The following is a 224,392-nucleotide window of genomic DNA, read 5'->3' as shown; positions in this document are numbered from 1 at the left end:
AGGCCTATCCCCAGGTGGGTCATGTGGAGACGATGGCCGCCTGGGCGGGGATGATCGACGTGCTGCCAGATGTCGTTCCGGTCGTCGATCACGTGGAAAAGCTGCCCGGCCTGATGGTCGCTACCGGCATGTGCGGCCACGGCTTCGGCATCGGCCCCGCCTTTGGGCGCATACTGGCTGATATGGCGCAAGGCAACGCGCCCGGCCACGACCTGAACCGCTTTGGCATGGCGCGTTTCCTTGATGGGTCCAAGCTGCGGCCCGGGCCAAATCTTTAGGCACGTGCCAGCCTTTTAGGCCCTTGAAGGCGGCCCGCGCCGGTGTCACCTTCTTTGAGACATCTCACACAGGGGAAGAACCATGCCAGTAAAGAACCGCTTTGCCGAACTGTTGCCCGAAATCACCGAATGGCGCCGGGACCTGCACGAGAACCCCGAGATCCTTTTCGAGACGCACCGCACCTCGGCCCTTGTGGCCGAAAAGCTGAAGGAGTTCGGCTGTGATGAGATCGTCACCGGCCTTGGCCGTACGGGCGTGGTGGGGATCATCAAGGGCAAGACGAACACGTCCGGAAAGACGCTGGGTCTGCGCGCCGACATGGACGCGCTGCCGATCTTCGAGGACACAGGGCTGGACTATGCCTCCAAGACGCCGGGCGCGATGCATGCCTGCGGCCACGATGGCCACACGGCGATGCTACTGGGGGCGGCCAAGTACCTGGCCGAGACACGCAATTTCGACGGCACCGTCGCGGTGATCTTCCAACCGGCAGAGGAAGGCGGCGGCGGCGGCAAGGAGATGTGCGACGACGGCATGATGGACCGTTTCGGCATCGATGAGGTCTACGGGATGCACAACTGGCCGGGCAAGCCGGTGGGGTCCTTCGGCATTCGTGCGGGCGCGTTCTTTGCGGCCACGGATACGTTCGAGGTGCAGTTCAAGGGCAAGGGCGGGCACGCGGCCAAACCCAACACCACGATTGATACGACCGTCATGGCGGCCCACGCAGTCACCGCGCTGCAAACCATCGTCGCGCGCAACGCGGACCCGGTCAGCCAGATCGTTGTCTCCGTCACCTCGCTGGAGACCGAGTCCAAAGCATTCAACGTGATCCCTGAAACCGTCACCATGCGCGGCACCGTGCGCACCATGTCGGAAGAGAACCGCGATCTGGCGGCCAAGCGTGTCCCCGAGATCTGCGAAGGGGCCGCCGCGATGATGGGCGGCCGGGCCGAGGTGACCTATGTGAAGGGCTACCCGGTCATGGTGAACTCGGAAGAGCAGACGGCCTTCGCGGCAGAGGTCGCCACCAGCGTTTCGGGCGGGTGCGATGACGTGGAGTTGGTGATGGGCGGCGAGGATTTCGCCTTCATGCTGCAAGAGCGCCCGGGCGCCTACATCCTGGTGGGTAACGGCGACACGGCCATGGTCCACCACCCCAAATACAACTTCAACGACGAAGCGATCCCGGCGGGCTGTAGCTGGTGGGCAGAGATTGTGGAGAAGCGGATGCCGGCTGCTTAAAACGGCGCAGTTGTGGCCCTGCTCAAGCTTGAGCAGATGTCTAGGCGACTGTAATAATTGCATTTAATAGATGTGTTTACCTTTGAGTAGGTTTTGCAGCGCTCTCCGCAGGGGGGTAAGCCTCGTGCGTCCAACGGACTACGGGACTTCAGGGATCGAAAGGGATTTGGACATGAAAATGGCATTCCTTGCGTCAATGGCTTTGGTATTCGCAACGCCGTGCGCGGCACAAGAACAACGTTTCGAGGGGCCGTATGTGGGGACGGTTCAGCGGGTAATCGACGGGGATACGTTCGTGGCGCAGGTCGAGATTTGGCCCAATCTGAATTCGAGCGTAAGCGTTCGCTTACGGGGAGTGGATGCGCCTGAAGTGCTACGGCCTGGCTGCGAGGAAGAGCGACTACAGGGGACCTTAGCGCGGGTCGAGTTGATGGAGCTACTCCCCGAAGGACAACGTGTGGAACTGAGAGACGTCGGACCAGATAGCTTCTTCGGAAGAATTGTGGCGGACGTTGATCGCGTTGCTGACGAACGCGCCTTTTCAGTCACCATACTGATGGAGCGGCGCGGTTTTCTGGTTCCGTACGAACGGAATCAAGACATTAACCCGTGGTGTCCTGTGGACTGAGTATATTCACGTTAGGTCTGGGGCTCCGCCCATGATTTTCCCGAAACGTCCCACTGGACGTTCCGCCCGGCCCGGGGCTCAGCCCGAACAGTTTCCCCCGGGGCTCCGCCCGTTCGCAGCTTGAAAGGTCCACTGGACCTTTCATCGGGCATGGCCCGAACCGCTGCTCACCCCCCCGTATGGCTCATGTGTCGTGACATCTGCCCGTCCGCCACCTGCCGCGAATAGTCGAAGTCGTGGCCCTTGGGTTTGCGACCGATGGCGGCGCGGATGGCGTCTTCCAGCGGGCCGTTGCCGTCGCTGGCGCGCAGCGGCGCGCGCAGGTCGGCCATGTCTTCCTGTCCCAGGCACATGTAAAGCTGGCCGGTGCAGGTCAGCCGCACGCGATTGCACGACTCGCAGAAATTGTGGGACAGCGGCGTGATGAAGCCGATCTTCTGGCCCGTCTCGTTCAACTGGACATAGCGCGCCGGTCCGCCGGTCCGCTCGGCCAGATCCGTGAGCGTGAACCGCTCGGCCAGGCGCGCGCGCAGGTCGGTCAGGGCCCAGTACTGATCCAACCGGTCTTCATTGCCCAGATCGCCCATTGGCATGACCTCGATGAAGGTCAGGTCCATCCCGCGTGCCAGGCACCATTCTTGCAGGGTGAACAGCTCATCCTCGTTGAAGTTCTTCAGGGCGACCGCGTTGATTTTCACGTGTAACCCCACGGCCAGGGCTGCGTCGATACCTTCCAGCACCTGTTTCAGGCGACCCCAACGGGTGATCTCGGCGAATTTCTTCTCGTCGATCGTATCGAGCGAGATGTTGATGCGCCGCACGCCCGCCGCATAAAGCGGCTCGGCGAAGCGGGAAAGCTGGCTGCCGTTGGTGGTCAAGGTCAGCTCGGCCAGATCGCCGCTGTCCAGATGGCGCTTCATGCCTTCGAAAAACGTCATGATATCGCGCCGCACCAGCGGCTCACCGCCCGTGATCCGCAGCTTGCGCACGCCCAGACCTATGAAGGTGGAACACATGCGATCCAACTCTTCCAGCGTCAGAAGCTCTTTCTTGGGCAGGAACTGCATGTTCTCGGACATGCAGTAAACGCAGCGGAAATCGCAGCGGTCCGTGACCGACACGCGCAGATAGGTGATGGCGCGGGCGAAGGGATCGATAAGGGGGGCGCTTTGTGTCATGGGCCGACAGTAGGAGGCGACCGGGGGGCGTGCAAGCCAGCAGTTGATCACGGATCGGTGCGCGCCTAGTCTGGCGCAAAACGTGTTGAGAGGTGCGAGCATGACACGAGCGATTTCGATCCTGGCGGTCCTTGCCCTGGCGGGATGCGCCAATGGCGGGTTTGGCGGATTGTTCAGCGGTGATGGCCCGGGCAGCGGCTTCGGCGGTCGCAACGCCCCGCAAGAGGCCGCGACAGGCGAGGTGATCACCGCGGCCGTGACCGGAGAGGCCGCGGCAGAAGACATCGCCCCCGCCGACAGTTCCACCCGCGCCGCCGCCGTGGCGGCAGGCGACATCGCGACCGGCGATTCCGTGCGCGGCTTCACCGTGGCGAGCCTTGGGGACGCCACCCAGCCCGGCCTGTGGATCGAGACACCGCTGGTCGACCGAGAGCGGGTGGTCACTGTCGTCGCCCCCAACGGCACCACGGTAGAGGTCACGGCCCGCCCCTCGGGGGGCGAACGTGGATCGGGCTCGCGCCTGTCGCTGGCCGCCTTTCAGGCGTTGGGGTTGAACCTTACGTCGCTGCCCACGGTCACCGTGATTGCCGATTGATCGGCTGATTCCCAGCCTCGGCCCGTGGGCAGACATGCGCGCGGGCTTCGCGTGGGACATTCCCACGCGGCTCAACATTGCCGACGTCTGCTGTGATCGGTGGGCCCGCACCGCGCCCGATCAGGTCGCGATCAGGCACATCGGCCCGCCCGATGAAGTCTGGACCTATGGCCAGCTGAAAGTCGCCTCCGACAGTCTTGCCGCCGTTCTGGCCGCGCGCGGCGTGCGGCGGGGCGACCGCGTTGCGATCTTGATGGCGCAGAACCCGCGGGTGCTGGTGGCGCATCTGGCGGCGCATAAGGTGGGGGCCGTGTCGCTGCCGCTGTTCACGCTCTTCGGAGAGGATGCCTTGCGCTACCGCTTGGCCGATAGCGGCGCGAAGGCGGTAATCGTCGAAGGCGCGGTGGAGGACAAGCTGCGCGCGGTCACGGATGCGCCGGTCATCCTGTCGACGACCAAGCGCGGGGCCGAGATGTCCCTCGACGATGCCATGGCCCAGGGGCCCCGGGCCTTCCGCATTGCCGCGACCCAGGCCGATGATCCCGCCGTGATGATCTACACGTCAGGCACCACCGGCGATCCCAAGGGCGTGCTTCACGCGCACCGGTTCCTCTATGGGCATCTGCCGTGCATGGAATTATCGCAAGCGGGCTTCCCGCAACCGGGCGATGTCGGGTGGACCCCCGCGGATTGGGCCTGGATCGGGGGGCTGATGGACATGGCGCTGCCCTGCCTCTTTTACGGCGCGCCGTTGATCTCGCACCGCTTCGCCAAGTTCGACCCGGACGCAGCTTTTGCCCTGATGGCGTGCGAGGGGGTCAGCAACAGCTTCCTGCCGCCCACCGCCCTGCGCCTGATGCAGCAGGCCAGGGTGCCGCGCACCTTGCGGCTGCGCGCCGTCGGGTCGGGGGGCGAGGCCCTTGGTGCGGACCTCCTTGACTGGGGGCGCGGTACGCTTGGTTGCCCGATCAACGAATTCTACGGCCAGACCGAGGCCAATCTGGTTGTGGCGGCCTGCGACGGCGTGATGGATCGCACACCGGGCGCGATGGGCCTGGGGGTCCCCGGTCACGAGGTTGCCGTCCTTGGTCCCGGCGACGTGCCTGTCGCTGCGGGCGAGGTCGGCGAGGTCTGCGTGCATGCGCCGGACCCGGTGATGATGCTGGGATACTGGAACAAACCGGCGGCAACAGCGCGGAAGATCCGCGATGGCTGGCTGCGTACCGGTGACCTTGCCACGCTGCTTGCCGATGGCCAGATGGTGTTTCATTCCCGCGATGACGATGTCATCACGTCGGCCGGGTATCGCATCGGCCCGGTGGAGATCGAGCAGGCGCTTTGCACCCATCCCGATGTGACCCTTGCCGCCGTGGTGGGCCAGCCGGATCCGGTCCGCACCGAGGTCATCGTGGCCCATGTCGTCCTGCGTCCGGGCACTGACACCACTGATCTTGAGGAAACGCTGAAGCAGCTCGTTCGCACCAAGGCCTCCGCCCATATGGTGCCGCGCCGGATCATCTTCGCCGACAGCTTGCCAATGACGAGCACCGGTAAAATCCTCCGCCGCGCCCTGCGTTAGATGACTGCCCCTCTTTGTTCCGTGAAAATGCCGGGGGGTGCGGGGGGCTGGCCCCCCGCGGGTCGCCGACGCAGTCGGGGAAATCCCTATTTCTCGATGGATCGCCGGATCGCCCGCAAGGACAGCCAGACAACTGCCACCACCGGGATCACCGCCAAGGCCGTCAAAAGCGTTTTCTCGACCCCAAGCGGCTCGGCCAGCGGTGCCAACAGATAGGCCATCAGCGAGACGGCGTAATAGCTGATCGCCACGATCGAGAGGCCTTCGACAGTCTTCTGCAACCGCAACTGCAAATCGGACCGCGCGTCCATCGATTCCAGTAATTGCTGGTTCTGGGCGGACCGATCGACGTCCACCCGCGTCCGCAACAAATCGCCCGCCCGGATCGCACGGTCTGTCATGCCCTGCAACCGCCGCTCGGTTGCTTTCACGGTGCGCATCGCGGGATCGAAGCGGCGCATCATGAACTCTCCGAAGGTCTGACGGCCTTGAAAGCGCTCTTCCCGAAGCACTTCAATGCGCTGGTTCACCAGGGCCTCATAGGCCCGTGTCGCGCCGAACCGGAACGAGCTTTCAGTCTGCAATTGCTCCAACTCTGCCGCCGCCCCCAGCAGCGCGTCCAGCGTTTCGTCGGGCTTGGCCAGATCACCGGTCAGATCGTTGATCAGGCCTGAGAGCGAGGCGTCGATCTCGCCCATCCGGTGCGAAATCGCGCGGGCGCGCGGCAGGCTCAACATCGACATGGTCTTATAGGTCTCGATCTCGCAAATCCGCTGCACGATACGGCCGATGCGGCGGTTGCCGGTGCCATCTTGGGTGAAAACGGCAAAGCGCATGTGCCCGGCACTGTCGATGCGGAAATCGCCCGCCACGATGGCGGTCTTGTCCAACACATGGGAGGCGGCAAGGCTTTCGGGCACAAACCACTCGTTGATCTGCTCGGATATCTCGCGTTCCGCCGCCGGGGCTTTGGCAAAGCGGATATGGGCCGAAGTGAGGCGCACGCCCGGCGCCTCCTCCAGCCAATCTTCGGGGAAGACATCCCAGGCGGCAGGATCAAAGGGCCTGTCTACGGCGTTTTCCATGAACGCCGTGTAGGTCACGAATTCCGTGTGACTTTCCCATTTCAGGTGAAAGCGGCCTAGTTTCGCGAAGTAATGCGTGGCGTCCGGGCTGGGGTGCTGCGCGCCGAACCGGTCCAGCAGCGCCAGCAGATGCGCGCGGTCCAGCCCCCGATCTCGCTTGGCGGAGTTCTTGGGCTGCTTGATCGCCAGATAGACGGCCTGACCCGGGCTGACCAAAGTCGGAAAGGGGCGGGCGTGCAGCTCATTGGCAAGCTGATAGCGAAGCGGATGGTCTTTCAGCGGCATGGCGCGCGGCGTCCCGATAGTGCGTTAGGGAAGACTTAGCGGCATCTGAGCCCATGTAAAGTCGGAAAATTCAATGATTTGAAAGGGTTGTCGGGGTGCAATGGTATACCGAACGCGCCAAGCATTGGATTTGGTGGAACAAATTGCGTTTCACGAGACCTGACCGCCCGCGATCTGGATCGCTTGCCCGTTCACACTGCGCGCTGCGGATGAGCAAAGCCAAAGAGCCGTGGCGGTGACCTCGTCGGTGTCAAGCAACCGCTTGTGCCGGTTTCCGCGTGCCAGCAGGCCGCGGGCGTCTGCCGCGCTCATGCCGCTGCTTTCGGAAATCTGCGCCGCGTTGCGCTCGACGATGGCCGTGTCCACGTAGCCCGGGCAGACCGCGTTGAATGTCGTCTGGGAGCCGAGATATTCCTCGGACAAGGCCCGCACCAGCCCGATGACCCCATGTTTGGAGGCCGTGTAGGTCGAGGCCCCCTTGAGGCCCCGCAAACCCGCGATGGACGAGATCGCGATCATCCGCCCCCAGGCGTCGCGGTCCAACGTGGCCAATGCGGCCTGGAACGTCAGGAAGACGCCATCGAGGTTGGTCGCCATGGTCGCGCGCCAATGGGCCAGGGTCTCATGGCGGAAGGCGGCGGGTTCGGCGATACCCGCGTTGGCCACGCAGATCGCGACCGGCCCGCGCAGCTCTGAGGCCTGCTGGATGCCGTCGCGCACCGAAGTCTCATGGGCGACATCCATCTGCAATGGGTGCAGGCGCGGATGCTGTGAGGCAACGGCCGCCAGCCGATCCTTGTCGCGCCCGGTGATGGTGACATGCGCCCCGAGATCCGCCAAGCCGAGGGCAATCCCCAGCCCGATGCCGGTGCCGCCGCCCGTCACAACCGCGTGGTGTCCTGTGTGATCCATGCGCATTCGCCCTTCAATTGATTCATGCCAGCCCGGTGCACCTCAGCCGGGCGCGACCCGGCTTGGCGCATCCCAGTCTTACGAAACGATATGTCGCAGTATACCGATGAATGCGCAAGAAATGTGCGCGGTATGGGCGTCTAACCGTTGTCCCCCCGGCAACGCCTTGGTAATGGGCACTCTAGTGGCCCTTGCGGCCTTGGGGAAGAAATCAACTGGGCAACTGGGGGAAGTGCGATGAAAATCGGAGCTCCAAAAGAGATTGAGGCTGGCGAAGCACGGGTGGCGATGACGCCGGACTCGGCACGTGCACTGCAAAAACTTGGATACGACTGTGTGATCGAGGCCGGCGCAGGTGCGCAGGCCGGGTTCTCGGACGCCGCCTACGAAGAGGCAGGCGTCGAGATTGCAAAGACCGGTGCGGCGCTGTGGAAAGCCGCCGACATCGTCGCGAAAGTGCGCCCCCCCACCACGGCAGAGACCAAGAAGCTGCGTGAAGGCCAGCTTTTGATCTCGTTCTTCTACCCCGGACAGAACGAAAAAGGCATGGAGGCCGCGCGCAAGCAAAAGGCCAACGTGATCGCGATGGATATGGTGCCGCGCATCAGCCGCGCCCAGAAGATGGACGCGCTGTCGTCGATGGCCAATATCGCGGGCTACCGCGCGGTGATCGAGGCGGGCAACAACTTTGGCCGCTTTTTCACCGGGCAGATCACGGCGGCCGGTAAGGTGCCGCCCGCCAAGGTTCTGGTCGTGGGGGCTGGCGTGGCTGGCTTGGCCGCGATCGGAACGTCGACGTCCCTTGGCGCGATCACCTACGCCTTCGACGTGCGGCCGGAAGTGGCCGAACAGGTCGAATCGATGGGGGCGGAGTTCGTGTTCCTCGACTTCGAGGAAGAGCAACAGGACGGCGCGGCAACCGGCGGATATGCCGCCGTCTCCTCGCCCGAGTTCGCGGCCGCACAGCTTGCCAAGTTCCGCGAATTGGCACCCGACATCGACATCGTCATCACCACGGCCCTGATCCCCGGACGCGACGCGCCGGAATTGTGGACCGAAGACATGGTCGCGGCAATGAAGCCGGGATCGGTCATCGTGGACCTCGCGGCCGAGCGGGGCGGCAACTGCAAGTTGACCGTCAAGGACGAGAAGATCGTCACCGACAATGGCGTCACCATCATCGGCTACACCGACTTCCCGTCGCGCATGGCGGCGCAGTCGTCCACGCTCTACGCTACCAACATTCGCCACATGATGGCCGATCTGACGCCCGAGAAGGACGGCATCGTCCACCACGACATGGAAGACGACGTGATCCGCGGCGCGACGGCGGTCTTTGCCGAGGAAATCACCTTCCCGCCGCCACCGCCGAAGGTCGCGGCCATCGCGGCCAAGCCCAAAGCCCCCGCAGCGCCCGAGCTGACGCCCGAGCAGAAGCGCGCCCAGGAGGTGACCGCGTTCAAGCAACAGACGCGCAACCAGGTGACGCTTCTGGCTATCGGTGCCGCACTGGTCCTGGGCGTCGGCCTGATCGCGCCCGCCAGCTTCATGCAGCATTTCATCGTCTTCATCCTGTCGGTCTTCATCGGCTTCCAGGTGATCTGGAACGTCGCGCACTCGCTGCACACACCGCTGATGGCGGTGACGAACGCCATTTCCTCCATCGTGATCCTCGGCGCGCTGATCCAGGTCGGATCGGCTTCGGTGCTGATCACGGTCCTTGCCGCACTGGGCATCTTCATGGCCGCCATCAACATCTTCGGCGGCTTCCTCGTGACACGGCGCATGCTCGCCATGTTCCAGAAATCCTAAGCGGGGGCTGAACACATGGAATTCGGTTTCACCATTGCGGCCTATGCGGTTGCGGCAGTTCTCTTCATCCTCTCTCTCGGCGGTTTGTCGGGGCAGGAAAGCGCGAAACGCGCGGTCTGGTATGGCATCGCCGGTATGGCGATTGCGGTGCTGGCCACGCTGATTGGCCCCGGTGCGGGCCTGTGGGTCATCTCGATCCTCTTGATCGCCGCTGGTGCGGCGGTGGGCTATCAGCTCGCGACCAAGGTGCAGATGACGCAGATGCCCGAACTGGTGGCGATCATGCACTCGCTTGTCGGCTTGGCGGCTGTGTTCATCGGCTTCAACGCCCATATCGAACTGGTGCGCGTGGCCGGTATTTTCATGGACGCCGGTCTACCCTATCCGCAACCCGAAGGTCCGCTGAGCGATGCCGCCTATGCGCTGTCCGGCACATTGGCGAGCTTCGGAGAGCTTCTGGCCAAGAAAACCGGTGTTGAGGTCGGTATTCTGCGGGTCGAACTGGCCCTCGGCATCTGGATCGGCGCGGTGACCTTCACCGGATCGGTCGTGGCCTATGGCAAGCTGTCGGGCAACTCCAGCATGCTGCCGTTCAAGATCGACACCTCGGCCAAGCAACTGCCCGGCGGGCATATGCTGAACGCGGCGGCGGCTGGCCTGTCGGTGATCCTGCTGATCATGTACCTTTCGGGTGCGGGCGGTTGGACACTGGTCCTGTTGGCGGCGCTGGCGCTGTTCATCGGCTACCACCTGATCATGGGCATTGGCGGGGCCGATATGCCCGTCGTGGTCTCCATGCTCAACAGCTACTCCGGTTGGGCGGCCGCGGCGATTGGCTTCTCCTTGGGCAATGACCTGCTGATCGTGGTCGGTGCGCTTGTGGGCTCGTCCGGTGCGATCCTGTCCTACATCATGTGCAAGGCGATGAACCGGTCGTTCGTCTCTGTGATCCTCGGCGGCTTCGGCGGTGCCACCGGCGAGCAGATGGCCGTGGAGGGCGAGCAAATCGCTATCGACGCTGACGGCGTGGCGACGGCCCTGAACGAGGCCGACAGTGTCATCATCATCCCCGGCTACGGCATGGCCGTGGCGCAAGCACAGCAGGCGGTCAGCGAGTTGACCAAGAAGCTGCGCGCGGCGGGCAAGACGGTGCGCTTCGCGATCCACCCCGTCGCGGGCCGCCTTCCGGGCCACATGAACGTGCTGCTGGCCGAGGCGAAGGTGCCTTACGACATCGTGTTGGAGATGGACGAGATCAACGACGATTTCCCCGACACGGACGTCGCCATCGTGATCGGCTCCAACGACATCGTGAACCCCGCCGCCCAGGATGATCCCAACAGCCCCATCGCCGGTATGCCGGTGCTGGAATGCTGGAAGGCAAAGCAGGTCTTCGTCTCCAAGCGGGGGCAGGGAACGGGATATTCGGGCATCGAGAACCCACTGTTCTACAAAGAGAACACGCGGATGTTCTATGGTGACGCGAAGGCGTCCCTGGATGCGCTGTTGCCCAAGATCGACTAAGCAAACGCGCGCCCGGGCCTCGCACCTGGGCGCGCGATTTGCGTGAACGCACATGATCCAATAGCCTTGGCCCATTGCCCTGCTGAGGCGTTTTGATCATGCGCGTTTTCGCTGCCGTTTTCCTTTCAACCCTCATCGCGGCGTCGCCCGCCCTTGCCCAATGGCAAGTCCGCACCAGCGGGACGACGGCCTCTGCCTGGGTGCGCAACGATGACGGCACGTCATTGGCGCTCAACTGCGCGGGCGCAGAGGAGGGGCGCTTGCGCATGGACCTGACCGTGACGCCAACGGACGCGCCCGGCGGCGATGGCTTCGCCACCTTTCAGGTGGGAGGCTTCGCGCTTGACGTAGCAACCGAGCCCTACGGCCCCGAAGGGCAGCGCTTGCAAATCCTGCGCATCGACATCGACTACTTCGACGATCAGGTGACCGAGCTTCGCACCCAGCTCAAGCGCGGCGCGGTCCTGAGCCTTCCCTCGACGGAGGCGTTCCAATCTGTCACCTTCCCCCTGCGCGGCAGCGGCACGGCGGTGACCGAGCTAGAGGCCGCCTGCGCGAACGTCTGGGAGATCGCGCGTCGGATCCGTGGGGATTAATCCACGCGATTTTTCAGTTTGGCGCAGGGCAGGGCGCGTGTAGGCTTGCGGCATTCAAGCCCGATCCCTTTCCGTGAGGCCCCCCATGTTTCGTTCCCTTCTGACCGCCACCGCCGTTGCCCTCACGACTGCCACTGCCTCCCTCGCGCCGCTACCGGCGCAGGCGACGGGCCATGGCTGCCAAACCGTGCAATTCCCGCGCGGGGCTTATGCCCATACGGTCCATGGCCACGCCAACCCGCACCAATCCCAATGCTACTACCTATCGGTACGCCATGGTCAGCTGGCGCGGGTGCGGATCACCTATGGGCCGGTGTTTTTCTCGACCACCCACACCCATGGTACCTATCACGACGTGGAATTCCGCACCGTGAACGGGCAGCTCTACGTCTATGTCCACACCGATCAATACGGCTCGCATCCCTACGGGATCGAATTCGTCTTCGTATAAGCCCGCCATTCGCGATGCGCGAGTTGCGGGACGGCGCCAAACACGTAGCATCTCCGCCCTTTGCGCACCGGTGATGGTGCCGCCAAGAGGGCCTTGTCAAACCCGTCTCATCACACATTCAGGAGATGAGACATGAACATTTTCACCGAAGCCCCCCTCTGGATCTGGCCGCTCTTGGCGGGCCTCGTTGTCGTCGGCCTCGGCGCCCTGCGGGAGCGTCGCGTGCCAACGTGGATGATCTATGCACTGCCCGTTCTGGTGGTGCTGGCCCTGCGCTCGGTCGCAGGGTTGCAGCCGGCGCTGCCGGGATGGGCGGTCTTCGCGGTGGTCTGGGTCGGGTCGGCGCTGGTTGGCTACCGCCTTGCCAATCGTTGGGTGATCGCGCGCACGGACGGCCATGTCCGCCTGCGCGGAGAGGCCCTGACCCTGGTGGCGCTGATGCTGATTTTCTGGGCCAACTTCGCCGCTGGCGTGCTGGACGCCGTGGCCCCCGCAGCCCTTCACAGCGCCATCGGGGTCGGCGCCTTCGCGGGCCTCTTGGCGGCCGCCAGCGGGCAATTCGCCGGACGCGCCCTTTGGATCGCACGCCGGACCTGACGGGTCGCTACGACCTGCGCGCAGGGTTCAGGCAAACATCCTCCCGTGCACCTGACCGCGCGTATCACGGAGATCCTCTCACCTTCTGTCAACGGCACCAGTGACGTCACGAGCTTCCTCAGGCGCTTCTTGGCCAAACTCGGCGCCCAACGCGCGCAATGCCCATGCGATGCCTGCCCCCGGCGGAACGTGCGCACGTCGATGCAGGGGCTTGGGGCCATTTGGCTGGGGGTCTTCCTGGAGGTGCCTGGCCTTTGGGTGCGCCTATTTGGTCAAGATCAACTTTCCGGCGCGGGTGATGCGCAGCGTATAGGTCTTGTCGTCCAGCACGATGGTTGCCGTGCCCTGGGTCCCGACAAGACGCTGTGCGTCGTAGATCGGCGTGCCGGTCGGGCGCGTAACAGGTGGCGTGCGGTCGGGTTCGGTCATTCTGGCCTGATAGGTCATGTCTACGTCCCTTGCGGATCGGGGTGATGCACCAAACCTGACTAAAAAAGTCAGCCATGTCAATCCTGAGTGTTTTACTCAGAACATGTCCCTTGTGGCCAGCACACGCAGGCCCTCCAGGATCTCGGTCCTTACGCGGCCGGGCCGAGGCGCATCCCGCAGGGTGGTGAACCAATGCGACGGCGGATTGCGACCGGCCCGCGCGCCCTCCCACGTCAAGGCGCGCAGCACGGCCTCCGCCGGGGGCGGGAGGGTCTTGGGAATCTCCAACCCATTCAACGTCGCCCAAACGCCTGTCCACAACCGGCCGACAGACCATGGATTGTAGCCGCCTCCGCCCAGAACCAGAAGCCGAGGCGCGTCCAGCGCCATCAACGCCCGAAGCACCGCCCAATGGGCGTTGTTGGAAAGGGTCAGGCGGCTGAGGGGATCTTCCGTCACCGCATCCGCCCCGCATTGCAAGACGATCGCATCGGGGCGGAAGGCTGCGACAGCGGGCAGGATCAGGCCGTCGCGCACCGCCGCCATCTCGGTATCGTTGAAGTCGCGCGGCACCGGCAGGTTCAGGCAATTGCCGCCACCATCATCCGTCAGCGCGCCGGTGAACGGCCAGCGCCGGTCTTCGTGGATCGAAATCAGAAGCGTGTCGGGATCGCCCGCGAACCCTTCCTCCACGCCGTCGCAATGGTGCGCATCAATATCCACATAGGCGATCCGCCGCGCGCCGTTTCGGCGCAGCGACAGCATCGCGAGGACCGGATCATTGAGGTAGCAGAACCCGCCCGCGCGGTCGCGCATCCCATGGTGGGTGCCGCCGCCGGGGTGATAGATCACGCCGCCGTTTTTCAGCAACTCGCCCGCCAGAAGCGACGCCCCTGCCGCCGTGGCGGGGCGGCGAAACATCTCGGGATAGATCGGGTTGGACACGGTGCCGAGGCCGTGGCGCGTGCGCACGGCGTCGCTGACCGCCTGATCCACCTCGGCGCGTTCCAAGGCGGCGACGTACTCGGGCGTATGCCAAACGGCCAGCGCAGCGGGCTTGGCGCGGGGGGAATTTCGGTACTGATCCGGTCCAAGCCAGCCCATGGCCCGGCTCAGGTCCATGACGGTGGACACCCTTGGGACCCGCAGCGGATGCCAGCGACCGTAGCTGGAGCCTCGGTAGATCTCGGAGCCCAGAAAAAGCGGCGTCACGCCGTCAGAAGCCCATCGATTGCGCCCCGGATGCGGCTGCCCATCGGGTCGGGGTTGGAGCCCCACGTGGCGACCGGCTGCCCTGAGCCATCCAGCAGCACCTTGTTGAAGTTCCAGCGCGGCACGAAGCCATGGTCTTGCGCCATCCAGCGATAGAAGGGATGCGCGCCAGGGCCGCGCACGGATTGGATCGTGGTCATCGGCAGTGTCAGGCCGAAATTTACCTCGCAAAACGCGGCAACCTCGGCGTCGCTGCCAAGCTCTTGCGCGAAATCGTCAGAGGGCACGGCAAGCACCACGGCGCGGCCCGCATAGGCCTCGTGCAGGCGTTGCAGGCCACTGTATTGATCGGTGTAGCCGCAAAGCGACGCCGTATTCACGACCAACACAGGCTGGCCGCGCCAATCGCTCAACTCATAGTCGCCACCGTCGATGGAGGGAAAGCGGAAGGCTTGCGTGGCCTGCCCTTGGCGCGCGGTCGACAGCGTCAGGGCAGTGGCGGCGGATAGGGTCAGAAACAGGCGGCGGTCCATGGGTGTCTCCCTTCATGGGGAATAGCTATCGCGTTGCGGCAACAGGTCAACAGGGCCTTTGCCATGCAGGCGATTGCGTCGCACCGACGCCCGTGCAAATACGCGCCATGGCAGATGCGTCTCCTCCCAGTGCCCAGCGCCCCCTGCGCATCAGGGCAGACTCCAAACGCGACCCGCGAACGCAATTCGCGGGGCTGCCGTTTCGTGTGCTCAAGGGCAAGGGAGGCAAGCGGGTGGAGGTCCTTCTTGTCACCTCCCGCGAGACGCAGCGCTGGATCATCCCTAAGGGCTGGCCGATGGATGGCATGACCCCGGCAGAGGCCGCGGCGCAAGAAGTTTGGGAAGAAGCCGGGGCGCGGGGCAAGGGCTATGACGTTTGCCTGGGGCTTTATTCGTACCGCAAATGGATGAGCGAAGACGAATCCCTGCCCGTGATCGTCGCGGTTTTCCCGGTCAAAGTGCGCACGTTGGAGGACGACTACCCCGAGGTGGGCGAGCGCAAGCGCAAGTGGTTCAGCTTGAAAAAGGCGGCGGCAAAAGTCGAGGAACGCGACCTGCGGCAGCTGATCGCGACGTTCTCGGTGGATCGGCTGACGTGAAGCCCGGCTTGAAGCCTGATTTGAAGCCCGATGTGAACACGGTGCTTGAAGCGGGCCGGATTTCACATACCTTCAAGGCAAGATGATCAGATACACGTTGAAATGTGGCGACGGCCACAGCTTTGAAAGCTGGTTCCAATCGGCAGAGGCCTTCGAGGGGCTGGCCGACAGGGACCTGTTGAGCTGCGCAATCTGCGGCGGAACCGATGTGTCCAAGGCGCTGATGGCGCCCCGTGTTGCCGCTGACAGCCCCGAAAATGCCGGACCATCGCGCTCCCTGTCGGCGCCCGCGCACCCCGCAGAGGCCACTTTGCGCGCACTGCGGGAACACGTGGAAAAGACCGCCACCTACGTTGGCGGCAACTTCGCCCGCGAGGCCCGCGCGATGCATCTGGGCGACACGCCCGAGAAACCGATCTACGGCCAAGCCGCGCCGGACGAGGCAAGGGCATTGATCGAAGATGGCGTGCCGATCCTACCCTTGCCGGGGGTGCCGGGGGGCAAGGCCAACTGACGGCGCGTCCGCTGCTTTGCCCCTTGCGGCTAGGACCATTCCCCATGATCGGGCACGATGCCTTTGGCGAGAAGCTCGCGCGCATCGGCGGCGTCCCGGCGGGCTTCCATCTGGCTGACGGATCTGGCGACGGCGCGCGCGATGTGCAGGTCTGGCACGCCATCGGCCTGCATCTTGGCCACCATCGCCTTGCCCTGCGGCGCGAGGGGTTGGGGGAAAAGGATGTCATCCAGTCCCTCGAAGGGGGTCTGCGCGGCGGCTGCAAGGGCCTCCATCCGCGCGGCGTAGTCCGGGGCGGCGCGCAGGGCCGCGCGGGCGCGTGCGTGCCAGTCCATTGCGCGCGCATGCAGCGCCGCCAAGGCCGGGTCCGAGAGGTACTGGGCCACGCGGGTTTGCGTGGGCTTGGCATGGCGGTGCAGCCCTGATTGCGGTGTCTCGTTTCGATCGAAGATCGCGTAATAGGTGGCGTCGTATTTGTCGGGCTTGGCGTTGACGTTGCCCCGTGCGGCGCGGCGCAGGAAGGCCTCCTGCGACTGCGTAGCGAAGTGGGCGACCTCGGCGTGGGCATATCCCAGCGTCGCCAGGGAAGAGCGCCACATCCCCTCCAGAAACCCACGCGTCATGGGCTTGGCCGAGCCATTGACCCAAGCGCGCGCCAACAGCGCGCCCTTGTCGCGGCCCTTTACCGTGGGCCGGTGAATGCCCAGTTTCATGTCGTCAAAGGGCTGAAACAAGGTCTTCACGCCCCACCCCTTGCGAAACAGATCCGGCGCGCCCCGGGGGTAGGCCTCGGGCACGGGGTCATCGGTCCACGCCACCCGTCCGTTGCCGCCCCGCATGCGCCATGTCAGCGCAAAACCGTTAGCCTTGGGCGCGGTGGCCAGAAGGTCGTCAAGATGCCCGGCGCCAACGTTGATCTGCACGTATTCGTCAACGTCCAGGGCGATCAGCCAATCGCTCTCGGTGACGTCCGGCAGTTTCATCGCACGCCGCAACGCCAAGGGTTGCGGCTTGCCGCCCTTGGGCACCTTGTTGCGAAGGTGAATGACCTCTCCCAAAGCCTCCAACCGGTCCAGCATCGCGTCGGTGCCATCGCTGCAATCGTTGGTGAATACGACGATGCGATCAAACCCGATCAGGCGGTGGTGGGCGATCCAATGCAGCAGGAACGGCGCCTCGTCCTTCATCATCGATACGATGGTGCGCCCGGCCATGACGCTAGCGATCCAGCGCCAGCACCTGCGGACCCTCCCGCAGGAGGCCCCCTTCGGCTTCCAGCGCGTCTGCCTGATCCTGGGTCAAGGCGTGGAGCGTCTGGAACAGCGCGCGATAGCCCGCCTCGGGGTCCGCGCTTTCGGCGATCTCGGTCACACGTTCCTTCACCGGCACCACGAACCCATGCGCGCCCGCGCGCCACGCGACCTTGGCGCGCCAACGTGCATAATCGGGTGCCGCGAAATGGATCAGATGCGCGCGCTCATCCGCGCCCCAAACGGGGCCGGGTGTCCGGTCGCCGCTGGCGTCCTGCGCCCAATGAAGCTTCATGTTCAGCCCCTCCTGCCCCGCGCGGTGAAAGCTTTTGCCCTCGGGGTGGTAGGCAAGGCCGAAACGGGCCCGCAACAGGCCGGATTTCTCGCCATAGACCCGATCCACGGCGGCGCGTTCTATCGGGGTGCGAAACGCCGTTGCACCATCGGCCAAGATCACTTGTTCGGCACTGCGCACACGCAGTGACATTGCATCAGCGGGCAGGGTGTCCAGGGCCTCGGGAATAGTGCGGTCGCGCATCCACATCAATTCATCGGCGTCCAGAACCAGCAGCCAGCCGTCCTGCACTTCCCGATAGGCCTGCGCCAACACGCTCCGCTGACGGCGGGTGAAACGGGCGTCCTGCTTGATGCGCAGATCGGCCCAGAACGCGGATGTGCAGGGACGCGCATCGATGCGCGGCTCGCCTTTGAGGCGGGGCAGGGAGGGGTCATCTGGATCATCGAGGTAGAGGATGATCTTGTCCGCGCCCTGGTCCAGGTGCCAGCGGAGAAACCGGTTCAGGATCGGCCAAGGTTCGCGGGCGATGGTGGCGACGGTGAAGCCCATGGCCTACAGCAACCCGTGGAACCGCGCAGGCACCCGAACCGGTAAGCCTTGTTCGCGGGTCCGCGGATCGCGGGACGGGCGCGGGCGGGGCGCCGGGGCGCCAGTGTCTGGCTCCACGGGGAATTCCGCAATGCCGATGGCGCGCGCCTCGTCCCACGGCAGGGTTTCGACCAGGCCTTCGTCGCCGATCGCGGCCAGACGGTCACTTTGATGACCCACGAAACTGCGGTGCTGCGTGGTGCCGCCGCGTGCCTCCATCCGTTCCTGGGCCAGGGTCTCATCCGCCAAGGCCAGATGGAACAGCACGAAATGGTTGGAGATCTTCACGTCACGGTTCAGCAAGCGGTGCGCGCCGCCGGCCCAATTCGACCAGCGGCTGATCACGAAGGGTTTGGAATAGCGGTCCGCGATGAAGCCCGCCTGACGCTGACCCAGAATAGGCTTGGTGCGATCAACGGGGGCGGTTTCATCCGGGGATTGAACCATGTCGCACCCCAAGGCGAAGATATAGCCGTCATCCCCAAGCTCGAACATCGCATCGGGCCAGTCGAGGCCGCTGTCGGGGTCTATGGCAACATATTCGTCCACGTCGCCACGGATGACAAACTCATATTGTTTGCGCAGGGTATTGGCGCGCGACGACATCTTTTTGGCCATGAAGCGGTCGTTCTTGATGCGTCGTCGGGGTGCGTCCAATAGGACTTCAGTAGTGATGCCCGTCAGATCAACCTTCGGTTCCCAATCGTCGCCGTCAATCACCACGTAAAGGTTCTCGCGGCCGCCAACGATCGGGCCGTAGTAGTCGATCCATTTTTGCAGGAAAAAGTCTTCGTGGCGCACGTGGGTCAGGGCGCATGCGAATTGCTTTTGCATTGCTACTTCTTCCCCGACAGAAATTGCAGCGGTTGCCCCATGCGGTCCGACATGGCGGCGACGGCACTGTTGAGCTGCGCGTCGGTTGGGGCGCGCCATGTCGTGCCCTTGGGAAGGAACCCGCCCGCGACCAGAGCCTTGCACACCAGGGGCAGGTCAAGCGTCGCGTGGGTTTCGCGTTTCTTCAGGCGGCGCCCCTCTGGATACCAGACGCCTTTGACCGCCTCGATCCGGGTGGGCGCGCGGCCCTGCCAGCGGGTGAATTGCGCGATATAGTCGTCGATATTGTTGGTGGGGCCGCGGTTGAGAATTGCCACCCTGGTTTCGGGCGAGATAATCATGGCGGCCAGATGCAATGACGAGGCATCCAGCGATACGATGCGCCGCGCCGCCTTGTAGGTGGCAATCTGCACCGCAAGGTCGTGGTTTTGGGGATGGAAGACCGTGTAGCCTGCGTCTTCCATGCGCTTTTCGATCAGCGTTTCCAACAGGACCGAGCCGCGTTTGGAGGGCAGTTGCGAGCGCGAGATATAGATGTTTTCCGGGCCGTCCGGGCCGACGTCACGGCCCAGGTTCGCCTGCATGAAGGCGCGGAAGTCGGGCCGCCCCTCGATCATGTCGCCGATGCCGAAACCGGGCTCGGCCAAGGCCAGCTCCTCGATCACAACGGGCGCTTGCGGCGCCCTGATCTGGAACCTGTCCTCGGTAAGACCCATGGCCGCAAAAAACGGCAGGTGATGCCGGAAATGGCGCCGTTCATGGGTCATCTGGTTCTTGGGCAGAAAGACGATGCCGTCGACCTCTCCGACGTGATCCAGCGCCCACAGGCGAGAGGTCGTTTCGCACAGGAAATGGCCGAAGTGACCATAGAGCAACCCACCATAAAGCCAGCGCCCTTCAAGGCGCTCGGCCGTGTCCACCGCCTCAGGCGCGTGGGGCTCTAGCGTGATGGGTCCGGCGGCGTAGCGGAAGCAGTGACCCTCGGGCATGAAGGCCCCGTTAGCATCAAAAAGCCCCGCCGCACGCCGGGCGCCCCGGTCCCCCTCTGCGGCCCAGGGCACGAGCGTCACATCACGATGCCACGTGGGAGCAGTCGCAATAGGACGCGCGGGATCGAAATCGAGCGTTGGCTCCGGGCTCGTGTCCGGGGGCGAGGCAGAGGGAATAGGGGCTGCCATTATTCCAGCGCATCCTCGGGCGTGATGCCGACCTCTTGGCACATCCGCCACGCGTAGGAGTTCTCCAGCGGGGCGTTTTTGCGCCACCATGGCTTGGTGCCATTGGTGTAGAGGTGAACGGAGACGGTATCGTCCGTGAACCAGCCTTCCACGCGCCCGTGGGGATCGTAGAAAATGTCGTTGAGCTGGAAGGGCACGGGGTAGAGCACGTCCGAAGTCATCGCCTTGTCGATATCGCCGGTCTGGCGCGCGAAATGGGTGAAGGCCTGGGGGCCGAAGGCCGTCCGCTCGGTCTTGTAGATACGCACGGCCAAGGGCAGGTTGCTGTCCTGGCGGCCCATCCGGCGCTTCTGGCGGTCGTTCCACCAGGGCGGGAAGTCGGGCAGGTTGTCATAATAATCGAGAAGCTGATCCATCAGCTCGCCCTTTTGGGGGATGCCGACGACACCACAATTCAGCGCGCCGCGCATGCCGTGGCCGGCATAGATATGCTCCCACTCATCGGGGAAGGGTTTGTGGCAGAAGGCATCGCAATCGATCCAGACGGCGCCCGTTTGCTGGATCATCTTGTAGCGGAAGACGTTGGAGAGGAAGGAGGCCGAGGTCGCCTCCACGATGTCCATGGGGATCTCCATGATATCCGTCGCAGGCTTCACGACCACGCCTTCGGGGGCGTTGGTGACTTTATCGGTGCAATAGAGCGTCACCGGATGGCCGTGCTTGAGGTGCGATTTCAGGCAGAGCTGGTTGAGGTATTGCAGGCTCTCGCCGATCCAGAGGGAGGCGACGGGGCGACGGTTGAGGTCCATGGGCTGGCCTTTGTTTGCTCGATGTGGAGGCGGATTTGTCCGCACTTGCTTGAGGGTCTTTTTGGACCTTTTCGGGCGTTGAGGCAAAGGGTTTCGCGGAGGATTGGTGAGGGTGTTGCGGGGCTGCACGGGAGGGCCGCGGGGCGGATGTGCAGGGGTGCTCAAGCTTGAGCAGGGGGGTTAAGGATTTGGTTTTGTTGGAGAATGGGGTTTTCGTTAAGGGCTTGTTAAGGGGCTGGGTAAAGGGGCGGGTCGAGCCTTTGGCGTAGGGTCTACTTTGCGGACGGAACGGACTTTCTACGAATGGCAGCTTCTGAACTGATCCAGCCGTCAGAAATGTCGTGGCTCAATAAGCTGCTTCAAATAGCCTGTCATCTTCGGGCTTGAGAGGCACTTCGGTGCGGAAGCGAACAACGTCACCGTTGCCCAGTTCTTGTTGACGCATTTGCAACGGCCTCAGTGTTCCGGCTACCTCTTTGGCCACATCAAGGTCACCAAGAAACCCAGCTAGGCGGGTAGAGCCATTCCATTGCATCGCCCAAGACCAGCATTCCTCGCCAGGATGGCGGCGGATGCAAACGCTGTAGAAACCTTCGGCCGTGTGCCCTAGTACGCGCGGTTCCCAATCCAGCACCGCATCTGCGAAGTCTACGATTACGCTGTTACCAAAATCTGCACGCCTAACCATGATCAGGGGGTGATAGCCGCCAGTCCACCAGTAGCCGCGCTCCTCAAGTTGCTGATAGGTTATCAATTGGAAGAACCCAGCGAGTTGAAGTCGGGCTAACTCAAAGGCACGATTTTCATCAATCTGTGGTGGAGAGGTGAAGTCAATATTCAAACTGATGCTCGACACAAACGGCACACTCAGTTTCATTTTTTCCTTGCTGTCCTTAACCCGCTTCTTGGTTCGCCTGCTAATCGCGTTCTCTGCTTTGCGCTGTCCTTCTGCCCTTGCGGTTTCATCGTAGTACGGATGCGCCTCGCCAAGTTCTGGATGAAGCGTGATGGCCGATATATCGTTCTCCAAATCTGCCTTTCGGTTATTGCAGGGTCTGCAGGCATTAACGATCAGGTTCCAATGTCCATTCAGCTTGCCCTTGGGCACGAACCGGCGACCCACGACATGTTCTTTAGTTGAGTTCTCTGCTGTGAGATCGCAGCCGCAGTAGGGGCAAACCACGTTGCGGAGACGGATCGCCCGATTGGCCGGGTGTTGGGTCAAGGTTGGAGAGGGCATTTTCGATATGGTTGTTCGTTTGCGGGAGGACTAAGTTTAGCAGTCGATGAACATCTTTCTCTAATCTTCTTGGCAGACGTTCGCTGCACCACAACGAATGCGCGGGTTGGGCTCAAACCTGCCCCCCCGCTGCGTTGCCATGACACCCAACGGGCCCCGGGCCGTGGCCCGGTCTACGTGATCTGCGCCGCGATATCCGCATCGTCAGACGTGCCGTGGATGTCGAGGATCGTCAGGCCGCAGCGGAGGCGGTGGCCGGTTTCGGTGCGGGTGATCACAGGCGGTTTGGGCCAGGCGGATAGGTCGTAGCGTTGATCTGCGTGCCATTGGTGGATCACCGTAACGCCGCCGTAGGCCGGTTTGATGACCTTGGCACCTGCCTCGGGCGTGATGTGGGTGATGCCGGAGCCGGTGGCGATCTCGTGGTCGCCGATCCCGATATGCAGCTCATTCTGGCCGGGGCCTGTGTCAATCGTGGACGCGCCTTCGCCATCAAAGATCACGTCGTTGCCATGGCCGCCGAAGATATGGTTGCGCCCGGAATTGCCGTGGATCAGGTCATCTCCGGTGCCGCCGTCCAGCGTATCGCGCCCCGGGCCGCCATAGAGCGTATCGTTACCCTCTTCCCCGTAGAAGCCGTGGCGGCGGTTGCCCTGTTTGGCCTTGGCGATCATCGTGTCGTTGCCCTTGCCGCCATAGAACGTGGCAGAGCCATGCTTGGGGCCGATCATCACGTCATCGCCGTTGGAGCCCTTCACGTCGATTTCCACCCGCTCGGAGGTTTCAAACTCGATCGGGCTGTCGGGGTGGGCGACGATTTGCAGGCGTTTGCCCTCGGGCTGGGGGCCTTTGCCGGCGCCTTCTTCCTTGCGCGACACGACCGTGGCGATGCGGATTTTCTCAATATTTGCAGGGCAGTGGAGGATGTAGTCATCGGGCCCGGCCATGTACCAGAGCGTATCGGTGCCGCCGTCTTTTTCTTCAACGATCTTCTCGGCGTCGCTTCCGTAAGCCCAGTAATCATTGTCTGCGCGCCCGCCTGCCAGCACGACCGAGCCGTCCACGGCCATCATCGCGTTCACGCCCTCGGCAGGGTTTTCGAACCCGCGCAGGTCAAGGCCCAGGTCCAGCGCGCCGCGCGTCAACTCGTCCCGCAGTGCATCGAGGGGGGCGGTTTCGGCGAGGTTTGTCGTCTCACCCGGATCTTCTACAAGATCGTAAACGTGTTCCTCGCCATTGGGGTAGCGGAAGTAGCGATACTGGCTGAGGCCGTCGACGGAGGGACGCACGGAGAGGGTGCCAAAGACGCAGGTGATGGGGGATTTCGTGGCGTCATAGGTGCCGAAACTGTCGTCGATCAGTGGCAGGAGCGACTGGCCCGAGGTCCAGTCCGGGCGGGGCGGCAGGCCCGCGAGGTCCATGATCGTCTTGGGGATGTTGTGGAGCGACACGGGAAGGGGTTCGACGCGGGGCGTGAGGTTCGCGTGCCACAGCCCAAGGGGGATATGGGCGGCGCTGTCCCACTGGCTCATCTTGTGGAAACTGTCGTGGTTGCCGAGGTTGAAGCCGTTGTCGGACAGGAAAATCACCGTGGTATTGTCGGCCAGCTTCGAGACGCGCAAGGCCTCCATGAAACGCCCGATTTCGTGGTCCACGTGGGAGATGCAGGCGAAATAGGCGCGCACGACTTGCCGCCACGCGTTGTCTCCGGCCTTCTCAGGCGTCCAGACGCCGTTGGCGATATAGGCGGCCTCGTAGACGGCGAAACCGGGTTGGGGGCCGAAGTAATCCTCGGGCGCGGCGATGGAGGGCCAGACGATATCGGCGGGGTCATACTGGGCGTAGAACCGGTCTGGCGCGACGAGGTTGTAGTGGGGATGCTTGAAGCCAAGCTGGATCAGGTGGCGGCGGTTTGGATCGGCGCGGGAGAGGTGGTCAATCGCGTTTTGCGCCACCTGATTGTCGAAGAACGTGTGGTCATATTCGCCCTGATCATCCGGGTGGTTGACGCCCTTGATACCCGGTCCACGATCCAGATAGGCGTGGACGCCACGGCGCTTGCCCTTGTCTTCGGCCAGCACGTCCTCGTGGAACAGGATGCGGCGGTAGTCTTCCGGCATCGGCTTGTAATTGCTGTCAACTTTGCCGGTGGTGAAGGTGTAGAACCCGTTGCGGCGCAGGTCGTAGGCCCAGGCCTTTTCGGGCGGGTAGACGTCGCGCCAGAAGCGGTTGAGGTCCACAAGGCCGGAGCGGAACGGTGATATCCCCGTGGCCAGTTCCGCCCGGCACGGCGCGCAGAGCGGGACGGTGGCATAGGCGTTCTGGAAGCGGACGCCCTCGGCCATCAGACGGTCCAGATTGGGGGTCTGGATTTCCAGCCCAAAGGTCTTGCGCCAGGTGAAGACGTCGATCATGTCATCGACCCAGATGACGCAGATGTTGCCGCCCGTGATGGTGTCCTTGGTGAACGTCATGCCGCAGCCCACAGGTGATGTCGTTTCAGGGCCGCCAGCGCGCGGGTGTCGGCGGGGGCCCCGGAATGCAGCAACGCGCGGCCCGGGAACAGCCAGACATCCAGGATCAGCGCCGCGCCAAGCGTTTTCAGCAGCCGGGGCCGCTGGTTGCGGCAGCCGATGAACAGGCTGGCGGTGCCGCCCAGGATGCCCTCTTTCGCGTGGGCATCAGCGCGGTTCGGCCCCAGGGCCAGCGCCAAGCGGTCGCCGTAAAGCGACACCACGGCCAGGCGGGGTGCGTCCCGGTCCGGGCACGCAAGCTCGACCGAGGCGCGACCCTGGTCGTCCTTGGCGGTCAGCACGCCGCCGGTCTCTGACAGGAACACGTAATTGCCCGCGCGGGTGGCGTTGAGCGCGAAGAGCGTGCGCGCGTCTTCACCGGGGGGGGTGTAGAAGCGCACGGCGACGGTCGCGGTGGTGGCATCGGGGGCGCCATCTTCGGCCACGACGCCACAATGGATGCCCGCGCGACATTGCAGGCCGAAAAGGTCATCGACCTCACCGATCTGGCCGTTGCCGGTGTTGGGCTCGGTCGGCTCGGCGGGCGGGCCGCCGGCATAGGTGCGCCAGAGCGACACCGCGCCGGTGCCCGGGTCCTGTTCCATCTGTGCCTCGGCGCCGTGCCACCAATGGGCACCTTTCAGCGCGGAGGAAACGGCACCGGGATGCGCCGAGCAGAGCGCGCCGGGGGGCAGATTGCCATCCAACTCAAGCATTGCGACCCCCCGTGATGGGAAGGGACGCTGGCAACGCCCACCGGTGCAGGGTCACGCCCGTGGCGCTGTCCAATTGCCATGCGTCGCGCAAGGCGCCGGGGCTGTTGGTGGCGTAGCACAGGCGCAGGTTGGTCCCTTCGGGGGCCTTGGAGAGGTCAATCAGCAGGGTCTGCGGATCATCCCCGGCGATGCGGATGCCCTTGATTTCGGAACCGTTCTCGCAGCCCGCCAACGCAAACCCCGCGCCGTCGCCCGCCCCAAGCGGGTCGGCTTCATCCAACACCAGCGCCCCATCTGCGCGGGCGGCGACGCGCAATGTCGTGCCCTCCACCTCTGCCAGATGCAGCGTGGGGCACTTCCATGTCGCGGCCTCTGCGATGGCCGAGGCGGTCATCTCGGCCTGTTGCTGGCGGGCGGCGTCCGTCGGGCGATCATAGGCGTCGAGCGCGAACATGTAGGCCGGGGCCGAATGCAACAGGCGGTGATCGCCGTGGGACCAGCTGAGTTCCCATTGGCCCTCCAGTGCGGGGCCGGGGGCGACATCTGGCAGGGCGCTTTCGAAGCGGGCCACGAACAGCGGCCGGTCGAAGCCGAGCGCCCAGAGGCCTTCGCTGATCGCCTCCATCGTGGCCAGCATCCCATCGCGGTAGGCGCTTGCACTTTCCGAATGATCCTCTAGCGCAAAATCGAGCGTTACAGCCAATACCTTGGACTTTTTGCCCATTAACTCAGCGGAGGCGCGCAGATTCCGGGCAGCCACCAGAAGGTTTTCCACAGCTTTTCCACAGGCCAGATCGGCGGCTGTGACCGAGGCATCCGTTTCCACGCGCGTGAAAAACAGGGGCAGGGGGCGGAAATCCGCCATGCGCCAGTCCAGCACGGTCTGCGCCACCAGTGCATCGACGGTCATTTCACGCAAATGTTCGAGCCGGTCGCAGGCCTTCGCGACCTCGATCCCCGCGTGGCCCACCGCGCCGATGTCATCGGCGGGGGCCACGATGTGGTGCGGGTAGCGCGCAGGCACCCGCGTGGCCAAAGCGGCCCGTGCGCCGCCGACACCCAGCAGGCCCAGAACCGGCCCGTTGGTCTCGGCGATGATATCGCCGCCCTCGACATGGGCGCGGAACCCGCGCACCCCCTGATCACCCTTGAGACGGGCGGTGAAAGTCACCCAATCGCCATCCGCGCGCGCATTCCAGGCGTCAATGCCATCAGGCAAATCGGGCGCATCAGCAGAGGATGCGGCAACCGGGGCCGCGACCCGATCGGGCAGGCGCAGGGCCAGATCCTCGACCACCCGATCCGCCAGACGCAGCACGAGGCCCGAGGGATCATAGCGGATCACATCGCCATTCTTCGCCCGCAGCACGACACCGTGGCCTGCAATCAGGTCTTCTTCTTCGTCACTATGTGCCACCGATCGCCCCTTGCTTCCGCGTCACGTTATGCCAGCGCAGCCGCGCCCGCCAAGCCTATTGCGTCACGGCGCGCCATTGAATTGTAGAGAGCCCGAGGCGGCGCGGTCCATGTCCTCTACAAAACCCTTCTGGGCCAGTACCGGCCCATAGTCGGCGCGAAAGGTCTGGGCCTGCTCGTCCGAAATGATCGGAATGATCACCCGCTTCACCCGGCTCAGATCCTGGCCGGACAGCATTTTCGCCGGTAGATCTGCCGCGCGCCCGATGCGCAGGGCGTCGGGATTGAAATCCTTGAGGTAGGCCGCAAGGCCGCTGGCCTGATCCGGGCCGTCACCTGGAAAGACCAGGGGCCCATCGGTGAACTTCAACCGATCGCTCGCCACATCCGCCTGTTTCGCCAGATCGCGCCCATAGGCCACCAGCGGTGTGCGGCTGTCCTGGGCCATGTAAACAAGGCCTTCGCTCATCTTTACCGTGCGCATGCCGATGAAGCCGATGCCTGCGCCGATCTCCAGCACGCGGGGGCAATCGGCCAGATAGCCCGCGATATTGCGGGCGTGGCGACGCTCGAACCGGCCCAGAATGATCACGTCGAGGCTTTCGGGCGAGAACACGCGCGGGTCGGCAGGCAACTCGATGTCGTGGTTCGGCACCCATTCAAGGCCGATCTCTCCGCTGGTGTCGATGTCCCCCTGCACGTAGGGGTCCCCGTCCGTGGCCGCCCACCCGGCGACATTGTCATTGCGCCGCTCTTCAATCGGCTTGGCGGCGACGTCCTTTTCAACCCGGCTCATCAGGGCGGCAATCTTGGCGGGGTCACGGGCCTGGGGGGGCTTGGCCTCGATCTTGGTGATCGGAACTTTTCCGGCCTCGATCAGGCCTTCGCGCAGGTCGATGTAGGCGTCAGTCTTGCGGTATTCGTCTAGGCGGGCTTCCACGCGGTCGAGGGCGGCGTGGTGAAGGTCGTTGAGGACGGGGTCTGTGAGGAGTTCCGCCATGATCGCGGCGCGCTTTTCGGCATGGATCAGGGCGGCTGTATCCTCTACCTCATTGCGGTCCTGAAGGGACCAGTAGTCGTTGTTATACTTGTCTTTCTTGTTGTTCACGTTGCCGCGAAACTTGCGCACGGCGTAGCTGTCCACGGATTTGACAGCATAGTGGTTCATCTGCGCCCAATCGTAGCCCACAGTCCGCCGGATGGAGCGCCAGCCACGAAACTTGAAGTAATCCTCCATCGGGCGGCCCGAGCCGTTGAGCCACTTCACCCCGTCCGGGAAATCCGTCTCCAGCCACTTGTTCTTGATCGAGGGGCGATGGATGCCGAGTTTCCAGTACGTCGGGTCAAACTTGAACAGCGTCTTCACGCCCCAGCCCTTGTTCCACAGCGGCGGGGCGGCCCGCGTATATTGCTCGGTCACCGGATCGCGGGACCATTCGACAACGCCGCCCGATCCATAGATGCGCCATGTGATCACAATGCCATTGGCGCCCTGGGCCACCGCGTCGTCGATCATGCCTTCCACGGAATGCGAGGCGTGGCGGATGCAGAGGAATTCGTCTGCGTCGAAGACCAGCACCCAATCGGCTTGCCGCACGATGGGGTCAGCCTGGGCGTGTTTCAGGGCCGATGGCTGTGGCTTGATCCCTTCCGCGATGACATTTTCGCGGTGGTGGCCAAGGCCCAATTCCTCCAGCCGTTGCAGCATGGTGTCGGTGCCGTCGGAGCAATCGTTGGTGTAGACGAGGATATCGGTGAAGCCCACGGCGAGGTGATGGGCGAACCATTCCAACAGGAACGGCGCTTCGTCCTTCATCATCGACACGGCGAGGATCTGCCCGTGTTTGGAGGTGTTCTTGAGGTGCTGCACGTGCCCGTTTTCCCCGGTTTGCGGGTGTGATTAAGCATCGGGATATCACGGTGCTGCGCGCAATAGAACCGGGGCCGTCTGCAAAAGTGCGCGGATCAGGAGGATCGCGACCAGGCTAAGAGGATGGCGCGGGCGTGCCACGAGAGAGGGCAGCCAGTTTTGGCGAGCGACCAAAAGCACGCAAGTGAGGACGAAGATCGACAGGATCGCGACGGGAACGGTATGGACCGTTCTTTCCTGCGCAAAGTTTTCGATGAAAATCACAGCGATCGCGAAGTGGGCAAGCCCGTAGAGGCCGATCAGGCGCAGGGTGACGCTGTAGGTGGTTTGGAGGGCGTTCCGCATGGTCGGGCACTCGGATGGCTTGAAAGTCGCCAAGAGTGTCTTGGGGGAGTTGGCCCCGCTTAGGGCCATTTCTGGACGAAAGCGGGGCCGATTTCTTGAAGGTGGCGGCTAGAGCGGCACCACGGTTGCGGTGCCATTGGCCACGGCGACCTCCACGATCGCGGCCGACACGGCAAGATCCTGCAAGCCCACGCCGGTGCCGTCGAACAGCGTGATCTCTTCGTCGGAGGCGCGGCCTTTGTGGGCGCCGTTGATCACGGCGCCCAGTTGGGTGACGTCCTGTTCCTTGATCAGGCCGGACGCAATCGCGTGCTGCGCCTCTCCGATGGAAATCGATTGCGCCACCTCGTCACAGAAGACTGTCGCGCGGGCCAGCAGTGCCGCTTCGACCTCTTGCTTGCCCTTGGTGTCGGTGCCCATGCAGGCGATATGCGTGCCGGGACTGACGTGATCGGCCATGAGCGTGGGCGCGAAGGAGGAGGTGATGGTGATGATGACGTCGGCATCGCGCATGCCGGGCAAGTCCACCGCTTCGAACGGAAGGCCCGCTTCTTCGGCAACCTTCGCGAGGTTCGGCAGCATTTCCGGGTGCAGGTTCCAGCCGATGACCTTCTCGAAGGCATGCGTCTCTAACGCGGCGCGCAGTTGGAACGTGGCTTGGTGGCCCGCGCCGATCATGCCCAGAACCTTTGCGTCCTTGCGGGCGAGGTGCTTGATCGACACGCTTGAGGCAGCGGCGGTGCGCAGGGCGGTCAGGTAGTTGCCGCCGACCATGGCCGTCACGCGGCCGGTGTCGGGATCGAACAGGCAGACCGTGGACTGGTGGTTGATGATGCCCTGCTTGTCCAGATTGTTGGGCCAGTAGCCGCCGGCCTTGAGGCCGAGCACGCCGCCGGTGCGGTCAAACCCGCCCTTGAAGCCGTAAAGCGCGTCTTCATGGCCGATGGCTTCGCGCACGACAGGGAAATTGTAGGCCTCCCCCGCCGCCATGGCCGCGAAGACCTTTTCGACGGCGGTGAAAGAGGCGTCGCGTGTCAGAAGGTCCGGGATCAGACCCTCTGGCACGATGGTGAGTGTATGCTGCGACATCAGTATGCGCGACCGCGCGCAGAGACGGGCCAGACGGTTTCGACGACGCCGTTCCGCACGCCGACATACCAGTCGTGGACGTTGCAGGTGGGGTCGCAGTGGCCGGGGACGAGGTGCAGCTTGTCGTTGACCTTCAGCACGCCCTGGGGGTCCTTGACGACGCCATGCTCGTCCGAGCATTTGACGTATTCCACGTCCGCGCGGCCAAAGATCACCGGCAGGCCAGAGTCCACGCTTTGCGCTTTGAGGCCCGCGTCCACGATCGCCTTGTCGGCCTTGGCGTGGGACATCACGGAGGTGAGGATGAACAGCGCGTTTTCCCATTCACCTCGGTCGATGCGGTTGCCGTTCTCATCCAGGATACGGCCATAATCCGCATCCATGAAGGCGTAGGAGCCGCACTGCAACTCGTTGAAGACGTTAGAGTTACTCTCGAAGTAATACGATCCGGTGCCGCCGCCGCCGACGATGTCACACGCCAGCCCCTCGGCTTTCAGGGTGTCCACCGCGTCTTGCACCATGTCGATGGCGATCTGGGTCTTTGCCTTGCGCTCGTCATAGGAGTCGAGGTGCTGCATCGCGCCTTGATAGGCTTGCAGGCCTGCGAACTTGAGGCCGGGGGTGGCGTCGATGGCCTTGGCGATTTCCACGACGGCGGGGGTGGTGGTGACGCCGCAACGGCCCGCGCCGCAGTCGATTTCCACGAGGCATTCGATTTGCGTGCCATGCTTCTCGGCGGCAGCGGAGAGGTCGGCGATGTTGTCCAGATCATCGACGCAGCAGATGGTGCGCGCGCCAAGCTTGGGCATGCGGGCCAGACGGTCGATCTTTTGGGGATCACGCACCTGGTTGGAGACGAGGACGTCCTTGATGCCGCCGCGGGCGAAAACCTCGGCCTCACTCACCTTCTGGCAGCAGACGCCGCAGGCACCGCCCAGTTCGACCTGCAAATGCGCGACGTCGACGGATTTGTGCATCTTGCCGTGGACCCGGTGGCGCATGCCGTGGGCCTTGGCGTAGTCGCCCATCTTCTTGATGTTGCGCTCCAGCGCGTCGAGGTCGAGGACCAGCGCGGGGGTCTGCACATCCGCCGCCTTCATGCCGGGCTTTGCGGGGATGTCGAAGCCGACTTCGTAGTCAGCGAATTGGGCCATGTCTTTCATTGTCGTGTCTCCCATTGGGTCAAAGGGGGCGGCGGGGGTAACCCCGCCCTACGGATTGGTGTTCCGGGGGGCTCACTGCATCCACGGCAGCTTGTCGAGGTCGACGTTGCCGCCGGTGATGATCACACCGACGCGGCGACCTTTGAAGACATCCGGGTTTTTCAGGATCGTCGCCAGCGGCACGGCGCAGGAGGGCTCCATCACGATCTTCATGCGCGCCCAGGTCAGCTTCATGGCGTCGATGATCTCTTGCTCGGACGCGGTGAGGATGTCTGTCACGTGGTTTGACACAAAGTGCCAGGTGTTTTCCTTCAGCGGCACCTTGAGGCCATCGGCGATGGTCACCGGCGCGTCGTCGGCGATGATGTGGCCTGCCTTGAAGGAGCGGTAGGCGTCATCGGCTTGTTCCGGCTCGGCGGCGAAAATGTCGACGTCGGGGGCGATATTGGACAGCGTCAGGCAGCAGCCGGAGATCATGCCGCCGCCGCCGATGGGGGCGATGACCGAGTCCAGACCTTCGACCTGCTCCATGAATTCGCGCGAACAGGTCGCCTGTCCCGCGATCACGCGCGGGTCGTTGTAGGGGTGGACGAAATCGGCGCCGGTCGCCGCATGAACCTCGGCAAAGACCGCCTCGCGCGAGGTGGTGGAGGGTTCACATTCGGTGATGATGCCGCCGTAGCCTTTGACCGCGTCCTTCTTGGCTTGCGGTGCCGTGGAGGGCATGACGACGTGGCAGGGGATACCCCGGCGGCCTGCGGCGTAGCTAAGCGACAGGGCGTGGTTGCCCGACGAATGGGTGGCGACGCCCTTGGCGGCGTCTGCGTCGGACAGGCCGAAGACGGCGTTGGACGCGCCGCGCACCTTGAAGGCACCGGCTTTCTGGAAGTTCTCGCACTTGAAGAACAACTCTGCGCCGGTCAGCTCATTCAGGTAGGTCGAGGTCAGCACCGGCGTGCGGTGGATATAGGGACGGATGCGGTCGTGGGCCGCGATCACGTCGTCGAAAGTCGGCAGGTGGGACATGTCTTTCATCTTCCGGTGTCCTTATTCAGCGGCCAGCGCCATCGCGGCGGCGGATTGACGATACACTTCCTGCGCAGCTGCGACGCCGGAGCCGAGGGTGATATCAAGGCCCAGATCCACCATCACCATTTCTGCCGTCGCGATGCCGGACAGGGCCATCACGTCCGTCAGCATGCCCAGGTGTCCGATGCGAAAGACCTTCCCGGCCACATCGCCAAGCCCCGCCCCAAAGGCCACGCCGTAGCGGGTGGAGGCGTGGGAAACGATCCGCCCTGCGTCAAACCCCTCGGGCGTTTGGATCGCGGAGACGGTGTTGGAGTAAAGGTCCGGCGACACGGCGCACAGATCCAACCCCCACGCCTTCACGGCAGCGCGCACGCCGTCTGCAATGCGGGCGTGGCGGGCGAAGACGTTTTCCAGCCCCTCGGCCTCGATCATGTCGCAGGCGGTCTTGAGGCCGTTCAGCAGCCCGACGGAGGGCGTGTAGGGGTAGGCGTTTGCCTCGTAGCCCTTCTTCATGTCGCGGATATCAAGGAAGGTGCGGGGCAGGTCGGCGGCGTCAATCGCGGCCATGGCCTTGGGGGACACGCCGATGATGGCCAGACCCGCAGGCAGCATGAAGCCTTTCTGCGATCCGGTCACGGCGATGTCCACGCCCCAGCCGTCGAATTCGAACGGCATGGAGCCGATGGAGGACACGCCATCCACGAAGTAGAGCGCGGGGTGGTTTGCGGCGTCGAGGGCTTTGCGCACACCCGCCACGTCCGAGACGACGCCGGTGGCAGTTTCATTGTGCGTCGCGAGGACGGCTTTGATCTTGTGGTCCGTGTCGGCCTTGAGCGCGTCTGCGAACGCGTCAACCGGCAGGCCTTCGCCCCATGGCACGTCGATTTGAATGACTTTGAGGCCGTGGCGGTTGCACATGTCGATCCACTTGTGACTGAACATGCCGTTGCGCGCGGCCAACACCGTGTCACCGGCGCAAAGCGTGTTGCAGATCGCCGCTTCCCACCCCGCCGTGCCGGTGGCGGGGAAGATGAAAACCTCGGCCTCGGTCGATTTCAGCACCCGCTTCACGCCCTCCAAGGCGGGGTGCAGGATTTCCGGGAAGGCGGCGGAGCGGTGGTCCATCGTCGGAATATCGCAGGCGCGGCGCAAGACCTCGGGCATGTTGGTCGGGCCGGGGATGAACACGGGGTTCTGGGTGGACATGGTGCCGTCTCCTCTTGAGTCAGGGGCAACCTATGGGACGTCCCGATCCATCGCAATTTTTTTGAAAACGTTTTTCATAAGAGGGCCATGCTGGTTTTTATTCACCTTTACAGATGGTTGGTATTTTTCATATGATGAAATGAATTTTCAGCTTCTGTGAGAGTCCCCATGGCAGACCCCGCAACCCCCTCGCCCCGTCGCGCCCGTGGACGCCCCCGGGACTGGGATGACAAGACCGCGCAGAACACGATCAAGTCACTGGATCGCGCGATGGAGGTGCTGGAGCACCTGAGCGACACGCCCGGCGTGACGCTTTCGGGTCTTGCCGAAGATCTCAGCCAATCGCCCGCCACGGTGTACCGCATTCTGGTGACGCTGGAGGGGCGGGGGCTGGTGGAATTCGACCCCGCCGCACAGCTTTGGCACATCGGCGCGCGGGCCTTTATCATCGGCGCGCGCTACCTGCGGCGCACGACACTGGTGGACCGTGCACGCCCCCTGATGCGGCGGTTGATGGAGGTAACGGGGGAAACGGCGAACCTTGGCATTGCCCGCGATGCCCATGTGCTGTTCGTCAGTCAGGTTGAAACCCATGCCACCATTCGCGCGTTCTTTCCGCCCGGCACCCTGTCGCCCATGCACGCCAGCGGCATCGGCAAGGCCCTTCTGGCGCAGATGAGTGATGACCGCCTTTCGCGCCTGATCGCCACGGCCCCGCTGGACCAGTTCACCGCCCGCACCCTGACCGAGCCCGCCACCCTGCGGGCCGATCTGGAAGCCACGCGCGACCGCGGTTATGCCATTGACGATGAAGAAAAGAACGAAGGCATGCGCTGCATCGCAGCCCCGGTTTTCGACCTGAGCGGGGAGGCCGTGGCAGGCATCAGTGTCTCGGGGCCGGTCAGCCGGGTCAGCGTCACGCAAACGGCGAGATTGGCCGAGGCGGTAATGGCGGCCGCCGATGATCTGTCGGCCGCCATGGGGGGGGCGCGTCGGCAGGGCTAGCCGTGCCTTGATCGCGTACTTCTACCGCATCGGGTAGATCTGGAGCGAGGGAATGACGACGCGGTCGGGCTGACCCAACGCATACATGACGGCGCCCGCCACGTCCTCGGGCCGCAGGGCGTCGGGCTTGCCTTCGTCGAAGAACGGCGTGTCGACCATGCCGGGGTTGATGTTGGTCACGCGCACGCCCTGCTCGGCCAGTTCCGCGTGGAGGTTCTCGGCGTAGCCACGCACGAACCATTTCGTCGCCCCATAGACAGAGCCCGGCAGCGTCGCATGGGCCGCGCGCGATCCGGTCAGAAGCAGGTGGCCCTTGCTTTGCTTGAGGTGCGCGATCGCCAGCTTGCAGGTGACGGTAAGCGCAAAGATATTGACGTCGATCATGGTGCGGAAGTTGTCGATGTCGCCGCCTTCCGTGCCCTTGCCCGTGGCCCCGAGGCCCGCGTTGGCGAAGACGGCATCGATCTGGCCGAAGCGTGTGGCGGCGGCCTCGAACGCCGTGGTCTGGGCGGACACGTCGGTGACGTCGCAGGGCAGGGCGATGGCGTGATCCTCGCCCAATTCGGTGACCAGATCGTTCAGCTTGTCTTCCGAGCGGGCCACCAAGGCGACCTTGTGGCCGGCGTCAACGGCGGCGCGCGCCGTGGCCGCCCCGATGCCAGAGGACGCGCCGGTGATGAAAAGGACTTTGGACATGGGGTATCTCCTGCATGGGTGAGTGTTGAGGGGGTAACGCGCTTCGGGCCGTTCGGGTTCACTGCAATCTTGCACAGGGTCCCCGAAATCTGTTACAGATGTAACCGCTGGCGGGACGAAATCCCGCACGCCCCGCGGGCCGGGATCTGTTTGTCGCGTGAAGGGCACGTTCCACGCGACGTTAAGCGCTTTCGAAAACTAGTGCGTCTGAAAAACCCTGCCAAGCTTCCGCTTTCTTGCGATTTTTCAGACTCAAGACGCCAAGGTTTTCCGAAAAGCGCCCTGAACAGGAGAACCGCCATGGGACCATTCCCGCATGACGCCCCGAAAGCTGTAATCGATGCCTCCAACGTGGCAGGCACCGATGGTTTTGAATTCGTGGAATTCGCCCACCCCGACCCGGCACAGCTTGAAACGCTTTTTCAAGCGATGGGCTACACCGAGGTCGCGCGCCACAAGAGTCGCGATATCTCGCTCTACCGCCAGGGCGACATCAACTACATCGTCAACCGGGAGCGGGATAGCCACGCGGGCCGTTTCGTGGACGCCCATGGCCCCTGCGCGCCTGCCATGGCGTGGCGGTGTGTCAATGCCGCCCACGCGTTGAAATGCGCGGTGGCTTACGGGGCCGAGGAATATACCGGCACCGACAAGACGCTGGATGTGCCTGCCGTCGTGGGGATTGGCGGCTCGCTTTTGTACTTCATCGACACCTACGGCGAGGACAGCCCCTACGCGGCCGAATTCGATTGGTTGGGGGAGGTGGACCCAAAGCCCGAAGGCGCGGGGTTCTATTACCTCGATCACCTGACCCACAACGTGGCGCGCGGGAACATGTCAACCTGGTATGATTTCTACGCATCGGCGTTCAACTTCAAGGAAATCCGCTTCTTCGATATTGAAGGCAAGCAGACGGGCCTGTTTTCCCGCGCGCTGACCAGCCCCTGCGGCAAGATCCGTATCCCGATCAACGAAAGCAAGGACGACACGTCTCAGATCGAGGAATATCTGAACGAATACAAAGGCGAGGGCATCCAGCATATCGCGGTGGCCACCAACAACATCTACAACAGCGTCGACCAGATCGCCGCCAATGGCATCGAATTCATGCCGCCCCCGCCCGACACCTATTACGACATGTCCCATGACCGCGTGACGGGCCACGAGGAACCGATCGAGCGCATGAAAAGCCACGGCATCCTGATCGATGGCGAAGGGGTCGTGGATGGCGGCATGACGCGGGTGCTGTTGCAGATCTTCTCCAAGACCGTGATCGGGCCGATCTTTTTCGAGTTCATCCAGCGCAAAGGCGATGACGGCTTCGGAGAGGGCAACTTCAAGGCACTGTTCGAGTCCATCGAAGAGGATCAGATCCAGCGCGGCGTGATCTAGGCGTTCATGACGTCATTGACCGTGCGCAATGCCGGATACAGCGCGCGGTACCCTGCCAATCGGGGCGCGAGGGCTTCGGCCCTTGCGGGGTCCGGCGTGAACCAGCGCTGAACCTCGGGCTTGCGCGCCACGTCCTGCGCCCCGGCGCCAAGGGCGATCTGACCGAGGCGCGCGGCGCCAAGGGCGGGGCCGACCTCGGCCGCGTCGCTGCGGCCAAGGGGCACCTGCATGACGTCCGCGATCATCTGCAACAGGAAGTCCGACCGCGTGCCGCCGCCGATGGCAAGCAAACGCTTTGGCCGCGTGCCGCCCGCTGCCATGGCGGCTTGGGCATCGGCGAAGGTGAAGGCGATGGCCTCCACCACGGCGCGCATCAGGCTGCCGTGGGTCGTCGTCTCGGACAGGCCCCAGAAACCGGCGCGAATGTCGTTGTCGCCGTGGGGCGTGCGTTCTCCGCTAAGGTAGGGGAGGAACAAGGGGCCGGGCTGCGCCGCCTCGGCCTCGGCCAAAAGCTCGGTGATGGGGCGGTCCAGAAGCGTCGCCAGCCACGCCATGGGCCGCGCGCCGTTCAGCATCGCGGCCATCTGGAACCAGAGGTTCGGCAGCGTATGCGCATAGGCGTGCAGGCGGCTTTCGGGGTTGGGCAGGCAGGTGGCCGTCGTGACGAACAACTGGCCGGAAGTCCCCAACGAGATGAACCCATCCCCCGGCGCAATCGCCCCGATGCCCACGGCCCCCGCCGCGCCATCGCCCGCGCCGGTGGCCACGGGAATGCCCTTGCGAAGGCCCAGGGTCTGGGCGGCGCCTGCGCCCAGGTGCCCGGCAATCGTCTCGCCGGATAGGACCTGGGGCAGCCAGGCGATGTCGGTGGCCGACGCGTCGCAAAGCGCGGGCGACCAGCGCCCGGAATGTTGATCAAACCACGAAGTGCCCGCCGCGTCGGAGGGGTCCGTCACCAAGCGCCCGTGAAGATACAGACCAAGGTAATCCTTCGGCAAAAGGATATGGGCGATACGGGCGTGGACATCGGGCGCATGTCGCGACAGCCACAGCAGTTTCGGCGCGGTGAAGCCGGGCATTGGGGGCACGCCTGTAATATGCCCGATCTCGGGCACCGCCGCCGCCATGTCCGCGCACTCTGCCACGGCGCGGCCGTCGTTCCACAGAATCGCGGGGTGCACCGGCGCGAGGCTTGTGTCCAGAAGTACGGCCCCGTGCATCTGCCCCGACAGGCCGACGACGTCCACCTCTGCGCGCCGCTCGGGCGGCAAGGTCGCCATCGCAGCAGTCAGCGCGGTGATCCAGGCCTTGGGGTCTTGCTCGCTGGCGCCGGGGAACGGGTGCTGCGCGGTCAAGGGCGCCTCGGCGGTGGCGATAACAGCGCCGTCCGCATCCGTGACGCAAAGCTTTACAGCGGATGTTCCAAGGTCGATTCCAAGATGTGCCACACGCGTCCCCTTCACCATGTTGCAGCAGGGTAAACCCGCCCCGTGCGAGGGTGTCAATTCAACCCAAGGCCCTGCGCGGCCCCTGCCTATTGCGTGACGGCACGAGGTTCAGATCCCCATGTTTGCGTCGTTGCGCCAAATCGCGGGGCTGTTGGAGGGATCGATGCACCACGCAACGCAGGTTATCGAGCATTTTGCGCAGGTTAGCCCGGGCGATAGCCATGCTGTCGCGCGGTGCCTCAAGCGCCCAAAAACACGGCCTTGGGAAACGGAATAGGCGACCGTCCCGAAGAGTGCTGGGCCGCGTACAAGCTTGTGAACGATGTAAGTGTTTGAAAATATGGAGGCGAGTACCGGAATCGAACCGGTGTACACGGATTTGCAACGCCACAACATCAAATAAAATCGTTTTATATTTGTGAGTTAGGGTAAGAAAAATTTCTATGTGTACAAAAATGTATACAGCCTGAAGCGCTTGGAGGTGTCTTGCGATTGCAAGTCATTGTTCAAACCCAGAGTGTCGCCGTTTGGTAAGCCGCAGAACTTGACTTGAACGAAGCAGCAGGGGCGAAAGAAGCTATGGCGCATCCGACCAGCATAATCTAGTTTCAAACTAAGCAAACAGCGGTAGTTGCGCTCTCTTTGAAGATACCATGATGAAAAGCTTAACGCTTTCATCAACTTGGACTGGTATGAAAAAAGCGTGCAATGAACAAAAAGAAAACAGGTTCGCAGCAGTATAATGACTAAGAAAGCCCATCTCACGTCAGCAAAAAAAACGAAGAACGACGAGTTCTACACGCAATGGGCGGACATTGAGCGTGAAATAAATGCGTATCTCGAATATGACCCTGATGTTTTTCGCGGAAAAACTGTTTTTTTGCCGTGCGATGATCCAGAGTGGAGTAACTTCACAAAATACTTCGCGCTACATTTTCAGGATTTTGGGCTAAAAAAGCTGATTTCTACAAGTTATGCACCAAACAGCAATGCCAGCATTTCAGGCTATCAGCCAACCTTGTTCGAAAAAGAAAATCCGGCGTATGATGCCAAGCAATCACTAGAGCGCGGACGTGCGTTCGTACTGGAAGACATCGATGTCAACAGGGATGGAAAAATTAACATCGACGATCTTCAATGGTATTATCTTGAAGGTGATGGCGATTTTCGAAGCGACGAAGTGAAGAAAATCCGTGATCAATCGGATATTGTTATCACTAACCCACCGTTTAGCCTATTTCGAGAGTTTGTGAGCTGGTTGGTGGAGGGCAGCAAGAAGTTTTCGATAATTGGAAGCAATAACGCGGTCACATACAAAGAGATTTTTCCCTTAATTCAAGGCAACACTCTTTGGAAGGGAGCTACTGCTAACAACACAGACATGGTGTTTGGTGTTCCGAAAGGGGCAGAAATTAAGGACTCAGACCGCGAAAAGGCGCAACGCTTGGGTTATCCCCCGACGGATGATTTTGATTTCACTCGCATGGGCAATTCGTGCTGGTTCACAAATATCGAGCATGGTCGACGGCACGAACCGCTCAAGTTCATGACGATGTCAGATAATTTGATATTTAGCCGACACAAAATCGTGCGTGAGCAAGGTTACCGCGAGTACGACAACTATGACGCTATCGAAGTGCCTTTCATGGATGCAGTGCCGAGCGACTACAAAGGGGTCATGGGAGTTCCGATCACATTTCTGGACAAGTATAACCCCAGTCAGTTTGAGATTGTTGGTATTGCAAAGGCGCCGTTGGGAAAACCAAGTAAGATCTATGGCGTACAGGAACAGATCAGTGCGGCTGGTGTGCGGAGCTCGGTGACAAAACTCAATGATGGTCCGGTGATCAAGGTTGACGAGCCACCGGGAGGAAAAACTTACTATGAAGTGGATGGAGAATTCTATGTGCAGCTATATGCGCGCATCTTGATCCATTGGAAGGATGAAGCATGAAGACGGATCTGCGAAAGTACAGCGTGGAAGAGGTGGTAACGGGTTTCGTCTACAATGAGTTCGAGGGTAAAGGGCTGTATGGGCTTTCGGGATCACTTGTAATCCAACCAGAGTATCAACGAAACTACATCTATGGTGACGGTAAGAAAGATGTAGCTGTCATAGAGTCCGTCCTAAAGGGTTACCCACTCGGATTGATCTATTTCAATGATGGCGCGAATAGTCTGGAAGTCCTTGATGGACAGCAACGTATCACTAGCTTGGGTCGCTTTGTAACGGGTAAGTTTGCGATCAGGCTCGACGGGAAAGAGCAAACCTTTTCGTCTCTATCGTCCGAAGATCAAGCAAAAATTCTCCAAAGCGAGCTACTCGTATATGTTTGCAAAGGTACGGAAACAGAGATCAAAGAGTGGTTTCAGACCATCAACATTGCTGGGATGCCGCTCAACAAGCACGAGCTTTTGAATGCAATCTATTCTGGACCCTTTGTAACCGCGGCTAAGGCTACATATTCAAACTCAGGCAACGCACTTCAGCAAAAGTGGGCAGCTTACGTCAAAGGCGACCCAAAACGTCAAGAAGTCCTAGGTGTTGCGCTTGATTGGGTTGCGACATCAAAGGGAATTTCAGTTGAGAGATACTTGGCAGATAACCGGCATAATAGTAGCACAACAGAAATAGAGGCTTATTTCACCTCAGTAATTGACTGGATTGGCAGCGTTTTCTCAGGTTCGCCAGAAAAGGAAATGCGCGGTTTGGAATGGGGCAAAATGTATGAGCAGTACAAACATACTGCCTATGATGTAAGTAAAGTGTCAGCACGCCTAATAGAGCTTCGAGACGATCCCGCTGTTCATAACGCTCGAGGCATTTATGAGTTTCTGCTAGGAGGGGAAATGCAGACAGAACTATTAAGTGTTAGGTTGTTTGACGAAAAAACAAAACGTCAAGCCTATCAGCAGCAGACAATTGATGCGAAAAATAAAGGTAAATCGAATTGCCCTCTCTGTGCCGTAGGACACAGCGCAAACGCTACTCGGATTTGGGCGAAGTCAGAAATGGATGCAGATCATGTTTCTGCGTGGTCAAAGGGTGGATCAACGGACTTATCGAATTGCGAGATGTTATGCGTGACCCATAACAGAGCAAAAGGGAATCGATAGTTCACCTCACCAGAGTCTTCTCGTCTGCCGCAGATTTATAGATCATGCTTGTCGGCATAACGGCTGCATAGCCCCTCGATTTTTGTTCTCAATGCACTTGATTTGGAGCAACATCGTGCGGAGACGCTTTTGACACATCAGCGTAAAGACCGAATTGACATTGATGCTTTAAGTTCAGCGCCGCGCCACAACCTTAGCCAAGTCCGCGATTAGCGCCAGCTTGTCGTCATCAACCTCCAAGGTCGTCGCGCTTAGCTCGCTGATAAGGCGACTGCGCAGCTTTGACGTGTTGTTGGGTTCGTAGTCGAAAAAGAACTTGAGTTCGACATCGAGCGCGGCGGCAATGTCGCTAAGCGTGTTGAAGTTCGGGGCTGTTTTGCCGCGCTCCAAGTTCGACACTGTTTCAAAGCTCATGTCGATTGCTTCAGCCAGCGCAGCTTGTGTCATGCCACGCATCTTCCGCGCTGCTTTTACACGCGATCCAATTTCCTGCTTCAAATCCATAGTCATACACGGCTTGTAAATCGAAACTTTGGACTTGAGATCGAAGCAGAATGACCGTTAATTCAAAGAAACGTATTTTGAAGCCGTTTTTTGTGCGGTGTAGGAGGAAAAATTGGATCGACGCTTATTTTTGATTGGGGCGCTTGCACTTAGCGCATGTCAAACAACCACAAACCCGCATCTGAGTGCAGGTGCTGAGCAGCGCTTTGTACCAGTCGAAAACGCAGCGGCGCTGATGGCAATCGTTGGCGGACGCACGGTTGAATACACGGAGCAGAGCAACACTGGCGCGGGTATCAGGCAAACGTTCAACAGAAACGGCACGACGGTCTACGGGGATCAACGGCGCGTTTGGACTGTGCATAATGGTCGGTATTGTTCGAGCGCTGATCTGCAATCAGACCCAAGCACGTGGTCGTGCTTCCAGCTTGACGTGAACGAAGCTGGCACAGTCATTCGCTGGATCGACGTCGAGGGCACGCCACGAAACCCAGAACTGGGACCTGACACTTGGTATGGACGAATTCTTTAAAGCAAGTGCCGCTCAGTGATACCTGTTGGTGAATTTGCGTCTCTGCTTCGCAGTTCCACAAGCGCCATACGTTTCTTTTCATCTTTGCTTTGCAAAGCTGCAAAGTCACTTTGGCGCATTTTCTTTGCCAGAGCATGTCATTCGAATATGGAGTATGAGTGCTTGGCTTTACCTAGAGCAAATAGATCAAGCCCTATTTCGGGCTTGATCCAAAGGCTGAGGCGTTACCCGTCGCTCTTTTTAGGCTACGCTCCCCAAACCGAAAAGGAAGAGCAGGTTTTCCTATCATCTCTATTACTGGGACATCATACGCACATGGTGGGCTGGCGTAGCAAAGCTTGTTCCACCACGTTGACGGGTACCGCACAGCGGCTTGTCATCCGTCTCACTCAATTCACACATCTCTGCGCTACAACCATTCCGACAACAGTAAGCACAGTTCTGCAATGGCAGCGTGCTTTAGGCATCCTGCGCGCGATGGCAGGGTAGACTATTGAAGCGCATAACTGACGAATGCGTTTGCTTACCGTCTCACATCAGAACGGGCTTGCGGCACAATGATAACTGGCGTGCTAACCGTAGGGTCAGTTTGTCGTGCAGCCTTAGCTGTCTAATGTATTTAGCAACGAGCGGCGAGCACACTGTGAAACGGCGAAATTTTCACCATTTTTAGATCAGCTCAATCGCATTCCGCATCTTGTTCTCGTTGAGTTCAATATATCGCATCGTTGTGTTCAGGTGCTTGTGCCGTGCAAGCGCTTGGATGACGCGGGCGTTGATGCCCTTGTCCGCAAGTTCGGTCAAAAACTGCCGACGCCCGCTGTGCGAGCTTGCGCCTTTGACGCCTGCCAGTTTGTAAAAGCGGGCATACAGATTGACGATTGTTTGCGCGCTGAACCCACCGCCCTTTGCACTAAAGAAAAGCGATGCATCTTGCTTGGCAATATGGCGTGGGTGCTGCGCGGCATATGCTGCCAGCGCCTTCGCTAAGCGCTTGCTTATAAGCACTGTCGCGCTGTCATCGCCCTTTGTCTGTGTTGCTGCCAAGTAAATCGTGTCGCGCACTTTGCCGCTGTCTTCAAATACGTCACCAACACGCAAGCCAGCAATCTCGCACGCGCGCAGCCCCGCAAAGAAGCTGAGCGCGAAGATAGCGTGGTTGCGGATGGGATAACGATGGGCGTTGATAACCGCGGACACGCGCTTGCGTTCTGCGTCGGTTAAGAGCTTCGCTTGTTTCATGCATCACCTCGAAATGTGTGGTTCCGTTGTAATGCATTGTAAAGCCTAACAATTTAGCGGACGACCGATTTTGGCGCAGTGCCTAAGCCGTTGAAATCGAACAGGCTTCGGCAAAGATGTTATACACTACTGTTTCTATAACATTTTGCGCTGTGGCTCTGCATCCAGCGCAACTTCGGTGATGCGATGCTGCTCAGCCAGAAAAGCTTTGAGCGCAGTGTTCACTTCGTCCAGCCCGCGTATCTCGGCTTCCAGCAGTCCGCCCATGCGCCTGTTGCTCAATCTCAGCGTTGCAATCTTCAACTGGACGCTACGCATACAGTCGATTGCGGCGGTGACGCTGAAATCGCGCCCGCTGTGCTTGCGCTCGCCAAACCAGCTTTTGCTTTTGCCGCACCAGTTCGTGCTGAACTCTTCACCATTCTGCACGAGATCATGCTCAACCAGTCGTTCGTATACTTGTTCCAATAGTGTCATGTGCTGCTCCTTCAAAGCCCGCTGTACTTTGGCTTGCGCGGTTTGCTGGGTTCAGCGACACGCACGGGCTTTACGGGTGGTTTTGGATCAACCTCTGTTTCGCGTCTTTTCGCTTTGCGCCGCTGTGCTGCCGCGTCCGTCTCTTGCACCAATTGCCGCAAATCGTTCACGCAGTCCGCTGTCGCGGTCAGCATCGCTTGTGTTGTGGCAAGTTTCTGTGCGCGTGTCTGGTCTGCAAAACCCCTGCGCAGCGCATTGATCGTTTTTGTCGTGTTCATCCGTTGCTCCCTTTGAATTATTTATCATTTGGGAGCTAAGGCAGCGGATGGCGTGCGAGTTTTGTCTGTTAACAGACACTTTCCGCTGTCACTTGCTGCGCAGTGGAAACTGCCCTTTACCAACGTTCTCGATGTAGTCGTTCGCTGCTGCGAGATACCTGTTGAACGCCTGCGTCTGCCTGCGCCGCACTTCACGTTGTACGTCTCCATAAGGCAAATTATCCCGTTTGAGGCTCTCGACGGTTTCGTGGTCAACTACCCTGTTTACGTAGATGCCAGCCAACTCGGCTTGCTCATATTTCTTTTTGCGATGCCTGTGTTCGTTCCAAGTGTCCCAAACCCGCAGTGTCTGGTGGAGCGTGGATAGACGGACACGGGCGGCGACGGGGTAGAGCGCGCGGCTTTTGTTGCGGGCGGCTGACACCTGGTCTTTGTGTTCATCCAACAGTTTGCGCAGGTTGCTGACAAGCTGCGGCGTTCGAACTTCGAGCGGTATGGCGACGGTGAGCATGTCGGAAGTTTGGGTGTTCAACACCCTATCTTGCACAGCGATCCTACGCGCCGCTGGTTCAGCAAACAAGAACTCTCCTCGTTTCCATTCATTGTCTAGCTTTTCTGTCCACCACTTCCAGAAGTCACCCGTTTCATAAGCGTGCACATCACCAAAGTCGGCGTAAAGCTTCTTGTAGCGTCCTGCGCCGCCGCGTGCGCAACAGTCCTTGTAGCCGTCGTGCCTGCGCAAAAACTCCCACCAAAAATAGTAGACGGAACACTGCCAAGCCTGCGCGTCTGCGAACGGCGGCTGAATGCGAGCGAGTCGTTTTGACACGTACTCGCCAGTCTCCTTGGAGCGCAGCCCTTTGTACGGTGGCGCGTGGATGAATAACTTGCGACCCAATCGGTATCTTTGAAAATCAATATCATCCATAAACAGTATCTTAGCAAAAAAAGTATGCTCTGTCATCAGCCCATTTCGATGTAACCGCACAGGCGTTTTAGGTGGGGTACATTGTATTTGTTGATGGCGAGAACGTCACAACGAACAACTGAAACAAGCAGATCAAAAGGAACTCAAAATGCTTGATACAATCGCAAAAACCACCTTTGCCCTCGCTCAAATTCCTGCCGAAGTGACCTTCGAAAAAGCGCCTAACTATCCCCTGCGCAACAAGATTGAAGACACGAAGCAAGAAGCCAAGTCAGCAGTCGCATACCTGCAAGAACTGCAAGTCGTTTACAGCGAGTACGAGAGCCTACAGCAGAAAGCCAACGTTGCTCTCTACCGTTTTTTGGAAGGCGTTTTCAAAGTGATGGTGCGCATGCAGCATTGGAAAGACGCTGACAAGAAAGAAGCTAAGCGCATGCGCGAAACGTTCGAAGTGATTATGGACGAGCGTCGCGAGCAAGGGCTTGTGGCGTTTACCGCAGCAACGTCGCTCGAAACCAAAATTCTGCGCTTTGTCTGCGGCAAAATCAGCACGGCACGCGAAAAGGCTTGGGTGCGTGTACTGAAAGTGGCTCTTAATAACAAAGACATCCAAAACGGCGACATTTCGTTTTCAGCATGGCTTGCAAGCGAAGGCGGTGTTTACGAGGTGGCACACACAAATGGCAAAGGCAACAAGCCAAGCGAAGAAGTCAAAGAGCAAATCGAAGAAGCGCAAAAGCTGATTGCTGAATGGCACGGCAGTGAAGTTTTGGAGGAAGTGAACGACAAAGTGCTGCGCAGCTTGAAGAATGATGACAAGCGCTTCGAGAATTTTACTGTGACGCTGAACTGCTATGACGGCAACAACGCTAAGCAGGTAATTGAATTGCGCGATGTGGTGTCGATCCAGCGCATCTTGCAGCTTATGGGCAAGCAAATCAGCGAACCTGTTCGCACGCGACAAGATGTGCAAGCTGAGCGTGATGAAGCTCTTGAACAGTTTATCGAAGTTGGTGGCACGTTGGAGCAGCCCCGCGTTTAAGCGCTCAGCCAAATTTCAAAGCACTCAAAGAGCCGCGTTCTGCGGCTCTTTCTATTTTTGTTAAGGCTCTGAATTTCGGTCGTTTTATGTCGTTTAAGACCATAACTTTGTGGAATGAACGCAAGGAGACACGACATGACGCAACTGGCAAAACTGACAGTAAAGACGGTGAAGCGGGCAAATGCGAAAGACCCAACGCAACAGCGCCGCGCAAAGCTGATCGCAGCCATCGAAGAGCAAGCAAAAGTGTTCGCTGCGAAGCTGAAAGGCGACGTGCATCAGGTGCGCGCAAAAGGGTGGGCGACAAACGAGCACGGCGAAAAGGTTGCCATTGAGAAAATGCGACAGGTGCGTGCTTGGTTCTTTGAGCAAGACGGCGGCTGGTATGTGCAATGCAGGTACGGCAGCAAGGTGTTGGACTTGGGCAAGGGCAACGCTGTGTTTGTGAAAGAACTGAAAGACGTGGAAGGCGCGCTGGAAGCGTTTTTGGTTGCAACGCAACAAGGCGAACTGGACGCTGCGATTGAGGCAGCGCTCAGTAAGCGCAAAGCTGCATAATCGACACTGGTGCGGGCGCGTATTTAAGCGCCCGCTCGCATCACTTTAACAAGCTGAGATACGGACCATAGTCTTTGGTCATTCGGCACATTGCGTCGAGTTGTTCAAGCTTTTTGCCCAACTCTTTCAGCATCGCAGCGGTATCGAGCTGCTCTTGGAAGTCAGGGTCTTTTTGAGTAACGAAAACACGCTCATAGCACATTGTAGCACCAACAACGTTTCCCAGTTCTGTGCTAAGCTCGATAGGTATCGCAAAGCTGCATTGAATTTGGTGCGTTTGGGAAAACGCTTTCAGCATGTTTGGACCGTCAAGATCGGCGGGTACTAAACATAGCTGGCAACGCGCAGTCGCCATCTTCCCCGCATCCCAGTTCTCCAGCCCCAACACTTGCGGCGCAGTCGAAAATCGCACACCAAACAAGCGTTGCGTTGTTTCATTCAGATTATTGAACAGGCTGCCGATGACATTTATTCCATCTTGGGTGTGCAGATCGATTTGCACGCTGTTTTCTTCAATCTCAAACACGTCGTCGTCGTCGCGGTCAAAAAGCAGCTGGTATTGTTCAGGGCTAACGAAGCTACCTTTTGCGGCGAGCGCATCAAAAAAAATCACTTCGCGCGCAATGCGAGACGCAATTTGAAAGATTGTGTCTGTTGCTTCGAAATAGTCTTCCTGTGTCTGCATCTCGCTCTACCCGTTCAAAATCAGCATTAGCGTACTAGCGTTTATCTTTTCAGCGCGCTTTGCATCCAGCGCTTTCATCGCAATCTCTTCCGTCACAACATAACCGTCGCGCCCAACGCCAAGTGCCGCCAAAAGCGCCTCGTCTTCAAGCAGCCCGTCCGCGTGCATCGCAAAAGCGGCGTCAACGACGCTTTGTGCGCCCGCTACAGCGCCCTTAGCTTTGTCTGCGCGCATGTTCCGCCCGCTGTGCAGTTCGGCGTTTAGCAGCGGGGTATATTTGCTGTAGTGCTTGTCGATCATCGCTGTGCTGTTGCCCAGTTGCTTGCTGAGCGCGTGCGTTGTGATCCCGCGCTTCAAATCCCGCGTCGCGTAATAGTGCCGCAAACTGTACAATGTGCGCTCTTTGCCGTCTGCGCCCGTTTTCAAATCCATCACGTCCAGCAGTGCATTAAATGCGCGGTTTAGGCTTGCAATGTTGGCAACGTCGCCAAGCCGCGTCGTAAACACAAACTCGTCGCTGCGTGCTGCGATCAACTCGTCAAATGTCCCGTCTTGTAGCTTTGGGTTCAACTTGCGCTGTCTGTCTAAGTAGCCTTCAACAGTGTCCCGCGCCACAGCGCTGCGTTTACGTGTTTTCCCGTCCACGTTCACCACCAAGTAGCGTTCGTCGCCTTTGTCCTGCCACTCAACGTTGCGCCATCGCAGCCCAAGCGCTTCCGTGCCGTGCCGCACGCCAGTGTTCGCCAAAAACAGCACATAATTCCGCAGCACTTCCCGTGTCGCCGCCGCCTTCGTGTTCTTCGTCTTTTTGTGCCAAGTACGCAGCGCAGTGTAGATTTTCTTGTATTCTGCATCCGTAAAGCTGCCCCTGCTTTCGCTTTTGACGCCCTTGTTTAGCAGGGTGGGGCGCATTGATTTTACGAGCCAGCTTTGCAGCTCTGCTTCATCTAGCACCCTGTTCAGCGCAGCATTGTGGTTGTTGATGCCGCTTTGTGAAAATGGCTTTTTGTTCTGCTGCGTGCGCCAAGCGTCAAATTCGACCAAGCCCTTGTAGTCAATCTTGTCTACGTCCGTGTCACCAAAAAACGGTATCAGCCAGAGACGCAGCGCTGAGATGTAGTCCTTGTACGCCTGCTTACCTGTGCCGCTCTCCAAAGCGTCCTGCATCCGCTTGATCGCGTATTCTGCGACGTGCTTGAACTTGCGGGTTTGGGCGGGGAGGTTGTTTTTGATGCGCGCTTGCGTGTCGTAGTACAGCTCAAGCGCACGCTCTCGCGCTTCTTCCAAGTCGTCCGTCTTTGTGCTTTTCACGATGCGCTTGCCGTTATCCAACGTCAGCCGCGCATACCAGTTTTCGCTATTCGCACGCTTATCCAGCTTCAATTTCTTGTGCACATTTATCGTCGTTGTGCCGTAGCTCATTTTGCCATTCTGCTCGTATCTGTCTGTTAAACATACAGTATGTGAAGACGGACGGAATTTATAGCGGAAAACTGGGCGCGGACTGTGTACGATTTGTGTACAGACGTGAAAAACAAATAACCGGCTTAATATGCCGGTTTTTGTATGCCTAACCACTAGATGTTGTGGAAATTTTGGAGGCGAGTACCGGAATCGAACCGGTGTACACGGATTTGCAATCCGCTGCGTAACCACTCCGCCAACTCGCCTCGAAGCGTGATACGAAGTATTGGCAATGCTGCGGGGCGTCAAGCGGTTCCGGCGGAGGTCAGCGTCAGTTTGGCATCAAGCGCAAAAGGGCCGTTGCGTGACGTGAAGTGATATGCGACACCAAAAAATGAGAATCTAGACGGAATGGTTCAGTTTATGGCCGACTTTACCCAACGCCGCGTCACAATGGTCGACACGCAGGTGCGTCCATCCGACGTCACGCATTTCCCTGTCCTTGAAGCGATGCTGAATGTCCCGAGGGAGGTCTACGCCCCTGATGCCGCCCGTGCCACCGCCTATGCGGATGGCCCCATGGATCTGGGGGGCGGGCGCCAGTTGCTTGATCCTCGGGCAACGGCCAAGCTTTTGCAGGCGCTCTCGCCGACGCCCGGTGATCTGGTGCTCGAACTGGGGGCCGCCACCGGCTATACCACCGCGTTGCTGGCCCACATGGCCGAGGCCGTCGTGGCGATCGAGGAAGACGAAGACCTGGCCCGCGACGCCGAAGCCGCGCTGAGCGAGCAGGGCGTGGACAACGCGGCCCTTATCCAAGGCGCCTTGACCGAGGGCAGTGTCAAGCACGGGCCCTTCGACGCGATTGCAATACCAGGCGGCGTCGAGGAAATTCCCGCCGCGATCCTTGATCAACTCAAAGAGGGAGGGCGCATCGCCGCGATCTTCATGGATGGACCTTTTGGTGAGGCCCGAGTAGGTGTAAAGTCCGGTGGACGCGTGTCGTGGCGGATGGCGTTCAATGCGACAGCTCCGGTCTTGCCGGGCTTCGCGCGCGCCGCAAGTTTCGCATTTTGAGGCCCATGCCCAGGCGGCCGATACAAGAAGGACTAACGCAAGTGAGGATATCGGCATGGCTATAGGGTTCCTGAAACGTGCGGTGCTAGCCGCATCTCTGGCTACATCGCTGGCAGGAATGACCGCGCTGCCGGTGCAGGCCGATGGTCTGCGGCAGGTGATGGTCGATGCCTATCGCCACTCCAACCTGTTGGAACAAAACCGCTACCTTCTGCGCATTCAGGACGAAGGTGTGGCCCAGGCCGTGGCGCAATTGCGCCCGGTGATCAGCTTCGTGGCGTCGATGAACCGCGATCTTGTCAATAATAGCTCCACCGCGTCCGCCTCTCTGGTGGCCGAATACCTGCTTTATGACGGCGGCGCGCGGCGCTTCGCCTTGGAGGCGGCGGAAGAAACGGTGCTGGCCACCCGACAGCAACTTGTGTCGTTGGAGCAGCAGGTGCTGTTCGATGCCGTGACTGCCTACATGAACGTCTGGCGCGACATGCAGGTGGTGGATGTGCGCGAACGCAACGTCCGTGTCATCACGCAACAGCTTCGCGCGGCGCGCGACCGTTTCGAGGTCGGCGAAGACACCCGGACCGATGTGGCCCAGGCCGAGGCGCAACTGGCCTCCGCGCGCTCGCAACTGGCGGGCGCACAGGGATCGCTGGACATCAGCCGCGAGTTGTTCAACCTCGCCGTCGGGCGCTACCCCAATGGCTTGACCGGTCCGGGCGGTATCCCCAACGTCCCGAACACGGAAGCCGCCGCCCAGGCGCTGGCCCGGCAAGAGCATCCCGCCATCCGCGCCTTGCAGCACGAGGTCACGGCCGCCGAGTTGGGGATCGAGCAAGCCCGCGCCCGTATCCGGCCGCAGATCGCCCTTGATGGCCGCGTGACCGAGACTTTCCTGAATGAAACCAATCCCTTCCAGGAGGGCGGCTCGGCCTCCATCGGCTTGACCCTGACGCAGCCCATCTATCGCGGCGGACAGCTTCTGTCGCTGGAGCGGCAATCGCGGGCGCAAGCCTCGGCTGTGCGCTTTTCGCTCAACCAGCAGGTGCGACTGAACCTGCAAAACGTTGGCAATGCCTGGGCCTTGATGAACATTGCCACTGCGCAAATTCAGGCAGCCGACCAAGGGATCGCGGCGGCTGAACTGGCCTTCGCGGGCGTGCAGGAAGAGGCGTCACTGGGCGCGCGCACGACCCTTGATGTATTGGACGCGGAACAAAACGTGCTTAATGCGCGGATCAGCCGGATCGAGGCGCAGACCGACCTCTACACCTCAAGCTACCAGTTGTTGGCGGCCTCGGGCCTGCTGACTGTTGAGGCCCTGCGCCTGAATGTGCCGGAATATAATCCCGCCGCCTATGCGGATCTGTTCTCCACCGCACCCTCCGTGATCAACAGCCCGCGCGGGCAGCAACTTGACTCCATGCTGGAGCGTGTCGGCCGCAATTGATCGCCCCCCATGACGCGCCAACCGGAGCGCGTGGCGCAACATATGGGCTTTGAGTTAAATCCTTCGGGGGTCATACACAGGAATTGTTGTGTGAAATGACGCTTTTGGGTATCGTATACGCGAAGTGATCAGCAGAACGGCCCGGAAAAGGGCCGCAACTGGAGTGTGCAGAGGCGATTCTGCGGGACCCTTGAGGAGAGCATGAATGTCCGATCCCGCGAAAACGCCGGAAGAGATCGAAGATGTCTTGGCATCTGTCCGCAGGCTGGTATCCGACCACGCGCCCATCCACGATGGCGCCACTCACCCAAGCGCGTCTGAGCCCTCTCAGGCCGAGGCCCCCGAACAACAGGTCGAGGCGTTGATTCTGTCACCGTCGTTCCGGGTCACAGACCCGGAGGACCCTTGGGTGCCCGTCGCAACCTCGTCGGAGCCGGACAGCGACAGCACCGCTGCGCAAACGCCCGACGCCGAGGATCTGATTGCAGAGATCGTCACCGCCGAAGTCGACGCGCCGGTGCAAGAGCTTGACGCGGTGCCCCCGCAAGAGGTTGAGCCAGAATGGCAGCCGGACGACCGTCTGGCGCATTTCGATGCCGTTGGTGGCTCAACGCAAGAGGGGCCCGCGGCGCAAGAGTGGATCGACGACCACAGCGACGAGCCTGCGGAAGAAGACCTTGCGGATCTGATCCGTCTGGATGGCGCCGACGCGAGCGTTGCGGATTTCGAATCCGAGACGGGCGACGACAACTGGCCCGAAGGCGGCGCGGAAGCAGCGCTTCTGACGCTGGTCGCCCGCCGCGATCCCGCGCCTGAAACCGGCGCGGACGCAACCGTCGAAGACCCGGCCGAAGAAGACGAGGCCGAAGATGTCGCTCCGCAAGAGGCGAGCGGTGAGGATGACGCGGGCGCGCCGGATACCGCGATGGTCGAAGAACTTGTTGAACGTCAGGCAAAAGAAGGGACCGTGGAAGATGCCCCGTCAGGCGCTGATGCAGTGCTGGACGATCCTGCCGAGGCGCCGATCGATGAAGACCTCGGGGCAGAGGACCAAACCGCCGACGCCCCAGATGCCGAAGCCCAAGCCGAAGCCCTTGGGCTTGAGGATCCTGAGAAAGAGGAGCGTGCGCAGTCCACGCCGATCTTCTCTCGGGCGTCACGCTCTGTTGAACAGCCCACTGAGCAGCCCGCCGAAAGCACTGCCGGGCAGACAGCCGAACAGACTGCCGAACCGACTTCCGAACAGACCGTAGAAGATCTCGGCGATACCCCATCGCCGTTTTCCTTCCCGGAAACTGACGACGGCATTCTCGATGAAGATACGCTGCGCGAAATCATCGTGGACGTTGTCCGTGAAGAGCTTCAGGGCGTGCTGGGCCAGCGCATCACGCGCAATGTGCGCAAGATGGTCCGTCGTGAGATCCGATTGGCCCTGGCGGCTGAAGACCTGGAATAAGCGGCACGCACCACGGAACCTGATCCCAGGCTGATCCCGGAAGCACCTGTCTTGACGCCGCCAGAAGGTGCGCAATGCGTAAGGGTTGCGCGCTGTGCGTCGCACCCCATCATTACCCCCCGCGCACGGCTTTCGCTTGACCTTCCCCTACGGAGGCCCAACCTAAGCGCCATGTTTCCGATCCGAGATCACAACCCGTCCGAGAGGACGCCCTTCGTCACCTGGGCCCTCATCGCGATCAATGTTGTGGTCTTCTTGCTCTATTTCCCATCGATGGCCGGGAACGAGGCGCAGTTTCTGGCCTTCTACACCGAATGGGGGCTGGTGCCGCAATCGGTCCTCTCTGGCGGTGGCGCCCATACGGTGCTGACGTCGATGTTCCTGCATGGCGGCTGGATGCATCTGATCGGCAACATGGTGTTCCTGTGGATTTTTGGCGACAATCTGGAAGATTTGATGGGCCACCTTGGGTTCGCGTTTTTCTATCTCGCCAGCGGGGTGGCGGCGGCCGGGGGGCAGATCCTGGCGGACCCATCCTCCACGCTTCCGATGGTCGGCGCGTCCGGCGCAATCGCGGGCGTCATGGGCGGCTACCTGTTGATGTTTCCGCGCGCCCGGCTCGACGTGCTGGTCATTCTGGTGGTCTTTGTCAGGATCTTCACGATCCCCGCCTGGCTGATGTTGGGCCTGTGGTTCGGCCTGCAATTGGTCAGCGGCCTGTCGATGGATCTGGTTGGGGGCGGCGTGGCCTATTGGGCCCATGCGGGGGGCTTTCTTGCGGGCGTGGTGCTGGCCTGGCCGTTGTGGATGCGGCGCGGGGCCCGAGGCTATTGGGCGGCGTTCGGCGGCAAGCAGCCCCACCCAGAGGTCGAATACAGGGTCTCCAGGCGCCACCGCTCGCCCATCCCGGCAGTCCGCCGGGTCCGCAGCCCTAAGGGCGTCGAACGCCCCTTGGCCGATCTTGGCCGTGTGCCCCGCGCAGGCACGCGAAGAACACCTTCCGGGCCCTGGTCCGGGCGGCGCTAGGGGGATCCAACTGGGGGAAGCGCGAAAATCGCGCGCCAAGCCCGAGCTTCAGGCGCGTTCGGAGTAATCCATTGTTTCCGTATTGACGACGATGTCTTCGTCCTGGCCCACGAAGGGCGGCACCATAACTTTGACACCATTGTCGAGGATCGCGGGCTTGAACGAGTTCGCCGCCGTCTGTCCCTTAACCACGGGCTCGGTCTCCACGACCTTGCAGACCACCTTCTGGGGCAGGCTGGCGTTGAGCGCTTCTTCCTCGTGGAACTCCACGACGATGGTCATGCCGTCTTGCAGGAACGGGCGCCGCTCCCCCAGCAAATCTGCCGGAAGCTCGATTTGTTCATAGGTTTCCGCATCCATGAACACCAACATTCCGTCGGATTCATACAGGAATTGCTGATCTTTCTGCTCAAGGCGAACGCGCTCGACTTTGTCGGCGGATCTAAACCGTTCGTTAAGCTTTGAGCCGTTACGAAGGTTCTTCATCTCGACCTGAGCAAAGGCGCCGCCCTTGCCGGGTTTCACATGATCAACCTTAACGGCGGCCCATAGTCCGCCATTGTGTTCGAGGACGTTGCCCGGTCTGATCTCGTTTCCGTTAATTTTCGGCATGTGGCAAAACCTTGGCAAAACCTTGAGAAAAAGTTGACGCAACCTATATCTGGGCTCTGGAAGGGTGTCCATACACTGGAAACTGTACACCGAAAGGGCGAGCTATGCGCTCTGCGAATACCACCTTTGTGATATTTGCATCCCTACGCTGCACAGAATCTGGGCATAACGAGCGGCACGCCGAAAATGCAAGAGCAATAAAAGGAAGCGAAATGCGGGATTTCGTTGACGGAACCGCCTTCAACTTTGAACAGGGCACACGGGCGCGGAAACTTTTCGCCGCCGTCGTCTTGGCAGCGTTGGATGATGCGATCGCCGATGACAAGAAATACGGGAATGGTCCAGAGCAAATCGCTCGATGGGCGCGGTCGCGGGACGGACGTGAAGTCCTCTCTTGCGCTGGCATTGACCCGAACGAACGCGTCGTGAACGGCCTGATGGCCTTCGTGGCAAACGGGGTTCGCACCTCTGTGGCCCTCAGCCGCGAAGAAAGTGAACGCCGCAATCAGGCCGAAGCCGCCTGATCACCAAGATAAAAAAGCTGCCAGCTTCGAAGACGCGCCCCTATGAAGGGCGCGTTTTTCGTTTCAGCACCCGCGACTTGCATTTGCGCGCGACCATGCCTTGATGGGGGCGAACAGGGAGAATGGCTATGGCACGGGCAGATATCGGATTGATCGGGCTGGGGACGATGGGCTCGGCGCTTGCGCTCAACATCGCAGAGAAGGGCTTCACGGTCGCCGTGTGGAACCGCACGACCGAGAAGACCCACGCGTTTGTGGAAGAGGCAGGCGACTTGGCGGCCAATGTGATCGCGACAGACACGCTGGAGGATTTGGCCGCTGCCCTCAAAGGCCCCCGCGCGATTATCCTGATGGTGCCCGCAGGACAGCCCGTGGACGATCAGATTGAGGCGCTCGACCCTTATCTTGGGCCCGATGACATGGTGATCGATGCGGGCAACGCGAACTTCCGCGACACGATGCGCCGGATGGAAGTGCTGGAGCGTCCGTTCCTTGGCATCGGCGTTTCAGGCGGGGAAGACGGTGCCCGCCATGGCCCCGCGATCATGGGCGGTGGCGACCCGGATCTTTGGGCGCGGGTCGCGCCGATCCTGACCGCCATCGCCGCCAGTTTCGAGGGCACGCCTTGCGCCAACCTGATGGGCGAAAACGGCGCAGGCCATTTCGTGAAGGCTGTCCACAACGGGATCGAATACGCCGACATGCAGTTGATCGCCGAGGTCTATGGCCTGATGCGCGACGGCTTGGCGATGGAGGCCCCGCAGGTGGGCGAGGTGTTCGAGGGTTGGAACAACGGGCGCCTCAGCTCGTTCCTGATCGAGACGTCAGCCAAGGTTGCCCTAGCCCATGATACGGCCACAGACGGCCCGCTTCTGGACGTGATCGTCGATGCGGCGGGGCAGAAGGGCACCGGGCGCTGGACCGCGATCGAGGCGCAGCACCTTGGCACCCCGATCCCGGTGATCGAGGCCGCCGTCGCCGCCCGAAACATGTCCGCACAACGCGGTTTGCGGGCCGATCTGGCCGCGACCTTCGGGGGCGTGGATAGAATTGATATACCAATTGATATACTTGAGGCAGCGCTGACCTGCGGCAAGATCCTGTGCTACGCGCAGGGCTTCGACATGCTCCGCGCCGCCGCACGGGCGTTTGACTGGTCCCTCAAACCCGAGGTCATCGCCCGCAATTGGCGTGCGGGCTGCATCATCCGGTCTGCCATGCTGGACGACATGGCCGAGGCCTTCGAGGCCGCACCAGACACGACCCTGATGGCCGCGCCCTACTTCTCGGACATCCTGTCCGAAACCATCGGTGCCCTGCGGCAAACGGTGATCGCGGCCACTAGCGCGGGCCTGCCCGTGCCTGCGATGGCGGCGGCATTGGCGTATTTCGACACGATGCGACAGGCACGTGGGACGGCGAACATGATCCAGGGGCAACGGGACTACTTTGGCCTGCATGGGTTCGTGCGCATGGATACGGGCGACAAGGACCAGCACGGGCCCTGGGCCGACGATTAGGCGCGGGCCGCTGCCCACCAGGCGTCGACCTCTGCCAGATCCACGCGCGACGCGAGGCCGATGGCGACAAGTTGGGTCTGGGCGACGGGCCCATGGGGCGTGACAGACACGTGGTGCCCCACGGCGTGGACCTCCCACGCGGTGCCGTCCGGGGCCGCAACAAACCCCTTCAGGCGATACAGGGACGGCGGGCGACCAGCCACGGCGCTTTCAAGGCTGTCGCGGCTCAACGCCCTGTCTCCGCTGTAGGTCCACCCCTGATAGGCCGGGTGAGGCGTAGAGATCTGCGGATGCGCAGCGTCGGGGGACTCGAGTAGAAGAGATGCAAGATCAAGCGTTTCAGAGCCAAGAACCACTGACGCCGATGTCAGGCCCGAGAGCACGTTTCCCAGGGCCGGGGATACCTCGGCCACCTTGCTGACGACGACCATGTCCGCGCAGCTGATCTGGTCGCGGACCTGTGTGCCGATCATCGGGTCCTCGCAGAGTGCCGCGATTTGCGCCCCGTCCACGACCGTCAGAATGCCCGCGTAGGACAGGTCCGGCTCGGCCAGCGCCGCGTTGGCGATACGGGTCGGGTCCGCCACCCCGCTGGCTTCGACGATCAGGTGATCCGGGCGGGGGCGCCGATCGAGCGCGTCGCCCAGTGCCATGAAAAGATCCGCCCCCATGGTGCAGCACACGCACCCGTTGGTCAGCGCGATCGTGTCGCCGTCCGCCGAGGCAATAAGCCCCGCGTCGATGTTGATTGCCCCGAAGTCATTGACAAGGACCATCAGGCGCAGCCCGTGCTCGCCGGCCAGCAAACGGTTGATGAAGGTGGTTTTCCCGGCGCCCAGATAGCCCGCCACGACGGTGAGGGGCAGAGGGGTCACAGCAGATGTACCCGTCCGGCGAAAACCGTGCCAAGGACGGGCACGTCCTTCAGGTCCGCGGGGGCCACGGCCTGTGGGTCCGCGCCCAGAATGGCGAAATCGGCGCGCTTGCCGGTTTCGATCGAGCCGATCTCATCGTCCAACCGCAAGGTATACGCCGCCCCAAGAGTGATCGCGCGCAGGGCCTCGTCGACGGTGATCTGTTGCGCCTCTCCCAGGATCTCGCCCGACATGGTGCGCCGGTTCACGGCACACCATGCGGTGAACAGCGGCCCCATCGGCGTGACCGGCGCGTCGGAGTGAATGGCAGTGGGAACCCCGGCATCAAGCGCCGCGCGCACGCCGTCCATCCGGTCCGCACGGTCGCGGCCCACGGTCAGGGCGACGTGCTGATCGCCGAAATACCACAGATGGTTGGCAAAGAGGTTCACACAAAGGCCCATCTCCGCGCAGCGACGGAACTGGTCGGCGCCCATCAGTTGCCCATGTTGCAGCACGTGGCGCGCGCCCGGCCAAGGGGCGGCGCGCATCGCGGCGTCCAGCGCGTCAATCACCACCTCCGAGGCTTCATCCCCGTTGACATGAATATGCATCTGGACGCCTCGGGCATGCATTTCAACGCACAACTCGCGGATCTGATCGGGGGCGAGGTTCCAGATTCCGTTGGGTTTTCCGCCCACATAGCCGGGCCATTTCACCCGTGCGGTCCAGCCTTGGATGGAGCCGTCGGTCATCAACTTCACTGCCCCAAGGCGCAGCTTGTCGGTGGATTTTTCGCGCAAGCGCAAGGCGCGGTCGGCGATTTCCGATGGGGTGCCGCCCACGGCGCCCAAGGCAGGCACGATACGCAGGGGGTAGTCCGCTTCCCCGGTGATCGCTTGCATCAGGGCCAGGTCCTCGTCCTGCAATTCCGAAAACAGGTCCGTCACCGTCGTGACGCCCGCACGGGTCGCCACCTTGGCGTAGGACCGGATCGAGCTGTCGCGCTGGGACAAGTTGCGGAAATCGATGCCAAGCCGCCGCATGATCGGGAACATCGCGGCCATTTCCTGCAACTCCCCGGTGGGTGCGCCGTCGGGGCCTTTCACCACGCCTTCCACGTTGGTGCCGGCGTCGTAGCCGACGAGGGCAAGCGCGGCGGAGTTCACACACATCAGGTGGAAGTTGGAGAAGATGATCGCGATGGGGCGGTCGGGGCTGACGCGGTCCAGATGGGCGCGGGACAGACGTTCACCCGGCAGGAAAATGGGGTCGAAGCCCCAGCCGACAAGGGGCGCATCGGCGGACAATTTGGCTTCTGCTTGCGCGAAGCGGGCGACGACGGCCTCGGTGCTGGCCAGCCCCTTCCACAGCGTGCCATCAGGGTCGATGCGGTCGTGATATCCGGCGTAGGTATAGTCCCAGATCGCCCCGGCCATCATATGGGCGTGGCCCTCCACAAGGCCGGGCATCAGCACTGTGTCGGCCAGGGTATCGTCGTGGCGCACCGGCCCCCAGGCGTCCGCGCAATCCGGCCCGCCCACTGCCAGAATGCGGCCGTCTTGCACCGCGACATGGGTGGCCTTGGGGCGGTTCGGGTCCATGGTGAGGATTGTTTTTGCTTTGAAAACAGTGATATCCGACATCTGCGCCCCCAAACGATTCCCCCTAGGGGTACCCGAGTTCCCGGCGAAGACAAGGGCATTGTCTACGGGGCAGGCGGCAGCGTGCGCAGGTAGTCGACGAAATGGCGGGCAGGGCCTGCCAGGTGATCCTTGCGCCAGATGGCGGAGGTCACCAGCCGTTCGTCCACGTCCAGCAGGGGCACCGTGATCAACCCCGGCCCCAACGCCGCGCAGACCCGCTCGGTCAGTACAGTCACCCCCATTCCGCAGGACACAAGGCCCAGGATTCCGGCCGTGTTGAAGGCTTCTTGCACGATCCGGGGCGCAAATCCCGCGCGGCGGCAAAGCGGCAGCAGGTAGTCGTAGAAATGCTGCCAATCCTTGGAGCTTCCGTGGACGAAATCCTCGCTCGCCAGCTCGGCGATCTGAATACCCGCGCGTTTGGCGAAAGGATGGCTGTCGGCGACCACGCATTCGAAGGCCTCGGACTGGACAACGCATTGGTCAAAGCCGTCGCGATTGATCGGCCCGGTGACGAAGCCCACGTCCAGCTTGCCCTCCACCATCCGCCCGATCTGCGCCAGCGTTACGCCGTGCTGCGGCTTCAGGGTCACGCGGGGGTGACGTTCCTGAAAGCCTTTCAGCAGGCCGGGGAGCGCCCCCGCGATGGCGAAGTCGGTGTAGCCGATACGCAATTCGCCGACCCGCCCGTCGTGGGCCGTGCGGGTCTGGTCCACCACGCGCTCGGTCAGCGCGAGGACTTCGCGCGCGCCTTCAAGGAACACGCGACCCGCCGTGGTGATCTGGACCGAGCGGTTGGTGCGCACGAAAAGTGCGACGTCCAACTCTGCCTCCAAGGCCTGAATGGCGCGGCTCAGGGCGGGTTGGGCAATGCCCAAACGCTCGGCGGCGCGGCGAAAGTGCAGCTCTTCCGCCGTGGCCACGAAGTATCTGATCTGCCGCAGGTCTGATCGCATGATGCCTTCAAGGTATCAATATTGCCATTAATGATATTATACGCGGTCCCGTTCCTGTGCAAAGCTGAAAGAAAACCAATCACCAACACGGAGAATATCTATGGGACAAATCACTAAAACACTCGCGGCCACCCTTGTGGCCTTGACGATGACGGTCCCCGCGGCCGTGGCCCAGGAAGTCACGATGAACGTGGGCTTCGGCGCGCCCGAGGATTCGCTTTATGGCCGTTTCGGCGCGATTTTCGAGCGGCTTGCCGAGGAATACACAGGCGGCTCCGTCGATGTGCGCCTGCGCTGCTGCAACCAGATCGCCACGGAAGACGAGGGTTTCCGCGCCATGCAACTTGGCACGGTTGATGGCTTCTTCATCACCGCCACCAACGTTTCGCCCCATTGGCCGCTGATGGATGCAACGGCGCTGCCCTACATCTTCCAGAACGAAGAGCACCTTGCCCGCGTCGTTGACGGCGAGGTTGGTGACTTCATTCGTTCGCAACTGCTGGAGGACACGGGCGTTCAGCTTCTGTCCTTTGGCCCCGCGCTTTACCGCGACTTCTACAACTCCGTCCGGCCGATCAACACGATGGCCGATATGGAAGGCCTGCGCGTGCGCACGCCCAACAACGCGGTGATGCTGGCCACGTTCGAAGCCTTCGGCGCAAACCCCGTGCCGCTGGCCTGGTCCGAGACCCCCACCGCGTTGCAGACCGGCACAGTGGACGGGGGCGACAACGGCACGTCCTTCATCCGCGATATGTCCTTCTACGAGTTCATGCCGAACCTCGTCATCATGGAACACTTCGTCTCCATGGCGCCGCTGTTTGCGTCGGGGTCGTTCATGGAGCGTCTGAGCGAGGAACAGCGTGAGCAGATCATGCGCGCCGCTATTGATGCGGGCAACGAGTTCAGCGCACAGGTCGCGACCGAGACCGAGGAAGTGCGCCAGTGGCTGGTGGAAGAGGGCGGCATGACCCGCACCGACCCCGACCGCACCGATTTCGTGGCCGCAGCCCTGGAAGTCCAGAACGCTGTCGCCGAAGAGCGTGGCGAAGAGTTCGTGGCCTTGGTCGAGATGATCCAGGCCGCCGCTGAGTAGTATATCCGGAGGGCGCCAGGCGCGCCCTCCCAACCCTTTCCTTCCACGACAAAGGTAGCCCCATGCCCGTCCTCAGGTGGCTCGAGCGGCATTTCGAAGAGGCGCTGTGCTGCATCGCCCTCGTGATCATCGCTTGTAGCGTGTTCACACAAGTCATGGCCCGCTACGTCTTCGACATCCCGCTCCATTGGACGGAGGAAGTCGCGGCGATCTCGATGGTGTGGGCGGTCTACATGGGCGCATCGCTATGCGTGCGCGAACGCTTTCACATCCGCATACTGGTGGCCGTGCAGTCGCTGCACACGTCGATGGGCAAATTCACCATCATCGCCGCAGACATCTGTTGGGCGGCGTTTTCCATCATCATGATCCGCGTCAGTTGGCAGTATCTGGAAGTGCTTTGGCGCTTTCCGTCCCGCTCCCCCAGCTTGGGCATCAACGAGTTCTACCCTCAGTCCATCCTTGTCATCGGCTACGCGCTGATGCTGGCGCGCCTGTTGCAAACCTACGTGTTGTGGATCCGCGACGGGGCCGAAGGCTTGCCGGGCATGCTGACCGAAGACGGCGACGCGGAGCAGCACGTATGAACGAACTTCTGCTTCTGTCGCTGTGCTTCGTGGTCCTCACGTTGATCGGCGTGCCGCTGTTTGCCTCCGTCGGCCTGACGACGGCGCTGGCGCTGTTCCTGATCGACATTCCCTACACGCTTCTGGCGCAAACCGGCTATTCCAGCCTGACGCCGTTCCCGCTGCTGACCATTCCCCTGTTCGTCCTTGCGGGCAGGTTGATGGAGGTCGGCGGCATGGCGCAGCGGATGATCGGGATCGCCACCAAACTGGTCGGCGCCTACCGAGGGTCCATGGGGTTGGTCACGGTCTTCGCGTGCATGTTGTTCGGCGCCTTGTCGGGCTCTGGCCCGGCGACGACGGCGGCGATTGGCTCGGCCACAGTTCCGGCGATGAAAAAGGATGGCTATGACGTGCCGTTTGCCGCCGCGATTACCGCATCTGCGGGGGCATTGGGCAGCCTGATCCCACCGTCGAACTTGATGATCATCTATGGTCTCGTGTCGGAAACTTCGATCCCGCGGCTGTTCCTTGCGGGTATCATCCCCGGTTTCCTCGTCACGTTCCTGTTGATGGCCACCACCTACCTGATCGCACGCAAACGCGGCTACGGTGGCGGCGGTGACCCCTTCACCTGGGGCCCGTTCCTGAGCGCGGCTTGGGAAGGCAAATGGTCCATCGGCGCGCCGGTCCTGATCCTTGGCGGTATCTACGGCGGCATTTTCACCCCGACGGAGGCCGCAGGCGTGGCCGTTTTCTACGCGCTTTTCGTGGGCCTGTTCATCTACCGCGAGCTTAACCTGCGCAAACTGTTGGAAGCATTGCGTTTCACCGCATTGCTGACCGGCATCCTGATCCTTCTGACGCCGACGCTGGCCTTCGGTCAGCTGACCGCCTTCTACGATGTCCCCTCGGCGGTCCAGGCGGGCATCACGGCGCTGACGACCAGCCCGTTCCTTGTCCTGATGCTGATCGCGGTGTTCTACATCTTCATCGGCACCTTCATGGAAAGCCTGGCGCAGATCGTCCTGTTCACCGCCGTCTTCCTGCCGCTGGTCACCTCTCTTGGCATCGACCCGGTTCTGTTCGGCATCTTCACGGTCATTACCTGTGAAATCGGCTTCCTCACCCCGCCCCTCGGCGCGAACCTGACGATTGCGTCGCGGATTTCGGGCATCTCGCTAGAGCGGATTTCAGTGGCCGTTCTGCCCTTCATCGCGGCCTATATCGTGGGCCTGATCATCTTGATCCTGATCCCTGACCTGACGCTCTTCCTGCCCAATTGGGTCTACGGCCCGACCCTCGTCCGATAGGAGGCACCCCCATGTTTGATCTGGTCCTGAAAGGTGGAACGGTCTTCGACGGCACCGGCGCGCCGGGCCGCATCGCCGATGTGGCAATCCGCGATGGGCGCATCGTGGAGGTGGGCGAGGTGCCGGTGGAGGACGCGGCAGAAGTCATCGATGTCCGGGGCCTGGCCGTTTCACCGGGGTTCATCGACATGCACACCCATTCCGATTTCACGCTGATCGCCGACGGGCGCGCGGAAAGCCAAGTGCATCAGGGCGTGACGACAGAGGTCATCGGCCAATGCGGTATCTCCTGCGCGCCGGTGTGTTCGCACGCGGCGATAAGGCAGGTGGCGCCATGGTTCACCGACAAGGCCAAGCACCGCAAATGGCTGGGGTTCGGCGAATATCTGGATGTGCTGGACGACACGGACCTTGGTGTGAACGTGGTGGCTTTCGTCGGCCACGGCACCATCCACCGCGCGGTTATGGGCGGAGAGTTGCACGCCGGAGAGCCTGACGACGTGGCCAAGATGGCCAAGTTGGTGGATCAATGCATGGAGGAAGGGGCAGGGGGCTTTTCCAGCGGGCTGGAATACTTTCCCGGCATCCTTGCCGCGCCCGATCATCTGGTCCCGATGGTGGAGGTCGCGGCCAAATATGGCCGCCTCTACGCCACCCATGTGCGCAACCGTGACACCGAATATGACCTTGGGTTCACGGAAGCCATGTCCACCGCGCGGCAGGCGGGTGCGCGGCTGCAAATCAGCCATATCCAGCCCAAGTTCGGCGCGCCGGGCCATGCGATGGAACACACGCTGGAGATGATCGACATCGCCCGCACCCATGATGGCGACATCGCGTTCGACGTGATCCCCCACGATTGGAACCACACCCTGATGGCCGCGATCCTGCCCAAATGGGCGCAGGCGGGCACCATCGACGATGTGCTGAAACGGCTGGCGGACCCGGAGGCGCGCGAGAAGATCAAGGCCAACCCCAAGCCCATGTGGCTGATCGTAAAGGCGCGCCAGTGGCGCGATATCGTGCTGCTTAACGCGACCATCAACAAGGACATCGTGGGCGCAAATTTCGAAGAAATCGGGCGGATGCGGGGCGTCGATCCCTATGACGCCGTGCTCGATATTCTGCTAGAAGAAGGCGATGCGCTGATGTCTGTCATGTGGTCGTCCAAGTCGTTCCGCAACGACGATGTGGACCTATGCCTGCAACAGGCCGAATGCGCGGTGATCTCGGACACCGTGGCGATCGCCAACGACGGTGTATTGTCAGACCATGTCGGGTCGCTTTCGGGCTACGGTTGGGCGGCGCGGTTCTTGCAGCACTACGTGCGCGACCGCAATGTGCTGAGCCTTGCCGAAGGGCTTGCCAAGATCACCTCTGTCCCCGCCGCGCGCCTTGGCCTGAAAGAGCGTGGGACCCTGACCCCCGGATATTACGCCGATATCTGCGTGTTCGACCCTGCCAGCATTGCGTCGAACGCGACCGCCCGGCATCCGCGCCGCTATGCGACGGGCATTGCCCACGTGCTGGTGAACGGTGCGCTGTCGATGCGCGATGGGGCGCGCACCACCTCCAACGCGGGCCGCGTTGTGCGCGACTTCAAGGTGATGGGCTAAGCTGCGTTTCTTGATCTGGGTCAAGGCAGATTGACACCTCGTGCGTAGGTTGGGGACAAACGCGCGCAGGGGAAGACCATGGAACATCTGACACGACAAGCTGCCACGAAAGCGGAGGGCCTGTGATGGATCCGGTCCTCAGAAAATACGCCTCCCGTGCGACGCCGCGCTACACCAGCTACCCGACCGCGCCGCAGTTCCAGAAGGGGTTCACCGACGCGCAGTATCGCGCGTGGTTGTCGAAGCTGGACCCTGCGACGCCGGTCTCCCTTTATTTGCACGTCCCGTTTTGCCGCCAGATGTGCTGGTACTGCGGCTGCAACATGAAGCTGGCCTCCAAATATGGCCCTGTGGGCGCTTATGCCCAGACCCTGCGGCAAGAGGTGGCCCTGACCGCCGACGCCTTGTCCGATCGCATGACCGTCTCGCATCTGCATTGGGGCGGGGGCACGCCCACGGCGCTTTCCTCGGACGATCTGGAGGGGGTGATGGACGGCGTCCGCGCCCGCTGGGATTTCGCCCCCGACGCCGAGATTGCCATCGAAAGTGATCCGCGCACCCTGACGGCGGACATGGCCGCGCGCATCGGGGCCATGGGCTTCACCCGCGCCAGTTTCGGCGTGCAAGAGTTCGACCCCGCCGTGCAGAAGGCGATCAACCGGGTGCAGCCGCCCGAAATGGTCCGCGCCTCCGTCGATCAACTGCGCGGGGGGGGCGTGAGTGGGATCAACTTCGACCTGATCTATGGGCTGCCCTTGCAGACCGTGGACAGCCTTGTTGAAACCGTGAAGTTGTGTGCCGAGATGCGCCCTGATCGGGTTGCGCTGTTCGGCTATGCGCACGTCCCGTGGATGGCCAAGAACCAGCGCATGATCCCGGACGACACGCTTCCCAACGCGGCCGAGCGTAGCGCGCAGGCCGAGGCGGCGGCCGACGCATTGCTGGCGGAGGGCTATATCGCCATCGGCCTTGACCACTTCGCATTGCCCCAGGATGACCTCGCGATTGCGGCGCAAAACGGTACGTTGCGCCGGAACTTCCAAGGTTACACGACCGATCAGGCCGAGACGATGATCGGAATGGGTGCCACATCCATCGGACGCACACCCTCTGGCTACGTCCAGAACATCGCTGAGACAGGCGCTTGGGCACGCGCGGTGGAAGCGGGACAGCTTCCGGTTGCAAAGGGCCTGCCGTTTACCGGCGATGATCGTCTGCGCGCCGAAGTGATCGAGCGGTTGATGTGCGACAATCACGTGGATGCGGCTGCCATTGGCGCGCGCCATGGCGCGCCGGAGGGATGGTGGCAGGATGCGACCCACGCCTTGCGTGATATGGAGGCCGACGGCTTGGTGACCCTGTCCGGGGGAAAGGTCGCGATGACGTCGCGGGGCCGTCCGCTGGTTCGCATTGCTGCCGCCGCATTTGATGCGTATCTGCAAGATAGCACCGCCCGCCATTCCGTTGCCGTGTAGCGCCCGATGGCGCCACGCGAGGGGCCATCATCCGGACCGCCATGCGCCTGAATATCGCCGTAGAGATCAAGAGCACCCTAAGCACCGGTGACGCCGCGCTGTTGATGGTGGAAGTGGCCCAACACGACGGCCAGAATGTCGTGGCATCTGAGCTGGTCGTCGATCAGGGCGAGGTGACGCGGGTCGAAGGGACCGGCATGGTCTGGGTGCGCGTGCCGGGCGAAACGCTTGATTTGCGCTACCATACCGCCGTCCAGATCGCCCGGTGCGAGACCGTGCTGGAAGGCAAAGCTTCGCCGTTGCTGGAAGCCCTTCCAGCCGAGGTCTTGCCGTTCCTTCGCCCATCCCGCTACTGCCCCTCTGATATGTTCACCGAGTTCACAGAGCAGCAATTCGGCGCGCTGGAGGGTGGCGCGAAGGTTGCCGCGATCCGCGACTGGATCGCACAGCATCTGAGCTATGTGCCTGGCAGCTCCTCCGGGGTGACCACAGCGATGGACACCTTTTGCACCCGCCAGGGGGTATGCCGTGACTTCACCCACTTGTTCTGTACCCTTGCGCGGGCAGCCCGGATCCCGGCGCGTTACGCGTCCGTCTATGGCGCCGACGTCGTGCCGCAGGATTTCCACGCCGTGGCGCAGGTTTGGCTGGAGGGTGAATGGCATCTTGTCGATGCCACACAGATGGGCGCCCCCCATGAGATGGCGTTGATCGCCACCGGGCGGGACGCGGCGGATGTCGCGTTCATGGAAACGGTCCAATGGGCAGAGCTTCACTTGCTTCGGGTCATGGTCCGCAAAGACTAGTCGTCTCTAGCGGGCCCAAACAGGACTGGTGAGTCCCCGGCCTGCCAAGGCGGGTGTTTGACCATGATCCGCTTGAACAACGGACCTTGCGTAAAGCCCTGCAACCAAGTGATCAGAAAGGGCCACGGCTGGGCCAGGAACCACGCGCGGTCGGTGTGTGCGAATTGGCGGACGAAAGGCCAGATCGCAAGGTCGGCAAGGGTCTGTCGGTCCCCCAGCAAGGCGGCGTGGTTTCGCAGGCGCGCTTCAAGGTGGTGCAGATGGTGGGACGCGCGCGCCCGCTCGGCCACCGGGTCCAGTTCCGGGTGCCGGGACGCGTATTTCGTATGATCCAGCGCGGTTTTGAACGGGCCGTCATTGGCCGCGATCAACTGCCAGCCATCTTCGGGCATCTCCAACAGCCCATGGGGATCATTCTGCTGCAACGCCCAAACCATGATGTCGAGGCTTTCGTCGAGAACCCGATCATGCAGGCGGAGGGCGGGAACGGTGGCGGATGGCGAGGTCTTGAGGAAGGCGTCTGGCTTGTCGCGAAGCAGGATCTCGCGCAGTTCAACCGTCGTGCCTGCCGACAGGATCGCTGCGCGCGCACGCATCGCGTAAGGGCAGCGCCGAAAGCTCCAGAGTGTCGGGGGAAGGGGCATGGGCGGGCCTCGTATTGCAGGGCGTGCTGCGTGAACGCGTCGGGATCAGCCGTGGGTTGACTGCATGGGGCAGCAAGAGGCGGCGATCATGCAGCGCCATCAGTAGATTCGCTACTCAAGTGCTTAGTGACGATGTCACCGACGATCCGCATGCGGTTGTGTCATCACATCCGTATAGAGTTTGGAGAATCGTCATGCACAGCTTTCGTTTGCTTCTGGCGGATACACGGTTGGCGCGTCAATTCCTTGCGTCGCTTGGGGCAGGGTTGCTGATCGCGATCTCGTGCGTGTCCTTGGCGTTTCAGGGACCGCACCGCGTTCAGTCCGGGCCGGGGCTTTGGAGCGTTGCCGCATACCTTTCCCTGCTTGTCACAATCGTGCCGGTCATCATTTTGAACCACCGGCATTTCGCAGGTCGCGCACACCTTCAGTCCGTTCCAGCTGAATGATGTGCAACACGCCTCCCGGCTCGAAAGAGCCGGGAGGACGGAGGACACGATGAACGCCCGAACAAGCCAAGGTGGCCCAAGTGATCGTCAGCATGCTCTGACGCAAACGATTATCGATGCGGGGGGCGTCATTCGCTCGGCTCCAGCGGGCGCAACCTCATTTCGGTGGCAGGGGCCGCCGCGTGCGTTCGTTTTTGTCCAGACAGGTAAGCTGTCGGTGCAGTTTCGAACCAAGGACCGGCAGGTGCCTTGGGCAGAATGCCGCGCGGGAAGCGGCCAGGACTGCATGCCGGTCACCGCGGCCATCCTGTCCGAGCGGCCGATTTCAGTCCGCGCCATTTGCATGGTGCCATCCACCTGGATCGAACTGTCACCGATGGCCTTGGTCCTTATGGTCCATGAACAGCCCGAGTTTCGGCACGCGCTTTTTGCAGGGCATGCTCGTCGGCTTCCGGCCTTTTTTGCAAGGCTTTCCACGAACAAGGGGCGTCGATTGGATCAGCGGATCGCGGATTGGCTGTTGAGCCACGCGCATGCCAACGAGGTCCGTGCAACGCATTCCGAAATCGCCACCGACCTGCTGACCGCGCGCGAGGTCGTTTCCCGAAAACTCAAGGACTTCGCGACGAAAGGGTGGATTGCCCAGCAGCGTGGGTGCATTCTGATCAAGGCGCCAGCAGCCCTTTCGCGTGTCTCAAGGGGCGTCTTTCCCATGTGCAGACCCGTTGCGATCAGCGCCTAGATCGCTTCAGGGTCCGATACCTCGAAGAAACGAGCAGTACGATCATGGTAGATGAAGAGGCGGGCGCAACACGCAACAGCCGCAACCGTGCGAAGGCGCGCATCATTGCGCCGGTCTACCCGCAGCTGCGCTTGGCGGGGTGGATGTCGCTTCTGGCGGGCGCCCTTTGGCCGGTGCAGGCCGCAGTCATCGCGTGGGCCGTTTCGGGATGGGCCGCAGGTCTTCCCACGATGGAGAGGGCTTGGCCTGCCGCTGCCGTTTTCGTGCTCTGCGCGATTTTGCGCGCGGGGCTCGAACACCGCTCTGGTGCGCTTCTCCATGAAGCTGCCGATCAGACGATTGCGCGCGAACGCGCCGTTTTGATCACGCGCGAAGCGCGATCCCCTTCAGACGAAGGCTCTGCCTCGATTGCTGCGTTGGTGGTGCAGAAATTGCCGCTGCTGCATCCTTGGATCACCCGCTACCACGTCGCGATGACGCGGGCGTCGGTTCTGCCGGTCTTCTTTCTGGTCCTGGCCTTTTCGCAGTCGTGGGTCGTCGGCTTGACGCTACTTGTGGCAGGCCCCTTGATCCCGGTCTTCATGGCATTGGTCGGCATGGCGGCCGAAGAGGCCGCGCGCCGCCAGATGGATGAGATCGCGACCATGAACGACATGGTGATGGATCGCTTGTCGGCCATGCTGGATATCCGGCTTCTGGGCGCCGCGGACCGGGCCGCCGAAGACTTCAGCGACCGCGCGGAAAGCCTGCGCAGCAAGACCATGGCCGTCCTGCGGATCGCGTTCCTGTCTTCCACGGTGTTGGAGCTGTTCTCGGCCCTGGGCGTGGCAATGGTCGCCGTTTTCGTGGGCTTCACGCTGTTGGGGGAGATCGACTTTGGGTCTTGGGGGGGGCGCCTGACACTGGGGCAGGGTCTGTTCCTGCTGTTGATCGCGCCCGAGTTCTTTCAGCCCCTGCGCGACCTTTCCGCCGCCTGGCATGACCGTGCGGCAGGTCTTGCCGTCGTGGCCGAACTGGATGCGCTGGATGGGGCGGATCGGGTCGCTTTCGTGGGGGACGGCCTGCCGTGCGCGGCGCTGGACGGGCCGATGGGTGTTGCGACCTGTGGGGTCGTTGTGGATCTTGGTCGTGCACCGGTGCACTTGCCGGATATCGCCATTGGCAAGGCTCAGACCCTTGCGCTGACGGGGCCAAGCGGCGTCGGCAAAAGCACCGCCCTTGCGGCGATTGCCGGTTTGGTGCCGCTGCATTCCGGGGCCATCAACGTGTGTCATCACCCGCTGACGGCAAAGACGGCCGACGCGTGGCGCGCGCGGATTGCCATGGTTCCCCAACGCCCCCATTTCCCCGATGAAACGCTTGGCGACTGGTTGGATACGCGCCAGACTGGGGCCGACCCCTGGCCCGCGCTACGGCTGGCAGACGCGGACGACATCGTGAAGCGGCTGCCCGAGGGTCTTGAAACGCGCCTTGGGGAAACCGGCGGCGGCGTGTCCGGCGGTGAGGCCCGCAGGCTTCTACTCGCCCGCGCCATCCATTCCGGCGCCGAGCTGATCCTGGCCGATGAACCGACGGCGGATCTGGACCCTGAAACCGCCGGCCGGATCATTGCGGCGCTGCACCGGATGCAAGCCCAAGGCCGGTCGATCATCGTGGCGACCCATGATCCGCAACTGGCAGCAGCAATGGACCAACAGGTGGAGGTGGGCCGATGAAACCCGTTCTCCACATCGTCCGCCTGATGGTCACCGCGGACCCCTGGGCCATGGCGCGGGGGGCGGCGCTGTCGATTCTTGTGATTGCCATGGGCGCGGCGCTTCTGGGCCTGTCGGGCTGGTTCATCACCGCCACCGGGCTGGCGGGCATCGCCGGGATCGGCATCGCCTTCGATGTATTCCGCCCCTCTGCCGGGGTGCGGTTCCTCGCCCTTGGGCGTGCGGCGGCGCGCTATGGCGAGCGGCTTCTGACCCATGATGCAACCCTGCGCGCCCTCGCTGCCCTGCGGGTCGTGTTGTTGCGCGGTTACGCAAGAGGGGATGCGAGGGATCTGATGCGACTGCGCGGGGAGGGGGCGCTGACGCGCATCGTCTCGGACGTGGACGCGCTGGACGGCTTGATCCTGCGGCTCGTGTTGCCCCTTCTGGCTGCGCTGCTCACGCATCTGATGGTGTTCCTGACTCTGGGCTGGCTCGTGGGATGGTCCGTCGCGGGCGTCATTCTTGCCGGGTATGTCCCTGCGGCTGCCGTCATCCTGCTGATCCTTGCCCGGCGCAGCATTCGACCCTCGTCCGAGGCCGAGGACGCCGGGCAACACCTGCGCCGGGGCGTCATCGACATGATGCGGGACCGCGATGCGTTGATCCTCGCGGCGCAATTGCCGCGTAAGGAAGACCGGTTGCAGGGCCTTGACGCGCAGGCGCGGGCCGCATCTTCCCGCCTTGACCGGGCCGAGCGCGACGCGGGGTTCGCGGTCTCGGTCCTTGTTGCTGTCGTGGCGATGGGCGCGTTCGTGGCCGGCGCGGCCTTGCTCAACAGCGGCGAGGTCGGCGCGGCGAATGCGATCATCGGATTGTTCGTGGCCCTGGCCCTGGCCGAAGCCGTGCTGCCGCTGCGACGCGGGGTCTCGGACCTTGGGCGCATGGTGGGCGCCGCCGGGCGCGTTGTGCCAGAGATTGCGGGCGAGGCCCTGCCTATCCCGGACGCCCCCGTCACGGATGGGCCGCTTCTGTCGCTGAACCGGGGGGGCCTCCAGTTAACGCTGCATGCGGGTCAGGCCGTTGTCGTGACGGCCGCGTCCGGTGCCGGGAAATCAACCCTGCTGATGCAGATCGCGGGTCTTGGTGACGATCAGGGCATCGAAATCATGGGAACCCGTCCCAGCCTTTGGCCCGAGGCCGCTTTGCGCGACGTGTTGACGGTTTTGCCGCAGCGCAGCGGGCTGATTGCCGGGTCCGTGCGTGACAACTTGTCACTCGGCGGTGCACTCAGCGATGACGCGCTGTGGTCCGCGCTCGATACTGTTGTGCTGGCCGATGACATTCGCGCGCGTGGCGGCCTTGAGGCAACGCTTGGCGAAGGGGGCGCCGGGTTGTCCGGCGGGCAGGCCCGCCGCTTGGCATTGGCCCGTACCTTATTGAAAAACCCGCAAATTCTGCTTCTGGATGAACCGACCGAGGGGCTGGATACCGACACGGCAGACAGGGTGCTGACCCGCGTGCGGCTGGCCCTTCCGGACACGTTGATCATCGCCGCCATGCACCGCGGTGCCGACCATCCGATTTTTGACCGCACCGTGGGATTGTCGGGCTGAATTGGTGACGATGTCACCGTCAAATTGATGAAACGCAATCAACAGTGCTGCGAAAGCACCAAGGTCCGAGTCGCCGAGATCGAGTCGTATCTGGTCGAAAGCAGAAGGAATTGCGCTTATGGATTTGGATATCGTCGAGCTTTCGCGCCTGCAATTTGCGATGACGGCCATGTATCATTTCCTCTTCGTGCCGTTGACGCTGGGTCTGTCGATCATCGTCGCGATCATGGAGACGGTCTATGTCATGACGGGCCGCCCGATCTGGCGGCAGATGACGAAGTTCTGGGGCACGCTTTTCGGGATCAACTTCGTCCTTGGCGTGGCCACCGGCATCACCATGGAATTCCAGTTCGGCATGAACTGGAGCTACTACAGCCACTACGTGGGCGACATCTTCGGCGCGCCGCTGGCCATCGAAGGCCTGATGGCCTTCTTTCTGGAAGCGACCTTCGTGGGCCTCTTCTTCTTCGGATGGGAAAAGCTCAGCCGCGTGCAACACCTTGTGGTGGCGTGGCTGGTGGCGATCGGGTCCAACTTCTCGGCCCTATGGATCCTGATCGCCAACGGCTGGATGCAGAACCCTGTGGGCGCTGAATTCAACCCCGACACGATGCGCATGGAAATGACGTCGTTCTTCGAGGTGCTGTTCAACGAGGTTGCGCAAGCCAAGTTCGTGCACACCGTCTCGGCGGGCTATGTGACCGCCGCGGTCTTCGTCCTTGGTGTTTCCGCGTGGTATCTGCTGAAGAACCGCCATGTGGAGCTTGCCCGCCGGTCGATCACGGTCGCGGCCTCGTTCGGGTTGGCGGCGGCTTTGTCCGTTGTCGTTCTGGGCGACGAATCCGGGTATTCGGCCAGCCACACCCAGCGCATGAAACTCGCCGCGATCGAGGCGATGTGGGAAACCGAACCGGCGCCGGCCTCCTTCACCCTCATCGGGTTCCCCGACCAGGAAGCGCGCGAAACGCATTACGCCGTGCATATCCCATGGGCCATGGGCCTGATCGGCACACGCTCGTTGAACGAGGAAATTCCGGGCATCGAGGAATTGGTGGAAGAAGCCCACGTTCGGGTTGAACGCGGCATCATCGCCTTTGACGCCTTGCAGACCATTCGCGACTTGAGAGACGACACGCCGGAAGAGGTCCGCGCGACGTTCGAGGCCCATTCCGGCGATCTGGGCTTTGCCTATCTGCTGCTGCGCTACGTCGACGATCCGCGCGACGCCACGCCCGAGCAGATCGCGCAGGCCGCAGAAGATACCGTGCCGACCGTGGCGCCGCTGTTCTGGGCGTTCCGCCTGATGGTGGGCCTTGGTTTCGCGTTCATCGCGGTGATGGCCTACTTCTTCTACCGCTCGTCCTTCAAAGGGCAGACCTATCCCCGCTGGGCCCTGTGGGCCGCCGTCTTCGCGATCCCGACCCCGTGGATCGCCGCGGAACTGGGGTGGTTCGTGGCCGAGTTCGGGCGACAGCCGTGGACAGTGGATGGTGTCCTGCCGACAGCCCTGTCGGCCAGCCACCTGAGCGTGGCGGATCTGTTGATAACGCTGGCGGGCTTCATGCTGTTCTACTCGATCCTCTTCATCGTCGAGATGGGCCTGATGCTGAAGTACATCCGCAAGGGTCCGTTCCAGGATGTCGAAGAGACCGAAGCCTGGGAAGCCCGTCACGAGCATCGTTTGCGCACCCATGACGGCAAGGGGCCCTTTGCCCCCGCCGGAGCGCGCGCCGCCTCTGCCGTGGACAATGTGATCCCCGGCGCCAATGCCACCCCTGCGGAGTAAACCCAATGATCCTTACTGAACTCATCGACTATGACATCTTGCGGATCATCTGGTGGGCGCTTCTGGGCGTGCTGCTGATCGGCTTCGCATTGACCGACGGCTTTGACATGGGGGTGGGCGCGCTTCTGCCCTTCGTGGCGAAGACGGATGTGGAACGCCGGGTGGCGATCAATACGGTCGGCCCGGTGTGGGAGGGGAACCAGGTTTGGTTCATCCTTGGCGGCGGTGCGATCTTCGCCGCCTGGCCACCGCTTTACGCGGTCAGCTTCTCGGGCTTCTACCTTGCCATGTTCGTGGTCCTCGCGGCCCTGATCGTGCGGCCCGTGGCGTTCAAGTACCGCTCCAAACGGGAAAGCACGACGTGGCGCAATAGCTGGGATTGGGCGTTGTTTGCAGGCGGCGCGGTGCCGGCCCTTTTGTTTGGCGTGGCCGTGGGCAACGTGCTTCTGGGCGTGCCGTTCCACCTGACCGACATGTTGATGCCGCGCTATGACGGCAACTTCGCGATGAAGTTCATTGGTCTCCTGCGGCCCTTCGCGCTGCTGGCCGGTGTCGTGTCCCTGTCCATGCTTTTGATGCATGGCGCGGCGTGGCTTGGCCTGAAATCCGAAGGCGTGGTGGCCGAGCGCGCCCGCCGCATCGGCACCGTCGCGGGCCTTGTGGCCATGGGCAGCTATGCCCTTGCGGGGCTGTGGCTGGCCGTCGGGATCGACGGCTTCGCGATCGTGGGGGAGGTTGTCACGGACGGCCCGTCCAACCCGCTCTACTCGGAAGTAGCGCGCGGCGGATCGTGGCTGTCGGCCTACGCCGATCGTCCGTGGATCATCCTCGCGCCCCTGATGGGTTTCGCCGGAATGGCCATGGCCGTGCGTGGCCTGATGGCCGGACGCGAGGTTTCCACGCTGCTCTGGTCCAAACTGGGCATCACTGGCGTGATCTCCTCCGTTGGCCTGACGATGTTCCCCTTCATCCTGCCCTCGACCGTCGATCCGAATTCATCCCTGACGGTGTGGGACGCGTCGTCCTCGCACCAGACGCTGTTCATCATGCTGGTGGTCACGGCGATCTTCATGCCGCTGATCCTGATGTACACGGCATGGGTCTACAAAGTGCTGTGGGGCAAGGTCACCGAGGCCGACGTCACCGGCAATTCCGACAGCGTTTATTGAGAAAGGACACGGATCAATGTGGTATTTTGCTTGGCTTTTGGGCCTCCCGCTTGCGGCCGTTTTCGCGGTGTTGAACGCCATGTGGCTGGAAATGCAGCGCGACCGCAAACTCACGGAAATGGATGATGCGCCGGCACCGGCTGCCATCGGGGAATAGGGACAAGCGGGGATGCCGGTTTTCGCGGCCCCGCAGGAGGAATGACAATGGACAGAAGACAATTTCTGACGGCGGCCGTGGCCAGCGGTGCAGCAGCATCGGTGATCGTTGCCGAAGGTGCTGCGCAGGTGCAGCCCATCCAGACATCGGCGCGGATCGTGATCATCGGGGCAGGGGCGGCGGGGACGGCGCTGGCCAACCGATTGGTGCGGCGGCTTGAGGGTGCCGAAATCACGATCATCGATCCACGGTCCAATCACCTCTATCAACCGGGGCTGACCCTTGTGGCGGCAGGTCTGAAACCTGCCAACTACGTGGTGTCCGACAACAGCACCTGGTTGCCCGGTGACATCACGTATCTGACCGAACGGGTGGCGGCGGTGGATGCCGAGGCAAAGACAGTCTCGACCGAAAGCGGCGAGACACTGGGGTACGACTGGCTGGTCGTGGCACCGGGTTTGATCCTTGATCATGACGCCATCGACGGCTTCAGCCTTGATATGGTCGGCGAAAACGGCATCGGCGCGCTTTACGCGGGGCCGGAATATGCCGCCCGTACTTGGGCGGCGGCCAGCCGCTACACGGAAGAGGGCGGCACGGGTCTGTTCACCCGCCCCGCGACCGAGATGAAATGCGCGGGCGCGCCGCTCAAGCACACCTTCCTGATCGACGATATCGCGCGCCGGGCGGGCAATGCGGGCCAGATGAACATCGTCTACGCCGCGCCGCAGGGCGCGCTCTTCGGTGTGCCCATTGTGGCGGAAAAGGTGCGGATGTTGTTCGAGGATCGCGGCGTCGACACGCTGATGAACCGCACGCTCACCGCCATCGATGCAGGCGCCAAGCGTGCGACCTTCGCCGTGGATGGCGGCACCGAAGAGGTGGATTTCGACTACATCCATGTCATCCCGCCCCAACGCGCGCCCGAATTCGTGCGTCAATCGGGCCTGTCATGGGCCGACCGCTGGACCGATCAGGGCTGGGTCGAATGTGACATGCAAACCCTGCGCCACCTGCGATATCCCGAGATCTTCGCGCTTGGCGACGTGGCGGGCGTGCCCAAGGGCAAGACCGCCGCGTCGGTCAAATGGCAGGTGCCCGTGGTCGAAGATCATCTTGTCGCCGCCATCGAGGGCCGCGAAGGAACCGCCACCTACGACGGCTACACCTCCTGTCCGATGATCACCCGCATCGGCCGCGCGATGCTGGTGGAGTTTGATTACAACAACAACCTTGTCCCGTCCTTTCCCGGCATCATCGCGCCGCTGGAAGAGCTGTGGATCAGCTGGTTGATGAAGGAAGTGGCGCTCAAGGCCACGTATAACGCCATGCTGCGCGGCCGGGCATAGGAGGGAAGACCATGCAAGATCTTACATTCGGAACCATGATTGCCGTTTTCGAGGAAATCTTCGGGCGCGGTCTCTTCTGGGCCATGGTTGTGGCCGCCGTTCTGGTCACGCTGGGGTATCTGTTCGTGCTGATCCGCGACCGCTCGGTCAGTTGGCGCAAGTTCCTCTATGCGCAATTGTCGATGCCTGTGGGCGCGGTCTTGGCCGTGTGGTTCGTGATGGTGATGACGCATTCCCATGTCTCGGACATTGGCGGTCCCGTTGACGTGATCGTGCTTCTGGGCATCGCGGTGATGGGCGCTGTGGGCATGGCGATCCTTGTCTATACGCTCGAGTCGCTGCTCGGATCCCGGCGTACGACGCAATCCTCCAACGACAGCTGAAAGGCCAGAAAATGTCCAACGTGTCGGCCTATTCCGCCAGCCAAGTGCGCTTGCACTGGATCATCGTGATCCTGTTGGCAGGGCAATATCTGTTCCACGAAGGGATCGCGGATGCGTGGGATGCGCGCATTGATGGCACGATCCCGAACGAGCCGTTTCTGAACCCCCATGCCATCGTTGGCATCCTGATCTTGCTGCTCACCCTTTGGCGCGTTGGCCTTCGCTTGCGCCGGGGTGCGCCAGCCTTGCCCAAGGAAGAGCCGCAAGCTCTGAAGATCGTGGCCAAGATCACCCATCTGGCGTTCTACGTGCTGCTGATTGGCATGCCGATTTCGGGCGCGTTGGCCTGGGTGGCGGGGCTGGAGTTGCCCGCCGAAGCCCACGAGGTGGCCGCGAAGGTCATGCTGGCGCTGATTGTGCTGCATATTGCGGGGGCTCTGGTGCAGCAATTCGTGCTCAAGACCGGGGTGATGGAGCGGATGTCGCCACGGCGCATGCTCAAACGAGGCGGCTGACACTGCACGCCCGACCCGCCCCTTCCAAAACCGTCAAGGAAAGAAAATGCGACCCTTCATCCCGCGTCCGCTCGAGCATATCGCCTTCGGTCTTCTGCTCTCGTGCTTCATGTCCCTGCTTATCTCAGGGGTTTCGACATTCCTTGCAGCCGGAATGGGGCCGGGTTTCGTCGGCAACTGGCTATCTGCATGGCTCTCGTCTTGGGCCATCGCCTTTCCGAGCGTTCTGGTCGTGGCTCCTTTCGTGCGCCGCGTGCTGCACAAGATGGTGGTGTAGGAAGCTCACTAACGCACAGGGCGGCGCGTTTCGCCCTGGCGATCGCCCGATGGATGCGGCTGGGAACAAGCGCACCGCGCCCCCGAAATCAATTCTGAACCCAAAAGAGAAGATCCATGAAGAAACGCATGCTCTCAACGGTGCTTGTCGCCGCCACGGCTGTTGGTGTTTGTGCGCAAGAGGCGACCAGCGTGGTAACTGTCGTCACCTCGCCCGATCCGCAGACGCAATTGATGTCGATGGTGCTGACGATGGCCGCCGCGCAGCAAGGGGCGGAGGCCCATATCCTCCTGTGCGGCCCGGCGGGCGATCTGGCCCTGCGCGATGCGCCTGAAAGTGCCACGGCGGGCCAGCCGCCCCGTGACATGAGCCCGCAAGGCCTGATGCAGATGATCCGCGAGAATACCGGCGCAACGGTTGATGTCTGCGCGATCTACTTACTGGGCCGGGGCGAAGATGCCTCGGTCCTTCTGGATGGCATCGGCGTGGCCGAGCCCGGCGCGATGGCAGCCCGATTGATGGCCCCAGAAGCGCGTGTGCTCAGCTTTTGATGCGTGGAAATGGGCCAAGTCGATCCGTTTCGGTTTGGCCCAACCTCACCCGCTCAAGCTTGCTTGGCGCCGGTGATCATCTTGGCCACGGCGTAGCTTGCTGGAAGGGCCACCAGAAATCCTGCGGCCGAGGCGATCAGGATCGGAACAAGCGTATCGTATCCGGCCACAAGCGAGATCACGACGGCGCTGCCCGCAAGGGATGGGCCGACGACCGAGTAAAGAATTGCTGCCAACTTGAACATGGCGAACCTCCAGAATCTAACTCCTACGTGGTAGAAGTTTCCGGGCTGCGCGACCTTGATCTATATCAGATTTTCAGAGGTCGGAGGGCGCAATCGGGCTTGTTTCCCGCAATCCGGCGCGCGCGGCGATCAAGCTTTGGCCAATCTTGTGAAACAGGTCCGCATCGGGAGAGCTTTTGCGCCACGCAAGGGCCACGTCGCGCGGGCGGGCACCCCGGATATCGCCCAGGTGCAATTTGTGCCCCTTGGACAGCCCCGCATCCACCGCCAGCTTCGGCAGCATGGTGATCCCAAGGTCCTCTTCCACCATCGCCACCAGCGTCGACAGACTGGTGGCCGAAAAGGTTTGGTCCTCGTCCAGATTGATGCCATCAAGACTAGACAGCGCATGTCGTTGCAAACAATGCCCCTTTTCCAGCAGCAACAGATGGCGATTGGCCAGATCCTCGCCCTCCACGATGTCTCGATTGCCCAGTGGATGATCATGGGGTGTGGCCAGCCAATAGCCGTCGGAAAACAGAACCTCGGTTTCGATTTGCGCGGGCAGCGGATGGGGTAGGGCGATCAGAAGCAGATCAAGGCGGCCTTCCATCAGGCCATCGACCAGCGCGTCGGTCAGCTCTTCGCGCAAATAGAACTTGGTGTCGGGCAACGCGTTGCGCAGCAACGGCATCGCCCGGGGCATCAGGAAGGGCCCGACTGTGGGGATCGTGCCCAAGCGAATGCTGGTGACACCGGCATTGCGTTCGCGCTGCGCCAGGTTTTCGAAATCCTGAACCTCGGCCAGGATACCGCGGGCCCGGTCGGCCAGGTCACGCCCCAGGGGCGTCATCATAAAGCTATGCTTGGTGCGTTCGGCGACTTGAACGCCAAGCCGCGCCTCAAGTTCTTTCAACCCGGTCGACAGCGTCGACTGGGTTATGTTGCACAGGTCTGCGGCGCGAGAGAAATTCTGCGCCTCATCCAAGGCAGCAAGAAATCTGAGTTGGCGGAGTGTCGTCATCTGTAATCGGTTTATTGAATGACCAGAATAGATACAATCAATTTCCAGGATCATGACGCGGAGTCTATGCCTACCTCATCCCTTTAACAAAGAGGCACGTCATGAACGCACATGTAGCCCCCACCGCCGAAACCGCCGCCCCCTTTCCCCGCATGAACGAGCCGGCCCCAGCCTTCGACGCCCTGACGACAAACGGGCGCAAGACGCTGGAAGACTACAAAGGCAAATGGCTGATCCTGTTTTCGCATCCGGCTGACTTCACCCCGGTTTGCACCACGGAATTCATGGCCTTCGCCAACCGCGCCGACGAATTTGCCGCCCTCGACACACAACTTCTGGGCCTTTCGATTGACAGTCACTACGCCCATATTTCTTGGATGCGGTCGATCAAGGACAGCTTCGGCGTCGAGATTCCCTTCCCGATCATTGCCGACCTAGACATGAAAGTGGCGCAGGCCTACGGGATGATCCAGCCCGGCGCGTCTGACACACAAGCGGTGCGCGCGACCTTCGTGATCGACCCCGAAGGCATCCTGCGGGCAATGGTCTACTATCCCATGACGAATGGTCGCTCTGTCGACGAATTCGTGCGTCTTGTCAAAGCGTTGCGCACGTCGGATACCCACAGCGTGGCGACACCTGAGAACTGGCACCCGGGCCAGGACGTGATCGTGCCCACGCCGCAGACCGCCGACGCGGCAGAGGCGCGCATGTCGGAGGGGTATGACACCAAAGATTGGTATTTTTCGACCAAATCCCTCTGAATGACGTAAACGCACTGCCCGCAAGGAAGAAGCGAATGAAAGAGACATGGATCGATAACTTCAAAGGACTGAAGCGGTTGCCGGAAGACATCCGGGCAGAACTGGTGGCGGGCAGCAAGATCATCTCGGTCCCCGCCGGGGTCGAGATCTTCGCGCCCGGTCAAACCGCCGATAACCTGTGGCTTCTGTTGGATGGCACCGTGAAGGTTCAGCAGCGTTCCGAGACGGGCCGAGAGGTTTTCCTCTACCGCGTTCATGCCGGGGAAAGCTGCGTCCTGACGACCGCCTGCATGTTGGCGTTCGAAGATTACGCGGCAGAAGGCACGTCCGAGACCGCAGTCAAAGCCGTGGCGATCCCGCGCCGCACCTTCGACGATCTTGTCGCCAAGTCTCCGGTGTTTCGCGAGTTCGTCTTCACCGCCTATTCGCGCCGGATCACGGATCTGTTCACGCTGATCGATGACATCGTTTTCCAACGCATGGATGTCCGCCTCGCCTCACGTTTGTTGGAGCTTGCGGATGCAGACGATGTGGTCCACGCGACCCACGCCGTTCTGGGGTCCGAGCTTGGAACCGCACGCGAGGTGATCTCGCGAACGCTGGCGGAATTTCAGCGCCGCGATTGGGTCGCGCAGTCTCGGGGGGAGGTGCGTTTGATCAACAAGGATGGTCTGGGGCGGTTGGTCAAATCCGCCGGGGCGCAATCGTAGGTGGTTCAGACATGACCAGGGGAGCCGCGTTCTGGGACCGCGTCGCGCGGCGGTACGCCGAAATGCAGATGCGCAACCCAGAGACCTATGAGCACACGCTGGATCTTGTTCGGGAACACCTGCGCCCGGGCGACCGGGTGCTTGAACTGGGATGCGGGACGGGCACGACTGCGTTAAGGTTGGCGGATGCCGTCGAGCGATATGTAGCGAGTGACTATTCCGCTGAAATGATAACGATTGCAGGGGAAAGACGTTCAAAGGCCGGGGTGGAGAACCTTGATCTGTGTGTCGGGCAGCCCTGCGATGGGTCTCTGCCCGAGGGACCTTTTGACGCTATCCTTGCCTTCAACCTGCTGCATCTTTTGCCCAACAGACGACAGGCCTTTGCGGACGTCGCGCAACACCTGCGTCCGGGCGGTCTGTTCATCTCCAAAACGCCCTGTCTGGGGGGCGTATACCGCGTCTTCCAACCCTTGGTCTCGGCGCTTCGCCTGTTGGGAAAAGCGCCGGATTTCAACTTCCTGACGCCCGCGCGCCTGGAGCGCGAGATCCGCATGGCAGGGTTCGACATCATCGCCGCCGGGGACTACCCCAAGCGCCCACCGCGCCGCTTTATCGTCGCCAGAAAGGGCTGAAGATCGTTCTGAGCGCGCGCGGGCCTCACGTAGTGCAAAGCGCGGCAGGCCAAGACAGGACTGGGGAAGGCGAAAGGATAAACCGGCAAGCGCACGAACGCGCTCAAAAAGGCCAAAGGCCGGTCGCGCAAATTGAACGTGGTGCGGGCGGCGGGACTCGAACCCGCACGGGCACAAGGCCCAACAGATTTTAAGTCTGGTATGTCTACCAATTCCATCACGCCCGCAGCGACCATAGCCCTATCGGGATGGGGCGGGGATGACAATGGAGCAGGGAGGCCGGGTCAGGGCTGCACGCCCCGGATTGGGGTCAGGACGTGCAGCTACTGGATACAACAAGCACAAAAGCGCGCCAAATACGCGGCGATGTACGAGTGTTAGGAAATGATCCTTAACGTAAGGTTAACCTGCGGGCGCCAATACAGAATTTTCACCATTGGGGCCGGATCGTGGCCTTTTCAATGGCCCTCGTAGACGCAAATCGCGTGGACGGGCACGCCCATCGCCTCAACCTTCGTGCGCCCCCCAAGATCCGGCAAGTCGATCACGAACGCGCAGCCAATGACCTCAGCGCCCAAGCGTTCGATCAGCTTGATGCCGGCCTCGGCGGTGCCGCCGGTGGCCAGAAGGTCATCGACGATCAGGACCTTATCGCCCGGTTGCACGGCGTCGTCATGGATCTCGACCACGGCCTCACCGTATTCCAGCGTATAGGCTTGCTCGATCGTGGCGGCGGGAAGCTTGCCCTTCTTGCGCACGGGCACGAAGCCCTTGGACAGTTGATGAGCCACCGCCCCCCCTAGAATGAAGCCGCGCGCCTCAAGGCCCGCGACGGCGTCGATGGTCTCGCCCACGAAAGGCGACAGCAACTGGTCCACCGCCAGACGGAACCCGCGCGGGTCCTGAAACAGGGTCGTGACGTCCCGAAACATGATCCCCTCGTGGGGGAAGTCGGGGATCGTGCGGATGTAATCCTGCACGGTTTTCTGGGCGATCATGGCGGCTTCGGGCCCTTTCGGATGGGGTTAATTGGTTTCGCGCTCGGGCACGCCGGGGCGGGGATAATGGCGGCGCAGGGCGCTGGCGTCCTGGCCGCGCAGGCGAGTCATGGAATTTCCATTCTCGGCAAAGATCGACAGCTCATAGGCGGGCGAGGCGATATCGGTGACAAGCCCCAATGATTGGACCAGCTCCTCAAGGATAACCGAGGCAATCTCGCGCCGCCGGATATCCTGGCTGATGGCAATGGTCGCGGCAACGATGTCCTGGCCGCGCGACCGGATCGCAACGCGTCCGATCGCGATGGAAGAGCCGTCAAGCTCTTCCACACCGGTGCCGATGATCGTCCCGCCTTGGGGCGTGTCCACGAGATAGAAGGGAATATCCATCTCGCCCTCATAGACGCGTTCCAGAAACAGGTGGGCGCCCGCGCCGTTGATTTCAGCGATGGCGGCGTCGATGGCGGCATCCACGATGTCGAAGCGGTAGTCGCGGAAGCTGTCGGCAGTGCTTGCAATGCCGACGCGTAGGGCAAGGCGGCGGTCTTCGGGCCAGTAGATCAGCGGCTTGGCGCATTCGCCGCCGGGGCGGGCGGCGCAGGCCACCAGCCGATAGAAAGCTTCGTCCGAGATGATATCGGGAACGGCGATGAATTCCTGCGCGTGAGAGGCGCGCGGGAAGGGAAGGCCGACAAGCAGAAGAACGACAACAACACGCCACATACGCTGTTGATGGCAAGGGCCGCGCGGGGGATCAAGCGCGCATGCCACTTTGGCGCAAACCTGTTGCGCGGGCGCATGGTCTTGGCGGGCGCTATCCGCCCCAGCGGGTGACGTTCCCGGTGACGTCTGCCCAGTCGCCATAACCCAACACGCGGGCCGGGTTGGTGGGCGGGGGCATGGCAACGCCGGCAAGCCGGGTGAAGCCGAATTTTTCGTAGTAGGGCGCGTCGCCGACCAACAGAATACGCTGCCAGCCCCTGATGCGCGCCGCCTCCAGCCCCGCGTTCATCAACAGCCCGCCCAAGCCTTCGCCTTGCCGCGTGGGGTGGACCGCGATGGGGCCAAGCAACAGCGCCTCGGACCGGCCCACGCGCACGGGCCAGAATCGCACCGCGCCCGAGACGATTTGCAGATCGTCGCGCGCCACGAGGCAAAGGCCCGCCACGGGCGGCACACCATCGCGCAGCCTGTACGAGCTGAGCGCCTCTCGCCCCGGTGCAAAGCAGGTGTCGTAAAGGGCCTCGACCTCGGGGCCGTCGTCCAGTTTTTCTTGGGAAAGCGTGTACATGCTTGGCCCGGTCCGCTCCTCTAGCTCTGGCGCCCGGCGTAGCACGAGGCTAGGTCTTTGCCAAACCACACGAATTCATGCGAGGCTTCCCGATGTATTACCGCCCCGAAGACGGCCACGGCCTGCCGCACAACCCTTTCAATGCCATCGTCTCCCCCCGCCCCATTGGCTGGATCTCGACGCGCGGGACGGGAGGGGGCGACAACCTTGCACCCTATTCGTTCTTCAACGCGGTGGCCTACGAGCCGCCGCAAGTGATGTTCTCCTCCACCTCTGCCAAGGCCGACCGGGGCGACACGAAGGATTCCGTCGCCAACATCCGAGAGACCGGCGTTTTCTGCGTGAACATCGTCGAATATGCGGCCCGCGACGCGATGAACGAGACGTCCGGGCCCTGGCCCGCAACGGAAGATGAGTTCATGCGCGCCGGGATCGAGCGCGCGGATTGCACCGAAATCGCGTGTTCGCGCGTGGCGGGGGCCCCGGCCAACCTGGAATGTCGCGTGACTCAGATCGTGAAGCTGGAAGGGGCCCATAACTTCGCCGTCTTTGGCGAGGTCGTGGGCGTGCATATCCGCGAGGATTGCCTGGTCGACGGTATGTTCGACGTGACCCGGTTCCACCCGCTGTCCCGGATGGGCTACCGCGACTATGCGGTCATCCGCGAGGTCTTCGCGCTGAACCGTCCCGGAGAAAAATAGGCGTTTGCGCTGGCGGCGCCTGCGGGACGCTCCGCGGGGAGTTTTTCTGGCAAGATGAAAGGGAGGGCCACGCGTCTTAGTGGTCCCCCAGGATCCCCGTGCGCACGGAATAATCGGTGGCGATCTCGTAATCCGGGTCATCGTCGCTATCGACCACAAGGTGGCCTGCCTTGGTCAGAAGGGCGTGGCAATCCCGTGTCAGGTGTCGAAGCATGATCCTTTTGCCCGCGGCCTCATATCGCCCCGCCACAGCCTCGATGGCCTGCAACGCGGATTGGTCGGCCACCCGGCTTCCGTTGAAATCGACGATCACGGTGTCCGGGTCGTTCTCCACATCGAAGAGCTCCATGAACCCGTCCGAGGAGCCGAAGAACAGCGGCCCCTGGATCTCATAGACCTTCGCGCCTTGCTCGGTCGTGCTGTCGCGCGTGATCGCATGGATGCGTTTGGCATTCTGCCAGGCATAGGCGAGGGCCGAGACGATGACGCCCACGACGACGGCGGTGGCAAGGTCCGTGGCGACGGTCACGACGGTCACGAGGATGATCACGAAGGCGTCGGTCAGCGGTACCTTGAACAGGATTGTCAGGGAGTTCCACGCAAACGTCCCGATCACCACCATGAACATGACGCCCACCAGTGCGGCCAGTGGGATCTGTTCGATGATCGGCGCACCCACCAGGATGAAAGACAGAAGAAACAGGGCAGCCACGATGCCTGCCACCCGCGTGCGCGCGCCGGATTTCACGTTGATCATGGATTGGCCGATCATCGCGCAACCGCCCATGCCGCCGAAAAAGCCCGTGACGGTGTTGGCCACGCCTTGCGCCACACATTCCTGCGACGCGCCGCCTTTCTCGCCGGTGATCTCGCCGACGAGGTTGAGGGTCAGCAGGCTTTCGATAAGGCCGATGGCCGCAAGGATGCCCGCGTAAGGCGCGATGATCCAGAAGGTCTCCCAGGTGAAGGGGGCGAGGAAATCGCCGTAGATACCCGGGATTTCCCCACCGCTGAAGCTGAAGGGGACGTGGAACGCCGGGAAGCCGCCGGAAATTTCAGCCAAATCGCCCACCCGTGGCACGTCGATGCCGAAGATTAGCACGATGGCCGCCGTGATCCCGATGCCAGCCAGCGGCGCGGGGACGGTGGTGGTGAGTTTGGGTAGCGCCCAGATGATCGCCATGGTCAGTACCACGAGGCCCAGCATCATCGCCATCTCTGCGCCTTGCAACCATTCGCCACTGGCCATGCCGTGGCCCGATGCCTCGGCGCTGCCGGGCACCTGGAATTGCCCCAATTGCGCCAGGAAAATCACGATCGCCAGCCCGTTGACGAAGCCCAACATAACCGGATGCGGGACAAGGCGGATGAACTTGCCCCATTTCATCACCCCGACCCCGATCTGGATCAGCCCCATCAGGATGACGGTGGCAAAGAGGTATTCCACCCCGTGCAACGCCACGAGGCTGACCATCACGACGGCCAAAGCGCCCGTCGCCCCCGAGATCATGCCGGGACGACCACCGATGACGGCGGTGATCAGGCCGACGATGAAGGCCGCGTAAAGGCCCACCAGTGGGTTCACCCCCGCGACGAAGGCAAACGCCACGGCTTCCGGCACAAGGGCCAGCGCGACGGTCAGACCTGCAAGCACCTCGATCCGCATGCGGCCAATGCCCCACCCGTGGCCCATGTTGGACAACTCGGGCGATAGACGGCTTTTTGCGGCCTGCAGAAGGATGCGGGACATGGGGACCTCACGTAGGTTCGGGAATTTTATATCAGCGCCGCAGGGCAGCGCTCGGTTAGCGCTCCCCTACGCCCACGGGCGCGGTAAGTCACGGGATAGTTGCAAGATGACGATCCGGGGCGTTGCGAAAACCCCACGTCAGGCGCGGCCGTTGCATCGCCGCGCGCCTGGTGCGACGGTACGGACATTAGCATAAGGGAGGGGGTAATGACCCGGCATTTGGCAATCATCGGCGGCTCGGGCCTCTACCAGATCGACGGGTTGAAGGACGCGACCTGGGCTGCGGTTCAAAGCCCGTTCGGCGCGCCCTCGGACGAGATCCTGACCGGACGGATCGACACCACGACCGTGTCGTTCCTGCCCCGCCACGGCCGAGGCCACGTTCACACGCCGACTTCCATTCCCTACCGCGCCAATATCGACGCGCTCAAGCGCATCGGTGTGACCGATGTGGTGGCGGTGTCCGCTTGTGGATCGTTCCAAGAGCATATGGAACCGGGCGATTTCGTCATCGTGGATCAGTTCATCGATCGCACCTTCGCCCGCGAAAAGTCGTTCTTCGGCACCGGGTGTGTCGCCCATGTCTCGGTTGCGCATCCGGTCTGCCCGGTGCTCTCTGCCACGGCCCGCGATGCAGCTAAGGCCACTGGCGTGACGGTCCATGATGGCGGCACCTATCTGGCCATGGAGGGCCCGCAGTTCTCTTCCATGGCCGAAAGCAGGATGTACCGCGCATGGGGCTGCGACGTGATCGGCATGACCAACATGCCCGAGGCGAAATTGGCCCGAGAGGCAGAGCTTTGTTACGCCTCTGTCGCGATGATCACTGACTTTGACAGCTGGCACCCGGACCACGGCGCCGTCGATATCAGCCAGATCATCGAAACGTTGCACGGCAATGCAGCGGCCGCGCGCGCCATGGTCAAGGGCATCGCCCAGGCGCTGTCAGGGGACAAGCCGCTTTGCGCGGCGGGCTGCGATCGTGCGTTGGAGCACGCGATCATGACGTCGCCCGAGGCGCGAGACCCGGACGTGATGGCGCGGCTTGATGCGGTCGCGGGCCGGGTCCTGCCGTGAGGCCCGATCCTGCCGTGAATCCCGATTCTGGCGTAAGAGAGGTGCTGGTCCTTGGGGCCGACGGCTTCATCGGTCGCCACATCGCGTTTCATCTGCGCGCCGAGGGGTGGGATGTCCTCGCCTAGGCCCGCCGCACGTCACGGCTGGCTCGGATGGGCTTTGCGACTTTCACCGCTGATCTGAGCGACCCCAAGTCCCACGCCCCCAAATTCTGGAAAGACGCGGCCTCGGGTCGGGTGGTGGTGAATGCGGCGGGGCTTCTGACAGCTTCAGAGGCGCGGTTTCGGGCCGTCCACGTCGACGCGCCGCTCGCCGCCTACACCCATGCCGAGGGGGGTGTCCTGAGCTCTGCCGTGGGGATCGAGGCCGACACGCCCTTCGCCCGCTGGCGGCGCAAGGGGGAGGGGGTCGCGCATGAGGCCAGCCTCACGATCCTGCGTCCGGGATTTGTGATGGCCGACACCTCCTATGGCGGCACGTCGCTGTTGCGAGGCCTTGCCACTTTGCCCTTTGGCACGCCGATGATTGGCGATGGCAGCCAGATGTTCAACCCGATCCATGCCGCGGATCTGGCGCGGGTCGTCGCCGAATGTCTTCAGGCCCCGCCAGGCCCCGGGCCTTGGGATATCGGGGGTCCCACCCACATCACCCAAGCGCACCTGTTGCAAGGCCTGCGCGGCTGGTTCGGTCTGCCGGAAACCCGCGCGGTGCCGATGTCGAAACCCCTCGCCAATGCGGGCGGTGCGGTGGGCGACGCGTTGAACATGGGCCCGATCTCGCGCACGGCGGTGTCGCAGATCAGTCACGGGGTGGAGGCGGATGAAGGCCCCTTGATGGCCCGTCTCAAGACGCGGCCGCGCGGCGTCGATCAGTTTCTCACCGCACGGCCGGCGGGTACGCAAGACCTGTGGCACGCGCGCCTGTTCCTGTTGCGTCCGATGATCCGACTGACCCTTGCGTTGCTGTGGTTGATGTCTGGCCTGCTTGGGCTGTTCCTGCCTGCCGACCAATTCCTTCCGATGACGGCGCATCTGCCCGCGCCCGATTGGGTCTGGATCGCCCTCGCGCGCGGAGGTGGCCTTGCGGATCTGGCGATTGCGCTTGCGTTGGCGCGCAACTGGCGGCCCCGGGTCACGGGGGCGGCGCAGCTTGCGCTTGTCGGCGGCTACACACTTGCATTCACCCTGATCGCGCCCGCCTTGTGGCTGCTGCCCCTTGGGGGGCTCTTGAAGAACTTGCCGATTCTCATGCTGATCGCCGTCTGGCTGGTGCTGGAGGACGAGCGGTGAGCATTGACCCCTACCTGCTGGCCAAATGGCTGCATATTCTCAGCTCGACCGTGTTGTTCGGGACCGGCATCGGCACCGCGTTCCAGATGGTGTGGGCCATGCGTCGGGCTGACCCGCATCAGGTGCACGGCGTCGCGTCGGGGCTGGTCATCGCCGATTGGCTGTTCACCACGCCCGCGGGCCTTATCCAACCTGCAACGGGGCTGTGGCTGGTCTGGCTTGCGGGATGGTCCCTGACCGAGCCCTGGTTGCTGCTGACCTATGGCCTCTACGCGCTGGCGTTCGTATGTTGGGCGCCGGTCGTGCATTTGCAGATCCGCATCCGGGACCTCGCGGCGCAGACTGCTTGCCGGGGCACGGCCCTCCCGCCCGAGGCGCATCGCGCCTTTCGGATATGGTTCGCCCTGGGCTGGCCTGCCTTCATTGCCCTGACGGTTATCTTCTGGCTGATGGTGACAAAGCCGCCGCTCTGGGGCTAACTCGGCCACACCTTTGTTCGGAGCCCCGCGATGCCCTTTGAGACCTGGCTGACCTTCGTCGCCGCCTCCACCGTTTTGCTGCTGATCCCCGGCCCGACGATCCTATTGGTGCTGAGTTATGCGATCAGCCAGGGCCGCCGCGTGGCGGTATCCACGGCGGCGGGCGTCGCGGTGGGCGACCTGGTGGCCATGACCGCGTCGCTGGCGGGGCTTGGCGCGTTGGTGATGGCCTCGGCCACCTTGTTCACCGCGCTCAAATGGGTCGGCGCGGTCTACCTGGTCTATCTTGGCGTGAAGATGATCCTCTCGGCGCAACATGCGGATTTCGCCTTGCCTGCGACGGGCGGCGTCACGGCGCGTCGTACCTTCACCCATGCTGCCGCCGTTACGGCGCTCAACCCCAAATCCATCGCGTTTTTCATTGCGTTCGTGCCGCAGTTCATCGCGCCCGAAGCGCCGCTTCTGCCGCAATTCGCGATCCTGATCGCGACGTTTGTCAGCCTCGCCACGATCAACGCACTCATTTACGCGCTGCTGGCGGGCAGCCTGCGCGACCGCCTGTCGCGGCCCGGCATCATCGCCTGGCTGACCCGAGCGGGCGGTGCGACGCTGATCGGGATGGGGATCCTGACGGCCACCTTGCGGCGCAGCAGCTAGGCCTGCCGCTTCAGCCAGTCCATCACGGCCCCGCGAACGGATTGTGCACCGGTGCCGCGCGCCTCGGTGATCACGCTGCGCGCTTCCCTCAGGTCCACGCGGCGCAACAGCGACTTCACCGGTCCGATCGAGGCCGGGCGCATCGACAGGTTGCGCAGGCCCATGGCCGCGAAACACACCGCCTCTACGGGGCGGCCCGCGTCCTCGCCGCAGAAACTCAGCGGCGTGTCCGCCTCGGCGCAGCGGTGCACGATCTGCTCCAGAAAGGTGAGATACGAGATGTTCAACGTGTCATAGCGGCGGCGGACGCGCTCATTCTCGCGGTCGGCGGCGAAGAAGAACTGCTTCAGGTCGTTGCCGCCGATAGAGATGAAATCGGCCATCTCGAAGAACTGGTGCGGCGCAAACGCCAGCGAGGGCGTCTCCAGCATCGCGCCCACTTGCAGATCCGAGGGCAGCACGTGGCCCAAGGCCGCTTCGCGGTCCATCTCGCGCATCAAATGGTCGCGCGCGGCGGTGAATTCGTCAAACTGCGCGATGAACGGGAACATCACCGACAGGGGCCGCCCGTTCGCGGCCCGGATCAGCGCCTGCAACTGCATCCGCATGACGCCGGGCTTGTCGAGACCAACGCGGATCGCGCGCCACCCCAGCGCGGGGTTCGGCTCATCCTGGGGCTTCATGTAGGGCAGCACCTTGTCGGACCCGATGTCGAGTGTCCGAAAGATCACCCGCTTGTCGCCCGCGGCGTCCATCACCCTTGCATAAAGCTGTGCCAACTCACCCCGACGCGGCACGCGGGCGCGGGTGAGGAATTGCAGCTCCGTCCGGAACAGGCCCACGCCCTCGGCCCCCGAAGAGGGCAGGGACGGCAGATCGGCCATGAGGCCCGCGTTCATTTGCAGCGACACCGTCGTGCCGCACAAGGACGTCGCGGGCTTGTCGCGGATGGAGGCATAGCGTTCCTGCGCTTCGGCCTGCATCGCCAGTTTGTCGCGGAAGGCGGAGGCGACCGTATCCTCGGGGCGCAGGTGCACGATGCCCTGATCGCCATCGACAAGGATCGGATCGCCGTTCAGGGCCTCGGTGCTGATACGCTTGGCGTGGATCACCAGCGGGATCGCCAGCGCCCGCGCCACGATGGCGGCGTGGGACCCGACCGAGCCTTCTTCCAGCACGATGCCCTTCAGGCGTCGGCCATAGTCCAGCAATTCGGCGGGGCCGATGTTTCGAGCCACCAGCACGGGGTCCATCGGCATCTCGGCACCGGTGTTGTTGCCTTGACCGGTCAGCAGGCGCAGAAGACGGTTCGACAGGTCATCGAGATCATGCAGCCGTTCGCGCAGGTAGGCGTCAGGCACCGTCTCCATCCGCGCACGGGCAGAAGATTGCTCTTTCTCCACCGCCGCCTCTGCCGAAAGGCCCCGCTCGATGTCTTCCTCCATCCGCCGCATCCAACCGCGTGACCGGGCGAACATGCGGTAGGCTTCCAGCACTTCGGCCTGATCCTTGTCGCCCTTGCCCGCATGGGTCAGCATCTGGTCGATATCGGTGCGCAACTGGTCCACGGCCTCGTTCAGGCGCACCCGTTCGACGGCGGGATCATCGGCCACAGGGTTGGTCACGACCACGCGCGGTTCATGGAGCCAGACATGGCCCATCGCGGCGCCTTCCTGCGCGGTGCCGCCCTTGAACATCACCTGGTTGGTGTGGCGCGCCGACAGCGCCGCACCTTCGCCGACGAAGACGCCCAACTCGGTCATCTCGGCGATGACCATGGCCACGACCTCGATGGCGTAGACCTCATCTTCGGAATACTGGCGCTCGTCCTTGGACTGGACCACCAGCACGCCCAAGAGCTCCCCCAACCGCTGGATCGGCACCCCGAGGAACGAGGAATAGGCCTCTTCCCCCGTCTCCGGCATGTAGCGAAAGCCCTTCTCTGCGGGGGCGTTGGCGGTGTTGATCGGGCGTGCCTGGCGGGCGACGCGGCCCACGAGGCCCTCGCCGATCCGCATCCGGGTAACGTGGACGGCCTCCGGTGACAGACCCTGCGTGGCGCAAAGCTCCAGCGTTTCCGCGTCGCGCAGCAGATAGATAGAGCACACCTCTGTCTTCATCGAATCCGCAATCAGATGCGTGATTCGATCCAGACGTTCCTGACCCGCCGCGGCCTCTGCCATGACGGCCTGCAAACGTGATAACAGCTTGCGGCTTTCGCTTTCTGAAGTCTCGGCCATGTGTCCCCGCACCGGCCGCGTCCTGCGGCCATGGCCCAGATGTAACGCGGGCGGGCTTTGTCCTGCAATGGCAGTCACCCACGTGTTTGCGGTAACCTGCCTCTGAGCGGGGGTAAAGACCAAGCACAAGGACGTGTGGCCGCCTTGCCTTGGAGCCCGCGCTCGTTTCAGTGTAGCCGGGGTCAGGCAAACGAAAAGGGCAATTTCATGATACAACAGATGCGCGCGGCGGATGCGGTCGCGGTCAGGCTTTACGAGGCCGGGTGCCGCCATGCCTTCGGGATGCCGGGCGGCGAAGTGCTGACCATCGTCGACGCGCTGGAAAAGGCCGGGATAGCCTTCCATCTGGTCAAGCATGAGAACGCGGGTGGGTTCATCGGCGAGGGCGTGCACCATGTCGACGGCGCGCCGGTGGTGCTGGTGGCCACGGTCGGGCCGGGGTTGATGAACGCGGTCAACGTGGTGGCCAACGCCGAACAGGACCGGGTGCCGATGGTCGTGCTGACAGGATGCCTGGATGCCGATGAGGCGCTGACCTACACGCACCAGGTGCTGGATCACCGCGCCGTGCTGGACCCGATCACCAAGGCGACGTTCACGCTGACGGCGGCCGAGGCCGACACGATTGCCGACAAGGCCGTCGCCATCGCCTGCGAGCGTCGCGCGGGGCCGGTCCTGATCGATGTGCCGATCGCCGTGGCCGACACGCCTTGCGTCCCCAAGGGCCGCCGCCGCGCGCCCGAGTCCCAGGTCGCGCCCTATGGGGCCGATCTGGGGACCGCAGATCGATGGATGCTGGACGCCAGGCGTCCGATCATCATCGCGGGGCTTGATGTGCTTGCCGACAACGCCAGTGCCGATCTCCAGGCCTTCGCGGAAACCTACAGCATTCCCGTCATCACCACCTACAAGGCCAAGGGCGTCCTGCCCGAGGATCATCCGCTCGCCATGGGCGGCGCGGGCCTGTCGCCGTTGGCTGACAGCCACCTCTTGCCGCTTGTGGAGCAGGCCGATCTGATCTTGTGCATCGGCTATGACCCGATCGAGATGCGCCCGGGCTGGCGCGAGGTCTGGGACCCCGCCAGGCAACGTGTCATCGACATCCAGGCAACCCCGAACCGCCACTACATGCACCAGGCAACGCTTAGCTTCACCTGCAACATCGGGGCCGGGCTGGCAGCGCTTTCGGGCGTCAGACCCCATGAAACATGGCCGGGCAAAGAGCCCGCAACCACCAAGGCGGCCCTTGGACGGGCGTTCCCGCAGGACGACGATTGGGGCCCTGCCGGCGTGATCGCCGAGGCCCGTGCAGCCTTGCCCGCCAACACGCGTGTGTCGGTGGACAGCGGCGCGCATCGCATTCTGCTCAGCCAGATGTGGGAAACGCCGATGCCGCGCGGGCTTATCCAATCCACGGGACTTTGCACCATGGGCTGCGCGGTGCCGATGGCCATGGGCCTTGCGCTGGCCGACCCGGGTAGCCCCGCCGTGGGCTTTGTGGGTGACGGTGGCTTCCTCATGGTTGCCGGTGAATTGACCACTGCCGCCGACATGGGGCTTGCGCCGATCATCATTGTCCTCGTCGATGCCTCTCTGGCGCTGATCGAGAAGAAACAGCGCGAACGGCAACTGAACAATGCCGCCGTGGACTATCCGGCCAAGCACGACATCGCGCGGATCGGTCGGGCCATGGGCGGGGCAGGGGTGACGGTACGCAACCGGGCTGACCTGCGCGCCGCCATAGAAGGTGCGCTGAAGGCGGAAACCTTCACCGTCATTGCCGCAGAAATTGACCGGGGGGGATATGATGGCCGCATCTAAGGGACCGTTGGAGGGGCTAATTGTTCTTGATCTGTCACGCATTCTGGCCGGGCCGACCTGCACACAGGCCCTGGGCGACCTGGGTGCCACGATCATCAAGATCGAACACCCGGACCGCGGCGATGACACGCGTGGCTGGGGGCCTCCGTTCGCCACGGGCGAAGACGGGCAGCCCACGGATCTTTCCAGCTATTTCATGTGCGCCAACCGTAACAAGCTGTCTGTGGCGGTGGATATCGCGACAGAAGAAGGCCAGAAAACGATCCACCAGATCGCCGCCCGCGCCGACATCGTGATCGAGAATTTCAAGCCCGGCGGGCTAGAGAAATACGGCCTCGACCATGCAACGCTGCTCACAGCTTATCCCCAGCTTATCCACTGCTCGATCTCGGGCTTCGGGCATACGGGGCCCAATCGTGAAAAGCCCGGCTATGATCTGATGGCGCAAGGCTATTCCGGCATCATGTCCCTGACCGGAGAGCCCGACGGCGCCCCGATGAAAGTGGCCGTGGGCATCGCCGACGTGATGACCGGCATGTATGCAAGCATCGGCATCCTCGCCGCCCTGCGCCACCGGGATAAAACGGGGCAGGGGCAGCATGTGGATCTGTCACTGGTCGACGCCTCGCTGGCGTGGATGATCAATGAAGGCGTGGCCCATCTGACAACGGGAAAGCCGCGTGCCCGGCGTGGGAACGAGCATGCAACAATCGTGCCGTATCAGACCTTCGCCTGCTCGGACGGCTTCGTTCTGGTCGCCGTCGGCAATGACCTGCAATACACGCGGTTCTGCGATTTCCTCGGGCAGCCCGATTTGGCGGATGACCCGCGCTTTGCCACGAATTCCGCCCGCGTGACGAACCGCGAGACCCTGATCCCGCTACTGGAAGCGCTGATGGTCCAGCACAGCCAGGCCGATATCGTCGCGGGTCTTGAGGCCCGCAAAGTCCCCGTGGGCCCCGTAAACACGGTAGAGCAGGCCTTTGCCAGCGACCAGGCGATGGCACGGGGGATGCGCATCGACATGGCCAAGGACGGGATCGATCGGGGTGGCGTGGAATTGATCGGAAATCCGCTGAAATTCTCTGTCACACCAGTCACTTACCGCCGCCCGCCGCCGCACCTGGGCGAAGACACGCAGGCGGTCCTGGACTGGCTCTCGGGCGTGCGCGCGGCGCCGGAACTCTAGGCACACGGCCTGAAATTCGGGCGCGCCCTGCGCGTAAAGCGCCGCGATAACAGCGACTTCCTGCCGATCATGGGGCGATCCGGCGAAAAAACGTTCACGCGCGCATCCCATCGGCTCACATGTCCGTCATATCGCCCCATCTGCCCTTCGCGCAGGCGGACCCATGGTCTAATCGGAATAAAGGCGACTTGATCAGAATCGGATACGGCATGCTGCAGACAGACTGTTTCGGCCAACCCAGCACCATCGCGACGGCGGCAGGGGTTGAGGCATGGAACGCCACGCAGATGGCCTTTCTGGCCCATGGTGCCAAGACGCCCGATCACCTTGGTGCGACATTGTACGCTGACCCCGAATTTGCGTTGGGCCATGCAGTGAAGGGTATTTTCCTGCTGCTTCTTGGTCGGGGAGAGCTTGTGCAAACCGCCCGTGAGGCATGCGCCAGTGCCAAGGCGTCCGATCAAAACCGTCCGATCACGGTACGCGAACGGGCCTTCGTGAGCGCCCTGGAGATCTGGCTGGGTGGGCAACCGTCCAAGGCGGTAGCACTTCTCGACAAGGTGCTGGAAACCGCGCCGGACGATACGCTGGCCATGAAGATCGCCCATGCGATCCGCTTTGTGCTGGGGGATGCGCAAGGCATGCGCCGCTCGATCGAGGCGGTGATGCCCGCATATGGCCAGGACCACCCCGGGCGCGGTTACCTCATGGGCTGCCACGCCTTCGCGCTGGAAGAGACCGGCGAATACGGCCGCGCGGCGGCGGCAGGCTCGGCGGCGCTTGCGATCCGTCCCGATGACGCTTGGGGCCTGCACGCGGTGGCCCATGTCTACGACATGACCGCCGCGCCCGAGAAGGGCCTGCGCTGGCTGTCGGGTCGCGAAGCGGCCTGGGCCCATTGCAACAATTTCCGCTACCACGTTTGGTGGCACAAGGCGCTGATGCACTTGGACATGGGGCAAACCGATGTCGTGCTGGACCTCTATGACACGCTGATCCGCGCCGACAAGACGGACGATTACCGCGATATCTCCAACGCGACATCGCTGTTGATGCGGCTGGAGCTGGAGGGGATCGACGTGGGCGATCGGTGGGACGAACTGGCCGAAACCTCGGCTGCACGCACGGACGATGGACAGCTGATCTTCGCGGATCTGCACTACCTTCTGGCCCTTGTCGGGGGCCGGCGTGAGGACGCAACCGCCACGCTGGTGGCGCGGATCGCGGCGGACGGCGCGCGCGGCAGCACCGAGATGGAGATGCGCATGGCCAGCCCCGGAACGGCGGCGGCCCAGGGGTTGGAAGCCTTCGGTGAAGGCGATTACGCGACGGCCTTCGCGGGCCTGCGCCGCGCCCGGCGGCACATGCAACTGGCCGGCGGCTCACACGCGCAGCGCGATGTGTTCGAGCGTTTGACAATCGACGCCGGGATTCGTTCGGGTGCCATGAAGGACGCACTTGGCCTGCTGGAGGAACGCACAACACGGCGCGCCGGTCGGGACGATCGTTTTGCAGCCACCCGGCGTGAAATGATTGCCGCCAGCCCCGCGTCCCCCTTGCGCGTTCCGGCCGAATAAAGGACACGGGCCCTTGGCCATGGTCAGTACAACACCAGATTTTGCACCTCCTCCCCGCGCCGCAGCCCAGGCTGCCGCGCCCGCGACCGTGCGCGATCCGCGCCTCGATTTCTTTCGCGGTATCGCGATGATCATCATCCTTTTCGCCCACACGCCGGGGAACTTCTTCACCTCGTGGATACCGGCGCGCTGGGGCTTCTCGGACGCGACCGAGATGTTTGTTTTCTGCTCGGGCATGGCCTCGGCCATTGCATTCGGGCGCACGTTCGAGCGGGCGGGATGGGGCCTTGGGGCGGCGCGGGTCGGATACCGCTGCTGGCAGGTCTACTGGGCGCACATCGGGATGTTTTTCGCCATCGCAGCCCTGATGGTGGCGCTGAACGCGCTGGGTCCGTTCGAGCGGAATTACGTGGGACAGCTGAACCTGATCCCCTTCTTCGACGGCATAACCCGCGATGACGTGCTGGTGTCGACGACGATGGACCAGATGCTGGGTCTTGTGACGTTGACCTATGTGCCGAACTACTTCGACATCCTGCCGATGTACCTTGTGATCCTGGCGATGATGCCCCTCGTCATGGCCTTGTCACGGGTGAACCTGTGGCTGACGGCGGCCGTTGTGGTGACGGTTTGGCTGTTTGCCCAGTCGCGCCTGCTGGAGGCCATGGGCGTCGGCCACTTGGCCCTGTCCCTGCCCGCCGAACCGTGGAGCGACCGTCAGTGGTTCTTCAACCCCTTCGGCTGGCAGTTGGTCTTCTTCACCGGGTTCGCGTTCATGATCGGGTGGCTCCCCAAGCCACCGGTCAAGATGTGGTTGATCGCGCTGGCCCTGATTGTCGTGCTGGCCAATATCCCGCTGTCGAACATCGGGGTGCGTGCGGTGAACCGCGAATGGCTTGGCTTGGCGTTCGAGGGCAACCCCGTGGTCGATTGGCGGGTCGCAAACCAGATGTGGATCACCAAATCCGACTTCGGCCTGTTCCGCTATGCGCAGTTCCTGTCGCTGGCCTATCTGGCTTGGGTTCTGGTCGGCGAGGGGGGCAAGTACCTGATCGCATCTGGGTCTGGCATGGCGTCGCGCGCATGGGACGTCACGGTACGCCAGTTGATGAAGATCGGCCAACAATCCTTGGCGGTGTTTGTCTTCTCGATGATCCTGGCGCGCCTTAACGGCTTCTGGCTGGACCAATGGGGCCGGGACGCGGCCTGGCACACGGTGTTCGTGAACCTCGTTGGGGTCGGGTTGCTGCTGGCCGTCGCCTACGGCGTCGGTTGGATCAAATCACAGCCGTGGCGGGTAAAGCGATGATCGGGCCGAATATCTCGCGCCGCTCCTCGCTGGCGCTGCTGGCGGCGGCCATGGCCTCACCTGCACTTGGCTTGCCGATGTTCCGTGAGGGCTCTGCCCATCCCTTTGACCGTGCCTGGTTGGAGGCAGAGGCGCTGCGCCTGTCGCAAGCCCCCCACATGCCCCTGCCACAGGTGCCCGAGGGCTGGCGCAACCTAAGCTACGACGAATACCGGATGATGTGGTTCAATCCCCAGCGGGGCCTTTGGACCGATGAGGATCGGCCCTTCAAGGTGGATTTCTTCCACCCTGGCCTCTATTTCCCCCGTCCCGTGGAGGTCAATGTCGTCGAGGGCGGCATCGCCCAGACGCTTGCCTTCGACATGTCCTTGTTCGACATGACGGACCAATTCCCCGATCTGCCTGTGGATGAGACGATGGGCTATTCCGGCCTGCGCTTGCGCGCCGCCTTGGAACGGGCTGACATCTTCACCGAATTCGCGGTCTTCCAAGGGGCAAGCTATTTCCGCGCCATCGGCACGGGCATGAACTATGGCCTCTCGGCACGTGGCCTTGCGATCAACACGGCCGGGCCAGAGGGCGAGGAATTCCCCGAGTTCACGCGGTTCTGGCTGGAAGCCCCGCAGCCCGGCGATGCGACGCAGGTCTTGCACGCGCTGCTGGATGGCGAAAGCTGCACCGGGGCCTATACCTTCTACATCGATCCCGGCGAGGCCACGCGGATGTCCGTGCAGGTCACGCTGTACCCCCGCGTGGACCTGCCCCATGTGGGGATCGCGCCGCTGACGTCGATGTTCCTTTTCGATCAGACCAACCGCGCCGGTCACGATGATTTCCGCCCCGCAGTCCACGACAGCGATGGGCTGATGATCCACAACGGCGCCGGTGAGCTGCTGTTCCGTTCCCTGAAGAATCCGGCGCAGTTGGAAGTGTCCTCGTTCGTCGACGACAGCCCTCAAGGCTTCGGGCTGATGCAACGGGCGCGCGACTTGGCGGATTTCGAAGACTTCGAGGCCCACTACGAGGACCGCCCGTCTTTGTGGATAACACCGGGCGAAAGCTGGGGCGAAGGCTCCGTCCAACTGGTGGAAATTCCCTCGGAATTGGAGATCTACGACAATATTGTCGCGTATTGGCGCCCCCGCGCCGGGCTGGAGGCCGGGGGCGAATATCGCTTCACCTACGACATGGAATGGAGCGCGGAACCGCCGCGCCCCCGGAACGTGGCGCCGGTTCTCAACACCGCGATTGGCGGCAATTGGGACCGTTCCCGAACGCTGGTCTCTGTCGATTTTGCCGATCATCCGGCGCTCTCGGGCAACCCCGACAGCTATACCAGGATTGTCCGCGCGCACCGGGGTGAGGTCACCGACGGCGTGCTGGAGCGCAACCCGCGCACTGGCGGCCTGCGCCTGACCTTCGCGTTGGAGCCGGGCGATGTCCCCTCCATGGAGCTGCGGGCGCAGTTGTTGGCGGGCGACGAGCCGGTCACGGAAGTCTGGCTCTATCGGTGGTCCGCATGACGATGCCCCTCCGCGCCGAGCCGTACATGCCCCCGCAAGCGCCCCTCTCGCGCCCGATCCAGAACCTGCGCACGACCTATCAGGATGCCAGCGCCCCGGGGCTTGGCCGGGGCCGCGCGGGCCTTTGGCGCCTGGCGACGTTCCTGCCTGCCTTCATCACGACCTTTGGCATCGTTGCGGTCTTCACGGACTGGTTCGTGATGGGGGGGCTGACGGGCTTTGAACTGACGCTGATCGCCCTGATCGCGCTTACCTTCTTCTGGATTTCGCTCTCTGTTTCGACGGTCAGCGTGGGCATTCTGCGCCTTGTGCTGACGCGCAAACGCGCCGCTCCTGCGACCGGCCCGGCGATGGATGTGGCGCTTCTGGTGCCCTGCTATAATGAGGTGCCTTGGGACGTTTTCGGCAATGCCTGCGCGATGTTGGAGGCGCTGGATGCGCACCCCACACAGCACCGCTACACCCTGTTCATTCTGTCCGACACGCGCAACGCCGAAACCGCAGACCAAGAGTTGCGCGCCTTCGCGACGCTGCGCGCACGCCTGCCCGAAAGCATCCGCATACACTACCGCCGCCGCGCCGAGAACACGGACCGCAAGGTCGGCAACCTTGCCGACTGGGTGGAACGGTGGGGGGGCGGGTATGCGGCGATGGTTGTGCTCGACGCCGATAGCCTGATGTCCGGCGACGCCATTGTGGCACTGAGTGATGAGTTGTCGAACGACCCCAGCGCGGGCCTGATCCAGAGCTTTCCGCAGCTCTACGGGGCCGAGACGGTTTTTGCCCGCGTGCAGCAGTTTGCATCGGCCATATATGGTGCGGCGCTTGCCGAAGGCCTTGCCACCTGGAGCGACCGGGAGGGCAACTACTGGGGCCACAACGCCATTATCCGCACCGCGGCCTTCGCCTCCTGCGCCGGATTGCCAAGGATCCGGACCCTCTCGGGCGAGGGCGCGTTGATCCTGTCCCACGACTTCGTGGAAGCGGGCCTTTTGCGCCGTGCAGGCTGGGGCGTGCGCTTCTCGCCGCGCATCAAGGGCAGTTATGAAGAGGTCCCCGCGACCCTGATCGATTACGTCATCCGGGACCGGCGGTGGTGCCAAGGCAACCTGCAACACCTGAAATTGCTGGCGGCCAAGGGGTTCCACGGGGTCAGCCGGTTCCACATGTTCCACGGCGCGATCAGCTACCTGCTAAGCCCCGCGTGGTTTGCGCTGCTGATGGTCTGGGCGCTGATCGGAACGGGGCAAGAGCAGAACGTGATCCGCTATTTCTCTGGCGTCAATCCACAGGTGCAATGGCCGGAAATGACCGCCGTTCATGCGACCGCCTTGCTGGTCTTCATGTACGGAATGCTGTTGGCGCCCAAGGCGTTGGGAGCTGCCGCAATCGGCGGCGTGGGCCTGCGCATCGAAGAGCTTGGCGGCTTCTTTCGCTTCTTCGTATCCTTTGTGTCCGAGTTGATCTTGTCCATTCTCTATGCGCCGATCCTGATGGTGCAGCAGACCTTGGCCGTCGCCAAAACGCTTCTGGGCGTGAAGGTGGATTGGGCGCCGCAAGCCCGCGCGGGAGGGCGATATTCGCTCTGGGCGATGCTGAAATTCCACATGCTCGAGACGCTTGCAGGCACGGCGATGATCGCGGGGATGGTGGCCGGGATCGTCTCGGTCTGGCTTTTGCCGATCGCATTCTCTCTGGCCTTCGCGGTGCCGCTCTCGGCGCTGTCGGGCCTGCGGTTGACGCGCTTTCGTGCCACGATGCAAGCGCTCGGCACGCCCGAGGTCTACGCAGCGCCTGCAATTATCCGGGCGGCAAAAGCGCATCGCGCCGAGTTGCGAGAGACCCTGAAAGACCTGCCAAGCGCCGCAGAATAATGCCCCTCGCGCACGCTGGTGCCCCCCGCGCAAATCAGGCTTTTGCAAAAGCCTGAACAGAGCCTTGCAAGGCTCTGGTAAATCCCTTGCAAGGGATTTGGCCCCAGGGTGCATGCCGGGGTGATGTCGGCTGCATTCCGGGTGCTAGCTTCGGTCCACGGGCAGCCCTTCGCGGATCCAGCCGGGCCCGGCACCAGAGCCGAACATGCCTTCGGGAACGTCCATGATGTTGGTGAAGCCCGCGCCGACCAACTGGTTGGTAAGCCGCGACGACCGCACCCCGCGCGCGCAGATCAGAGCCACGGGCGTGTCCGTTGCGCCGCCGGTCAGCGCCAGCAGCGCCTGCGCAAAATCCTCGCGGCGCATGTCGAGGCGATGGCTGGGAACCGGGCTGCCGGTGGCCGCCCATTCATCGGGGCGACGGATGTCGATCAACAGTATTTCCCCCGCAGACGCCATCGTGTGGGCGGTTGTGACGTCGATCTGTTGATCGACGCCCTCTGACAGGGCGGAATAGAACAGGTTGCGGCCCTCGGTGGCCGCGAACGCACCGCCCACAAGCGCCAAAGCGCCCGCGCCGATCAAGACCCGCCTGCGATCCATCCTAGCTTGCCTCGTTCAGATAGCCGGAAACGATCTGAGCCATCATCTCGGGCCCCAGCACTGGCGGCAGCAGGGTCAGCACCGTGCCGTTGCCATCCAGAAGGTAGATGAACGATCCATGAGAGAAGACAGTGCCGTAAAACGGATCCACGAAAAGTTCTTCAAATTCGACGGAATAGGCCTCGTAGGCCGCTTGTAGCGCGTCCTCGGTGCCGGTGAGGCCCACGAAGGTCGGGTGATGGACGTGCAGTGCCTCGGCCATCGTATCCACGGTGTCGCGGTCGGGATCTACCGTGATCATCAGGGGACGAAGGGTCGTTCCGTCCTCGGCCAGAATGTCCACGATAGAGGCCATCGTGGGGAACACGGCAGAGCAGATTTCCTGGCAGTTGGCATAGCCGAAGAACAGCAGTTGTGGCTGGCCGTCTGGGTCGACTTCCGTGCGCGCGGCCCCGGTGTGATCGGTCAGCATGAAGCTTCCGCCCACCGCATCGGTCAGGCTTTGGGCGGCGGCTGTCTGCGCGGACAGGAAGCCCACGCAAAGAGCCAAAAGGGCGCGGGCGATCATTGCGTAAGCTCCCACGCCTCTTGCCATGTCTCGCCCGTGCCAAGGTAGCCATCGGCCTCGATCAGTGCCAGGACGCGGGGATCGTTGCGGTACCAGCGCCCGTCTTGGGCGGCGGCTTCGGGGAAGTCCTCGGCCCAGGCGTCGGTCCATCCGTTCGCCGTGGTCCAGTCTTCGTCCCCCAGAAGGCGCACGCGCTGGACCTGGTAGACATTGGTGGCGCCGATGTAGTCGTCCTCGATCAACAGGCCGTCGACCTCGACGTCCATCTGGCAAAACGGCGCCAGATCAACGGCGGCGCCGGTGAATATGCCCTGATTGTTCTTGTTGGGGTAGGTCAGCACGCCATCGGCGGCGCGTAATAGGCCCAACTGACGACCGGCGGCGCAGGCATTGTCGCAATCGCCCGCCACCTCGCAGAGCATGTCGACAACTGTGGCCTCGAACCGGGCGGGCTGTTCCCACGCCAGGTTCCAGGATCGCGCCTCGGACCCTTCAGAGAAGGGGCCATCCTGGGCGGCGGCCGGGGCGGCGACAAGCGCCAGGGGGATCAGGTATTTCCACATGGCCTCAGCCCTCCGGGTTGGGGATGGCGAAGCCGGGAATGGCCCCGAAATCTGTATGGTTGATGTTGGTGATGCCGTGGTCTTCCATGACCTCATCGATGACGAGGTAATTCAGCCCGTCGCGGGCAAAAACCTGCCCCGAAACGGTGATGTCGTGGGACGCCAACTCCAGCTGCGTCTGGCCGCTGGCGCTCTGATCGTCGCCGCCAATGGCCAGGATCATGTAGACCGTGCCATCCTCACCCAGAAGGCCCACGGGAATGCCGCCCGCACTGCACCAGATCGCGCAGGTATGATGGGCCGTGCCCTGAACCGCATCCGGTCCGCCCATGACGCCCGAGAAGTAGCACCACGTGTCAATGACCTCGCCCCGGATGGTGGCCGCTTGGCCGTCCGCAAACGCAGGCGAAGCCGCCAGCACCAAGGCTGCCGTAAATGCGTGTTTCATGGCCGATATCTCCCATTTTCCCTCGGCTCGACGCTAACAGCGGTCACCAGAGTTGTAGAATCACGTTTTTGCGTGGGGCCGCATTGCCTCATCGCAGGCCACGGGGTACCTGCGCGATATGCAACACGCGCGCACATCATTACTCGCGACGGCGACCGTTATCGGATCAGGCCTGTTGTGGGGCTTCTACTGGGTTCCGGTCCGCGAACTGAATGCCCTTGGGTTGTCGGGTGCCTGGGGCACCCTGGCGATCACGTTGGCCGCGGCTCTGGTGCTGTGGCCGGTTGTCGTCTTTCGCAACAGAAAACTCTGGCGGTCAGACCCGGGGGCATTGGCGGCCATTGCCTTGGGTGGCGTGGCGTTCTGCCTCTATTCCATTGGCTTTGTTTACGGCCATGTCGCGATCATCATCCTGTTGTTTTTCCTGACCCCGGTCTGGAGCACCCTGATCGGCCGTTTCGTCATGGGCTGGGACACGCCCGCCTTGCGTTTGGTGGCGATCGTGGTCGGCCTGTTGGGGCTGGCAACCATGTTGAGCGCGGGAGGAGGTGTGCCGCTGCCCAGGGGCCTTGGCGAATGGATGGCACTGGCGGCGGGGCTGCTATGGGCGATATCCACCACCGTCATCCGCGTGCGCCCGGGGCCCGCGCCGCTGGAGGCGGCATTCGTCTTTGCGGTGGGGGCAGCCGTGGCGTCAGCGGCCATGGCGCCCGGTCTTGGCGCGTCGCCGGGTGTGATCCACTGGGGGAGCGTTGCGATCTGGGCGTGCGTCGCCGGGCTTCTGTGGTGGGGGCCAGCCATTGCCGCGTTGATGTGGGCCACGACGCAGTTGGACCCGGTGCGGGTCGGGATCTTGTTGATGTCAGAAGTGTTGGTCGGCGCAGCCTCTGCGGCGCTGATCGCCGGAGAGACCCTAAGCCCGATAGAGGTGATCGGCGGCAGCTTGGTGCTCTGCGCAGGTGTCCTCGAAGTTTGGCCGGTAAAGCGGCACCGCTAGTCTTTTGGCCACGTCCACGCGATGGCCGAAAGGTAATTGCCACTGTCCACCGCCACCACGGTCGAGCGTTTGGGGCCGTAGGCATCGGCGCGCCGGGCCTTGCGCTCGGCGTTGCGGTTGTGGGCGCGGCGGGTCAGACCCGATAGCGTCAGGACAAGGAACACGCCATCGCCGCGCACGGGCAAGGTATCCACGGTTTCCCACCCTTCGTTCAAAGCGTCTGACAACATCGCGTTGGGGTCACGTTTGAGGGGGGTCTCGTGTTTCATGATCGGCCCTTTCGTTGACGATAGTGTAAAGCTATCACGGAGCGTTATGAAACATATAGGAACGCTAGCGCTGTATCGACAGGCCAGGTAAAAGATTTATTGAATGTGTGACGTGGCGTAAGGCGGCCTCAGGCCGCCTTTTCCAACTCGAACGCGTCATGAAGCGCCTGAACGGCCAATTCCATGTACTTTCGGTCGATCAGCACGCTGACCTTGATCTCGGACGTGGTGATCACCTTGATGTTCACGCCCTCATCGCGAAGCGTCTGGAACATCTTGGCGGCCACACCGGCATGGCTGCGCATGCCGATACCCACGATGGACACCTTGGCCACGTCCTTGTCGGCAATCAGCGAGGCAAAACTGATATCGCCCGCCGCTTTTGCATCATCCATCGCTTTCTCGGCCCGCGCGACCTCGCCCACCGGACAAGAGAAGGTCATATCCGTGATCCCGCCGTCCGAGATGTTCTGGACAATCATGTCGACGTTCACGCCCGCCTCGGCCAGGGGGCCGAAGATCGCGGCGGCGATGCCGGGGCGGTCCTCGACAGACTGAAGGGTCATTTTGGCTTCATCGCGGGAATAGGCGACCCCGGCCACAACGTTGGATTCCATGATTTCTTCCTCCGGGCAGACAAGGGTGCCGGCGTCGTCCGACGGCTCCTCAAACGATGACAGAACGCGCAGGCGGACTTTGTAGCGCATGGCGAGTTCAACGGAACGGGTTTGCAGGACCTTGGCCCCAAGCGAGGCCAGTTCCAACATCTCTTCGAACGCGATGCGATCCAGCTTGCGGGCCTTGGTGGTGATGCGCGGGTCCGTTGTGTAGACGCCGTCGACGTCGGTGTAGATGTCACACCGCTCGGCCCCGAACGCCGCTGCAAAGGCCACGGCGGTGGTGTCGGACCCACCACGCCCCAGCGTCGTGATCCGCCCCTCGGGCGAGATGCCCTGGAAGCCGGCCACGACGGCCACGCGCATGCCCTCACCGAACTTGGCGTTCAGATTGGCGGTGGGGATTTCCTCGATCCGGGCCGAGGCGTGGGCGTCGGTGGTCAGAAGTGGCACCTGCCAGCCCTGCCAGGACCGCGCGGGCACCTCCATTTCCTGAAGGGTCAGCGCCATGAGGCCCGCGGTCACATTCTCGCCGCTGGAAACGACGGCATCATATTCGCGGGCGTCGTAGAAAGGGCCCGTCTCTTCGACAAAACCCACAAGTTTGTTGGTCTCGCCAGACATCGCCGACACGATGACGATCACGTCGTACCCATTGGCAACTTCACGCCCCACGCGCTTGGCTGCACGGCGGATACGATCAAGCGTGGCGACAGACGTGCCGCCGAATTTCATCACAAGAAGGGGCATCAGCATCCCGTAGTTTGGTTCGGTCAGGCGTTTACCTGCGGGCTAACGCGGGGGCAAGGGCGCTCAGTAATCCTGTGGGCTGCCGTCCCAGTTCAGGAAAATGCCGGTTGTCTCAAGCCCAAGGTCCGCAATCCGCGCGCCAAGGCCCGCGACGCTTTCGTCGATGCTGATCGCGGCGGCGTCTCCGCCCATCTCGGTTCGCACCCAACCGGGGTGGTAGATGCCAACGGCAATGCCGCTGGGTTTCAGGTCAACGGCAAGGTTACGCCCCAGATTGATCGCCGCCGCCTTGGAGGCGCGGTAGATCAACCCATTGCCGCCCGCCTTGAGGGACGATCCCATCTGGCTTGCGATGATGGCGATTTTCGGTGCGGGGGCGGCTTTCAAGTTGGGCAGCAGCGCCTGCACCGTCAGGAAGACCCCGGTGACATTGGTGGCGAAGGTCCTGGCCCAAAGCTCCGGCGCGTAGCCGGTGGCGGTGTCCTCGTGCCGGTCCGGGAACACGCCCGCATTGCAGATCAGCGTGTCGATTTTTGTCTGGCCCAAGCCTTCGGCGAAGGCCGCGATGGAGGCCGGATCCGTCACATCCAGCGTCGCACCCGCCGTGCCCGCTGCCCCGCCGCGCGAAGTGCCGATCACTTGCGCGCCCGCCGCCGCGTAATGGGCCGCCAAGCCCGCGCCGATGCCCCGGTTGGCCCCTGAAATCACGATAGCCATTGTCGCCCTCTCCCCCTAAACTTACCCTGTGCGCGTGAATAGAGTTTCACGTTTTTTGATATATATCAAACGTTTAAGCCCTTGCTCAAGCTTGAGCAGGGGTTATTCGCCAGACCGGAGCGCCCGATGAAGTTGACCGAACACGACCTGCAAGAGGCCGCCCGCATCGTCTACACCGGGATGCCCCCCACCCCGCAATACGCCTGGCCGCAACTGGCCAAGCGGTTGGGATGCGAGGTCTGGGTGAAGCACGAGAACCACACCGCCACCGGCGCCTTCAAGCTGCGCGGCGCGATCACCTTCATGGATTGGCTGTTGAAGACGCACCCCGATATGCCGGGCATCTGCACGGCAACGCGCGGCAACCACGGCCAGGGTCAGGCCCGCGCAGCGGTGGCAGCGGGCCTGACAGCCAAGGTCTACGTGCCAAGGGGAAATTCGGTGGAGAAAAACGCCGCCATGCGGGCTTTCGGGGCCGAGGTGATCGAGTTCGGCGACGATTTCGACGAGTCGCGCGCCGAGGCGATCCGGGTGGCGGAAGCAGAGGGGTTGTTCCTTGTACCGCCATTCAACGAGGCGATCGTACGGGGCGTGGCAACCTACGCGTGGGAGTTGTTCACGGCGGTGCCGGATCTGGACACCGTTTATGTGCCCATCGGCTGCGGCTCGGGCATCTGCGGGACGATCCTGGCGCGCGACGCGCTTGGGGTGGAGTGTGACATCGTCGGCGTGGTGAGCGAGAACGCGCAGACGGCGAAGCTTTCCGTAGAAGCGGGACAGCTGGTCGAGACGGACAGCGCGCGGACGTTTGCCGACGGCATGGCCGTGCGGATGCCGGTGCAAGCGGCTTTCGACATCTATTCCAAGGGCGCGGCGCGGATCATGACCGTCTCGGACACCGAGGTCGCCGAGGCGATCCGGGTCTACTACCGCGACATCCACAATCTGGCGGAAGGGGCTGGCGCGGCGCCGCTGGCGGCGCTGATGCAGGAAAAGGAAGCGATGGCCGGGAAAAAAGTGGGCGTGATCCTATGTGGCGGCAACATCGACACAGAGTGGTTTCTGACCGTGATGTCGGGGGGCGTGCCCGAGGTGTGAGCGCACGCCGTCAAACGGGTGTGCCTTGGGCTGCCCGGGGGACTGCATATCTGAGGAACAAAGAGGACCGCAAACGGCGCGTGACCTCTTGAGCGATCGCGCGCGGGATCAGGGGAGGTAGCGAGCGGCCTCCTTGGCGGCGAACGGTTTGAGGCGGTCGCCGTTGTGTTCAAGCCAGATGCGCGCGGCATCCTGGTCGCGCTTGGAGAGGTCCCGCAGCCACCAGGCAATGGCTTTCTGGATGAACCATTCGGGATCCTGCGCAAGTGCCGCGGCCCAATTGAGCACGCGATCGCGCGCGGCTTTCTCTGTGGCAGAGGGGTGGCGGGATTTTACGAAGGATAGGGTGAACACAAAGGCCGCGCGGCGGGTCCAAAGGTGCTCGGCCTGGGTCCACTCTTCCAGAAGATCGAGGCGAGAGGGGTCCTGGACAAGACGTTTCTGGGCGCTTTGGGCCACGGCATCGGCGATGGCCCAGGAATCGAATTGCGGAACGACAGAGGTGATCCAGCCCCACGCAAGCGTGTCGTCGGGTCGCATACGGGCTTGCAGGAACAGCTTTCCGGCGGCGATGCGGGCCTCAAAGATATCCGTGTCCCAGAGGCCTTGGGCGAGGGCAACCAGCGCCGCCTGGTCGGCAGCGTCCTTGCGCCACTGGGTCGCCAGATCGCCGGTGATGGCGTTGGATAGGCCCAGATATTCGCGGTCCGCCTTGTGATAGGAGGCCATGCCAGCGGCCTTTTCAGGGTCAGCATGGGCGCGCAGGGCGGCGAGGGCGTCATCTACATTCATCGTGGCCTCAAGATCTGCCAGTCGAGGTGGCTGCGCACCACCGGCCATTCGGGGGCGGTGATGGAATAGACGGCGGTGTCGCGGGTCGTCCCATTCGGGCTGCGCATATGGGCGCGCAGGATACCGTCGAACTGGGCGCCGAGGCGTTCAATCGCGCTGCGGCTTTGCTGGTTCAGGCGGTGGGTGCGGAACTCGACCGCCAGGCAGCCCCAGACCTCAAACGCATGGGCAAGCAACAGCCGCTTGGCCTCGGTATTCAGCGGCCCGCGTTGGGCGTTTGGACCGATCCAGGTAGAGCCGATTTCAACGCGCGGTGTGGCGTGGTCGATGTTCATATAGGTGGTCATGCCGACGGGCGTGCCGGATGCGTCCACTTGCGTGAAGGGAATCATCCTGCCCGCGTCGCGCTCGGCCAGGCGGCGGGTGATCTCGGCGGCCATGCCGTCGGCCGAGGGGACGCTGGTGTACCACAACTTGTGCAATTGCCCGGCCGCACTGGCGTGAGCCAGTGGGTCGTGGTGGTCGTGACTAAGGGGCTTGAGCGTGACGTGGGTGCCCGTCAGCGTCAGATCGATGGGGCTGAGGTGGGCAGAGGGGGGCGTCATTCCACCGTCACCGATTTCGCCAGATTGCGTGGCTGGTCCACGTCCGTGCCTTTGTGCAGCGCGGTGTGGTAAGCGATCAACTGGGCAGCCACGGCGTAAAGCATGGGGGCAAGAGCCGGGTCTACCGTCGGCATCACCAACGTGGCCCAAGTGCCGTCGCCGGCCTGCGCCGCGCCCTCGGCGTCAGTGATCAGCCAGACCTTGCCATCGCGCGCCATGACTTCCTGCATGTTGGAAATCGTCTTGTCGAAGAGCGCATCACGCGGGGCGAAGACGATCACGGGGACGGTCTTGTCAATCAATGCGATCGGGCCGTGCTTCAGTTCCCCGCTCGCATAGCCCTCGGCGTGGATATAGCTGATTTCCTTGAGCTTCAGTGCGCCTTCCATGGCCAGCGGGAACATCGCGCCGCGGCCAAGGAACAGCACCGATTTCGCCTCGGCCAGCCTGGCCGTGCGCTTGGCGATCTTGTCTTCCAACGCCAGGGCCTGATTGATCAGGCCAGGCATGCCGTGCAGGATTTCGAGCAGTTCAGCCTCGCGTACCGCATCGATACGGCCGCGCTGGCGTGCCGCCATGATGGCGAGGTTGGCCAGCACACCCAGTTGGTTCATGAAGGCTTTCGTTGACGCAACGCCCACTTCCACGCCCGCCAAGATCGGCAGGGCCACGTCGGATTCGCGCGCGATGGAGGACGACGGCACATTCACCACCGAGACGACCCGGTCGACCTTCTCTGTCACGTAGCGCAGGGCGGCAAGGGTGTCGGCGGTCTCTCCTGATTGGCTGACGAACAGCGCCGTCGCCTTGGGCGAGACGGGCGGTTCACGGTAGCGGAATTCCGAGGCGATATCGACGTCGCAGGGGATTCCTGCGAACTGCTCGAACCAGTATTTCGCTATGGCGCAGGCGTAGTAGGCAGTGCCACAGGCGACAAGGATCACGCGGTCGGTTTGCGTGAAGTCTAGCGGCTGGGGCAGGGTGACGCCGCCTGCGTCCGTGTAATGGCTGAGGCAATCGGCAAGCACGACGGGCTGCTCGAAAATCTCCTTCGCCATGAAATGCTTGTGGCCGCCCTTGTCGAGCTGCATGGATTGGGCAGAGACGCTTTGCATCTCGCGATTGGCAAGGGCGCCTTGGGCGTCGTGGATCTCGACCCCGGCGCGACTGACAAACGCGTAGTCGCCTTCTTCCAGGTAGGTGATGCGGTTGGTCATTGGCCCAAGTGCGATGGCGTCGGAGCCCACGTACATCTCTCCATCCCCGTGCCCGATCGCCAAAGGTGACCCCATGCGCGCGGCGACGATCAGGTCTTCCTCGCCGTGGAACAGGAACGCCAGCGCATAGGCGCCCTCCAGATGCGCCAACGTCTCGACCGCGGCGTCGCGGGGCGACAGCCCCTGATCGAGGTAATCCTCGCACAGCTGCGCCACGGTCTCTGTGTCGGTCTGGGACACGAACGTGCGATGGGAAAGCTTTGCACGCAGCTCCTTGTAGTTCTCGATGATACCATTGTGCACCACGGCCACGCGGCCCGCCTGATGGGGGTGGGCGTTGGTGACGGTCGGACCGCCATGGGTCGCCCACCGGGTGTGGCCGATGCCAGACTTTCCCGCCAGCGGGTCATGGACCAGCGCATCGGACAGGTTCACCAGTTTGCCCACGGCGCGGCGACGGTCCAGCACGCCGTCCTGCACGGTGGCGATTCCGGCGCTGTCGTAGCCGCGATATTCCAGACGCTTCAGCGCTTCTACAAGGATGGGTGCCACCTCGTGGTTGCCCAAGACGCCTACGATTCCGCACATGGCGTTAGTCCTTTGACTTTGCGGCTTTGATAGCCTTGAGCCGGTCGCGCAGCTTCACCGCGAGGCCGGGTTTGTTCACTTGCTTGGCGCGCCCGATCGCCAGCGCACCGTCGGGAATGTCGTCCGTGATGGTCGAGCCGCTGGCCGTCATCGCCCGTGTGCCCACGGTCACGGGGGCCACCAGCATGGTGTCCGAGCCGATGAACGCGTCGGCCCCAATCGTGGTGCGATGTTTCATGACGCCATCGTAGTTGCAGGTCACTGTGCCTGCGCCGATGTTGGCGCGCTCACCGATGGAGGCATCGCCGATATAGGAAAGGTGATTGACCTTCGCGCCCTCGGCGATCTCGGCATTCTTGACCTCAACGAAATTACCGATCTTGGCGTCATTGCCGATCTCCGCCCCGGGGCGCAGGCGAGCGTAGGGGCCGACGATGGCACCGGCACTGACGTGGCAGCCTTCGAGGTGGCTGAAGGCGCGGATATGGGCGCCGGATTCGACGGTGACATTCGGGCCGAAGACCACGTAGGGCTCAATCACGGCATCGCGGCCGATGTGGGTGTCGAGGGCGAAATGCACCGTGTCGGGGGCCTGCATCGTGACACCGACCTCGATCAACTCGGCCCGGCGTTGGGACTGGAACTGCGCCTCGGCGTGGGCCAGTTCCGCGCGGGAGTTGATGCCGATGGTCTCGGCTTCATCGCAGGCGATGGCGGTCGCGGTCAGGCCCGCATTGCCCGCCAGTTCGGGAATATCCGTCAGGTAGTATTCGCCCGCTGCATTGTCATTCGTGATCTGGGTCAACAGGGACATCAGCGTGGCCGCATCGGCGCAGAGAACGCCGGAATTGCAAAAGGTGATCTTTCGCTCTTGCTCGGTCGCGTCCTTGAACTCCACGATCTTCTGCAAGATGTCCCCGTCCATCACCATGCGCCCATAGCGGCCCGGATCAGTAGGCCGAAATCCAAGCATCACCACGTCGTGGGCGGTGCGGGCAATGCGCATGGCTTGCAGCGTTTCGGGCGTAAAGAAAGGGCTGTCCCCGTAAAGAACCATTGCGTCGCCATCGAAATCCTTCAACGCATCGGCGGCTTGCAGCACCGCGTGGCCGGTGCCCAGTTGTGGCGCTTGCCTGACGGCAACGGCTTCGGGCGCGATGTCTTGCAAGGCAGCCTCCACTTGCTCTGCGCCATGGCCCGTCACGACGATCAGCCGGGACGGCTCCAGCGCCGCGCCCGCCGCGATGGTATGGGCCACCAAAGGGGCGCATCCCAGCGGGTGCAGGGGCTTGGGCAAATCGGAGTTCATCCGAGTGCCGGCACCTGCCGCAAGAACGATCAGGGCAAGGGGGCGGTGTGTGGCCTGCATGAAACGTCTTTCCTTCGCGTTTGCAGCCTATTAACCCTGCAAAGACCCGGGGCATAGCCCCGATGCGTTCAAATTGGCCGACAAGCTGTAATAGCGGTGGGCGGAAAGATGCCGAAGTAGGTCGAGGACAGTGATGCGAACAGTGGTTTTTGACCTGGACGGCACCTTGGCCGACACGGCGGGCGATCTGATCGCCTCGGCCAATGCGGCGCTGGCCGAATTGGGGCACCCGCCGCAATTGGTGATGGGTGCCGACGACGCGACGGCCTTCGCGGGCGGGCGTGCGATGCTGCGTCTGGCGGCCTCGCGGATGGGCATCGACGACGCGGAGGGCTTGGCCGACGCCGGATATCAGCCGCTGCTGGAGGCCTACGGACGCGACATTGACCTGCACACGACGCTTTATGACGGCGCGGTGGCTGCGGTCGATCGCCTTCGGGCGCGGGGCGACGCGACTGGAATTTGCACCAACAAACCTGAGGGTCTGGCGGTCGAATTGATCGAACGCCTCGGCCTGACAGAGCGCTTTCCGGCGCTGATCGGGGCCGACACGCTTGAAACGCGCAAGCCTGATGCAGCCCCCCTGGTGGAGACGATCTCGCGGCTTGGCGGCAATCGGGGCATGGCGGTGTTGATCGGTGACACGATCACCGATCGGAAGACAGCGCTTGCGGCGGGAATCCCCTGCATTCTGGTCACCTTTGGCCCCACGGGCCGCGCTGTTGCGGACCTGAACCCCGAAGGCCTGCTGGAGCATTACGACGACCTGGAGCGTATCATCGACCAGGTGTTGGCCTGATCGGTTGCGCGCCTCTGGCCCATTGACGCGGGCGGGCTTTGGGCCAATCTTGGCGTTATGACACAGACAGTTTTCACCGGAAATTTCACCCAGCAAGAGCCGATCCCCGAGGCCGCGATCGACGCGGCCGTGGCGGTCATGCGCTCGGGCCGGTTGCATCGCTATAACACCGCCCCCGGCGACGATGGCGAGGTGGCGAAGTTGGAGCAGGAATTCGCGGACGCGGTGGGCGCGAAATACTGCCTTGCCGTTGCGTCCGGCGGCTACGCGATGGGCGCGGCCCTGCGCGCGGTGGGGGTGGGGCCCGGCGACAAGGTCCTGACCAATGGCTTCACGCTGGCCCCAGTGCCCGGCGCGATTGCAGCCGTGAATGCGGTGCCCGTCTTCGTGGAAGTAACCGAGTCCCTGACGATCGACCTTGAAGATTTGTCTTTGAAGGCAAAGACTTCCGGGTCAAAGGTCCTGCTGTTGAGCCACATGCGCGGGCATCTTTGCGATATGGATCGACTGATGGAAATCTGCAACGCCGCGTCGATCCAGGTGATCGAGGATTGCGCCCACACGATGGGCGGCGCCTGGCGTGGCGTGGCGTCAGGGCGGCATGGGCTGATGGGGTGCTACTCGACGCAAACCTACAAGCACATCAACTCGGGCGAGGGGGGGCTATTGGTCACCGATGACGCCGAGATGATGGCGAAAACGATCATGTTGTCCGGCTCTTACATGTTGTTCGAGCGGCACAAAGCCGCCCCGCCGCCCGAGGTTTTCGCTGACGTTAAGTATGTCACCCCCAACGTCTCGGGCCGGATGGACAACCTGCGTGCGGCGATCCTGCGTCCACAATTGGCCGATCTGCCTGCGCAGGTCGCGCGGTGGAATGTGTTGTACCGGGCGGTGGAAGACGGCCTGCGTAACACGCCCGGCCTACAGGTGATCGAGCGTCCGCCCGAGGAAAGCATCGTCGGCTCATCCATTCAGGTGCTGCTGCCGGGCATTGCGCCTGCGGCGATTGAAGCCGTGGTCGCGGGTTGCAAGGCGCGCGGCGTGGAGCTGAAATGGTTTGGTGCGCCGGAGCCCGCCGCCTTCACCTCGCGCTACGACAGTTGGCGCTACGCCCCGGCACAGTCGCTGCCGAAGACCGATCGCATCTTGGCGGGGCTGTTGGACATGCGCCTGCCGCTGACTTTTTCCGTGGCGGATGCGGGGATTATCGCCGAGATCATCCGGGATGAGGTTCTGGCCGTCCACGTGCCCGTCTGATCCCACGATAAGGGCCTGAACCCACGATACGCCCTGTGTGATCCCACAAAAAAACCCGCGTCTTGCGAGGCAGGCCTTTCGGAAGTGTGAAGGGATAAGCTCAGAAGCGCAGCGCGACACCCAAACCAACGGCATTCGCGTCGATCTGCGCATCCCCCGGAACACCGGGCAGCGTGCCCGCTTCCGGGTTCATGTGGGTCGATGTGTAGTCCAAGCGGACCGAAACTGAATCGGTCAGCAACATCTCGACACCAATGCCATAGACCAGGCCATCTGCCGAGCCATCCGTGGAGATCCCGGCGGCCGCACTGTAATTCACCATCTGGTAGCCAACAGAGCCGTACACCAAGGCGTTACCAATGGCGTAGCCGCCACGTACGCGAGCGTTGACGACGTTGTCGAACTCGAAATCAGGGTTGCCAAGTGCGGTTTGGAAGGACACCGGGCCGCTGATGCCAACTTCTGCGCCGACGACGAAGTTGTCCCCGATCGCGTAGTTGTAACCGCCGTATGCGCCGAACCCTGTGCCTTCCTGAAGCGGAATCATCGCGGTGGAATTGTCGAACTCAGGCGAAATGATGTTGGTGGCGAAACCCGCATAGAAACCAGTCCACTGGCTTGCGTCCTGTGCGCTTGCACCGGTTGCCGCGAAGGCAGTTGCAAGGGCGAGGGCTGAGATCGTAAGGCGCATGGCGCGGGACCTTCGTTCATTCTGTTTGCGGTGCTCGAGTCCGCTTGTCCTGACTAGTATAACGCGACCGCATGTGTCGGAAAAGGCGTGGGGTCTTCACAAGGGCGTTTTCGGCGGTTTGCGGCAAGAATGTGTCACCATAGGCCCACCATGGCCCTAACCTGTTGATATTCCGTTAACATGACCCCTCATACGAGGCGTGAATTTTCCTTCGCCGCGCGCACGAAATCCCGGAATAGCGGGTGAGGCGCGAAGGGTTTCGACTTCAATTCCGGATGGAATTGCACACCGATGAACCACGGGTGATCCTTGACCTCGACGATTTCCGGCAGCGCGCCGTCGGGCGACATGCCCGAGAAGATCAGGCCCTTTTCCTCCAACGCGTCGCGGTACTTCGTGTCGACCTCATAGCGGTGGCGATGCCGTTCCTCGATGGCTGTCGTCCCATAAGCCTGGGCCACCCGAGAGCCTTCAGTCAACACGGCGTCGTAGGACCCAAGGCGCATGGTGCCGCCCTTGTCGTCACCCACCTTGCGCTCCACCTTGTGGTTGCCCTGCACCCATTCCTTGAGGTGATAAACCACGGGTGTAAAACGCTTTTTCCCGGCCTCGTGATCGAATTCCTCGGACCCCGCGTCACCCAGATCGGCCAGATTCCGTGCCGCCTCGATCACCGCCATCTGCATGCCGAGGCAAATTCCGAGGTAGGGAATCTTCCGTGTCCGGGCAAACTCGGCGGCCTTGATCTTGCCCTCCGTTCCACGCTCTCCGAAGCCGCCGGGCACAAGGATGGCATGGATCCCGTCGAGGTGTGTGGCCACATCCTCCCGCTCGAAGATCTCGGCGTCGACCCATTCGATGTTGACCTTTACCCGGTTCGCCATGCCGCCGTGGGTCAGCGCCTCGGCGATGGATTTGTAGGCGTCCTCCAACTGGGTATACTTACCGACGATGGCGACATTGACCTCGCCCTCGGGGTTGCTGATCCGGTCGGCCACATCCTCCCAAATGCGCAGATCGGGCTTGGGCGCGGGGCTGATCCCGAACGCATCGAGGACTGCCTGATCGAGCCCCTCGCGGTGATAGGCCAGCGGGGCGGTATAAATCGACTTGAGGTCTTGCGCCGCAATCACGGAGTCAGGGCGGACGTTGCAGAACAGCGCCAGCTTTTCACGCTCTTTCTCGGGGATTGGTCCCTCGGACCGGCACACCAGAATGTCGGGCGCGAGGCCGATGGAGCGAAGTTCCTTGACGCTATGCTGCGTTGGCTTGGTCTTGAGCTCTCCCGATGCCTTGATGAAGGGCAGCAGGGTGAGGTGCATGAAGATACATTGCCCGCGCGCCTTGTCCTGGCTGAATTGACGGATCGCCTCGAAGAACGGCAGGCCCTCGATGTCGCCCACGGTGCCGCCGATCTCGCACAGCATGAAGTCGACGTCGTCTTCGCCAATCGCAATGAAGCCTTTGATTTCATTGGTGACATGGGGGATCACCTGAATGGTCTTGCCAAGGTAATCACCGCGCCGCTCTTTCTCCAGAACATTGGTATAGATACGCCCGGAAGAGATGGAATCGGTCTTGGATGCCGGCACGCCGGTGAAACGCTCGTAATGGCCAAGGTCCAGGTCCGTCTCGGCCCCATCGTCGGTCACGAACACCTCCCCATGCTCGAACGGGGACATCGTGCCGGGATCGACGTTCAGGTAGGGATCGAGCTTGCGCAAGCGAACGGAAAATCCGCGTGCCTGCAACAACGCGCCAAGGGCGGCAGAGGCCAGGCCCTTGCCAAGCGACGAGACCACACCCCCGGTGATGAAAATGAAACGAGCCATGGCTGTAAGGTCCCCCGTGCGGATGGTTCGGACCGCTCGGGCACCATTCCATCGTTTCTATTATCACGGGATTTGACAGTACCCGGATTCGGCCCGGTCACACAAGACCAGAGCCCGCTTTTGACGCAATATTATGTGGAAAACCCCTGCGCTCCCACGAAATCGAGTGGGGTGAAGGGGTTAGATGTTACTCGGAAACGGGCGGCAGGGCCGGGCCGTCGGTGCCGATGGGCGGCAACAACTGATCAACCGGCGGGAGGGCGCTGTCGCCTTCCTCCTCGACGGCGGGCACGGCGCCCAAGCCATCCAGAACCGAAGAGCCCGAGGAATTCTGTGCCGCGATCACGGTCAGCGTGATCGATGTGGCCAGAAACGCGATGGCGAAGAACCATGTCAGCTTGCCCAATGCGGTCGCAGCCTGGCGTCCGGTCATGACCCCGCCGCCACCGCCACCGCCGCCCATGCCGAGACCACCCCCTTCAGAGCGCTGCAACAACACGACACCGATCAGGCAAATTGCCAGGATCAAGTGAATGACGAGGATGACGTTTTCCATATTCCGGCCTTATCCCATCGAGCAAATCTCTGGTCCGCGCTCCACATATGAGATGCGACAGGGGGCCGCAAGGGTATCTCCCCCTGGCAAAGACATGTTTCCTGAACTCTGTAGTCCTCCATAGTCGTTTCATATGCAGCCAAAGGGCGCAACCGGGCATAGATTGCGGTTGATATGTTTAACCAAACGTTAACCGTGCGTCGGGGCAGGAGGCGAAAAAGCGGGGGGCGCGGTGGAATTCGGTTTCCTCCAAAGGCTCCGCCCGCTATGCCGCTGACGGGTTCCGCAAACGATCTGAGGGAAAACATATGGCCAATGTTGTGGTTGTCGGTGCGCAATGGGGTGATGAGGGTAAGGGCAAGATCGTTGATTGGCTCAGCGAACGGGCCGACATCATCGCACGTTTTCAAGGGGGCCATAATGCGGGCCACACCCTGGTGATCGATGGCAAGGTCTACAAGCTGAATGCGTTGCCGTCTGGTGTGGTACGTGGCGGCAAGCTGTCGGTGATTGGCAACGGCGTCGTGCTGGACCCCTGGCATCTGGTCAAGGAAATCGAAAACATTCGCGGCCAAGGCGTGGAAATCACGCCCGAGACCCTGATGATCGCGGAAAACACGCCGCTGATCCTTCCGATCCACGGAGAGTTGGACCGTGCACGCGAAGAAGCAGCGTCGTCTGGCACCAAGATCGGCACTACCGGCCGCGGCATCGGCCCGGCGTATGAGGATAAGGTTGGGCGACGCTCTGTGCGGGTCGCCGATCTGGCCGACCGCGCCACGCTGGAGGCGCGTGTGGACCGCGCCTTGCAACATCACGCGCCGCTGCGCCGGGGTCTGGGCATTGATCCGATCGACCGCGACGCCCTGATCGACGCGTTGGCAGAGATCGCGCCGCAGATTCTGCAATACGCCGCACCGGTCTGGAAGGTGCTCAACGAACAGCGCAAATCCGGCAAACGGATCTTGTTCGAGGGCGCGCAGGGCGCGCTTCTGGATATTGATTTTGGGACGTACCCCTTTGTGACCTCCTCCAACGTGATCGCCGGACAGGCTGCCACGGGCGTTGGTCTTGGACCGGGTGCCATTGACTATGTACTCGGCATTGTGAAGGCCTACACGACCCGCGTGGGCGAAGGCCCTTTCCCCACCGAACTCGACGACGCCGATGGCCAGCGTTTGGGCGAGCGGGGTCATGAATTCGGCACCGTCACCGGACGCAAGCGCCGCTGCGGCTGGTTCGATGCCGCTTTGGTGCGCCAGACCTGTGCCACCTCCGGGGTCACGGGCATTTCATTGACCAAGCTGGACGTTCTGGACGGATTTGAGACTTTGAAAATCTGCGTCGGTTACGAGTTGGACGGCGAACAGTTGGATTATCTGCCAACCGCCGCCGATCAACAGGCCCGCTGCACCCCGATCTATGAAGAGATGCCCGGTTGGTCCGACAGCACCGAGGGCGCGCGCTCGTGGGCCGACCTGCCCGCTGCCGCGATCAAGTACGTGCGCCGGGTTGAAGAGTTGATCCAATGCCCCGTGGCGCTACTGTCTACCTCGCCCGAGAGGGACGACACGATCCTGGTGACGGACCCGTTCGCCGACTGAGGAGGCAGCCATGGCACTAAGTTACAAGGCCCGAAAGCGGTGGTCGCTCTTCATCCTTACGGTGGGTCTGCCGATCTATATCGCTGCCGTCTGGTATATCCTCAGCCTTCTTGAGGGCTGGAATATCTGGCTGCAGCTGATCATTTGCTTGGTATTCAGCATGGCATGGGCCTTCCCGCTGAAGGCCGTATTCCTGGGCGTCGGCAAGGCCGACCCGGATGCGCCGCCGGAAGAATAGTGGGACCGGAATGAATAAGGGGCGCCCTCTCGGGCGCCCCTTTCCATTTTTTGGCAGTGGATCAAAGACCGCGGCGCATCCGATACTGGCTGCCGCCAAGGGCCACCAGGACGCCGTCGTCGGTCAACTTGTCGACGGCCGAGATGGCTTCCTTGCGTGAGATCGACCCGTCGGTCGCGATCCGGACGAGGCGCAGCAGCTGCATGCGCTTGAATTCCACCAGGCCCGCTTCGTCGGTCAGGTATTCCGCGCCCATTTCCAGCACTTCATCGATCTCTGTGGCTTCAGAGTCGGCCAGCAGTTCGGCGAAGCGGCTGAAGTGGTCTACTTCCTCTTCGGCGTTCTCCGGGGCCGCAGCAGGGGCCGTCTCGGCTTCGGCATCCATTTCCCGGGCCAGTTGGGCTTCCAGGGCAGCGATCGGGTCGTCATACTCTTGGTCATTCTCTTCATCCGAGGCCGACTCCAGCACGTCAGAAGGGGCTTCGGCGGCGGTTTCCTCAGCTGTATCAGCAGGTACAAAGACGCCGTCTTCATCCTCGAATGCCTCGGGCACTTCAGCCACCTCAGGCTCGGGCGTTGCCTCTGCGGCGTCTTCCGCTGCCTCCTCTGGCGCATCCTCCGGCATTTGCTCAGGGGCCAGCTCTGCGACGTGCTTTGCCTCGGCTTCGACAGGCGCGGGGCGGTTCAGGCCTATGGCGATTTGACCGGCCCGTTGGGCGAGATTGGCCAAGGTAGCTGCCATCTTGCGCGGGGCAGGCCGGGCCTGTTCCAGTGCTTCGACGTCGATTTCGGGTGTTTCGTCGATTTCGGGCGCAACGTCAGCCGCGGGCGCAATGTCTGCCACAGGTGCATCGTCGACCACGGGCGTGTCGAGGACCAGCGGCGCGGCGGTGACCGGACGCAGGGTCGTGGCGACCTCGCCCTCGGCCAGCGCCACCCGGCGCGGCATGATCGTGGCGGCATCGGCGGCAGCCTGACCGACCTCGTGATCCACGCGCTGCTCGGACACGAGCACGAGCGGCGTCGGGCGCGCCTCTTCGGCGGCGCGGCGACGGGTCACGTCAACCCGCACCCGGCGTTGGCGCATGACGCGCGCCAGATCATCGCGGTATTCTGCGGCGGTATCGGTTGCTGCTGCGAGGTCACTGGCGGTCGCCCCTTCGGCTGCATACCGCGTATCGGCGACACGCGCGGCGACTGCGGCCTTGAGATGCTCGATATTGGCCCGGCGGCGCGATGTTTCATTTGTCGACAGGCGCCCCTCGGTGGCCGTGAACAGGCGATCCATATCCTCATCAGTATCGGTTGCGGCAACGGTGGGACGTGGCGTTTCGGCTTCCGGCTCAGTGCTGTCGGCGATGGCTGCGAGGATCGAGTCATCGGCGTCCGCCTCTTCGGCGTCCAGCGTTTCGATCGCCTCGGGCGCGGCGGCCATGGTGGTGGCCTCGGTTTCGAACGCGGCGGCGAGCGCTGCCACGGCGGCATCGTCATCGGCCTCGATCACCGGCTCGGGCGCGGCCCCTTCGCCGCCTGCCGAGATCAGTTCATCATCGGGCTGCACGGTGGCGGCGCGATCACCGTTCTCTGCCAGTGAGGCGCGGCGAATGCGTGCCAGACGGGCGGCGACAGAGGCGCCGTCGAAGGCATCTTCGGCGTCGGGCTCATCGGCGAAGATCGAATCGACGTCACCATCGGTGATATCGTCAGCCTCTTCGTCGAGCTCGGCGATGTTATTTACGTCGTCGTCTTCCTCGTCATCGGAATAGGCTGCGACTGCGCCACCAGCGGCAAGGGCAGCGGCGACCGCGATCAGCGTGTCGGCACCGGCATCCCCTTCGTCAGTCGTGGGCTCTTGCCGGGCTACGGTGTCATCGCCTGCGAAACCGTCATCCTCTGACCAAATGTCGCCCGCAACGAAAGCGTCCTCGCCTTCAAGATCCTGGTCCGCGGTCGTTTCTTCAGCGGTCTCTTCCACGGTGTCGGCGGCCATGGCGGCGGCGATGCCGGCGATTGTGTCTTCAACGGAAGGCTCTGCGTCGGCGGCCTCTGGCATGATGCCATCAGCGGCTTCTTCCACGGCCTCGGCGGTGTCGGCCGAAATGTCTTCGGCGACATCATCTTCTTCGGACGCAACGTCTTCGACCGCACCGTCCTCTGCCGCAATATCCTCTGACGCATCGTCGTCTTCAGCCTTAGCTTCGGCGGCCTCTTCGGTCGCGTCTAAGCTATCCTCAGCGATTTCCGGTGCGTCTTCAGGCACTCCATCGGCAACGGCTTCGGCTGCCTCAGCAACCTCTTCCGCAACCTCCGCGATCATTTCAGCTTCTTCTTCGGCTGCCTCAACGCCTACTTCCGCGACCTCTGCGGTCATATCGGCTTCTTCCTCGGCCTCCGGCGCGACGCTTTCAATGGCGTCCTCGATGTCGAGGCCGGCATCCAGGCCCGCGCTCATGAAGGCGGGCGTGTCTTCGGCAGGGGCGCCTTCTGGGCGCATGATCATGCCAGAGGCCAGCACACGCGCTTCCACCCGACGCTCGATCGCGGCCTCGGTGATGCGGTGCAACGTCTCGGCATCCGGCGTCGGGGGCTCTGCCCCGAAATAGCGGTCTTCCGCTGCCAGATCGCGAAAATACTCCGCGATTGCCTTCATCGCCTCGAACGGGCGATCAAACCCCTCTAGGGTACAGGAAAACGTGCCGTAGGAGACCGTTAGGATTTTGTTTTCATCACTCATTGCTCTGCCACTCTGCTCGTCCGGCCAACTATGTTCGTCAAGATCGGCACCGGGTTTCATCTTACTCCGGGTTGACCCCGAAAATATCATCGTCACGAAAGGTGTAACAAACTGTTTCCCGGAAAAAGCGACGCGAATTTGACCTTTCTGGGGAGTTTCACCCAGAACATGGCGGCAATGTGCCGAAAGCGCCGAGGGACCGAGTGATATGTCATTGAAATATAGAGATTCAGTTGTTTTGGTCGGAGGCGGCCCGCTGGAGGCCGCTACGTTTGCCTTGGTACGGGATCGTGCCGACATTTTTGTGGCAGCAGACGGCGGGGCGGACGCTTTGCTGGCAATGGGGGTGATTCCCGACGCGGTAATCGGCGATATGGATTCGCTTTCAGCGGCCGGGCGGGCCGCGATTCCGGCGGACCGCCTCTTCGAGGTGACAGAGCAGGACAGCACCGATTTCGACAAGGCACTGCGTGCAGTAGAAACGCCCTTGATCTACGCAGTGGGCTTCACCGGCGCGCGACTGGACCACGGATTGGCGGCGTTGCACGTACTGGCACGATACGGCGATCGCCCTGTATTGCTGGTGGGAGAGCAGGATGTCACGGTGCACTTGCCCGCCCGGCTGGCGTTGGAGTTACCGCCTGGCATGCGCGTATCGCTGTTTCCGCTGGATGCGGTGACGGTTGGCATGGCAGGCTTGCGATGGTCCTTCGAGGCGCTGGCGCTGCACCCGATGCGCAAGATCGGAACCTCGAATGAGGCGAGCGGGGGGATGGTTTCGCTGACCAGCGACGCGCCGGGTGTGGTTCTGATCGTGCCAACAGAGGCCCTTGACGCGGTGGAGACGGGGCTGCAAAGCGCGGATTTGCACTCGCCCCAACGGTAAGTGTTCGCTAAGACGAATGCCAACTGCTGCCCTAGACAAGATTGAGACCTGCCCATGACGGCCGAGCTTTCCCCCATCGACAAAGCGAAATACGTGGCGGCGCGCCGCGCGGTGGAATTCGTAGAGGACGGCATGCGCCTGGGCCTCGGCACCGGATCGACGGCTGCCTGGATGGTGCGCTGCCTGGGTGAATTGGTTCGCGAAGAGGGCATGATGATCACTGGCGTCGCGACTTCGACCCGTACGGCGGATCTGGCGCGCGAAGTGGGCGTGACGATCAAGACGCTTGATGAAGTACGCTGGCTGGACCTGACGATTGACGGAACGGACGAATACGACCCGAACCTGAACCTGATCAAGGGCGGTGGCGGCGCGTTGTTGCATGAGAAGGTGGTGGCGACGGCCAGCGACCAGATGATCGTGATCGCTGACCCCACCAAGCAAGTGGACACCCTTGGGGCGTTCCCGCTGCCGGTGGAGATCATTCCCTTCGGGTGGCAGACCACGAAAGCACTGATCGAAGAGATGTTGTCGAATTTGGATGTCTTGGGGCGGTCTGCCTCTTTGCGTCTTTCCGGCACGGAGCCGTTCCGCAGCGACGAGGGCAACTACATCCTTGACCTGCATTTGCGGCGCATCGCGCAGCCCGCGCAGTTGAGCCTTGTGCTGAACCAGATCCCGGGCGTGGTGGAGAACGGGCTGTTCCTTGATATTTGTGACGTGCTGGTGATCGGCAATGCCGATGGCACCGTCGAGGTGCGCGACATCAACAATGGCACGATCGAGCATGAGCGCGTGGACGTGGTGGATACGGATAACCTTTTCGTCGACATTCGCGATTGATTTTTTGGGGGAGGGAGGGCCCACCCTCCCACCCTTTTTTGGGGGCTTTGCCCCCTTTCCCCCCAGGATATTTGCGGAACGGGGAATGATCGAAGTCGGCCAGGACTGCGTATGAAGGCGCACTGGTCTTGGGTGCGGGGGTATGAAATACCCATAGCCGACTTTCATGCCTGACGGAGCGCAACCCATGTCCGACTTTGACTACGACCTGTTTGTGATTGGCGGCGGCTCGGGCGGTGTACGCGCCGCGCGGGTGGCAGCGGCGGGTGGCGCCAAGGTGGCCCTGGCCGAGGAAAGCCGATTGGGCGGCACCTGCGTGATCCGGGGCTGCGTGCCGAAGAAGCTGATGGTGTTTGCGTCAAGCTACCGCGAGGGCTTCTCGGAAGCGCGCGCCTACGGCTGGGACGTACAGGACGGTGAATTCCACTGGCCCGTATTTCAAAAACATCTGCATGAGGAACTGAACCGGTTGGAAGGCGTCTATCGCAAACTGCTGGATGGCTCCGGCGTGGAGATCTTCGACAGCCGCGCAACGGTGGCAGGGGCCCATACGGTCTCGGTCGACGGGCAGGAGAAGACCGCCAAGCACATCCTTGTGGCCACCGGCGGGCGGCCGACGCGCCCCGACATGCCGAATGCGGACCTTGGCATCGTCTCGGACGATCTGTTTGATCTCGACGCGTTGCCCGAGACGCTTCTGGTGATCGGCGGCGGTTATATCGCTTGCGAATTCGCCTGCATCATGGCGGGCCTGGGTGTGAAGGTGACGCAGTATTATCGCGGCGCGCAGATCCTGCGCGGCTTTGACGATGAAGCCCGCGGGTTGATTGCCGAGATGATGCAAGAGCAGGGCATTGACCTGCATCTGGGCACCAACATTCACGAGATGGCACCTGCCGGGGCGGACCACGAGCCCTCAGGCACGGCGAGCGATGCGGCCATGGGTGCGTCGGCGCAATCCTCTGGCGATCTGCTGCCCAAGGGGGGCAATGGCGGGCCGATCTGGGTGAAATCGACAACCGGGCAGGAGCACGTCTTCGACAAGGTCCTGTTCGCCACGGGTCGAACGCCGAACACCGAAGGCATGGGGCTGGAAGACGTGGGCGTGACGCTAGGGCGGCGCGGAGAGGTCGAAGTCGACGAATATAGCCAGACGGGCGTGCCCTCGATCTACGCCATCGGTGATGTAACCAATCGCGTCAACCTCACACCCGTGGCGATCCGCGAGGGCATGGCCTTCGTCGAGACGGTCTTCAATGGCAACCCGACCCCCGTGGATCACGAGTTGATCCCCTCGGCTGTTTTCACCACGCCGGAATACGGCACCGTGGGCCTGACGGAAGAGGACGCGCGCGACCAGGAACCGATCGAGGTTTATTGCACGTCGTTCCGACCGATGCAGACCGCCTTTGCGGGCAAACCCTGGCGCGTCATGATGAAGTTGATCGTCAGTAAGGAGACCCGCAAGATCCTTGGTTGCCACATCGTGGCACCTGCCGCCGGAGAGATGATCCAGCTGGCAGGGATCGCCGTGAAAATGGGCGCCACCAAGGAGGATTTCGACCGGACGGTTGCAGTCCACCCCACGATGTCGGAAGAGATCGTGACGATGCGCGACCCGATCCGCACCGCTTAATCGCCCTTTCGGCGGGAAAAGCGTGGGTTTGTGGGTGCAAACCGAATTTTTCGCCCCATATAGGGCGGTAACATGACGACCTTTGTGAGGGGTAACAGGACACATGGCTGGCAATAGCGGCGGACCTTGGGGTGGCGGCAATAGCAACGGTGGCGGCAGCGGCGGTGGAAACCGCGGCGGTGGCGACAATGGCAATGGGCCTCGGCGCCCCGGTGGCGGGGAAGGGCAAAACATCCCGGAACTCGACGACATCATGCGCAAGGGGCAAGAACAGCTTCGCGTGCTGATGGGCGGCCGCGGTGGCGGCACGGGTGGGCCCGGGCAAGGTGGGAGTGATCCGATCAGCCCGCGCACCCTTTGGATCGGTGGCATCGTGCTGGCCCTTGGGGCATGGCTCTATGCCTCGTTCTACTCGGTTCAACCCGGTGAGCAGGGGGTCGAGTTATTCCTTGGTTCCGAATACCGCATCACCGGCGATGGCCCGCACTTGGCGCCTTGGCCGCTGGTAACGGCGGAAGTGATCGACACCGCGCAGGAACGGACCGAAGCGATCGGCAATAACCGTTCCGGCACCTCGGACGCGGGCCTGATGCTAACCACAGACGAAAACATCGTCGACATCGACTTCGACGTCGTATGGAACATCAACGACCCTGCTGACTTCCTGTTCAACCTGCGCGATCCTGAAAACACGATCCGCTCGGTCGCTGAATCGGCGATGCGTGAGATCATCGCACAGTCGGAACTGGCCCCGATCCTCAACCGCGACCGCCAGTTGATCGGTGATCAGGCGCTTTCCCTGATCCAGACGACGATGGACAGCTACGGATCCGGTGTGAACATCATTCGTATCAACCTTGACCGTGCCGACCCGCCGGTCGAAGTGATTGACGCCTTCCGCGAGGTACAAGCCGCCGAGCAGGAGCGGGATCGCCTTGAACGGACGGCAGACGCCTACTCCAACCGCGTCACCGCCGGTGCCCGTGGTGAGGCAGCGCAGCTGCTGGAAGAGGCCGAGGGTTATCGCGCCCGCGTGGTGAACGAAGCCTTGGGTGAAGCCAGTCGCTTCCTTGCGGTTCTGGAAGAATACACGGTCGCCCCCGAAGTCACACGCCGCCGTCTCTACCTGGAGACGTTGGAGCGGGTCCTTGGTGAAACGGATCTTGTGATCATCGACAGCGAGACCGGTGGATCGGGCGTTGTGCCCTACCTGCCGTTGAATGAACTGCGTCGCCCGACTGGCGATGCCACCACCACGGGGAGCTCTAACTAAGATGCGCCGTATCACTTATCTTATTCCCGTCCTCGTTCTTGGCGTTGTCCTGATCTCCTCTTCGATCTTCGTGGTTGATGAGCGTCAGCGCGCGCTGGTGCTGCAGTTTGGCCAGATCCGCCAGGTGATTGACGAGCCCGGCCTCAACTTCAAGATCCCGTTCATCCAGAACGTGATCTACTATGAAGACCGCATCCTGTCGCTCGACACGGCCGCGACCGAGGTCACGCCCTCCGATGACCGTCGTCTGGTTGTGGACGCTTTCGCCCGCTACCGTATCGTCGATACCGAGCAGTTCAACCGTGCCGTTGGTGGCGGTGGTATCCGTCGGGCCGACGACCTGATCGAAGCCATTCTGACGGACCGGATCCGGGCCGTTCTGGGTGCTGACGGGGTGACATCGAACACGATCCTGTCCAGCGAACGGGCAGGCCTCATGCAGCAGATTACGTTGCAGGCCCGTGCGCGTGCTGCATCACTTGGTGTTGAGGTCCTCGACGTGCGTCTGAAACAGACCAACCTTCCGGCGCAAAACCTTGACGCCACCTTCGCACGGATGCGTGCGGAACGTGAACGCGAAGCGGCGGATGAGATCGCCCGTGGTGAAGAGGCCGCGCAGCGGATTCGGGCCACGGCAGATCGTACGGTGGTCGAGTTGACCTCTGACGCCGCACGCGAAGCCGAGATCACCCGAGGTGAAGCAGACGCAGAGCGGACGCGGATCTTCGCCGAAGCCTTTGGCCAGGACACGGAGTTCTTCGACTTCACCCGCTCTCTCACCGCTTACGAGCGGGCGTTGGGGGAAAACTCCAGCTTCGTGATCAGCCCTGACAGCGAGTTCTTTGGCTACTTCGACGGCTCTGCCATCGGAGGCGGCAATTCGCTGGCACCTGCGGGCCAATAGGCCCCATGTGGATCGCGATCCTCATGGGCCTTGGCATGGTCCTTGTGATAGAGGGGCTGGTGTTCGCACTGGCCCCTTCGCGTTTGGAGGACCTATTGCGTGCGATGCAGACAATCCCGCCGGAAACCCGCCGCCTCATCGGCTTTTGCGCCGTGGCGCTGGGGGCTGTGTTGACCTCTTGGGCGGTCAGCCTGCTTTGAGGTGGTGGTTTCTTTCGGGGACCTGCATTTAGGCTTTGGTTTGCGCGGGACCCCGTGCAAACCTTGATCCAAAGGCACCGCGTTCACGTGCATGTGACGAACGGCGGGGCAAGGGTCAGGTTTCTGCAACTTGATTACCAGCGCGAAGGCCCGAAATATAAAGAGAGGGCAGACGTGCCTGCCCGACGGTTTTTCAGGAGGCTATTTGCCGTGACGATCCACACAAGACCCCCCATCCCCCCCCAACATCATAAGCACCGCGCGCGCGCGGTCGCCGCGACGCCGACGGGGCGCTTCGACACACGCCATCTGTTCGGTGCGCTGATCGCCGTAGTGACGGCGCTGGCTGTCGTGATTTCGGCGCTGCCCGCGCGCGCGCAGAACGCGGCCTTGCCGGGGTTTGCCGACCTGGTCGATCAAGTGGGCGACGCGGTGGTCAATATCACCACCTCTTCGGTCGTGGCAGGCCGCGCCGGTGGCCCGGCCCCCGTGGTTCCCGAGGGGTCTCCGCTGGAGGATTTTTTCAATGATTTTTTGGGCCCCAACGGCCCCGGCGAGGACGGCCCCGCACCACGCCGTAGTCAAGCCTTGGGATCGGGCTTCGTGATTTCGGAAGATGGCTATCTTGTCACCAACAACCACGTCATCGAAGGCGCTGATGAGATCATGATCGAGTTCCGCAACGGCACCGAACTGGTCGCCGAACTTGTCGGGACGGACCCCAACACCGACATCGCGCTTCTTCGTGTGGAAAGCGACGAACCGCTGCCCTTCGTGCCTTTCGGCGTCGCCTCAGAACATCGTGTCGGCGATTGGGTCATGGTCATGGGCAACCCACTGGGGCAGGGCTTCTCTGTGTCGGTCGGCGTGGTTTCGGCCTTTGGCCGCTCGCTTTCCGGCGCCTATGACGACTTCATCCAGACCGATGCGGCGATCAATCAGGGCAACTCTGGCGGCCCTCTGTTCAACCTTGAGGGAGAGGTCATCGGCGTGAACACCGCGATCCTGTCGCCCACCGGCGGGTCCATCGGGATCGGCTTTGCGATGTCCTCGGATGTCGTGGTCAACGTGGTGGAGCAGTTGCGGGAGTTCGGCGAAACCCGTCGCGGCTGGCTTGGCGTGCGCATCCAGGATGTGACGCCGGAAATGGCCGAAGCCCTGGGCCTTGAAGAGGCGCGCGGGGCCATGGTCACGGATGTGCCCACCGGCCCGGCGCTGGATGGCGGTATCGAGGTTGGCGACGTGATCCTGACTTTCGACGGCAATGAGGTGCAAGATACCCGCGGCCTCGTGCGGGTGGTCGGGGACAGCACCGTGGGCGAGACCGTGCGCGTCATGGTGTTCCGCGATGGCGGAACCGAGACCCTGCGCGTCACGCTTGGGCGTCGCGAGACGGCGGAATCCGCTGCCGTGCCGATTACGGATGCCCCCGACGCGGCCCCCTCCAGCGTGGTCCTTGGCATGACGCTCACGCCGCTGACCGATCAGCTCCGCTCCGAACTGAACGCCGCAAACGTCGAGCGCGGCTTGGTGATCACGATGATCGATCCGGTCTCGGACGCGGCCGAAATGGGCCTTCAGGTAGGCGATATCATCACCGAAGTGACACAAGCCCCCGTTGGCACCGTGGCCGAGCTGCAAGAGCGTATCGAGACCGCCGATGAGGCGGGGCAAGAGACGATCCTGTTGCTGATCCGTCGCGATGGCAACCCCCGCTTCATGGCGCTGAGCATCAAGGACTGATCCGAGGTCATGGTGAACGCAAAACCCCCGGCGCTGGTTGCAGCGTCGGGGGTTTTCTTTTGCGGAACGGAAGCGGGGAAGCGTCAGTTGCCCGAAAGCTCCGGATCCCAGACCGAAAGGCCAAGCTGACGCGCCGCCGCGAGCGACAGGACACCGCTATCGAGGCCCTGGGGCTGCTGATAGGCCCGGATCGCACGCACGGTGGCGCGGTTCATCGTGCCCGTGGCCGGACCATCGTAATGTCCCCGTGCACTCAGCGCGCGTTGCAGGTTGGTGATGTATTCGACGTTGCCTTCCATCGCGCACGGTGTCTCGAACCACGTCTCAGTGCGATCTTCGACGATCCGCTGCTCGGTCGCCGTTACGAAAACAGCGGGGCGTCGGATGTTGCCGTCGCGGTCCAATTGCTCGGGCTCTACCATAAGCTGTTCGGTGACGGTCTCGATCACGGCGGGCTCGATCTCTCGGCCATAGCAACTTTGAGGATCGGCGTTCGGCGGGCCGACGCCGCGTGTGACCTGAACCCCGCCAGAGCCGGTGTTGATCGTGGGATCGATGATCGAGGTAAAACTGTCCTCGGGCGCGGTCTGTTGACACGCCACAAGACCGCCAAGGGCGGCTAGAATGATCAATTTGTGCATGGGACTGCTCAACGTCCTGGTTTTGTTTTGCCATATCCTAGCGGAAAACGCAGGCTCAGGGAAGCATTACGGCTGATCGCCGGCACGAGTTGGCTCATGCAGCGCCACCAGGTCGTCCAACATCGCAGAGATATCCTCCACATGCTCGGCCACCACATGGGTCACGCCGGACTCTCGTTGGATGCGGCCCGTCACCCGCAACAGCCGCCCCGAGATCACCGCGCGGCGATATTTCTGGAACAGCTTTTGCCAGACCACAACGTTGCAGACGCCGAATTCATCCTCCAGCGTGATGAAGATCACGCCCTTGGCGGTGCCGGGCCGCTGGCGCACCAACACGAGGCCCGCCACCGTGATCCGCGCCCCCTCGGGCGGCAGGTGCAACAGGTGGTGGGGCAGACACGTGGGCGGGCGAGGCCAATCAGGGGGGCGTGTTACGGGTTCCATTTCGGAACAAACATAGAACATCCCTTCCCAAGGGCAACGTCTATTCGGTGATCATGATCGGGGTGCCGTTGGGTACACGGGCCCAGATCTCTCGCATCTCGGTGTTGGTGACGGCGATGCAGCCGTTTGTCCAATCCCATAGCCTGTGGGCACTACCGACCCAACCCCAGCCATTGAGCATTCCGTGGATCATGATGTCGCCGCCGGGCGACACCCCGGTCGCCTCGGCCCGCGCGGTGTCTTGGGCGTTGGGGTAGGAGATATGGAGGCTGAGATGTGCGATGGAATTCGCGTTGCGCCAATCGATGATGTAGCGGCCGGTTGGCGTCCTCTCATCGCCCTCCCGGGCCTTGTGCCCCTCGGGCGCGCCGCCAAGGGAGACGGTGAATTCGGCAATCACCACCCCGTTGCGCAGAAGGCGTAAAAGCCGCTCGGACTTGTCCAGCATGAGGGCATCGGCTTGCTCGGCGGTGGCGACCATGGCGGGTGGGTTGCTGCGTTCGAGCCGCGCAATCGCGGGGGGCGCGACCGCAGCGAACCCGGCAAGGAGCGCGCCGACAAGGCCCTACGCGGCCAATATGCGTCTGATCGTCATGGGCTTATCTATAGGGTTGAGCAGGGGGCGATGCAATTCCGGCTGGAAAGGCAAGCGCGTGCGTATTACCTAGGCGGGGAAACGGAATTTCAGGGGCGGACAATGGCCAAGATCACCTACATCGAACACAACGGCACCAAGCACGAAGTGGAGGTCGCCACGGGGCTGACCGTAATGGAAGGCGCGCGCGACAATTCCATTCCCGGCATTGAGGCCGATTGCGGTGGCGCTTGTGCCTGTTCTACCTGCCATGTATACGTTGACCCGGCCTGGGTTGAGAAGCTGCCCGCCATCGACCCGATGGAAGAGGATATGCTGGAGTTCGCTTACGAGCCCGACACCGCCCGATCCCGTCTGACCTGTCAGTTGAAAGTCACCGACGCGCTTGACGGCCTTGTCGTCCAGATGCCCGAAAAGCAGATCTGATGCGGCGGGGGCTGTTCGCAGCCCTCCTCGGGCCGTTTGCCCTCCTCGCAGCTGCGGCGGCGTGGGGATGCCCTGCGCCGGCGGCGGATCTTACGCAAATGCGAGAATCCTATTCTGATCCGTGGCCGGATGGGGGTGGGATCATCGCATGGTACGACGTGCCGACGACCCGCTACGCCCATGGCGTCTTAGGGGACGCCATCGAGGGCACCCGGTTGCATGTTTATTCCGACACATCACGCAGTTCCTGCGGTGACCAGACCCTGACACTGCCAGAAGAACTCGTCTTTGAAGATACGGCACCACGGTTGTCGGACTTGGATGGTGATGACACGGCAGAGATCATCGTCGTGCAAAGCCACCGCGATTTCGGGGCGCAGCTGGCCATTTATCGTCCCTCGGCGGACGGCATCCGGCTGGTTGAAGTCGCAACTACGCCCTTCATCGGGCGGCCCAATCGCTGGCTCGCGCCCATCGGTGCCGCTGATCTGGATGGAGACGGCATGATGGAGGTCGCCTATATCGACCGGCCGCATTTGGCCCGTACCCTGCGCGTCTGGCGTTTTGAGAATGACGCCTTGACGCAAGTGGCCGCGTTGGAGGGCCTGACCAACCACCGCATCGGCGAGCCCTTCATCACCGGCGGCGTCCGCGATTGCGGTGATGGCCCAGAGATGGTCACCGCCAACCGGGGCTGGACACAGATCATGGCGACAATACTGGCAGATGGCGCGCTTCACACCCGCCCCCTTGGCCCTTTCAGCCAAGACGCGGTGGCCCAAGCCATGGCGTGCCAACTCTGACCCATATTTGTTCCAAAAATATGCAAATCCACGGCTTGGCCTCTCGCCTGCGTGCACGGACTTGACTTCACCGGCCCTGGACGGTCTATCCGAAGCCGCAAAACCACCCCGGAGAGACACGATGCACGCCTATCGCAGCCATTCCTGTGCCGCCCTGACCGCCGCCAATGTCGGCGAGACGATCCGCCTGTCGGGCTGGGTGCATCGCCGCCGTGACCACGGCGGAGTGATTTTTATCGATTTGCGTGACCACTTTGGGATCACGCAAATCCTCTGCGATCCCGACAGCCCGGTGTTCTCGGAAGTCGAGAAGCTGCGGGCCGAGTTCTGTATTCGCATCGACGGCGAGGTGAAGGCGCGCGATGCGGCCTTGGTCAATGACAAGCTGCCCACCGGCGAGATCGAGGTGTTCATCCGTGACCTCGAAGTCCTGGGCGCCGCCGCAGAGTTGCCCCTGCAGGTCTTCGGCGATCAGGAATACCCCGAGGAAACGCGCCTTAAATACCGCTACCTCGACCTGCGCCGCGAGAAGATGCAAGCCAACATGATGCTGCGCTCTGACGTGGTGTCGAGCATCCGCAAACGCATGTGGAACCTTGATTTCCGCGAGTTTCAGACGCCGATCATCACGGCCTCGTCCCCCGAGGGCGCGCGCGATTTCTTGGTGCCATCGCGCCAGCACCCCGGCAAATTCTATGCGCTGCCGCAAGCGCCGCAGCAGTTCAAACAACTGCTGATGGTCTCGGGCTTCGACAAGTACTTTCAGATCGCGCCCTGCTTCCGCGATGAAGACCCGCGCGCGGACCGCTCTCCGACGGACTTCTACCAACTCGACCTCGAAATGAGCTTCGTGGAACAGCAGGATGTCTTTGACACCATTGAACCGGTCCTGCGCGGCGTGTTCGAGGAATTCGGCGAGGGCGCGTCGGTTGATCAGGACTGGCCGCTGATCAGCTACGCCGATGCGGCGCTGTGGTATGGCACCGACAAGCCGGACCTGCGCAACCCGATCAAGATGCAGGTGGTGTCCGAGCATTTCGCGGGCTCCGGCTTCGCGATCTTCGCCAAGCTTCTGGAGCATGAGGGCAACGAAGTGCGCGCCATACCTGCGCCGAAGGGCGGCTCACGCAAGTTCTGTGACCGGATGAACAAGTTCGCGCAAGAGCAGGGCCTGCCGGGAATGGGCTACATCTTCTGGCGCGACCAGGGCGAGGGGATGGAAGCCGCAGGCCCGCTTGCAAAGAACATCGGGCCCGAGCGAACCGAGGCGATCCGCCAGCAGTTGGGCCTTGGCGTCGGCGATGCCGCGTTCTTCCTTGCGGGAAAACCGTCGCAGTTCGAGGCCGTCGCAGGACGCGCGCGGACGGTGATCGGCGATGAGCTTGGCCTGACCGAGCAAAACCGCTTCGCGTTCGCGTGGATCGTCGATTTCCCGATGTATGAGGCTGATGAAGAAACTGGCAAGATCGACTTCTCCCACAACCCCTTCTCGATGCCGCAAGGCGGGCTTGAGGCTTTGAACGGTGACCCGCTGTCGGTGCTCGGCTATCAATACGACTTGGCGTGCAACGGCTATGAGTTGGTGTCCGGCGCAATCCGGAACCACCAGCCCGAGATCATGTTCAAGGCGTTCGAGTTGGCCGGCTATGGCGCGGATGAAGTGCGCAAGCGCTTTGGCGGCATGGTCAACGCCTTCCAATATGGGGCCCCGCCCCACGGTGGCTGCGCGGCAGGGATCGACCGGATCGTTATGCTTCTGGCGGATACCGCGAACATCCGCGAGGTGATCTTGTTCCCGATGAACCAGCGGGCGGAAGACCTGATGATGAACGCGCCGTCTGACCCGATGCCGGATCAATTGATGGAGCTTGGTCTGCGGGTCATCCCGCAGGACTAAACGCCCCTAGACAACGCCCGGCACGGCTTGAATTCGACCCGATAGAACCGCGCGGAGTGCCGCGCGGTCGGGCGCGGCAAGCGTTTCGGCCATGTCGTGGGCATGCTGCTCCAATGCCTTGTCTTTCACCGCTCTTGCCAGCCCGATGAGAAACCGCCGCAGGTACGTGACGGGGGGGCTGTCGAGGGCAAGGAGATCCATGGCATGGCTTAGATCCTCGCGCAGAGCGAGGGGGTCGGGGTCGACGCTGACAGTCTGTGCCTCGCGTGGGCCCGCGGGGCGCAGTGCATTGGGCAGATGGGCGAGGATCGCGGCCTGATACTCGGCGATCGTTGACACTGGCTTGGCGATGAAGCCGTCGGCCCCGTAAGCCAGAACGCTGGCCTCTGCCGCCTCTCGCTCGGCGCCGGAGGTGCCAAGGATCACCTGTACGCGGGGCTTCGTCTCGGACATGGATTTGATCAGGTCGAGGCCGGATCCGTCGGGCAGGCCAAGGTCCACGATCGCCACCGTTGGGCAATAGACATTCAGGTGCCGCTCTGCCGAGGCGAGGCGATCGGCGCGCCGCAGACGCGCGCCCGAACGCAAGCTCATCAAGCGGATCGCTTCGGACGCATAGCGGCTGTCCTCGACCACGAGGATCGTGAGGCCCAACAGCGGTCGTTCTGCTGTTGGCTGTGGGCGAAGGTCAAATTCCGTCAGTCGATCATCCATCACTGTGTCCAGTAGCTTGAACGCGATTCCCTCCGCGCCCCTCGTGTGTCGCACACTCAAGGTTTACGATCAGTAAACAGCCCCTGTTGCGACATCGCTCAACCTTGCCCCCAAGGCCCTGTCACGCCATATCCATTGCAACGCCACTCATTCTGGAAGAGCCCCATGATCGGACGCCTGAACCATGTTGCCATCGCCGTGCCGAACCTCGACGCGGCAGCCGCCCTCTACCGCGACACCCTTGGCGCCGAAGTCGGCCCGCCACAGGATGAGCTTGATCACGGCGTCACGGTGATCTTCATCACCCTGCCCAACACCAAGATCGAGCTGCTATACCCTCTTGGGGATAACTCGCCCATAGCTTCGTTTTTGGAAAAGAATCCGGCCGGAGGGATCCACCATATCTGTTATGAAGTTGAAGATATCCTAGTCGCGCGTGACAAGCTGAAAGCCGATGGCGCCCGGGTTCTGGGCACTGGTGAGCCGAAGATCGGCGCCCATGGCAAGCCTGTCCTGTTCCTTCACCCGAAGGATTTCACCGGCACACTGGTTGAGTTGGAGCAGGTCTGATGGGGGTTGTCACAGGAATCGTCCTTTACGCCGTCATCTGGTTCATGACGCTGCTGATCTCGCTTCAGGTCCGTGTCACAAGCCAGGATGAGGCGGGCGAAAAGGTTCCGGGTACCCATGGCTCCGCTCCGGCCGACGCGCACATGAAAACCCGGATTGTATGGACCAGCATCTTTGCGGCCGGGATCTGGGCAGTCATCGCCGTGATCATCATCTTCGAGTTGATCACAGTGGAAGATATCGACCTGTTTACGCGGTTCGGCTTGGGGTCGACGCCACCCCGTTAAGCATGTGGTAGAGGTGAGTGAACGTCGCGGCCCCGAGGATTGGCACCAGCAGGTTCACGACCGGGATCGTCAGCGGCACAGTCATCAGCACACCTGCGAGGAAGAGCGTCGGGCGGTTGCGCTTGCGAAACGCGGCCGCTCCGACCGGGCTGTCGCGGCGCAGGGCAACCATCTGGCCATATTCCCGGCCCAACAACACGCCGTTCACGACCCAGAACAGGATTGGCGCCAAGGGCGCAAAAATCAGGTAGAGGATCAGCGCCACGAGGTTCACGAGGGTCAACACGCCAAGGAACTTCGCAACATCCACAAGGGCTTCGGCCAAGGATAGGGCACGTGCGGGCGGCAGATCGGTGTAGTGCTTGTCTTCGACCGCGTCGGCAACACGGTCCAGAAAGATACCCATGAACGCGCAAGAGACGGGCACCATCAGGAAAATCGACAAGAGCAGCATCAGCGGAATGCCCGCGAAGGTCAGCGCATTATCGACCCAGGTGATCTCTCCGATCCAGGGGAGGGTAAAACTGTCGGGCAACAGCCAGCCGATGGCCACGGCGAACAGGGCGTAGAAGGCGACCAGAAGACCGACGGTCAGGCCGATCCCAAGGCCCAGAACCCCGAGAAAACGTTTGTCGGTCAATTGGCCAAGAGCCTTGAGAAAAGCATTGATAATCATAGGTCTACCCAGGTAGTGAGCGCGTCAATGTCGGGGCGGGGGCGGTCCGGGGGGACACGCGCCTCGTTGGCGATGTGGACATAGCCCGCCACGGTTTCATGGGGCAAAAGGCGCAGGCCTTGCGTCAAAAACGGGCGGTCGGTGGCGCGCCAACCGGTGAGCCACACCGCCCCCCAGCCTGCTGCCAATGCCGCATTGACCAACGACAGGCAGACCCCGGCGGCGGAGGCAAATTGCTCCACCTCCGGCACCATCGGGTGATCCTTGGGGCTGAAGACCACGGCCACGATCAGCGGGGCCTGTGCGAAGCCATTGTGCGCCTTGTCGATCCGATCCGGGTCAAGGCCGAGGTCTGCCCCGCGTGATTTCGTAAGCTCGGCCAGCCGCTGACAGGCCGTTGCCTCAAGGACAATGAAGCGCCACGGCTCGAGCTTTCCGTGATCTGGCACACGGGCGGCAGCGGTCAGAAGGGTGCGCAGGGTCTCTCGGTCCGGCGCCTCGTCGCCCAACATCCTGGGGGGACGTGAGCGGCGGGTTTGCAAAAACGCGAGCGCGGCGGGGTTCGGCGACAGGGGAGGTGCATCAGACATGACGTGGATGTCGGGCGCAGGGGCGGGAAGATCAAGGCTTGGCGGCCCGAAATCCACCCGCCGCGCGCGTTACTCCGCTTTCTTTTTCGCGGCAGGCTTCTTTTTCGCCGCCGGTTTCTTCTTGGCGGCAGGTTTTTTCTTGCCCGACTTCGCGGCGCGCTCTGCAATCAGTTCGACGGCTTGATCGATGGTGATCGCGTCCGGCTCGATCGTGTCGGGGATGGTGGCGTTGATCTTGTCCCATTTCACGTATGGGCCGTACTTGCCCTTCATCACGCTGACCGGCCCGCCCGCGTCGGGATGCTCACCCAACTCGCGCAGGGGTTTGGCGGCCTGACCGCGCCCGCCCCGCGACGCGACCTTTTCAGCCAGAAGCTGCACCGCACGGTTCATGCCGACGGTGAACACCTCATCAAGACTGTCGAGGTTCGCGTTCGTGCCGCCCCGGTCCGAGGTGCTTTCCGCGTGCTTGATGTAAGGCCCATATCGCCCGATGTTGGACCAGACCATGACCCCGTCCTCGGGGTGCGGGCCGATCTGGCGCGGCAGCGACAGCAACATCAACGCGCGCTCCATGTCCAACTCCTCGGGCGGCCAATCCTTTGGAACCGACTGGCGCGGGGGTTTCTTGTTCTCTTCCGTTACCTTACCACGCTGGACGTAGGGGCCAAAGCGGCCCTTGAAAATACGGATCTCGTCGCCCGCATCCTCGCCCAACAACTTGCCATCGGGCGGAATCGCCGAGGCCTCGGCCTCCGGATCAGGGGGGCCGAAGGGGCGGGTATAGCGACACTCGGGGTAGGCCGAGCAGCCGATGAACGCACCGCCCGACCGCGCGGTGCGCATCGACAGGCGCCCCTTGCCGCAGTTGGGGCATAGGCGCGGGTCGGTTCCGTCGCCGGGATCGGGGAACAGGTGTGGCTCCAGCACCTCGTTGATCTTATCCAGCACTTCGGTGATGCGCAGCTCGGACGTCTCATCGATGGCGGCGCGGAAATCCCTCCAGAACCGGTCCAGCACTTCCTTGTAGGGGCGGTCACCGGCGCTGACCTCATCAAGCTGCTGTTCGAGGTCGGCGGTGAAGTCATACTGGACGTAGCGATTGAAATAATTGGACAAAAACACTGTGACCAGACGGCCCTTGTCCTCGGGGATCAGGCGGCCCTTGTCCTTGACCACGTAGCCCCGGTTCTGGATCGTATCCATGATTGAGGCATAGGTGGAGGGGCGTCCGATGCCCAGTTCTTCCATCCGTTTGACCAGTGTCGCCTCGGTATAGCGGGGCGGGGGGGCGGTGTGGTGCTGCTGTCCCAGAACGGCGCCCGACGCCGCAAGGATCGCGCCTTTGGAGCGGCGCACATCGCCGCTTGGGGTGGGATCGTCCTCCACGACGTCATCGGCCGCGCCGGAGTATTTTGCGTAATCCGCCGCCAGCGCTTGCGCGGAGGGCTTCAACGCATCGCCCGCATGAACTTGGGGCAAGCGCTTGCCGTCTTCGTCGTCGCCGCCCGACAGCGGGGCGTCATCGCGCCCTTCCTCATAGACCTTGAGGAAGCCGTCAAAGAGCATCACCTGGCCTGTCGCGCGCAACTCTACCTCGCGGTCGTCCGACGCAATCGTCACCGTCGTCCGTTCCAGCCGCGCGGCCTCCATCTGGCTCGCAATCGTGCGCTTCCAGATCAGGTCATAGAGCTTTCGCTGATCGTCCTCGGTCAGCTTCAGATCCGCCGCCGCTTTGGACATATCCGTGGGGCGCACACATTCGTGGGCCTCCTGCGCGTTCTTGGCTTTGTTCTTGTAGATCCGTGGGTTGGCGGGCACGTAGTCGTCGCCGTAGCGGTCCTTGATCGCCCCGCGCGCGTCGGCCACGGCCTCGGGCGCCATGTCGATGCCATCGGTCCGCATGTAGGTGATGTGGCCCGCCTCATAGAGGCGCTGCGCCGTGGACATCGCCTGTTTCGCGCCCATCCCCAACTTGCGCGAGGCCTCTTGCTGCAATGTCGATGTCATGAACGGCGGCGAGGGGTTGCGATTGGCGGGTTTTGCATCGACATCCGCCACCTTCAACTTGCGCGACGACACCGCCTGCACGGCAAGGCCCGCCTCGGCGGCCGAGGGCAGATCATAGCGGTCCAGCTTCTTGCCGCCCAGAACCGTTAGGCGCGCCTCGATGGACTGCCCACGGGGGGTCTCCAACACGGCGCGGACCGACCAGTATTCACGGGGGCGAAACGCCTCGATCTCCATCTCCCGTTCGACCACCAGGCGCAGGCACACGGACTGCACACGGCCCGCCGACTTCGCGCCGGGCAACTTGCGCCACAGCACGGGGGACAGATTGAAGCCCACCAGGTAATCCAGCGCGCGGCGCGCCAGGTAGGCCTCCACCAACTCCATATCGACCTGGCGCGGCTCGGCCATGGCCTTGGTCACGGCGTCCTTTGTGATGGCGTTGAAGGTCACGCGGCTGACGGGCGTGTCCTTCTTGATCGCTTTGCGCGAGGTCAGCGCCTCTTGCAGGTGCCAGGAAATCGCCTCGCCCTCTCGGTCGGGGTCGGTCGCGAGGATCAGGGCGTTGTCTTCTTTCAGGGCGTCGACGATGGCTTTGACGTGCTTTTTGGAATCACTTCCGATCTCCCACTTCATCTCGAAGCCGTCATCGGTATCCACCGAACCGTCCTTGGAGGGCAGGTCACGAACGTGTCCGTAAGAGGCCAGAACCGTGTAATCACTGCCCAAATATTTGTTGATTGTCTTGGCCTTGGCCGGGGATTCGACAACAACAACGGGCATGTTTTGATCACTTTCAAACGGAGTGGAACTGGCGGCGGAACATGTGGGCCCTTGGGGTGGGATGTCAATGCAGTGCGCGACCGGGTAGTAAGGGATGGTGGCTCAAGGAGGTAAATGATGCGTTTTTTCCGGGGGATAACTTTGGGGCTTTTCCTTGGTTTCGCGGCCGTCGTCCAAGCCACGCCGTTCGAGCCTGGACCCGGTTCTGACCTGCGGCGGGAATTGCTGGATACCTTGCGCCCCCTTGCTGCCTATGACCTGGGCGCCCCCCTTGTGTTTCGCGTGCTGGAGATCAGCGTCGATGGCGACGTGGCCTTTGCGCGCCTGATTGCACAGCGCCCCGGTGGCGCGGAAATTGATTTGTCGGACACGCCGATGGTCCAGTGGCGAAATGTAGATCACTTCGAGATTGATGGCCCGAGATTCGAAGCATTCTTCGTGCGGCACAATGGCCATTGGCAGGTGGTGCAATGCGCATTGGGGTCGAGCGATGCGTGGTGGTACGGCGACCGGTGTGACGCCTTCGGAACGCTCTTGCGCGAGCAAGGCTGCTAACCGGCGCTGACCATGCCCCCGGCAGAACGCGTCACACGCCCCGCCATTTCAAGAACCGCCAGTGCCTGCGCCATGTCGCGCGGGCTGGCGTCCAGATCGCGGATCATTTGATCCTCGGCTACCGGCGAGGGGCCAAGGTGCGCGAGGATCCGTGCCTCAAGACCTCCATCCTGCTTGCCGACAGGGGCAGCAGGGCGTTGGAGGTCTTGCGCCATGGCCGAGGCCGAATTCGCGGGCTGAGGCGGATGGCCAAGCGCTTCGATCACATCGTCCACGCCCCGAACCAGCGTCGCCCCGTCCCGCAGCAGGATGTTGGCGCCCGACGCCCGGCTGTCCATCGGGTGCCCCGGCACGGCCATGACCTCGCGTCCCTGATCGGCCGCGCAGCGCGCGGTGATCAACGAGCCCGAACGCGCGGCGGCTTCAACCACGATGACCCCTTGGGCCAGGCCCGAGACGATACGGTTGCGACGCGGGAAGTGGCGCGCTTGCGGTTGCAGGCCGAAGGGCTGTTCCGACAGCCGCAGGCCGGTCTCGGCGATCTGGGCGGCGATCTCGGCGTTCTCCGTTGGATAGACGACGTCAACGCCCCCTGCCATTACGGCGATGGTGCCGGTCTCAAGACTTTTGCCATGGGCAATCGCATCGATCCCGCGCGCAAGACCCGACACGACGGTGAACCCGGCCTCGCCCAGTTCCGCCGCCAGTTTCCGTGTCATGCGTGCACCAAGACTGGACGCATTGCGCGTTCCGACCAGCGCCACGCAGGGACGCGCCATCAGGCTGGTGCGGCCAATGGTCCAAATGACGGGCGGCGCGTCGGTGATTTCGGCAAGCGTGGCGGGATACTCGGGGTCGCCCAGACAGATCATTCGCGCTCCAACGCGGGCGGCGGCACGCAGTTCTGCCAGGACAACAGGTTCGGGGCAGACCTCATACTTCTGGACGCCAGCTGCGGCGGCGACGTCGGGCAAGGCCTCCAACGCCGCGGCGGCGCTGCCATGCTCGGCCAACAGGCGCAAATAGGTCGCGGGGCCGACCCGGCGGGACCGGATCAGGCGCAGGCGCAGCAGGCGGTCATCATCGCCTTGGGCGGGCGGCGGCGTGTAGGCGACGGGCGCGTCATGAAACGCGGCGTCCAACCAGTCGGTCGGCTGCTGCGTCTCGGCCCATTGGCCGGCCATCGGAGAATCGGTTGAAGTCCACATCCCTTAGGCTTTGCGCGGATGGGTTAATGAAACCTTAACGAACCCGGGCCAAGGCGCGGAGTCTTTGCGGAAAGTTTTAGGCAATCGGGGGACAAACCGTTCAATCGCAACGATCCGCGCCCCAACCTTGGGCCTCAGGCAGCAGAGCCACCCACGGTCAATCCGCCGATCAGAAGCGTCGGCTGGCCTACGCCCACAGGTACCCACTGGCCCTGCTTGCCGCAATTGCCCATGCCCGGATCCAGCGCCATGTCGTTGCCGATTGCGCGGATTTGTTGCAGCGCGGTGGCGCCGTCTCCGATCAGGGTCGCACCCTTCACCGGAGCGCCTACGACACCGTTCTTCACGCGGTAGGCCTCGGTGCAGGAGAACACGAACTTGCCGTTGGTGATATCCACCTGGCCGCCGCCAAAGCCCACGGCGTATATGCCGTCCTTCACGTCCGCCACGATGTCACCCGGCGCCACGTCACCGCCCAACATGTAGGTGTTGGTCATCCGGGTCATCGGCGCATGGGCGTAGCTTTCGCGCCGCCCGTTCCCGGTGGCGGCCACGCCCATCAGGCGGGCGGATTGGCGGTCCTGCATGTAGCCCACCAGCACGCCATCCTCGATCAAGGTTGTGGCTTCCGAAGGCGTGCCCTCGTCATCCACGTTGATCGAGCCGCGCCGATCGGGGATCGTACCATCGTCCAGCACCGTCACGCCTTTCGACGCGATCCGCTGTCCCATCAGCCCGGCGAACGCGCTTTGCTTCTTGCGGTTGAAGTCGCCCTCCAGCCCGTGGCCGATGGCCTCGTGCAGAAGGATGCCGGGCCAGCCGTTGCCCAAAGCCACATCCATGACACCCGCCGGCGCGGGCTCTGCGGACAGGTTCACGACGGCCACGCGCAACGCCTCGCGGGCGACGCGTTCCCAATGATCCCGCGCCATCAGGCCGGTCAGCCCCACGCGTCCGCCACCCCCCGCCGAGCCGGATTCGCGTCGGCCGTTTTCCTCCACGATTACCGAGACGTTCAGCCGCACCATCGGGCGCACATCGCTGACGCTGCCACCTTCAGGGCGTAGGATCACGACCTCCTGAAGACTGGCCGACATGGAGGCACTGACCTGCACGACACGGCTATCCAAGGCCCGTGCGAAGGCGTCGATCTCGGCCAGGGTGTCAAGTTTCACGCCGAATTCGGCGCCCGCCATGGGGTTATCGTCGGTATAGAGCTTCTCATTCGTGCCGCGCGGCGCATCGGCCAGCGTGCCGCCGCCATCGCCCACGGCAAGCCGTGCCGTCTCGGCGGCGCGCAGCAGCGCGGCCTCGGAAATCTCGGTGGAATGGGCGTAGCCGGCCACTTCGCCCTTTACCGCCCTCAGGCCAAAACCCTGCGCCGCGTCATAGCTGGCGTTCTTCACACGGCCATCGTCGAAGACCAGCACTTCCGAGCGGCGACGCTCCAAAAACAGCTCGCCATCATCGGCGCCATCGGTGGCAGCACGCAGCACGCGCAGGGCGCTTGCCTCATCAAGGTGGGTCTCAAATGGGCGGAAGGCGGGGGTGTCGGACATTGGCAAGGCTCCTGCGGTTCGCTCTTTACATAGTCTTTTTCCCGCCGGGTGCGACACCCCGTCTCGCCCTTTGGGTGAGACAATTTAGGCCACTGCCTTGTGTACAAGCACGCTATATGGTCTGGCACAGCGTGAACAGAAGATGGGTCTGCGCCCGGGATGCGATAGCATCAGGGCAGACGACCGGACGGACAACAGGACAGACCACATGGCACTTCGCAAGATGCTCGGCGGCCTCATGGCCGCAATTGGCGCAACCTCCACCACGACGATGGTGACGGCACAGACCGTTGGCATGCGCGATGGGCTTGAGATCATCGGTGCGCCGATCCCGGGTGGGATCGACTTCCAGCCCGCCGCCACCAATGGGGCGCTGGACCTGCAAGCGCTGGACTTCGGCCTGCACACGATCGCAACGCTGATCACGCTTTTCGTGGCCGCTTTGATGGCCTACGCCTTCATCAAGCATAACGCCAAGGCAAACCCGGAGCCTGCGACGTTCACTCATAACACCCGGATCGAGGTGGCTTGGACGATCGTCCCGCTGATCATCCTTGTGGGTATTGGCGCGTTCTCCCTTCCGGTTTTGTTCCGCCAGCAAACGATTCCCGATGCCGATGTGATCGTGAAGGCGACCGGCTACCAGTGGTACTGGGGCTATGAGTATCCTGAGGAAGGCATCTCCTACGACAGCTTCATGCTGGCAGAAGATGAATTGACGGACTACGGCTATTCTCGCGACGAATACCTGCTGGCCACCGACACCGCCGTTGTCGTGCCCACGGGCCAGACGGTCGTGGTGCAGGTCACCGCTGCGGATGTGATCCACTCGTGGACGATCCCGGCGTTCGGCGTGAAGCAGGACGGTGTGCCCGGCCGCTTGGCCGAGTTGCACTTCGAGGTGAACCCCGGCGAGGAAGGCATCTATTTCGGTCAATGCTCTGAACTGTGCGGCGCATCCCATGCCTATATGCCGATCACGGTCTTCGCCGTGACGCCCGAGGAATATGAGGCATGGCTGGCCGGTGAAGCGGCCGAGTTCGCCTCCCTCGATGGCGCGCGTGCGCCTCAGTATCTTGAGCTTGCAGCCGCGGAGTAACGCAAAGCGATGAGCGATTTTACCGCACAATCCACGACCGAGCCCCGCGACCACGACGCGGGGTTTGGCGACTATTTCGCGCTGCTCAAGCCGCGCGTGATGTCGTTGGTTGTTTTCACGGCTTTGGTCGGCATCCTTGTCGCGCCGGGCGGCGTCTCTCCGATGATCGGCTTCACTGCTATCTTGTTCATTGCGCTGGGGGCAGGGGCCTCGGGTGCGCTGAACATGTGGTATGACGCTGATATCGATGCCGTGATGAAGCGCACCGCCAAGCGTCCCGTGCCTGCTGGCAAGGTCCCGGCTGGCGAGGCGCTGACGCTGGGTATGTGGTTGAGCGTGATTTCCGTGGCGATGTTGGGTCTTGCGACCAACTGGTTTGCGGCGGGTCTCTTGGCGTTCACCATCTTCTTCTACGCGGTGATCTACTCCATGTGGCTCAAGCGCGCCACACCATGGAATATCGTTATCGGCGGCGCGGCGGGCTCTTTCCCTCCGATGATCGGATGGGCGGCGGTGACGGGCGATGTGTCGCTGGCCTCAGTCCTGATGTTCGGGCTGATCTTCATGTGGACGCCGCCCCACTTCTGGGCGTTGGCGCTGTTTTTGAAGAAAGACTACAACAACGCAGGCGTGCCGATGCTGACCGTGACCCACGGCCGGACGGAGACCCGCAAGCAGATCCTGATTTACACGGTGCTTCTGGCGCCCGTGGCCCTGGGCCTGGTTTTTACCGACGTCGCGGGGCCGGTCTATCTGGTGGCCGCCGTGGTCCTGAACGCGATCTTCCTGAAGGGTGCCTGGGACATCTGGCGCCGGGATGAAACGATGGCCGAAGCCGATGGTTATGCCGTCGAGAAACGCGTCTTCAAGTTCTCGCTTCTGTACCTGTTCCTGCACTTCGGCGCTTTGCTGCTTGATGCAATCTGGAGGCTGATCTGATGGCAAATGCAAAAGGCCTGACGGAAACCCACGAGATCCACACCCGCCGTTTCGGCCGCAATGTGGGCACAGCACTGTGCCTGTTGGGGTTCTGCGCGATCGTCTTCGGCTTGACCGTGGCCAAGGTCCGCGAAGGCGGCCTGTTGGAGGCCAACGATCACACGCCCCGCGCCTCGCAACTGCCGATCACGGAGCCGGTGGAATGACCGAGACACGCAAGAAGATGGACCCAAAGACCAAGACGGTGTTCCAGACCCTTTGCGTCGTCGTATTCATGGGGGCCATGACGGCCGCAGCCGTGCCGTTCTACGATTGGTTCTGCCGCGTGACCGGTTTCGGGGGCGCGACCGTGCAGGCCGACGCCGGCAGCGAGACGATCCTTGACGACGTGATCCGCATCCGGTTCGACGCCTCTACCGCGAGCGATATGCCGTGGGAATTCCGCCCCATGGTGCCCCACGTCGAAATCCGCATCGGTGAGACGGGCCTGGCCTTTTATGAGGCCTACAACCCGACCGACCATCCCATCGCCGGTACCGCCAGCTTCAACGTTGCGCCGTTCGATACCGGCGGTTACTTCGTTAAGATCGCCTGCTTCTGCTTTGAAATGCAGGTGCTGCAACCCGGCGAGCGGGTCGAGATGCCCGTGACTTTCTTCGTCGACCCCGAGATCCAGAACGATCCCGAGACCGTCGACACGCCCGCCATCACCCTGTCGTACACGTTCCACGTGACCGACATGCCCGAAGACTACGCCGCCCTTGAGGCCGTGAACTAAGACCAGACCGGAGACCACCATGGCCCACGTCAAACGCCACGACTACCATATTCTACCCCCCTCGATCTGGCCCTTGATGGGCGCAGTGGGCGCGTTCGCCATGCTATTTGGCGGCGTGAATTGGATGCACTCCGGCTCGCCGTGGTTGTTTCTCGCAGGTTTGGTTGCGGTCCTCTACGTCATGTACGCCTGGTGGGCGGATGTCGTGGCCGAAAGCGGCGAGGGCGATCACACGCCAGTCGTGCGCATCGGCCTGCGCTACGGGTTCATCATGTTCATCATGTCCGAAGTCATGTTCTTCGTGGCGTGGTTCTGGGCGTTTTTCAAGCATGCCCTGTTTCCGATGGACACCTATGAGGCATCTGCCTACGTCGCGCCGGAAATCTATCAGGTCGATCCCTTTGGCTTGCCGCTGATCAACACGTTGGTGCTTTTGCTCTCGGGCTTTGCCGTAACCTGGGCGCACCATGCCCTGGTCCACGGCGGGGAGCGCAAGGATGTGGCGAACGGTCTGTTGATTGCTGTCGTTCTGGGCCTGTTCTTTACCGGCTTGCAGGCCTACGAATACTACGAGCTGATCGCCCACCACCACTGGCAGTTCGGTGGCCCGGATGGCGACAAGTTTTATTCCACCTTCTTCATGGCAACGGGCTTCCACGGCTTCCACGTGGTGATCGGAACGATCTTCCTGTTCATTTGCTACCTGCGCGTGCGTAAGGGCCATTTCACTGCCGAGAAGCACATCGGGTTCGAGGCGGCAGCCTGGTACTGGCACTTCGTGGACGTTGTGTGGCTGTTTCTTTTCGTGGCCGTGTATATCTGGGGTCAGTAAACTTGGCCGTTGGGGCGGGGGAGGCGTCGGCGCCCACCGACCCGCCCCGCCGCCGCCTCCCCCGCGCGCCCTGATGGGGAGCGTGCCAAGGGAGGGGCAGGGCGGGTTTGAGTTTTTTTGGCAAGATGAAGTGGGGGCCTGCCGATTGGGGCGGGCCTTTTGATTGAAAGGGCGATGTCATGGGACGCGTAATTGCAGTCGTCGTCTTTGGACTGGTTGGCGCTGGCATTCTTGTGTCGCTTGGGGTGTGGCAGCTGCAACGGCTTACCTGGAAAGAAAGCGTACTGGCCGAAATCGCCGCGCGGATCGAGGCGGCGCCGGTGGCCTTGCCGGAGGTCATTGACCCCGAGGCGGATCGGTATTTGCCGGTGGTTGCTGAGGGCTCATTCGTGGAGGGCACGGCGCGCGTCCTCGTCAGCCTACAAGGGTCCGGGCCGGGGTATCGCTTGATCTCGGTATTGGACACGGGCGGCAGGCGAGTTCTGGTGGACCGGGGATATCTGGCGGAAAATGTTCCCCAGCCGGACCCGCCCCAGGGCCTTGTGACGGTGACGGGCAATCTGCATTGGCCCCAGGAGGTCGATAGCTTCACGCCCGCCCCCGACCTTGCCCGCAACATCTGGTACGCCCGAGACGTTGACGCCCTTGCGGCGTCGCTTGGAACAGAACCCGTGTTTATCGTCCTGCGGGAGATCAGCGCCTCGGACGCGCTGCTGACACCCTTGCCCGTCACGGCGGATGGCATTCCGAACAACCATTTGGGCTACGCAATTCAATGGTTTGGTCTGGCGCTTGTCTGGTTGGGGATGACAGCGTTCCTGCTCTGGCGTATCACCCGGCGGAGTGTTTGAAGGAGCCGTCCATGCAATATGTCTCGACCCGCGGGCGTGCGCCTGTTTTGTCTTTCGAAGAGGCCATGCTGACGGGGCTTGCGCGCGATGGTGGTCTTTACGTGCCAGCCGAGATTCCGCAGATGTCCCATGGGGATATCGCAGCGCTGGCGGGCCTGTCCTATGAGGAAATCGCCTTTCGGGTGATGCGGCCCTTCGTGGGCGATACTTTCAGCGATGACGAGTTCGGTGGTTTGATCGAAGCGGCCTACGCGGGCTTTGGCCACGCGGCGCGCGCGCCCCTGAAACAAGTGCAAAGCAACCATTTCCTTTTGGAACTGTTCCACGGCCCGACGCTGGCCTTCAAAGACTTTGCCATGCAGTTGATTGGGCAGATGTTCCAAGCCGCGCTGACGCGCCGGGGCGACCGGGTGACGATCGTGGGGGCGACCTCGGGCGACACCGGGTCCGCTGCAATGGAAGCCTTTCGCGGTCTTGATGCGGTCGATGTGTTCATTCTGTTCCCCCATGGCCGCGTCAGCGACGTTCAGCGCCGCCAGATGACCACGGTGACCGAGGCCAATACCCACGCCCTTGCGCTGACCGGTGATTTCGACGATTGCCAGGCGCGCCTGAAGGATATGTTTAATCATTTCGACTTCCGCGACCGGGTGCGCCTGGCGGGAGTGAACTCGATCAACTGGGCGCGTGTGCTGGCGCAGGTGGTGTATTTCTTCTCCTCTGCCGTGTCCTTGGGCGCGCCGCATCGGCCGGTGTCCTTCTGCGTCCCGACAGGCAATTTCGGAGACATCTTCGCGGGCTACATCGCCAAGCGCATGGGGCTGCCGATTGACAAACTGGTGATCGCGACGAACCAGAACGACATCCTGCACCGGGCGATGGTTTCCGGCGGCTATGTGACCGAGGGGGTCACGCCCTCGATCTCGCCCTCGATGGATATCCAGGTTTCCTCCAACTTCGAGCGGGCCCTGTTCGAGGCCTATGACCGGGACGGAGCGGCGGTTGCGCAACTGATGGACGAACTGAAGGACGGCGGTGGCTTCAAGATCAGCCAGGGGGCGATCGGGCGCCTGCGGGAAACGTTTGCCTCGGGCCGCGCGTCCGAGAATGAGACCTCGGCCATGATCGCACGCGCCCTGCCGGAGATGGGGGAATTGCTGTGCCCGCATTCCGCCGTTGGCGTGCATGTGGCGCAAGACTTCCTGGGCGCGACACCGCTGGTGACGCTTGCCACGGCGCATCCAGCAAAATTCCCCGACGCGGTCGAGGCGGCATCTGGCATCCGGCCCGCGTTGCCCGCGCGCATGGGGGACCTGTTCGACCGTCCCGAGCGGGTGCAGCGGGTCGAGAACGACCTTGCCGCGCTAGAGAAAGTGATTGAAGGAGGCATCCGCCCGTGACCGTCGAAACACACACGCTGCCCAATGGCCTTCGCATCGTGACCGAGCATATGCCGGGCTTGGAATCCGCCGCCCTGGGCCTTTGGGTCAATGCCGGGGGACGCCATGAGCGGGCAGAGCAAAACGGCATCGCGCATTTTCTGGAACATATGGCTTTCAAGGGCACGCAGCGGCGCACTGCCCTACAAATTGCCGAGGAAATCGAAGACGTTGGCGGCTACATCAACGCCTATACTTCGCGCGAAGTTACCGCCTATTACGCCCGGGTGCTGAAGGATGACGTGGGTTTGGCGCTGGATTTGATCAGCGATATCGTCCTCAATCCCATCTTCGACCCCCGTGAGATCGAAGTGGAGCGCGGCGTAATCTTGCAGGAAATCGGCCAAGCGGCGGACACGCCCGATGACGTCATTTTCGACTGGTTGCAGGCCGCCGCATATCCCGAGCAACCCTTGGGGCGCACCATTCTGGGTCCGGTGGAGCGGGTGCAAAACTTTGGCCGCGCGGATTTTGATCGGTTCGTGGTCGAGAACTACGGTCCGGGTCAGCTGATCCTGTCTGCCGCGGGCGCGGTGGACCACGACGAGATCGTGCGCCTTGCCGAGAAGGCGTTTGGGCACCTTACCCCCACGTCGCAAGCGGTGGCGCAACCGGGACGTTTTGGCGGCGGAGAACACCGTGTTGTCAAAGGGTTGGAGCAGGCGCATTTCACCTTGGCGCTGGAGGCGCCGGGCTATCGCTCGGACGATATCTACACGGCGCAGATCTTTGCCACGGCCCTTGGCGGCGGCATGTCTTCACGACTGTTTCAGGAAATCCGCGAGAAGCGCGGCCTGTGCTACACGATTTATTCCCAGGTCGGCAGCTACGATGACACGGGCTTGCTAACGATCTACGCGGGCACCTCGGCGGAAGATCTGCCGGAACTCGTTGGCCTGACGGTGGATGAGCTGAAGCGGTCCGCCGACACGATGACCGAGGCAGAACTTGCGCGCGCGCGTGCGCAGATGAAGGCGGGGATGCTGATGGGGCTGGAAAGCCCTTCTGCGCGGGCGGAACGCCTTGCGCGGTTGATCGCGATCTGGAACCGCATTCCGCCGCTAGAAGAAACGGTAGAGCGGATCGACGCCGTGACCTTGCAGGCTTTGGGCGAACATGCGGGCGCTTTGGGACAAGCGGGGACGGCAATGGCGCTTTACGGTCCGGTGGAAAAAGCCCCTGATCTGGCCACCGTGAGGGAGCGTTTGGCCGCCTGATGATCGCGCGCAAACGTAACCTTCGCCTGGAGACGGAGCGTTTGACGCTGCGCCTGCCGCGTCACGCGGATTTTCGGGCATGGGCGTCGCTACGCCATCAATCGCGTGACTTCCTTGTCCCGTGGGAGCCGGTCTGGGCCGATGACCATTTGACCCGCAAAAGCTTCACGGCCCGTGTCTATTGGGCCCAACGCTCGGTCAATCAGGGCTCTGCCGTGCCATTGTTCATCTTTCGCCGGGCTGATGATGCTCTTTTGGGCGCGATCACCCTGGACAATGTGCGCCGTGGTCCGGCGCAATCGGCGACGCTTGGTTATTGGATCGGGTTGCCCTTCGTGCGCCAGGGCTACATGCGTGAGGCGATTGGCGCGGTTTGCCACTACGCGTTCCGGGCCTTGGACCTCAGCCGGATGGAAGCCGCCTGCCTACCCGAAAACGCCGCCTCGCGCGGTGTGCTGGAGAAGTCGGGTTTCAAGTATGAGGGCGTCGCGCAAAGCTACCTTCAGATCAACGGACGTTGGCGTAATCATGTCCTTTACGCGAATCTGCGCAGTGATCGGCGTGGAAAAACCGAAGTTGGGTGACGCGGGCCTGCCCGCGCGCTAGGTCTCATCCCATGATAGTTCTTGACCGATTGAAAGCCGAGGTGCCGGATGCCTTGCGGGACCCGGAAGCCCGGTATCTGGAAGAGCCGCGCGGCCGATGGCAGGGGCAAGCCTTGGCGATCGTGGCCCCCAGCTCCACCGCGCAAGTGTCCCGAATCCTGCGGATGTCACATGACACCGGCACCCCCGTGGTGCCCTATTCCGGTGGCACCGGATTGGTTGGCGGCCAGATCAAGGAGGGTGGCGACCCTCCTATTTTGTTGACAATGGACCGCCTGAGTGCCGTCCGCGCGATGGATGCGCAAGCGGGGACCATGGTGGTGGAAGCGGGCGCGATTCTGCAGAATGTGCACGAGGTCGCCGAGGCGGAGGGATGGATCTTTCCGCTGACGCTGGCCTCTCAGGGCTCTGCCCGGATCGGCGGGTTGCTGGCGACGAATGCGGGCGGCGTGAACGTGCTGCGCTATGGTAATGCCCGCGACCTGGTTCTGGGCGTGGAGGCGGTTCTGGCGGACGGCACGGTGATCAACGGCCTCTCGCCCCTGCGCAAGAACAACATGGGCTATGACTTGCGCCACCTTCTGATCGGGTCCGAGGGCACCTTGGGCGTCATCACCGCGGCGACGTTGCGTTTGTTTCCAACACCGCAGGCGACGGGTGCCGCGATGATGGCGGTGCCATCCGCGCAAGCCGCGCTAGACCTGTTGCGCTTGGCGCAGGGCCAGATCGGTGAAGGGATTTCGGCGTTCGAGTTGATGGGAAAGATGGGGTTTGATTTCTTGAACGAGGTCGGGCCGCAGCTTAGGATGCCCTTCGACAAAGCCCCCGAATGGTGCGTTCTGATTGACCTAGGCCTCAGCCATGGAACGCCGGAAGAGGCCTTGGAAGTCTTGTTTTCAAAGGCTTACGAGGCAGGCTTGGTGACTGACGGCGTCATCGCGCAATCGCAAGCGCAGCGCCAGGACTTCTGGGCAATCCGCGAAAATATCCCTGAGGCCAACCGCCGGATCGGGTCGATTTCATCGCACGATATCTCGGTTCCCGTGGCCTCCGTTCCCGCCTTCATCGCCGAAGCTCCGGGCCGGTTGGCGCGGATAAATACGTTCAGGATCAACTGCTTCGGCCACTTGGGCGATGGGAATTTGCACTACAACGTGTTCCCGCAACCGGGACGGACCCGCGCCGATCACGAGCAAGAGCGCGTCGCGATCAAGACCTGCGTGCACGATCTGGTCCACGAAGTGGGCGGCTCCGTGTCGGCAGAGCACGGGATTGGGCGGTTGAAGGTCGGCGATTTGGAGACCTATGGCGACCCCGGCAAGCTGGTCGCGATGCGGGCGATCAAGGCGGCCTTGGATCCGAAAAACATCCTGAACCCTGGTGCCGTTCTGAGGGCCTGACAGGGGGCGAGAACCTGTGGTGAAACTGTAGTTTTTCCATAACTACACGGTTTTCGAGCGCCGTTGGGCCGTTCTTCTGCGATGTGAGCGCTCAGGCGGGGGCAGTGGTCAAAACTCCATCGCCAAGCACGCCCCTATCCCCGTACGCCGGACTGGCAGCAATCGTCTTCGACCATCTCGCCGACTTCGCTTTTGAGCAGGCAGATCGGACCGGTGTATCGCGCGCCCGAAGTTCCTGCATCCCGGAAGGTCCAGGCATGGCAGGCGGCGGTTTCTTCACAGGCTTGCCAGCACGCTTGCCAACCTTCTGCGTCCTCCAACTCGATCAGGGTGATGTCGTTGCCGGGAAAACGTGTGTTGGGGTGCGACGGGGCCGCGGGCGGTGAAGGTTCGACATTTTCGAACCCGCCTATGTCGCGGGCCGGGCACGTCAACTGGTAGTTCGGCGCCAAGACGATGTAGCGCGCCGGATCGACGACGCCGCGCTCTTCGTCGCGCTCGATGCAGCCGCGTTCGCCGCGGATAAACAACTCCACATCCGCGGTCAGGCGGAGTTCGCCCGGGTTGGCATCGCACAGATCGTTCCGGATCTGATCGGCCATGGCCGTGAAGGGGTATTCCTGCATTTCGAAGTGGGTCGGCTCGCGACATTCGGGCGGGGCGCCGTCGGCGTCGCGGTTGGCCCAATGGGTTTGCAGGCATGTCGTGCCATAGTCGCGGATCACGCGTCGTAGATCGTTGACACGGCTATAGCGGGGGGTCGTGCCGTAGATGCGGAACGAATACAGGATGTCTTCAAGACCGGCACCTTGGGGCACAACCTCGACCACGAAATGACATGATCGCCGGTAGGGCTGCGCGTCAGAGGGAACGGGCATCAGGGCGATGAAGCCGCAAAAAGCGATGCCGACGAAGACGTGAGGCAGGAGCGTGATCATGGTGTCCTCCGCTGCTGGGTCGGAAGCAACCTTAGATCACGGCGTTCGCGCGGGATTGACCTGCCTCAATCCCGCACGCCCGAGAACTTTGCGGCCCATTCTTCGCGGCTCTCGTCCGGGATCTTCGCGAAGAGGACATCGGGCACTGTGAAGGCGTGGCCTGCGGGCAGGGCGGTCATGGTCGTGTCCATGGGCCAGGTGAGGTCCGTGTGCATTCCGTCCGCCATGGCTTGCGCCGCGTCGGGGATGAAAGGTGCCGAGAGGCCCGCGTAGAAAGGGATCAGGTTCAGCGCGAAGCGGGTGATCGCGGCGGCGCGCTCGGGGTCCGTCTTGAAGGCGGTCCAGGGGGCGGCGGATTGCAGGTATTCATTGCCCGCGACCCAGATCGCGCGCAGCTCCGCCGCCGCTTTTCGGATGTCGATGGCGTCCATGTGGGCTTGGTAGGCGGTCAGGCGGGCCTGCAAGTCGGCGATCAGAGCCGTTTCCTGTTCGACGTAGTCGCCGCCTTCGGGCACCGCTTCGCCGAACTTGGAGCGGCAGAACTTGGTGATCCGGCTAACAAAGTTGCCAAGCACATCGGCTAGGTCCTTGTTGACGTCCTGTTGGAACGCCTCCCAGGTGAATTCGCTGTCCGATGTCTCGGGCGCGTGGGAAAGGAGCCACCAGCGCCAGTAGTCAGACGGCAGGATCTCCAACGCCTGATCCATGAACACACCGCGCCCTTGCGAGGTGGAGAACTGACCGCCGTCGTAGTTGAGGTAGTTGAAGGATTTGATGTAGTCGACCAGCTTCCACGGCTCGCCCGAGCCTAGGATCGTGGCGGGGAAGGAAAGTGTGTGGAAGGGCACATTATCTTTGCCCATGAATTGCACATATCGAACGTCATCGGCGCCCTTATCCACACGCCACCAGCGCTCCCAATCAGAAATCACGCCTTCCTCCACAGCCTCGGCGGCGCAGGCGATATACTCGATCGGCGCATCGAACCAGACGTAAAAGACCTTGCCTTCCATGCCCGGCCAGTCCGCGTCGCCGCGCTTGACGGGCACGCCCCAGTCGAGGTCGCGGGTGATGCCACGGTCTTGCAGGCCGTCGCCATCGTTCAGCCATTTCTTGGCAATCGAGGTCGTCAGAATGGGCCAGTCGGTCTTGGAATCTATCCAGTCGCTCAACTGTCCGCGCAGCTGCGATTGGCGCAGGTAGAGGTGCTTCGTTTCGCGGATCTCCAGATCGGTGGAGCCGGAAATGGCAGAGCGCGGCTCGATAAGGTCGGTGGGGTCCAACTGCTTGGTGCAGTTCTCACACTGGTCGCCACGGGCCTTATCGTAGCCGCAGTTGGGGCAGGTGCCCTCGATATAGCGATCTGGCAGGAAGCGGCCATCGGCGTGGGAATAGACCTGCTTCTCGGACACCTCCTCGATCAGGTCATTGTCCGCCAGCTTGCCTGCGAAATGCTGGGTCAGCGCGTGGTTCTGTGGCGAGGAAGAGCGCCCGAAGTGATCAAACGACAGGCGAAAACCGCGGGCGATCTCGGCCTGCACGGCATGCATGTCGGCGCAATACTCAGCCACGGGCTTGCCCGCCTTGGCGGCGGCAAGCTCGGCCGGGGTGCCGTGTTCATCGGTGGCGCAAAGAAACAGCACCTCTTGACCTCGCGCGCGCAAGTAGCGGGCATAGAGGTCAGCGGGCAGCTGAGACCCCACGAGGTTGCCCAGGTGCTTGATCCCGTTGATGTAGGGAATGGCGCTGGTAATGAGCGTGCGGGTCATGGTGCTGGCCTCAAGTCAAAGCAGTTTCGCGCAGCTTTAACGCCGCCGCGCGCGCAAGACCAGTGGCGTCATCCACAAGGGAGGCGATGGAAGGGTTACATGCGGCCCGCGATGATCTGCCCAAGCCCGGTATCCCCGGCCGCCGCGCAACTGCCGGACCAATTGGCCGAGAACACCACGCCGTCGCCCCGGGCATGGAAGTAGGCGCCAGTGCCCGAGTTATCGCCCTCACAGAAGTAGCCCGCGTGGGAGACCTGGGCCGAGGTGCCCCGGTCGCGGATTTCGTAGCCGAGGGAATAGTTGGCGTGCATCGGGCGGTCGAAGGGACGCCCGACTAGGCCCGCGCCATTGGTGAACCAATGCTGCGCCAAGCGGGCGTAGCTTTCGGCAGACATCTCCCATCCGCCATAAGACGACCGCGACCCCATGCGTCCGTGGATCGTAGCATCGGTGATGCCGGCAGGCGTCATGGCACGGGCCATGCAGGCCTCGGAGTAGGATTGGCCGGTCAGGGCCTCGATCGCCACCCCGAGGACGGCGTAGTTGGTGTTGTTATAGAAGAATTCGCGGGGCGTGCCCTGCATGTTCTCTTCGCGCAGCGCCTCGGAGGCAATACGGCGGTGCAGGCCAAGTGCGCCGTGCAACACGTTGCCCATGGTGCCCTGTGTCAGGTCGGGCGCAAGGCCAGAGGTGTGATTGGCCAGCGACGCCAGCGAGATGCGCGCGTTCCAAGGCTGAGGCGTGACCCGGACCTGGGACATTTGCGGCGCGATATCACCTAGGGTCGTGTACCAGCTAAGCCCTTGTTCCTGAAGAACGACGTCCATGCAGATGCCGGTTATCGCCTTCGACAGGCTGGCCACGGGGAAGGAGGCATCGCTGGCACGCTCGAGGGCGGCGCGGTGCATGGTGCCGTCGGGGTAGAGGACGACCATGGCGCCGTCGCTTAGGCCATGGGTCGCCATCCAGGCGCGCCAATCGGCCTCGATTTCCGAGGCCAGTGCGGTTGCGGGGGCGGCGGGGGCGACAGGCATGGCGCGGATCGGCGTCACGGCGAGTGGGGCTTCAATCGGCTGCGAGGAGGCGATGCCGAGGAGGGACGTGGCGAGATCCAGCAGGGAGCCGGGATTGGGCGCGGGATTGGGTGCAGGGGCAGATTCGTTCGAGGCCACTTCCATCGCTTGCCCCCGCTCGGGCAAGCCCGAGATCGCCAGGTTGGCAACGGCAAAGAGGAATGCGGCACCGATCACGGCGCAAAGGGTGCGGAAAAGAAACGACATGGAATGCTCGGCCTTGTTGGTTTGCCGCAGGGATGCCACGCGATGGCGTCAGAATTGAGACAGAGGTGGGGCGTTATTTGTCCGGCCCGCGCCGAAAGATCCGGCCCACGGTGAACGAGGTGCGCGGGATCCAGACGTAGGGTTTGCGCGTCTCCTGCGACGCGCGGCGGCCCATGCGCACAAGGCCGAAGACGACAAGGCCCATGTGCGCGACAGAGATGAATACGAACATCGCCGAGGGGCCGAACCCCTCGATCAGTTGCGAGGTCAGCAGGGGGGCCACGATGGCGCCCGAGGCGTAGAAGAACATCAGCGCGGCCGACAGCTCGACCCGCTGGTCATCGCTGGCCCAATCGTGGGCATGGGCAGCTGAGACCGAGTAGATCGGGAAGGTCGTGGCCCCAAACAGAAACGCCGAAGCGAAGATGCCCACGATCCCTGTGCCGGGCAGAACCACCGTCACCGCGCAGGCCACCAGCGACGCGACGGAGAACCAGATCAGCACCCAGCGCCGGTCATAGCGGTCCGCGAGCCAGCCCGCCGGCCATTGCGCCGCCGCCCCTCCGACGACGAAAGCGGCGAGGAAGTAGCCGATTTCACTGGCCTGAAGCCCGACCTCGCTTCCGTAAAGCGGGCCGACCATGCGGAACGACGCGCCCGAGACGCCCGCCACGATCACGCCGGCCACGGCCAGCGGTGACAGCCCCCAGGCCAGCGCCGGGCGCAGGCGCGGCGCGGACGGCGTGGCGGGTTGTTGCAGCTTGGTCAGCGTCAGCGGCAGAAGAGCCGCGCAACACAGGATCGCCAGCAGGTTGTAGGACACGTAAGAGGCGGGCGTGAGCACGCCGATCAACAACTGCGCACAAAGCGACCCGCCCGTGTCCACCATTCGGTAGATGCCCATGGCGCGCCCGCGCGTCTGGTTGGTGACTTTGGCTTGCAGCCATGCCTCGATCACCGTGTAGCAGCCCGCGACACACAGGCCCGTGGCCACGCGCATCAGAGCCCAGGCATAGGCATCCACCAGCAACATGTGGCTGAGTAGCCCGATCGCGCCCATGGCGGTGAAGGCGGCGAAGGCGCGCGAATGCCCGACAGAGCCCATCAGGCGCGGCGCCCACCAGCAGCCGATGAAGAACCCCATGAAATGCGCCGAGCCCAAGAGGCCGATCTGAGCCGAGGAAAACCCCAGCGAGGTGCCCGACAACACATCCAAAGGCCCCACGCCGCCGGAAGAAAGCTGCAACAGCATGACCGAAAGAAACAGGGCCGCAAAGGAAATCAGTAGGCGCATAAGCAGGGCCTTGAGGGCAAGGATCTGCCCGGTGTGGGCTGGCAGGGCAGGGGAAGCAAGCCTGTTTGCGCCGTTGTCGTGTCGATTCTGGGCGCTGGGCCCCGGGCGTGACGCCCGGTCTACGGTACCGCGCAAGGTGTAGACCGGGCTGAAGCCCGGTCAGGGCAGCCGAGAGCGTCAGGCGAGTTCGGGCACCGGGAACTTGGTCAGCTGAGGGACGCCGCCGCGCCCGCGGGCCACGGACCATTCGGCCACGGGTGCCGTGCGCGCGCGCAGGCGCGAAAGGCGCCACCGCTCGGCCTCGTCCGTGTGATTGGGCATCAACTGCCAGCGGCTTTCCACCCCCGCAGCCCCCCCATCGCCCGGCGTCAGGATCACGCCCACGGGCGCGCGGCCCGTCTTCTCGAACCCCGCTTCGGCCGCCAGGTGCAGGCGGCGCACCGGGGTCAGCCCCGGCGGCTCGGGCAGGTCCAGCACCACGAGGCGGTTGAGACCCCCGCGCAACGCCTCTTCCATGCACCACAGAAGATCGCCCGGGCGGCAGCATTCCACGAAAATCAGGCGGCTGGGATCGATCTCGCGCTGGACACCGGCCAGATGCAGCGCATCGGGGTGCCAATCGGGCCGGATCCAGAGGATCTGGCTGGCGATATCGGTGTGCGTGTCGCTTGCTGCCAGCCACAGGGCTAGGCGGCGGCGCGTGTGGCCACAGAATTCGTGCGCCCGCCCGCCCGCCAGATCAAAGCGATCCAGAAGCCGCAGGCCGGGGCGATCCTGGCGGTGCGAGGCACGGGTGAGTTTGGTGATATCCATGGGGAGACAGTATAGATGTTCTGCAAATGTTCTCAACCCTTGCGCCTGCGGTGGACACGGGTAGGTTGGCAGCAACAGCCCCCTTCAAAGGATAAACCATCCCATGCGAGCGATCCCCCTTGGCAGCACCTCCGAGACGATCACTGACTACTGCCTTGGCACCATGACCTGGGGCACCCAGACGCCTGAGGCCGATGCCCATAACCAGATGGATATGGCGCTGGAGGCGGGGATCGACGTCGTCGACACCGCCGAGATGTACCCGGTCAACCCGGTCCGCCCCGAAACGGTAGGCGAGACGGAAAAAGTCATCGGCAATTGGAACGCCCGGAACAAGGCGCGGCGGGGCGACTACAAGCTGGCAACGAAAATCTCGGGCCTGAATGAGGGCTTCGTGCGGTTCGGCCAGCCGATCACCAGCGCGACCTTCACCGAGGCGCTGGAGGGGTCCCTGCGGCGGTTGCAGACGGACTACGTGGACATCTATCAACTGCACTGGCCCAACCGGGGCAGCTACATGTTCCGCCAGAACTGGACCTATGCCCCCAAGGGCGACCGGGCCGAGATCCTCGACAACATGCGCGACGTGTTGGAGGCGGCAGCGGCAGCGCAAAAGGCAGGCAAGATCAAACACTTCGCCCTGTCTAACGAAAGCGCCTGGGGCACCGCACAATGGCTGCGGCTGGCCGAGGAGCATGGCCTGCCGAGGGTGCAGACCATGCAGAACGAATACTCTCTGATGTGCCGGGTCTACGACACCGATATGGGCGAGTTGTCCTTCCACGAGAAGGTGACGCTGCTGGCGTTCTCGCCGCTCGCCACGGGGCTTCTGACCGGGAAATACAGTGGCGGGGCAGTGCCGAAGGGGAGCCGTATGTCCCTGACGCCGGAACTGGGCGGGCGCAAGACAGAACGCGCGCTCAAAGCGGCGGATTCCTATGTGGCGGTGGCAGAGAAGCACGGGATCGACCCGGTGCACATGGCGCTGGCCTTCACCGTGCAGCGGCCCTTCGCGGTGTCCACGATCTTCGGGGCCACGACCTCGGCGCAACTGGCGCATATCATCGACGGCAAGGATACGGTCCTTTCCGAAGAGGTCATGGACGATTTGAACGAGACCCACCGCCAACACCCGATGCCGTACTGATCCCATGGCCCGCATTCTCATCTACGGCGACAGCAACACCCACGGCACCGTTCCGATGGCCGTTCTGGGCCAATCGGACCGCTTCGCACCAGGCGTGCCCTGGCCCGATGTGCTGGCGTCGCTGACAGGGCACCGGGTGATTGCCGAGGGCCTTCCGGGGCGCACGACGGTGCATGAGGATCCGATCGACGGCGGCGCGCGCAACGGCGCGGCGGTCTTGCCCGCAGTCTTGATGAGCCACGCCCCGCTGGATCTGGTGATCCTCATGCTGGGCACCAACGACCTGAAGCCCCGCTTCGCGACCTCGGCCTTTGATATCGCCAAGTCGGTGGAGCGGTTGGTGGGGATGACGCGGGCGCTGCTGCCCGCCGCAAAGATACTGGTGGTATGCCCTGCCCCGGTCACAGAAACCGGCGTCCTGGTCGATGCCTTTGCGGGGGCTGAGGCGCGGCAGCAGGGGATGGCGGCGCATATGGAGGCGGCAGCGGCACGGGCGCAGGTGGCATTCGCCTCGGCTGGCGACCATATGGCTGTCTCGCCGGTGGACGGCGTGCATCTGGATGCCGACGGCCACCGCGCCCTGGCCGAAGGCCTGGCGGGCCCTGTTGCGGCGCTGTTGAGCGCACCGCCCCTGACCGGCGGCGGCTTGCCCGCACCAGACCCGGCCGCGCCAAACCCGCCGGTCACACTGGCGCAAGCGGTGCCGCCGGGGTGGGTCGACTACAACAACCACATGAACGAATCCTATTACCTGCGCGCCTTCTCGAAGGCGGCCGACCAGATGCTGGAATGGGCGGGAATGGATGCGCTGGCGGTGCAGGAGGGCGTGTCGGTTTTCACGGTGGAGACCCATATCCGCCATCTGGGTGAGGTCAATATCGGCGACGCCCTGCGCGTCACCACCCGCGTGATCGAAGGCGGCGGCAAGAAGTTGCACCTGTGGCATGAGATGTGGGTGGGCGATGTTCTGTGTGCCACTGGCGAACAGCTGTTGCTGCACATGGACCTGCGCGCCCGTGCCTCGGCCCCGCCACCCAAGCCGATCGCCAATTGGCTTGCCAAGGCAAGGGCCGCCCACGGAAATCTGCCCCTGCCCGAGGGGTTCCAGCGCTACGTGGCGCAGCGCTAAAGCGCGCCGCGCAATGCCTTTAGCCTGTCCATGAACGTATGCGAGGCAACCTCTGCCTCGCGCACCAGCCCGTCGAAATGCAGCGTCATCGCCCGCACCCGGTCCCGGTCGCGGAACGCGAGGTAATGGCGGCCCATGTAGATCACGGCTATTTTCGGCCCGAACACCGTGACCGGCGCGGAAAAGGTGGTGCGCGCGTCGTAAAGGAACACCCGCAGGCCAGGGTAGAGGCGGTCATAGATCTCTGCCATCCAGTCAAGCTGCTCGGCCCGGATCCGGGCGCTGAGGCCGGTGTAATAGCCCTCGGCCCGTGCAAAGCTTTCCAATTCGTGCACCGGCATCGCCATCTCGTAATCGCTGAGCGTGAGCGCCAGAAAATCGAGGCGCGCAGCGGCCGCCTGGATCGCCTCATCGGGGCGGCGGTGGGTCAGTGGCGCATATTCCCAGCGCAACATTGCATCCGTTTTCAGGATATCGGGCAGCGTCGCGGGCACATGGCGGATCTTGTAGCCCTCAGCCTCGCGCTGCCACTCGAAGATCTGGTCGTCCAGCGTCGTGGCGCGCCCGGTCTCGGAAATCGACAGGCTGGAGGCGAGCAATTTGCCCACCTGTTCCGGCTTGTCCGTCAGGCCAAGCAGCCAGTCCGCCGAGACATCCAGCGCCTGCGCGCAACAGGCCACCACATGGCCGCCGGGCATGCGGGCGTCATCCTCGGCCAGCATCTGGGTGATGGTGGAGCGGTCAACGCCCACTGCCCGCGCCAAGGCGGCCCGGCTGAGCGAAGAGGCGGTGAGCGCGCCGCCAAGGCGGTCGCGTAACGTCTGGGCGCGGCTGCGTTTGTCCGGTATTGTCAGCATTGTTGAATAAATCCAGCATCGTTGGGTTTGTGTGGAGAAAACCCTGACTCCTCCTGACATGCAAGTCGGCATATCACAGACGCGTTACCTCATCCCTGATCAAGGAAGACCGATGTCAATCCGGTGGCCCACGCTGGCCCTGATCATCGCCTGCTACGCCGTTTGGGGCGGGGCGTTGTTCCTGTTGCCCTGGGGGCTGGCGCTGATCCTGCTGGTTCCGGTGATTGCCCTGCAATCATCGCTGCAACACGAGGTGCTGCACGGCCATCCTTTCGCCAACCGGGCGCTGTCGGAGGCGCTGGTGATGGGATCGCTCAACCTTGCCATTCCCTATCTGCGCTTCCGCGACACGCATCTGGCGCACCATCGGGACGCCACCCTGACGGACCCCTACGACGATCCCGAAAGCAACTACCTGGACCCGGCGGTCTGGGCGCGGCTGCCTTGGGCGGCCCGTGCCGTGCTTTCGATCAACAACACGCTTCTGGGGCGGATGCTGGTCGGCCCCTTGCTGGGGCAGATCACCTTCATGGTGGCCGACGCGCGCCAGAGCCACGCGCCGGGGGTAGCCATGGGGTGGACGGTGCACCTTGCCACGTTGGTGCCGATCGTGACGCTGGTGATGGCCTCGCCAACGCCGCTGTGGGTCTATCTTATCGCCTGCTACGGCGCTCTGGCAGTGCTGAAAATCCGCACCTTCCTAGAGCATCAGGCCCATGAGAAAGCGCGCGGCCGCACGGTCATTGTCGAAGATCGCGGGCCGCTCGCCTTCCTGTTCCTCAACAACAACTTCCACGTCGTCCACCACATGCATCCCAAGGCGCCGTGGTATCGCCTGCCGGGCCTTTATGCCGCCAATCGCGCACGCTATCTGCAGTGCAACGACGGCTACCGCTATGCCAGCTACGGCCAGATCTTCCGCCAGCATCTGCTGCGCGCTAAAGATCCCGTGGCCCATCCGCTTTACCCTCCGCCATAGCCGTCGGCAAAAATCGCTTGGCAATCGCGCCGCCACGGCCCATGCAAGCCCATGCCTCTCTGGATCGCCGCCACCATTTTCGCTGCCTTCATGCAGAACATGCGGTTTGCGCTTCAGCGTCAGCTGAAGGTCACGACGCTGTCGACCGGCGGCGCAACATGGGCCCGGTTCGCCTTCTCGGTGCCGCTGGTGGGGCTCGCGCTCCTGGGCTACCTCGCAATGAGCGGGCAGGACATGCCGCGCATCGGGACGGGCTATTGGCCCTATGTGATCATCGGCGGCATCTCGCAGATGACGGCCACGGCCTGCGTTGTGGCGCTGTTTGCGCGTCGCAACTTCTACGTCGGCATCACGTTGAAGAAATCCGAGGTTCTGCTGACCGCGCTCATCGGTCTTCTGGTGTTGGGCGAGGCCGTCTCGGGCCCGGTGTTGATCGCGATCGGCGTGGGCTTTGCGGGCGTGCTGGTCCTCTCGGACCCGCCGAAGGAAATAGGCCTGCCGTGGACCGCGCGCGTCTTCAACGCGGCGTCGGGCTATGGCTTGGCCTCGGGGCTGTTGTTTGGCGTTTCGGCCGTCTTCTACCGGGGTGCGATCCTGAGTCTGGAGGGCGGAGACGCCCCCCTGCGCGCCGCGCTGGCGCTGCTGACGGCCACCTTCATCCAGACCGCCCTGCTGGGCCTCTGGCTCGCGATCCGCGAGCCGGGACAGATCACCGCCGTGATCGCCTCTTGGCGGATATCATCGCTGACGGGTCTCACCTCGATGCTCGGATCGATGGGCTGGTTTATCGCCTTTGCCCTGCAAACGGCGGCCTACGTCAAAGCGTTGGGCCAGATCGAGTTGCTTTTCACCTTCGCCTTCTCGGCGTTCTGGCTGCGTGAGAAAACCAGCCGCAACGAGGTCATCGGCATCGCCCTGATTATCGCGTCCCTCGCCCTGATCCTGTGGGCGGGTCTGCGAAACTAGGGGCTCTGATACTTCATCTTGCCCAAAAAACTCTGGGGGTCTGGGGGCTAGCCCCCAGCGGGTGCGGTCGGGAGCAAGACCAAAATGCCTTAGAGCCGCCGAAACCGGCTTTCGGTGGTCGCGTTGTCAAAGAACGGAACGCCTGGTGCGGCGCGGCCTTCGACCTTCGCCGCCAATTCCGCCAGAACCACTTCGGTGATGAAGGGCATGTCGTAGCTGCGCACCTCGTCGAGGGGGATCCATTGCAAGTGGCTCAACTCATCCTCCGCGCCCGTGAAATCGTCCGGGTCCGAGGCCAGGGCATCGGCATTCACAAGGAAAAACCGGGCATCAAAGCGCCGTGACCGCCCCGGAGGGGTGATTGCGCGGAAGATATATTCCAGTGCAGCCCCGTCGGGCAGGTGGCCCGTCGCCAAATAACCGCGCCAGCCCTTGGGAGCGTCTAGCGCGGCGGCGCGGGCGTCTTTCGCGCCCAAAAGCAGGCCGGCCTCTTCCCAGATCTCGCGCACGGCAGCGGCGATCAGGGCGTCGGCATTGGCCCCATCCAGCGACAGGCGCGTGGCGCACTCAGACGCCGGGGGACGTGCGAAGGGAATCGTCGCGTCCACGGCATCGACAGCCCCGCCGGGAAAAACGAACTTCGAGGGCATGAAGGCGGCGTCCTTGCCGCGTTGGCCCATCAACACCCGTGGGCGCGTGGCCGCATCGCGCAACACGATGCCCGTGGCCGCATCGCGGATCGCGGTCTTGTCGCTCAAAACCCGTGCATCCGCTTGGCCCATTGCACACCCACGATCAGCCCCTTGAAGCGGGGCAACAGCGCCAACGCCATCGCGGTCACGCCGATGCCGAAACTGATGGCCATGACCCAGGCCGAGGGCTGCCACATCTCATAGACCAGCAATTGCAAGGTCCCCATGACCTTGGCGGTCAGCAGGATCGACAAATAGGCCGGACCGTCGTCAGCCCGCGCATGGCTGAGATCCTCGCCGCAGTGCGCGCAGGCGGGGCGCAGTTTCAGATAGCGCTCATACAAGGCACCCTCGCCGCAGTTGGGGCAGCGATGGGCCAGCCCCTTTCGGATCGCGGGCCAGGTGGGACGCTCCGGCGGGGCGGGCGTGTAAAGCACCTCGTCAGAGGGCAGGGCGGAATGGAGGTCTGTTGTCATGGTGCCAAAATGGCCCGCGCGCGCGGGCGCGTAAAGGGGGGGGGCCCGCGACGTGGGCGCGCGGGGCAGGTTGGGGGGCAGGCGGGGGTACAAAGCATTTCGGCAAATTAATTCGACGGAACCGCCCCGCCCCCCCGTGAGACTTGTCAGACGAGCAAAAAACAGGAGACACTCGCATGACACTTCTCAAAGCCGGCGCCCTGGCGCTGATGATCCCAGCGGCCCTTACTGCCCCGGCATTCGCCCAGGACGGCGGCGACCGCCAAGGACCGCCCCGCATGATCTTCCAGGAACTGGACGCGGACGGCAGTGGCACCGTGACGCTGGAAGAGATGCAGGCCGCAGGCAGCAACCGCTTTGCAGCCGCCGACACGGACGGAGACGGTGCCTTGTCGCGCGAAGAATTGCTGGCCCAGGGTGCTGCGCGCATGGAAACCCGTGTGGATCGCCTGCTGGAGCGCGCCGATGCCGATGGCGATGGACAACTGAGCATGGCCGAGATGGAAGAGGCCCGTGAAGGGCGTCGCGGCCACGGGCGCGGTGACCACGGGGATCGTGGCGGCCGGGGCGGTCGCGACGGGCGCGGTGGCCCGAACCCGGAACGGATGTTCGAGCGGATGGATGCCGACGGTGACGGTGAAGTCACCGAAGCAGAGTTCGACGCGGCCGTGGCCCAGATGCTGGAGCGGATGGGCCGCCGTAAGGGCGACCGCGGCTAAGACGACAAAAGGAGGGGGCCCGCCGGACGTGGTGGGCCCCATTTCCCTCAGCGCTGAGAGCAGGTTAAACAGACTGCATGAGCACGGCCCAGACAGAACTTGGGGCATTGGACGACGGCGCCTTGATGGTCCTGTTTGCCAATGGCGACCCAGAGGCCGCGCGGCTGTTGTCCGAGCGCCTGTTGCCGCGCGCCTTTCGCCATGCGGCGCGGGTGTTGGGCAACCGGTCCGACGCCGAGGACGTGGCGCAAGACGCCATGCTGCGCCTGTGGCGCGCGGCGGCCCAGTGGCGCACGGACGGGGCGGCCAAGCCCTCGACCTGGTTGCAGAAGGTGGTGGCGAACCTCTGCGTAGACCGATTGCGCAAGTCAGGCCGTTCGGTCGAACTTGGTGACGATGATTATGCCGCTGACGCGCCCGGCGCGGAGGCACAGATGCAGGACAAGGGTCGGATGGAGGCGCTGGACGCCGCCCTGGCCACGCTGCCGGAACGGCAGAGACAAGCGGTGGTATTGCGCCATATCGAGGGGTTGTCGAACCCCGAGATCGCCGATGCCCTCGATATCGGCGTGGAGGCCGTGGAAAGCCTGACCGCACGCGGCAAGAGAGCGCTCAAGTCAGCGCTTGAAGATCAGAAGGAGGCCTTGGGTTATGACGCATGAGCACGAAAAAGACGGGCTGGACGCCCTGTTTTCCGAAGCGAAGGGCGTGGGTCCGGGCTCGGACCTGATGGCCCGTGTGCTGGCGGATGCGGCGGCGGTGCAGGCCGAGGTGCCGCCCGTGGCGACCGCGCCTCGGGGCTCTTGGTTGGCTGGGCTGTTGGGTGCCATCGGCGGTTGGAGCGCGGTGTCGGGCATCACGGCGGCGGGGGTGATGGGCCTTGCGGTGGGGCTTTATTCGCCAGACACCGTGGCGGGCCTGTTGGAAGGTGACACGGTGTCCTTGGGGATCAGCGCATATGATTTCACCCCGGATGTGGGTGATTTATGGACGGAGGACGGGGATGTCTGAAGACAACACACCTCGGAAGGGGCGGTGGGTGAAGATCGCCCTCGCGGCGTCATTGGCGCTGAACCTTGCGGTGGCGGGCTTGATCGGGGGAGCAGTAATAGGCGCGGATGGCGGACCGGATCGGATCGGAAGCTCGCCCGCGCTGCGGGCGCTGGGATTGAGCCCGTTCGAGCGCGCACTGTCGCGCGCGGATCGCGCCGAATTGCGCGGGCGGATCGAGAGCACAGGCTTGGAATTGCGAGAGGAACGCCGCGAAATTGGGCGTGCGCTGCGTGACGTGGAGCGCGCGCTGCGCGCGGAGCCGTTTGACCGGGCGACCGTGGAAGAGGCCTTCGCGCGTTCGCGCACGGTGGTGGTGTCGTTGCAGGAGACGGGCCACGATGCGCTTCTGGCTCAGATCGAGACGATGAGTGCGGATGAGCGCGAAGCGCTGGCCGATGGTCTGGCCCGCGCGATGCGCCGGGTCGCCGGGCGCCGCTGACGCGGCGACTGGCATATGCGGCACCACTACGCGGCCGCTCCCATGTGCAACGACGCTACGCGGCGTTGTGGCACATCTGACTGACCTGATCCCGGCCATGGGCTTTGGCACCGTAGAGTGCCCGGTCGGCCCTGCGGATCAACGCCTCCGGCGTGGTCGCCTCGTCGCGATGGTCGCCGGGCAATGCCAGGCCAACGCTGGCGGTGACGCGCACGGGGAAACTGTCGCCGCCCAGATCGAAGCTGGTGCTGCCGATGGAGGTGCGAAGACGCTCGGCGCATTCCATGGCGCTGCGCGCGTCGGCACCGGAAAGGACTACGAGGAACTCTTCGCCCCCGATGCGCGCCAGCAGGTCATTGGCCTGCAACTGGCCCCGCAGGCGGATGGCGACCTGCTGCAAAACCGTGTCGCCGGCCGCGTGACCGTAGGTGTCGTTCACGTCCTTGAAGTAATCCAGATCGATCATCATCACGGCGGGAGGGTTGCCAGGGCGGGTCATGATCTGCCCCATCCGGTGCAGGGCGAAGCGGCGATTGTAGAGGCCTGTTAGCGGATCGGTGATTGCGGCCTCCAGGCCGGCGCGTACGCCTGCACGCATCCGGTCGGATTGGCGCTTGCGGTCGAGTTGGGCCGAAATGCGGATTGCCAGTTCCTGCGCGTCGAACGGGTCGTGCAGCACGTCATTGGCGCCCAAGTCTAGCGCAATCGCCGCCCGCTCGCTGTCGCCTTCGGGCAGGATCATCACGGTGGCCGAATGGCGTGTGCCGGGACGAGAGCGCAGATCCGACAAGAGCCGCAAGCCTTCGTTACGTTGCGCCAGATCGACGGAAATCACGAAGACATCAGGCTCGTCGCCATTGCCGGCGGTCTGCATCAGGGCCGTCTCACGCGGAATGATCCGCACGTCGCCGCCAATGCGGTCATCGATGGCGGCTTTCCAAAGCACGGCCCCCCGGCGGCCGGGGGCGACCAAGGCGATGCGTCCCGGCCGTGCCTTGCCCTGGAAGCCCAGGGCGGCCTCGGCGAAGCCATAGGCCGAGACGGTGTCATCGCGCGCCCGCAGTTCGCGCACAGAATCGCTGGCCCGCAACAGCGAGCGGACGCGCGCCAGCAGCGTCATCTCTTCCACCGGCTTGGTCAGAAAATCGTCGGCCCCCGCCTCCAGCCCGTCCATCTTGGCGGCACGATCCGACAGCGCGGTAATCAGGATGACGGGAATGTCAGCGGTTTCAGGGTCCGCTTTGAGGGCGCGGCAGACGTCCAGCCCGCTCATGTCGGGCATCATGACGTCCAGCAAAATAAGGTCCGGTTTGGTGTCACGGGCGGCTTTCAGCGCCTCGGCCCCATTTTCGGCCTGCTCGACCGAGTAGCACGCCGCAGTGAGTTTGACCTTCATCACGATCCGGTTGGTCGCAACGTCGTCAACGACAAGAATTCGCCCCGCCATTTGCACCTCACCTCATTTGACAACTACATCTAGCTCAGGTTGAACCTTGTAGACATAGGGAATTTGAACCCGAATAGTTAACAAACCCTTTATGTAGAAATGGACCTAAAAGGATGCAGCAAGATTTCGCCGAGACCCGCGCGCTGTCCCTTCTGGCGTGGTTGGCAGGTGAGGAGGAGATCCTGCCGCAGTTCATGGGGGCGACAGGCGTGGGCGTTGACGATTTGCGCGCGCGCGCCGGAGAGCCGGAATTTCTGGCCTCCGTTATGGATTTCCTTCTGATGGATGACGCATGGGTCCTGCAAGGGGCGGAGGCCACGGGGATCGCGGCACATGATTTCGCGATGATCCGAGCGGCCTTGCCCGGCGGAGATTTGCCGAATTGGACGTGAGCATGCGGCACCGGGACATTCACGGGATCGTGTTCGACAAGGACGGCGTGCTGTTCGACTTCCAGAAGACCTGGGGCGCCTGGGCGCATCGGATGATCGAGGTGCTGTCGGAGGGCGACGGCGCGCTGGGCCAGAGATTGGCGGATGCGCTGGAATATGACCGCCCGACGCGGAAATTCCGCCCCGAAAGCTTTGTGATTGCAGGCCCGGCGCACCATGTCTCGGAGGCGATCGTGGCGCATCTGCCCGGTCGCCGCCTGGAGGATGTTCACAGGTTCCTGGTGGGCGAGGCGGCGAAGACGCCGCTGGCTCCGGCGGTGCCGTTGCGCGCCACATTGGCAGCACTGCGCGACCGGGGCCTTAAGCTGGGCGTTGCCACGAATGACGCGGAAGTGGCGGCGAAAGCGCAATTGGCCTCGCAGGACGCGCTGGATGTGTTCGATCTGGTCTGTGGCTTCGACAGCGGGTTCGGAGCCAAGCCAGATCCCGGCATGTGCCTGGCCTTCGCCCAGACCACCGGCATCCACCCGGAGGCGCTGGTGATGGTGGGCGACAGCACCCACGACATGGATGCGGGCCGCGCGGCGGGGTTCACCTGCGTCGCAGTCCTGACCGGCGTGGCCACGGCCGAGGATCTGGCGCCCCATGCGGACGCCGTGCTGCCGGACATCGCGGCGTTGGCGGGGTGGCTTGACACGCGGTAACGGGGCGATGGGTCAAATACGACGCCTCTCCGTCGCTATCCGCCAAACGCGGGCAGGGGGGACTGGGTGATGGTCGAGGTCCTGACCGCCTCCTTTCGAAAGCCTGACCCATGACTGAAGCCAGCCCCACCCGTCGTCGCCGTGCCGGTGGCCGAGCCGCAGGCGCCGCACGCGCGGCGGCCCATGTCATCGACCAGCAACCTTGGCGTTTGCCCCGCAACAATGACCGCCCGACCGAGCCTCTGACACCCGAGGGCGTCGAGGCCCTGCACAAAGGCGCAATGCGGATCCTGTCGGAGATCGGGATCGAGTTCCTCAACGAGGAGGCCGTGGGCTACCTACGTGAGGCGGGCTGCAAGGTGGAAGGGCAGAACGTCTTTTTCGACCCGGAATTCGTGCAGGAAATGGTCGCGCGCGCGCCCGCGAGCTATACCATCACCCCGCGCAATCCGGATCGGCAGCTGATCATGGGTGAGAATGTCATGCTGTTTGGCAACGTTTCATCTCCACCCAATGCATGGGATCTGGAGCGCGGCAAACGTCCCGGCGACATGGAGACCTATGTCGAGTTCATCAAGCTGACCCAGTACTTCAACTGCATCCACTTCGCGGGCGGTTACCCGGTAGAGCCGATTGACGTTCATGCCAGCGTCCGCCACCTCGATTGCCTGTTCGAGAAGCTGACACTGACCGACAAGGTCGCCCATGCCTATTCGTTGGGCAAGGAGCGCGTCGAAGACGTTATGGAAATGGTTCGGATCGCAGGCGGTCTGACCCACGAGGAATTCGAGGCCTCGCCTCGAATGTATACCAACATCAACTCGGTAAGCCCCCTGAAGCACGACTTCCCGATGCTTGACGGGGCGATGCGGCTGGCGCGGCGGGGGCAGCCGGTGGTGGTGACGCCCTTCACGCTGGCCGGTGCCATGGCGCCGGTGACGCTGGCAGGCGCAGTGTCGTTGAGCCTTGCTGAAGGCCTGGCGGCGATCGCGCTCTTGCAATGGATCGCACCCGGCTGCCCGGTGGCGATCGGGACGTTTACCTCGAACGTCGATATGAAGTCTGGCGCGCCTGCGTTCGGCACGCCGGAATACATGCGCGCAACGCAAATGACCGGCCAGATGGCGCGATTCTACGGCCTGCCGATGCGCGCCAGCGGCGTCTGCGCGGCCAATGTGCCCGACGGCCAGGCGATGTGGGAGACGTCCAATTCGCTGTGGTCGGCGGTGCAATCGGGGGCCAACATGGTCTACCACGCCGCCGGTTGGCTGGAGGGCGGGCTGATCGCAAGCCCCGAAAAGTTCGTGATGGATTGCGAAGTTATCCAACACATCCAACGTTATTTCGAGCCTCAGATGCTGGGCGTGACGGAAGACGATCTGGCCTTCGATGCGATCAATGAAGTCGGCCCCGGGGGGCATTTCTTCGGCTGCCAGCATACCCAAGACCGCTACCAAGAGGCCTTCTACGGCCCGTTCCTGTCGGATTGGCGCAACTACGAGGCCTGGCGTCTGGATGGCGCGGTCTGGACGGCGGAGCGGGCGCATAAGACTTACAAGGCGATCCTGGGCGAATTCGAGCCGCCGCCAATGGATATCGCGATCCGCGACGAGTTGGCCGACTTTGTCGCGCGCCGCAAATCCGAAGGCGGTGCGCCGACAGACTTTTGAACCCTGCGAGTGCAAATCATTTGTTTACCTCTCTCGCGTAGCGTGGCCTTGAACACCACCTGCGAGAGGAAGCGGATTAGTCATGCACGGGATGATAAATCGCGCCCTTCAAGCGTTCATTGTCGAAACCTACGGGAAAGACGTGTGGGCCGAGGTGCGAACCATCGCCGATCTGCGTATCGATGAATTCGAGGCGATGCTGCACTACAGGGACGTGCTGACCCTGTCCTGCTTCAAGGCCGTGGCGCAGACGATGCATCAGGACGAGGAATCGGTGCTGGAGGATCTGGGCACCTTCCTGATCACTCATCCCCCGCTTGATCCATTGCGCCGACTGCTGCGTTTCGGGGGCGCCAGTTTCACCGAATTCGTGCTGTCGTTGGATGAACTGGCCGACCGCGGGCGCATGGCGATCCCGGATATCGAGATGCCGGAAATCTTTGTAAGGCAGGTTGATGCCACACAGTTTGAGCTGCGCGCGCGGTGGAAGCTGCCGGGTGTGGGTGCCATCCTGCTGGGGGCCTTGCGCGCCATGGCTGACGATTATGGCGCACTGGCATCCCTAGACCTTGGCGCGCCAGAGGGTGAATTCGACTGCCTGCGGATCGAGATCCACGACTCGCATCACGCCGAAGGACGCGCGTTCGTCTTGGCGGAGGCAGCCCTATGAATATGCATGTCGCCGGCAGCACAGCCGGTTTGAACTTGCCTTTGGCTGTCCTTGATGTGCTGATGCCCATGCACGTGGCGCTGAATGCAGAAGGGCGCATTCGCCACGTCGGTCCGACGATTGCCAAGATCCTGCGCGGCGCACCGGTGACGGGCGTCCCCTTGCTAGAGGTGTTCGACCTGCGCCGCCCGGCGGAGGTCACGGATTTCGCCGGTATGATCGCTCAGGCGGGACGCCGCTTGTCGCTGGTGCCGAAAACCTCGGATCATCTGCCGTTGCGCGCCGTGCTGATGCCGCTGCCGGGGGGCGATGGGATGATCCTGGACATCTCGCTGGGTCTGTCCTTCGCCCGCGCGGTCAGCGATTTTTCCCTGACGCTCCATGATTTTTCGCCCTGTGATCAGACGATTGAACTTTTGTACCTGCACGAGGCGAATTCCTCCACCGCCGGGCTATCGCGGCACCTGTCAAAACGTCTGCAAGCGGCCCATGCCGCGGCCCAACGCCAGGCACGCACGGATGTTCTGACGGGTCTGAACAACCGCAGGGCCATGGACCATGAGTTGCACCACCTACTGGTGGAGCGTAGCCATGAATTCTCGTTGCTGAACATAGATCTCGACCGCTTCAAACACGTCAACGACACCTACGGCCATGCGGCGGGCGATGCCGTTCTGGTCGCGGTCGGCCGCATCCTCGGCTACGAATTGCGGCGCACTGATTTTCCCGCGCGGGTGGGGGGGGATGAGTTTCTGATCATCCTGCGCCCCGCCCTGGCCCCGGAAGTCGCAAGCTGCATCGCAACCCGCCTGATAGAGCGGATTCAAGAACCTGTTCGGTTCGAAAACAACGATTGCCGCGTCTCTGCAAGCATCGGTGTCGTCTCGACGGCGCAATACCTGACACGCCCGTCGATCGAACAGGTTCTGGCCGACGTCGATGGCGCGCTTTACCAAGCGAAGAAGGCGGGGCGCGGACGCTATGCATTGGCGCACGAAGGGGGAATGGCGCGGCCGTCCTAAGCGCCTCCCTTTGCAGGCGGTTGGACCGCGCTAGGTGTTAACCTAGCCCGCCGTCTTCACTGGATCCGCCATGACCAATCAGCCACCCACCTTGCGCCCGAATGCCGTCCCCACGGGACGCGTGGCACGATTCGCGCGCATGGGCGGCCTGGCCACGGGGCTCGCCAGCCGTGCCGCCGTGGGGCGCGCGGCCGCAGCTTTGCGCGGAGAACGGCCCGATATGGCGGCGCTGATGCTGACGCCTGGCAACATCACCCGCATCACCGAGCGACTGGCCGAAATGCGTGGCGCCACGATGAAGCTGGGTCAGCTGCTGTCGATGGAAAGCGAAGACGTGTTGCCGCCGGAATTGGCAAAGATCCTCGCCCGCCTGCGGGCGGAGGCCGACGCAATGCCCCCAAAGCAACTGAAATCCGTGCTGGAAGCGGTCTATGGCAGCGAATTTCGGCGCAAGTTCAACAGCTTCGACCCGCAGCCCCTTGCTGCTGCCTCCATCGGTCAAGTGCACCGCGCCACGGCGGCCGATGGCATGCGGCTGGCGTTGAAGCTGCAATATCCAGGGGTTCGCAACTCGATTGACAGCGATCTGGACAATGCCGCCGCATTGATCCGATGGTCTGGGATGTGGCCGCGCGAGTTGGACATCGCGCCGCTGATGCAAGAGGCGCGCCGACAGCTCCATGAAGAGGCGGATTATGTACGTGAAGGCTCTTATTTGCGCCGCTTCGCGGACCTGCTGGAGGACGATACCCGCTTCATCGTGCCCCACCATCGCCCGGATCTCTCGACCCGCGACGCACTGGCGATGAGTTTCGAGCCATCCGCCCCGATCGAAGCCTTGTCCGAGGCCGCCCCCGCCGTGCGCGACCGGGCCGCCAGCGCGCTAATCGAGTTGTGTCTGCGCGAATTGTTCGACTTTCGCGTCATGCAGACCGACCCGAACTTCGCCAACTACCAATGGCGCGCCGAGACCGAGCAGATCGTGCTGCTCGATTTCGGGGCGGCGCGCGATATCCCAGAGGAACTCGCCCAAGGGCACCGACGCCTTCTGCAGGCGGGCCTGGAAGGGATGCGCGACGACATCATGGTGGAACTGGCGGGGATCGGCTTCATCAAACCCGACCTAAGCAAGGCCCAACGGGACGCGATCCTCGACATGGCCGAGCTGGGTTTCAGCGCCCTGCGCGGGGCGGAAACGTTCGATTTCGCCACCTCGACCCTCGCCGATCAACTGCGCCAGCGGGGCCAGGTGATTGGGCAGGAGCGCGAGCTGTGGCACATTCCGCCCGCCGACACCCTGTTTTTGCAACGCAAGATCGGCGGGCTATACCTGTTGGCTACCCGCGTTGGCGCACGAATCGATCTGCCAGCCATCGCCCGGAGCTTTGTGCGATAGCCCCTCCTAGCGCACAGTGAGATCCGTGAGGCGCTGGCTTCGATTGTAGTGGGTAGAGTGCCAAGAGATCGCTGTTGTGAACGTGTATTAATTGAATACTTCACCAACGTTCAATGACATGAAGAAATGCGTTCAAGCAATTGATTTTAAGAAAAATACATCAAAAATCACCAAAAACGTATCTTTACCTTTTCTCGTTTTTCTACACAGAAGGATGATCCGTCCGAAGTGCAGCCTTCTGCACCTTTCCCATGGCATTACGAGGCAACTCGTTCATGATCCGCACATGACGCGGGACCTTGAATCGCGCGAGGCGGTCGGTGAGCGCCGCGAGAATTGCGTCGGCGTCGGTGGCGCCATCGGACTCAAGCACCACGGCTGCGGCGACGACCTCGCCCAGATCAGCATCCGCCACGCCGTAGACCGCGCTTTCCAGCACGCCGGGCAGCGCGTCGATTTCGACCTCCACCTCTTTGGGGTAGATGTTGAAGCCGCCCGAAATCACCAAGTCCTTTTCACGACCCACGATGGAGACGTAGCCTTCGGTGTCCTTGATGCCTAGGTCACCCGTGATGAACCAGCCATCCTCGGTGAAGCTTTCCGCCGTCTTTTCCTTGTTACGCCAATAGCCGGGGGTGACGTTGGGGCCGCGCACCTCGATACTGCCGATGCCCGCGTCGTCGGGGTTGGCCAGCCGAAGGGACACGCCGGGCAACGGGTGGCCGACGGTGCCCGCGCGCCGTTCGCCGGCGAAGGGGTTGGAGGTGATCATATTGGTCTCGGTCATGCCGTAGCGTTCCAGGATCGCGTGGCCTGTCTGGGCCTCGAACGCGCGGTGACTGCCAGCCAGCAAAGGGGCGGAGCCCGAAATGATCAGGCGCATGTGTTTCATCGCCGCCTTGTCAAAGCGCGCGTCGCCGATCATTCGGGTGTAGAACGTCGGCACCCCCATGATCGAGGTCGCCTGCGGCATCAACTCGGCCAATTGATCGAGGTTGAACGAGGGGCAGAAGATCATCCGTCCATGAGCCGCCAGCGTGACGTTGGTGGCCACGAACAGGCCATGAGTGTGGAAGACCGGCAGGGCGTGGAGCAGAACGTCCTTGGCGGTGAAGCGCCAGCAGACCTTCAGGGCCTGCGCGTTGGAGATCAGGTTGCCGTGGGTCAACATCGCGCCCTTTGAGCGCCCGGTGGTGCCGGAGGTATAGAGGATCGCGGCCAGATCGCCGGTCTCCCGCGGGGCAGGCGCGGCCAACGGAGTCGCGGTAGAATTCACCAGATCGAGCGGCGCGGCCGTCGCGACACCGCGCGCCTCTGCCACGGGCTTGGCCGCTTGGGTCGTCTCGTCCAGGACCAGCAGGGCGGGCTCGGCATCTTCCAGGAAATAGTCCAGTTCCACGGGCGTATAGGCAGTGTTGAGCGGCACGAAGACCGCACCCGCCGCGACGGTGGCAAGGTAGAGGATCAGCGCCTCGGGCGATTTGGCGATCTGGCAGACCACCCGGTCGCCCGGTTCAACGCCCGCCGCCCCCAAGGCCCCAGCAGCGGTAGAAATCGCGTGACGCAGGGCCCCATAGCTTAGCGCGCCGCCCCCCGGCACATCCAGGAACACAGCGTCGTCGGACTGGTGTTTGAGCAGGGCGTTATAGAGAGGGTTGGTCATGGCGCGGGTTCCTTCACGTGTCCTGCAGCAGGCTTTCGGCGCCCCAGATATCTGCCATATACCCCCTGATCGTGCGATCCGAGGAGAAATGGCCAGAACCTGCGATGTTGCGCAGGGCAAGGCGGTGCCAGTGATCGGGGTCCTTGAATGCGGCGTCCGCCTGCGCCTGGGCGGACAGGTAGGCGTCGAAATCCGAGGCTACGAGGAATGGGTCATGGTTCCAGGTCGCGTCGACCAGACCATGGTAGCGCTTGGGCTCGTCTGGGGAAAAGCGGCCTTCGGAGATGACCTGCAAGACCTCTTGCAGGACCTTGCTGGCCAAGATCGCCTTGCGGGCATGGTCGGGAACGGCGTAGCGGGCCTGCACGCCGTCCGCATCCATGCCGAAAAGGAAGAAGTTTTCGGCCCCCACACGGTCGCGGATTTCGACATTGGCACCGTCAAGCGTGCCGATTGTCAGCGCGCCGTTCATCGTGAACTTCATGTTCCCGGTGCCCGACGCTTCCTTGCCTGCCGTGGAAATCTGTTCCGACAGGTCCGCCGCCGGGATCAGCCGCTGCGCCATGGAGACGTTGTAATTGGCGGGATAGATCACCTTCAGACGGTCCCGCATCAAGGGGTCGCTGTTCACAACAGCCCCGACGTCGTTGATCAGGCGGATGATGTCCTTGGCGACCCAATAGCCGGGCGCGGCCTTGCCGCCGAAGATCTTGACGCGCGGCACCCAATCGGCGTCCGGGGTCTGGCGGATCGCCTGCCAGCGCGCGATGGTCTCGTAGACGTTGAGCAATTGGCGTTTGTATTCGTGGATGCGCTTGATCTGTACATCGAACAGGGCGTCCGGGTTCAGAGTGATCCCCGTTTTCGCGGCCACCCAATCGGCCAGCGCCACCTTGTTGGCGCGCTTGGCGGCGGCGAGGCGCGCAAGGACATCGGGGTCGTCCGCGTGGGCGCCAAGGTCGCGCAAACGATCCAGTTCCGCCTCCCAGCCTGCGCCGATCACATCGGTGATCAGGCGCGACAGGCCCGGGTTGGCCAGCCGCATCCATCGGCGCGGCGTGACGCCGTTGGTTTGGTTGAGGATCCGCCCCGGGTAGACGGCGTTAAGGTCCGCGAACACCGTCTTGGCCATCAGATCGCTGTGCAGCGCCGAGACGCCGTTGACGTGGGACGCCATCACGAAGGCCAGCGTGCCCATGTGAACCTGGTCCTGCCAGACGATCCCAAGGTGCGGGGGGCAGCCCGTGGCGGCGCGATGTTCGGCATCAATGCGCTCGATGATCTGCATGTGATGGGGCAGCACGCGGCCCATCAGCCAGGTCGACCACCGCTCCAGCGCTTCGGGCAGAAGCGTGTGGTTGGTATAGTTGAGGCAGCCCTGCGCGATGCGTTTCGCGGCGTCCCAGTCCAGCCCGTGATCTACCATCAGCAAGCGGATCATCTCGGGGCCCGCAAGTGCCGGATGCGTATCGTTCATCTGGATCGCGACTTTTTCAGACAGCAGGTTCAGGTCGTCATATTCAGTGGTGAAACGCCGCAGCAGGTCCTGCAACGCGGCGGAGACGAGGAAGAATTCCTGCTTCAGGCGCAATTCCTTGCCGCCGTCGGTGGCGTCCTCGGGGTAGAGCACGCGTGAGAGCGTGCGGGCCAGGGCCTCGGGGTGGGCGGCGGCGGTGTGATCGCCCGAGTTGAACCGATCAAGGTCGAACAGCTCCGTCGGATGCGCGCCCCACAGGCGCAAGGTGTTGGCCCATTGTCCCTGCCAGCCGACGACAGGCGTGTCATAGGCGCGGGCCAGAACCGTCTCAGACGGGGTCCAGATACCGTCCCAGACCGTGCCCTTGAAAGGGATGGTATAGGCGGCCTCGGGACGCTCGAACTCCCAGGGGTGGGGCTGGTTCAGCCAATCTTCGGGCGTTTCCACCTGTCGCCCGCCCTCGAACCGCTGCCGGAAGAGCCCGTGCTCGTAGCGGATGCCATAGCCGAATGCGGGGCACCCGATCGTCGACAGGCTGTCCATGAAACACGCCGCCAATCGCCCCAGACCGCCGTTGCCAAGGGCTGCGTCCGGCTCATCCTCGATTACATCGGCCAGCGCGATGCCCTCTTCGGCCAGAACCGCCTCGATCTGCCGATGCAGGCCAAGATTGATCATCGCATCTTCCAGAATGCGCCCGATCAGGAATTCCATCGACAGGTAGTAGACCCGCTTTCCCTGTGCCTCGTAGGTGCGGCGGGTGGCGGCGAACCACGGCTCCACGATCAGGTCGCGGATCGTGTGGCTGACAGCCATGCGCCAATCATAGGTGCTGGCGTGCGCCCTGTCCTTGCCAAGCGTATACGTCAGATGCTGCGCGATCCGCGCGTGCAAGTCGTTGGAGGAGAAGTCTGACGTGATCTGGCTTGGGGCGTTCATGGAAAGGTTCCGATGCTCGTGCTTGTGGCGGACGCCATGCCACGTTTCGGCCGGAAGGAACAGGTGCCTTCAGGTGATGACGTTAGGCCCGTCGCGCCCGGTCAGCGCCTTCAGATCCGAAAGGGCCAATGCGGCGTCGACCACGGGGCGCAGCGCCTCCTCGGCGGGTTGAGACAGCGCCTCTGGGTCTGTCTCCAGCCGTTCCAGATACATCCGGATCGTGGCGCCGACGGTGCCAGTGCCCGACAGGCGGAACACGACGCGGGCGCCGCCCTCAAACCCGATGCGCAGGCCCTGGCCTTCTGTGCGTGCGCCGTCGACCGGGTCGTCATAGGCAAATTCATCGGCAAAATTGATCGTCAAACCGCCCACTTGCGTGCCCGACAGCGACGCGAGGCGCGCGCGCAGGCCGTTCATCACCGCGTGGGCGCGGTCCGATTCCACATCCTCATAGTCGTGGCGGCTGTAGTAACAGCGCCCGTAGTCTCGCCAGAGCGCGGCCATCAGGTCGGCTACCGACTGGCCACTATCGGCCAGGATGTTGAGCCACAACAGCACGGCCCAAAGGCCGTCCTTTTCGCGCACATGGTCGGATCCCGTGCCGGCACTTTCCTCTCCACAAAGCGTGACGCGGCCCGCATCCAGAAGGTTGCCGAAGAATTTCCAGCCCGTGGGGGTCTCGTAGCATTCAATGCCTTGCGCCGCCGCCACCCGGTCCACCGCGCCCGAGGTCGGCATGGAGCGTGCCACGCCCGCCAGTCCCGACGCGTAGGCGGGCGCGCGATGGGCATGGGCGGCCAAGATGGCGAGGCTGTCGGAGGGGGTCACGTATTGGTGCGGGCCCACGATCATGTTGCGGTCGCCGTCGCCGTCGGAAGCGGCGCCGAAGTCGGGGGCATCATCGCCATACATTTCGTCCATCAGGGTCTTGGCCCAGACCGGGTTGGGGTCCGGGTGGCCGCCGCCAAAATCAGGCGATGGGGTGCCGTTTATCACGGTGCCTTTCGCGGCCCCCAGCGTGTCTTCCAGGATCGCCGTGGCATAGGGCCCGGTGACGGCATGCATCGCGTCAAAGCGCATCCGAAAGCCCGAGGTGAAGAGTGCCTTGATTTTCGGGAAGTCAAAGAGGCTTTCCATCAGCGCCGCATAGTCGGCAACTGGGTCCACGACCTCCACCGACATACCGCCCAGGGCCGTCGTGCCGATAGTGCCCAGGTCCACTTCCTGCGCTTCGGCGATGTGATAGGCGCTGATCTTTGTCGTGGCCTCGAAGATCTTCGCGGTCACGGCTTCGGATGCGGGGCCGCCGTTGGGGCCGTTGAACTTCAGGCCGAAATCCGCATCGATCCCGCCCGGGTTGTGGCTGGCCGACAGGATGAAGCCGCCCGCGGTGCCCCGTTTGCGGATCAGGTGCGAGGCGGCAGGTGTGGAGAGCAGCCCGCCCTGGCCCACGATCGCTCCCGCCGCACCATTGGCCGCGAGCATCCGCAGGATCACCTGAATGGCTCGGTCATTGAAGTAGCGCCCGTCACCGCCCACCACCAACGTGGCCCCGGACACGCCGCCGATGCCATCGATGGTCGATTGGACGTAGTTCTCCAGGTAGTGCGGCTCCATGATGGTGCGGGTCTTCTTGCGCAGCCCGGAGGTGCCGGGCTTCTGACCTTCGATGGGCTTCGTGGTGACGGGCTCATGGGGCATGATCTTGTCCTTCCGGGTCGGGTTGAAGCTCGAACACGACGACGCAGTTGGCGTCGATGGGCGTGCTTGCGTTTGTGGCGCCGTCTGCAACCATCGGGTCCGGTTGCGCCGTATCAAAGAGGCGGACCCAATGTGCGTGCGCATGGGGCGGCGGGGTGATCTCGGTCGCGTCGCCGACGTTTAGAACGACCAGAAGCGCCGCCTCGCGCGGAATATAGGCTGGCGTGCCAGAGGCCATGCGCATTTCGGCCACGATGATCTTGTTGTCGGGATTGTCCCAATCTGACTGCCGCATCGGTGCGCCGTTGGTGCGGCGCCAGAACAGATCCGACGCGCCGTCGATGTAGCGCGGCTTGGAGTGCAGGAACCGCCGTTGGCGCAGCACCGGGTGCGCTTTACGAAAGGCAATGGCCTTCTGGCAGAAGGCGAGAAACTTGTCATCGCGGTCGGCCCAGTGGACCCAGCCGATCTCGCTATCCTGACAGTAGGTGTTGTTGTTGCCGCCCTGACTATTGCCGATTTCATCGCCCGCCAGCAGAAGCGGCGTGCCTTGCGACAACATCAACGTGGTGATCAGATTGCGGCGGCGGCGGCGGCGCGCGGCAAGGATGTCGGGGTCATGGGTATCCCCTTCCACGCCGAAATTGTCGGAGTGGTTGCCCGAGTGTCCATCGCGGTTGTCCTCGCCATTGGCCTCATTGTGCTTCTCGCGGTAGCTGACCAGATCGCGCAGAGTGAAGCCGTCATGGGCGGTGATGAAATTGACCGAGGCCGTGGCCGCGCGCCCGTCATGGTCGAACTGCGGGGCAGAGCCCGAAAGCCGCCCCGCCATCGCGGCGACCATGCCCGCGTCGCCGCGCCAGAAGCGGCGCGTGTCGTCGCGGAACTTGTCGTTCCATTCACCGAAGGGCGCTTGATACGCCCCCAGTTGATAGCCGTCGGGGCCCAGGTCCCAAGGTTCCGCGATCAGCTTGACACGGTTCAGGACCGGGTCCTGCCGGATCGCGCGAAAGAACGGCCCATCGCGGTTGAAGACCCCGTCCGTGCGGCCGAGCGAGCTGCACAAATCGAACCTGAATCCATCGACGTGCATGACTTCAACCCAATACCGCAAAGAGTCCATGACCATGCGCAGGGTAAAAGGATTGTCAAAATCCAGCGAGTTTCCACAGCCCGCATCATTGATGTAATAGCGCTTGTCCTCGGCCAATCGGTAGTAGCTGGCGTTGTCGAGGCCCCGGAAGGCGAGGGTTGGCCCCAGTTCGGACCCCTCGGCAGTATGGTTGTAGACGACATCAAGAATGACCTCGATCCCGGCGGAATGGTAACGGGCGACCATTTGCTGGAACTCGGCAATCGAGCCGTTGGACATGTACCGAGGCTCGGGCGCGAAGAAGCCATAGGTCATGTAGCCCCAGTAATTGCGCAGGCCTCTTTCCACCAGAAACCGGTCATCGACAAAGGCCTGCGTCGGCAGCAGCTCGACCGTGGTGACGCCCAGTTTCACCAGGTGATCGAGGATCGCGGGCGAGGCCATGCCCTGGTATGTGCCCGGCGCCTCCACGCCCGGATGCGTAGCGGTCAGGCCCTTTACATGGGCCTCGTAGAACACCGTCTCATCCATCGGAACGCGGGGCGCGGCGTCCGCCCCCCAACTGAACGAGGGGTCCGTCACGATCGAACGCGGCATGTAAGGTGCGCTATCGCGGGTATCAAAGGAAAGATCATCCTCGCCATGGACGTAGCCGTAAAGCGCATCATTCCAGATCGGCTGGCCGGTCAGGCGCTTGGCGTAGGGATCGATGAGCAGCTTGTAGGGGTTGAATCGGTGGCCCTCTTCCGGGGCGAAGGGGCCATGGACGCGGAAGCCGTATTGCTGGCCTGGCCCCATGCCGGGGATATAGCCGTGCCAGACGTGGCCATCGCGTTCAGGCATGGCGATCAGGTGGGTCTCTTGACCCCCCTCGTTAAACAGGCACAGAGTTACTTGCGAGGCATGCCTTGAGAAGACGGCGAAATTTACGCCGTTCCCGTCGAAGGTCGCGCCAAGGGGATTGGGCACGCCTGCCTCGATGGCATAGTTTTCAAGCATCGGTGCCAATCATTTTTGGGCGGTGGCCTCGTAAAGCGCGTGGTAGCGGGCGGCGGAGGTGTCCCAGCCCACGGGGGCCTTCATGGCGTTGCGCACCATCGCCGTCCAGACCTTGTGCTCGGCGTAGAGATCGCAGAGGCGGGTAAATGCATTGGCCAGCGCCTCGGCCGTGATCGGAGAGAACTGGATGCCGGTTGCCACCTTCGCCGCCAAGGCGGCCGGCGAGGCGTTGATCACGGTATCCGCAAGACCGCCCGTGAGGGCCACAAGGGGCAGGGTGCCATAGCGCAGACCGTAAAGCTGCGTCAGCCCGCAAGGCTCGAACCGGGAGGGCACCAGAATGCAATCGCCGCCCGCCATCATGCGGTGCGACAGTGCCTCGTCGTAGCCGATCTTCACCGCAAGGTTAGGGTCATCGGCCGCGCGTTCCAGCAGCGCGACTTCAAGGGCCGGATCGCCGGAGCCAAGGACCGCCACTTGCCCCGCGCGATCCAGCAAAGCGGGCAGCGCGTGAAGCAGCAGGTCGATGCCCTTCTGGTCCGTAAGGCGCGACACCAGCACGCAAAGTGGGCCCTTTGCCGGGCCGAGGCCAAACTCTGCCCGCAAGGCCTTCTTGTTGGCGGCCTTGCCCTTCAGCGTCGTGTATGGGGTGATTTCCGCGTCGGTCGCGGGGTTCCAGACGTCGATGTCGATGCCGTTGACAATGCCATGCAAGTCGCGACGGCGATGCCGCAAGACGCCATCCATGCCCATCCCGAAATGCGGCGTCATCAGCTCTTCCGCATAGGTTTGCGACACAGTGGTGATCTGGGCCGCGCCCATAAGTCCGGCCTTCAGTGCGCTGATCTGGCCCCAGAATTCATAGTGATCCGCGTGGAACCGCCCCGGGTCCAGCCGCAGCGCGGCGATCCGATCGCCCGGCGCATTGCCGTGGAAGGCGACGTTGTGGACGGTAAGAATGAACGGAACGGCGCAACCCAGGGCGGCGAGGTATTCGGGCACCAGCCCGGCCTGCCAATCGTGGCCATGGACCACATCTGGGTGCCAATCACCAAGCCCGTCAGCGGCGATCTGCGCGGCCGCAAAACTGAGGGCCGCGAAGCGTTCAGGGTTGTCGGGCCAATCCTGGCCCATCGCATCGTTGTACAGGCCGCCCGCGCGCTCAAAAAGATGCGGGGCCACAAGGATCAACAACTCGAGCCCCGCGGCTTGTACCGCTTCCACCCGCGCGGGACCGCCGAAGAGGTCGGTGAATTCTGCCACGACCTCACCTTGGCTCACCTTCTCCAAGACCCCGGGATAGCCGGGGATCAGGGTGCGCAGTTCGTCCCCGAAGGCGGCCATGGCGATTGGCAGGGCGCCAACCACATCAGCCAAGCCGCCGGTTTTCACCAGCGGTGCGCATTCAGAGGCGACGGACAGAACGCGTGTCATGCCGATGCGTCACGCGCATCAAGCATGTCTTGCGTGATCAGCGTCGTGCCCCGTTCGGTCACGCGGAACCACTTGGCGTCTTCGACGGGGTCTTCGCCGACTACGAGGCCCTCTGGGATGATCACACCGCTGTCAATCACCACCTGCCGCAGCCGCGCCCGGCGGTTGATGACGACGTTGGGCAGCACGACGGCGTGATCCAGTACGGCATATGAATTGGTGTGGACGTTGGTGAACAGGCAGGAGTTGCGCACTTCGGTGCCTGAAATGATGCAGCCGCCCGAGACCATCGACGAAATCGCCATGCCCCGCCGGTCGCGTTCATCGTGGATGAACTTGGCGGGCGGCACGCTTTCGGAATAGGTCCAGATCGGCCAATCGCGGTCCCAGAGGTTGAGGTCCGGGGTGAAGGTGGTCAGGTCGATGTGCGCCTCCCAGAAGGCATCGACGGTGCCCACGTCCTTCCAATAGACCGGCGCGCCATCGGCCCGGACGCAGCTTTTGTCGTAGCGGTGCGCCATGGCCTTGCCGTTCTTGACGATCTCGGGGATCAGATCGTTGCCGAAATCGTGGGAGGAATTGGTGTCGAGCGCGTCTTTCTCCAGCAGATCGCGAAGGAACGACCATTTGAAGACGTAGATCCCCATGGAGGCCAGCGCCATGTCCGGATCTTCCGGCGTGGCTGGGGGATCGGCGGGCTTTTCGAGGAACGAGGTGATGCGCCCCTCCGCATCGGTGGCCATGACGCCGAAGGCCGTGGCTTCCATACGCGGCACGGTCAGGCAGCCGACGGTGACGTCGGCGTTATTCTCCACATGCTCGCGCAGCATGATCTCGTAGTCCATCTTGTAGATGTGATCGCCCGCAAGGATGATGATGTAATCCACGCCGTAGCTGTCTACGATATCGATGTTCTGCGTCACCGCATCTGCGGTGCCGGCGTACCACGCCTCGGTGCCGGTGCGTTGGGATGCGGGCAGGATGTCAAGGAACTCGTTGCGCTCGGCGCGAAAGAAGGTCCAGCCCCGTTGCAGGTGCCGGATCAATGAATGCGCCTTGTATTGTGTGGCGATCGCCATCTTGCGAATGCCGGAGTTCACGGCATTCGACAGGGCAAAGTCGATGATGCGGGATTTGCCGCCGAAAGGCACGGCAGGTTTCACGCGGCGGTCGGTCAATTCGCGCAGGCGACTTCCCCGGCCCCCCGCCAAAACAAACACCATGGAGCGTTGCGTCAGTCGTTTCGTTTCCATTCCTGGTTCCTCCCCGAACCTTTATGAATCTTGAAGCCGCAAGACGACCGTTGAAAGCGGTGGCAACGTCAGCACCACGGATTGTGGGTGCCCGTCGCAGGCAATGTCCTGTGACGCCACACTACCCAAGTTGCCGATATTACTGCCGCCATAAGCGTGTGCATCGGTGTTGAGCACTTCGTCCCATTGCCCCGCTTCGGGCACGCCGATGCGGAAAGCCGAGCGTTCGACCGGCGTGAAGTTGCACATCACCACGACGGGCGCATCGCCCTTGCTGCCATAGCGCACAAACCCAAGCGTCGATTGTGCCGGATCATTGCAGATCCACGCGAAGCCTTCCGGAACGCAGTCGCCCACATGGAGCGCGGGGGTGCTGGTATAGAGGTGGTTGAGGTCCCGGATCAGCGTTTGCACGCCTGCGTGGGCGGGCTGGCTTGCGGCGTGCCAATTCAGTTCGGCGTCATGGGACCATTCCTCGGGCTGCGCGAATTCGCTTCCCATGAAGATCAGCTTCTTGCCCGGATGCATCCACATGTAGCCATAATAGGCCCGCAGGTTGGCGAATTTCTGGCCCTCGTCGCCCGGCATCTTCGCCAGCATGGAGCCTTTGCCATGTACGACTTCGTCGTGGCTGATGGGCAGAATGAAGTTTTCGGTGAACTGCCACATGATCGGGCGGGTCATCTCATCGTGGTGGTATTGGCGGTGGATCGGGTCCATCTCCATGTAGCTGAGCGTGTCGTTCATCCAGCCCATGTTCCACTTGTATCCAAACCCGAGGCCGCCCGTGTGCACGGGCTGGGATACGCCAGGAAAGCTGGTGCTTTCCTCGGCCACTGTCATGACGGAGGCGTCCGCGCCGTAGACGGCGACGTTCATCTCTTGCAGGAAAGCGATGGCCTCGAAGTTCTCTCGCCCGCCCTCATGGTTTGGCACCCACTGCCCCTCATCGCGGGAATAATCACGGTAGAGCATGGAGGCGACGGCATCCACGCGCAGACCGTCGAGGTGGTATTCCTCCATCCAGTATAGTGCGTTGGCCACCAGGTAATTTCGCACCTCGGTGCGGCCATAGTTGTAGATCAGGGTGTTCCAATCCTGGTGGAACCCCTCCCTTGGATCGGCGTGTTCGTAAAGGTGTGTGCCGTCAAACATCGCCAGCCCATGGTCGTCCGTCGGGAAATGCCCCGGTACCCAATCGAGCAAAACGCCCAAGCCTGCCACATGGGCGGCATCAATGAAATCGCGGAACTCGTGCGGCGGGCCAAAACGGATCGTGGGCGCATAAAGGCCGACGGGTTGGTAGCCCCAGGACCCATCAAAGGGATATTCAGACACCGGCATCAACTCGATATGGGTGAAGCCCATTTGCTTGACGTAGCCCACGAGGTCTTCGGCCAGTTCTTTATACGAAAGCGGCCTGCCGCCGTCGTCGTACTTGCGCCGCCAAGACCCAAGGTGAACCTCGTAGATCGAAACGGGCGCGGTGCGGTCGGCCGCTTGCGCCCGCGTCGCCATCCATCCAGCATCGCGCCAGCCATACCCGTCGATATCGCGCACGACCGAGGCCTGCTCGGGCGGGTGTTGAGAACCGAACCCCACCGGGTCCGCTTTCAGGCGCACCGCTCCGTGCGCGTCCACGATGTGATACTTGTAGAGTGCGCCGTCGCCCACGTTCGGGATCGTGAATTCCCACAGGCCATTGGCTCCCGAGCGCGCCATCGGTGCCTGTCCCGCATCCCAATTGTTGAAATCCCCGATCACAGAGACGGCCTGTGCATTGGGCGCCCAAACGGCGAAATGGGTGGCACCGGGCTGCACATGGGCCCCGAGTACGCGCCAAAGCTGGCGATGCGTGCCTTCGCCGATCAGATAGCGGTCGAAGTCCGAGATCGCGGGGGCAGGGGGCGTTGCCTCCGGCGAGGGAGTTGCGGGCGCCTTTGCACCTGCATTCGGGGCTTTTGATGTCTTTTTCGCCACGATCTGTCCCTCTTCCACAGCCGATGCACGCGATTATGGTAGCGCTAACATTACCGCTCTGTCATTGCCTGCCCCAACTTGCAAGCGTTGCAGAGTTTGCTTTGTCACTGGGGGGCAACATCCGTAGCTTGGGCCGACGCGACATATCATGCCAGTAAAAAAGTGGCTGAGAGAGGGGAGACGACATGAAAGAATGGTGGCGCGATGCGGTGATCTATCAGATCTATCCCCGGTCGTATCAAGACAGCACCGGCAATGGGGTTGGCGACCTTGCAGGCATAACCCGGCGCCTGTCCCATGTGGCGGATCTGGGGGCCGATTGCATCTGGCTGTCGCCCATCTTCAAAAGCCCACAGGCCGATATGGGCTACGATGTGTCGGATTATCTGGCCGTCGATCCGCTGTTCGGCACGCTGGATGATTTCGACCGCCTGATCGAGACGGCCCACGGGCTGGGCCTGAAGGTGATTACCGACCAGGTTCTGTCCCACACCTCGGATCAGCACGAGTGGTTCAAGGCCTCACGACAGGATCGCACCAACGCCTATGCCGATTGGTATGTCTGGGCCGACCCGCTGCCCGACGGCGCACCGCCCACGAATTGGCACAGCCATTTCGGTGGCCCCGCGTGGGAATTCGACCCCCAGCGGGGGCAGTATTACCTGCACAATTTCCTTGCCTCGCAGCCGGACCTCAACTTCCACAACCCGGACGTGAAGGACGCGATTCTGGAGACGTGCAAGTTCTGGCTGGACCGGGGGCTCGATGGCTTCCGCCTCGATACCGTCAACTACTACGTCCACGATCAGCAGCTGCGCTCCAACCCGCCTGCACAGGCGAAACCGCAGGTCATGGCAACCGATCTCTACGGGATGCAGGACAACATCTACAACAAGACCCGGCCCGAGAACCTGGCATTCCTTGAACGCCTGCGCACGCTTGCCGACCAATACGATGACATCATGATGGTGGGAGAAGTGGGCGAAATGGGCCGCCGTTCGATCGAGATCATGGGCGACTATACCAAGGGCACGGACCGCCTGCACATGGCTTACAGCTTTGCGATGCTGGGTCCCGATTTCAGCGCCGAGCACTTTCGCAATTGCATAGAGGGCTTCCAGCAGGGCGCGCCTGATGGGCATCCGTATTGGTCGTTCTCCAACCACGACGTGCCCCGTCATGTTTCGCGGTGGGAAGAGTATGCCGTCAGCCACGACGCCATGGCGCGCATGGCCTGCGCCATGCTGATGGCCTTCGAAGGCACCATCGGCATTTATCAGGGCGAGGAGCTGGGGCAGTTGGAAACCGAGATGGAATTCCACGAACTGAACGATCCGCCCGCCATCCGCTACTGGCCCGGCGTCAAGGGCCGCGACGGCTGTCGCACGCCAATGGTATGGGAGAAGGACGCGCCCAACGCGGGTTTCACGACCGGGACGCCGTGGCTGCCGGTGAAGGCTCCACAAGCGGCCCATGCCGTCGACAGCCAAGGCACGGACAGCATCCTCGCCTTCTACAAGGCCGCCATTGCGTTCCGCAAAGCCAGCCCCGCGCTCAGCCACGGGGCAACTGAATTCCTGGACCTGCCCGAGCCGCTATTGGCCTTCCGCCGGGTGGCTGAAGAGACGCTGACTTGCATCTTCAACCTATCGCCGGACGCGATCTTGGTGACAGTGGGCGCGGATGCCCGCCTGACCGGGCCTTCGGCGGCGGCCTTGGACGCGGGCATGCTGAAACTGCCAGGCAACGGCTTTGCCTATGTCGTAAACGCCGGTGAACTGCGCGTCGTTTAGGGGCAGGATCGGCGGCGGATTGCGGTGACGTGCGCTAGCAATCCTGGCATGTCTTGAAGCCGAAGACCCGGTAGATGGGGCAGAAATTCATCGCAGCGGTGGCGACGAAAATGACGCCGATCCAGCCCCAGATGCCGATGGTGCCCGTCAGGGCAAGGACGATCAGCAGCGCCCCAAGGGCGAAGCGGGCGATGCGGTCAATGTTTCCTACGTTGCGTTCAAACATGGTGGTTCTCCTGTGGCTACTGGAGCTGTTTTGACAGGTTTGGAGAAAGAGTTTGGTGACGAAGTCACAAAGCTGGCTCGGTTTCACCGGCTTTTCCATCACACTGACGTGAGGAAGGCGTCTTGGAGCGTCCGGGGGCAAGAACCTAGGTCGCGCGTTCGAACCCGTAGATCAGGTGCTTCAGCCCCAGCCATGCGCCGAACCAGATGCTGACCGCGACAAGGGGCGCGGTCGCCGAGAACATCGACAGCGCGGACAGGCCCTGTCCGACGCTGCACCCAGCCGCCAGCACGGCGCCGAAGCCCATGGTCGCGGCACCGGCCAATTGGCGACGCAGCTCTCTGGGGTCATCGCAGGCTTCCCAGCGGAAGCCATCCTGGATCAGGCTGCCGATCACGCTGCCGATCAGAACCCCCAGAACCGACCCGATGCCGAACTTCGGCAGAAGGCCGGTGGAATACATGGCGTAGTGAATCGTGTCTCCGACCGGCGCGGTGAAGGTATGGGAGGCGATAGGCCAAGGCTCGAACCCTTGGGTAGCGATGGAATAGGTGCCGATGAAGCCGGAACTGATGGCAACGCCCACGACCGCCCCCCATGCTACCCGACGCAGGCGGTGGCCGGTTGTCTGGAAGCGGATGGAGGCAAGAAGCGCCAGGATCCCAACGGTCAGCCCGATGGCGTTTGCGGACAGGCCAAATGCGTCGCCCACCCAATGGGCAAGACCTTGCGGAGCGCCGGGGGACGGCTCGAACGGGAACAGCCCGTTGCGTATTCCCGACAGCACGCCGAAGATCGTGGCGGTCGCCGTGATCCCCATCACCAGCGCGATCATCAGGGCACGGATGTCACCGCCGCCCAGTCGGGCCAGAACACCGTAGCCACAGTTGCCCGACTGGGCCATGCCATAGCCGAACAGAAGGCCACCGAGGAGTGCGCCGGGAACGGAAAAGCGCGTTGACAGAAGGCCGGTCGCCGACAGATCGATATATCCCAGCGCATCCGCACCGAAGTTCATGGTGATCGCCACGCCAAGCGCCGTCACCCACATCCACATGCGTCCGAAGTCCTGGCCGAAGTGCGCATCCTCTACCATGCCAAGCGTGCAGAACTTGCCCAGGCGCGCGGCCAGGCCAAGAAGGGTGCCACCTACCCCGCCAACAAGCAGGATCGCAGCCGATTCACCAATGGTGTCGAGCAAGTTCCCTCCGATGCGCACCTGGTGACAGCAAAGGCCGACACTGGGGTTATGCGCAGAACAACTCGTAGACTTGTTCGATGATCCGGCGCGCGCGGTCATCTGTCAAACTGTAAAAGATCTGCTTGCCTTCGCGGCGCGCTGAAATCAGCCGCTCCTGGCGCAACCGTGCCAACTGTTGCGACACGGCAGCCTGGCGTTGCGACAGCATCTGTTCCAACTCGGTCACGGATTTCTCGCCATGGGCGAGCGAACACAGGATCATCAGGCGACCCTCATGGCTAAGCGCTTTCAGAAAGTCGGTCGCTTCTTGCGCATTGTCGCGCACACGGTTCCACTTCGCATCGTCCATCGGTTCGCCCGGGTCGGGCAAAATGGATCGGGTCTGTGCAGTTTGGGGCGCCATGGGTGTGCTGTTTTCAGTGAAATTCGGACAATCGAGCCCCTCCTGCTTATGTTTTCTGCAGGTGCAGGGCTACCAAAATGGCACAATCCTTGCAAAAAAATCAATACCGCAAGCGTTTCGCCTAATCCTCTGGCGTGGCTTGGGCGATCAAACGGGCCAGCAGACCCCAAAAGAAATCCTCGCCGGGATAGCCCTCGATCCGGCCCACCTCGGTTCCATCTTCGATCAACACGAAGGTCGGTGTGAAACGGGGGCGCGACGTCAGTGCCAGATCCTCTGGCAGGGCGTCGTGGATGTCCAGACGACGCAAGGGCGCGGCGATGCCCTCGGGCGTGATCGGGTATTCCGGGCTGACGTCTGCATTCCAGCGCGCGCACCACATGCAGCCGACCTCTTCAAACATCAGCAACGACATCTCGGCGCGCGCGGGCGTGGCGCCCAAAGTCGAGATCAACCCAAGCGTGCAAAGCAACATCGCCACGCAACGGGTAATTGACCCGCGCTCGAAAGCACATCTAATATGAATTCTTGAATGTGTTTGCATCGAAGTGACCGGGATGAGGGTTAATGTTAGACGTCAGTTTTATCGGCGCGTTCCTTGCGGGGCTGTTGTCATTCCTGTCGCCCTGCGTCCTGCCGATGGTGCCGTTCTATCTGAGTTACCTTGCCGGGGTAAGTGTGAACACGGTCGCGGGGCAGGACACGATTTCGGGATCGGTGCGCGCGCGGGCCATCGTGGCCGCTTTGTTTTTCGCGGCCGGCATGCTGACGGTTTTCGTGGGGCTGGGGGCTTCGGCCTCGGCGCTGGGGCAGTTGGTGCGCGAATGGTTCGACGTGCTGCGTTGGATCGCAGCGGCATTGATCATCGTGATGGGCCTGCACTTCCTCGGCGTGTTCCGCATTGGCATCCTGAACCGCCAATGGCGGTCCGAGGCGGGCAGCACTCGCAACCTCAGCCTTGGCGGCTCCTACCTGATCGGACTGGCCTTTGCCTTTGGCTGGACGCCCTGCGTCGGTCCGATCCTTGCGGCGATCCTTTTCACTGCGGCCGGCACCGATACGGCGGGGCAGGGGGCGTGGCTGCTGACGGCTTATGGGCTGGGAATGACGCTGCCCTTCATTCTGGCGGCCGCTTTCGTTGGGCCGTTCATGGCCCTTATGTCCCGGTTCCGCCGGCACTTGGGCAAGGTCGAGAAGATCACCGGAGGTGCCTTGGTCATTTTTGGCGTCCTGATCGCGACGAACGCGATGAACTACATCGGGCAGTGGATGATCACGAATTTCGAAGTTTTTCAGTCGATGGGCTGACAGCCCAACGCTAGGGGAGGAAAGCGATATGTTCTTGAGATCATTGATGGTAGCCGGGGCTTTGGCATTGAGCCCGCTTGCTGCGCAGGCCGAGTTGAATGCCGACGGGCTCCACGTGGCTCCGTGGTTGATGGAGACCTTCCGCGACATGCGCGAGGATCTGGAGGAAGCTACCGCCAACGGCCAGCGCCTTGCCATCATCATCGAGCAGCGCGGCTGCATTTACTGCGCGGAGATGTACGAAGAGGTCTTCGTTGTCCCCGAGATTGAGCAGTTGCTGACCGACGATTTCTTCGTCGTGCGCCTGAACATGTACGGCAGCACCGAGGTTGTCGATTTCGACGGAGAGGTCATGTCGGAAAGTGAAGTCGTCCGGCGCTGGCGGATCTTGTTCACCCCGACGATTCTGTTTTTTCCACAGGAGGTTGCGCCGGACGCCACTGGGATCGAGGCCGCGGTGGCCACAATGCCCGGCGCTTTCGGCCGTTGGACCACTTTCAACATGTTCAATTGGGTGCTTGAGGAAGGCTATGCCGGAGAAGAAAGTTTCCAACAATACCACGCGCGGCAGCTGCTCACCCAGTCGCCGGAAAACGACTGACTCGTTGATCGAAGTCAATGTCGGGCCGATTTCATATGCAAAAATGCAAATGTGTAGTTGAATTATTCGTGAGCCTGCGTCTACGGTATACGACGGGAGACTGAATCGACCTTGGGAGGATCGAACTTGAAACGCCATATCATCTTGGTGGCTGGTCTGGCTTTAGCCGCAACCACTTCACATGCCGACGTTACATCCCCTGATGATGTCGTATCTAACGAATACGGCGACGTCGCCGAATCGCTGACGGGCGTGCCCGGCAATCCGACACGGGGTATCGAAGTGATGACCGACCGGGGCCTGGGCAACTGCATTGCGTGCCATCAGGTCACCGCCCTTGACGCGTACGACTTCCATGGAGAGGTCGGGCCCTCGCTTGATGGGGCAGGGGACCGCTGGGAAGAAGCGGCGCTGCGCGGCATCATGGTGAACGCCAAGGCGGTTTTCCCGGACTCTGTCATGCCTTCATTCTACCGCGTCTCGGGCTTCACGCGCCCCGGCGACGGGTACACCGGCAACGCGGCGGAAGGTCCGTTGTCCCCGATCCTGTCTGCGCAGGATATCGAGGACGTCGTAGCCTACCTGCTCACGCTCAGAGATTAATCAAAGCTTAACCCCCCGTTCCATCCAAGGAGATCATTCGATATGTCGATGACCCGCAGAACTTTTGTTGGCACAGGCCTGACCGCAGTCGCGGCTTTCCTGGCGATGCCACTGACTGCTACGGCCCAAGAGGTCGAAGATGCGATCAACGCCTTCACCAGTGGCGCCGATATGGCCGATGGCGGCATGACACTGATCGCCCCCGAGATTGCCGAGAACGGCAACACCGTCCCGATCGAGGTCGATGCCCCCGGTGCGGAGGCGATCATTGTCCTCGCCACCGGTAACCCGAACCCGGATGTGGCCACGTTCAACTTCGGCCCGGCGTCCGGGTCGTCAGCGGCGTCCACGCGTATTCGCCTGGCCGGGGAACAAGATGTCATGGCGATCGCGCGCATGCCAGACGGATCATTTGTGAGCGCCAGCCAGACCGTGCGCGTCACCATCGGCGGCTGCGGCGGCTGAGTTAGGGAGAAAGAACAATGGCAGATAACGTAACACCCCGCGTCCGCGTCCCTCGTGAAGCCTCCGCCGGAGACATCGTCTCCGTCCGGTCGCTGATCAGCCACGTCATGGAAAGCGGCCAGCGCCGCGACGGTGATGGCAACATCATCCCGCGGTCGATCATCAACCGCTTCGTGTGTGACTTCAACGGCATCAACGTGATCGACGTCACGATCGAGCCGTCGATCTCGACCAACCCCTACTTCCAGTTCGAAGCGGTGGTGAACGAGACGGGCACGTTCAACTTCACTTGGTACGACGATGACGGTTCCATCTACGAGGAAACCGCAGACATCACCGTCAGCTAAGCTCTAGCCGTCATCGGGAGGACGACAATCATGGCTATCAAACGCAAACCCTTATTCGTTGCGGGAAGCGCTGCGATCGCGGCGATTGTCGCCGCCACTGCGGCGGTTTCCGACATCGGGGATGAGAACATCCTGATCGTGAACGGTGACATCGAAATGATCGTGGAAACGGATCCGCCGGAATTTCTGGAGGATGTCTTCGACACGATCTACTCGGGCTGGGTGTTCCGTTCTCCCGGAACGCAAGCGATGCAGGCAGATGACTTCGACAACCCCGCCATGCTGGACGTCGACCTTGCCCGCGATACGTTCAACACGGTCATGGGGACCGAGGGGCAAAGCTGCGCCTCTTGCCATGAGAATCCCGAAAGCCTTGCCGGTGTGCGCGCGACATATCCCCAGTGGGATGAAGAGCACGGCACAGTCCAGACGGTCGAGATGCAGATCACCGAATGCATGACCGAGCGGATGGGCGCGGAAGCCTACGGCTACGACAGCGGGCCAATGCGCCAGATGTCCGCGCTGATTTCTTCTGTCAGCCGCGGCATGGTGATTGACGTTGCCATGGATGGCCCGGCCCAGTCCACATGGGAGCAGGGCGAAGAGATCTACTACACCCGCTATGGTCTTTTGGAGTTGAGCTGCGCCAACTGTCACGAACAGAACTACGGCAACAACATTCGTGCCGATCACTTGAGCCAGGGCCAGATCAACGGCTTCCCGACGTACCGTCTGCGTAACTCGCGCCTGAACTCGGTCCATGGGCGCTTCTTTGGGTGCATCCGCGACACGCGGGCGGAGTCCTTTGCCCCAGGTAGCGATGAGTTCATCGCGCTGGAACTCTATGTCGCCACGCGCGGCAACGGTCTGACCGTCGAAGGTCCCTCCGTCCGAAACTAAGACCCTTTCCCCTCCCTGACATGCCGTCGGGGAGGGGTTTCAGTCTAAACATTCGAAATCACGAATATATATCGAGGCCAACCATGATCTCCAGACGTCACTTTGTCCAAGCTGCCATGGCCACCACGGCGCTCTATGGGGCGTCTGGCTTCGGCAATTGGTCGCGCCTTGCCGCGCAGCAGACCCTGACCCAGGAAGGCCTGATCGGGTCCAGCACCTTCGGCAACGTCACCCTGATCCATATCACAGACATCCACGCCCAGACCCAGCCAATCTACTTCCGCGAACCTGAGTTCAACCTTGGCGTGGGCGCCGCCTTTGGCCAGCCGCCGCACCTTGTGGGGGACGCGTTCCGCGCCGCCTACGGCATCACCCGCGGGTCGGAAATGGACTACGCGCTGACTTACACGGACTTCACCTCACTGGCACAAACCTATGGCCGTATGGGCGGCCTCGACCGCATCGCCACGGTGGTCAATTCCATCAAGGGTGACCGGCCCGAGGCGATCGTGCTCGATGGCGGGGACACATGGCAGGGCTCGCTGCCCGCGCTGCGCACGGAAGGCGCCGACATGGTGCAGCTTTTCAACGCGCTTGGCACCGAAGCGATGACGTCGCATTGGGAATTCACCCTCGGCTCGGACCGGGTGCGCGAGATCGTGGAAGGCCCGCTGAACCCGGCGTTCCTTGGCGCCAACATTTTCGACATCGAATGGGACGAGCCGGTCTTCGACGACTACAAGATGTTCGAGCGCGGCGGCACGATGGTCGCCGTGATCGGGCAGGCTTTCCCCTATATGCCGATCGCGAACCCGTCCTGGATGTTCCCCGAATACTCCTTCGGCCTGCGCCGCGAGCGTATCGCGGAAGTGGTGGAAGAAGTCCGGGCAGCTGGCGCCGAGGTCGTGGTCTTGCTCTCCCACAATGGCTTTGACGTCGACCGTCAGTTCGCCCGCGACATTCCCGGCATTGATGTGATCCTGACGGGTCACACCCATGATGCGCTGCCCGAGCCGGTCCAGGTCGGCAACACCTTCCTGATCGCGTCCGGCTCGCACGGGAAATTCGTCAGCCGCGTGGACCTCGATATTCGCGATGGAGGCCTGCAAGGGCTGGATCATCGCCTGATCCCGATCTTTTCGGACGTGATTGCGCCCGATCCTACGATGGCCGCGCTTGTGGCGGAGACCCGCGCGCCGTTCGAAGAGGAAATGTCCGAGGTCATCGGCACTTCAGGCTCGCTCCTTTATCGCCGGGGCAACTTCAACGGCACGTGGGACGATGTGATCTGTAACGCGTTGATTTCCCAACGCGATGCCCAGATCGCCCTGTCCCCCGGCTTCCGCTGGGGCGCCGCGGTGCTGCCCGGCCAGAACATCACCCGAGAGGATATCTACAACGTCACCGCCATGACCTACCCCGAGGCCTACCGGACCGAGATGACCGGTGAATTGCTCAAGACAATTTTCGAGGACGTGGCCGAAAACATCTTCAACCCCGACCCCTACTATCAGCAAGGCGGCGACATGGTCCGCATCGGGGGCATGGGCTACCGTATCGACACCTCGCAATCCCAAGGCAACCGCATCACCGAGATGACCTTGCTGGAAACCGGAGAGCGGATCGAAGCGGATCAAACCTACGTCGTCGCCGGATGGGCGAGCGTGAACGAAGACACCGAGGGCCCCGCGATCTGGGATGTGCTGGAAGACCACATCCGCGCGCAGGGCACCGTCGAGATTGAACCCAACAATTCCGTGGATGTCGTCGCGAATTGAGCGACACCCCCTCTGCCGATCGAGAAAGGAACCCGATGTCCGACGAGACCGCAAAACCAACCAGCCGCCGCAAATTCCTCCAAGGGGCAGCCGTTGCAACGGGTGCTGTGGCGACGGGCCAGATGGTCCATGCCCAGGCAGCCCCTGATCCGGCGATCACCGAGATGCAGCCGTGGCAGCAGTACCTCGGCGCGGGCGTCGATGCGTCCCCTTACGGGATGCCATCGCCCCATGAGGCCCATGTCATACGCCGCAACGTGCCGTGGCTGACCGCCGATAGCGTCAGCTCGATCAACTTCACACCCCTGCACGAGTTGGACGGGATCATCACCCCCAACGGCCTCTGCTTCGAGCGTCACCACAGCGGCGTGGCCGAGGTTGACCCCGGCCTGCATCGCCTGATGATCAACGGCCTCGTCGATACGCCCATGGTCTTCACCGTCGAAGACATCATGCGCTTCCCGCGTGAGAACCGGACCTATTTCCTGGAATGTGCGGCCAACACCGGCATGGAATGGCGCGGCGCGCAGCTGAATGGCTGCCAGTTCACCCACGGGATGATCCACAACGTCGTCTACACCGGCGTGCCTTTGCGGCTACTTCTGGAAGAGGCCGGCGTGCGTACGAACGCGGCCTGGATTCTGCCCGAGGGGGCTGATGCCTCTGGCATGACCCGCTCCATCCCGCTGGAGAAAGCCTTGGACGATTGCCTTGTCGCCACCCACATGAACGGTGAGCGGCTGCGGGCAGAACAAGGCTATCCCATGCGTCTTGTCGTGCCCGGTTGGGAAGGCAACATGTGGGTCAAATGGCTGCGTCGGATCGAAGTCGGCGACCAGCCGTGGCACCACCGTGAAGAGACGTCGAAATACACCGACCTTCTGGAAGATGGCGAAGCACGCCGCTTCACCTGGGTGATGGATGCGAAATCCGTCATCACCAACCCCTCGCCGCAGGCGCCGATCCTGCACGGGCCGGGGCCGACCGTGATCACCGGTGTGGCGTGGTCCGGGCGCGGCTCGATCCCGCGGGTCGATGTCAGCCTTGATGGCGGTCAGAACTGGAACCAAGCGCGCATGTCGGGCCCCAGTTTCGACAAGTCGATGCACCGCTTCTACTATGAATTCGACTGGGATGGCTCACCGTTGTTGCTGCAAAGCCGGGCGATGGATTCCACCGGCTACGTGCAGCCCACCAAGGACCAACTGCGAGAGATCCGGGGCGAGAACTCCATCTACCACAACAACTCCATTCAGACCTGGGCCTTGTCTGAGGATGGGACAGCCGAAAACGTGGAGGTTGGATAAGATCATGAAAAAGATAGCATTGACCGCAGGCATCCTGCTGGCCTCCACTTCGATCTATGCCGTCGCGCAAGAGGCGGCAGCCCCCTCCCGCGAGGGTGGGTTCGGCCTTGGCCGCGAGGCACTTCCCGAAGAAGTCGCCGCATGGGACATCGACATTCGCCCAGATGGCGAAGGCCTTCCCGTGGGCTCCGGCGATGTCTGGACCGGGGAAGAGCTGTTCGTGGATTACTGCTCGGCCTGTCACGGCGATTTCGGCGAGGCGGTGGGCCGTTGGCCCGTGCTCGCGGGCGGCTTTGGTACGCTGGACGGGGAAGACCCGGTCAAGACAATCGGTTCTTACTGGCCGTACCTGTCGACGGTTTGGGACTATGTTCACCGCGCAATGCCCTACGGCGCGGCGCAATCGCTTAGCGATGATGAGGTCTATGCGATCACCGCCTATCTCCTCTATCTCAACGAGGTGGTCGACGACGATTTCGTCCTGTCGAACGAAACCTTCGCGGACGTCGAGATGCCCAACGAGGACGCGTTCTTCATGGACGACCGCGCCGAGGTCGAATTGCCCTTGTTCACCCAAGAGCCCTGCATGACCGACTGCACGGACGGCCCCGTCGAGGTGACGATGAACGCTATGGTTCTGGATGTGACGCCGGAAGAAGAAGGGGCGGGCGATGACGCCGCAGAGGCGGAGGAAGAGGCCGCCCCCGAAGACACCGGCCCCGATCCGGAGCTGGTCGCAGCGGGCGAGGGCGTCTTCCGTCAGTGTCAGACCTGTCACCAAGTAGGTGAGGACGCGCGCAACGGCGCAGGACCGATCCTGAACGGCGTTGTGGGTGCCGCAGCGGCCCATGTCGAGGGCTTCCGCTATTCCCCCGCCATGACGGGTGCGGCAGAGGACGGTCTGGTCTGGACCGAGGAAAACCTGGCGGCCTATCTGACCGATCCACGGGGCTTTCTGCGGGGCAACCGGATGTCGTTCCGGGGGCTGTCATCCGAGGATGATATCGCAGCGGTCATCGCCTATATCCAGGCAAGCGGACCGGCGCAGTAAGATGCCGTCCCGCTCCCACATACTGGCGGGAAGCCTCGCCCTTGTCCTGAGCGCCGCGGGCGCTTGGGCCGAGGGCGATCCCGCCCGGGGCGAGATGTTGTATCGCCCCTGCGCCGCCTGCCACATGATCGGGGAGGGGGCCGTCAACCGGATTGGCCCGCAGCTCAACGGTGTTGTCGGACGAGTGGTTGGCACTGCCGATGGCTACGAATACTCGGCCCCGCTGGCCGAGGCGGGCGTCGAGGGCGCCGTGTGGTCCGAGGCTGTTCTGGACCGCTTCCTGGAGAGTCCGCGCGACTACCTCCCGGGCACCAGCATGGTCTTTCGTGGCATTCGAAGCGAGACGGATCGCACTGATCTGATTGCCTTTCTTCTGCAAGAAGGTGGACCGGCAGATACGCCAGCGCAGATCAGTGCCGACACCGGCCCAAGCCCCGAGATCGCAGCCATTCTGGCGATCGAAGGCGACGTCGCCTACGGCGAGTACCTGTCCACGGAATGCACCGCATGCCACCGAAACTCGGGTGGAGAGGATATCCCCTCCATCGCCGGTCTGGCGCCATCGGTCTTCATCATGGGGCTCACGGCCTATCGCAATGGCGAGAGGGAGCATCAGGTCATGAACATGGTTACGTCGCGATTGGGCGATGAAGAGATTGCGGCGCTTGCCGCCTTTTTCGAGTCCGCTTCCCAATAGGGCGGAGCGACATCATTTGGCCCGGGAGAGGCCAATTAAAGAAGACGCGGCACATGGCGCGCACAATGGGAGGAATACAATATGAACAGACGTGGTTTCCTGGGGACGACGGTCGCCTTCTCGGCAGCGATGGCCGCGCCGATGATCGTGCGCGCCGATGGGCATTCTCGGCCCAAGGTCGTGGTCGTGGGCGGTGGTGCCGGTGGTGCAACCGCTGCACGCTATATCGCGCGTGACAGTGATGGCGCGGTTGATGTCACCCTGATCGAGCCGTCGCGGGCCTACTACACCTGCTTTTTCTCGAACCTCTACATCGGCGGTTTCCGCGACTTCGATGGCCTTGGCCATACCTATGGCAATCTGGCCACCGGCGGTGTGAACGTGGTCCACGATTGGGCGGTTGCGGTAGATCGTGACGCCAAGATCGTGCGCCTGGCGGGGGGAGAGTCCGTGCCCTACGACCGCCTCGTGCTGTCGCCCGGCATCGACTTCATCGAAGATTCGGTTCCCGGCTGGTCATTGGCCGCGCAAAACGCGATGCCCCACGCCTACAAGGCCGGTAGCCAGACCCAGCTTCTGAAAGCGCAGGTCGAAGCGATGCCGGAAGGCGGCACTTTCGCCATGGTCGCCCCGCCCAACCCCTATCGCTGCCCCCCCGGCCCGTATGAGCGGGTATCGATGGTTGCCCACTTGCTGCGCGACATCAACCCGACGGCCCGCATCCTTATCGCGGACCCGAAAGAGACGTTCTCCAAGCAGGCCCTGTTTGAGGACGGCTGGCAGCGCCACTATTCGGGCATGATCGAGCGGATCGGCCCGGACTTCGGCGGTGGCGTGGTCGAAGTTGATCCCGCCGCGATGACCCTGTCGATTGACGGCGCCGTCGAGAATGTGGACGTGTGCAACGTTATCCCCGCCATGCGCGCGGGCAGCATCGTGTTCCAGGCGGACCTCAACGATGGTAACTGGGCACCGGTCTCGGCCTACGACATGTCCAGCCGCGTTGACGAAAGCATCCATATCCTGGGTGACTCGGCGCAACAGGGCGCGATGCCGAAATCCGGCTTCTCGGCCAACAGCCAGGCCAAGGTCGCCGCAAACGCCATCGTGGCCGCGCTGACCGATGGCCGTGCCTTCCCGGCACGTTTCTCGAACACCTGCTGGTCGCTGATCGATACCGATGACGGCATCAAGGTTGGTGCCAACTACGAGGCCTCGGACGAGGGCATCGTGTCGACCGGCGGCTTCGTCAGCCAACTCGACGAAACCTCGGAAGTCCGCGCTGAAACCTACCGCGAAAGCCTTGGCTGGTACGACGCCATCACCGAGGACATGCTCGGCTAACCAAACAACCGCGAGGGGCGCATACCGCGCCCTTCGCATACCCCTTCTCAACGCAGGAGATAAGACCATGCAGACGTTTGTTAAAGCCATCGCCCTGGGCATCGGTCTTCTGTGCCCCATGGTCGCCACGGCCCAGGATGTCATCACCTATGAATTCGACGGCAGTTTCGAGGACGGCACCTTCGCGCTGGAGAACGCGATCATCGACCGGGGGCTGGTCATCGATTACGTCAGCCATGTGGGCGAAATGCTGGCGCGGACCGGCGCGGACGTGGGCTCGGACGTCGAAATCTTCAACAACGCCGACATCTACCTGTTCTGCTCGGCCGCCGTATCGCGCCGCGTGATGGAGGCGGACCCGATGAACATCGTCCATTGCCCCTATTCGATCTTCGTGGCCGACATGGGCGACGGCGTCGTCTTCGGACACCGCGCCTATCCCGATGGCCCCATGCAAGAGGTCGAAGCGATGCTTGACGCTATCATCATCGAGGCGCGTGAGCAGTGATCGACGGCGGTTTTGACTATCAGGCTTTCGCCGCATCGCAACTGAACGACCTCAAGGATGCAGGAAACTATCGCTACTTCGCCGATCTTGAGCGCGCGCGTGGTGCCTATCCGAAGGCCGAAAACCGTGACGGCGACGCCCGGCGCGATGTCAGCGTCTGGTGTTCCAACGACTACCTCGGCATGGGCCAGCACCCGGACGTGATCGCGGCGATGCACGCGACGCTGGATCGAACCGGCGCGGGTGCGGGCGGGACGCGCAACATCTCGGGCACGACCCACGCCCATGTGGATCTGGAGGCAGAGCTGGCCGACCTGCACGGCAAGCAAGCGGCCTTGCTGTTCACCTCGGGCTATGTGTCGAATTGGGCAAGCCTTGGCACGCTGGCGGCGCGCTTGCCCGATTGTGTGGTGCTGTCGGACGCGGGCAACCACGCCAGCATGATTGAAGGCATCCGCCATTCCCGTGCTGAGAAGCGCATCTTCAAGCATAATGACCCGGAAGATCTGGAACGCCAATTGGCCAGCATCAAACCCGGGCGTCCGATCATCGTGGCGTTTGAATCCGTCTACTCGATGGATGGCGATATTGCCCCCATCGCCGAGATCTGCGACGTGGCCGAGCGTTATGGCGCAATGACCTATCTTGATGAGGTCCATGCCGTTGGCCTTTACGGCCCCCGTGGCGGTGGTATCGCAGAGCGTGAAGGGCTGATGGATCGTCTGACGGTGATCGAGGGGACGCTTGGCAAGGCTTACGGCGTCATGGGCGGCTATATCGCGGCCTCTGCCGAGATCGTGGATTTCGTACGTTCCTTTGCGTCGGGCTTCATCTTTACCACCGCCATTCCGCCCGCCGTGGCGGCAGGTGCCTGTGCCGCGGTGCGTCACCTCAAGACCAGCGATGTCGAGCGCGCCGCCCATCAGGCCCGCGTCGCGGAAGTGCGCGGGCGGCTGGATCAGATCGGCATCCCACATCTGGAAAACGATAGCCACATCATCCCCGTCATGGTGGGCGATCCCAACAAATGCCGCTTCATCTCGGACGAATTGATGCGGCGGTTCGGCATCTACATCCAGCCGATCAACTACCCCACAGTGCCCAAGGGAACCGAGCGTTTGCGTATCACGCCGTCGCCGGTACACTCCGCCGCCGACATCGACGCCCTCGTCGCGGCGCTGGAGGACCTCTGGGCCCAATGCAACATCGCCCGCGTGCCGCTTGCGGCGCAATGAATTGATGTGGGTCAAGGCATGAAACCGGGGCGGCGGATAGGACGGCAGCAGTCAATCCCGAGAGCGCCATGCCCCTAGAATACCTTATCGATACCTTCGGCGACGACATGGTTCTGCTCATGGCGGGATTAAGCGTGGGCCTTGTCTTCGGCGTGGCGGCGCAGCGGTCCGCCTTCTGCCTACGGGCCTCGACGGTGGAGGTGTCGCAAAGGGTCCTTGGGCCGCGCATGTCGGTCTGGCTGGTGGCCTTTTTCGCGGCGCTGGCCACCACGCAGGGTGCCATTCTGTTCGGCGCGCTGGACGTGTCGCAAGCGCGCCCCTTGTCGGGCGTGGGAAGCCTCTCCGGCGCGATCATCGGCGGCATGCTTTTCGGGATCGGCATGGTTCTGGCACGTGGTTGCGCCAGCCGCTTGCTGGTGCTGTCTGCGACCGGGAACCTGCGCGCGCTGATCACCGGGCTGGTTCTGACGGTCGTGGCGCAATCGTCGCTGCGTGGGATCCTCGCCCCGTCGCGCGAATACCTGTCGCAACTTTGGGTGATCAGCGGCGACGGGCGTGATCTTGGGTATGTCCTGTCGCTGTCCACCGCCGTTGTGACGTGGGGTGCCGTGGCGGCGCTTGCCGTGTCGATCGGGCTTGCGCGGTATAGGAAACTGGCTTGGACGAAGATCTTTGCCGCCGCGTGCGTAGGGGGCGCCGTCACCCTTGGCTGGTGGGCCACCTACGCGCTGTCCCAGGTTTCGTTCGAGGTTTTTGACGTGTCCAGCGTGACCTTCACCGGGCCCGCGACGGATACACTCATGGCCTTCGTGGCCGAACGCTCGGTGCCCTTGTCCTTCGGTCTTGGCCTTGTCCCCGGCGTGTTTCTGGGGGCGGGAGGGGCTGCGATCCTGTTCCGGGAATGGCACATTGAGCGCTTCAGTAGCGACACGCCGATGGAGCGCTACCTCGTGGGTGCCGTCTTGATGGGCTTCGGTGCAATGTTGGCGGGCGGATGTGCCGTGGGCGCGGCGATGTCCGGCGGCGCGATCATGGCGGTGACGGCATGGGTTGCGGCCCTGTCGATCTGGGGCGGAGGGGTAGCAACATCGCTGGTGTTGACCTATCTGGAAACGGTGCGGCGGCCTTCCGTCGCTTAGTGAAAACGCCACGACTCAATACACCACAACCGGTCATCGGCAGCCCTTGCGCCGCCGCTGCGGCCAATCACGATAGGTAGAGCGGATGAGCGAAACAGAGGATTGGACGCAGCGGTTCACGGGATTGTCACGGTTGCCGGATCACGTGCGCAACGTGCTGTTGCGCGATGGAAAGATCCTGCGCTCAAAGAAGGGGGATCAGATCTTCGGCGCAGGGCATGTTCCGCAAAACCTCCTGTTCTTGCTGTCGGGCACGGTGCGTGTCTCTCAGACGTCCGAGGGCGGTCGGGAAATCGTGCTTTACCGGGTTGAGGCGGGGCAAAGCTGTGTCATGACCACCGCCTGCATGTTGGCCCACGAGGCCTATCTTGCCGAAGGGGTGGCAGAGACCGACGTCACCGCGATTGCGCTGCCCAAGGCCACTTTCGATGCGCTCGTGTCCGCCGAGCCGATATTTCGGGATTTCATCCTTGCAGCCTATGCTCATCGCATGACTGGCCTGTTCAAGATCATCGAGGATGTCGCCTTCGGGCGCATCGACATGCGCCTGGCAGCGCGATTGTTGGATTTGGCCGGAACCTCCGAGACAGTGTCCGCCACGCACCAGGCCTTGGCCACCGAGCTTGGCACCGCGCGGGAAGTCGTGTCCCGGCAGTTGCATGAATTCCAACGCCGCGGTTGGTTGGAACAACAACGCGGGCTTGTACGGATCCTCGACCGGGACGCTTTGCAAGACCTCGCAAACGGCTGAAACCTTCCTTTTTGCGGTCTCATCTAAAAATCTGCATGGTTTGGTGACTTCGTCACTGAACGTTGGTGGCAGCTGTCTTAGATACATGCAGACACAAGCGCGGTCGGCGTTGAATCGGCTGTGCATCCACAATGGAGAGACGACATGGAGACTGAATTCACCCCTTGGATATCCCTCTTGGGCGGCGTGCTCATCGGCTTGGGCGCGACACTGCTCATGCTGTTCCACGGGCGGGTCATGGGGGCGACAGGCATCCTTGCGGGGCTGGTCTATCCGGCCTCCAAATCCGATTTCGCATGGCGCGCCGCGACAGTGGCCGGCATGGTCACGGGCCCTCTCGTCGTCCTGGCGATCAGCGGCGCGATGCCAGCGGTTCAGGTACCTGTGAGCACGGTGATGCTGCTGGTCGGCGGGCTGATCGTGGGCGTCGGTGTGACCTTCGGCGGCGGCTGCACCTCGGGTCACGGGGTATGCGGCATGGCGCGCCTGTCGCCCCGTTCCATCGTTGCGACCGGGACGTTCATGGTCGTCACCCTGGCCACGGTTTACGTCGTGCGCCACGTGTTCGGAGGATAAAAGATGCGTCTTTTTGCAGCCTATGTAATTGGGACGATCTTTGGGGTGGGCATTTCCATCTCAGGGATGGCGAACCCCGCCAAGGTCCTGAACTTCTTTGATGTGGCGGGGGCGTGGGATCCGTCGCTGATCTTCGTGATGGGGGGCGCCCTTGTGACGACCTTCATCGGGTACAAACTGGTTTTCGGGCGGAAAACGCCCGTGTTCGGGCGGGAGTTCCTTGTCCCGCAACGCCGTGATCTCGATGCGCGCCTGATTGGCGGCTCGGCGCTGTTCGGCATCGGCTGGGGAATCGCGGGGTTCTGCCCGGGCGGTGCCCTTCCGGCCCTTGGCACCGGTCGCTGGGAGGTTTTCGCCTTCACCGCCGCTTTGCTGGTCGGCATTATTCTGGCCCGCACCATCGAATCCGCCGCCGCGCGCAAACCCAACGCTCCTCAATCGTAAGGAATACAGACATGACCCAGTATCCAATCAATATGGACATTTCACCTGTCGTCGAAGGTTTTTTCGACGATGCAACCAATACCATCAGCTACATCGTGCGTGACCCGGCCAGCACATCGTGTGCCGTCGTCGATAGCGTCATGGACATCGATTATGCCGCAGGGCGGATTACCTATGATCACGCCGACGCATTGATTGCTCGCATTCAGGAACAGGGCTTGAAGCTGGAGTGGATCATCGAAACCCACGTCCACGCTGACCACCTGTCCGCCGCGCCGTATATCCAGGAAAAACTGGGCGGCAAGATCGGCGTTGGGGCCAACATCATGGTCGTGCAGGACGTCTTCGGAAAGGTCTTCAACGAAGGTACCGAATTCCAACGCGATGGCAGCCAGTTCGATGCGCTGTTCCACGATGGTGACACCTACATGATTGGCGAGATGCAGGTGTTTACGATGGCCACACCGGGCCACACGCCTGCGTGCATGGTGCATGTGATGGGTGATGCGGCCTTTGTGGGGGACACGCTGTTCATGCCCGATGGCGGCTCGGCGCGGGCCGACTTCCCCGGCGGCGACGCCGGAGAGCTTTATGACAGCATCCAGAAGGTGCTGGCACTACCCGACGAAACGCGTCTGTTCATGTGCCACGACTATGGCCCGAACGGTCGCGATATCGCGTGGGAAACCACGGTGGCCGAAGAGAAAGCCCACAACATCCACGTGGGCGGCGGCAAGACCCGTGAAGACTTCATCAAGTTCCGGACTGAGCGCGATGCACAGCTGGATATGCCCAAGCTGATCATCCCTTCCCTGCAAGTGAACATGCGTGCGGGGGAAATTCCCAAGGATGCCGACGGAAACCCGATGCTCAAGGTGCCGGTCAACGGCCTGTGAGGTCGCGAGCAGCCACATAAAGGAACAGACTGATGCAGAACTCGATTTTCTCGACGATGCCAGCCGTCGCTTTGGGGGCAGCACTGTCTTTCAGTGCTGCGCCTGCTTTGGCCGCACCCGGTGACCACTTCATTGTGAACTGGGACCTGGACGGCGACGGCGTCGTCACGGTGGATGAAATCCGTACTCGGCGCGGCGACGTGTTCTTTACCTTCGATGCTGATGAAAACGGCGCAATCGACGGTGAAGAATACGTGATGTTCGATGAGGCACGTGAAAACGACATGGCCAATGAGCCGGGCCACGGCAGCGGCAGCGGCAACGGCAATGGCAACGGGGGCGGCAATGGCAGCCCGATGCAGCGCGCCGCGGCGGGTATGACGCTTGAATTCAACGATGTCGATGGCAATGGCGAAGTCAGCGAGGCCGAGTTCCTGGCTCAGGCAGCCGCGTGGTTACAGATGCTGGACCGCAATGGCGACGGCATCGTGACAACAGACGACTTCGGTCGCCGTTAAACCATAACGAGGAGAAAGATCTTGGACCTTCGAAAAATATCCGACGCAGTGTCGGTCAGCCCACAAATTGCACCGGCTGACGTTGCCGCTCTCAAAGCTGAGGGCATCAGGTCCATTATCTGCAACCGCCCCGATGGGGAAGGGGCGGATCAGCCGAGCTTCGAGGAAATCGAAGCTGCGGCCGAGGTGGCGGGTCTTGAGGTGCGGTATATCCCCATCACGGCCGGCATGGTGACGGACGCTGACGCGGCCGAATTCGGGGCGGCTTTGCGCGAACTGCCGGGCCCGATCCTCGCCTATTGCCGGACCGGTACAAGATCTGCCACCTTGTGGTCACTGGCGCAGGCAAAGGAAAAGCCGATCGCGGATATCCTCGCGGCGACCAAGGCGGCGGGCTACGATATGAACGGTGTGGCACGCCGCATCGCCAATGGCGGCAAGACCCCCACGGACACCGGCGATGCCTCCTATGATATCGTCATCGTGGGCGCGGGGGCGGCGGGCATTTCCGTGGCCGCCAGCTTGCAGACGCGCACAACGGACCTGTCCATTGCAATCATCGATCCGGCTGACATCCACTATTATCAGCCCGGTTGGACCATGGTTGGTGGCGGTATTTTCGAGGCCCAGGACACCGCCAAGACGATGGGTTCGCTGATCCCGCGCGGCGTGCATTGGATCAAGTCCGCCGTCGCGGCCTTTGAGCCCAAGAACAATGCCGTCGTGCTCGATGGCTGTCGCGTGGTGAAGTATACGCGCCTCGTCGTCTGTCCGGGCCTGAAGCTCGATTGGGGCAGCGTAGAGGGGTTGGAGGACACGTTGGGCCGCAACGGCGTGACCTCGAACTACCGCTATGATCTCGCGCCCTACACGTGGCAGTTGGTGCAAGAGATGAAGGAAGGCCGGGCGCTGTTCACCCAGCCGCCCATGCCGATCAAATGTGCGGGCGCGCCGCAAAAGGCGCTCTATCTGTCGGCGGATGCGTGGCATCGCCGGGCCGTGTTGAAAGACATCGACATCCAGTTCATGAACGCTGGGGGCGTCCTGTTCGGCGTGAAGGATTATGTCCCCGCGCTGGAGAGCTACATCAAGAAATACAACGCCGACGTGAACTTTTTCCACAACCTTGTCGCCGTCGACGGCCCTGCCAAACGGGCCACCTTTGCGGTCAAGGAACCAGATGCGGAGCCGCGCGAGGTCACGGTGGATTTCGACATGATGCATGTCTGCCCGCCGCAGACCGCGCCTGATTTCATCCGCGTCTCACCATTGGCCGACGCGGCCGGTTGGGTCGACGTGGAGCAGTCGACGCTGCGCCACAAGACCTATGACAACATCTGGGCCTTGGGCGATGTGATGAACGCCCCCAACGCCAAGACCGCCGCCGCCGCGCGCAAGCAAGCGCCCGTGGTGGCCGAAAACATCGCCGCCGACATCGACGGACGCTCGGCCACGGCGCAGTACGACGGCTATGGCTCGTGCCCCCTGACGGTCGAGCGCGGCAAGATCGTGCTGGCGGAATTCGGTTATGGCGGGGTGTTGCTGCCTAGCTTCCCGAAGTTCCTTGTCGATGGCACCAAGCCCACGCGGGCCGCGTGGTTCCTGAAAGAGAAGTTACTGCCGCCGATCTACTGGAAGGCGATGCTGCGGGGCAAGGAATGGATGGCCCGGCCCGAGAAGCTGAAGGTCGCCGCGCAGTAGGCACCATCCAAGCAAGACCCTTTCAACGCGCGCGCCGGGAGACCTCGGCGCGCCACCATCCTGGTTTCCCCATGTTCAACCGCATCGCACGCTTCATTCCCGTCCTCCAATGGGGGCGCACCTACGACCGCACGGCCTTCTCCAACGACATGATCGCCGCGCTGATCGTCACGATCATGCTGATCCCGCAGTCCCTGGCTTATGCGATGCTGGCCGGCCTGCCGCCCGAGGCGGGGATCTACGCCTCGATCGTGCCGATCATCCTGTACGCCATTTTCGGCACCAGCCGCTCGCTTGCCGTGGGGCCGGTGGCGGTTGTCTCATTGCTGACGGTTTCGGCCCTGGCAGAAGTGGCCGAGCAAGGCACGGCTGGCTACGGCGTCGCGGCGCTGACGCTGGCATTCCTGTCGGGGGCCTTCCTGGCCCTCACGGGGATCTTGCGGCTTGGGTTTCTGGCGAATTTCCTCAGTCATCCGGTGATTGCGGGCTTTATCACCGCCTCTGGCATTCTGATCGCTGCCAGCCAGTTGAAACATATTCTGGGCATTGGCGCCCATGGGCATACGCTGCCCGAGCTGCTGAGCTCCCTCGCATCGCATCTGTCGGATATCAATGGCCCCACGTTGGTGATTGGCGTGGCGGCCACCGCGTTCCTGTTCTGGGTCCGCAAGGGGTTGAAGCCGTTGCTGAAGCGTCTGGGCGCAGGGGCGACACTCGCCGATGTGGCGACCAAGGCGGGCCCGGTTTTCGCCGTCGTGGCAACTACGTTGGCCGTTTGGGTCTTGAACCTGGACGACCTAGGCGTCCGCATCGTGGGCGAGGTGCCGCAGGGCTTGCCGCCCTTCACCTTGCCGAGCCTGTCGATGGATCTGATCCGCGCGCTTTGGCTGCCTGCGGTTCTGATTTCGGTCATCGGCTTCGTCGAATCCGTCTCGGTCGCGCAAACGCTGGCCGCGCGCAAACGTCAGCGTATCGACCCCAACCAAGAGCTGATTGGCCTTGGCGCCGCGAACCTTGGCGCGGCGTTTTCCGGCGGTTTCCCGGTGACGGGTGGCTTCTCTCGCTCTGTTGTGAACTTCGACGCCGGGGCAGAGACGCCCGCCGCGGGCGCCTTCACCGCCCTTGGCTTGATGCTGGCCGCCGTGGCGCTGACGCCCCTGGTTTACTACCTGCCCAACGCCACCCTTGCGGCGACGATCATCGTCGCGGTCCTGGGCCTCGTGGATCTGACGATCCTGAGGAAAACGTGGGCCTATTCTCGGTCAGACTTCATGGCGGTCGCCACCACGATCGCCCTGACGCTAGCTTTCGGAGTCGAGATCGGCGTGGCCTCTGGGGTCGTCCTGTCCGTGGCGCTGCATCTCTACAAAACCTCGCGCCCCCACGTGGCGGAGGTCGGGCTTGTGCCCGGCACCCAGCATTTCCGAAACATCCACCGCCACGCTGTCGAGACGGTCCCCGAGATCGTCACGCTACGCGTCGACCAAAGCTTGTTCTTCGTGAACGCAAGGTTCCTGGAGGATCTCTTGCAGGACCGTATCAGGCCGGGAACCGACGTGAAGCACGTCATCCTGATGTTCTCGGCCGTTAACGAGGTCGATTACTCTGCCCTCGAAAGCCTTGAGGCGATCAACCTGCGCCTGAAGGACATGGGTATCGGACTGCACCTGTCGGAGGTAAAGGGACCGGTGATGGACAGGCTCAAGACCTCTCACCTGGCGGATGCGCTGAATGGCCGGATTTTCCTGTCGCAATATGACGCATGGCGGGCGTTGTCGCGGGGCGGCCCCTCAACCGACGCGGCCTGACGGCTAGACCTGCGGGTTGAAGCGAAACCCGTCAGCGGTGCGCTCGACCCGTCCAACGCCGCCATTGGACAAGTGGAAGCCAACGGCGATGATGTCTTCATCGGCCAAGCGTTCCACCAAGCGCCTACGGGTCTGCGCGCCGATCTCCTGGTCCTGGTCCGAGCCCGCCGGCCAATCGGGCCGCGCGAGGGCAATGTGGTCATTGGCGATGGCGTCGCCGATGATCATGGCGGTCTGCCCCCCATTGGCCACCTCGAACGAGACATGGCCGGGCGTATGCCCTTGCGTCAGATGGGCGGCGATGCCAGGCAAAATCTCTTGCCCGTCCTCAAAGGTTTCCAACGCGCCTTCAATGGCCGACAGGCGTCGGGCGGCACCCACGGCAAAGGCGGTGCGGTCCGCGCCGATGGTGTCCACCGTGTCCGGTGCCGTCCAGTAATCCCGTTCCTCGCGGCCGATCCAATGGGTGGCGTTTAGAAACATCGGCTCATCAAAGTCGTCCAGCACCCCCCAGAGGTGGTCGGGATGGGCATGGGTAAAGACAAGATCCGTGACATCATCCGGGCTGAGCCCTTCGGCAGAAAGCGCGTCCAGCAAGCGTCCGGCGCTGGCTTGAAACGCCGGACCCGCGCCGCAGTCGAACAAAATGGTCCGCGCGCCATCGCGAATAAGCGTGACGTTGCAGGGTGGGGTGAGGGGGGCTGTCAAATCCTCGATCCCAAGGGGGGCGACGACGGACAGCAAATCGCGATCCGCCACAGGCGCAAACACCAGGTTGGCAGGAAGCGTCAGGTTGCCGTCACTCAGCGTGACCAGTTGCATCGTGCCCAAATCGACACGCTCGGCAGCGAAGACTTGTTTGGGAAGTATTGCGGCGGCTGCCAAAAATCCCAGCGATTGGCGACGGGTCAGGGTGTTCACGTGGGGCCTCCCCCTTCGCCTTAGGCGCGAAGGATTATCGGTGATAGGTCAATACATTCAGAAATGCATATATAAGGCGGGCGCGCCAGAAAAATCGATGTCGCCCCAACTTGGCGGCCCACTACGACAAGGGGCCATCCGGTGACGCGCTGTTCACGCATCATGCACGCCTGATCGAGCAGGTCGGGCGCGATGAACTTCGCGTCTTCCTTTATCACTTCCCGCAGATGTCACTGGTCCCATTTTCCACCGATCTGGTTCTGCGCCTGCGGGCAGAGTTCGGCCCGATTATCGCGGGCGCCATCAACAACACCCCGCCAAAGGCGTAGGTTGCCCGGCTTGGCGAACGGGCCCGCCGGTGATGCTGCGATGGAGGTCCTAAAAGTCGCCTCGCGCCACGGCGTCGAAATATCCGTTGATGGCAGTGATGAAAACGACGAACGCCCGGCGCACGGGGATAAGGGGCGGCTACAAATGCAGCCGCCGCCGTTGCCGCTGTCGGATGAGCAAAAGGCCGCCTGGAAAACGATCTGGCGGGTTTGGCGCGCGCCGGAAGCGCCTTGGACGCCCGGGCAATGAAGGACGCTGTGCAAGACGCCGGGAAGGGCGCATCACGATATCTGTGGGCTCACATCAGGTTACATAATTTGGCCTGATGGGGCCGCTGTCGCTACGCTGGCGCAACGGTTTTGATGGGGCGGCGCGCGTCAAACGCGCATTGCACCAGACCGAATGAATAGAGGGGGGATCCCATGAACGACGTGCCGCAACCGTTTGTCTTGGCCATTGCCGGGTTCGGCTGGTGGGGCAAGCACATTGCCACGCGGTTGCAGGATCATCCGTGGCTGCGTGTCGCCGGAGTGATCGAGCCTGCCGCGCAAAATCACCCCAACATCGAGGCTATGGGCCTGACCGCATGGGATGATTTCGCCCCGGCCTTGGCCCTGTCCGAGGTTGATGCCGTGATCCTTACCACCCCCAATCCGCTGCACGAGGCGCAAGTCGCGCAGGTTGCCGCTGCGGGCAAGCATGTGTTTTGCGAGAAGCCATTGGGCCTGACAGCCGACAGCGCGCGCCGCTCGGTGCAGGCCTGCGCGGAGGCGGGCGTTCAGCTTGGCATTGGCCATGAGCGGCGCTTTGAACCCGCCATGCTGGCCCTGCGCGCGGCCCTCGAACAGGGGGCCCTGGGCACGGTCATGCACGCGGAAGCGGCCTTCAGCCACGATAAGCTGATCGGCGTGCCCGCCAACGATTGGCGCACCCGCAAAGAGATTTCGCCCGCTGCGGGCATGACGGGCATGGGCATTCACCTGAGCGATCTGTTGATCTCGTTCTTCGGGCCAATCGAGGTGCTGCACGCTTTCACCGCAGACCGATCGTTGGGGTGGGAGACGGGCGATGTTGTAACCGTGCAGATGAAGTTCGTGGCCGGGATGACCGCCACTTTCAGCGCCGTCCTTCACACGCCCCATTTCATCCGAATGCACGTCTTTGGCACCGACAAGTGGGTTGAAGTCCTGAACGACAGCCACCCGGATACGCCCGACGGCATTGTGCGGGTCCTGACGGCGCAATCAGGCCAGCCCGTCGTTCAACGGGACTACGATTGGGAGGATGCAGTGACGGCAAATCTCGAAGCCTTTGCCGATGCGGCCATGGGTCGTGCCGACTATCCGTTCACCGCCGCCGAGATGGTTCACAACATCCAGGTTCTTGAGGCGATCAGCCGTTCAGCGGAAACCGGCAAGGCTGTGGCGCTGGCGGATATCTAGCACGCGTTGCGGGCGTTCGTCGCTTTGCCTGTCACCCCCGGGGGGGCGCTTACTACATGATTTGCGGGCGTTCGTGCGCAGCGCCCTTGGTCACTTCTTTTCTCAACGACCGCGTTTTTCGGGGCAACAGTGACATGGTCACAGACGACTCGTCGGATCGCGTGGCAAGACACCTCCATCAATAAAGGAGACTTGCCATGAACTCACAAGCTCATCGCCCCGCCGACACATGGTCACCGCTCTACTTTCTGGCCTCTTTGGGCGCCGGGGGTCTTACGGTCACTTTCTTCATGTACCTGATGTTCTGGGTGCCGCATCCCGGCCAGCCGGTTCCGGTGTTCGAGGACATCATGCTCGCGTTCTCAACAGGGGGCATCGGGATGAAAGCGGCCATTGTGATTGCCTTGACGGGCATCGCGGGCTTTGCCTTCCTCAACGTCAAGCTGCTGATCTGGAACCTGGCGCGCCGGTCCGAGTTCCTCAAAACCGAAGCCTACACCAAGCTGGTCAACTCCAACGGCGAAACCCTGTTGCTGGCGATGCCGCTCGCGCTGGCGATGACAGTGAACGCGGGCTTTATCCTTGGCCTCGTCTTCGTGCCGGGTCTCTGGAACGTGGTGGAATTCCTGTTCCCCGCAGCTTTGGTGGCCTTCGCGCTGATCGGTTATCTGGCGTTTCGCCAAATCGGTGATTTCCTTGGCCGTGTGCTGAGCGAGGGCGGTGTCTTCGACGTCACCGCGAACAACTCCTTCGCGCAGCTCCTTCCCGCTTTCGCCCTGGCAATGGTAGCCGTTGGCATGGCCGCCCCCGCCGCGATGAGCACCGTACCGCTGACCGTGGGCGTCTCACTGATTGCGTCGATCTTCCTGGGTACGGTCGCCGGTCTCTACGCCATCGTATCGGCGATTCTCGCCTTCAACTCGATGCTGCACCATGGCACTGCCAAGGAAAGCGCGCCGACGCTGATGGTCGTTGTCCCGATCCTGACCGTCTTGGGGATCATGATGCTGCGTCAGGAACATGGCCTCCACACCACGTTTGAGGCCCACGGCGGTATGGCGGACAACCTGGTGCTGACCACGACGATCCTTGCCATCCAGTCTGCCTTCCTAGTCCTTGGCCTGTTGGTCCTGCGGCGTCAGAAATACGCAGATGCCTTCTTGCGGGGTGAGGGGAATTCGGCCGGGTCCTGGGCCTTGGTCTGCCCCGGCGTCGCCCTCAGCGTGATGCTGCACTTCTGGATCAACAAAGGTCTTGTGGGTGCGGGTCTCATCGCGAAGTTCGGTGTCGCTTACTGGGGTCTGACGGCTGTCGCGCTGGCCAGCCAGGTTGCGATGATCGTGCTGGTTGCGGTCCTGTATCGCCGCCACTTCGCAAAACGCAACCCTGCGTCCCTCGTGGCAGCGGAGTAGCCGCCCCGCCTGCGCGTGTCACCCGGCCTGAAGTGGGCCGGGTGTTGGCGTTTTTTTGGGGCATCGGTGTGAGTGTCATTCACGATGCGGCCGTCTTCGGAGGTTATTACTCTGTCGGCCATTTCCATGATCTGGGGGTCGTGTGTGACCATGACGGTTGTCGTTCCATGAACCCGGCCAAGCGCTTGCAGCATTTCGACGACGGTGTGATCGGTGTCCTTGTCGAGAGCGGCGGTTTGCTTGGCCGGATCGCCTTTTCCGTGGACCCGCAGCCCAACAGCACATTCCGGGTGGCGGTCAGGCTTTCATGCAGGTTGTGACCCTGGAAGATAAAGCCCAGGCGGCGGCGCAGGGCGACCGCTCTACCGCCGTCCCCGACGCTGACCCCGCCCTGGCAACCCCCGCCTCCTCAAACGGCAAGCCAGGCCCGGCCCCGGTTCGATCCGATGTCGTGACACCCCAATCCCCTCCAAACCCAAACCTCCAATACCTCCCCGCACAATAGACAGAGGGCCAACGCCGGGGCGCGTAAGTCCGTGCACTGAAAGGCGTGGCGCTTCAGGCATTCATGTCGCGCAGAAGGCGACCATGTTTGCGCGTCTCGGAAAGGAGCTGCTTGAGGGTCGTAATCCCGCGTCCGTCAAGAAGCGGGAGCAACCTGACCAGGACCTCCGCCGTTGCCTGGGCGTCGCCCAATGCGGTGTGGCGTTTGTCTTCCGGGATCTCGATGGACAAGCGCTTGCACAGGGCGTCGAGGGAGTGCTCTTCGTTGGTCCCGAAGACGACAGCCGACAGCAGGACGGTGTCCAGAACCGGATGGGTCCAATCGGCGCCAGTGCGCGACCGGCTTTTGCGGAGCAATCCGATATCGAAGGGCGCGTTGTGAGCCACCAGAACAGCGTCACGGGCGAAGTCGTGGAGGGCGCGGCCTGCGGTCCCGATATCCGGGGCACCGGCCACATTCTCGTTGGTCACGCCATGGATCCGCGTGGACGCGGGCGGGATTGGGCGGCCGGGATCGACATAGGTATCGATCACCTCCCCCTTGACGATCCGCCCACCCAGAATGCGCACGGCACCGATCTGGACGATCTCGTCATTTTGGACGGAAAGACCGGTGGTTTCGGTGTCGAAGGCGACAAAGCACTGTTCGGACAGGGGCGCTTCGTCGATATTTCGGGGATATGAAGGGTTCAGAAAATCGAAGTTGTAGACCAGGGGGCGTGGCGCGACACGCGATGCCCCGGTGTCTGGCACGTCGATGAGGATCATGTGATCGCCGTTCCCGAGCGACCTTAACCGTGCATCGAAAACATGGGTGCCGCTGGCATCGCCCAAGCGCAGGGACGCTTCGCCCGAGCCTTCCGATAGCCTTGATGCGGCCTCGGCAAAGCCCGACAGATCAAAATAGTCCGACAGACGCGCCTTGAGGCGGGGGGGGGCGATCCGGCCCAAGATCTCGGCGGCCTGGCTGTCGTATAGGACAATTTCCTGCGCCGGATTCAGAAGAATGGTGGCGATTGGAATTTCGCTCAGCAGCGCGGTGAGCCGCTCGGACTCGCTTTGCAGGCGCTGCGTTTCCGAGGCCACGCGTGCTGCCGTATCGGTAAGCGTATTGCCGATGGTGCGCGACAAGGCAAAGGCTGCGGGGGCCAGGTCGCCCAGATGCTTCGCGTCCGCCGTATCCACGTCACTGTCCACACCCGAATGGGCACGCAGCCGCAGTTGCGCCGACAACCTGGCGATTGGTTTGGCGACGTTCTCGTCGAACAAAAGCCAGATGCCGAGGGTCAGGCCCGTATTGAGAAAGACGAAGAGGATCAGCGCGGTGATGAACGGCCCCATTGGCAGGGCCGTATCGCTGCGTGACCAGCCAAACGCCAGCGCCGCCGCCGCCAATCCGGCCCCTCCGACGGCCAGGAGGCAGAAGAAAAGGAAGATGCGCAGGCGAAGCGAGAGGCGGCTGAGCATGTTACGTCTCGCAAACCAGGGCGAGGATTGGATCGTCGGCGGGCATGTTTTGCCAATCGGCATCGCTGATCGAGCCATCCTCAGCGAACTCGGCCCCATCTATGAGCAGCGCGGACCGTGCGCCCGCGCAATCGAACAGCATCGGCGCCTGATTGACCGGCGACCAGCGCCCGAAGAAGTAGAGGTCGGCAAGCCGTTGATCGGGCAGGGCGGCGTTCGTGCGGGCGGTGGCAAGGTCGACGGCCACGAAGCGCTTGGTGTAGGGGGCAAGCTGGGTCCAGGGGCGGAGCCAGCTTTGCTCATCCACGGTCATGGCGATCTCGACGCCCTCTGGCAAACGCTCGGCCGTGCGGTCGAACCACGTGTATTCGTTGGAGATGGTCATGGCGAGCATCCCCAGACCGGCGGCAACCGGCGTGATCCAGCGCGGCAAGCGTTTCCCCGTGGCGTGGTTCAGCAGCATTGCAAGACCCGCGCAAGCGAGCCCTGCAAAGACAGTGGCGATCAGTTCGATGAACATTACGAAAGTGCTCCCTTCCCGGACCCTGCTGCCGATTGCATGGTCTTTACAACAACGAAAGCGTCTCGCAGATGGCTGCGCTCGAAATCCGAGAGGGCTGCTGGATCAAGGTAGTTGTCCGGGCTCTTGCCGCCTTTGACCAATGTCGCCTGATGCACTAGGCGCGCGGTCGCGATCAGGTCATAGGCATCCAGCAGGTCGGCCCCGCCCGAGGTCGACAGAACACCGGCCTCGATCGCGGCCTCCAGCCGCGCGCGGGTGTTGACCGCCGCCAGACGGCCGCGCTGGGCATAGACACGGGCCAGGTCCGTGATCGGCACCACGCCATTGTGCTTCAGATCCAGTTGGTTGCGGTGATCGCCCGACCGGATCGTCGCCAGCCCGCGCAACAGGCCCAGGGGGGGCTGATGCTTCAGGGAGTTGGAGACCATATGGGCGGTGAAGATGGAATTGGCCGACGCCGCCTCCAGCGTCTCTTGCTGGAGCCCGTCGAACAGGCTGGTATCGCCGCCGATAGGCCGCAGGTCAAACATGACCGAGGCCAGCATCTGCGCCTCGTTATCCGGCTTGGCGATCCAGTTGCGGAAATAGCTGCGCCAAGTGCTGACAGGTTGGCACCAACGCGGGTTGGTCGCCATCATGTCGCCGGGGCAATAGACGTATCCGATGGTGTCGAGGCCATCACTCACGGATTTGGCCAGCGCCTCGAAGTAGGGCATATCGGATTGGCTGACGTCATCGGACAAGATCAGGCAATTGTCCTGATCGGACACGCCGGTTTGTTCCTGCCGTCCTTGGCTGCCACAGGCAAGCCAGAGGTAGGGGACGGGGGGCGCGCCAAGCTCGGCCTCCGCCAGCGCCAAAAGACGCCGCGTTGCGGTGTCGGCGATATCGGTGATCAGGCGGGTAACGACCTCGTGCCGGCTGCCGCCGTTGATCAGTTGCACCAGCAGCTGCGGGATCTCGCGCGTGGCGCGCGCCATTTCTTCGGGGGTGGCGGCCTTGGCCACGCGACCCACCAGATCGGCGGATGTCATGGCCTGCGCGCGGGTCAGATCGGTCTGAGTGACAATACCGACAAGGCGGCCCCCCTCCACGATGGGAACGTGGCCGATGCCACGCTCGACCATCAGGTGCAGCACATCTGTCACCAGCGCCTTGGGGCCAAGCGTCAAGGGCGCGCGGGTCATGATGCTGGCAATCGGGCCTGAAGCGTCCAGTCCGTCGACGATGACGCGCCCGTTTAGGTCGCGCAAGGTGACGATGCCTTCGAATTGACCATTGTCCTCGATGCAAATGGAGGAAATGCGGCGCGTGTGCATCTCGGCGGCGGCGGTGCGGATCGCCGCGTCAGACGCGCAGGCAACCGGGTCGCGGGTCATCAGGTCGGCGACGACCATCGTGCCCAGGTCTTTGCGGTTGGGTTTGGGCGGGCGTCGGCGGTCGAAGAAGGTCGCAACGCTCGGGTGGGTATCAATCAGGGCGAACAGCGTGGCGGCGGGCATCACGATCAACGTTGCGTCCGCAAGGGCGACTGCCGTGCGGCTTGCATCATCGCCGCGCAGAAGCGCGCGTTCGCCGAAGGAATTGCGGGGGCCAAGGAGGGAAAGCTGAACGCCGGTCGCGTCCGTTATCTCGACTTCGCCGCTGACAAGAATGTAGAGGGCGTCGATCTGATCGCCAACGGCGTAGATCGTGTGACCTGCGGGTGCTTGCGTGACTGTGCAGACCGTCGCCAAGGCGGCAAGATCGGCCTCGGCCAAAGTATCGTAGGGGTGCACCGAGGCAAGAAACTGGGTCAGTTTGTCGGTAAGGGGCATGCAGGTGCTTTCGCGGTGGGGGTCCTGCCCGCCCCGAGGATGCGGGGCGGGCAGAACGATGTCACAAGTGGCGGCGTCAGTGATCGATGGCGCCAGCTGCACCACGGGGGATACGGACGCTTTCGACCAGATCCTTGATGTGCTGCGGTGTCTCCTTCGTCATGCCCGACACGAGGTAGGCGACGGCGAAGTTGATCAATGCACCGATCGCGCCGAACGAAGTCGAGGCAATGGGCCCAAGCATCGGGTTCGCATCCGTGAAGGAGTTGGTGTCCGGAATGAACAGCCAGCCCTTGTGCAGGAAGATGTAAACCAGCGTGGTGACCAGACCGGCCAACATGCCCGCCACGGCACCCGTGTTGTTGATGCGCTTGGAGAAGATGCCCATCATCAGTGCCGGGAAGATCGAGGCTGCCGCCAAGCCGAAGGCCAAGGCCACGGTTTGCGCTGCAAAGCCTGGGGGGTTGAGGCCCAGGATAACCGCCACGACAATCGCCGCTGCCATCGAAATCCTTGCTGCCATAAGCTCGGACTTCTCGGACATGTTCGGCGTCAGCTGTCCCTTCAGAAGGTCATGGGAGACCGCCGAAGAGATTGCCAGCAACAGGCCCGCCGCCGTGGACAGAGCTGCCGCAAGGCCACCTGCTGCCACAAGGCCGATCACCCAGCCCGGAAGGCTTGCGATCTCGGGGTTGGCCAGCACGAGGATATCGCGGTTGAAGTTGGTCAGCTCATTGCCTTCCCAACCGTTAGCCTCGGCCCGCGCCTGCAGATCGGCGTTGCCGTCGTTGTAGTACTGGATCCGACCGTCACCGTTCAGGTCTTCCCAACCCAGCAGACCCGTTGCCTGCCACGTTGCCATCCAGGCATACTCGGGATCGTTTTCGATCTGCTCAAGGCTCACGGCCTCGCCCTGTGTCCCGTTGGGCCACATCAGGTCCGAGATGTTCAGGCGCGCCATGGCACCAACGGCAGGGGCCGTCAGATAGAGCAGCGCGATGAAAACCAGGGTCCAGCCAGCCGACCAGCGGGCGTCAGACACCTTGGGCACCGTGAAGAAGCGCATGATGACGTGAGGCAGACCTGCGGTACCGATCATCAGCGACAGGGTGAAGAGCACCATGTTGATGGTCGAGCCGTGGGCGGCCGTATACTCGTTGAAGCCAAGATCGGTGACGATCTGGTTCAGCGTCGCCAGAAGTGGTTCTCCCTCGGCGGTATTGCCGAACAGGCCAAGGGCTGGGATCGGGTTGCCCGTCAGTTGCAGAGAGATGAAGACCGCCGGGATCGTGTAGGCGGTGATCAGAACGCAGTATTGCGCGACCTGAGTATAGGTCACGCCCTTCATGCCGCCGAAGACGGCATAGGCGAACACCACACAGGCACCGATGAGCAGACCCCAGAAGGCGTCGATCTCAAGGAAGCGACCGAAGGCGATGCCCACACCCTGCATCTGGCCGATCACGTAGGTGATGGAAGCCACAAGCAGGCAGATCACGGCAACCATGCGCGCGGTCTTGGAGTAGAAACGATCACCGATGAATTCGGACACGGTGAACTTGCCGAACTTGCGCAGGTAGGGCGCAAGCAACAGGGCCAGAAGCACATAGCCGCCAGTCCAACCCATCAGGAAGGACGAGTTGTCGTAGCCGGTGAACGCGATCAGTCCCGCCATCGAGATGAACGAGGCCGCAGACATCCAGTCCGCTGCCGTGGCCATGCCGTTGGTGACGGGGTGGACACCACGCCCTGCGGCATAGAATTCCGATGTGGAGCCCGCACGGGCCCAGATCGCGATGCCGATGTAGAGCGCGAAGGACGCGCCCACAAACAGAAGGTTAAGGGTAAATTGGTCCATGGCTGATTACTCCTCGTCCACGCCGTATTGCTTGTCGAGCTGGTTCATCCGCCAAGCGTAGAAGAAGATCAGCGCGAGGAAGACGAGGATCGAGCCCTGCTGTGCGAACCAGAAGCCCAGATCCGTGCCACCGACTTCGATGCCCGCCAGAAGCGGGCGCAGTACGATGCCGAAGCCGAATGAGACCAGGGCCCAGATGACCAGGCAGATGGTGATGATGCGGATGTTGGTTTTCCAGTAGACGGAGTCATCCCTCGCTTCCGTCTGTGGTGTGTCGTCCCGTGGGTCTGCCATGCTGTTCCTCCTAATGCATGTCGTCGTTTGTTTGTGTCGTCGCCGCACGTGCCCTCTTTGACGAAGGCGCGTGGGATTTCAGGCGGATTTGACGATCCGTGCGATGTGGTCCTGCACGGCATCGATTGCCTGCATGGCATCGACGGCGTGCAGCGCGCCGCGTGCGCCGTAATGCGCCACAAGGGGCGCCGTCTGTTCCGCGTAAGCCTCCAGCCGCGAAATCGCGGTAGCGGCATTGTCGTCAGCCCTGCGGGTCATGTTCTGCGCCCCGCAAGTGTCACAGACGCCGTCTTGTGCGGGTGGCTTGAAATGGTCATGAAACCCCTCGCCACAATCACCGCAGGTCATGCGACCGGCCACGCGTTTGACCATCTCGACTTCGTCAACCTCCAAAGAGATTACCGCCCGGATGCTCTCGCCGCGATCGGCAAGCATCTGATCAAGGGCCTCGGCCTGACCGGTGGTGCGCGGGAACCCGTCCAGCACGACACCCTGCTTGCAATCGTCGTGGGTCAAACGATCGGTCAGGATCGCCAGCACGATCTCGTCGCTCACCAATCCGCCTGCCTTCATCACCTCATCCGCGGCCTGACCGGCCTCGGTCCCGGCTGCAACAGCGGCGCGCAGCAAGTCCCCGGTCGAGAGTTGAACGAAGCCGAAGTCTCCTTCCAGCTTGCGCGCCTGCGTGCCCTTGCCCGAGCCCGGAGGCCCCAGAAGGATCAGGATCGTGGTTGTTGTCGGTGTCGTTGCGCCGTCCATCAGTCGGCCCTCCTTTTGGTGCATGTCTGCGGCGCTACCTTGGCGCGTGCGGTTCATGCGATTTTCGATAAGCGCGTCGGCGACAAACGGGTTCGCGACCAAGGCCGCGCCCATGCGGGTGCCGCCGTCGGCATCGACATGCGTTGGGCGGAGCCTGCGGGCATTTTTTTCGGTGTGTCGCTCATGATGCTTCCTCCCTCGCATCAAACCGAGCCTGCGTTCCCCGCCCGGTCGCTTGCGATGAAGGTACACAAGGGCCGCCGCCGATCCGTTCGAATTGAGGCAGTGACGCCTCAGTTTGTTAATAAATTCACAAAAAATATCGCCATTTTGTAAATCATGAGAGTCGAGGATGGCGTAACAGCCTGATTTTCAAGGGCATGAACCGGGTTGACGAGGGCACGGTGCGGGCGCGTGACGTCCAGATGCCTGAAGAAAAGGGCATGTATGCCCGCGTTTCAGCTCCGCGACAAACCGTCACGCGGTGCCTAAGGCGGCCAATTAGGCGTGTGTTCAGGGGCTGCGACCGTCGCGGGTACGCCCCCTGAAGGGCCCGACTCACTCTGCTACCTTGTGACCGAAACAGACACACACATCGGGGAAGATATGGGCGACACTTGACCTTTGCGCGGAACCATTGCGCGCGCCGCGCGTTGCAAAGCATGTCCTATCGCCCAATCAAGATCGCTGCATCCCCTGCCATCGTGCTGCTTTGCGCGCTTGCCATCATTTTCACCCTGGACGTCGCGCAGGGGCTTCTTGCGCCAATTGCGTCGGCCATCGTGCTTGGCGTCGTCTGCGCACCGCTGTCTGAGGCGTTGGAGAAGATCGGCTTGCCCAGAGCGGTTGCCGCATTCCTTGTCCTGTTCCTCTTCATCACCGCAACGGTATTCATATTCGTCGCGCTCGAGCCGACGCTCAGCTATGCGATTTCCAATGCACCGCTCATCCGGTTCGAACTTCGCACCATCGTTGAAGCACTACAGGGCGCGCTTTCGGGCGTTCGCGAGTTTCAGGCGTCGGTCGAAAGTGCCTTGGGCGATGCCGCAGCGACAGAGGAGGGCGCGACTGCCGATATGCCGATCCCCAGCGTCTTTGATGCGCTGGCCTACGGCCCGTCCGTCGTATCCGGAATGCTTGTGTTCGTGGGCACGTTTTATTTCTTCCTCTCTACCCGTCGGGATGTCTACCGCCGCATCGAACGGATCTGGCCACGGTTGCGCGCCGACCTTCTGCTGATCGCCGAGGCGCGCGTGTCGCGATATTTTCTGGCGGTGACGGTGGTGAATGCGGGCTTCGGTACGGCCGTTACCTTCGCCATGACGTTCATCGGCATGCCGCAGCCGCTTATGTGGGGGTTGGCGACATTCCTTATGAACTTCCTTCTTTACCTTGGGCCAGCGATGGTCGCCTTCGCTTTGCTGATCGTCGGGGTGACGGTGTTCGACGGTTTCTGGTCGGTCGTCCCGATGGGATCGTTCGTGCTGATGAACCTCGTTGAAGCGCAGTTCGTGACGCCCACAGTGGTGGGTCGACAGGTATCGATGAACCCGTTGCTGGTGTTCTTGTCACTGGTCTTCTGGTTGTACCTTTGGGGCCCACTTGGTGGCCTCGTAGCGATCCCCATTGTGGTTTGGCTGCTGTTCATCGCCCACAAGCTGCACAAGGCCCCCGTGAAGGCACCGGGCAGCCAGGGGGCGGCGCCGCAGGCGGCTGAATAGGCTTAGGCGGCGCCGCCGTTGTCCGGGCCTGCCTGGCAGATGTCGGCCTTGGTCGCCCCCCGGTCCCCCATGTCGCGCGGCGCCCCGGTCGTGCTGTCAGGTGCAACTTGCGCTTCCAGCTCTGCATCGATGACGGCCCCAAAAAGCACGGCCAGCGAGGAAATCCACAGCCACAACAGCAAGATCACCGCACCTGCCAGCGCGCCGAAAGTTTCGGAATAGGTGGCGAAGGTCTGGACGTAGATCGAGAAGACCAGCGAGGCCGCGATCCAGATCACCACGGCAGACACGCCGCCCGGCGCGACCCAACGCCACTTCGCAGGCCGCCGCGACGCGCCAAAGCGATAGAACACGGTAAAGGCCGCCGCCACCAGGGCGAACAGGACGGGCCAGCGCACGATGGAAACGATATCCTCCAGCCGCGATGGCAAGGGGAGCAAGGCGAAGGCCGCCGGTAGGACGGCCAGAAGCGTGATCGCGGTCAGGGAGGCGATGACCGCAAAGGCCGTCAGCGCAAAAATGGTAAGTTGCAGTCGTATGAAGCCACGCTCTTCCGTCTCGGCGTAAGCGATGTTGAGGCCGACCATGAGGTTGCTGACCCCCTTGCTGGCGGAAAAGATTGCAAGACCGATCCCGAAGATCGCCGCCAGGCTGAGGCCGCTGGAGGCGT

General features: G+C 62.7%; 222 protein-coding genes and 2 tRNA genes (2 of these 224 cut by a window edge). 128 read left to right on the top strand and 96 right to left on the bottom strand.

Annotated features, from left to right (window positions below; genetic code table 11):
• The 3 genes from KUL25_RS10020 to KUL25_RS10010 all read left to right on the top strand — a co-directional run.
• Window positions 1-278, top strand: the 3' end of a protein-coding gene (locus KUL25_RS10020; protein WP_257892821.1) for an NAD(P)/FAD-dependent oxidoreductase. 1,066 nt of this gene lie to the left of the window's left edge; only the last 278 of its 1,344 coding nucleotides appear in the window; its start codon lies off the left edge, out of view; it ends in the stop codon at window positions 276-278.
• Between the two features lie 82 nt (window positions 279-360).
• Complete coding sequence (locus tag KUL25_RS10015) at window positions 361-1,524, top strand: M20 aminoacylase family protein (protein WP_257892820.1); 1,164 nt, start codon at window positions 361-363, stop codon at window positions 1,522-1,524.
• Window positions 1,525-1,696: 172 nt separating this feature from the next.
• Complete coding sequence (locus KUL25_RS10010) at window positions 1,697-2,152, top strand: thermonuclease family protein (protein ID WP_257892819.1); 456 nt, start codon at window positions 1,697-1,699, stop codon at window positions 2,150-2,152.
• 167 nt (window positions 2,153-2,319) lie between these two features.
• Here the strand turns inward: KUL25_RS10010 and moaA are convergent, their stop codons facing one another.
• The gene (moaA, locus tag KUL25_RS10005) at window positions 2,320-3,330 is read right to left on the bottom strand and encodes a GTP 3',8-cyclase MoaA (RefSeq protein ID WP_257892818.1); all 1,011 of its coding nucleotides are present in this window, start codon (window positions 3,328-3,330) and stop codon (window positions 2,320-2,322) included.
• Window positions 3,331-3,430: 100 nt separating this feature from the next.
• Between moaA and KUL25_RS10000 the strand changes: the two genes are divergently transcribed.
• Both KUL25_RS10000 and KUL25_RS09995 read left to right on the top strand, forming a co-directional pair.
• Window positions 3,431-3,925 carry a hypothetical protein gene (locus KUL25_RS10000; protein ID WP_257892817.1) on the top strand — a complete coding sequence of 165 codons (495 nt, stop codon included), beginning with the start codon at window positions 3,431-3,433 and terminating at the stop codon, window positions 3,923-3,925.
• Window positions 3,926-3,959: 34 nt separating this feature from the next.
• Window positions 3,960-5,504: an AMP-binding protein gene (locus KUL25_RS09995; RefSeq protein ID WP_257892816.1), complete on the top strand. Its 1,545-nt coding sequence runs from the start codon at window positions 3,960-3,962 to the stop codon at window positions 5,502-5,504.
• A gap of 86 nt (window positions 5,505-5,590) precedes the next feature.
• On the opposite strand, the gene KUL25_RS09990 is transcribed toward KUL25_RS09995, so the two are convergent.
• Window positions 5,591-6,874, bottom strand: coding sequence for a DUF3422 family protein (locus tag KUL25_RS09990; protein ID WP_257892815.1), 1,284 nt, complete (start codon window positions 6,872-6,874; stop codon window positions 5,591-5,593).
• Window positions 6,875-7,024: 150 nt separating this feature from the next.
• Window positions 7,025-7,786 (bottom strand): SDR family NAD(P)-dependent oxidoreductase, encoded by a 762-nt coding sequence (locus KUL25_RS09985; protein ID WP_257892814.1) that lies wholly within the window; start codon window positions 7,784-7,786, stop codon window positions 7,025-7,027.
• Between the two features lie 237 nt (window positions 7,787-8,023).
• Between KUL25_RS09985 and KUL25_RS09980 the strand changes: the two genes are divergently transcribed.
• The 5 genes from KUL25_RS09980 to KUL25_RS09960 all read left to right on the top strand — a co-directional run bounded on the left by KUL25_RS09980 (window position 8,024) and on the right by KUL25_RS09960 (window position 12,766).
• The gene (locus KUL25_RS09980) at window positions 8,024-9,598 is read left to right on the top strand and encodes a Re/Si-specific NAD(P)(+) transhydrogenase subunit alpha (protein WP_257892813.1); all 1,575 of its coding nucleotides are present in this window, start codon (window positions 8,024-8,026) and stop codon (window positions 9,596-9,598) included.
• Window positions 9,599-9,613: 15 nt separating this feature from the next.
• Window positions 9,614-11,122 carry an NAD(P)(+) transhydrogenase (Re/Si-specific) subunit beta gene (locus KUL25_RS09975; protein WP_257892812.1) on the top strand — a complete coding sequence of 503 codons (1,509 nt, stop codon included), beginning with the start codon at window positions 9,614-9,616 and terminating at the stop codon, window positions 11,120-11,122.
• A gap of 98 nt (window positions 11,123-11,220) precedes the next feature.
• A complete protein-coding gene (locus tag KUL25_RS09970) occupies window positions 11,221-11,718 on the top strand; it encodes a hypothetical protein (RefSeq protein ID WP_257892811.1) in 498 nt (165 codons plus the stop codon).
• Between the two features lie 85 nt (window positions 11,719-11,803).
• Window positions 11,804-12,169: a hypothetical protein gene (locus tag KUL25_RS09965; RefSeq protein ID WP_257892810.1), complete on the top strand. Its 366-nt coding sequence runs from the start codon at window positions 11,804-11,806 to the stop codon at window positions 12,167-12,169.
• Between the two features lie 132 nt (window positions 12,170-12,301).
• Window positions 12,302-12,766 carry a hypothetical protein gene (locus KUL25_RS09960; RefSeq protein WP_257892809.1) on the top strand — a complete coding sequence of 155 codons (465 nt, stop codon included), beginning with the start codon at window positions 12,302-12,304 and terminating at the stop codon, window positions 12,764-12,766.
• Window positions 12,767-13,030: 264 nt separating this feature from the next.
• On the opposite strand, the gene hemP is transcribed toward KUL25_RS09960, so the two are convergent.
• The 3 genes from hemP to KUL25_RS09945 all read right to left on the bottom strand — a co-directional run bounded on the left by hemP (window position 13,031) and on the right by KUL25_RS09945 (window position 14,940).
• Window positions 13,031-13,213 (bottom strand): hemin uptake protein HemP, encoded by a 183-nt coding sequence (hemP, locus tag KUL25_RS09955; protein ID WP_257892808.1) that lies wholly within the window; start codon window positions 13,211-13,213, stop codon window positions 13,031-13,033.
• A gap of 78 nt (window positions 13,214-13,291) precedes the next feature.
• Window positions 13,292-14,407 (bottom strand): acetoin utilization protein AcuC, encoded by a 1,116-nt coding sequence (locus tag KUL25_RS09950; protein WP_257892807.1) that lies wholly within the window; start codon window positions 14,405-14,407, stop codon window positions 13,292-13,294.
• Entirely contained in the window at window positions 14,404-14,940 is a 537-nt protein-coding gene (locus KUL25_RS09945; protein ID WP_257892806.1) for a glutathione peroxidase, read from the bottom strand. The genes KUL25_RS09950 and KUL25_RS09945 overlap by 4 nt, the downstream gene beginning before the upstream one ends.
• 107 nt (window positions 14,941-15,047) lie before the next feature.
• Here KUL25_RS09945 and KUL25_RS09940 point away from each other — a divergent pair, with 107 nt between their 5' ends.
• Window positions 15,048-15,539 (top strand): NUDIX hydrolase, encoded by a 492-nt coding sequence (locus KUL25_RS09940; RefSeq protein WP_257892805.1) that lies wholly within the window; start codon window positions 15,048-15,050, stop codon window positions 15,537-15,539.
• A gap of 82 nt (window positions 15,540-15,621) precedes the next feature.
• Window positions 15,622-16,053 (top strand): DUF1178 family protein, encoded by a 432-nt coding sequence (locus KUL25_RS09935; RefSeq protein ID WP_257892804.1) that lies wholly within the window; start codon window positions 15,622-15,624, stop codon window positions 16,051-16,053.
• Between the two features lie 29 nt (window positions 16,054-16,082).
• On the opposite strand, the gene KUL25_RS09930 is transcribed toward KUL25_RS09935, so the two are convergent.
• From KUL25_RS09930 to bhcA, 15 genes are all read right to left on the bottom strand, one after another.
• Window positions 16,083-17,267 carry a glycosyltransferase family 2 protein gene (locus KUL25_RS09930; RefSeq protein ID WP_257892803.1) on the bottom strand — a complete coding sequence of 395 codons (1,185 nt, stop codon included), beginning with the start codon at window positions 17,265-17,267 and terminating at the stop codon, window positions 16,083-16,085.
• Window positions 17,268-17,271: 4 nt separating this feature from the next.
• Window positions 17,272-18,150, bottom strand: a complete 879-nt coding sequence (locus KUL25_RS09925) for a glycosyltransferase family 2 protein (RefSeq protein ID WP_257892802.1) — start codon at window positions 18,148-18,150, stop codon at window positions 17,272-17,274.
• Between the two features lie 3 nt (window positions 18,151-18,153).
• On the bottom strand, window positions 18,154-19,023 hold the full coding sequence (locus tag KUL25_RS09920; protein WP_257892801.1) for a hypothetical protein: 870 nt from the start codon (window positions 19,021-19,023) through the stop codon (window positions 18,154-18,156).
• Window positions 19,024-19,025: 2 nt separating this feature from the next.
• Window positions 19,026-20,012: a glycosyltransferase family 61 protein gene (locus KUL25_RS09915; protein WP_257892800.1), complete on the bottom strand. Its 987-nt coding sequence runs from the start codon at window positions 20,010-20,012 to the stop codon at window positions 19,026-19,028.
• Between the two features lie 188 nt (window positions 20,013-20,200).
• The gene (locus KUL25_RS09910; RefSeq protein WP_257892799.1) at window positions 20,201-21,010 is read right to left on the bottom strand and encodes a hypothetical protein; all 810 of its coding nucleotides are present in this window, start codon (window positions 21,008-21,010) and stop codon (window positions 20,201-20,203) included.
• A gap of 346 nt (window positions 21,011-21,356) precedes the next feature.
• Window positions 21,357-22,235, bottom strand: a complete 879-nt coding sequence (locus KUL25_RS09905) for an HNH endonuclease (RefSeq protein WP_257892798.1) — start codon at window positions 22,233-22,235, stop codon at window positions 21,357-21,359.
• A 188-nt stretch (window positions 22,236-22,423) separates the two neighbouring features.
• Complete coding sequence (locus tag KUL25_RS09900) at window positions 22,424-24,724, bottom strand: sulfatase-like hydrolase/transferase (RefSeq protein ID WP_257892797.1); 2,301 nt, start codon at window positions 24,722-24,724, stop codon at window positions 22,424-22,426.
• Window positions 24,721-25,479, bottom strand: coding sequence for a hypothetical protein (locus tag KUL25_RS09895; protein WP_257892796.1), 759 nt, complete (start codon window positions 25,477-25,479; stop codon window positions 24,721-24,723). Before KUL25_RS09895 ends, KUL25_RS09900 begins: the two co-directional genes overlap by 4 nt.
• Window positions 25,472-26,896: a hypothetical protein gene (locus KUL25_RS09890; protein WP_257892795.1), complete on the bottom strand. Its 1,425-nt coding sequence runs from the start codon at window positions 26,894-26,896 to the stop codon at window positions 25,472-25,474. Before KUL25_RS09890 ends, KUL25_RS09895 begins: the two co-directional genes overlap by 8 nt.
• A gap of 63 nt (window positions 26,897-26,959) precedes the next feature.
• Window positions 26,960-28,765 carry a glycosyltransferase family 2 protein gene (locus KUL25_RS09885; RefSeq protein WP_257892794.1) on the bottom strand — a complete coding sequence of 602 codons (1,806 nt, stop codon included), beginning with the start codon at window positions 28,763-28,765 and terminating at the stop codon, window positions 26,960-26,962.
• A 45-nt stretch (window positions 28,766-28,810) separates the two neighbouring features.
• The gene (locus KUL25_RS09880; protein WP_257892793.1) at window positions 28,811-29,110 is read right to left on the bottom strand and encodes a hypothetical protein; all 300 of its coding nucleotides are present in this window, start codon (window positions 29,108-29,110) and stop codon (window positions 28,811-28,813) included.
• A 108-nt stretch (window positions 29,111-29,218) separates the two neighbouring features.
• Window positions 29,219-30,199 carry an iminosuccinate reductase BhcD gene (gene bhcD, locus KUL25_RS09875; RefSeq protein WP_257892792.1) on the bottom strand — a complete coding sequence of 327 codons (981 nt, stop codon included), beginning with the start codon at window positions 30,197-30,199 and terminating at the stop codon, window positions 29,219-29,221.
• On the bottom strand, window positions 30,199-31,362 hold the full coding sequence (gene bhcC, locus KUL25_RS09870) for a 3-hydroxy-D-aspartate aldolase BhcC (protein WP_257892791.1): 1,164 nt from the start codon (window positions 31,360-31,362) through the stop codon (window positions 30,199-30,201). Before bhcC ends, bhcD begins: the two co-directional genes overlap by 1 nt.
• A 72-nt stretch (window positions 31,363-31,434) precedes the next feature.
• Window positions 31,435-32,397 carry a beta-hydroxyaspartate dehydratase BhcB gene (gene bhcB / locus KUL25_RS09865; RefSeq protein ID WP_257892790.1) on the bottom strand — a complete coding sequence of 321 codons (963 nt, stop codon included), beginning with the start codon at window positions 32,395-32,397 and terminating at the stop codon, window positions 31,435-31,437.
• A gap of 12 nt (window positions 32,398-32,409) precedes the next feature.
• Window positions 32,410-33,600, bottom strand: coding sequence for an L-aspartate--glyoxylate aminotransferase BhcA (gene bhcA / locus KUL25_RS09860; protein WP_257892789.1), 1,191 nt, complete (start codon window positions 33,598-33,600; stop codon window positions 32,410-32,412).
• Between the two features lie 168 nt (window positions 33,601-33,768).
• Between bhcA and bhcR the strand changes: the two genes are divergently transcribed.
• Window positions 33,769-34,605: an HTH-type transcriptional regulator BhcR gene (gene bhcR, locus KUL25_RS09855; protein ID WP_257892788.1), complete on the top strand. Its 837-nt coding sequence runs from the start codon at window positions 33,769-33,771 to the stop codon at window positions 34,603-34,605.
• A 21-nt stretch (window positions 34,606-34,626) separates the two neighbouring features.
• Here the strand turns inward: bhcR and KUL25_RS09850 are convergent, their stop codons facing one another.
• The gene (locus KUL25_RS09850; RefSeq protein ID WP_257892787.1) at window positions 34,627-35,301 is read right to left on the bottom strand and encodes an SDR family oxidoreductase; all 675 of its coding nucleotides are present in this window, start codon (window positions 35,299-35,301) and stop codon (window positions 34,627-34,629) included.
• A gap of 300 nt (window positions 35,302-35,601) precedes the next feature.
• On the opposite strand from KUL25_RS09850, the gene hppD reads away from it, so the two are divergent.
• The gene (gene hppD, locus KUL25_RS09845; RefSeq protein WP_257892786.1) at window positions 35,602-36,693 is read left to right on the top strand and encodes a 4-hydroxyphenylpyruvate dioxygenase; all 1,092 of its coding nucleotides are present in this window, start codon (window positions 35,602-35,604) and stop codon (window positions 36,691-36,693) included.
• Here the strand turns inward: hppD and xylB are convergent.
• Window positions 36,690-38,141 (bottom strand): xylulokinase, encoded by a 1,452-nt coding sequence (xylB, locus tag KUL25_RS09840; protein ID WP_257892785.1) that lies wholly within the window; start codon window positions 38,139-38,141, stop codon window positions 36,690-36,692. The genes hppD and xylB overlap by 4 nt on opposite strands.
• Window positions 38,142-38,883: 742 nt before the next feature.
• On the opposite strand from xylB, the gene KUL25_RS09835 reads away from it, so the two are divergent.
• Entirely contained in the window at window positions 38,884-40,095 is a 1,212-nt protein-coding gene (locus KUL25_RS09835) for an adenine-specific methyltransferase EcoRI family protein (RefSeq protein ID WP_257892784.1), read from the top strand.
• Complete coding sequence (locus KUL25_RS09830; protein WP_257892783.1) at window positions 40,092-41,258, top strand: HNH endonuclease family protein; 1,167 nt, start codon at window positions 40,092-40,094, stop codon at window positions 41,256-41,258. The genes KUL25_RS09835 and KUL25_RS09830 overlap by 4 nt, the downstream gene beginning before the upstream one ends.
• Window positions 41,259-41,432: 174 nt before the next feature.
• Here KUL25_RS09830 and KUL25_RS09825 read toward each other — a convergent pair whose 3' ends face one another.
• From KUL25_RS09825 to KUL25_RS09805, 5 genes are all read right to left on the bottom strand, one after another.
• Window positions 41,433-41,762, bottom strand: a complete 330-nt coding sequence (locus KUL25_RS09825) for a helix-turn-helix domain-containing protein (RefSeq protein WP_257892782.1) — start codon at window positions 41,760-41,762, stop codon at window positions 41,433-41,435.
• A gap of 1,201 nt (window positions 41,763-42,963) precedes the next feature.
• Window positions 42,964-43,536 carry a tyrosine-type recombinase/integrase gene (locus KUL25_RS09820; RefSeq protein ID WP_257892781.1) on the bottom strand — a complete coding sequence of 191 codons (573 nt, stop codon included), beginning with the start codon at window positions 43,534-43,536 and terminating at the stop codon, window positions 42,964-42,966.
• A 135-nt stretch (window positions 43,537-43,671) separates the two neighbouring features.
• A complete protein-coding gene (locus KUL25_RS09815) occupies window positions 43,672-44,013 on the bottom strand; it encodes a DUF6626 family protein (RefSeq protein ID WP_257892780.1) in 342 nt (113 codons plus the stop codon).
• Window positions 44,014-44,024: 11 nt separating this feature from the next.
• Entirely contained in the window at window positions 44,025-44,291 is a 267-nt protein-coding gene (locus KUL25_RS09810) for a hypothetical protein (protein ID WP_257892779.1), read from the bottom strand.
• An 88-nt stretch (window positions 44,292-44,379) separates the two neighbouring features.
• The gene (locus KUL25_RS09805) at window positions 44,380-45,219 is read right to left on the bottom strand and encodes a hypothetical protein (RefSeq protein WP_257892778.1); all 840 of its coding nucleotides are present in this window, start codon (window positions 45,217-45,219) and stop codon (window positions 44,380-44,382) included.
• Between the two features lie 148 nt (window positions 45,220-45,367).
• Here KUL25_RS09805 and KUL25_RS09800 point away from each other — a divergent pair, with 148 nt between their 5' ends.
• Both KUL25_RS09800 and KUL25_RS09795 read left to right on the top strand, forming a co-directional pair.
• Window positions 45,368-46,261: a hypothetical protein gene (locus tag KUL25_RS09800; protein ID WP_257892777.1), complete on the top strand. Its 894-nt coding sequence runs from the start codon at window positions 45,368-45,370 to the stop codon at window positions 46,259-46,261.
• A 135-nt stretch (window positions 46,262-46,396) separates the two neighbouring features.
• The gene (locus KUL25_RS09795; RefSeq protein WP_257892776.1) at window positions 46,397-46,819 is read left to right on the top strand and encodes a hypothetical protein; all 423 of its coding nucleotides are present in this window, start codon (window positions 46,397-46,399) and stop codon (window positions 46,817-46,819) included.
• A 40-nt stretch (window positions 46,820-46,859) separates the two neighbouring features.
• Here KUL25_RS09795 and KUL25_RS09790 read toward each other — a convergent pair whose 3' ends face one another.
• From KUL25_RS09790 to KUL25_RS09780, 3 genes are all read right to left on the bottom strand, one after another.
• Window positions 46,860-47,504, bottom strand: a complete 645-nt coding sequence (locus KUL25_RS09790; RefSeq protein ID WP_257892775.1) for a hypothetical protein — start codon at window positions 47,502-47,504, stop codon at window positions 46,860-46,862.
• A gap of 6 nt (window positions 47,505-47,510) precedes the next feature.
• Window positions 47,511-48,926 carry a tyrosine-type recombinase/integrase gene (locus KUL25_RS09785; protein ID WP_257892774.1) on the bottom strand — a complete coding sequence of 472 codons (1,416 nt, stop codon included), beginning with the start codon at window positions 48,924-48,926 and terminating at the stop codon, window positions 47,511-47,513.
• Between the two features lie 174 nt (window positions 48,927-49,100).
• Window positions 49,101-49,174 (bottom strand) — tRNA-Cys (locus KUL25_RS09780).
• A 157-nt stretch (window positions 49,175-49,331) separates the two neighbouring features.
• On the opposite strand from KUL25_RS09780, the gene KUL25_RS09775 reads away from it, so the two are divergent.
• The 4 genes from KUL25_RS09775 (at window position 49,332) to KUL25_RS09760 (ending at window position 53,914) form a co-directional block, all read left to right on the top strand.
• Complete coding sequence (locus tag KUL25_RS09775) at window positions 49,332-49,985, top strand: protein-L-isoaspartate O-methyltransferase family protein (protein WP_257892773.1); 654 nt, start codon at window positions 49,332-49,334, stop codon at window positions 49,983-49,985.
• Window positions 49,986-50,040: 55 nt separating this feature from the next.
• The gene (locus KUL25_RS09770; protein ID WP_257892772.1) at window positions 50,041-51,432 is read left to right on the top strand and encodes a TolC family outer membrane protein; all 1,392 of its coding nucleotides are present in this window, start codon (window positions 50,041-50,043) and stop codon (window positions 51,430-51,432) included.
• A 205-nt stretch (window positions 51,433-51,637) separates the two neighbouring features.
• Window positions 51,638-52,888 carry a hypothetical protein gene (locus KUL25_RS09765; RefSeq protein WP_257892771.1) on the top strand — a complete coding sequence of 417 codons (1,251 nt, stop codon included), beginning with the start codon at window positions 51,638-51,640 and terminating at the stop codon, window positions 52,886-52,888.
• A 171-nt stretch (window positions 52,889-53,059) separates the two neighbouring features.
• The gene (locus KUL25_RS09760; protein WP_257892770.1) at window positions 53,060-53,914 is read left to right on the top strand and encodes a rhomboid family intramembrane serine protease; all 855 of its coding nucleotides are present in this window, start codon (window positions 53,060-53,062) and stop codon (window positions 53,912-53,914) included.
• 48 nt (window positions 53,915-53,962) lie between these two features.
• Here KUL25_RS09760 and efp read toward each other — a convergent pair whose 3' ends face one another.
• A complete protein-coding gene (gene efp / locus KUL25_RS09755) occupies window positions 53,963-54,526 on the bottom strand; it encodes an elongation factor P (protein ID WP_257892769.1) in 564 nt (187 codons plus the stop codon).
• A gap of 212 nt (window positions 54,527-54,738) precedes the next feature.
• Between efp and KUL25_RS09750 the strand changes: the two genes are divergently transcribed.
• Window positions 54,739-55,050 (top strand): DUF6280 family protein, encoded by a 312-nt coding sequence (locus tag KUL25_RS09750; protein WP_068354230.1) that lies wholly within the window; start codon window positions 54,739-54,741, stop codon window positions 55,048-55,050.
• Between the two features lie 128 nt (window positions 55,051-55,178).
• Window positions 55,179-56,570 carry an NADP-dependent phosphogluconate dehydrogenase gene (gene gndA, locus KUL25_RS09745; protein ID WP_257892768.1) on the top strand — a complete coding sequence of 464 codons (1,392 nt, stop codon included), beginning with the start codon at window positions 55,179-55,181 and terminating at the stop codon, window positions 56,568-56,570.
• Here gndA and KUL25_RS09740 read toward each other — a convergent pair.
• The 3 genes from KUL25_RS09740 to KUL25_RS09730 form a co-directional block, all read right to left on the bottom strand.
• Window positions 56,567-57,445 (bottom strand): CobW family GTP-binding protein, encoded by an 879-nt coding sequence (locus KUL25_RS09740; RefSeq protein WP_257892767.1) that lies wholly within the window; start codon window positions 57,443-57,445, stop codon window positions 56,567-56,569. The two genes, gndA and KUL25_RS09740, sit on opposite strands and share 4 nt — an antisense overlap.
• Window positions 57,442-59,070 (bottom strand): amidohydrolase, encoded by a 1,629-nt coding sequence (locus KUL25_RS09735; protein ID WP_257892766.1) that lies wholly within the window; start codon window positions 59,068-59,070, stop codon window positions 57,442-57,444. The genes KUL25_RS09740 and KUL25_RS09735 overlap by 4 nt, the downstream gene beginning before the upstream one ends.
• A gap of 62 nt (window positions 59,071-59,132) precedes the next feature.
• Complete coding sequence (locus tag KUL25_RS09730; RefSeq protein WP_257892765.1) at window positions 59,133-60,026, bottom strand: LysR family transcriptional regulator; 894 nt, start codon at window positions 60,024-60,026, stop codon at window positions 59,133-59,135.
• A 100-nt stretch (window positions 60,027-60,126) separates the two neighbouring features.
• Here KUL25_RS09730 and KUL25_RS09725 point away from each other — a divergent pair, with 100 nt between their 5' ends.
• From KUL25_RS09725 to KUL25_RS09700, 6 genes are all read left to right on the top strand, one after another.
• Window positions 60,127-61,122, top strand: coding sequence for a TRAP transporter substrate-binding protein (locus tag KUL25_RS09725; RefSeq protein ID WP_257892764.1), 996 nt, complete (start codon window positions 60,127-60,129; stop codon window positions 61,120-61,122).
• A gap of 62 nt (window positions 61,123-61,184) precedes the next feature.
• Window positions 61,185-61,709 carry a TRAP transporter small permease gene (locus KUL25_RS09720; protein ID WP_257892763.1) on the top strand — a complete coding sequence of 175 codons (525 nt, stop codon included), beginning with the start codon at window positions 61,185-61,187 and terminating at the stop codon, window positions 61,707-61,709.
• Window positions 61,706-63,001 carry a TRAP transporter large permease gene (locus tag KUL25_RS09715; protein WP_068354251.1) on the top strand — a complete coding sequence of 432 codons (1,296 nt, stop codon included), beginning with the start codon at window positions 61,706-61,708 and terminating at the stop codon, window positions 62,999-63,001. The genes KUL25_RS09720 and KUL25_RS09715 overlap by 4 nt, the downstream gene beginning before the upstream one ends.
• Before the next feature lie 11 nt (window positions 63,002-63,012).
• Window positions 63,013-64,617, top strand: coding sequence for an N-acyl-D-amino-acid deacylase family protein (locus KUL25_RS09710; RefSeq protein WP_257892762.1), 1,605 nt, complete (start codon window positions 63,013-63,015; stop codon window positions 64,615-64,617).
• A 125-nt stretch (window positions 64,618-64,742) separates the two neighbouring features.
• Entirely contained in the window at window positions 64,743-66,092 is a 1,350-nt protein-coding gene (hemN, locus tag KUL25_RS09705; RefSeq protein WP_257892761.1) for an oxygen-independent coproporphyrinogen III oxidase, read from the top strand.
• A 41-nt stretch (window positions 66,093-66,133) separates the two neighbouring features.
• Window positions 66,134-66,898 carry a transglutaminase-like domain-containing protein gene (locus tag KUL25_RS09700; protein WP_257892760.1) on the top strand — a complete coding sequence of 255 codons (765 nt, stop codon included), beginning with the start codon at window positions 66,134-66,136 and terminating at the stop codon, window positions 66,896-66,898.
• Here the strand turns inward: KUL25_RS09700 and KUL25_RS09695 are convergent.
• Window positions 66,895-67,542, bottom strand: coding sequence for a glutathione S-transferase (locus KUL25_RS09695; protein ID WP_257892759.1), 648 nt, complete (start codon window positions 67,540-67,542; stop codon window positions 66,895-66,897). The two genes, KUL25_RS09700 and KUL25_RS09695, sit on opposite strands and share 4 nt — an antisense overlap.
• Before the next feature lie 194 nt (window positions 67,543-67,736).
• Between KUL25_RS09695 and KUL25_RS09690 the strand changes: the two genes are divergently transcribed.
• From KUL25_RS09690 to KUL25_RS09635, 12 genes are all read left to right on the top strand, one after another.
• Complete coding sequence (locus tag KUL25_RS09690; RefSeq protein WP_257892758.1) at window positions 67,737-67,991, top strand: hypothetical protein; 255 nt, start codon at window positions 67,737-67,739, stop codon at window positions 67,989-67,991.
• 49 nt (window positions 67,992-68,040) lie between these two features.
• Window positions 68,041-68,733 (top strand): Crp/Fnr family transcriptional regulator, encoded by a 693-nt coding sequence (locus KUL25_RS09685; RefSeq protein WP_257892757.1) that lies wholly within the window; start codon window positions 68,041-68,043, stop codon window positions 68,731-68,733.
• A 44-nt stretch (window positions 68,734-68,777) separates the two neighbouring features.
• A complete protein-coding gene (locus KUL25_RS09680; RefSeq protein ID WP_257892756.1) occupies window positions 68,778-70,448 on the top strand; it encodes an ABC transporter ATP-binding protein/permease in 1,671 nt (556 codons plus the stop codon).
• The gene (locus KUL25_RS09675; RefSeq protein WP_257892755.1) at window positions 70,445-72,043 is read left to right on the top strand and encodes an amino acid ABC transporter ATP-binding/permease protein; all 1,599 of its coding nucleotides are present in this window, start codon (window positions 70,445-70,447) and stop codon (window positions 72,041-72,043) included. Before KUL25_RS09680 ends, KUL25_RS09675 begins: the two co-directional genes overlap by 4 nt.
• A 118-nt stretch (window positions 72,044-72,161) precedes the next feature.
• Window positions 72,162-73,829 (top strand): cytochrome ubiquinol oxidase subunit I, encoded by a 1,668-nt coding sequence (locus KUL25_RS09670; protein ID WP_257892754.1) that lies wholly within the window; start codon window positions 72,162-72,164, stop codon window positions 73,827-73,829.
• Between the two features lie 5 nt (window positions 73,830-73,834).
• Window positions 73,835-74,998 carry a cytochrome d ubiquinol oxidase subunit II gene (cydB, locus tag KUL25_RS09665; protein ID WP_257892753.1) on the top strand — a complete coding sequence of 388 codons (1,164 nt, stop codon included), beginning with the start codon at window positions 73,835-73,837 and terminating at the stop codon, window positions 74,996-74,998.
• A 16-nt stretch (window positions 74,999-75,014) separates the two neighbouring features.
• Entirely contained in the window at window positions 75,015-75,155 is a 141-nt protein-coding gene (gene cydX, locus KUL25_RS09660; RefSeq protein WP_257892752.1) for a cytochrome bd-I oxidase subunit CydX, read from the top strand.
• Window positions 75,156-75,202: 47 nt separating this feature from the next.
• Entirely contained in the window at window positions 75,203-76,504 is a 1,302-nt protein-coding gene (locus KUL25_RS09655) for an NAD(P)/FAD-dependent oxidoreductase (protein WP_257892751.1), read from the top strand.
• 11 nt (window positions 76,505-76,515) lie between these two features.
• Window positions 76,516-76,887: a DUF5368 domain-containing protein gene (locus tag KUL25_RS09650; RefSeq protein ID WP_257892750.1), complete on the top strand. Its 372-nt coding sequence runs from the start codon at window positions 76,516-76,518 to the stop codon at window positions 76,885-76,887.
• Between the two features lie 11 nt (window positions 76,888-76,898).
• Window positions 76,899-77,402 carry a cytochrome b gene (locus tag KUL25_RS09645; RefSeq protein ID WP_257892749.1) on the top strand — a complete coding sequence of 168 codons (504 nt, stop codon included), beginning with the start codon at window positions 76,899-76,901 and terminating at the stop codon, window positions 77,400-77,402.
• Between the two features lie 46 nt (window positions 77,403-77,448).
• Window positions 77,449-77,679, top strand: a complete 231-nt coding sequence (locus tag KUL25_RS09640; RefSeq protein WP_257892748.1) for a DUF2798 domain-containing protein — start codon at window positions 77,449-77,451, stop codon at window positions 77,677-77,679.
• A gap of 116 nt (window positions 77,680-77,795) precedes the next feature.
• Entirely contained in the window at window positions 77,796-78,230 is a 435-nt protein-coding gene (locus tag KUL25_RS09635) for a DsrE family protein (protein ID WP_257892747.1), read from the top strand.
• Between the two features lie 53 nt (window positions 78,231-78,283).
• On the opposite strand, the gene KUL25_RS09630 is transcribed toward KUL25_RS09635, so the two are convergent.
• Together KUL25_RS09630 and KUL25_RS09625 are read right to left on the bottom strand one after the other, a co-directional pair.
• Window positions 78,284-78,475 carry a CTP synthetase gene (locus tag KUL25_RS09630; protein ID WP_068354296.1) on the bottom strand — a complete coding sequence of 64 codons (192 nt, stop codon included), beginning with the start codon at window positions 78,473-78,475 and terminating at the stop codon, window positions 78,284-78,286.
• A 73-nt stretch (window positions 78,476-78,548) separates the two neighbouring features.
• Window positions 78,549-79,478 (bottom strand): hydrogen peroxide-inducible genes activator, encoded by a 930-nt coding sequence (locus KUL25_RS09625; RefSeq protein WP_257892746.1) that lies wholly within the window; start codon window positions 79,476-79,478, stop codon window positions 78,549-78,551.
• Window positions 79,479-79,579: 101 nt separating this feature from the next.
• Between KUL25_RS09625 and KUL25_RS09620 the strand changes: the two genes are divergently transcribed.
• The 3 genes from KUL25_RS09620 to KUL25_RS09610 are packed head-to-tail and all read left to right on the top strand — an operon-like array spanning window position 79,580 to window position 81,587.
• The gene (locus tag KUL25_RS09620) at window positions 79,580-80,242 is read left to right on the top strand and encodes a peroxiredoxin (RefSeq protein WP_257892745.1); all 663 of its coding nucleotides are present in this window, start codon (window positions 79,580-79,582) and stop codon (window positions 80,240-80,242) included.
• 35 nt (window positions 80,243-80,277) lie between these two features.
• Window positions 80,278-80,952, top strand: a complete 675-nt coding sequence (locus KUL25_RS09615; RefSeq protein ID WP_257892744.1) for a Crp/Fnr family transcriptional regulator — start codon at window positions 80,278-80,280, stop codon at window positions 80,950-80,952.
• 11 nt (window positions 80,953-80,963) lie between these two features.
• Complete coding sequence (locus KUL25_RS09610) at window positions 80,964-81,587, top strand: class I SAM-dependent methyltransferase (RefSeq protein WP_257892743.1); 624 nt, start codon at window positions 80,964-80,966, stop codon at window positions 81,585-81,587.
• 139 nt (window positions 81,588-81,726) lie between these two features.
• Here the strand turns inward: KUL25_RS09610 and KUL25_RS09605 are convergent.
• The 4 genes from KUL25_RS09605 to KUL25_RS09590 form a co-directional block, all read right to left on the bottom strand.
• A tRNA-Leu gene (locus KUL25_RS09605) sits at window positions 81,727-81,814 on the bottom strand.
• A gap of 231 nt (window positions 81,815-82,045) precedes the next feature.
• Complete coding sequence (locus tag KUL25_RS09600) at window positions 82,046-82,585, bottom strand: adenine phosphoribosyltransferase (RefSeq protein ID WP_257892742.1); 540 nt, start codon at window positions 82,583-82,585, stop codon at window positions 82,046-82,048.
• 27 nt (window positions 82,586-82,612) lie between these two features.
• A complete protein-coding gene (locus tag KUL25_RS09595) occupies window positions 82,613-83,308 on the bottom strand; it encodes a DUF2927 domain-containing protein (RefSeq protein WP_068354315.1) in 696 nt (231 codons plus the stop codon).
• 91 nt (window positions 83,309-83,399) lie between these two features.
• On the bottom strand, window positions 83,400-83,876 hold the full coding sequence (locus tag KUL25_RS09590; protein WP_257892741.1) for a GNAT family N-acetyltransferase: 477 nt from the start codon (window positions 83,874-83,876) through the stop codon (window positions 83,400-83,402).
• A 92-nt stretch (window positions 83,877-83,968) separates the two neighbouring features.
• On the opposite strand from KUL25_RS09590, the gene KUL25_RS09585 reads away from it, so the two are divergent.
• The gene (locus tag KUL25_RS09585; RefSeq protein WP_257894838.1) at window positions 83,969-84,577 is read left to right on the top strand and encodes a flavin reductase family protein; all 609 of its coding nucleotides are present in this window, start codon (window positions 83,969-83,971) and stop codon (window positions 84,575-84,577) included.
• A 76-nt stretch (window positions 84,578-84,653) separates the two neighbouring features.
• Here KUL25_RS09585 and KUL25_RS09580 read toward each other — a convergent pair whose 3' ends face one another.
• Entirely contained in the window at window positions 84,654-86,327 is a 1,674-nt protein-coding gene (locus KUL25_RS09580; protein ID WP_257892740.1) for a SulP family inorganic anion transporter, read from the bottom strand.
• Window positions 86,328-86,534: 207 nt separating this feature from the next.
• On the opposite strand from KUL25_RS09580, the gene KUL25_RS09575 reads away from it, so the two are divergent.
• Genes KUL25_RS09575 through KUL25_RS09560 form a run of 5 tightly spaced genes read left to right on the top strand, consistent with a single transcriptional unit; the run spans window position 86,535 to window position 89,829 of the window.
• A complete protein-coding gene (locus KUL25_RS09575) occupies window positions 86,535-87,404 on the top strand; it encodes an S-methyl-5'-thioadenosine phosphorylase (RefSeq protein WP_257892739.1) in 870 nt (289 codons plus the stop codon).
• 14 nt (window positions 87,405-87,418) lie between these two features.
• The gene (locus KUL25_RS21840) at window positions 87,419-87,529 is read left to right on the top strand and encodes an NAD-dependent epimerase/dehydratase family protein (RefSeq protein WP_345790967.1); all 111 of its coding nucleotides are present in this window, start codon (window positions 87,419-87,421) and stop codon (window positions 87,527-87,529) included.
• Window positions 87,530-87,556: 27 nt separating this feature from the next.
• Entirely contained in the window at window positions 87,557-88,693 is a 1,137-nt protein-coding gene (locus tag KUL25_RS09570) for a DoxX-like family protein (RefSeq protein ID WP_257892738.1), read from the top strand.
• On the top strand, window positions 88,690-89,172 hold the full coding sequence (locus KUL25_RS09565) for a DUF2269 domain-containing protein (protein WP_257892737.1): 483 nt from the start codon (window positions 88,690-88,692) through the stop codon (window positions 89,170-89,172). Before KUL25_RS09570 ends, KUL25_RS09565 begins: the two co-directional genes overlap by 4 nt.
• Before the next feature lie 30 nt (window positions 89,173-89,202).
• Complete coding sequence (locus KUL25_RS09560; RefSeq protein ID WP_257892736.1) at window positions 89,203-89,829, top strand: LysE family translocator; 627 nt, start codon at window positions 89,203-89,205, stop codon at window positions 89,827-89,829.
• Here the strand turns inward: KUL25_RS09560 and ptsP are convergent.
• Window positions 89,826-92,069 (bottom strand): phosphoenolpyruvate--protein phosphotransferase, encoded by a 2,244-nt coding sequence (gene ptsP / locus KUL25_RS09555; RefSeq protein ID WP_257892735.1) that lies wholly within the window; start codon window positions 92,067-92,069, stop codon window positions 89,826-89,828. The genes KUL25_RS09560 and ptsP overlap by 4 nt on opposite strands.
• Window positions 92,070-92,276: 207 nt before the next feature.
• Between ptsP and KUL25_RS09550 the strand changes: the two genes are divergently transcribed.
• The 6 genes from KUL25_RS09550 (at window position 92,277) to mdoH (ending at window position 101,362) form a co-directional block, all read left to right on the top strand.
• On the top strand, window positions 92,277-93,890 hold the full coding sequence (locus KUL25_RS09550) for a thiamine pyrophosphate-binding protein (protein ID WP_257892734.1): 1,614 nt from the start codon (window positions 92,277-92,279) through the stop codon (window positions 93,888-93,890).
• Complete coding sequence (locus tag KUL25_RS09545; protein ID WP_257892733.1) at window positions 93,877-95,079, top strand: CaiB/BaiF CoA transferase family protein; 1,203 nt, start codon at window positions 93,877-93,879, stop codon at window positions 95,077-95,079. The genes KUL25_RS09550 and KUL25_RS09545 overlap by 14 nt, the downstream gene beginning before the upstream one ends.
• 212 nt (window positions 95,080-95,291) lie before the next feature.
• Window positions 95,292-96,656, top strand: a complete 1,365-nt coding sequence (locus KUL25_RS09540; RefSeq protein ID WP_257894837.1) for a tetratricopeptide repeat protein — start codon at window positions 95,292-95,294, stop codon at window positions 96,654-96,656.
• 19 nt (window positions 96,657-96,675) lie between these two features.
• On the top strand, window positions 96,676-97,965 hold the full coding sequence (locus KUL25_RS09535; RefSeq protein WP_068354351.1) for an OpgC family protein: 1,290 nt from the start codon (window positions 96,676-96,678) through the stop codon (window positions 97,963-97,965).
• Window positions 97,962-99,488, top strand: coding sequence for a glucan biosynthesis protein G (locus KUL25_RS09530; RefSeq protein ID WP_427854482.1), 1,527 nt, complete (start codon window positions 97,962-97,964; stop codon window positions 99,486-99,488). The genes KUL25_RS09535 and KUL25_RS09530 overlap by 4 nt, the downstream gene beginning before the upstream one ends.
• Window positions 99,485-101,362: a glucans biosynthesis glucosyltransferase MdoH gene (gene mdoH, locus KUL25_RS09525; RefSeq protein ID WP_257892731.1), complete on the top strand. Its 1,878-nt coding sequence runs from the start codon at window positions 99,485-99,487 to the stop codon at window positions 101,360-101,362. Before KUL25_RS09530 ends, mdoH begins: the two co-directional genes overlap by 4 nt.
• 144 nt (window positions 101,363-101,506) lie before the next feature.
• On the opposite strand, the gene KUL25_RS09520 is transcribed toward mdoH, so the two are convergent.
• The 4 genes from KUL25_RS09520 to KUL25_RS09505 are packed head-to-tail and all read right to left on the bottom strand — an operon-like array spanning window position 101,507 to window position 103,544.
• On the bottom strand, window positions 101,507-101,965 hold the full coding sequence (locus tag KUL25_RS09520; RefSeq protein ID WP_257892730.1) for a rhodanese-like domain-containing protein: 459 nt from the start codon (window positions 101,963-101,965) through the stop codon (window positions 101,507-101,509).
• Window position 101,966: 1 nt separating this feature from the next.
• Window positions 101,967-102,533, bottom strand: a complete 567-nt coding sequence (locus tag KUL25_RS09515; protein WP_257892729.1) for an SCO family protein — start codon at window positions 102,531-102,533, stop codon at window positions 101,967-101,969.
• Entirely contained in the window at window positions 102,530-103,096 is a 567-nt protein-coding gene (locus tag KUL25_RS09510) for a hypothetical protein (protein WP_257892728.1), read from the bottom strand. The genes KUL25_RS09515 and KUL25_RS09510 overlap by 4 nt, the downstream gene beginning before the upstream one ends.
• Window positions 103,097-103,100: 4 nt before the next feature.
• On the bottom strand, window positions 103,101-103,544 hold the full coding sequence (locus tag KUL25_RS09505; protein WP_257892727.1) for a hypothetical protein: 444 nt from the start codon (window positions 103,542-103,544) through the stop codon (window positions 103,101-103,103).
• A gap of 118 nt (window positions 103,545-103,662) precedes the next feature.
• Between KUL25_RS09505 and KUL25_RS09500 the strand changes: the two genes are divergently transcribed.
• Window positions 103,663-104,541 carry a DMT family transporter gene (locus KUL25_RS09500; protein WP_257892726.1) on the top strand — a complete coding sequence of 293 codons (879 nt, stop codon included), beginning with the start codon at window positions 103,663-103,665 and terminating at the stop codon, window positions 104,539-104,541.
• Here the strand turns inward: KUL25_RS09500 and KUL25_RS09495 are convergent.
• The 3 genes from KUL25_RS09495 to KUL25_RS09485 form a co-directional block, all read right to left on the bottom strand.
• Entirely contained in the window at window positions 104,538-104,810 is a 273-nt protein-coding gene (locus tag KUL25_RS09495; protein ID WP_257892725.1) for a hypothetical protein, read from the bottom strand. The genes KUL25_RS09500 and KUL25_RS09495 overlap by 4 nt on opposite strands.
• A gap of 128 nt (window positions 104,811-104,938) precedes the next feature.
• Window positions 104,939-106,177: an aspartate kinase gene (locus tag KUL25_RS09490; protein WP_068354509.1), complete on the bottom strand. Its 1,239-nt coding sequence runs from the start codon at window positions 106,175-106,177 to the stop codon at window positions 104,939-104,941.
• Between the two features lie 63 nt (window positions 106,178-106,240).
• On the bottom strand, window positions 106,241-106,894 hold the full coding sequence (locus KUL25_RS09485; RefSeq protein WP_257892724.1) for an SDR family NAD(P)-dependent oxidoreductase: 654 nt from the start codon (window positions 106,892-106,894) through the stop codon (window positions 106,241-106,243).
• 126 nt (window positions 106,895-107,020) lie between these two features.
• On the opposite strand from KUL25_RS09485, the gene KUL25_RS09480 reads away from it, so the two are divergent.
• A complete protein-coding gene (locus tag KUL25_RS09480) occupies window positions 107,021-107,992 on the top strand; it encodes a threonine dehydratase (protein ID WP_257892723.1) in 972 nt (323 codons plus the stop codon).
• A 108-nt stretch (window positions 107,993-108,100) separates the two neighbouring features.
• Here KUL25_RS09480 and KUL25_RS09475 read toward each other — a convergent pair whose 3' ends face one another.
• From KUL25_RS09475 to glmU, 4 genes are read right to left on the bottom strand one after another with little or no spacing between them, the layout of a single operon-like run.
• On the bottom strand, window positions 108,101-108,784 hold the full coding sequence (locus tag KUL25_RS09475) for a DNA alkylation repair protein (protein ID WP_257892722.1): 684 nt from the start codon (window positions 108,782-108,784) through the stop codon (window positions 108,101-108,103).
• Window positions 108,781-109,389 (bottom strand): GNAT family N-acetyltransferase, encoded by a 609-nt coding sequence (locus tag KUL25_RS09470; RefSeq protein WP_257892721.1) that lies wholly within the window; start codon window positions 109,387-109,389, stop codon window positions 108,781-108,783. The genes KUL25_RS09475 and KUL25_RS09470 overlap by 4 nt, the downstream gene beginning before the upstream one ends.
• A complete protein-coding gene (gene glmS / locus KUL25_RS09465; RefSeq protein ID WP_257892720.1) occupies window positions 109,386-111,194 on the bottom strand; it encodes a glutamine--fructose-6-phosphate transaminase (isomerizing) in 1,809 nt (602 codons plus the stop codon). The genes KUL25_RS09470 and glmS overlap by 4 nt, the downstream gene beginning before the upstream one ends.
• 4 nt (window positions 111,195-111,198) lie before the next feature.
• The gene (gene glmU / locus KUL25_RS09460) at window positions 111,199-112,563 is read right to left on the bottom strand and encodes a bifunctional UDP-N-acetylglucosamine diphosphorylase/glucosamine-1-phosphate N-acetyltransferase GlmU (RefSeq protein ID WP_257892719.1); all 1,365 of its coding nucleotides are present in this window, start codon (window positions 112,561-112,563) and stop codon (window positions 111,199-111,201) included.
• A gap of 133 nt (window positions 112,564-112,696) precedes the next feature.
• On the opposite strand from glmU, the gene KUL25_RS09455 reads away from it, so the two are divergent.
• Entirely contained in the window at window positions 112,697-113,362 is a 666-nt protein-coding gene (locus KUL25_RS09455) for an HAD hydrolase-like protein (RefSeq protein ID WP_257892718.1), read from the top strand.
• Between the two features lie 57 nt (window positions 113,363-113,419).
• Window positions 113,420-114,622, top strand: coding sequence for a DegT/DnrJ/EryC1/StrS family aminotransferase (locus tag KUL25_RS09450; RefSeq protein ID WP_257892717.1), 1,203 nt, complete (start codon window positions 113,420-113,422; stop codon window positions 114,620-114,622).
• A 100-nt stretch (window positions 114,623-114,722) separates the two neighbouring features.
• Here the strand turns inward: KUL25_RS09450 and KUL25_RS09445 are convergent, their stop codons facing one another.
• The 3 genes from KUL25_RS09445 to secG form a co-directional block, all read right to left on the bottom strand.
• Window positions 114,723-115,313 (bottom strand): porin family protein, encoded by a 591-nt coding sequence (locus KUL25_RS09445; RefSeq protein WP_257892716.1) that lies wholly within the window; start codon window positions 115,311-115,313, stop codon window positions 114,723-114,725.
• A 188-nt stretch (window positions 115,314-115,501) separates the two neighbouring features.
• On the bottom strand, window positions 115,502-117,145 hold the full coding sequence (pyrG, locus tag KUL25_RS09440; RefSeq protein WP_257892715.1) for a CTP synthase: 1,644 nt from the start codon (window positions 117,143-117,145) through the stop codon (window positions 115,502-115,504).
• A 187-nt stretch (window positions 117,146-117,332) separates the two neighbouring features.
• Window positions 117,333-117,701 carry a preprotein translocase subunit SecG gene (gene secG, locus KUL25_RS09435; RefSeq protein ID WP_257892714.1) on the bottom strand — a complete coding sequence of 123 codons (369 nt, stop codon included), beginning with the start codon at window positions 117,699-117,701 and terminating at the stop codon, window positions 117,333-117,335.
• A 308-nt stretch (window positions 117,702-118,009) separates the two neighbouring features.
• Between secG and KUL25_RS09430 the strand changes: the two genes are divergently transcribed.
• Window positions 118,010-119,305: an adenylosuccinate synthase gene (locus KUL25_RS09430; RefSeq protein ID WP_068354414.1), complete on the top strand. Its 1,296-nt coding sequence runs from the start codon at window positions 118,010-118,012 to the stop codon at window positions 119,303-119,305.
• A 10-nt stretch (window positions 119,306-119,315) separates the two neighbouring features.
• Entirely contained in the window at window positions 119,316-119,543 is a 228-nt protein-coding gene (locus tag KUL25_RS09425) for a DUF2842 domain-containing protein (protein ID WP_068354416.1), read from the top strand.
• 61 nt (window positions 119,544-119,604) lie between these two features.
• Here KUL25_RS09425 and KUL25_RS09420 read toward each other — a convergent pair whose 3' ends face one another.
• Window positions 119,605-122,277: a hypothetical protein gene (locus KUL25_RS09420; protein ID WP_257892713.1), complete on the bottom strand. Its 2,673-nt coding sequence runs from the start codon at window positions 122,275-122,277 to the stop codon at window positions 119,605-119,607.
• 208 nt (window positions 122,278-122,485) lie between these two features.
• Between KUL25_RS09420 and KUL25_RS09415 the strand changes: the two genes are divergently transcribed.
• From KUL25_RS09415 to KUL25_RS09385, 7 genes are all read left to right on the top strand, one after another.
• Window positions 122,486-123,163, top strand: a complete 678-nt coding sequence (locus tag KUL25_RS09415) for a thiamine diphosphokinase (protein WP_257892712.1) — start codon at window positions 122,486-122,488, stop codon at window positions 123,161-123,163.
• A 54-nt stretch (window positions 123,164-123,217) separates the two neighbouring features.
• Window positions 123,218-124,006, top strand: coding sequence for a ribose-5-phosphate isomerase RpiA (gene rpiA / locus KUL25_RS09410; RefSeq protein ID WP_257892711.1), 789 nt, complete (start codon window positions 123,218-123,220; stop codon window positions 124,004-124,006).
• 187 nt (window positions 124,007-124,193) lie between these two features.
• Complete coding sequence (locus KUL25_RS09405; protein WP_257892710.1) at window positions 124,194-125,642, top strand: FAD-dependent oxidoreductase; 1,449 nt, start codon at window positions 124,194-124,196, stop codon at window positions 125,640-125,642.
• Between the two features lie 103 nt (window positions 125,643-125,745).
• Entirely contained in the window at window positions 125,746-126,915 is a 1,170-nt protein-coding gene (hflK, locus tag KUL25_RS09400) for an FtsH protease activity modulator HflK (RefSeq protein ID WP_257892709.1), read from the top strand.
• A 1-nt stretch (window position 126,916) separates the two neighbouring features.
• The gene (hflC, locus tag KUL25_RS09395; RefSeq protein ID WP_257892708.1) at window positions 126,917-127,819 is read left to right on the top strand and encodes a protease modulator HflC; all 903 of its coding nucleotides are present in this window, start codon (window positions 126,917-126,919) and stop codon (window positions 127,817-127,819) included.
• A gap of 5 nt (window positions 127,820-127,824) precedes the next feature.
• The gene (locus KUL25_RS09390) at window positions 127,825-128,019 is read left to right on the top strand and encodes a DUF2065 domain-containing protein (RefSeq protein ID WP_257892707.1); all 195 of its coding nucleotides are present in this window, start codon (window positions 127,825-127,827) and stop codon (window positions 128,017-128,019) included.
• A gap of 210 nt (window positions 128,020-128,229) precedes the next feature.
• Window positions 128,230-129,762, top strand: a complete 1,533-nt coding sequence (locus KUL25_RS09385) for a Do family serine endopeptidase (RefSeq protein ID WP_427854414.1) — start codon at window positions 128,230-128,232, stop codon at window positions 129,760-129,762.
• Window positions 129,763-129,845: 83 nt separating this feature from the next.
• Here KUL25_RS09385 and KUL25_RS09380 read toward each other — a convergent pair whose 3' ends face one another.
• From KUL25_RS09380 to KUL25_RS09370, 3 genes are all read right to left on the bottom strand, one after another.
• Window positions 129,846-130,403: a peptidoglycan-binding domain-containing protein gene (locus tag KUL25_RS09380; RefSeq protein ID WP_257892706.1), complete on the bottom strand. Its 558-nt coding sequence runs from the start codon at window positions 130,401-130,403 to the stop codon at window positions 129,846-129,848.
• Between the two features lie 66 nt (window positions 130,404-130,469).
• The gene (locus KUL25_RS09375) at window positions 130,470-130,850 is read right to left on the bottom strand and encodes an OB-fold nucleic acid binding domain-containing protein (protein WP_257892705.1); all 381 of its coding nucleotides are present in this window, start codon (window positions 130,848-130,850) and stop codon (window positions 130,470-130,472) included.
• A 40-nt stretch (window positions 130,851-130,890) separates the two neighbouring features.
• The gene (locus tag KUL25_RS09370; protein WP_257892704.1) at window positions 130,891-131,331 is read right to left on the bottom strand and encodes a L,D-transpeptidase family protein; all 441 of its coding nucleotides are present in this window, start codon (window positions 131,329-131,331) and stop codon (window positions 130,891-130,893) included.
• A 216-nt stretch (window positions 131,332-131,547) separates the two neighbouring features.
• On the opposite strand from KUL25_RS09370, the gene KUL25_RS09365 reads away from it, so the two are divergent.
• From KUL25_RS09365 to aspS, 3 genes are all read left to right on the top strand, one after another.
• The gene (locus KUL25_RS09365) at window positions 131,548-131,871 is read left to right on the top strand and encodes a 2Fe-2S iron-sulfur cluster-binding protein (RefSeq protein ID WP_257892703.1); all 324 of its coding nucleotides are present in this window, start codon (window positions 131,548-131,550) and stop codon (window positions 131,869-131,871) included.
• A gap of 98 nt (window positions 131,872-131,969) precedes the next feature.
• The gene (locus KUL25_RS09360; protein WP_257892702.1) at window positions 131,970-132,674 is read left to right on the top strand and encodes an FG-GAP repeat domain-containing protein; all 705 of its coding nucleotides are present in this window, start codon (window positions 131,970-131,972) and stop codon (window positions 132,672-132,674) included.
• Window positions 132,675-132,795: 121 nt separating this feature from the next.
• Window positions 132,796-134,571 (top strand): aspartate--tRNA ligase, encoded by a 1,776-nt coding sequence (aspS, locus tag KUL25_RS09355; protein ID WP_257892701.1) that lies wholly within the window; start codon window positions 132,796-132,798, stop codon window positions 134,569-134,571.
• Between the two features lie 6 nt (window positions 134,572-134,577).
• Here the strand turns inward: aspS and KUL25_RS09350 are convergent, their stop codons facing one another.
• Entirely contained in the window at window positions 134,578-135,285 is a 708-nt protein-coding gene (locus tag KUL25_RS09350; RefSeq protein WP_257892700.1) for a response regulator, read from the bottom strand.
• A gap of 165 nt (window positions 135,286-135,450) precedes the next feature.
• Here KUL25_RS09350 and mce point away from each other — a divergent pair, with 165 nt between their 5' ends.
• Both mce and KUL25_RS09340 read left to right on the top strand, forming a co-directional pair.
• A complete protein-coding gene (gene mce / locus KUL25_RS09345; RefSeq protein ID WP_257892699.1) occupies window positions 135,451-135,855 on the top strand; it encodes a methylmalonyl-CoA epimerase in 405 nt (134 codons plus the stop codon).
• Window positions 135,855-136,142: a DUF1467 family protein gene (locus KUL25_RS09340; protein WP_068354457.1), complete on the top strand. Its 288-nt coding sequence runs from the start codon at window positions 135,855-135,857 to the stop codon at window positions 136,140-136,142. The genes mce and KUL25_RS09340 overlap by 1 nt, the downstream gene beginning before the upstream one ends.
• Here the strand turns inward: KUL25_RS09340 and KUL25_RS09335 are convergent.
• The 3 genes from KUL25_RS09335 to topA all read right to left on the bottom strand — a co-directional run bounded on the left by KUL25_RS09335 (window position 136,105) and on the right by topA (window position 140,201).
• Entirely contained in the window at window positions 136,105-136,818 is a 714-nt protein-coding gene (locus KUL25_RS09335; RefSeq protein WP_257892698.1) for an EI24 domain-containing protein, read from the bottom strand. The two genes, KUL25_RS09340 and KUL25_RS09335, sit on opposite strands and share 38 nt — an antisense overlap.
• The gene (locus KUL25_RS09330) at window positions 136,815-137,408 is read right to left on the bottom strand and encodes a nitroreductase family protein (RefSeq protein WP_257892697.1); all 594 of its coding nucleotides are present in this window, start codon (window positions 137,406-137,408) and stop codon (window positions 136,815-136,817) included. The genes KUL25_RS09335 and KUL25_RS09330 overlap by 4 nt, the downstream gene beginning before the upstream one ends.
• A gap of 69 nt (window positions 137,409-137,477) precedes the next feature.
• Window positions 137,478-140,201 (bottom strand): type I DNA topoisomerase, encoded by a 2,724-nt coding sequence (topA, locus tag KUL25_RS09325; protein ID WP_257892696.1) that lies wholly within the window; start codon window positions 140,199-140,201, stop codon window positions 137,478-137,480.
• A gap of 117 nt (window positions 140,202-140,318) precedes the next feature.
• Between topA and KUL25_RS09320 the strand changes: the two genes are divergently transcribed.
• Window positions 140,319-140,756 (top strand): hypothetical protein, encoded by a 438-nt coding sequence (locus KUL25_RS09320; RefSeq protein WP_257892695.1) that lies wholly within the window; start codon window positions 140,319-140,321, stop codon window positions 140,754-140,756.
• Here KUL25_RS09320 and dprA read toward each other — a convergent pair.
• A complete protein-coding gene (gene dprA / locus KUL25_RS09315) occupies window positions 140,753-141,940 on the bottom strand; it encodes a DNA-processing protein DprA (protein ID WP_257892694.1) in 1,188 nt (395 codons plus the stop codon). The genes KUL25_RS09320 and dprA overlap by 4 nt on opposite strands.
• 158 nt (window positions 141,941-142,098) lie before the next feature.
• The gene (gene tldD / locus KUL25_RS09310; protein ID WP_257892693.1) at window positions 142,099-143,523 is read right to left on the bottom strand and encodes a metalloprotease TldD; all 1,425 of its coding nucleotides are present in this window, start codon (window positions 143,521-143,523) and stop codon (window positions 142,099-142,101) included.
• A gap of 208 nt (window positions 143,524-143,731) precedes the next feature.
• Between tldD and coxB the strand changes: the two genes are divergently transcribed.
• From coxB to KUL25_RS09260, 10 genes are all read left to right on the top strand, one after another.
• Window positions 143,732-144,622, top strand: coding sequence for a cytochrome c oxidase subunit II (coxB, locus tag KUL25_RS09305; RefSeq protein ID WP_257892692.1), 891 nt, complete (start codon window positions 143,732-143,734; stop codon window positions 144,620-144,622).
• Between the two features lie 9 nt (window positions 144,623-144,631).
• Window positions 144,632-145,561, top strand: coding sequence for a heme o synthase (gene cyoE / locus KUL25_RS09300; protein WP_257892691.1), 930 nt, complete (start codon window positions 144,632-144,634; stop codon window positions 145,559-145,561).
• A complete protein-coding gene (locus KUL25_RS09295) occupies window positions 145,561-145,767 on the top strand; it encodes a hypothetical protein (RefSeq protein ID WP_068354481.1) in 207 nt (68 codons plus the stop codon). Before cyoE ends, KUL25_RS09295 begins: the two co-directional genes overlap by 1 nt.
• Window positions 145,764-146,339 carry a cytochrome c oxidase assembly protein gene (locus KUL25_RS09290; protein WP_257892690.1) on the top strand — a complete coding sequence of 192 codons (576 nt, stop codon included), beginning with the start codon at window positions 145,764-145,766 and terminating at the stop codon, window positions 146,337-146,339. Before KUL25_RS09295 ends, KUL25_RS09290 begins: the two co-directional genes overlap by 4 nt.
• 19 nt (window positions 146,340-146,358) lie before the next feature.
• The gene (locus tag KUL25_RS09285; protein WP_257892689.1) at window positions 146,359-147,171 is read left to right on the top strand and encodes a cytochrome c oxidase subunit 3; all 813 of its coding nucleotides are present in this window, start codon (window positions 146,359-146,361) and stop codon (window positions 147,169-147,171) included.
• A gap of 179 nt (window positions 147,172-147,350) precedes the next feature.
• Entirely contained in the window at window positions 147,351-148,022 is a 672-nt protein-coding gene (locus tag KUL25_RS09280; RefSeq protein WP_257892688.1) for an SURF1 family protein, read from the top strand.
• A gap of 11 nt (window positions 148,023-148,033) precedes the next feature.
• Window positions 148,034-149,422, top strand: coding sequence for a threonine synthase (gene thrC / locus KUL25_RS09275; protein ID WP_257892687.1), 1,389 nt, complete (start codon window positions 148,034-148,036; stop codon window positions 149,420-149,422).
• Window positions 149,419-150,678: a M16 family metallopeptidase gene (locus KUL25_RS09270; RefSeq protein ID WP_257892686.1), complete on the top strand. Its 1,260-nt coding sequence runs from the start codon at window positions 149,419-149,421 to the stop codon at window positions 150,676-150,678. The genes thrC and KUL25_RS09270 overlap by 4 nt, the downstream gene beginning before the upstream one ends.
• The gene (locus KUL25_RS09265) at window positions 150,678-151,262 is read left to right on the top strand and encodes a GNAT family N-acetyltransferase (protein ID WP_257892685.1); all 585 of its coding nucleotides are present in this window, start codon (window positions 150,678-150,680) and stop codon (window positions 151,260-151,262) included. Before KUL25_RS09270 ends, KUL25_RS09265 begins: the two co-directional genes overlap by 1 nt.
• A gap of 32 nt (window positions 151,263-151,294) precedes the next feature.
• Window positions 151,295-152,683 carry an FAD-binding oxidoreductase gene (locus tag KUL25_RS09260; protein WP_257892684.1) on the top strand — a complete coding sequence of 463 codons (1,389 nt, stop codon included), beginning with the start codon at window positions 151,295-151,297 and terminating at the stop codon, window positions 152,681-152,683.
• 134 nt (window positions 152,684-152,817) lie between these two features.
• Here KUL25_RS09260 and KUL25_RS09255 read toward each other — a convergent pair whose 3' ends face one another.
• From KUL25_RS09255 to KUL25_RS09235, 5 genes are all read right to left on the bottom strand, one after another.
• Window positions 152,818-153,621: a PAN domain-containing protein gene (locus tag KUL25_RS09255; RefSeq protein WP_257892683.1), complete on the bottom strand. Its 804-nt coding sequence runs from the start codon at window positions 153,619-153,621 to the stop codon at window positions 152,818-152,820.
• Window positions 153,622-153,686: 65 nt separating this feature from the next.
• Complete coding sequence (gene metG, locus KUL25_RS09250) at window positions 153,687-155,390, bottom strand: methionine--tRNA ligase (RefSeq protein WP_257892682.1); 1,704 nt, start codon at window positions 155,388-155,390, stop codon at window positions 153,687-153,689.
• A gap of 95 nt (window positions 155,391-155,485) precedes the next feature.
• Complete coding sequence (locus KUL25_RS09245; RefSeq protein ID WP_257892681.1) at window positions 155,486-156,709, bottom strand: serine hydrolase domain-containing protein; 1,224 nt, start codon at window positions 156,707-156,709, stop codon at window positions 155,486-155,488.
• 34 nt (window positions 156,710-156,743) lie between these two features.
• Window positions 156,744-157,964 (bottom strand): MFS transporter, encoded by a 1,221-nt coding sequence (locus KUL25_RS09240; protein ID WP_257892680.1) that lies wholly within the window; start codon window positions 157,962-157,964, stop codon window positions 156,744-156,746.
• A gap of 177 nt (window positions 157,965-158,141) precedes the next feature.
• Complete coding sequence (locus KUL25_RS09235) at window positions 158,142-158,777, bottom strand: ImuA family protein (protein WP_257892679.1); 636 nt, start codon at window positions 158,775-158,777, stop codon at window positions 158,142-158,144.
• A 103-nt stretch (window positions 158,778-158,880) separates the two neighbouring features.
• Between KUL25_RS09235 and KUL25_RS09230 the strand changes: the two genes are divergently transcribed.
• Both KUL25_RS09230 and KUL25_RS09225 read left to right on the top strand, forming a co-directional pair.
• A complete protein-coding gene (locus tag KUL25_RS09230) occupies window positions 158,881-159,924 on the top strand; it encodes an aldo/keto reductase (RefSeq protein ID WP_257892678.1) in 1,044 nt (347 codons plus the stop codon).
• A 4-nt stretch (window positions 159,925-159,928) separates the two neighbouring features.
• Entirely contained in the window at window positions 159,929-161,053 is a 1,125-nt protein-coding gene (locus KUL25_RS09225; RefSeq protein WP_257892677.1) for a thioesterase family protein, read from the top strand.
• On the opposite strand, the gene KUL25_RS09220 is transcribed toward KUL25_RS09225, so the two are convergent.
• On the bottom strand, window positions 161,050-161,910 hold the full coding sequence (locus tag KUL25_RS09220) for a helix-turn-helix domain-containing protein (protein ID WP_257892676.1): 861 nt from the start codon (window positions 161,908-161,910) through the stop codon (window positions 161,050-161,052). The genes KUL25_RS09225 and KUL25_RS09220 overlap by 4 nt on opposite strands.
• A gap of 112 nt (window positions 161,911-162,022) precedes the next feature.
• On the opposite strand from KUL25_RS09220, the gene KUL25_RS09215 reads away from it, so the two are divergent.
• Window positions 162,023-162,889 carry a fatty acid desaturase gene (locus KUL25_RS09215; RefSeq protein WP_257892675.1) on the top strand — a complete coding sequence of 289 codons (867 nt, stop codon included), beginning with the start codon at window positions 162,023-162,025 and terminating at the stop codon, window positions 162,887-162,889.
• Between the two features lie 51 nt (window positions 162,890-162,940).
• A complete protein-coding gene (locus KUL25_RS09210) occupies window positions 162,941-163,855 on the top strand; it encodes a DMT family transporter (RefSeq protein ID WP_257892674.1) in 915 nt (304 codons plus the stop codon).
• An 89-nt stretch (window positions 163,856-163,944) separates the two neighbouring features.
• Here the strand turns inward: KUL25_RS09210 and KUL25_RS09205 are convergent, their stop codons facing one another.
• Both KUL25_RS09205 and KUL25_RS09200 read right to left on the bottom strand, forming a co-directional pair.
• Window positions 163,945-164,637 carry an NUDIX hydrolase gene (locus tag KUL25_RS09205; RefSeq protein WP_257892673.1) on the bottom strand — a complete coding sequence of 231 codons (693 nt, stop codon included), beginning with the start codon at window positions 164,635-164,637 and terminating at the stop codon, window positions 163,945-163,947.
• A complete protein-coding gene (locus KUL25_RS09200; RefSeq protein WP_257892672.1) occupies window positions 164,610-165,023 on the bottom strand; it encodes a DUF983 domain-containing protein in 414 nt (137 codons plus the stop codon). Before KUL25_RS09200 ends, KUL25_RS09205 begins: the two co-directional genes overlap by 28 nt.
• A 176-nt stretch (window positions 165,024-165,199) precedes the next feature.
• Between KUL25_RS09200 and KUL25_RS09195 the strand changes: the two genes are divergently transcribed.
• The 4 genes from KUL25_RS09195 (at window position 165,200) to KUL25_RS09180 (ending at window position 167,234) form a co-directional block, all read left to right on the top strand.
• Window positions 165,200-165,742, top strand: coding sequence for an EF-hand domain-containing protein (locus tag KUL25_RS09195; RefSeq protein ID WP_257892671.1), 543 nt, complete (start codon window positions 165,200-165,202; stop codon window positions 165,740-165,742).
• Between the two features lie 77 nt (window positions 165,743-165,819).
• Window positions 165,820-166,404 (top strand): RNA polymerase sigma factor, encoded by a 585-nt coding sequence (locus KUL25_RS09190; RefSeq protein WP_257892670.1) that lies wholly within the window; start codon window positions 165,820-165,822, stop codon window positions 166,402-166,404.
• Window positions 166,394-166,753: a hypothetical protein gene (locus tag KUL25_RS09185; RefSeq protein ID WP_257892669.1), complete on the top strand. Its 360-nt coding sequence runs from the start codon at window positions 166,394-166,396 to the stop codon at window positions 166,751-166,753. The genes KUL25_RS09190 and KUL25_RS09185 overlap by 11 nt, the downstream gene beginning before the upstream one ends.
• Window positions 166,746-167,234 carry a periplasmic heavy metal sensor gene (locus KUL25_RS09180; protein ID WP_257892668.1) on the top strand — a complete coding sequence of 163 codons (489 nt, stop codon included), beginning with the start codon at window positions 166,746-166,748 and terminating at the stop codon, window positions 167,232-167,234. The genes KUL25_RS09185 and KUL25_RS09180 overlap by 8 nt, the downstream gene beginning before the upstream one ends.
• A gap of 55 nt (window positions 167,235-167,289) precedes the next feature.
• Here the strand turns inward: KUL25_RS09180 and KUL25_RS09175 are convergent, their stop codons facing one another.
• Window positions 167,290-168,681 carry a diguanylate cyclase gene (locus tag KUL25_RS09175; protein WP_257892667.1) on the bottom strand — a complete coding sequence of 464 codons (1,392 nt, stop codon included), beginning with the start codon at window positions 168,679-168,681 and terminating at the stop codon, window positions 167,290-167,292.
• A 113-nt stretch (window positions 168,682-168,794) separates the two neighbouring features.
• Here KUL25_RS09175 and KUL25_RS09170 point away from each other — a divergent pair, with 113 nt between their 5' ends.
• The 6 genes from KUL25_RS09170 to KUL25_RS09145 all read left to right on the top strand — a co-directional run bounded on the left by KUL25_RS09170 (window position 168,795) and on the right by KUL25_RS09145 (window position 174,535).
• Window positions 168,795-169,073, top strand: a complete 279-nt coding sequence (locus KUL25_RS09170; protein ID WP_257892666.1) for a DUF3572 domain-containing protein — start codon at window positions 168,795-168,797, stop codon at window positions 169,071-169,073.
• Window positions 169,074-169,075: 2 nt separating this feature from the next.
• A complete protein-coding gene (locus KUL25_RS09165) occupies window positions 169,076-169,777 on the top strand; it encodes an HAD family hydrolase (protein WP_257892665.1) in 702 nt (233 codons plus the stop codon).
• Between the two features lie 110 nt (window positions 169,778-169,887).
• Window positions 169,888-171,447, top strand: a complete 1,560-nt coding sequence (locus KUL25_RS09160; protein WP_257892664.1) for a trimethylamine methyltransferase family protein — start codon at window positions 169,888-169,890, stop codon at window positions 171,445-171,447.
• 82 nt (window positions 171,448-171,529) lie between these two features.
• On the top strand, window positions 171,530-172,117 hold the full coding sequence (locus KUL25_RS09155; protein ID WP_257892663.1) for a heme NO-binding domain-containing protein: 588 nt from the start codon (window positions 171,530-171,532) through the stop codon (window positions 172,115-172,117).
• Entirely contained in the window at window positions 172,114-173,139 is a 1,026-nt protein-coding gene (locus tag KUL25_RS09150) for a diguanylate cyclase (protein ID WP_257892662.1), read from the top strand. The genes KUL25_RS09155 and KUL25_RS09150 overlap by 4 nt, the downstream gene beginning before the upstream one ends.
• A 121-nt stretch (window positions 173,140-173,260) precedes the next feature.
• Window positions 173,261-174,535, top strand: coding sequence for an ABC1 kinase family protein (locus KUL25_RS09145; protein WP_257892661.1), 1,275 nt, complete (start codon window positions 173,261-173,263; stop codon window positions 174,533-174,535).
• Window positions 174,536-174,737: 202 nt separating this feature from the next.
• On the opposite strand, the gene KUL25_RS09140 is transcribed toward KUL25_RS09145, so the two are convergent.
• The 7 genes from KUL25_RS09140 to glgB all read right to left on the bottom strand — a co-directional run bounded on the left by KUL25_RS09140 (window position 174,738) and on the right by glgB (window position 186,987).
• A complete protein-coding gene (locus KUL25_RS09140; RefSeq protein WP_257892660.1) occupies window positions 174,738-176,198 on the bottom strand; it encodes an AMP-binding protein in 1,461 nt (486 codons plus the stop codon).
• 13 nt (window positions 176,199-176,211) lie between these two features.
• On the bottom strand, window positions 176,212-178,614 hold the full coding sequence (locus KUL25_RS09135) for a glycogen/starch/alpha-glucan phosphorylase (RefSeq protein WP_257892659.1): 2,403 nt from the start codon (window positions 178,612-178,614) through the stop codon (window positions 176,212-176,214).
• 69 nt (window positions 178,615-178,683) lie between these two features.
• Window positions 178,684-180,315, bottom strand: coding sequence for an alpha-D-glucose phosphate-specific phosphoglucomutase (locus KUL25_RS09130; protein WP_257892658.1), 1,632 nt, complete (start codon window positions 180,313-180,315; stop codon window positions 178,684-178,686).
• On the bottom strand, window positions 180,305-182,407 hold the full coding sequence (gene glgX / locus KUL25_RS09125; RefSeq protein WP_257892657.1) for a glycogen debranching protein GlgX: 2,103 nt from the start codon (window positions 182,405-182,407) through the stop codon (window positions 180,305-180,307). The genes KUL25_RS09130 and glgX overlap by 11 nt, the downstream gene beginning before the upstream one ends.
• Window positions 182,408-182,416: 9 nt before the next feature.
• Window positions 182,417-183,841: a glycogen synthase GlgA gene (gene glgA / locus KUL25_RS09120; protein WP_257892656.1), complete on the bottom strand. Its 1,425-nt coding sequence runs from the start codon at window positions 183,839-183,841 to the stop codon at window positions 182,417-182,419.
• Window positions 183,838-185,094, bottom strand: a complete 1,257-nt coding sequence (gene glgC / locus KUL25_RS09115) for a glucose-1-phosphate adenylyltransferase (RefSeq protein WP_257892655.1) — start codon at window positions 185,092-185,094, stop codon at window positions 183,838-183,840. Before glgC ends, glgA begins: the two co-directional genes overlap by 4 nt.
• Before the next feature lie 21 nt (window positions 185,095-185,115).
• Window positions 185,116-186,987: a 1,4-alpha-glucan branching protein GlgB gene (gene glgB, locus KUL25_RS09110; RefSeq protein WP_257894835.1), complete on the bottom strand. Its 1,872-nt coding sequence runs from the start codon at window positions 186,985-186,987 to the stop codon at window positions 185,116-185,118.
• A 272-nt stretch (window positions 186,988-187,259) separates the two neighbouring features.
• On the opposite strand from glgB, the gene KUL25_RS09105 reads away from it, so the two are divergent.
• Window positions 187,260-188,867 (top strand): alpha-amylase family glycosyl hydrolase, encoded by a 1,608-nt coding sequence (locus KUL25_RS09105; protein WP_257892654.1) that lies wholly within the window; start codon window positions 187,260-187,262, stop codon window positions 188,865-188,867.
• A gap of 34 nt (window positions 188,868-188,901) precedes the next feature.
• Here KUL25_RS09105 and KUL25_RS09100 read toward each other — a convergent pair whose 3' ends face one another.
• The 4 genes from KUL25_RS09100 to KUL25_RS09085 all read right to left on the bottom strand — a co-directional run bounded on the left by KUL25_RS09100 (window position 188,902) and on the right by KUL25_RS09085 (window position 191,172).
• Window positions 188,902-189,093 carry a YgaP family membrane protein gene (locus tag KUL25_RS09100; RefSeq protein WP_257892653.1) on the bottom strand — a complete coding sequence of 64 codons (192 nt, stop codon included), beginning with the start codon at window positions 189,091-189,093 and terminating at the stop codon, window positions 188,902-188,904.
• A gap of 145 nt (window positions 189,094-189,238) precedes the next feature.
• On the bottom strand, window positions 189,239-190,294 hold the full coding sequence (locus KUL25_RS09095) for a YeeE/YedE family protein (RefSeq protein WP_257892652.1): 1,056 nt from the start codon (window positions 190,292-190,294) through the stop codon (window positions 189,239-189,241).
• A 46-nt stretch (window positions 190,295-190,340) separates the two neighbouring features.
• Window positions 190,341-190,643, bottom strand: a complete 303-nt coding sequence (locus tag KUL25_RS09090) for an ArsR/SmtB family transcription factor (RefSeq protein ID WP_257894834.1) — start codon at window positions 190,641-190,643, stop codon at window positions 190,341-190,343.
• A gap of 175 nt (window positions 190,644-190,818) precedes the next feature.
• Window positions 190,819-191,172 carry a thioredoxin domain-containing protein gene (locus KUL25_RS09085; protein WP_257892651.1) on the bottom strand — a complete coding sequence of 118 codons (354 nt, stop codon included), beginning with the start codon at window positions 191,170-191,172 and terminating at the stop codon, window positions 190,819-190,821.
• 92 nt (window positions 191,173-191,264) lie between these two features.
• Between KUL25_RS09085 and KUL25_RS09080 the strand changes: the two genes are divergently transcribed.
• From KUL25_RS09080 to KUL25_RS08980, 21 genes are all read left to right on the top strand, one after another.
• Window positions 191,265-192,005 (top strand): cytochrome c biogenesis CcdA family protein, encoded by a 741-nt coding sequence (locus KUL25_RS09080; RefSeq protein ID WP_257892650.1) that lies wholly within the window; start codon window positions 191,265-191,267, stop codon window positions 192,003-192,005.
• A 28-nt stretch (window positions 192,006-192,033) separates the two neighbouring features.
• Window positions 192,034-192,606, top strand: a complete 573-nt coding sequence (locus KUL25_RS09075) for a SoxW family protein (RefSeq protein ID WP_257892649.1) — start codon at window positions 192,034-192,036, stop codon at window positions 192,604-192,606.
• Window positions 192,607-192,732: 126 nt separating this feature from the next.
• Entirely contained in the window at window positions 192,733-193,209 is a 477-nt protein-coding gene (gene soxX, locus KUL25_RS09070; protein ID WP_068364303.1) for a sulfur oxidation c-type cytochrome SoxX, read from the top strand.
• A gap of 42 nt (window positions 193,210-193,251) precedes the next feature.
• Entirely contained in the window at window positions 193,252-193,674 is a 423-nt protein-coding gene (gene soxY / locus KUL25_RS09065) for a thiosulfate oxidation carrier protein SoxY (protein WP_257892648.1), read from the top strand.
• A 17-nt stretch (window positions 193,675-193,691) separates the two neighbouring features.
• Window positions 193,692-194,021 carry a thiosulfate oxidation carrier complex protein SoxZ gene (gene soxZ / locus KUL25_RS09060; RefSeq protein ID WP_257892647.1) on the top strand — a complete coding sequence of 110 codons (330 nt, stop codon included), beginning with the start codon at window positions 193,692-193,694 and terminating at the stop codon, window positions 194,019-194,021.
• A gap of 30 nt (window positions 194,022-194,051) precedes the next feature.
• Window positions 194,052-194,921 carry a sulfur oxidation c-type cytochrome SoxA gene (gene soxA, locus KUL25_RS09055; RefSeq protein ID WP_257892646.1) on the top strand — a complete coding sequence of 290 codons (870 nt, stop codon included), beginning with the start codon at window positions 194,052-194,054 and terminating at the stop codon, window positions 194,919-194,921.
• Between the two features lie 83 nt (window positions 194,922-195,004).
• A complete protein-coding gene (gene soxB, locus KUL25_RS09050; RefSeq protein WP_257892645.1) occupies window positions 195,005-196,699 on the top strand; it encodes a thiosulfohydrolase SoxB in 1,695 nt (564 codons plus the stop codon).
• A gap of 35 nt (window positions 196,700-196,734) precedes the next feature.
• A complete protein-coding gene (soxC, locus tag KUL25_RS09045; RefSeq protein WP_257892644.1) occupies window positions 196,735-198,006 on the top strand; it encodes a sulfite dehydrogenase in 1,272 nt (423 codons plus the stop codon).
• A gap of 4 nt (window positions 198,007-198,010) precedes the next feature.
• Window positions 198,011-199,057: a c-type cytochrome gene (locus tag KUL25_RS09040; protein WP_257892643.1), complete on the top strand. Its 1,047-nt coding sequence runs from the start codon at window positions 198,011-198,013 to the stop codon at window positions 199,055-199,057.
• 1 nt (window position 199,058) lies between these two features.
• Window positions 199,059-199,754, top strand: a complete 696-nt coding sequence (locus KUL25_RS09035; protein ID WP_257892642.1) for a c-type cytochrome — start codon at window positions 199,059-199,061, stop codon at window positions 199,752-199,754.
• A gap of 81 nt (window positions 199,755-199,835) precedes the next feature.
• Complete coding sequence (locus tag KUL25_RS09030; RefSeq protein ID WP_257892641.1) at window positions 199,836-201,098, top strand: NAD(P)/FAD-dependent oxidoreductase; 1,263 nt, start codon at window positions 199,836-199,838, stop codon at window positions 201,096-201,098.
• Between the two features lie 67 nt (window positions 201,099-201,165).
• On the top strand, window positions 201,166-201,606 hold the full coding sequence (locus KUL25_RS09025) for a DUF302 domain-containing protein (RefSeq protein WP_427854413.1): 441 nt from the start codon (window positions 201,166-201,168) through the stop codon (window positions 201,604-201,606).
• On the top strand, window positions 201,603-202,841 hold the full coding sequence (gene hemA, locus KUL25_RS09020) for a 5-aminolevulinate synthase (protein WP_345790965.1): 1,239 nt from the start codon (window positions 201,603-201,605) through the stop codon (window positions 202,839-202,841). The genes KUL25_RS09025 and hemA overlap by 4 nt, the downstream gene beginning before the upstream one ends.
• A 68-nt stretch (window positions 202,842-202,909) precedes the next feature.
• Window positions 202,910-203,980: a YeeE/YedE family protein gene (locus KUL25_RS09015; RefSeq protein WP_257892640.1), complete on the top strand. Its 1,071-nt coding sequence runs from the start codon at window positions 202,910-202,912 to the stop codon at window positions 203,978-203,980.
• A gap of 85 nt (window positions 203,981-204,065) precedes the next feature.
• Window positions 204,066-204,731 (top strand): Crp/Fnr family transcriptional regulator, encoded by a 666-nt coding sequence (locus KUL25_RS09010; protein ID WP_257892639.1) that lies wholly within the window; start codon window positions 204,066-204,068, stop codon window positions 204,729-204,731.
• A 144-nt stretch (window positions 204,732-204,875) separates the two neighbouring features.
• Window positions 204,876-205,307, top strand: coding sequence for a YeeE/YedE family protein (locus KUL25_RS09005; protein ID WP_068354044.1), 432 nt, complete (start codon window positions 204,876-204,878; stop codon window positions 205,305-205,307).
• Between the two features lie 3 nt (window positions 205,308-205,310).
• Window positions 205,311-205,751 (top strand): DUF6691 family protein, encoded by a 441-nt coding sequence (locus tag KUL25_RS09000; RefSeq protein ID WP_257892638.1) that lies wholly within the window; start codon window positions 205,311-205,313, stop codon window positions 205,749-205,751.
• An 11-nt stretch (window positions 205,752-205,762) separates the two neighbouring features.
• The gene (locus tag KUL25_RS08995; protein ID WP_257892637.1) at window positions 205,763-206,647 is read left to right on the top strand and encodes an MBL fold metallo-hydrolase; all 885 of its coding nucleotides are present in this window, start codon (window positions 205,763-205,765) and stop codon (window positions 206,645-206,647) included.
• A 32-nt stretch (window positions 206,648-206,679) separates the two neighbouring features.
• The gene (locus tag KUL25_RS08990) at window positions 206,680-207,165 is read left to right on the top strand and encodes an EF-hand domain-containing protein (RefSeq protein ID WP_257892636.1); all 486 of its coding nucleotides are present in this window, start codon (window positions 206,680-206,682) and stop codon (window positions 207,163-207,165) included.
• A 21-nt stretch (window positions 207,166-207,186) separates the two neighbouring features.
• Window positions 207,187-208,866 carry a bifunctional protein tyrosine phosphatase family protein/NAD(P)/FAD-dependent oxidoreductase gene (locus KUL25_RS08985; protein ID WP_257892635.1) on the top strand — a complete coding sequence of 560 codons (1,680 nt, stop codon included), beginning with the start codon at window positions 207,187-207,189 and terminating at the stop codon, window positions 208,864-208,866.
• A 71-nt stretch (window positions 208,867-208,937) separates the two neighbouring features.
• Entirely contained in the window at window positions 208,938-210,674 is a 1,737-nt protein-coding gene (locus KUL25_RS08980; RefSeq protein WP_257892634.1) for a SulP family inorganic anion transporter, read from the top strand.
• Window positions 210,675-210,677: 3 nt separating this feature from the next.
• On the opposite strand, the gene KUL25_RS08975 is transcribed toward KUL25_RS08980, so the two are convergent.
• Entirely contained in the window at window positions 210,678-211,595 is a 918-nt protein-coding gene (locus tag KUL25_RS08975) for an MBL fold metallo-hydrolase (protein WP_257892633.1), read from the bottom strand.
• Between the two features lie 110 nt (window positions 211,596-211,705).
• Between KUL25_RS08975 and KUL25_RS08970 the strand changes: the two genes are divergently transcribed.
• From KUL25_RS08970 to KUL25_RS08955, 4 genes are all read left to right on the top strand, one after another.
• Entirely contained in the window at window positions 211,706-211,924 is a 219-nt protein-coding gene (locus KUL25_RS08970) for a hypothetical protein (RefSeq protein ID WP_257892632.1), read from the top strand.
• A gap of 423 nt (window positions 211,925-212,347) precedes the next feature.
• Window positions 212,348-213,367, top strand: a complete 1,020-nt coding sequence (locus tag KUL25_RS08965; protein ID WP_257892631.1) for a Gfo/Idh/MocA family protein — start codon at window positions 212,348-212,350, stop codon at window positions 213,365-213,367.
• Window positions 213,368-213,564: 197 nt separating this feature from the next.
• Window positions 213,565-214,779 (top strand): TsoY family (seleno)protein, encoded by a 1,215-nt coding sequence (locus KUL25_RS08960; protein WP_257892630.1) that lies wholly within the window; start codon window positions 213,565-213,567, stop codon window positions 214,777-214,779.
• Between the two features lie 68 nt (window positions 214,780-214,847).
• Entirely contained in the window at window positions 214,848-215,099 is a 252-nt protein-coding gene (locus KUL25_RS08955; protein WP_257892629.1) for a hypothetical protein, read from the top strand.
• Window positions 215,100-215,337: 238 nt separating this feature from the next.
• Here KUL25_RS08955 and KUL25_RS08950 read toward each other — a convergent pair whose 3' ends face one another.
• From KUL25_RS08950 to KUL25_RS08925, 6 genes are all read right to left on the bottom strand, one after another.
• Window positions 215,338-216,750: a 3'-5' exonuclease gene (locus KUL25_RS08950; RefSeq protein ID WP_257892628.1), complete on the bottom strand. Its 1,413-nt coding sequence runs from the start codon at window positions 216,748-216,750 to the stop codon at window positions 215,338-215,340.
• 1 nt (window position 216,751) lies between these two features.
• Entirely contained in the window at window positions 216,752-217,270 is a 519-nt protein-coding gene (locus tag KUL25_RS08945) for a hypothetical protein (protein ID WP_257892627.1), read from the bottom strand.
• Entirely contained in the window at window positions 217,270-219,090 is a 1,821-nt protein-coding gene (locus KUL25_RS08940; protein ID WP_257892626.1) for a DUF294 nucleotidyltransferase-like domain-containing protein, read from the bottom strand. Before KUL25_RS08940 ends, KUL25_RS08945 begins: the two co-directional genes overlap by 1 nt.
• Window positions 219,091-219,166: 76 nt before the next feature.
• A complete protein-coding gene (locus tag KUL25_RS08935) occupies window positions 219,167-220,948 on the bottom strand; it encodes a sodium:solute symporter family protein (RefSeq protein WP_257892625.1) in 1,782 nt (593 codons plus the stop codon).
• Window positions 220,949-220,954: 6 nt separating this feature from the next.
• The gene (locus KUL25_RS08930; RefSeq protein WP_257892624.1) at window positions 220,955-221,242 is read right to left on the bottom strand and encodes a DUF4212 domain-containing protein; all 288 of its coding nucleotides are present in this window, start codon (window positions 221,240-221,242) and stop codon (window positions 220,955-220,957) included.
• Between the two features lie 78 nt (window positions 221,243-221,320).
• Window positions 221,321-222,001: an adenylate kinase gene (locus KUL25_RS08925; protein WP_257892623.1), complete on the bottom strand. Its 681-nt coding sequence runs from the start codon at window positions 221,999-222,001 to the stop codon at window positions 221,321-221,323.
• 39 nt (window positions 222,002-222,040) lie between these two features.
• On the opposite strand from KUL25_RS08925, the gene KUL25_RS08920 reads away from it, so the two are divergent.
• Both KUL25_RS08920 and KUL25_RS08915 read left to right on the top strand, forming a co-directional pair.
• The gene (locus KUL25_RS08920) at window positions 222,041-222,337 is read left to right on the top strand and encodes a hypothetical protein (RefSeq protein ID WP_257892622.1); all 297 of its coding nucleotides are present in this window, start codon (window positions 222,041-222,043) and stop codon (window positions 222,335-222,337) included.
• A gap of 326 nt (window positions 222,338-222,663) precedes the next feature.
• Window positions 222,664-223,722, top strand: a complete 1,059-nt coding sequence (locus KUL25_RS08915) for an AI-2E family transporter (protein ID WP_257892621.1) — start codon at window positions 222,664-222,666, stop codon at window positions 223,720-223,722.
• Between the two features lie 2 nt (window positions 223,723-223,724).
• Here the strand turns inward: KUL25_RS08915 and KUL25_RS08910 are convergent, their stop codons facing one another.
• On the bottom strand, window positions 223,725-224,392 hold the 3' portion of the coding sequence (locus tag KUL25_RS08910; protein WP_257892620.1) for a YihY/virulence factor BrkB family protein. 322 nt of this gene lie beyond the right edge of the window; the window shows 668 of its 990 coding nt (coding positions 323-990); its start codon lies beyond the right edge, outside the window; the stop codon is at window positions 223,725-223,727.

This window comes from Gymnodinialimonas phycosphaerae (genome assembly GCF_019195455.1).
Classification (GTDB): Bacteria; Pseudomonadota; Alphaproteobacteria; order Rhodobacterales; family Rhodobacteraceae; genus Gymnodinialimonas; species Gymnodinialimonas phycosphaerae.
Note: the sequence above shows the minus strand (reverse complement) of the source record. Positions and strands in the feature narration are given on the sequence as shown.

Bases quoted from the DNA above. Each gene is read 5' to 3' on its own strand.
- KUL25_RS08960 (WP_257892630.1), top strand. From the start codon at position 213,565: ATGAACTCACAAGCTCATCGCCCCGCCGACACATGGTCACCGCTCTAC.
- KUL25_RS10000 (WP_257892817.1), top strand. From the start codon at position 3,431: ATGACACGAGCGATTTCGATCCTGGCGGTCCTTGCCCTGGCGGGATGC.
- KUL25_RS09735 (WP_257892766.1), bottom strand. From the start codon at position 59,070: ATGTCGGATATCACTGTTTTCAAAGCAAAAACAATCCTCACCATGGAC.
- KUL25_RS09960 (WP_257892809.1), top strand. From the start codon at position 12,302: ATGAACATTTTCACCGAAGCCCCCCTCTGGATCTGGCCGCTCTTGGCG.
- KUL25_RS09030 (WP_257892641.1), top strand. From the start codon at position 199,836: ATGAACAGACGTGGTTTCCTGGGGACGACGGTCGCCTTCTCGGCAGCG.
- topA (WP_257892696.1), bottom strand. From the start codon at position 140,201: ATGCCCGTTGTTGTTGTCGAATCCCCGGCCAAGGCCAAGACAATCAAC.
- KUL25_RS09925 (WP_257892802.1), bottom strand. From the start codon at position 18,150: ATGGGCTTCACCGTCGCCACCATCGCCCGCGAACCTTGGCCGATCCTG.
- KUL25_RS08945 (WP_257892627.1), bottom strand. From the start codon at position 217,270: ATGTTCATCGAACTGATCGCCACTGTCTTTGCAGGGCTCGCTTGCGCG.
- KUL25_RS09150 (WP_257892662.1), top strand. From the start codon at position 172,114: ATGAATATGCATGTCGCCGGCAGCACAGCCGGTTTGAACTTGCCTTTG.
- KUL25_RS09570 (WP_257892738.1), top strand. From the start codon at position 87,557: ATGGGCTTTGCGACTTTCACCGCTGATCTGAGCGACCCCAAGTCCCAC.
- KUL25_RS09450 (WP_257892717.1), top strand. From the start codon at position 113,420: ATGACACAGACAGTTTTCACCGGAAATTTCACCCAGCAAGAGCCGATC.
- KUL25_RS09035 (WP_257892642.1), top strand. From the start codon at position 199,059: ATGCCGTCCCGCTCCCACATACTGGCGGGAAGCCTCGCCCTTGTCCTG.
- KUL25_RS09255 (WP_257892683.1), bottom strand. From the start codon at position 153,621: ATGATCACGCTCCTGCCTCACGTCTTCGTCGGCATCGCTTTTTGCGGC.
- KUL25_RS09370 (WP_257892704.1), bottom strand. From the start codon at position 131,331: ATGGTCGCCACCGCCGAGCAAGCCGATGCCCTCATGCTGGACAAGTCC.
- KUL25_RS09075 (WP_257892649.1), top strand. From the start codon at position 192,034: ATGTTCTTGAGATCATTGATGGTAGCCGGGGCTTTGGCATTGAGCCCG.
- KUL25_RS09215 (WP_257892675.1), top strand. From the start codon at position 162,023: ATGTCAATCCGGTGGCCCACGCTGGCCCTGATCATCGCCTGCTACGCC.
- KUL25_RS08990 (WP_257892636.1), top strand. From the start codon at position 206,680: ATGCAGAACTCGATTTTCTCGACGATGCCAGCCGTCGCTTTGGGGGCA.
- KUL25_RS09675 (WP_257892755.1), top strand. From the start codon at position 70,445: ATGAAACCCGTTCTCCACATCGTCCGCCTGATGGTCACCGCGGACCCC.
- KUL25_RS09775 (WP_257892773.1), top strand. From the start codon at position 49,332: ATGGCCGACTTTACCCAACGCCGCGTCACAATGGTCGACACGCAGGTG.
- KUL25_RS09155 (WP_257892663.1), top strand. From the start codon at position 171,530: ATGCACGGGATGATAAATCGCGCCCTTCAAGCGTTCATTGTCGAAACC.
- cydX (WP_257892752.1), top strand. From the start codon at position 75,015: ATGTGGTATTTTGCTTGGCTTTTGGGCCTCCCGCTTGCGGCCGTTTTC.
- KUL25_RS09475 (WP_257892722.1), bottom strand. From the start codon at position 108,784: ATGAATGTAGATGACGCCCTCGCCGCCCTGCGCGCCCATGCTGACCCT.
- KUL25_RS09790 (WP_257892775.1), bottom strand. From the start codon at position 47,504: ATGCAGACACAGGAAGACTATTTCGAAGCAACAGACACAATCTTTCAA.
- KUL25_RS09760 (WP_257892770.1), top strand. From the start codon at position 53,060: ATGTTTCCGATCCGAGATCACAACCCGTCCGAGAGGACGCCCTTCGTC.
- KUL25_RS09470 (WP_257892721.1), bottom strand. From the start codon at position 109,389: ATGACGCCCCCCTCTGCCCACCTCAGCCCCATCGATCTGACGCTGACG.
- KUL25_RS09895 (WP_257892796.1), bottom strand. From the start codon at position 25,479: ATGCTTGAGTTGGATGGCAATCTGCCCCCCGGCGCGCTCTGCTCGGCG.
- KUL25_RS09900 (WP_257892797.1), bottom strand. From the start codon at position 24,724: ATGACGTTCACCAAGGACACCATCACGGGCGGCAACATCTGCGTCATC.
- KUL25_RS09295 (WP_068354481.1), top strand. From the start codon at position 145,561: ATGGCAAATGCAAAAGGCCTGACGGAAACCCACGAGATCCACACCCGC.
- hppD (WP_257892786.1), top strand. From the start codon at position 35,602: ATGGGACCATTCCCGCATGACGCCCCGAAAGCTGTAATCGATGCCTCC.
- KUL25_RS09580 (WP_257892740.1), bottom strand. From the start codon at position 86,327: ATGTCCCGCATCCTTCTGCAGGCCGCAAAAAGCCGTCTATCGCCCGAG.
- KUL25_RS09135 (WP_257892659.1), bottom strand. From the start codon at position 178,614: ATGAACGCCCCAAGCCAGATCACGTCAGACTTCTCCTCCAACGACTTG.
- KUL25_RS09205 (WP_257892673.1), bottom strand. From the start codon at position 164,637: ATGGGCCAAGCGGATGCACGGGTTTTGAGCGACAAGACCGCGATCCGC.
- KUL25_RS09100 (WP_257892653.1), bottom strand. From the start codon at position 189,093: ATGTTTGAACGCAACGTAGGAAACATTGACCGCATCGCCCGCTTCGCC.
- KUL25_RS09620 (WP_257892745.1), top strand. From the start codon at position 79,580: ATGAACGCACATGTAGCCCCCACCGCCGAAACCGCCGCCCCCTTTCCC.
- KUL25_RS09575 (WP_257892739.1), top strand. From the start codon at position 86,535: ATGACCCGGCATTTGGCAATCATCGGCGGCTCGGGCCTCTACCAGATC.
- KUL25_RS09915 (WP_257892800.1), bottom strand. From the start codon at position 20,012: ATGCCCGAGGGTCACTGCTTCCGCTACGCCGCCGGACCCATCACGCTA.
- KUL25_RS09380 (WP_257892706.1), bottom strand. From the start codon at position 130,403: ATGCACAAATTGATCATTCTAGCCGCCCTTGGCGGTCTTGTGGCGTGT.
- KUL25_RS09585 (WP_257894838.1), top strand. From the start codon at position 83,969: ATGTATTACCGCCCCGAAGACGGCCACGGCCTGCCGCACAACCCTTTC.
- KUL25_RS09505 (WP_257892727.1), bottom strand. From the start codon at position 103,544: ATGAAACACGCATTTACGGCAGCCTTGGTGCTGGCGGCTTCGCCTGCG.
- KUL25_RS09335 (WP_257892698.1), bottom strand. From the start codon at position 136,818: ATGATTATCAATGCTTTTCTCAAGGCTCTTGGCCAATTGACCGACAAA.
- KUL25_RS09615 (WP_257892744.1), top strand. From the start codon at position 80,278: ATGAAAGAGACATGGATCGATAACTTCAAAGGACTGAAGCGGTTGCCG.
- mdoH (WP_257892731.1), top strand. From the start codon at position 99,485: ATGACGATGCCCCTCCGCGCCGAGCCGTACATGCCCCCGCAAGCGCCC.
- KUL25_RS09330 (WP_257892697.1), bottom strand. From the start codon at position 137,408: ATGTCTGATGCACCTCCCCTGTCGCCGAACCCCGCCGCGCTCGCGTTT.
- pyrG (WP_257892715.1), bottom strand. From the start codon at position 117,145: ATGGCTCGTTTCATTTTCATCACCGGGGGTGTGGTCTCGTCGCTTGGC.
- secG (WP_257892714.1), bottom strand. From the start codon at position 117,701: ATGGAAAACGTCATCCTCGTCATTCACTTGATCCTGGCAATTTGCCTG.
- KUL25_RS09015 (WP_257892640.1), top strand. From the start codon at position 202,910: ATGCCCCTAGAATACCTTATCGATACCTTCGGCGACGACATGGTTCTG.
- gndA (WP_257892768.1), top strand. From the start codon at position 55,179: ATGGCACGGGCAGATATCGGATTGATCGGGCTGGGGACGATGGGCTCG.
- KUL25_RS09820 (WP_257892781.1), bottom strand. From the start codon at position 43,536: ATGAAACAAGCGAAGCTCTTAACCGACGCAGAACGCAAGCGCGTGTCC.
- KUL25_RS09280 (WP_257892688.1), top strand. From the start codon at position 147,351: ATGGGACGCGTAATTGCAGTCGTCGTCTTTGGACTGGTTGGCGCTGGC.
- KUL25_RS09750 (WP_068354230.1), top strand. From the start codon at position 54,739: ATGCGGGATTTCGTTGACGGAACCGCCTTCAACTTTGAACAGGGCACA.
- KUL25_RS09495 (WP_257892725.1), bottom strand. From the start codon at position 104,810: ATGAAACACGAGACCCCCCTCAAACGTGACCCCAACGCGATGTTGTCA.
- KUL25_RS09175 (WP_257892667.1), bottom strand. From the start codon at position 168,681: ATGGCGGGGCGAATTCTTGTCGTTGACGACGTTGCGACCAACCGGATC.
- KUL25_RS09485 (WP_257892724.1), bottom strand. From the start codon at position 106,894: ATGGCTATCGTGATTTCAGGGGCCAACCGGGGCATCGGCGCGGGCTTG.
- KUL25_RS09365 (WP_257892703.1), top strand. From the start codon at position 131,548: ATGGCCAAGATCACCTACATCGAACACAACGGCACCAAGCACGAAGTG.
- KUL25_RS09670 (WP_257892754.1), top strand. From the start codon at position 72,162: ATGGATTTGGATATCGTCGAGCTTTCGCGCCTGCAATTTGCGATGACG.
- metG (WP_257892682.1), bottom strand. From the start codon at position 155,390: ATGACCCGCACGCTCATTACCAGCGCCATTCCCTACATCAACGGGATC.
- KUL25_RS09625 (WP_257892746.1), bottom strand. From the start codon at position 79,478: ATGACGACACTCCGCCAACTCAGATTTCTTGCTGCCTTGGATGAGGCG.
- glgC (WP_257892655.1), bottom strand. From the start codon at position 185,094: ATGGAAACGAAACGACTGACGCAACGCTCCATGGTGTTTGTTTTGGCG.
- KUL25_RS08935 (WP_257892625.1), bottom strand. From the start codon at position 220,948: ATGGACCAATTTACCCTTAACCTTCTGTTTGTGGGCGCGTCCTTCGCG.
- dprA (WP_257892694.1), bottom strand. From the start codon at position 141,940: ATGGCCGGCCAATGGGCCGAGACGCAGCAGCCGACCGACTGGTTGGAC.
- KUL25_RS09590 (WP_257892741.1), bottom strand. From the start codon at position 83,876: ATGTACACGCTTTCCCAAGAAAAACTGGACGACGGCCCCGAGGTCGAG.
- KUL25_RS09130 (WP_257892658.1), bottom strand. From the start codon at position 180,315: ATGCCCCATGAGCCCGTCACCACGAAGCCCATCGAAGGTCAGAAGCCC.
- cydB (WP_257892753.1), top strand. From the start codon at position 73,835: ATGATCCTTACTGAACTCATCGACTATGACATCTTGCGGATCATCTGG.
- KUL25_RS09610 (WP_257892743.1), top strand. From the start codon at position 80,964: ATGACCAGGGGAGCCGCGTTCTGGGACCGCGTCGCGCGGCGGTACGCC.
- KUL25_RS09010 (WP_257892639.1), top strand. From the start codon at position 204,066: ATGAGCGAAACAGAGGATTGGACGCAGCGGTTCACGGGATTGTCACGG.
- KUL25_RS08965 (WP_257892631.1), top strand. From the start codon at position 212,348: ATGAACGACGTGCCGCAACCGTTTGTCTTGGCCATTGCCGGGTTCGGC.
- KUL25_RS09510 (WP_257892728.1), bottom strand. From the start codon at position 103,096: ATGTGGAAATACCTGATCCCCCTGGCGCTTGTCGCCGCCCCGGCCGCC.
- KUL25_RS09830 (WP_257892783.1), top strand. From the start codon at position 40,092: ATGAAGACGGATCTGCGAAAGTACAGCGTGGAAGAGGTGGTAACGGGT.
- KUL25_RS09930 (WP_257892803.1), bottom strand. From the start codon at position 17,267: ATGGCCGGGCGCACCATCGTATCGATGATGAAGGACGAGGCGCCGTTC.
- hflC (WP_257892708.1), top strand. From the start codon at position 126,917: ATGCGCCGTATCACTTATCTTATTCCCGTCCTCGTTCTTGGCGTTGTC.
- KUL25_RS09425 (WP_068354416.1), top strand. From the start codon at position 119,316: ATGGCACTAAGTTACAAGGCCCGAAAGCGGTGGTCGCTCTTCATCCTT.
- KUL25_RS09655 (WP_257892751.1), top strand. From the start codon at position 75,203: ATGGACAGAAGACAATTTCTGACGGCGGCCGTGGCCAGCGGTGCAGCA.
- hemN (WP_257892761.1), top strand. From the start codon at position 64,743: ATGGATCCGGTCCTCAGAAAATACGCCTCCCGTGCGACGCCGCGCTAC.
- KUL25_RS09990 (WP_257892815.1), bottom strand. From the start codon at position 6,874: ATGCCGCTGAAAGACCATCCGCTTCGCTATCAGCTTGCCAATGAGCTG.
- KUL25_RS09630 (WP_068354296.1), bottom strand. From the start codon at position 78,475: ATGTTCAAGTTGGCAGCAATTCTTTACTCGGTCGTCGGCCCATCCCTT.
- KUL25_RS09105 (WP_257892654.1), top strand. From the start codon at position 187,260: ATGAAAGAATGGTGGCGCGATGCGGTGATCTATCAGATCTATCCCCGG.
- KUL25_RS09725 (WP_257892764.1), top strand. From the start codon at position 60,127: ATGGGACAAATCACTAAAACACTCGCGGCCACCCTTGTGGCCTTGACG.
- KUL25_RS09815 (WP_257892780.1), bottom strand. From the start codon at position 44,013: ATGACACTATTGGAACAAGTATACGAACGACTGGTTGAGCATGATCTC.
- KUL25_RS09835 (WP_257892784.1), top strand. From the start codon at position 38,884: ATGACTAAGAAAGCCCATCTCACGTCAGCAAAAAAAACGAAGAACGAC.
- KUL25_RS09945 (WP_257892806.1), bottom strand. From the start codon at position 14,940: ATGGACCGCCGCCTGTTTCTGACCCTATCCGCCGCCACTGCCCTGACG.
- KUL25_RS09350 (WP_257892700.1), bottom strand. From the start codon at position 135,285: ATGGATGATCGACTGACGGAATTTGACCTTCGCCCACAGCCAACAGCA.
- glgX (WP_257892657.1), bottom strand. From the start codon at position 182,407: ATGCTTGAAAACTATGCCATCGAGGCAGGCGTGCCCAATCCCCTTGGC.
- cyoE (WP_257892691.1), top strand. From the start codon at position 144,632: ATGAGCGATTTTACCGCACAATCCACGACCGAGCCCCGCGACCACGAC.
- KUL25_RS09230 (WP_257892678.1), top strand. From the start codon at position 158,881: ATGCGAGCGATCCCCCTTGGCAGCACCTCCGAGACGATCACTGACTAC.
- KUL25_RS09390 (WP_257892707.1), top strand. From the start codon at position 127,825: ATGTGGATCGCGATCCTCATGGGCCTTGGCATGGTCCTTGTGATAGAG.
- KUL25_RS09800 (WP_257892777.1), top strand. From the start codon at position 45,368: ATGCTTGATACAATCGCAAAAACCACCTTTGCCCTCGCTCAAATTCCT.
- KUL25_RS09720 (WP_257892763.1), top strand. From the start codon at position 61,185: ATGCCCGTCCTCAGGTGGCTCGAGCGGCATTTCGAAGAGGCGCTGTGC.
- KUL25_RS09405 (WP_257892710.1), top strand. From the start codon at position 124,194: ATGTCCGACTTTGACTACGACCTGTTTGTGATTGGCGGCGGCTCGGGC.
- KUL25_RS09710 (WP_257892762.1), top strand. From the start codon at position 63,013: ATGTTTGATCTGGTCCTGAAAGGTGGAACGGTCTTCGACGGCACCGGC.
- KUL25_RS09795 (WP_257892776.1), top strand. From the start codon at position 46,397: ATGACGCAACTGGCAAAACTGACAGTAAAGACGGTGAAGCGGGCAAAT.
- efp (WP_257892769.1), bottom strand. From the start codon at position 54,526: ATGCCGAAAATTAACGGAAACGAGATCAGACCGGGCAACGTCCTCGAA.
- KUL25_RS09535 (WP_068354351.1), top strand. From the start codon at position 96,676: ATGGTCAGTACAACACCAGATTTTGCACCTCCTCCCCGCGCCGCAGCC.
- KUL25_RS10015 (WP_257892820.1), top strand. From the start codon at position 361: ATGCCAGTAAAGAACCGCTTTGCCGAACTGTTGCCCGAAATCACCGAA.
- aspS (WP_257892701.1), top strand. From the start codon at position 132,796: ATGCACGCCTATCGCAGCCATTCCTGTGCCGCCCTGACCGCCGCCAAT.
- KUL25_RS09025 (WP_427854413.1), top strand. From the start codon at position 201,166: ATGCAGACGTTTGTTAAAGCCATCGCCCTGGGCATCGGTCTTCTGTGC.
- KUL25_RS09040 (WP_257892643.1), top strand. From the start codon at position 198,011: ATGAAAAAGATAGCATTGACCGCAGGCATCCTGCTGGCCTCCACTTCG.
- KUL25_RS08980 (WP_257892634.1), top strand. From the start codon at position 208,938: ATGTTCAACCGCATCGCACGCTTCATTCCCGTCCTCCAATGGGGGCGC.
- KUL25_RS09700 (WP_257892760.1), top strand. From the start codon at position 66,134: ATGCGCCTGAATATCGCCGTAGAGATCAAGAGCACCCTAAGCACCGGT.
- bhcR (WP_257892788.1), top strand. From the start codon at position 33,769: ATGGCAGACCCCGCAACCCCCTCGCCCCGTCGCGCCCGTGGACGCCCC.
- soxY (WP_257892648.1), top strand. From the start codon at position 193,252: ATGTCGATGACCCGCAGAACTTTTGTTGGCACAGGCCTGACCGCAGTC.
- KUL25_RS09635 (WP_257892747.1), top strand. From the start codon at position 77,796: ATGAAGAAACGCATGCTCTCAACGGTGCTTGTCGCCGCCACGGCTGTT.
- KUL25_RS09980 (WP_257892813.1), top strand. From the start codon at position 8,024: ATGAAAATCGGAGCTCCAAAAGAGATTGAGGCTGGCGAAGCACGGGTG.
- KUL25_RS09140 (WP_257892660.1), bottom strand. From the start codon at position 176,198: ATGACCAACCCTCTCTATAACGCCCTGCTCAAACACCAGTCCGACGAC.
- KUL25_RS09340 (WP_068354457.1), top strand. From the start codon at position 135,855: ATGGGGGTTGTCACAGGAATCGTCCTTTACGCCGTCATCTGGTTCATG.
- KUL25_RS09850 (WP_257892787.1), bottom strand. From the start codon at position 35,301: ATGTCCAAAGTCCTTTTCATCACCGGCGCGTCCTCTGGCATCGGGGCG.
- KUL25_RS09765 (WP_257892771.1), top strand. From the start codon at position 51,638: ATGTCCGATCCCGCGAAAACGCCGGAAGAGATCGAAGATGTCTTGGCA.
- coxB (WP_257892692.1), top strand. From the start codon at position 143,732: ATGGCACTTCGCAAGATGCTCGGCGGCCTCATGGCCGCAATTGGCGCA.
- soxB (WP_257892645.1), top strand. From the start codon at position 195,005: ATGATCTCCAGACGTCACTTTGTCCAAGCTGCCATGGCCACCACGGCG.
- KUL25_RS09265 (WP_257892685.1), top strand. From the start codon at position 150,678: ATGATCGCGCGCAAACGTAACCTTCGCCTGGAGACGGAGCGTTTGACG.
- KUL25_RS09490 (WP_068354509.1), bottom strand. From the start codon at position 106,177: ATGCCCCTTCTTGTGATGAAATTCGGCGGCACGTCTGTCGCCACGCTT.
- glmU (WP_257892719.1), bottom strand. From the start codon at position 112,563: ATGCAGGCCACACACCGCCCCCTTGCCCTGATCGTTCTTGCGGCAGGT.
- KUL25_RS09520 (WP_257892730.1), bottom strand. From the start codon at position 101,965: ATGGATCGCAGGCGGGTCTTGATCGGCGCGGGCGCTTTGGCGCTTGTG.
- KUL25_RS09770 (WP_257892772.1), top strand. From the start codon at position 50,041: ATGGCTATAGGGTTCCTGAAACGTGCGGTGCTAGCCGCATCTCTGGCT.
- glmS (WP_257892720.1), bottom strand. From the start codon at position 111,194: ATGTGCGGAATCGTAGGCGTCTTGGGCAACCACGAGGTGGCACCCATC.
- KUL25_RS09805 (WP_257892778.1), bottom strand. From the start codon at position 45,219: ATGGATGATATTGATTTTCAAAGATACCGATTGGGTCGCAAGTTATTC.
- KUL25_RS09170 (WP_257892666.1), top strand. From the start codon at position 168,795: ATGCAGCAAGATTTCGCCGAGACCCGCGCGCTGTCCCTTCTGGCGTGG.
- KUL25_RS09185 (WP_257892669.1), top strand. From the start codon at position 166,394: ATGACGCATGAGCACGAAAAAGACGGGCTGGACGCCCTGTTTTCCGAA.
- hflK (WP_257892709.1), top strand. From the start codon at position 125,746: ATGGCTGGCAATAGCGGCGGACCTTGGGGTGGCGGCAATAGCAACGGT.
- KUL25_RS09715 (WP_068354251.1), top strand. From the start codon at position 61,706: ATGAACGAACTTCTGCTTCTGTCGCTGTGCTTCGTGGTCCTCACGTTG.
- KUL25_RS09090 (WP_257894834.1), bottom strand. From the start codon at position 190,643: ATGGACGATGCGAAGTGGAACCGTGTGCGCGACAATGCGCAAGAAGCG.
- KUL25_RS09685 (WP_257892757.1), top strand. From the start codon at position 68,041: ATGAACGCCCGAACAAGCCAAGGTGGCCCAAGTGATCGTCAGCATGCT.
- KUL25_RS09415 (WP_257892712.1), top strand. From the start codon at position 122,486: ATGTCATTGAAATATAGAGATTCAGTTGTTTTGGTCGGAGGCGGCCCG.
- tldD (WP_257892693.1), bottom strand. From the start codon at position 143,523: ATGTCCGACACCCCCGCCTTCCGCCCATTTGAGACCCACCTTGATGAG.
- bhcA (WP_257892789.1), bottom strand. From the start codon at position 33,600: ATGTCCACCCAGAACCCCGTGTTCATCCCCGGCCCGACCAACATGCCC.
- KUL25_RS08915 (WP_257892621.1), top strand. From the start codon at position 222,664: ATGTCCTATCGCCCAATCAAGATCGCTGCATCCCCTGCCATCGTGCTG.
- KUL25_RS09375 (WP_257892705.1), bottom strand. From the start codon at position 130,850: ATGGAACCCGTAACACGCCCCCCTGATTGGCCTCGCCCGCCCACGTGT.
- soxZ (WP_257892647.1), top strand. From the start codon at position 193,692: ATGGCAGATAACGTAACACCCCGCGTCCGCGTCCCTCGTGAAGCCTCC.
- KUL25_RS09730 (WP_257892765.1), bottom strand. From the start codon at position 60,026: ATGCGATCAGACCTGCGGCAGATCAGATACTTCGTGGCCACGGCGGAA.
- KUL25_RS09550 (WP_257892734.1), top strand. From the start codon at position 92,277: ATGATACAACAGATGCGCGCGGCGGATGCGGTCGCGGTCAGGCTTTAC.
- KUL25_RS09825 (WP_257892782.1), bottom strand. From the start codon at position 41,762: ATGGATTTGAAGCAGGAAATTGGATCGCGTGTAAAAGCAGCGCGGAAG.
- KUL25_RS09285 (WP_257892689.1), top strand. From the start codon at position 146,359: ATGGCCCACGTCAAACGCCACGACTACCATATTCTACCCCCCTCGATC.
- KUL25_RS09165 (WP_257892665.1), top strand. From the start codon at position 169,076: ATGCGGCACCGGGACATTCACGGGATCGTGTTCGACAAGGACGGCGTG.
- KUL25_RS09785 (WP_257892774.1), bottom strand. From the start codon at position 48,926: ATGAGCTACGGCACAACGACGATAAATGTGCACAAGAAATTGAAGCTG.
- KUL25_RS09290 (WP_257892690.1), top strand. From the start codon at position 145,764: ATGACCGAGACACGCAAGAAGATGGACCCAAAGACCAAGACGGTGTTC.
- KUL25_RS09985 (WP_257892814.1), bottom strand. From the start codon at position 7,786: ATGGATCACACAGGACACCACGCGGTTGTGACGGGCGGCGGCACCGGC.
- KUL25_RS09970 (WP_257892811.1), top strand. From the start codon at position 11,221: ATGCGCGTTTTCGCTGCCGTTTTCCTTTCAACCCTCATCGCGGCGTCG.
- KUL25_RS09595 (WP_068354315.1), bottom strand. From the start codon at position 83,308: ATGTGGCGTGTTGTTGTCGTTCTTCTGCTTGTCGGCCTTCCCTTCCCG.
- KUL25_RS09680 (WP_257892756.1), top strand. From the start codon at position 68,778: ATGGTAGATGAAGAGGCGGGCGCAACACGCAACAGCCGCAACCGTGCG.
- KUL25_RS09935 (WP_257892804.1), top strand. From the start codon at position 15,622: ATGATCAGATACACGTTGAAATGTGGCGACGGCCACAGCTTTGAAAGC.
- KUL25_RS10010 (WP_257892819.1), top strand. From the start codon at position 1,697: ATGAAAATGGCATTCCTTGCGTCAATGGCTTTGGTATTCGCAACGCCG.
- KUL25_RS09880 (WP_257892793.1), bottom strand. From the start codon at position 29,110: ATGCGGAACGCCCTCCAAACCACCTACAGCGTCACCCTGCGCCTGATC.
- KUL25_RS09210 (WP_257892674.1), top strand. From the start codon at position 162,941: ATGCCTCTCTGGATCGCCGCCACCATTTTCGCTGCCTTCATGCAGAAC.
- bhcC (WP_257892791.1), bottom strand. From the start codon at position 31,362: ATGAAAGACATGGCCCAATTCGCTGACTACGAAGTCGGCTTCGACATC.
- bhcB (WP_257892790.1), bottom strand. From the start codon at position 32,397: ATGAAAGACATGTCCCACCTGCCGACTTTCGACGACGTGATCGCGGCC.
- KUL25_RS09455 (WP_257892718.1), top strand. From the start codon at position 112,697: ATGCGAACAGTGGTTTTTGACCTGGACGGCACCTTGGCCGACACGGCG.
- KUL25_RS09500 (WP_257892726.1), top strand. From the start codon at position 103,663: ATGCAACACGCGCGCACATCATTACTCGCGACGGCGACCGTTATCGGA.
- KUL25_RS09445 (WP_257892716.1), bottom strand. From the start codon at position 115,313: ATGCGCCTTACGATCTCAGCCCTCGCCCTTGCAACTGCCTTCGCGGCA.
- KUL25_RS09940 (WP_257892805.1), top strand. From the start codon at position 15,048: ATGGCAGATGCGTCTCCTCCCAGTGCCCAGCGCCCCCTGCGCATCAGG.
- KUL25_RS09645 (WP_257892749.1), top strand. From the start codon at position 76,899: ATGTCCAACGTGTCGGCCTATTCCGCCAGCCAAGTGCGCTTGCACTGG.
- rpiA (WP_257892711.1), top strand. From the start codon at position 123,218: ATGACGGCCGAGCTTTCCCCCATCGACAAAGCGAAATACGTGGCGGCG.
- KUL25_RS09220 (WP_257892676.1), bottom strand. From the start codon at position 161,910: ATGCTGACAATACCGGACAAACGCAGCCGCGCCCAGACGTTACGCGAC.
- KUL25_RS09600 (WP_257892742.1), bottom strand. From the start codon at position 82,585: ATGATCGCCCAGAAAACCGTGCAGGATTACATCCGCACGATCCCCGAC.
- KUL25_RS09000 (WP_257892638.1), top strand. From the start codon at position 205,311: ATGCGTCTTTTTGCAGCCTATGTAATTGGGACGATCTTTGGGGTGGGC.
- KUL25_RS08925 (WP_257892623.1), bottom strand. From the start codon at position 222,001: ATGGACGGCGCAACGACACCGACAACAACCACGATCCTGATCCTTCTG.
- glgA (WP_257892656.1), bottom strand. From the start codon at position 183,841: ATGACACGCGTTCTGTCCGTCGCCTCTGAATGCGCACCGCTGGTGAAA.
- KUL25_RS09160 (WP_257892664.1), top strand. From the start codon at position 169,888: ATGACTGAAGCCAGCCCCACCCGTCGTCGCCGTGCCGGTGGCCGAGCC.
- soxA (WP_257892646.1), top strand. From the start codon at position 194,052: ATGGCTATCAAACGCAAACCCTTATTCGTTGCGGGAAGCGCTGCGATC.
- ptsP (WP_257892735.1), bottom strand. From the start codon at position 92,069: ATGGCCGAGACTTCAGAAAGCGAAAGCCGCAAGCTGTTATCACGTTTG.
- KUL25_RS09640 (WP_257892748.1), top strand. From the start codon at position 77,449: ATGCGACCCTTCATCCCGCGTCCGCTCGAGCATATCGCCTTCGGTCTT.
- thrC (WP_257892687.1), top strand. From the start codon at position 148,034: ATGCAATATGTCTCGACCCGCGGGCGTGCGCCTGTTTTGTCTTTCGAA.
- KUL25_RS09085 (WP_257892651.1), bottom strand. From the start codon at position 191,172: ATGTTGCTTTGCACGCTTGGGTTGATCTCGACTTTGGGCGCCACGCCC.
- moaA (WP_257892818.1), bottom strand. From the start codon at position 3,330: ATGACACAAAGCGCCCCCCTTATCGATCCCTTCGCCCGCGCCATCACC.
- KUL25_RS09005 (WP_068354044.1), top strand. From the start codon at position 204,876: ATGGAGACTGAATTCACCCCTTGGATATCCCTCTTGGGCGGCGTGCTC.
- KUL25_RS09560 (WP_257892736.1), top strand. From the start codon at position 89,203: ATGCCCTTTGAGACCTGGCTGACCTTCGTCGCCGCCTCCACCGTTTTG.
- KUL25_RS09810 (WP_257892779.1), bottom strand. From the start codon at position 44,291: ATGAACACGACAAAAACGATCAATGCGCTGCGCAGGGGTTTTGCAGAC.
- bhcD (WP_257892792.1), bottom strand. From the start codon at position 30,199: ATGTCGCAGCATACACTCACCATCGTGCCAGAGGGTCTGATCCCGGAC.
- KUL25_RS08950 (WP_257892628.1), bottom strand. From the start codon at position 216,750: ATGCTCAGCCGCCTCTCGCTTCGCCTGCGCATCTTCCTTTTCTTCTGC.
- KUL25_RS09910 (WP_257892799.1), bottom strand. From the start codon at position 21,010: ATGGACCTCAACCGTCGCCCCGTCGCCTCCCTCTGGATCGGCGAGAGC.
- KUL25_RS09225 (WP_257892677.1), top strand. From the start codon at position 159,929: ATGGCCCGCATTCTCATCTACGGCGACAGCAACACCCACGGCACCGTT.
- KUL25_RS09530 (WP_427854482.1), top strand. From the start codon at position 97,962: ATGATCGGGCCGAATATCTCGCGCCGCTCCTCGCTGGCGCTGCTGGCG.
- KUL25_RS09180 (WP_257892668.1), top strand. From the start codon at position 166,746: ATGTCTGAAGACAACACACCTCGGAAGGGGCGGTGGGTGAAGATCGCC.
- KUL25_RS09995 (WP_257892816.1), top strand. From the start codon at position 3,960: ATGCGCGCGGGCTTCGCGTGGGACATTCCCACGCGGCTCAACATTGCC.
- KUL25_RS09515 (WP_257892729.1), bottom strand. From the start codon at position 102,533: ATGATCGCCCGCGCCCTTTTGGCTCTTTGCGTGGGCTTCCTGTCCGCG.
- KUL25_RS09235 (WP_257892679.1), bottom strand. From the start codon at position 158,777: ATGGATATCACCAAACTCACCCGTGCCTCGCACCGCCAGGATCGCCCC.
- KUL25_RS09650 (WP_257892750.1), top strand. From the start codon at position 76,516: ATGCAAGATCTTACATTCGGAACCATGATTGCCGTTTTCGAGGAAATC.
- KUL25_RS09195 (WP_257892671.1), top strand. From the start codon at position 165,200: ATGACACTTCTCAAAGCCGGCGCCCTGGCGCTGATGATCCCAGCGGCC.
- KUL25_RS09965 (WP_257892810.1), top strand. From the start codon at position 11,804: ATGTTTCGTTCCCTTCTGACCGCCACCGCCGTTGCCCTCACGACTGCC.
- KUL25_RS09080 (WP_257892650.1), top strand. From the start codon at position 191,265: ATGTTAGACGTCAGTTTTATCGGCGCGTTCCTTGCGGGGCTGTTGTCA.
- KUL25_RS08930 (WP_257892624.1), bottom strand. From the start codon at position 221,242: ATGGCAGACCCACGGGACGACACACCACAGACGGAAGCGAGGGATGAC.
- KUL25_RS08995 (WP_257892637.1), top strand. From the start codon at position 205,763: ATGACCCAGTATCCAATCAATATGGACATTTCACCTGTCGTCGAAGGT.
- KUL25_RS09545 (WP_257892733.1), top strand. From the start codon at position 93,877: ATGGCCGCATCTAAGGGACCGTTGGAGGGGCTAATTGTTCTTGATCTG.
- KUL25_RS09320 (WP_257892695.1), top strand. From the start codon at position 140,319: ATGCGTTTTTTCCGGGGGATAACTTTGGGGCTTTTCCTTGGTTTCGCG.
- soxC (WP_257892644.1), top strand. From the start codon at position 196,735: ATGTCCGACGAGACCGCAAAACCAACCAGCCGCCGCAAATTCCTCCAA.
- KUL25_RS09690 (WP_257892758.1), top strand. From the start codon at position 67,737: ATGCACAGCTTTCGTTTGCTTCTGGCGGATACACGGTTGGCGCGTCAA.
- KUL25_RS09200 (WP_257892672.1), bottom strand. From the start codon at position 165,023: ATGACAACAGACCTCCATTCCGCCCTGCCCTCTGACGAGGTGCTTTAC.
- KUL25_RS09975 (WP_257892812.1), top strand. From the start codon at position 9,614: ATGGAATTCGGTTTCACCATTGCGGCCTATGCGGTTGCGGCAGTTCTC.
- KUL25_RS09920 (WP_257892801.1), bottom strand. From the start codon at position 19,023: ATGCAAAAGCAATTCGCATGCGCCCTGACCCACGTGCGCCACGAAGAC.
- KUL25_RS09190 (WP_257892670.1), top strand. From the start codon at position 165,820: ATGAGCACGGCCCAGACAGAACTTGGGGCATTGGACGACGGCGCCTTG.
- KUL25_RS09360 (WP_257892702.1), top strand. From the start codon at position 131,970: ATGCGAGAATCCTATTCTGATCCGTGGCCGGATGGGGGTGGGATCATC.
- KUL25_RS09260 (WP_257892684.1), top strand. From the start codon at position 151,295: ATGATAGTTCTTGACCGATTGAAAGCCGAGGTGCCGGATGCCTTGCGG.
- KUL25_RS09480 (WP_257892723.1), top strand. From the start codon at position 107,021: ATGAAGTTGACCGAACACGACCTGCAAGAGGCCGCCCGCATCGTCTAC.
- hemP (WP_257892808.1), bottom strand. From the start codon at position 13,213: ATGACCTATCAGGCCAGAATGACCGAACCCGACCGCACGCCACCTGTT.
- KUL25_RS09420 (WP_257892713.1), bottom strand. From the start codon at position 122,277: ATGAGTGATGAAAACAAAATCCTAACGGTCTCCTACGGCACGTTTTCC.
- KUL25_RS08940 (WP_257892626.1), bottom strand. From the start codon at position 219,090: ATGCCCCTTACCGACAAACTGACCCAGTTTCTTGCCTCGGTGCACCCC.
- KUL25_RS09695 (WP_257892759.1), bottom strand. From the start codon at position 67,542: ATGCCCCTTCCCCCGACACTCTGGAGCTTTCGGCGCTGCCCTTACGCG.
- mce (WP_257892699.1), top strand. From the start codon at position 135,451: ATGATCGGACGCCTGAACCATGTTGCCATCGCCGTGCCGAACCTCGAC.
- KUL25_RS09430 (WP_068354414.1), top strand. From the start codon at position 118,010: ATGGCCAATGTTGTGGTTGTCGGTGCGCAATGGGGTGATGAGGGTAAG.
- KUL25_RS09240 (WP_257892680.1), bottom strand. From the start codon at position 157,964: ATGCGCCTACTGATTTCCTTTGCGGCCCTGTTTCTTTCGGTCATGCTG.